Raw genomic sequence first — 219,533 nt, forward strand, 5'->3', positions numbered from 1 at the left:
TGTCTGATCCATCGAATGAACCAAACCGCCCACATATCTCTTCAGATACTCGCGATTTCAAAGAGCGTGAGAGACAAAACCGACTGGATGCGCCCTTCTTCCTTGGCGCGCCCCGCCTGCATGATCTCGAATTTCCTGCCGCCTCACCCCGCCTTCCGCTATCGCGTCCGACCCGGTGGAGCGTCCCGCCAGCGCCTCAGCGCCGCCGGTGAGAGCTGCATTTACAGACGGTCTGCGGAGTCCGCAAGAGAAAAATCTTCATCACGTAGGGTCACGGTGCTCACCGGGGCTTTTCTGGGCGTCCCCAGCGCTCGCGCGGTCTGCCAGCTTGCACCTGTCAGCCCCTATGGTGATCCGGGACCCGACCGAGAGACGGATGCCTTGCCCGACTCGACTCGCTCCTCTGCATCGCCCTTCACATGGGTCGTGCCTTCAGCGGGTCAGGCCTTCGGTAGGACGGGGCGGGACCGGCTGCGTGACCAGTTCGGGCGGGCGCTTCTCGTAGAATGCGTTTCCGCCGGCGACGAGCACGTAGTGCATGTTGTTGTAGCCCGCACGGTAGCTGGCGGCGTGGAAGAACTCGGCATCGCCGACCATGGGGTGCCGCTCCCCGGCCAGAACGGAGACGGCGGCCTCTCTCACAAGCGGGAGAGCCGGGCTCGTCATCCTCCGCGACATGACACCGGACGCGAACTGCCCGGGCTGCGAGACCACCCGGCACACCGTATCGGGGTAGTCATCGGAGCTCACCCGATTCATCACGACGCTGCCAACGGCGACCATGCCGTCCCGGCTCGAGCGGTTGGACTCGAAATACATCGCCCGCGCCATGCAGTCTGCCTGGCGACCGCTCACCGTGACACGCGACGAGCCCAGCACGCTGCATGAGGCCAGGGCGGCGAACGCGAGCGCCGCGCCCCCTGCCCTAAGAACAAAGCTCATCGTTGTCTCACCCATGTCTGCAGTCTGCCTCGGATCATTCTGTTCTTTGGTCGCAGGAATATCAGCTCCTCGTTGCTCCTCGCAAATTAATCATGGGCAGGAGCGTCCGGGATCTGAATGTTTTGCGAAGGCTCGGCAGGTCCACGACCTGCGCCGGTTGGTGATCCCGTCGGCTCGTGGCTCCAATGCTCCGATCGAGGCAACTTTCAGCTTCACGACCCTAAAGATCGAGGTAGCTCGCAAGAGCCTCGTTGAACGCGCGTGGCTGGTTGATGTTCGCGAGATGGCCGGCATCGGGGATTTCGATGTACTGGGCCCGCGGCGTCACCCGGGCCATCTCCTGCATCTCTTCCGGAGGGGCGCCCTTGTCCTTGCCGCCGCAGAGGTAGAGGACCGGCAAGGTGATCTTGTCCAGATCCTTGAAGAAGTTCAGCTCGCGCAGGGCGTAGCAACTCGCGATATAGCCCTTGTCACTGGTTCCACTGATGATCTTCGCGCAGGCCTCTGCCACATCTGGATTGGCCTCGCGGAACTCGTCGGTCAGCCAGAGGCCGAGCGACCCCTCGACCACGGCCCCTACACCACCGTCCTGGATGGTCGCGATGCGCTGGTCCCACATCTGCCTGTAGGCATCCGTCGCGACGGATCGCGCATCTGCGAAGACCATCCGCCCGAAGCGTTCGGGGTGATCGATCGCCAGACCCATGCCGGTCATCGCCCCCATGGAAAGGCTGATCCAGTCGGCCTTGTCGACGCCGTGATGATCCATGATCGCGATTGCGTCTTCGGCAAGGTCCTCAAACGAATAGGGCCCGTCAGGCGCATCGCTCTGCCCGTGCCCCCGCTGATCGTAGCGCAGGACGCGGTACTTGCCCGCGAGCAAGTCGACCTGACCGTCCCACATGGACAGGTCGGCGCCGAGGGAATTGGAGAGCATGACCCAGGGCGCGCCCTCGGGACCCTCGATCCGGGTGTTGAGAGCGATACCGCTGGGCAGTTCGATGCGGGGCATGTCGGTTCCTCCTGGATGGCTTCAAGTCGACGTCCGTGCGAAGGCCTGCCCCGCCGCCGGACGGGCGGGGCAGACCGGCCCGTGGGATCAGTCGAAGGTGAAGGCGTCGTGATAGGCGCCCTGGACGCGGCCGCCCGGAACCGGACCGCCACCCGGGGCGTGAATCATGTTGCCGATCACGGCCACCGTCTGCCCGTGAAGGCCGTGGCGCGGCACCCGCATGGGCGTCAGCGCCTCCCAGCTGTCAGACTGGGGGTCGTAGGCCTCGTTGGTGCCGAAAACCATGCCGGTGGCCTCGCCACCGAAGACGACGATCTTGCCGTTGACGTAGGCTGCCGACGGCCCGCTCCGCGGCACGGGAAGCGGTGCGCGGAAGGACCAGCTATCCTCCTGCGGGTCGTAGACGCCGTGCATGCCGGTGTTGAAGTCGTAGCTGTCCATCCGACCGCCGATGGCGTGGATCTTGCCGTCCACCAGTACGACGCCCATGTGGTCGCGCTGTCCCGCGAAGGGCTGGGTCTTGGTCGTGCCCATCATCGGCGCGACGTCGTGGTAGCTGTCGGTCTTGGGGTCGTAGATCTCGTGCCACTCCACCGACCGGACGTCACGCCCTCCGAGCAGGTGGATCTTGTCGCCGACGGTCAGGGCGAAGATCGCCCCACGAGGACGAGACAGGGGCGCGATCGGAGACCACTCGTCGGCGTCCACGTCATAGACGAAGCACTTCGAATGCGGGCAGCGGTTCTGTTCCACGAACCCGCCGAAGCTGTAGATCTTGTTGCCGATGGCCGCCGCGGAGTTGTGATTGCAGCGATGGGGGAACTCGGCCTTCATCGTCCACTCGCCGGCGTCGGGATCGAAGACCTGATGGTAGTTGCCGTCCACCCGGTGATTGGCGTAGCCGCCGAAGACATGGATCTTTCCCTGGCATTCGACGACACCCATCTCGCCCACCGGGTGCGGCAGGCGTGGTTGCTCGAGCCACCGGCCCTTGTTCTGCGCGTCGGGCGCGACCGTCGTCATGTACCGCTGTTTGTCGGCGTTGTCGGGAATGTCGGTTATGCTCTTGTCGAAGAGACCTTGGAAGAGCGGAGCGTTCATTTGAGGCATCCTTCTTTCTGGGTTGAGGTTCAAAGCGCCGGTTCGGGGATCACGCCCGAAATTCCGGCACCGCGTGCTTCATCAGCTGGTGGGTCAGCTCGACGCCCTCGCGGCAGACCTCGACCGGGTCGCGCTCCCAAATCTCGGGATTGGGGGCCTCGAAGCTCATGTGGCCGGTGTAATTCTTCTCGTGCAGGAGTTGGAAAAGCCGGTCCCACTCGATGACGCCCTCGCCGGGCATCAGGCGGTCCATCGGCCGCTTCACCCCCGTCACGGGGTTGGGCGACAGATCCGAGAACTGGAAGTGCATGAGGTCTTCTGCGGGAACCTCCTCGAACCCACGGCCGGGCCGACCGCTGCGGGCCAGGTGGTAGGCGTCGAGAAGCAGGCCGACATTCCGCTTGTCGGCCGTTTTGACGAGGTCCAGCAGGGTTTCGACCGAGTTCAGGTTGGGATGCTGCGAATTGAACTCGATGGACAGGTCCAGCCCGTATTCGGCGGCGATATCCGCTCCGCGTCGCAGGTACCCAACCGCGTCCTTCAGCGAGCCCTCGTAAGGTCCCGGCGCCGACATCAGTTGCGGACAACCGATCGCGACCGCGTTCTCGCAGGAGGCCCGGAAATCATTGAAGAGCCGGCCGCTCTCCTCCTTGTCCTGAGCGAAGAGCCAACCGTATTCCACGCCGAGCACGGCGACCTTGACCCCGCTGGCCTTGATCAGGTCGATCACCTGGTCGTTGGTCATGCCGTCGGCATAGCACCGATAGAAGTCCTTCCGCCGAAGCTCGGCTGCGTCGTAGCCGGCGGCCTTGATCACCTCGAGAGCCTCCCCGAGGGGGGTCGTGTCGATCGTCCAGGTATGTAGGCTCAATCGTCCGAAGCTGCTCGTCATCTGTTCAGTCCCATATCTGTCGTTACAGAAGTCTCCTCGCGCCCCGGGCTCAAAGCCCGAGAAGCGCCTCGGCATTCGCCGAGAAGATCTTCTTCTTGGTGTCGTCGTCCGCCGGGTAGGCCGAAAACCAGTCGACCCCGGGCTTCATCGCTACGAAGGGCCAGTCCACGGCGAAGAGGATCCGGTCGGCACCCATCTCGTCGATGCAACAGCGCAGCGCGGTATCCGAGAAGAAGCCGCTTGTGGTGATGTGAAAGTTGTTCCGGAAAATGCCGGCGAAATCCGTGGGAGCGTTGGCAGGGCGCCGGAAGGACTCGTCGATCCGCGTGAGCTGAAGGGCAATCCCCTCGCCGAGGTGACCGAGGATGATCTGCAGGTCCGGGTATCTCTCGAACACGCCGCTGAGGACCATGCGGATCCCGAGCGTGCCCGCCTCCACGCCAAACCCCCAGGCCGCCCCGAGAAGGTCGGGATGAGAACTGGCGTATGTGGCGTAGTAGGCCTCCTGCACGCGCTTGTCGGGCAATGCCGGGTGCAGGTAGACCGGCACTTTCAGCCGTGCCGCGCGCTCGAAGATCGGCCAGAACTCCGGCTCATCGGGGAACCTGCCGTTGGTTGGCCCGTAGAGCATCGCACCCTTGAAGCCATGGCCCTCGACCACGCGCTGCAACTCGTCCGCCGCCGCCTCGGGCGCGGCCTGCGGCAGTGTCGCGAAAGCTGCGAAACGCCCAGGTTGGGCCGCCACGACATCCGCCAGATAATCGTTCACCGCCTGGCAGGCGGCAACCGCTTGCTCCGGGATCAGCTTCTGCCCCCCGGGCGGGGCGTGGGACAGGACCTGAAGATCGATGCCGGCCTCGTCCATGTCCGCGATCCGGCCGGAAGAGACGTCCTCGAGCTTCTCCATGATTTTCGGGCCGCGATCGAAGTTGCCTTGGAAATGTCCGGCGAACTCCCGGCTCCAGAAATGCTCCTCGATCGCGATGACTTTCATGGGGTGGTCCATCCTTTTCGGTTAATGTCGGTGCCGCCCGCCCCATCCGGGGCGCGGGCGCCCGTTCATTCTCAGCTCGTTGCCCTGTCGGCCTGTGCGATCATGTCCTTGGCGACCGCGATGCAGGCATCACTGAGCTCGTCGGCCGGCATCTTCGGGCGTCCGATCAGGAAACCGCTCTGCGCATGAACGGCCACATCCATCAGCTCTTCGCGGTCCATACCGTCCCCCTCGGCAGCCAGCGTTGCGTCCACCTTCGCGATCAGGCTTCGGGCGACCGCCATGGTCTCGTCGAGCAGGCCGGCGGCATCGGCAGTGCCGCGCCCCTTCAGCAGCGCCGAGAAGGCATGCACGCCCATGTCCATGAGTTCGTCGCGTGGGGGCGCATCCGGACTCTGCGCGACCGTCTCATCGACCTTGTCGATCAGCATCTGACCGATGCGCATGGAGTCGTCGTAGAGGTCCATTGCGCTGGCATTCTTGTTGTCGTCCATCAGCGGCGCGAGGGCGTGCACCGCCATATCCAGAAGTTCTTCGCGATTGGACAAGCCTGGTCTCCTATGTCTCGTTGAGGCCGTTTGGGTCCGTCTGACCCTTCGACCGTGTGTTTCTCGTCTGTGGGCGCCGGGCCGAACGGTCCGACGATCGGTCAGCGAAGGGCGTGACCGGTCTCGATGTCGAAAAAGTGCATGGAATCCGCTTCGTATCCCAAGCTCACGGTCTCTCCGTGGCTCGGCACAGTCTTGGGAGCGATGCGGGCGACGAGGCTCAGATGCTGCACATCCGCGCTCGCGACCTTGCGCGCCGCCCCGTTTCCGAAAGTCATGCTGCTGTCGATCTGCTCGGCATCGGTCGGCAGGTAGACCAGCGCCTCCGCGCCGAGCATTTCCACCATGTCGACTTTCGCCACGATATGCTTGTTCTCGGGCAGTTCCTCGGTGGCGATGGAGAAGCATTCCGGTCGGGTACCGAGCACGACATCCTTTCCGATGCGCTCTCGAACCAGTGGATATTTCTCGATGCTGCTCGGATCGACGGAAAGCGAGAAAGTGCCGAATTTCGCCGCAAGGCCTCCGCCTTCTTCCACGATTGTTGCCCGGCAAAGGTTCATCGGCGGCGACCCGATGAAACCGGCCACGAAGACCGTCTCGGGCGATTTGTAGAGCTCTCCGGGCGGCGCGAGCTGTTGCAGGATACCGTCGTGCATGACGGCGACACGATCACCGAGCGTCATGGCCTCGACCTGGTCGTGCGTGACGTAGAGCGTCGTCGTTCCCAGTTCGCGCTGCAGGCGGGCTATCTCGCCCCGCATCTGCACACGGAGCTTGGCGTCGAGGTTCGACAGCGGTTCGTCCATGAGGAAGACACGCGGCTCGCGCACGATGGCACGGCCCATGGCGACGCGCTGGCGCTGACCACCAGAGAGTTCCCGGGGATAGCGATTCAACAAGACTTCGAGATCGAGAACGCTTGCCGCCGCGCGCACCCTCTTCGCTTTCTCGTCCGCGCTGACACCGGCCATCCTGAGCGGAAAGCCCATGTTCTGTTCAACGGTCATGTGCGGATAGAGCGCGTAGGTCTGGAAGACCATGGCGATGTCCCGCTCGCGCGGCGTCAGGCCATTGACCGCCTCGCCATCTATGAGGATCTCACCGCCGGAGATCGCCTCCAGCCCCGCGACCATACGCAAGGATGTGGATTTCCCGCAGCCTGACGGCCCGACGAGGACAAGGAACTCCCCCTCTTCGATATCGAAGTTGAGATCGTTGACGGCGACCGTGCCGTCGTCGAACCGCTTCATGACATTTCTGAAATTGACCTCACCCACGGCACGCCTCCGATTGCTGGGCGACGCCGGTGACTGCGGCTCGATGCCCTTTGGTGGTGGTCAATTGACGGTGCTGTTTCATGACAGGATGTCTTTCCCGTGCTTGTGCGTCGATTGGGAGAACGGCGCGGCCTCGCGCCATCCGCTTTCGATGTTGGGTCCGGTTCATTTCACGGCACCACTCAGCAGGCCCTCGGCCACGTACCGTTCGATCCTCAGGTAGACGAGGACGAGCGGAACGATGGTCAGGAGGGCGAAGGCGTTCTGGATCGGGTAGTCGGCGATCCCGGTGGCGTCCTGCATCAGGAAGAGCTCGTAGGGCAGCGTGCGGGAGTCCGCCGTCTGGGTCAGCGCCAGCACCAGCTCGAACTCGTTCCAGGCCTCGCGGAAGGCCAGCACCGCCACGGTGATCAGCGCCGGGATCGCCAGCGGCAGGATGACGGTGCGGATGGTCGCGAACTGGGTCGCACCGTCGACCGCCGCCGCTTCCTCCAGTTCTCTCGGGATCGCCTGGAAGAAGCCCACGAGAAGCCAGACCGCGAGCGGCAGGAGCATCCCCGTGAAGACGAAGATCAGGAAGAGCCGGGAGTCGAAGGCGCCGAGCTCGACCGCGAGCAGGAAGAGCGGGAACATGAGCCCGACCTTCGGCGCCAGCATCGGCAAGAGCGAGAAGAGCAGGAGCAGGTGCCGGCCGCGGAAGCGGAACCGGGCAAAGGCGTAGGCGGCCGGCACCCCGACGATGAGGGTCAGGATGAGGCTACCGAAGGCGATGACGATGCTGTTCCAGAGCGCCTTCTGAAAGCCCGGTCGGTCGATCACCCGCGCATAGGCATCCAGGGTCGGCTCTGCGGGGATGATACCGGGATCGGCGAAGACCTGCGCCGGCTGCTTGAACGACACCGACAGCGAGATCAGGAAAGGCCCCATCGTCCAGAGCACCAGTGCCGCCAGTGGCAGCCAGACCATGGCCTGGCGGAGCGGCCCGCCGAGCCACTTGCGGTACCACGGCGGGCTGCGCCTGCGCAGCGATGTCATGGTGGTATTCGGGGAAGTGTGCGTGACCGACATGCTATTTCGTCCCGAATTTGCGCTGGAGACCCAGGTAGAAGAGCGTCAGGGCCGCGTTCAGCACGAAGATGATGATGACCAGCGCCATAGCCGTTCCGGTCTCGTATTCGTCGAAGCCGAGCCGAACCATTTCGAGCGTCAGGAGCTGCGTGGCTTCCCCGGGCCCGCCGCCCGTCAGTGCGAGCACCGTCCCTAGCGAAGTGACGGCCTTGAAACTGAGCCAGACCGTGGCGAGCGTGATCTGGGGCGCGATCAGCGGAATGGATATGTAGATCGCGCTACGAAGGCCGGTCGCCCCGTCGACGAGGGCCGCCTCGGTCAGCTGGTCGTCGATCGTCTGCAAGCCGCCGAGAATGAAAAGCAGTGCCAGTGGAAGGTCGGTCCAGACCTGCGCGATGATCACGACGATCATTGCGTAGACCCCGTTCGACAGCCACGGGACGGCACCGAAGCCCATGAACTCGAGGACCTGGTTCGGGAAGCCGAACTCGCTGTTGAACATCGTGCGGAACATGAGTGCCGCGGCGACGCTCGAGACGATGTAAGGCAGGATCGCCAGGCCCCGGATGAATCGGAGGCCCGAGACAACACGATTGAGCGCGAAGGCGAAGATGATGCTGAGCGTCAGGCCCAAGGCGATCACGCCGAACACGAAGATACCCGTCCGCCAGAGCGAAGACCAGAACGAGGGCTCGCTGAAGACGTCGATGTAGTTGCCGAAGCCGATGAACGGCGACTCCTGTGAGAGCGGGCTGATGTCGTAGAGGCTCTGAACCGCGGCAAACAGCACTGGAAAGGCCAGAACCACGGCCACGATTATCATCGCCGGCGCCGAACTGAGGTAGGCGATCCACGGATGCTGCCAGCCGACGATCCGTGTCGCCGATGCCATGTCCGTGCTTGGGTCACCCTCCGCCATTTATCGATCCCTTGCGTGTAGGTTGGACGTTCGTCCCGGCGAGGCGCGCAGTCCGATCCGGCGGCCGCGAAGCGCACCAATCGAAGAGCCGCGAGCAGTCGGCCGAAACCGGTTGTCGTGAGAGGGGCGGCCGTTGCCGGTGACGCCGGCCGCCCCTGAACGGGTCCGTGATCAGTCCTCGCGGATCGAGTCGAACTGCGGCTGCCACTCGTCGGCCACGGCCATGGGATCCATGTCCGGATTGGCGACGGCGAACTCGTTCAGCCGTTCCATGAGATCCTCGGCTTCGGGGAAGTCGAGATCGACAGGGAACACGCCCATGTTGCTGAAAGCCTCGACATTGTCCTCGTCCCAGATCGGCAGCCACTGGTTGAGGGAGTCGGGATCAGCGAGCACGGCATCGGTCCGGTGAGGGTCGGCACCTTCCAGCATGAGATAGAGCGCTACGTCGGGGTCCATCAGGAACCGGAACACGAGTCCGGCTTCATCCTTGGCACCCCGCTCCACGGCGTCCGCCGTAATGAAGAACGTCCGCGCCGGCGCGACGATCACGCCGTCCTCGCTTTCGCCGCTGCGGCTCGTCGGCATGGGCACGAGGTTGAAGTTCGTGTCCGGCTCCAGCCCGGCATCCTGTGCACCCACGGAGGTCGGCGCGGAGTCGAGCATCATGCCGATATTGGAAGCCACGAAGCCGCCGCGCATGTTGTCGTCGTTCCAGGCGACAGCCTCGGGGCTGATCAGTTCTTCGCGGGAGAGAGTCTGGACGAAGTCGATCCAGTACTGGCCGCCCTCCCCGCGCAGGTCGGGGATCGAGCCGTCGAACTCCACGCCCATCGCGGACATGGACGAATAAAGATGGTTGGCTCCGTTTCCTCGCTGGGCCCACCAGCCGAACGGCACGACGTCCGGCTGAACCTCCTTGATGGCCCGGGCGTATTCCAGAACGTCGTCCCAGGTCTCGGGCGGTTCCGTGATACCGGCCTCCTCCAGCCAGTCTGTCCGGAAGAAGACCTCTTCCATCGACGCGGTGTTGGCCATGCCGATCAGCTCGTCGTTCCACATGGCGTCGTTCCACGTGGCCTCGTAGATCTGGCCGAACCCCTCGGGATCCTCTTCCTGCCAGGTGTCCACGATGTCCTGCACGGGCGCGACCACCCCGGCCTCCGCAACCACCGGCCGTAGGAACCCGTCGAGGTGCACCACGTCAGGCAGCTCGAGGCCCGCGTCACGCATCCGGATCAACTGCTGGAAAAGGTTGTCGCTCGGCTGCACGTCGACCGAAAGCGTGATGCCCGTCTCCTGCTCAAACCTGTCCAGCTGCTCGCGGGACGGCACCGTATACTCACGGGCGAACCAAACGGAGAGCTCGGTGACCTCCTCGTCCTGCGCCTGCGCAGGGCCCGGAAGACCGGCCCCCATCACGGCCGCCATCGCTACCGCTAGCGCCGCGCTGCAGCGTGGTATTTTGCTGCAGACGCGAGCATCCGCGAATTCATGGGTCTTGGTGTTCAGCATAGTCTCCTCCCTAGAAACGTAAGCCTCTGCGATGCCGTAAGCGCTCCTCCACGCCCCATACATCTATAGACATCTTACTTGCGATTGGCGATGACGCAAGGTACTGATTTGATCGATCCAAGAGGGATGGAAGAGCTTTGATAAACTCAATAAATCCGACCGACGGCGCCCAGATCGAAAGCTATGCGCCCCATACGTCCGACGACGTTGACGCGGCATTGAGCGGTGCTGTCGCGGCGCAGGCAGCCTGGCGGGAGGTCCCGGTCGAGGATCGCGTCAAGCTCCTGAGTTCCATGGCGAAAGAGCTGCGCAGCGGTCGCGATCGCTATGCCGAACTGATCACGAAAGAGATGGGCAAACCGATCTCCGAATCGCGAGGAGAGGTCGAGAAATGCGCGGTCACCTGCGACTACTATGCCGAGATGGCGCCCGCCCTTCTGGCCTTCGAGCCCCTGCCCTCGAACGCTACCGAGTCCGGCGTCGTCTTCGATCCGCTGGGCGTCGTGCTGGCCATCATGCCGTGGAATTTTCCCTTCTGGCAGTTCTTCCGATTCGCGGCGCCGGCGCTGGCAGCTGGGAACGGTGCGATCCTGAAACACGCGGCAAACGTCCCCGGCTGCGCTTTGGCGATCGAGGCGCTGATGAGGCGCGCAGGTTGCCCAGAGGGCCTGATGCGCAGCCTGCTGATCAGCTCGCGCGAGGTCGCGCCGATCATCGCCGACGACCGGATCGCGGCGGTCACTCTGACCGGTTCGACGGAGGTTGGGCAGATCGTTGCGAGCCAGGCGGGCGCAGCACTCAAAAAGCAGGTGCTCGAGCTTGGCGGATCCGATCCGTTCATCGTTCTGGCCGACGCTGACCTCGAGGCCGCGGCGGAAACCGCCGTCAAATCCCGCTTCATCAACGCCGGGCAGTCCTGCGTGAACGCGAAACGCTTCATCGTCGAGGAGGCCGTGGCCGATCGCTTCGCCGAACTATTCCGCGACGGGATCGAGCGACTGAAGATCGGGGATCCGATGGATCCCGAGACCCAGATCGGACCGATGGCGCGCGCCAACCTGCGCGACGAACTCCACGATCAGGTGCAGCGGTCGGTCAAGGCCGGCGCCAAGCTGATCATCGGTGGACGACCCGTCGAGGGCAGCGGCTACTTCTACTCTCCGACCCTTTTCGACAAGGTGACGCAGGAGCATGCCGCTTTCCGCGAAGAGATGTTCGGCCCCGTAGCCTCTATCGTCCGGGCTCGCGATGCCGACCACGCCGTCGAACTGGCCAACGACAGCGAGTTTGGACTGGGCGCCACGATCTGGACTTCCGACGTGGAAAAAGCGCGACGGATGTCGCGGACCCTCGACGCGGGCGCGGTCTTCATCAACGGTCTCGTCGCATCGGACGCCCGGCTGCCCTTCGGCGGCATCAAGAAATCCGGCTATGGACGGGAGCTGGGGTCCTACGGCCTGCGCGAGTTCACCAACATCAAAACGATCTGGATCGGCCCTGCGAAGGGCTGAGATTTGGACTAGGAGGCGGAACAATGGACGCTGCAATTCTGAAACCGGACGAACTTCCCGTGAACGACCGGGGCAACGGCGCCCGGACGATCCCTCTCGTGACCCGCAGCTGCGGCTCCAGCAGCGTGATCAACGGCATCACCGAGTTCGATCCCGACGCGAAGATCGGGGTTCACTACCACAACTGCGAGGAAAGCGTGATGATCCTCGAGGGCGATGCCATCGCCGAGATCGACGGCACGCCCCACAAGCTGAAGGCTGGAGATACGACCTGGATCCCGGCCGGAGTGCCCCATCGGTTCATGAACGACGGCACCGGCAAGATGCGCATCTTTTGGACCTACGCCGATATCGATGCGACCCGCACGATGGTCGAGACCGGCGTGACCCAATCCATCGACCAGGAACACGCGACGGCCAAAAAGCTATGATCCGCGAAGTCGCGATCCTGACGATCGACCCGGCGCGGGCGACAGAGTTCGAGGGCGCAGTGGCCGAGGCCCGACCGTACTTCGAAAGCTCCGAGGACTGCCTGTTCTTCACGCTTGAGCGCGTGATCGAGACGCCGGGGAGCTATCGGCTCGTCGTCGGCTGGACCTCCGTCGAAGCGCACATAGAGAGATTCCGCGCGAGTGCAGAGTTCCAGAAGTGGCGTGACCTCGCAGGCCCCTTCTTCGTCGAGCCGCCGGTTGTAGTTCACACCGAGCAGGTGATCTGAGGCTCAGGTTCAGGGCTGCTTGTCGATCGGCTCGGCTTGATGTTCGTGCAGGTTCAGTCGCCACAGCAGCGGCATCTTCCGCGCGATGACCACCGCCACCGCCACGGTGATCGTACCGCCGACCACCACGGCCCGAACCGGGCCGATGAGGGTCGCCATGGTGCCGCTTTGCATCGCGCCGAGTTCGTTCGACGAAGCTACGAAGATCATCCGCACCGCCGCAATGCGCCCCCGCATGTGCTCTGGCGAGGCGACCCTCAGGATCGCGTGCCGGATGACCATGCTGAACCCGTCGCAGATCCCCGCCAGGAACAGCATCGCCATCGAGAGCCAGAAGCTGGTCGAGAGGGCGAAGACCATCATCGACAGGCCGAAGCCGACAACGATCAGGTGCAGGGCGTGCCCTGCCCGGGCCGCCGGCATGGCGTAGATCGAGGTCACTGCGGCAACGAAAGTGCCCGCGGCGATGGCCGAACGGAGGAGGCCGAACCCGTCCGGACCGGCCTCCAGAATATCGGTCGCGAAGATGGGCAAAAGCGCCGCCGCCCCGCCGAAGAAGACCGCGCAGAGATCGAGCAGCATCGAACCGAAGAGGACCTGATTGCGCCAGACATAGGTCCAACCCTCCCGGATACGCTGCAGGGGCGGCAACCCGACCTCGACCTCGGGAACGGGCTTCTGCGCAATCCCCAGCGCCACGAGCAGCGTTGAGACGCCGAGAAGGATGGCCATCGCCCCGTAGGTCGGTCCAGCGCCAACCTGCGCCCAGAGGACGCCCATCAACACCGGCCCCGCCATGTCGGCCACCCTGCCCGCCGTGGCGACCATCGGCAGCGCCTTCAAGATATGGTGGCGCGGGATAATCTGCGCCTCGAGCCCGACGTTGGCGGGATTCTCGTAGGTGCGGATCGTGGCGGAGGCGAAGCCGCCCACGAGAAGAAGCCAGATCGTCTCTGCGCCGGCCGCCGAGACGACGGCAAGTGCCAGCGCCACGAAGCCCAGCGCTGCGAATGAGATCGTAACCAGACCGCGGCGAAGCCGCTTGTCGGCGACATCGCCGGCATGGAATGCCAGCGTCAGTGCCGGGATCACCTGGACGAAGCCGAGCAGCGCGAGGTCGAGCGGGTTCTCGCGGAGCTCGTAGACATGAAAGGCGAGCATCACCGTCAGGGATGTCGCGCAGAAGTGGAACAGCGAGTTGCCGACCAGGAACACCCGGAACTCCCGGTTGCCCAGCACCTCGGCGTTCGTCGGCGGCCTGCGTGGCGCCGCGGGCGCGTCGACCATCAGTGGACGCGGCCGCGCAACGGCTGCCCGGCGCCCGCCAAGTTGTACATCCGCATCCTGTCAGCCCCGCGCCAAGCGCCCCGAATTGCTTTCCGAAAAAGCCAGCAGTAAATACATATCAAGATGACTGGACCGGAGCAATTTCCCAGCAATCGCCACCAAAAGATACATCCGGCCGCAAGAGGCAACGACCGGGCGAAGTGCCTGCGACACGCGACGCAGGCATAGTCGCCGCTGGCACCGGGCCCGAAACTCCGCTCGGCGTCCGGACGCACCTACGCCTATTCTTTAGGGTTTGAACCAAAATGACACAGGAAGAGACAGCGCTGACGCTGCCGCCGCTGCGCCATGAGACGCCCACACCGCTCTGGCTTCAACTCAAGCACGCGCTGAGAGACCACATCACTTTCCACTTGTCGCCCGGCGCACGAATTCCCTCGGAATCCGCGCTCTGCCGGTACTACGGACTGTCGCGCATGACTGTCCGGCAGGCGATCACCGCACTCGTCAACGAAGGGTTGCTCGGCCGCCACCAGGGCCGAGGAACCTTCGTGATGCCGAGCAGGATGTCGATCCCGCCCCGCAGCCAGGCTCATTTCCTCGACGACGGTTTCGAGGCCACCGACGACCTCACGATGCAGATCGACGAAACCGCGCTGGAGCCGCCGCCTCGCTGGATCCGCGAGAGGCTCGGCATGGGTGCCATCGAGCGCGCTCACAAGATCCGCCTGAACCTCGCAGCCGATGCCGACGTCCTTGCGTCGCGCACCATGTACATCCCCGAACACGTCGCCCCGAGCCTTCCGGCACTGGACCTCAAGACCCCGGTGCATCGTATTCTCGAGGAGAGCTACGGCCTCCAACCGGCAATGGCCGACGAGACCATGCGCCTCATCCGGGCCGACCAGCTCCGCGCCGACATGCTTCGCACCGAGCCCGGCAAGCCGCTGATCCTCGTCGAGCGCGTGGTCTTTCTGGCGGGCGGCGAACCTGTCGAATACGCCCGAACCTATTATCAGGCCGAGCGATACCGTTTCGAGCACAAGCTGGTTCGCCCCGATGCGGCGGATGCCGGTGAGCCGGAATTCGGCGAACGCAGGCACCTGGTGGGGGGCTGAACGGGCGACCGGCTTCGGCAAGACCTCGAAAGACGCGGGATCGGCGACGGCCAAGAGCTGACGTTGAAGGTCAGCGGAGAAGGTGGCCGCTTTCGGCCCTTGGTACCACATGGCTCACGCATGCGGCGACCGTCCGCTTCTCGAACGTAGAATGTCGAGCCGCTCGATAATGGCTCTCCCCTACGCCAAGCTCTGAGCCTGTGAGATCCCATCTCCAGCTCCGATCGACCACCACCGGCCCGGACGGACTTGGCGGGTGGTCATACTCTCCTACGTTCCCCGACGAGCCTGCGCCGCGAGGCGTTAAATTCTCGAAGGCAAGAAACGGACCCCCCATGAAGAAGCACATGATAGTCGCCGCCGCCCTGTTCGGCGCACACACGACAGCCGCCCAGGCGGAGATTGTCGTATCCTCCAAGATCGACACCGAGGGCGGCCTCCTGGGCAACATGATCGCGCTCGCGCTCGAAGATGCGGGTCTGCCGGTGGAGCGCCGTCTGCAACTCGGCGGCACGCAGGTCGTCCGCGAGGCGCTCCTTGCCGGGCAGATCGACATCTATCCGGAGTACACGGGAAATGCGGCCTTCTTCTTCAACGAGGCCGAAAGCGACGTATGGAACGATGCCGAAGCGGCACATGACCGCGCGGCCGAGCTGGATGCCGAGGCGAACGATATCACCTGGCTCGAAAGCGCGCCGGCCAACAACACCTGGGCCATCGCCGTCACCGGCCCCGTGGCCGAGGAGAACGACCTGTCCACGATGACCGATTTCGGCGAGTGGGTGTCGGGCGGCGGCGAGATCAAGCTGGCTGCCTCGACCGAGTTCGTGTCCTCCCCCGCCGTCCTTCCGGCGATGCAGGAGACCTACGGCTTCGAGCTGACCGAGGACCAGACGGTGATCCTCTCGGGCGGGGACACCGCCGCCACGATCCAGGCGGCCGCGCGCGGCACCTCGGGCGTAAACGCGGCCATGGTCTATGGCACCGATGGCGGGGTCGGCGCGACGGGCCTCGTGGTGATGGAGGACGACCAGGGCGTGCAGCCGGTCTACGAGCCGACGCCGATCGTCCGCGCCGAGGTGCTGGAAGAGTATCCGTCCATCCCCGAGGTGCTGAACCCGATCTTCGCCGAGCTGGACATGGCGACGCTTCAGCAGCTCAACGGCCGCATTCAGGTCGGAGGCGAACCGGCCGAGGCCGTGGCGCGAGAGTACCTCACCGAGGCCGGAGTGATAGACTGAGTGTGCAGACGATAGCGACCGGGGATGCGCGGCACCGCGTATCCCCACCCGGCCTGCTCTTCGCCGCACTCGGACTGGCCGCTCTGTTCGGCCCGTTCATGACGCTCGCCGCCAATCGAATCGTAGCGGGCGAAGGCGTTTCCATCTGGGCGGTCGCCCCCCCTTCCCTCACCCTGCCCGGAGTCGTGGCAGTCTTGCTCGGACTGGTGCTGGGCCTTCCCGCAGTCTGGCCGCGTCTCCGGCTCCTGGGGGCGGTTCTCGGCCTCGGAGGGCTGCTGTGGCTGCTGGCCCAAGGGGCGCCGGCGATGCTCGAAGACGGGGGAGACTACGCCCGGGTTTCGCCCGCCATCGGCTTCTGGTGTCTGCTGACGATCCTCATGCTCTTGATGGCGGATGCGCTGGCGCAGCTGGCGCCTGGCCCCCTCATGCGCGGCGCGCTGCTGGCGGCGGTGCTGGGCGCTTTGGCGTTGATCCTCTGGTCTGGGGCGCTTTCGCCACTGTCAGTCATGCAGGAATACTCCAGCCGGAGGTCCGCATTCATCGACGCGACCGCGCGTCATTTGCAGCTCGCCTTCGGCTCCCTCGCGACAGCAGCGGTCATTGGCTTTCCAATCGGGATCCTGTGCCACCGCGACCAGAGGCTGCGCGGCACCACCCTGCCCGCTCTGAGCTTTCTTCAGACGATCCCGTCTCTGGCCATGTTCGGCATCATGATCCCGATCCTTGGCTGGATCGGCGACACCGTTCCCGGTGCACAGGCAATCGGCATCGCCGGCATCGGGTTCGCACCCGCGTTCCTGGCGCTCGTCCTCTATTCGTTGCTGCCCGTCGTCGCCAATACCGTGACCGGCCTTGCCGCCGCTCCGCCCACGGCGATCGAAGCCGCGCGCGGAATGGGCATGACGCCCGGCCAGCGCCTCCTACGGGTGGAGCTCCCGCTGGGCATGCCGGTCATCCTGACCGGCCTGCGCATCGTGCTGGTGCAGAACATCGGCCTGGCCGTTATCGCCGGGCTGATCGGCGGCGGTGGCTACGGCACCTTCGTCTTCCAAGGCCTGAACCAAACCGCGACCGACCTGATCCTTCTGGGCGCCCTGCCGACCGTCGCCCTGGCGCTCGTCTCCGCCATCGTAATGGACATCCTGGTGGAACTGACCCGCCCGAAAGCCACGAGGACCGCATGATCGAGATCGACCGGATCACCAAGGTCTACAACGGAGCACCGGCGGTGGATGCCGTCAGCATGACCGCCGAGAGCGGGACGATAACCGTCATCGTGGGCACCTCCGGATCGGGCAAGACGACCCTGCTGCGCATGATCAATCGGCTCGAGGAGCCGACCTCGGGAGAAGTGCGGATCAACGGGGAGTCGACACTCTCGACGAAGCCGCATCTCCTCCGCCGGAGGATCGGCTATGTGATCCAGGGTCACGGGCTCTTCCCGCATCACACGGTGGCGCGCAACATTGGTGCAGTGCCGAGGTTGCTGAACTGGCCGAAGGACAAGATCCGCGCCCGCGTCGACGAGCTGCTGACTCTGTTTTCGATGGAGCCCGAACAGTTCCGCGACCGCTTCCCGGCCGAGCTTTCGGGCGGTCAACAGCAGCGCGTCGGCGTGGCGCGCGCGCTGGCGTCCCGGCCGGACCTCCTCTTGATGGACGAACCCTTCGGCGCGTTGGACCCGATTATCCGAGCGCGGGCCCAAGACGATCTGCGCCAGATCCAGCGGGCGCTCGGCTCGACCATCATGTTGGTGACGCACGACATGGAAGAGGCGATCCGGCTGGGCGACCGGGTTGCGGTGATGGACGAAGGCAGCCTCGTGCAGCACGGCAGTCCGGCCGAGATCGTCGCGCGCCCGGCGTCGCCCTTCGTCGCCGACATGGTCGGCGGCATGGAACGGCCGTTGCGACTGTTGTCGCTGGTGCCCCTGTCGGAGGTGGTGGAGGACGGGGACGCGCCGGGCGACGCCCTGCCGGAGGACTGCAGCCTGCGTGACGCCCTCTCCGCCTGCCTGTGGACCGGACGAACGGCGGTCCCCGTGGAACGCGAGGGAGCCCTCATCGGACGTGTGACGTTGGAAGCTATCCGCGCACGGGCGGAGTTGAGCGCGTGAGGCCCGGCATCGTCCTGCGCCCGGCCGTGATCCTGCTGCTCCTGGCGCTCGTCCTGCAGCCGGAGTGGTTCGAGCCGGTCTTCGCACCACTCGCGCCCGAAGGGGCGCCGGTAATCTATGCCAGGAGTTCGCTCCTGTCCTTGTCGCTGAGTCATCTGGGCCTCGTCGCGGCGGCAACGGCGGCGGCGACGCTTGTATCGGTCACCCTGGCGATCCTGGTGACGCGCGAGGCCGGGGCGGCCTTCCGCCCGCTGTCGCGCACGGTCACGAACATGGGGCAGACCTTTCCGCCGGTCGCCGTCCTCGCCCTCACCGTGCCCGCCCTGGGCTTCGGCGCCGGACCGACCCTGGTGGCGCTGTTCCTCTACGGCCTGCTGCCGATCTTCGAGAACTCCATCGCGGGACTCTCGACGCTTCCGCCGGCGACGATAGAGGCGGCGCGGGGGCTGGGGCTCAACCGCCGCCAGCGTCTGATCCAGGTGGAACTGCCCCTCGCGCTACCCGTGATCCTGACGGGCATACGGCTGTCGGTCGTCATCTCGCTGGGGACCGCGACCATCGGCTCCACCGTGGCGGCTCGGACGCTGGGTGAGGTGATCATCGCCGGGCTTCTGACAAGCAACACCGCCTACGTGCTCCAGGGCGGGCTGATCGTCGGCCTCTTCGCGGTGGCCGTCTATGATGCACTCACCCAGCTGGAAGCCCGCCTCGCCCGCCGCTCCCGCGCGACGAGCACGCCTTGATGAACCCGCAGACCGCCGTCACCTCCGCACGTTCGGCAATTCTCTTAGGACGCGCGCGGCGAGCCGACGTCGCTTGGTTGAGGTAAAAGTCGAAAGAGGCGGACAGCGTGGCTGTCCACCCTTCGTTCATGAGGCAAAGGCCAGCGGCCGCCTGCCCTCGTCTCACATCTTGCCGCCGTAGACCGGGAAGACGCTCGCGTCGCCGTAGTGCTCGATCGGCTTGGCGTTCTTGAGCAGCTCCATGTCGTCGTCGGAAATCTCGAAGTCCACGTCCGCGTTGTTGCGCATGTGCTCGGGGTTCGCCGTCTTCGGCAGCGGCAGAAGACCGAGCTGAAGGGTGTAGCGGATGCAGAGCTGCGGGACGCTGACGCCGCATTTCTTCGCCATTTCGCCGATCTCCGCATTGTCGAGGATCTGGCCGTGACCGACGGGCGAATAGGCTTCGACAAGCAGGCCGCGCGACTTGGTGTCCTCGATCAGCTCGAAGGGCGTGTTGCTGACGTGTGCGAGGATCTGGTTCAGCATCGGCTTGACCGAGGCGTTTTCGAGCAGGTTGTCCAGATCGCGCGTCTGGAAGTTCGATACCCCGATCGCACGCAGCTTGCCGGCCTCGTAGGCCTCTTCCAGAGCCTTCCACGCCGCAAGGTTGCCTTCGAAGTGGCGCTCGTCCTCGCCGAAGTCGCCCCAGGGCTGCGGGCTGTGGATGATCATCATGTCGATGGTATCGAGGCCCATGGTCTCCAGCGAGCCATCGATGGAGGCCTTCGCCTCTTCGTAGCTCTTGATGCCGGCATCGAGCTTCGTGGTCACGAAAAGCTGGTCCCGGGCCACGCCGGCGTTGCGGACGCCCTCGCCCACGCCGCGCTCGTTGCCGTAGGCCTGCGCGGTGTCGATGTGACGATAGCCGATTTCCACGGCGACCTTCACCGCGTCGGCGACCTCGTCATCGTCGATGAACCAGGTGCCGAGCCCGAGCTTCGGGATCTCGACTCCGTTCGGAAGGGTGTAGTTTTCTTCGAGGATCATGGTCGTTCATTTCGTGTCTTGGTTCAATCGACCCGTTCGAGCCGAACCGGTCCATCGGTCAGCCCGTCGGGAGGTGTGTCGAAGCGACCCAGCCGGACGAGCCCCTGGGACTCCTGGAAGGGGCGAAAGAAGATCGCGAGGTTTCCCCACGGCGCGTAGAGCGTGATGTCGCCAGCCTCCGGCTTGTAGCTTTCGGGCGCAGCGGACGTGTCGAGGGCGCGCGGCAAATCGGCGATCTGCTCGATTCCGTGGAAATCCCTGAGCGTCAGATCGAGCGGCAGAAGGGCGGCGAAGTCGGACGCGACCGCGGTGCCGTCCAGCGTGCCGGTCAGGACGGTCTCGCCGGAGATGAGTCGAATACGCGTCATCGCCGTTCCCTCTCAATCCGTGACCGCTTCACCGCGGCGCGCGTAGGTCACGCTCCAACTCTCGTCTGCGCTGGTCGGCTCCAAAGTCAGCCGGTCGTCCGCGACCTCGTAGGTCCGTTCGAGCTCCTGCCCGATCAGGTCCCGCGCGATGGCGGACTCCACGGTGAAGGTGACGCCCTCCGGCGTAACGAGCTGCCAGACACCGACGCTCGGGTCCGCGGAGGCCTCTTGCGCCAGACCGGAGACCGGCAACCCGGTGAGCCCGGCGAGGAAAGCGAGGATCGGGGCATGACTCATTGCAGAAGTTCCTTGCTCTGGGGGCGGAAGGTTCGGCCCGCTGACAGGACAGGAGATCGGCCCCGAAGCGCGGGAAGTGAATGCGCGCGCCGTGCACAGCACTCATGGTTTCAGCTCATCAATCCGGTCACCGACGCGCAATACGGCGAGTAATGCGTCTCGGGGCGCCGGCTGCCCGCTCGAAGGAGAGCGGCGCCCGGGCCATGCTGCATAATCCATGGACATGATGAGCCCTGCCCATGTATCCGGCGACGAGCGTCATTCCCCGGACGGGTCGGTCTGCATGCTGCGCGAGAATATCAACGATCTCATCGCCCTGGCCGCCGTGGCCGAGGAGAGGAGCTTTACCCGGGCCGCCGCGCGGCTCAACGTCTCGCAATCGGCACTGAGCCATACGATCAAGGCGCTGGAGACGCGGCTCGGTCTGCGGCTCCTCACGCGGACCACGCGCTCCGTCGCGCCGACGCTCGAGGGCGAGGACCTGCTGGCGACGCTCAATCCCTGCTTCGACAAGATCGAGGCGCGGCTGAGGGCGCTGAACGACGCGCAGGACCGCCCCTCGGGGACGGTCCGGATTGCCGCCGCCGAGTATCCGATCGAGACGCTGCTCTGGCCCAAGATCTCGCCGGTGCTGAAAGAGCATCCGGCGGTCAACGTCGAGTTCGTCATGGACTACGGCTTTACCGATCTTGCAGCCTCCCAGTGCGACGCCGGGGTACGCTACGGCGAACAGGTGAGCGATGGCATGATCTCGATGCGCATCGGCCCCGACGAGCGGATGATCTGCGTCGGCGCGCCTGGCTATTTCGATGCCGCCGGCGTTCCGAAGACCCCGCACGATCTCGGCGAGCACCAGTGCATCAACCTGCGCCTGACCAATCACGGCGCGCTATATTCCTGGGAGTTCGAGGACCCGGATGGGACCGAGATCCGGGTCAAGGTGCAGGGCCAGGTCTGCTTCAACACGATCAACCCGATCCTGCGCGCCGCGATCGACGGACACGGGCTGGCACTGGTGCCCGACCGGCTCGCCGAACCGGCCATCGCCGCCGGGGAACTGCGCACCTGCCTCGATGACTATTGCCCCGCCTTCCCGGGCTTCCACCTCTACTACCCCAGCCGGCAGCGGCCCTCCTCCGCTTTCGGGGTCGTCCTGGAGGCGCCTCGGGAACGGACGTGACCATCCATGAAGCACCCTCATGAGTGGGGTGATCGGGCCGGGCATTAAGGTCGGACGTCCGCGCATCATCTCTTGATGCGACTGAACCATGCGCCCGACCCGAAAGGAGCCTTCGATGAAAGCCCGCCTTGTGACCGTCTCTGCACTCACCGCCCTCATGGCCACTGGCGCCATTTCGCAGGATCTCTCCACCACGCTCCCCGACGCGGTCGGCCAGGTCGCTCCCGCGTTGCAAACCTACGCGTCCGAAGACCTCTTCGGCGAGGTCTGGCAGGGCGAGAACCTCTCGGTCCGGGACCGCGCGCTCGTCACCTTCGCCGCCATGATGACGCGGCATGAGACCGGCGAGCTCTCCGAGCACGTGGCTCTGGCGCTCGATGCCGGAGTCACCCCGGCGGAGATTTCCGAGACGATCACGCACCTCGCCTTCTACTCCGGCTGGGGCAATGCCACCGCGGCGGGCGTGGCCGCGGCGCCCGTCTTCGAAGAGCGCGGCGTGAGCGCGGACGATCTTCCCGCCGCCGACCCCGAGCTTCTGCCGCTCAACGAAGAGGCCGAGGCCCGGCGGCAGGAGACGGTGCAGGGCATGTATGGCAACGTGAGCCAAGGGGTCGTCGACAACACCGAGGAGCTGCTCTTCCGCGATCTCTGGCTGCGGCCCGCGCTGGAGCCGCGCGACCGGAGCCTCGTCACGGTCGCCGCCCTGATCGCCGCCGGACAGCCCGAGCAGATGACCTTTCACCTGAACCGCGCGATGGACAACGGCCTGACCCAGGACGAGGCCGGCGCGATGCTGTCGCATCTGGCGTTCTATACCGGCTGGCCGCGGGTCTTCTCGGCGCTGCCGGTTGCGGCCGACGTCTTCGAGAGCCGCGCGGAGTAAGCGCCATGAGGATCGGCATCCTCGGATCGGGGCTCATGGGTGGCGCGCTCGGCCGGGCCTGGGCGGAGTCGGGGCACGACGTCACCTTCGCCTATTCGCGGGACCGCTCGAAGCTCGAGGGCCTCGCGGAGGAGACGGGAGGGTCGGCGGCAAGCGTCGCGGAGGCGGTGGCCCGGGCCGACGCCCTGCTGCTCTCCGTCCACTGGTCGCGCATAGACGACGTCCTCGAACAGGCAGGAAATCTTGCAGGCAAGATTGTCCTCAACTGCTGCGTGCCGCTTGACGAGAGAAACAGCGACCTCGTCCTCGGCACCGCCACCTCCGGAGCGGAAGAGCTCGCGCGGCGACGTCCCGAGGCGCGCTGGGTCTCCTGCTTCAACACGGTCCCCTCAGAGGCCTTCGCGCCGGTGCGCGCGCTGAATGGCGACGCTCCACGGCCCCAGGTTCTGACCTACGGCGACGACGCTGAGGCAAAGGACATCGCCCGCGCCCTCGTCCGCGATGCAGGATTCGAGCCGCTGGAGGCGGGGCCTTTGCGGACGGGCCGCTTTGTCGAGCCTTTCGCCATGGTCACCGCCGAGCTCGCCTATGCCCAACCCGGTGGCCCGGCATTGACCTACCGTTTCGAGAAACTGAACCAGGAGGAGACCTTATGAAAATCACCCGCGCAGGCACTGCCCCGTCCAATCCGGGACCGGAAGAGACCTTCACCGGGACCGTCCGCATCGACCCGCTCTTCGCGGCCGAAGCGCCGGGCCGGACGATGGCGGCCCATGTCACGTTCGAACCGGGCGCCCGCACGGCCTGGCACACCCACCCCGCGGGACAGGCCCTGATCGTGACCTTCGGCCGCGGCCGCGTTCAGCGCGAGGGCGGTCCGGTCGAGGAGATCCATCCCGGCGACGTGGTCTGGTTCGAGCCCGGCGAGAAGCACTGGCACGGCGCGTCCCCCGAAACCGCGATGAGCCACTACGCGATACAGGAAAGCGTCGACGGCGGGCCGGTCACATGGATGGAGAAGGTATCGGACGACGACTACGCAGGCTGACGCGTTGGGCGGGACGCCACTCATGACCGCAGACGGCGTGCCGCTCTCGCGAAAGCGCGCGCCTAACCGCTCGCCCGGAGCACGAGCTCGGGCTGAATGAGCAGGTGCTCGCCCGTCGTCTCGCCCCGAATGCGCCTCTGCAACGTCGCGGCGGCCCGGCGCCCGATCTCGACGCCGTGCTGGTCCACGGAGGAGAGCTTGATCGGAGGCAAGGCTCCGACGTGGGTATTGTCGTAGCCGACCACCGCGACCTCTTCCGGGACCTCGTAGCCTTCGTCCCGCGCCAGCGTCAGGAGCGGGATGGCGTGGATGTCGCTCCAACAGAAAACGGCTCCGGGTTTCGGCAGATCGCGAAGGAGTTCGGACAGTTCGGCAAGATTGCTGCCGGTCTCGCTGTCGGAGCGGACCACCTGAACCCGGCCCTCGAGCCCGGCCTCCTGCATTTCGGCGCGATATCCCGCCTCCCGCCGGTCGTAGACCTCGTAGCCTCCGGGACGCCCTGGTGCGGTGAGCATCCATATGTCCTCGTAGCCGCGGTCGATCAGGTGCCGCACGGAGAGCCGGGCGCCCTGTTCGTCGTCGGAGTTCACGGTATCGAAGGCATCCGCCGTCGGCTCGTGATGCCCGATGACGACCGAAGGGATCTGACGGGCGTATCCGGCCAGGACATCGGCGGCGAGACGCGGCGCCACCAGGATGACGCCGTCCATACGCGGCGGACGGATCGAGCAGGTGGGCACCCCCATGGAGCTCTACGAGCGCCCCGCCACCCCCTTCGTCGCGGGCTTCATCGGCAGCCCCCGGATGAACCTCTTCGAGGGCGATCTCGCCCGGGAGATGGGCTGCGAGGTCTACGGCATCCGCCCCGAGCACCTCGAGGTCTCCGAGACCGACGGCCGATGGACCGGCCGCGTCCGCCACGTCGAACGCCTCGGCGCCGACACCATCCTGCACCTCGAGGTCGAGGCCCTCGGCCCCCTCCTCGCCCGCGTCGACGGAAGCCGGACCTTCAACCCCGGACAAACCGTCCACGCCACCCCAAACACCGACAAGGAGTTCAAGTACTGAAGAAGGGGACCCGGCGGCCGCGAGGCGGCGCTCGGTTTGTCCGGCAGATCCGTGATGCGCGGCCGCGCGCCGGGCGCCGCGCCGAGGAGCCTACTGGGGACCGAGTTTCGGGCCCCAGACGAGCGAGGTCTGGTGCCGCTCGATCAACGTTCGCAGGGCGTCGAACTGCCGGAAAATGTGATTGGCGAGCTTGTCGGCGCTCGGTGGTCGGCTCTCGGCGGCTGAGCGCAGGATACCCAGCGACCGGGGCGGTTGCGGGATTTCGACGGGCAGGACGGTGATCCGCCTGTCCTTGCGATGGGCGAAGACGACCGAATGCGGAAGGATCGTCAGGGCGTCCGTCTCTTCGAGGTAGTTGAAGACCGACAGCAGCGAGCCGCCCGAGTAGCGGATGCCGATCTCGGGCAGGCCGATGGTCAGGAGCAGCGCGTGCAGGTCCGCCAGCAGGGGTGAGCCCGGCAGCGGGGCGATCCAGGGGTAGTCGACCAGATCGTTCGTCCCGAGCTTCGTCCGGCGCAGGAGCGGATGGGAGCTCCGGCAGGCGACGACGTTCCGGGCGGCGAGGATCGGGGTGAACTGGAACCCGCGCGCGGCCTCGACAAGGCCCAGCGGACAGATCGCAAGATCGAGCTGGTTCGAGGCGATGCCCTTTTCGAGATCCTCGAGGTTGCCGTAGCTCTGCTCGACCCGGATCTCGGGCTCGATCGTCTGGAACTCGCCGATCATGCGGCTGATGAAGGCGTCCATGAAGAAGGGCACGCCGGCAATGCGCACCGTGCCCCGCGACCCGGCCCGGAAACCAGCGACCGTCTCGGAGGCCTTCCTCGCGGCCTCGAGGATGACCTGCCCGTGCTGGGCGAGTTGCGACCCGATGAGGGTCGGCTCCAGCGGCCGACGGCCCGGCTTGAAGAGCGGCTCTCCCACGCGCTTCTCAAGCGCCGACATGGTGCGCGAGATCGCGGGCTGCGACAGGCCGAGCCGGACGGCGGCATTTGTGACGCTGCCGGTCTCGACGACCGCCGCGAGCTGAGCCAGGTGCTTTTCCTCGAACTTCATAACGTATCGTTATATTGCAGGCTGAAGAAATGATAGTCTGTTCGTCTGGCCGGCGTATCTTCGGGTCATCGGGAGGAGGCGAGCCGATGGCGCACCGCGGGATGCGGCGCCGTCGGGCGATGGCCGACGACCCGCTGGCGACATGGGAGGACGGCCGAAATGGACCAGGTCAAGGGATACCATCACCTGACGATGAGCACCGACGGGGCTCAGGAAGACTACGATTTCTTCACGAAGACGCTGGGGCTCTACTCGGTGAAGCGGACCGTCCTCTTCGACGGCGTCATCCCGGTCTACCACCTCTACTACGGGTCGAAGGGCGGGGATGAATCCACGATCCTCACGACTTTCCCGTTCCGCAAGCCCGGGGTCTACGGCCGGCGCGGGACGAACCAGTCGAAGATCGTCCAGCAGGCCATCCCGGTCGGCGCCTCGGAGTTCTGGGTGAACCGGCTCGGCGAACACGGGTTCGAGGCGACGACATCCAACCGGTTCGGGATCGACCGCGTCGATTTCCGCCATCCCAGCGGCATCGAGATGCAGCTCGTCGAGAACCCGGGCGATCCGCGCACCCCGATCGTCAAGGAAGAGGCGGGCATCGGCGCGGACCACGGGATCAAGGGGATCTACGGCGGGGTGGTCGCGGTCATGGACCGGACGGCGATGGACGACTTCCTCACCATCGCGCTGCCCCTCAAGAAGATGGCCGACGACGACGACGGCATGGCCTACGAGGTGCCCAACGCCAACGGTCCGAGCAGCGTGGTGGAGGTTCTCGAGATCCGGGACGAGCCCCAGGGCACCTGGACGCTCTCGGGTGGCACCATCCACCACTTCGCGCTGAACACCGGCGACGAGGAGAACCAGATGAACCTGCGCGCCCATATCGAGGGGCTCGGGTTCACCGACATCTCCGAGCAGAAGGACCGGATGTACTTCAAGTCCTGCTACGTGCGGTCCCCCGGCGGCGCCATGTTCGAGCTCGCCTGGACGGTGCCGGAGGGCTGGGCGCGCGACGAACCGGCCGACGCGATCGGGCAGACTCTGGTCTTCCCGCCCTGGTTCGAGGACCGGAAGGACGAGTTGATCGAAGGGCTGGAGCCCGCCAGCTTCCAGGACGCCTGAGGTCATGGCCGGTATGGCGACAGCCGGAGCGGAGCCTGGCGCGGCGCGTGCGGTCGCGGTGCTACTGCATGGTCGCGGCCAGTCGCCGGACTTCATGCGCGAGGCGGTCGTCGGCCGCCTCGCGGTGGACGGGGTCCACTACCTCATGCCGGCCGCTGCAGGCTCGTCCTGGTACGAGGCCAAGGCGGTCGACCCCCTGAACGAGGAGACCGAGACCCAGTTGCGCGCGGCCCTGGCGCAGCTCGAGGACGCTCTCGAGGCGGCCCGGACGACCTGCCCGGGCCTTCCCCTCATCCTCGTCGGGTTCTCGCAGGGGGCCTGCCTGATCATCGAGCACCTGATGCGCGGCGGCACGGCCGATGCCGCCGCGGCGCTCACCGGCTGCCGTGTCGGCGCGGCAAGCGATGATCTGCCCCGGGCCGACCTGCGGGACATGCCGGTCTATCTCACCAATGGCGACGAGGATCCCTGGATCCCCGTTTGGGCCTACCAGAAGTCGGTCGGAGATTTCGTCGCCGCGGGCGCACGGGTGCGCTGCGATATCCTGCCCGGTCGCCCGCACGAGATCTCCGCGGTGGAGATCGCCGTGCTCGACCGTCTGATCGCGGACCTGGCAGGGGGCACCCCGCCGCTGGGAGGTGCGACGTGACCCAGTTCCAGCCCGGTTTTCTCTTTCCCGGCATCGAGACGCGCGTGCTCTTCGGCCAGGGGACCCTTGCCAAGGTGGGCGAGGAGATCGGCCGCCTCGGCCACGGGCGCGCGCTGGTCCTGACCACCCCGCCCCAGGCCGGTGACGGCGAGGCGCTCGCGAAGGACCTGGGCGACATCGCCGCCGGCACTTTCACCGAGGCCGCGATGCACACGCCGGTCGAGGTCACCGAGCGCGCGCTGGCGGCCTACGAGACCGCCGGCGCGGACTGCGTCGTCTCTCTGGGCGGCGGATCGACGATCGGACTGGGAAAGGCCATCGCCACCCGCACCGGCTGCGACCATGTCGCGGTGTCCACGAGCTATGCCGGATCGGAGATGACCGACATCCTGGGCGAGACGCAGGGCGGAGAGAAGACGACCCGCCGCGATCCCTCGATCCGGCCGGAGGTCGTCATCTACGACGTGGACCTGACGCTGGGCCTGCCGCTGGAGATGTCGGTGAAATCGGCGCTCAACGCCGCGGCCCACGCGGTGGAGGCGCTCTACGCCCCCGACGCCAACCCGGTCACGAGCCTCATGTCGCTCGAGGCGCTGGAGGTGATCCGCGACACGCTGCCCGCGCTGGCCGAAAATCCGCGCGACGTGGAAGCCCGAGCGCGGATGCTCTACGGCGCCTGGCTCTGTTCGACCGCGCTCGGCTACGTCGCGATGTCGCTGCACCACAAGCTCGCCCATGTGATCGGCGGGTCCTTCGACATGCCTCACGCGGATACCCACGCGATCCTGCTGCCGCATACAGCCGGCTTCAACGCGGGCGGAACGGACAAGCTGGCACCGGTGGCCGATCTCTTCGGCGGCTCGGTCGGCGGCGGGCTCTGGGATCTCGCGAAACGGAGCGGCGCGCCGCTGCGGCTCGCCGATCTGGGGCTGACCGAAGCCGACCTCGACCGCGCGGCCGAGATCGCCCTGAAGAACAAGTACGAGAACCCCCGCCCCTTCGACGAGAGGGACATTCGGGAGCTTTTGCAGGCGGCCTGGGAGGGGACGCGACCTGCGAATTGAGACGCATCACTCGGGAGGAGAGAGATATGCTGACCAGAAGACGCCTGCTGAAATCCGCCGCCGCCACCGGTTTCGTGACCGGCGCAAGCGGTCTCGCCATGCCGGCCCTCGCACAGGGCGCGCCGATCCGGATCGGCTACGTGAGCCCGCAGACCGGCCCGCTCGCGGGCTTCGCCGAGGCCGACGCCTTTACCATCGAGGCCTTCAACCGCATCGCGGCTGACCAGGGCTGGAACATCGAGGTCATCGTCAAGGACAGCCAGTCCAACCCGAACCGCGCGGCCGACGTGGCGCAGGAGGCGATCATCGACGACGGCATCCACCTGATGCTGGTGGCCTCGACACCCGAGACGACGAACCCCGTGACCACGGTGGCCGAGAGCGAGGGCATTCCGACGATCTCGACCATGGCGCCCTGGCAGCCCTGGTTCATCGGTCAGCAGGGCAATCCCGGCGATCCGGGCAGCTGGCGACCCTTCGACTATTCCTACCACTACTTCTGGGGGCTGGAGGACGTCATCGCCGTCTTCACCAACATGTGGGACCAGCTGGACACCAACAAGGTCGTCGCGGGGCTCTTCCCGAACGACGCGGACGGCAATGCCTGGGGCGATCCGAATACCGGCGTCGCGCCGGGCTTCGCCGAGGACGGTTACGAGACCGTCGACCCCGGTCGCTACCAGAACCTGACCGACGATTTCACCGCGCAGATCAACGCCTTCAAGCAGGCGAATGCCGATATCGTAACCGGCGTAGTGATCCCGCCGGACTTCACCACCTTCCGTAACCAGGCGAGCCAGCAGGGCTTCAACCCCAAGGCCATCACGGTCGCCAAGGCGATCCTCTTCCCGCAGTCGGTCGAGACACTGGGCGAGGCCGGGCACAACCTCTCGTCCGAGGTCTGGTGGTCGGCCAACCATCCGTTCACCTCGTCGCTGACGGGGCAGAGCTCGTCCGAGCTCGCCGCCGCCTTCACCGAGGCGACGGGCCGCCCCTGGACCCAGCCTATCGGCTTCATCCACTCGCTCTTCGAGGTCGCCGCCGACGTGATCCAGCGGACCGAGGATCCGACCGATCCGGACGGGCTCGCTGAAGCCATCGCCGCGACGAACCTCGACACCATCGTCGGCCACGTGGAGTGGAACGGCGAGGGCGTGCCCGACTTCGCGGCGCAGAACGTCTGCAAGACGCCGCTCGTCGGCGGCCAGTGGCGGCGCCAGGACGACGGCAGCTTCGAGCTCGTCGTGGTGGACAACCAGACCGCGCCGCAGATCCCCACCCAGGGCGAGATGCAGCCGCTGAGCTGATCCCCTGCCCGCCCGGCGCGAAAACCGGGCGGGCCACAATCCAGAGACAGACACATGCCCGCGATCCTGTCGCTCAAGGACGTATCGAAGAGCTTCGGCGCGCTGACCGTCACGGACAGCGTGACCTTCGACGTGCCCGAGGGCCAGGCGCTCGGGATCATCGGGCCGAACGGCGCGGGCAAGTCGACGCTCTTCAACCTGATCACCGGCAACCTCTCCGCGGACAAGGGCCGGATCGAGTACGACGGGCGCGACGTGACCAAGGTGCCGCCCATGCAGCGGTGCCTGTCCGGGATCGGGCGGTCCTTCCAGATCCCCCAGCCCTTCGACCGGCTGACGGTCTTCGAGACCCTGCTCGTCTCCGCCACCCACGGCCGGGGCGCGCCCGAGCGCGAGGTCGAGGACGACTGCGCCGCCATCCTGGAGCGAACCGAACTGATCGGGGTCGCCAATCGCCCCTCGGGCACCCTCACCCTGCTCCAGCGCAAGCGGCTGGAACTGGCGCGTGCCATGGCGACGCGGCCGAAGCTCTTGCTGCTCGACGAGATCGCGGGCGGGCTGACCGAGGGCGAATGCATCGCCCTCGTCGAGACGATCCGCGCGATCCACGCCGAGGGCGTCACGATCATCTGGATCGAGCACGTCCTTCACGCCCTGACCAGCGTGGTGGAACGGCTGCTTGTTCTCGACTTCGGCAAGATCATCGGCATCGGCGACCCGGACGAGATCATGGCCTCGCGCGAGGTGCGCGAAATCTACCTGGGGATCGAGATCTGATGGCGCTGCTGGAAACCCGAGACCTGACGGCCTTCTACGGCGACTTTCAGGCGCTCTTCGGCGTCGATCTCACGCTGCAGGAAGGCGAGACCGTCGCCGTCATCGGCGCCAACGGCGCGGGCAAGACTACCCTCATGCGCTCCGTCTCCGGCCTCATCCGGCAGACACCCGGGATGGTCCGGCTGGACGGGCGCGAGATCGGCGCCCTGCCCGCCGACGAGATCATGGCCCAGGGGGTCGCGATGGTCCCCGAGGGCCGCAAGCTCTTTCCCTCCCTCTCGGTCGAGGAGAACCTGCTCATGGGCCGCCATCGCCGGAAGGTGAACGGGCCCTGGTCGCTGGACAGCGTCTACAGGCTCTTCCCGATCCTGAAGGAGCGGCGCAATCAGCCCGGGACGGCGCTGTCGGGCGGTCAGCAGCAGATGGTCTCCATCGGGCGGGCGCTGATGTCGAACCCGCGCGTGCTGCTCTGCGACGAGATCAGCCTCGGCCTCGCCCCCGTCGTGATCCGCGACATCTACGCCGCCTTCCCGCGGATCCGCGAGACGGGCGCGAGCGTGATCGTGGTCGAGCAGGACATCGGGCAGGCGATGAAGGTCGCGGACCGGGTCTACTGCATGATGGAAGGCCGCGTGACGCTCTCGGGCCGGCCCGACGAGCTGAGCCGCGAGGCCATCCACGACGCCTATTTCGGAGCCGCCGCATGATCTGGATCGACACCATCGTCCAGGGAATCCTCCTCGGCGGCCTCTACGCGCTCTTCGCCCTGGGGCTCTCCCTCGTCTTCGGGATCATGCGGCTGGTGAACCTCGCCCACGGCGACCTCATCGTCCTGGCCGCCTACCTGATCCTGGTGCTCGTGACGCTGCTGGGGCTGGGTCCGTTCATGGCCGCTCTCCTGGCCGCGCCGATCATGTTCGGCATCGGCTGGGCCCTTCAGAGACTGGTGCTGAACCGGGTGCTGGGGCCCGACATCCTACCACCGCTCCTCGTGACGTTCGGGCTGTCCGTCCTGCTGCAGAATGCGCTGCAGGAGGCGTTTTCCGCCGACAGCCGCAGGATACCCGCAGGCTGGCTCGAGACCTCCTCGGTCTCGCTCGGGCCGGTTTCGCTCGGGCTCATGCCGCTGCTGACCTTCGCCTCGGCGATCCTCGTCACGCTGGCGCTGCAATGGCTCTTCTACCGCACCGCGCTCGGACGGGCGTTCCGGGCGACCTCGGACGATCCGACCACCGCGAGCCTCATGGGCGTGAAGCCCGAGGCGATCTTCGCCAAGGCGACGGGCATCGCCATGGTCGTCGTCACCATCGCCGCGCTCTACCTCGGAACGCGCGCGAACTTCGATCCGACCATCGGGCCGGCCCGCCTGATCTATGCCTTCGAGGCCGTCATCATAGGCGGGCTCGGGTCCCTCTGGGGGACGCTGGCGGGCGGGGTGATCATCGGCGTGGCGCAGACCGTGGGCGCGCAGATCAATCCCGAATGGCAGATACTCGCGGGTCACGTCGCTTTTCTCGTCGTGCTTCTGGTCCGCCCGCGCGGGCTCTTCCCGAGGGCGTTCGACTGATGGCCCGTAGTTCCTACAAGGTCACCACGCGGACAGGCGCCTCGCAGATCGCGGCGCTCGTCGCCGCCGTGCTCCTGGTCGCGGCTATCGCGCTGCCGACCTTCGCGTCGCGCTCGCTCATCCAGGACATGTTCTTCATCCTGACCATGCTGACGCTCGCGCAGTTCTGGAACCTGCTGGCAGGCTACGGCGGGCTGGTGAGCGTGGGGCAACAGGCCTTCGTGGGCTTCGGCGCCTACATGCTCTTCGGCGGCGCGATCCTGTGGGGTGTCGATCCCGTGGCCGGTCTCCTGCTGGCGGGCGTGGCGGCGCTGGTCCTCGCGGTCCCCACCGCGTTTTTCGCTTTTCGACTGCACGGCGCCTACTTCGCCATCGGCACCTGGGTCGTGGCCGAGGTGGTGCGGCTCTCGGTCGCCCAGTGGAAGGCCGTGGGCGGCGGTACCGGCACCTCCCTGCCCCGCGACGCGCGGGACCTCATGTGGGGCGTGCAATGGATCGAGAGCGCATTCGAGGTGAGATCCTCCGAGGCGCGCGACATCCTCACATACTGGCTCGCCCTCGCGCTAACTGTGGCGACCATCGGCGGCGTCTACTGGTTCCTGCGGACCAAGCGGGGCCTCGCCCTCGCCGCGCTGCGCGACAACGTGGAAGCGGCGCGGTCCGTGGGCGTCGACTCCGAGCGGATGAAGTGGATCGTCTTTCTCGTCGCCGCCTTCGGGACCGGCATCGCGGGCGCCCTGATCTTCCTCCAGAACGGCCGGATCAGCCCCGACAGCGCCTTCTCCGTCATCGACTGGACGGCTTTCGTCATCTTCATCGTCGTGATCGGCGGCATCGGGACCATCGAGGGTCCGATCGTCGGCGTCCTCGTCTTCTTCGCCCTGCAGACGCTGCTGGCGGACTACGGGTCATGGTACCTGATGATCCTCGGCGCGCTCGGCATCGCGGTCATGCTCTTCTCGCCCGGCGGGCTCTGGGGGATAATCTCCGACCGCACCGGACTCAGGCTCTTCCCGATCCAGCGGCGGCTGGAGCGGCGCGACGGACTTCAGCAGAAGGAAGTGGAGGAGGAAAGACCATGACTGAGACGACGACAGGACCGGGCCGCCGGAGCGTGATCGCGGGCGGCGTGGCATTGGCCGGGGGCGCGGCACTCGCAACCGCGGCGCAGGCGCAGGACGCCGAACAGGCCCGCAAGGACATCGCCGAGAGCTACCTCAAGGCGCTCGACGCGGGCGGGACCTCGCCCACCACGGGCCTCGGGCTCTTCGAGCACTTCACCGAGGACGCCGAAGTCTACTTCCCGAAGTGGGGCGTGGCACGCGGCATGGACCAGATCGTGCAGATGTTCACCGACGTGGGCGGCACCCTCAACTCGATCACCCACCACTACGACGGCTTCACCTGGTACATGACGGGCACCGACCGCTTCGCCGTGGAGGGCACGAGCGAAGGCTCGCACCGCGACGGGCCCTGGATGGCGGGTGAGCCCGACTATGGCGCGGGACGGTTCTGCGACTGCTTCGAGGTGCGCGACGGCAAGATCGCGCGCCTCTTCATCTACCTCGATCCCGACTACGCCGGACAGGACACGTCCCGCTACGGTTGGATCGAAAGCTAGGGGGCCCGCGCGGCTGAGGGAGGACCAGAATGGCAGAGATCGAAACCGACGTCCTGATCGTGGGCACGGGCCCCGCGGGCAGCGCAACGGCGGCCCTGCTGTCGAGCTACGGGATCGGGAACGTCGCGATCAACCGCTACCGCTGGCTGGCCAACACGCCGCGCGCGCATATCACCAACCAGCGCACAATGGAGGTGCTGCGGGACCTTGGCCGCGATGTCGAGGAAGAGGCCTACCTGCATGCGACCGAGGGCGACCTCATGGGCAACAACGTCTTCTGCGAGAGCCTCGCGGGAGAAGAGCTGGGACGGATGCTCTCCTGGGGCAACCGTCCCGAAAGCCGGGCGGAACACCTGCGCTCCTCGCCGTGCCACATGAACGACCTGCCCCAGACCTTCATGGAGCCGATCCTCTTCAAGACCGCCTGCTCGCGCGGGACGCAGGCGCGGATGTCGACGGAATACATCGCCCATGTCGAGGACGCCGAGGGCGTCACCACCACCTGCCGCGACCGGCTGACGGGACGCGAGTTCGAGATCCGGTCAAAATACCTGGTGGGCGCCGACGGCGGCAATTCCGCGGTCGCCGAGACCTGCGGCCTGCCCTTCGAGGGGCAGATGGGCGTCGGCGGCTCGATGAACATCCTGTTCCGGGCCGACCTCTCGCGCTTCGTCCGGCATCGGCCGAGCGTGCTCTACTGGGTCATGCAGCCCGGCGCGAACGTCGGCGGCATCGGCATGGGTCTCGTCCGGATGGTGCGGCCCTGGAACGAATGGCTGATCGTCTGGGGCTACGACATCAACGAGCCGCCGCCCGAGGTCGACGAGGCGATGGCGACGGAGGTCGCGCGCCAACTCGTCGGCGACCCGGAGCTCGAGATCGAACTGCTCTCGGCCAACACCTGGACCGTCAACAACATGTACGCGACGCACATGCAGACGGATCGTGTCTTCATCATGGGCGATGCCGCGCACCGGCATCCGCCCTCGAACGGGCTGGGCTCGAACACCTCGATCCAGGACGGCTACAACCTCGCATGGAAACTCGCCCACGTGCTGAAGGGCGCTGCGGGTCCGAAACTGCTGGAAAGCTACTCCGCCGAGCGCGCGCCCATCGCCAAGCAGATCGTGACCCGCGCGAACCAGTCGATCGGCGAGTTCGGCCCGATCTTCGACGCGCTCGGGCTGACGGACAGCACCGACCCCGAGGTGATGCAGGAGAACATGGAGAAGCGCGGCGACCGGGGCGAGGCCGCCGAGGCCCAGCGCGAGGCGCTGCGCAAGGCCATCGAGTTCAAGCGCTTCGAGTTCGACTGCCACGGCGTCGAGATGAACCAGCGCTACGACAGCGAGGCGGTCGTCCGGGACGGTCAGACGGACCCCGGCTTCGAGCTGGACGCGGAGCTGCATTACCAGCCCACGACCTGGCCGGGGGCCCGCATCCCGCATTGCTGGCTCTTCCGGAACGACGGCGAGAAGCTCTCGACCCTGGACCTCTGCGGCAAGGGCCGATGGACGATCTTCACCGGCATCGGCGGCGAGGGCTGGGTCGAGGCCGCGAAGGAGGTCGGCCCCGAGATGGGCGTGGAGATCGAGGTCCACGTCATCGGACCCCGCCGCGAGATCGAGGACCACCTCGGCGACTGGGCCCGCCTGCGCGAGGTCTCCGATACCGGCGCCGTCATGACCCGTCCCGACCAGCACGTCTGCTACCGCGCCGCTAGGGCGCCCGGGGATCCCGCCGCCGAACTGCGCCGCGTCCTCGGCGCCATCCTGCAACCCACCCGATGAGGAGCGCGCCATGAGCCACGCCGCCGAACAAGGTTATTTCACAGAGGAGAACTCGGCCGAGGTCGTCGTTTCCCGAAATGCCCAGGCACAGGATGCCCGGCTTAGGCAGGTCATGGAGGTGCTCGTCCGCCACCTGCACGCCGCGGTGAAGGAGATCGAGCCGACGCAGGAGGAATGGCTCAAGGCCATCCTGTTCCTCACGGAGACGGGCCACACCTGCACCGACTGGCGGCAGGAGTACATCCTCCTGTCGGACGTGCTCGGAGTTTCGATGCTCGTCGACGCGATCAACAATCGCAAACCCACGGGCGCGTCGGAGTCGACGGTCCTCGGGCCATTTCACGTCGAGGGCGCTCCGGAGCGGGCGCTCGGGGACGACATCTGCCTCGACCAGAAGGGTGAAGCGATGCTCGTCCGGGGCCGCATCCTCGACATTCGCGGCAACCCGATCCCCGGGGCGAAGATCGATGTCTGGCAGGCCAACGACGAAGGCTTCTACGACGTGCAGCAGAAGGGGCTCCAGCCCGACTTCAACCTGCGCGGCGTCTTCAGGTCGAACGAGGCCGGAGAGTACTGGTTCAAGGGCGTCCGGCCCAAGTTCTACCCGATTCCCGACGACGGGCCGGTCGGACGGCTGCTGGGGGCCCTCGGGCGTCATCCCTACCGACCCGCGCACCTTCACTACATCATCGAGGCCGAGGGCTTCGAAACGCTCGTGACGCACATCTTCGACCCGGACGATCCCTACATTCATTCCGACGCCGTCTTCGGCGTGAAGGAGAGCCTCATGGCCACCTTCGATCGCGTCGAAGACCCTGCCCGCATCGAGGAATTCGGTTTCGATGGCCCGTTCTACGACGTGGAGTACGACTTCGTCCTGAACCCGCGCTGAGCCGCCGTGACAAACGGATGCTCCCCGTATCCGCGTCACTCGGAATGGCTTGGCAGAGTTCCGGCGCCGACGGGATCCTGCCCTCTCCTCCTCATGACGGCGCGGTACGCCGGATCACGGAAGCAGCCCCGCCGGGAGCGCCGCCCAGCCAGCCGCCCAGAGGACCGTCGTGAGCAGCAGGACGATCAGGGCGGCCCAGAGGCTCCCGAGCACGGTGCCGCCCAGTCTCGCGGCAGGATCGGTGTCGGCGGCGAAGACGGCCGGACCGATGACGCGCAGGTAGTAGAACAGGGACAGGACCGTGTTGGCGACCGCGACGACCGCCAGCCAGGCCAGACCGGCCTCCAGCGTCGCGAGAAAGAGCGCGAACTTGCCGAGGAAACCCGCAATCGGCGGGATGCCGACGAAGGACATGAAGGCCAGGGCGAGCGCGATCGCCGCGAGGGGCTGGCTGCGGATCAGACCCCTGTAGCCCTCGATGTCGGTCAGGCCACGCAATTGCGCGACGGCCGCGAAGGCGAGGATGTTGGCGATGCCGTAGACCGTCATGAAGGCGAGAAGCGCGGGCAGCGCCTCGGGCACCGCTCCGGCAACCGCGACGGCCATCAGGGCGTAGCCGGTCTGACTGACCGAGGACCAGCCGATCAGCCGGCGGACGTCCTCCTGCCAGAGCGCCGAGAGATTGCCGAGCGTCATCGTCGCCGCCGATACGAGGGCCACGAGGATCGGTAGCGCCGCGATCCCGGGGGCCAACGCGACGAGCCGGTAGAGCGCGACGGCGCCCGCGAGCTTGGGGATCACGGTCAGGAAGGCGGCTGCAGGGACCGGCGCGCCTTCGGCCACGTCGGGCACCCAGGTATGTACGGGAACGGCTCCGAGCTTGAAGAAGAGCCCCATGAGGATGAGCGCGAGCCCCGTCACCGTGAGGGGATCCCCGGGGATCGCGCCCGCGAGGGTGGCGTAGTCTGTGCTCCCCGCCATGCCCATGACGAGGACGACGCCGATGACCAGCAGGGCATTGGCGAGCGCCCCGACCAGGAAGTACTTCATCCCGGCTTCGAGCGAGATCTCCCAGTCGCGGTGGTAGGCGGCCAGGACGTAGCCTGTGACCGAGGACAGCAGGATACCCATGACCAGCTGCATCAGGTCGGCCGCCCCCGCCATGGCCATCGCGCCCAGCGCCGAGAACAGAAGCATCGCGTAGAACTCGCCGTGCCGGCGGTCGGTCGAGAACCAGCGCGGCGACATCCCCACGCAGAGGATCGTCAGCCCCGGGATGGCGAGCCGCGCCCAGGTGGTCGCGCCGTCCAGCGCGAAGGTGCCCGAGAAGGTGAGGCGCGCCGCCCCGGCCTGGCTCCAGGCGATGCCCATCGCGACCGCGAGGCCCGCGGCCGCGAGCGCCGCGCACCACCCGTGGCGGCGCTGCGGCAGCGCCATCGCCAGCAGGAGCGCGGCGACGGCCGTCAGCAGCACCGCGAGTTCGGGCGCAAGGTCGCCGACCGGCATGTCAGCCTCCCGCGCCGATCGCCGGGATCACGGCTGCGGCGTCGATCAAAGCCAGGAGCCAGGCGGGCCAGATACCGATCAGCACCACGAGCGCCAGAAGCAGCGCCAGGATGGCCGCCTCCGCCGTCGTGAGATCGGTGAAGCCCCGTCGCTCGTAGGGTAGATCACCGAAGAACGCCTGCCGGAGCATCCGCAGGAACAGCGCCGCCGTGATCAGGATGCCGAGAAGTCCGATCGCCGCGAGCCAGGGGTAGACCCCGAACGCCCCGAGGAAGATGTGCAGCTCGGCCACGAAGCCCGCGAGCCCCGGCAGACCCAGCGAGGCGAAGGCGGCCAGGGTCGCGGCGCCCGTCAGGCGCGGCGCGGTCCCGGCGAGCCCGCCGAAATTCGGCAGGTGATAGTCTTCGGCCCGCGCCCATATCGCCCCGGCGATCAGGAACAGCGCCCCGGTGATCAGGCCGTGGGCGACCATCTCGACCACGGCGCCCGTAAGCGCCAGCTGGCGGGCAGTCTCAGACCCCAGTGCGGAGCCCGCGACCGCGATGCCCAGCACGGTGTAGCCCATGTGGTTGACCGAGGTGTAGGCGATCCGGCGCTTCAGGTTCTCCTGCGCGAAGGCGACGATGCTGCCCCAGAGGATCGAGATCACGCCGAGGATCGCGAGCGGCAGCGCCCAGCGGGCAAAGGTCTCGGGCATCATCTGGAGTGGTATGCGGATCAGCCCGTAGGTCCCCATCTTCAGCAGCACGCCCGCAAGGATCGCCGAGGCCGGGCCCGGCGCATCCACGTGCGCGGGCGGCAGCCAGGTGTGGAACGGAAAGACCGGAGTCTTGATCCCGAAGCCGATGACGAAGGCCAGGAAGACCAGCCCCGGCAACGCGCCGGCGGCGGCCAGCGGCGGGCTGTCGATGATCGCGCGCATGTCGAAGGTCAGCTCCGGCATGTTCAGGGCCAGGACGATGATCCCGATCAGGATCAGCAGGGAGCCCGCGAGCGTATAGACGAAGAACTTCAGTGCGGCATGCTGCGCCTCGCCGTGGCCCCACCGACCGATCAGGAAGTACATGCCTACCAGGCTCAGGTCGAAGAAGACGTAGAACACGATGAGGTCGAGCGTCACGAAGAGGCCGATGGAGACGCCCGTGAGAAACGCCATCCAGGCGTAGTAGGCCCGCGCGCCCTCCAGCTGCATCGGCCATGCGGCGGAGGCGGCGAAGAGAAGCGCGCTCATCAGCGCAAGCGCGAGAGACATCCCGTCGACGCCGACGCGCCAGGCGATCCCGAGCGTCGGAATCCAGGGCACTTCGGTCACGGCGCGAAACCCCTCGCCCCCACCGGCCCAGACCGAAACGAGCGCCAGCAGCGACAGCACCGCGGACCCAGTGGCGGTCCAGCGCGCGGCGGCGGCCCCCAGGGGCGCGAGCGCGAGCAGCAGCGCCGCGGCGAGCGGGACGAGTACGGCGAGTGTCAGCATGGGTCAGCCTCCGATAATCAGCAGCCCCACTGCCAGCGCGAAACCGGCCATGAGAAGGGTGTAGTAGTGGTGGGAAAGCCCCGTCTGCAGGCGGCGAAGGTCGGCGCCCGCCATCCCGGCGAGCCTTCCGCTTCCTCCGGGGATGATGTCGCTCAGCCGTTCGCCGACGCCAGCCGCGAGAGCCGCAAGTGCGGAGGCCGCCTGCACGGCGATCCCCACCGCACCGCGCCATACCCGCGAGGTGCCCTGCGACGCCCGGCGTGCGGCGCCCGGGGCGAGGCCGTCGATATGGTCGTCGTCGAGCCGCGCCAGCTGGCCGGAGGCCTGCCGACCGAGCGCCGCCACACCCCGGGGGATCAGGTCGATCACGCCGTCGTCGAGGCGCGCGGCCACCCCGGCCAGTCCATGGAACGGTCGGATCACGCCATGCTCGTAGAGGGCGGGCAGACCCAGCCACTCCTGCCCCGGCGGCGCGGAGGGGGCGCGTGCCGCGCGCAGGCCGGCGAGCACCCCGAGCGCCACCGCCGTCAGGGACGCGATCAGCCCGAGGCGCGTGCCGGTCGGGAGTTCCGCCCCGATCCAGGCGGAGACGGCGTCATGGGCCCAAGGCAGCCACAGGACCGACATGGCGAGAACCGCCCCGGAGAGGCAGAGGAGTGCCGCGCTCTCGCCGCGACGTTCGGAGGCTTCGTCCCGGTCGCCCGGACCGAACGCCGTGACCGCGAACCGCGTCGCGTAGGCCGCGCTGAGCCCGCCCGCGAGGATCGCCGCCGTTGTCCAGAACAGGCCGGCATGTTCCGCGGCCTTCACCATCTCCTCCTTGCTCCAGCCGCCCGAGAGCGGCGGCACGGCGGCAAGGGAGAGCGCCGCGATGGCGGTCAGTCCCGCGCTCACCGGTAGCGCGCGCCCGAGACGCGCCTCGCGCAGATCGAAGCTGCCGGTGACGCGATGCACGGTTCCCGCCGCGCAGAACAGGGCGGCCTTGGTGGCGGCGTGAACGACGAGGTGCAGTACGGCAACGCCCGGGTACCCTGCCCCCACGGTCGCGATCATCAGGCCCATCTGCGCCGAGGTCGAGCCCGCCAGCAGCTTCTTGGCGTGGACCTGGCGGACCGCCACGACACCGCCGAGTACTGCCGTCGCGAGGCCCAGGGCCATCGCCGCCGTCCCGAATCCCGGTGCCGCCGAGATGTAGGGGTGCAGCCGCGCGAGGATGTAGACGCCCGCCGCGACCATCGTGGCGGAGTGGAGCAGCGCCGAGACCGAGGTCGGGCCGTCCATCGCGCGAAAGAGCCACGGCGCGAAGGGCACCTGGCCGGCCTTGGACACCGCCGCAACCAGCAGGCCGAAAGCCGCGAGCGCCAGCGGCCAGTCGTCGAGCCTGCCGAGCGCGTCGTACTCCGCGCCGCCCGTGACGGTGAAGGTCGTCAGCACGGCGAGAAACAGCCCCAGGTCCCCGGCGCGGGTCAGCACGAAGGCGAAATTCGCGGAGAGACCCGGCGGCTGCTCCCGCCACCTGTGGCCGATCAGGACCCAGGAGCAGGCACCCACGATCTCCCACCCGATCAGAAGCGTCACGAGGTCGTCCGCGATCACGACAAGCTCCATCCCCCCGGTGAAGACGAGCATGAGCCCCACGAGGCGCGGCAGCCCGCGCGCCTCTTCGTGGGACGCGGCGAAAAGCGTGATCGGCAGCAGGATCGCCGGGACCAGAACGGCGACCGCCTGCGCCAGGGGCGGAAGCGCCGCCTGAAGGGTGAGGACATCGGACCAGTCGAAGCGTCCGGATCGGCCGCCTGCGATTAGGGCCAGCAGGAGCGTCGCCACGGTGGCGAGCCCCCCCAGGAGCGCGGTCCGGCCCCGGGACGCGCCGACGGCCCAGATCCCCAGACCCGCGAGGACCGGCAGGTATGCCAGTGCCCAGATCATTGCTTGAGCGTCCCGAGGCTCTCGGTCATGTCGGCCTGCCGCTTGCGGTAGAGCGCGACGATCAGCGCGAAGCCGATGGCCATCTCCACGGCCATCACCGCCATGACGATGATCGCCAGCAGCTGGCCCTCGGGCATGCCGCCGAGCGACAGCGACCAGAACCCGATGATCGCGAGGAGCGCACCGTTCAGCATGAGCTCCAGCCCCATCATCAGCATGACGAAGCTCTGCTGGCTGAGAGCCCCGTAGAGCCCGATGCCGACCAGCGCCGCAGCGCCGAGGAGAACGATGGTCAGGGTCATCAATGGCCTCCGTGGTGGTGGTGGCCATGCCCTCCGCCGCCCTCGGGACGACGCCCGGCGGGCTCGCCGCCCTCGGTGAGGCCGGGCGGGCGCGCGCCCTCGTCCGCCGCGCCGTAGCGCCCCTGCCGTGACGACAGGATCACCGCCCCGACCATGGTCGCCAGCAGGGTGACGCCCGCGGTCTCGAAGATCAGCATCGAGGGGCCCAGCAACTCGTGCCCGAGTTGCGCCACCACCTGCGCCTCCTCCGGGACCGGATCGCGCGGCAGCGGCGACAGGAGGACCGCCGCCCCCAGTCCAATGAAGGCGACCAGCCCTGCGCCGATAGAGAGCCGGTGCTGGTGGACCATCATCATCGGGTTCAGGCCCGCGGGGTTCATCATGAACATGACCATGAAGATCGCCATGACCATCATCTCGACGGCCATCATGAAGACGGTCGCCACCCCGATGTACGGCGCAGAGAGCAGCACCCCGATGCCTCCCACGGCGACGAAGGACAGCATCAGCGAGAACGAGGCGCGCACCATGCTGTCGACGCGGAATACGCGCCATCCGGTCCAGACGGCGAAGGCGGCGAGCAGGGCGACGGCCAGGTCGGTCATAGCGCCAGCACCCCCGAGATCACGAGATCGAGGAAGGAGAGCGGCAGAAGGACGACCCAGAGGATCCCGAGCATCCGGCTCGGCGTGGTCCGGGCGACGCGGTCTCCCAGCCAGACGATCAGCGCCATCAGCACCGCCGTCTTGAGCCAGAGCCACACGGGCCCGGGCAACACTGGGCCCAGCGGTCCGCCAAGGAAGACCGTGGCAGCGATGGCCGACACCGAGACCAACATCGCGAGCCGCGCGACCTGCCAGGCGGCGCGCGCCGGCCCGCTGTCCTCGGCCGAGGTGCCCGAGGCGATATCCGCCGCATCGGCGTAGTCCATCGGCCCTCGCAGCGTCAGGGCGAGCGCGACGACGAGGAACAGCGGCAGGCCCAGCGGCTGGCGGACCACGTTCCAGATCTCGCGCTGGCTCTCGACGATGGCCACGAGCGACAGGCTCTCGGCCGGGAGGGCAGCGGCAATCAGCACAAACATCGACGGCAGCATGACCGGCAGGCCGATCGCGGCGTAGCGGTAGGCGCCGATTAGTGGAAACGGCGCGTTGGGGGACCAGCCGTGCAGGAAGACCGTGACGACGGTCAGCGCCTCGCAGGCGCCCCAGATCACGATGCCCACGGGGCTGTCGATGAGCGCGAGTCCGGGTGCGAAGGGAACGACCGAGAGGCCGACAGCGGCAAGCGCGAGATACCAGGCCGGCGCAAGGTCGCGGTTCATTCGGTCGGGGGCCTCTGTCTCGACCCGCTGCCGTCCGAATGCTGCCACGAGCGGCAGGGCGGTCCGGTCGAGGACCGCCGCGAAGAGCGTCCCGGCCAGCAGCGTTCCGAGCACGGCGAGGGCGAGCAAGAGCGTCATGCGACCTCCGTTGGACGGGTGGCCCGGATGATCGCGGAGGGCGGCAGCGAGGCCAGCAGGAGCGCCGCTTCGGACCATTCGGCGCCCTCCAGAAAGTCCGGCAGATCGACCGGCGCGACCGTCACGACCTCTCCCGCGAGCCAGGCCCCTAGCCTGCCGCGGGCCTCGGTGCCCTCAGCCAGGCCGAGGCCGCTCGGGACGGCGCCGCGCAGCCAGACCGCCCCGGGTCTCTTGCCCTCGATCAGGCGGTCCGCCGCCGCCTCCAGGCCAAGCAGCCGGACGACCCGGCCCGCGCAGAGTTCGGGCGCGTCCGCGCCGGCGGGCTGCGCGAAGGCCGCGTTCGCCACCGTCGCGTCGCAGATCACGTCGCCCTGCAGCGTCACCTCCAGGACGAGCCCCGGCGGAAGCATCGGGGCGAAGGGTCCGATCCGCGCCGTATAGCGGTCGAGTTGCAGCCCGTCGCGGATATCCGGCCCGGTCATCGCCATCGACCGTCCGTAGGGCGTGCCGCCCATCATGCCTTCGCCGCCCTGCCCGTGCGGGCCGACCCCTTTCCACTCATTCGGTGGCACGTCCGGCAGGCGGTCCTCCTCGTCGGTCACTCCGGCGCAGAGGTCGTGCCATGCGTCGCGGAGGCGGTCAGCGATCTCGTCCGCTGTCTCGTCGATCCACCGCACCGTGGCGCGCGGGTGCGGCAGCTGGGCATGAACGCGGGAAAGGGCCTCGAGCATATCGTCCGGCAGGTCCCCCGAGACGAGCAGCACGGCCGCGTCCCGGGGACTATGCGCCCGTCTCAGCCCGCGCCGCGCCAGCAGGCGCTCCACGTCGGCCTGCCGTCCTGGTCCGATCGCGGCGAAGATAGGAACGGGGGCCCGGGCCGCCAGACTGCCGAAGCGTGTCACTGCCACCGGAAGATCCCCTCTCGCCAGCCGTAGAGGATACCGACGGACAGGATGGCAAGGAACATGCCCATCTCGGCCAGCGCCTTGATCCCTTCCGAGACGAAGACCACGGCCCAAGGGTACATGAACATCATCTCCATCTCGAAGGCGATGAAGAGCAGCGCCATGGTGTAGGGCCGGAAGTGATACCGCTGCCAGGCGTGGGTGTCAGGCGTGCCGCCACCGAGGAACGGCATCGCCTGCGGCCCGGTCGATTTCGCGGCCGGCGCAAGCAAGACGACGAGCGCGGCGGCGATCGCAGTCCACCCCACTATGATCCCGATCGTTACCACCACGTTCCCTGCGGACTCGTTTCGCGAGGTCGGAGCGTCCCGACCCGGCGCCCGGACGAACAACACATGCCGGTGAAACGCCCCCGAGTCAGCAATGGGTTCCGTCGAGGCTCTCCACAGGCGGGGCCGCGCACGAAGATCGGCAGACCGACTGGCCCCGAGGGGCCCAGCTCTTACTCGGCCGCGGTGACCCGTCCCAACGGCCGTCCGGGCGCATTGGAGGGTCGGAGGGGGCGGTCCTCGGCGACCTCCACGAAGCGCCAGCCGGAGGTTCTGGCGTCCCGCGCGTGGAGCGGGTTGTCGCGGTAGGCGCCGTCGAAGGCGGGGTCGGAGAAGTAGCTTGGCTTTTTCGCGAAGACCGGCTCGTCGCCGTAGATGGCGAGAAGCATCTCGTCGTGCTCCATGTCCAGCAGGGCCGCGGGCGGCAGGTCGAACATCTGCACCAGTGCGCTCGCCTGAAGCGGCGTGGCGCAGCCGAAGGCCTGGAAGACCTTGCAGTTGTTGATCAGCGTCTCCCAGTTCGCCGGGTAGCAGGCCCGGAGCTGCGACAGGTCCTGCCAGAACGACCAGACCTGCACGCCGTAGCCCCGCAGCAGGGTCTTGGCCGCGACGAACTCTTCCATGTGGCCGAGCTGCGCGACCTCGTCCATCAGGAAGAGCGTTGTGCGCGGGGGCCGGGACCGCCTGGCACAGATGACGTTGATCAGACCCTTGAAGATGGTGGCGAGCAGCCGGGAATGGCTGCCGAGCTTGTGCGGGGGGAACACGATGTAGACCGAGCTGCCGCGCCCCTGCCGGAAGCGCTCGAGGTCGAAGCCGGGGGAGCTGAGCATAGACCGCACGCCCCGGCTCTGAAGATAGGAGATGTTCCCCTCCAGCGTCGCCATCATGCTGCCGAAGGTGCGGTTCGGCGCCTGCGCGCATTGCGCCGAAACCGCGCTGGCGAGCGTCCCGCGGCTCGCGAACATCTTCAATACGGCGAGCGGGTAGCCCACCGTCTCGGTCTCGTCGAAGACCATCGGGAGCCGCTCCGAGGCCCGGCTCGGCGCGTCGACCACGCCGGGGAGGACCTGCATCGCCCATGCCGCCAGGGTGCGCAGTTCGACCGGGCTGATGGCCGAACCCGGACGGACCTCCTCGAGCGCGGCGCCGAATTGCGCGTAGAAGGCGGTCCCGAGGCAGTCCTTGTAGGTGGCGAGGAGGTCCGCGTCGGCCGTTCGCCAGGCACCGCCGTCGGAATCGTCGAAGAGCTGCTCCAGCAGCACGAGGTCCTCGTCGGGTTCGGTCTGGTTAGAGGCCTCATCGCCTGCGACGTCGCGATGCGTGCGGAGGGTGACCAGGAAGAGATCGAGCGCCGTCGCGCAGTCGAGCCCGCTCCGGTCGAGTGTGATGCGAACCGGGGCCGGGGCGGCGGCGAGATCGGGGAAGTAGTCCCGTTGCTCCGTCCGGTTGACCTGGTCCGGCCGGGTCCGCAGGTCTTCCAGCATCCGGTCCAGCCCCTGGCCGAGTTCGTGGTAGGCCGCGATCAGGCCGGCGAGGATGTTCTGGGCCGAGATGTCCCAGAAGTCGCGACCCGAGCCCTCTCCGGGCGCGAGCATCCCGGCCATGGACTGCGCCGCGGTCTCCGTGTCGTCGGAGAGATAGGGCAGCAGGTCGAACAGGTTGAGGCCCGAGGCATCGGGCTCGGTCCGGCCCTCCCAGTCTTCGGTCACGCCGAAGGGGTCGATCAGGTAAATCTGCTGGCCGAGCGCCTTTCGGCGGGCGGCGGTGACGGCATAGTTCTCGCCCTTGGGATCCATGACGACGAGGTCGCCCTCGTGCCGGAGGGCCGCGGGAATGACGCAGGAGACACCCTTGCCCGCCCCGGTGGGCGCGATGGTCATCAGGTGGCCCTCGCCGTGGAAGATGTACGGATCGAGGTAGCCGGAGCGGGGCGAGAACTCGTCGGTTCCGAAGGAAAAGCCGACCGGCTGGCGGATGTGGTCGTCCTCCTGGGAGTAGCCCACGAGCAGGCCAGGTTCGCTGATCTTCGGGGGGAGCTGGTAATGCGTCATCGTCACAATCTCTCGTCTGGGCCAGGCGAGGTGCCTGCGGTGTCGGGCGGGGTGGTCAGCTGGAAAGCACGAGGTTGAAATCGTCGAGGCTCATGAGGCCCTCCTCCTCCTCGTCGTGTTCTCTGGCAGGCGGAGCCGGAGGCGGCGTCGGCTTGGGCGGGACGTAGGCGGGGAGCTCGCCGTCCCGTCGGAGCTTTGCGAGCGTGTCCTGCGCGGAGTGGAGGTAGTGGTCCCAGGGTTCGTCCCGGTACGGGTCCTCGAGCTCGCGCTCCTCCATCAGCAGCTCCAGGACCCCGATCTTCGTCTCCATCATGGCCACGAGCTCGAAGCGGCAACGCCTGACCTCTCGGGGGGCCCGGACGACCTCCCGGTAGAGGCGCGAAAGGTTGTTGTAGGCGGAGACGAGCTCTCCGATGGTGCGGATCGCCTGGCACGAAGCCACGCGCGCGGCGATCGCGAGCGCCGGGTCCTCGCCCTGAACGGGCCCCGACAGGGCGACGGCGTCTTTCGTGGCGGCATACATCCGGTCGCGCGCGTTCTCCACTGAGCTGCGGCTCGCGAGGCGGGCGGTGTCGATCAATCGTAGGATGCGGGTCCGGGTGTCGGGCGCCAGCTCGGCGCGCCGGGTCATCGTGTCGAAGGCGCTCGCGACCCGGCCGGTCAGCAGGCGGATCTGGGCGACGGCCCGCAGCATCGCCGGGTCCGTGGCCGGCGGTCTGCCGATGGCCTCGCAGAGTTTTCGGACCGCCTTGTAGCGCTGGCCCAGTTCCCCCCGTCGGCGGCCTGCATCCGGGCTCTCCTCCACGATACGCACGAGTTCCGTGAGCTCGAAGCGCAGCTTCAGGTCGGCCCAGTCCGAAGCGGTCTGATCCCCGGTGCCGAGCCGCGCCAGGAAATGCTCAGCTGTCTTCGCCGCAGAGAGGTCCTCGGTGGCGCCGGTTGACCTTAGGAAGCGCCTGAACTCACACTCGAAGACCTCGCGGGCGTCGTCGCGCTGGGTGAAGTCCATGTCCTCGTAGGTTTTGGAGACGACCCCCTCGAAGGCGATCGCCTCGAGCAGTCCGACGGCGGCCTCGGCGCGGGGACGGTCGCAGCCTCGGTCGGCAGAGGTCTCCCCGAGGATCGCCTCCTTGGTGTAGTGTTCGACGACCGGCCAGGGCACCGGGAGCTGGGTAGTCACGACCTTGTAGATGAGGGCCTTGCAGAGCCTGATCGTCGCCTGAGGACAGGACGGAAAACCGGGGGACGACCGCCAGACCTGTTCCAGCAGCCGGTCGGCGAGTTGCGCCTCGCCAGTGGCCAGGAGCGCCGCCACTTTCTCCTGAAGCCAATCCGCATGCGCCGCGGCGTCGAGCCTGAGGCGGGCATGGCTCGCACGGACCATGTCGAGGAAGCGGGCCTCCGGTTCGGCGCTCTCCGGGCGGTCGGCGAGCCACCGCATCATCCGTTCGACCCGGTGGGGATCGCAGTCCCCGGCTTCCTTGCGCGCAAGTCCGGCGACAGGATCGGGCACCAGGACGCATCCGGCCGGCGCTTCCTCCCGCGGGAGGTCCTCGGCCTCGACCGTCCGGCAGAAGGTGGCCCAGTCCTGTAGGTCGGTCCCGAAGGCGAAGAGGTCCATCGCGTCAACGAAGGTCCGCTCGTCGAGGAAGGGGATCGAGGCCGCGAGTCCGATCACCCGGCGCTCTCGCAGTGTGAAGTCCTCGAGCACCCGGGCGACGTGCTCCTGCGAGCATCGCCTCAGCCGCCGGTTCAGCTCTCGGCGGGTCTTGCCGCCCTCCGGGCCGAGGTCGTCCATCGACAGGCCCCGCTCGGTCAGGAAGGCCTGCGTCTCGTCGAGCAGCGCTTTCACCCGCTCGGGGTAACCCGCGCCGAGATGGCCGATGTGGGTTCGGAGCCAGAAGTCGGTGAGGCCGACCGCGTCGAAGAGCGGCGCAAAGTCGTCCTCGCTGAGCGACCGGACCTCGACCCAATAGTTGGCCCGCTCCTGATCGCCTATGTAGGTGCCCCAGGGCAGTGCGCACTCGGTGCCCATGACGACGCTGACGAAGTCCAGGGCCCCGACGGTCTTCCCAAGCCAGGGCGGCAGCTGGTCGGCGTCGTCGCCATCGATCATCAGCAGCCAGTGCTGCGGACGCTTGGTGGCTTCGAGCGTCTTGCGGTGGGCGCGCAGGTCGCGGACGAGCAAGTCGGGGAGGCTGCGGCGAAGCTCCTCGATCGATAGCCTGCGGATCCACTCCAGGTCCTCCTCGGCCCGCCGGGCGGCGATCCAGCGCCGCATCGAAAAGCGGATGGAGGACACGAGCTTGTAGATCGGGCCGATGGTGGGGATGGCAGCGCCGCTGATCTCAAACCCGTTCATCATGGTATCGCGGACGGTGTCGGCGAGGTCCCCCGCCATTTCGTTGTGCTCGGGCGAGAAGACGCGCGGGTACTTCGTGCGGAGGTCCGAGGCCGAATAGATCTTCCGGTAGAGCTTGGCGAAGGCGTAGTCGAACCTCGGGAAGGCCGCTCGGTAGAGCTGGCCGTACTGCGAGCGGAGCTGCATCGGGCCTTCGATCTCGTCGGTATGCCCGCCGATCCCGAGGTCGAGATCCACGATCAGCGCAAGCGGCTGCTTGCGTCGCGCCCCCCGCCGCAGCGACCACCAGCGCCGGGGTGTCTCGTCCTGCCGTCCGACGATCCGCGGAAGCCAGGCCTCGCTCAGGATGCAGTCGAGGTACCGTTTCCGCCCCCGGTCCCTGTCGGAAATCACTTCGAGCAGGAAGGGAGGTCCGTCGGGCCTCCAGTCGAGGATGGACCATGCCGCTTCCTCTTCGAAGAGGAGGTCGGGGTCCCATTTGTCCAGTTCGAGGCCACTCCTGGAAACGTCGTTCATCTTTACCCGGCCCTGCCCAACCTAACAGGACAATGAGTGGTGGTGGATTTGGGCGGTGGTATGGCCCGAAGCGGACCATATTACTATTTCGCGTCAGCTACTTAACCCTACGGAAGGCATTGGCAGGCAGGCTCAGGCGTCGATCTCGCGGAGGAACGCCCGGATGCTCGACATGCAGACGCCCCAGGCCGGCTCGTAGTCCACCAGTACGTGGTTCTGACTGTCCAGCGGCACGAACCGCGCCTGCGGGATACCGGCGGCGACGAGCCGGCCCTGGTCCACCGGGATGCGCTGGTCCTGCGTGGCGTGTAGGACGATGGTCCGCGCCCGGACCTGCGCCAGACGGTGCCGCACGTCGATGTCCCCGAAGGCGTCCTGAAAACGCGCCGCGTTGGCGGCGGAGGTCGTGAGCCGCTGGAACTCGTCGAACCAATCGAGCTCGTCCGGGGCGGCGCGGGGCATGAAGGTTTGCGAGAAGATGTGCCGGTAGGCCGGGTTGTCGGTGCCCCAGCCGACTTCCGTCAGTTGCCGGACCGCCTCGCGCCGGGCCATCTCCTCGGGGCTTGCGTGATGCCGCCAGCCGGAGGCATAGGCGCCGATGAGGATCAGTCCCGAGACCCGCTCCGGGTGGCGCACCGCGTACTCGATGCAGACCGCGGCGCCCTGCGAGATGCCCAGCAGCGGAAACCGTTGAAGCCCCAGCGTCTCGACCACGGCCTCGAGGTCGTCGACGAAAGAGTCGAAGTCGAGCCTGCCGACGTTCCAGTCCGACAGCCCGCAGCCGCGCTCGTCGTAGCGGACCAGCGTGCGGGACCGCGCGAGATCGGCGAAGCAGGCGCCCCAGACCGGCGAATGCCAGTCGTGCTCGATATGGGTGAGCCAGTTGGCGGCCTTTACCAGCGGAGGGCCCTGCCCCACGGTCGCGAAGGCGATCTTCGTGCCGTCGCTCATCCGGCAGAAGCCGATGCGCTGCGCGCGCAGGTGCGCCCGCCGGTCGGCCGGTTCCAGCACGGGCAGGCTGTCACCTCCCTGCGCGGGCTCCGCCACCTCGTCGATCGTGGCCTCCGGGTCCGCCTCATGCAGAAGCCGCCTCCATTTCCGGACCGCGCTGCGGGAGGTCTCGGGATGGCTCGCCAATCTCCGCAGCACCTCCAGCCGGTCCGCCTCGGCATCCTGCCGTTCGGCCATCAGCCAGGAGTCGAAGGCCGCGTCCCCCGCCCCTTGGAGCCCGTCGAGGACGATGCCGGACAGCGCCTCCGCGGCGGCTTCCAAGTCGGCCAGGCTCATGCCTCCGGGATCGGTGCGCAGGCGCCGGTGGAGGTCGCGCAGGTCCACCTCCGCCCCCTCACCGTCGAAACGGACCCGCTCGCGGTCCGCGACTATTCGCGTGCGGTCGGCGGTATCGACGACCTTGCGCAGCTTGGTCAGGGCCCAGCGGAGCGCGGCCTTCGGATCGTCGGGTTGGTCCCAGAACATCTCGCACAGGCGCTCGCGCCGGTGCGGACGCCCGGTCGCGACCAGAAAGGCCAGAAGCGCACGCGCCTTCCGCGAGGCCGGCAGCGCGACCTCTTCCTCTCCGACGCGAATCCGGAGTTCGCCGAGAACGGATATCTTCATGCCTGTCGCCATCGCTGGGTCGGAGCATGGGGAGGGACCCCCGGGAAAACAATCTGGCCGGGCGATCAGCAGCCTTCCGCTAGGTCAAAAACAACGCCTGCACAGTTAATAAACAACGCTCGTTACAACGCTCGCTCCAACGGTAGGGCGCGATAGCGCCGGCACGGCCCGGGAGGAGACAGGGCCGTGGCGCCCCGAGCGGTGCTTTTCAATCAAAGACCATTGCCACCCCGCACAAACGGGGCGGGCTTCATCCGTTGAGGAGCGAAGAATTGAAGACACGTTTCGAAATCATCGGCGACGTCGATCTGGTGCGGATCGAGGGCCACGTCGACGCCGGTGCGACCGGTCCGCTGTGCGACCTTCTGGCCGCGCGCGCCCGCTACGGGCGCAGGAAGCTCATCGTCGAACTGGGGGAGGACGTCCGGATCGTTCGTCCGGGCGTACGCGGTCTCGTCGTCGCGTCGAAGCTGATGCGTACGGCGGGCGGGCAGTTCGCCGTGGTCGCCGGCCCCGAGCTCGGCGGTTGGCTGCATCGCGTGAGCTTCGCGCATCTGCTTCCGGTTCACCAAAGCCGCGCCGCGGCCCTCGCGGCGTTGGGCGAGACCGCATGGCGGATCGCTATCCAGGACCCGGGCCGCGCATCGAACCGCCCGGCCGCCCCGGCGCGGCTCCTGCCCCGCGTCGTCAACCACAGCCACTGACCGTTCAAAGGACCAGACCCATGCACGCCTATACTCTTTCCTTCTTCGAGGGCCTTGCCGGCCTCGCCACCCGCCGCCCGAACCGCGCGCACAAGCGACGCGGCCAGGGGCACGGACTCGTCCGCTGGTTCCGCCTCTGGCGCGATTACCGGCACCTCGACGAGCTTCCGGACTACCTGTTGAAGGACATCGGCCTCACCCGGGCCGATCTCTACGAGGACCGCCGTCGGTTCTTCCTCTGACCTAGTGGTACGTCTCACCCGGCCGCCATTTCGGCGGCCGGGTCTCGGTCAATTGCCGATGAGTTGCGGCACGATGGTGACCACGCCGGGGAAGAACCACAGCAGCGCGAGGCCCACGACTTGGATGCCCACGAAGGGGATCACGCCCCGGTAGATGTGGGCCGTCGTGACCTCGGGCGGCGCCACCCCGCGCAGGTAGAAGAGCGCGAAGCCGAAGGGCGGCGTCAGGAACGAGGTCTGCAGGTTCACTGCGATCATGATCGTCACCCACTTCGGATCGAAGGTGCCTCCGTAGATCACGGGGCCGACGATGGGCACGACGATGTAGATGATCTCCAGGAAGTCGAGCACGAAGCCGAGGATGAAGAGCACCAGCATCACGATCAGGAAGACCGTGAACTCGCTGTCGAAGCTGCGCAGGTAGGTCTGGATGTAGTGTTCACCGCCAAAGGAGATCACCACGAGGTTCAGCAGCTGCGAGCCGATGAGGATGGTGAAGACCATCGAGGTGACTTTGGCCGTCTCGCGCACGACGGGCGTCAGGATCCGGCCCGCGAAGAGCACCCAGCAGGCGTAGAGCAGCGAGAACATCGCGAAGAGGAACGAGGCGAAGGCCACCAGGTAGGCGATGATGTCCTCGAAGAGCACGTCTTCCTGCCCGATGCGCATGTCGAAGTTTATGCCCACCACGAGCATCAGGACCATCGCGAGCGTACCCCAGAGGATGATGGCCGGGCTACGGCCCTCCTCGCTGAGCTTGCGGTAGGCCGCCAGCATGATCGCGCCGCCAGCGCCCAGCGCCGCGGCGGGCGTGGGGTTGGTGATGCCGCCGAGGATCGAGCCGAGCACGGCCACGATCAGGACGAGCGGCGGGAAGACCACGCGGATCAGGTCGTTCTGCCCGAGCCTCCGCGCGGCGTGCCGACAGGCCCAGAGCGCGACGAGGAGCGGCAGGATCAGGATGACCGTGGCCGTGCCCGGCGTCGTTGTGGGCGAGATGAAGGCCGCGTCGAAGAGCAGCATGACGGCCAGCGCCGCGCCCCCGACGATAAGCGGCATGGGCTCGGCCGAGGGCATGATCCCGCGCGCGAGGATCAGGACGATGCCGAGGACGAGCGCGGTGATGGCGATGCCAGGACCGATGGGCGCGGCGTTCGCGAGGCGCTCCACGCGGATCTCGGCCTGCTCCTCTTCGCTCAGTTCCCGGGCCTGCTGCACGCCGCCCGCGGCATCGATCTCGGCCTGTTCGGCGACCGCGGCGTCCCAGGCCTCCTGACCGTGCAGCTCGATCATCGCCTCCTGGCAGGAGGGCGAGACGTTGGTGCGCAGCGAGGCGGTGTCACCGGCCTCGGAGTAGGAGCCGACGTTGATGTCCTGGCTGCCGATCAGTCCCGCCTGGAAACCGCCCACGGTGAGGGCGATCAGGAGGACCGGCAGGCCGAGGAACCACAGCAGGCCTTCGTTCCGGGTGATCGGCTCGGCGTTGGCGGCCTCGATCTGGACGGCCGGCGCCTTGGACGGATTGAACAGCGCGTAGCCGAAGGCATAGGCCGCGTAGAGGAAGGCCAGCAGGATCCCCGGCAGCAGCGCCGCCTGGAAGAGCGTGCCGACAGAGACCACCGCGGGCTCGCCGAGGTAGGTCAGCGCGTCCGAGCAACCGGCGGCCTGGGCGCGGTCCTCCTGCGCGGTGGAATAGAGATCGCCCGCCAGCGTGCCGAGCAGCACGATCACGATGGAGGGCGGGATGATCTGCCCGAGCGTGCCTGAGGCGGAGATGACGCCGGTCGCGAGTTGGGGCGAGTAGCCGGCGCGCAGCATCGTGGGCAGGCTGAGAAGGCCCATCGTCACCACGGTCGCGCCGACGATGCCGGTGGAGGCGGCGAGGAAGGCGCCCACGACGACGACCGACACGGCGAGACCGCCCGGCAGCGGGCCGAAGACGCGCGACATGGTGGTCAGCAGGTCGTCCGCGATCCGCGACCGCTCCAGCGTGATGCCCATGAGCACGAACATCAGCACCGCGAGCAGCGTCTCGATCGACTGGCCGGCCAGCACGCGCTCGTTGATGCGGTTGACGATGAACGACAGGTTCCGGTCGAGTGCCGTTTCCCAGCCCAGTGGGAAGACGGACTCCCCCACGCGCGGCAGCTCGGGATATCGGAACATCGATATCTCGTCCGGTCGGAGCCCCTGTGCCGTCAGTTCACGGTAGGCCTCGGACGAGGTGTCGACGGCCTGGTGGATCAGCAGGCCGCTCTCGTCCAGCAGCGCGATGATGGTGAAGGAGATCACCGCCGCCCCGCCGATGGCGAAGGCCACCGGGAAACCCGAGAGGATCCCGGCGAAGAGCGTCAGGAAGACGATGATCAGGCCGATCTCGACCCCGTCCAGTCCGAATAGCATGTCTTACGTCCCTGTCCCCGGACCTGCGTCCTGTCGTCAGTGCTGCCGGACTTCGGCGAGCGAGTCGGAATCGAGATGGCGCCCGTAGCTCTCCGGCCCCTCGCGCCATTCGAGATACGAGCGATAGAAGAAGGCGACCGCCTGCAGCATCACCAGGAGGGTGAAGGCCAGCAGCAGCACCTTGAAGAGGAAGTAGGCGTTGAACCCGTTGGGGCTGAAGCCGATGGTCTCGACGTTCCAGCGCACCGCGCGGGCCTTCATCAGCAGCCGGTCCAGCCCTTCGGAGGCGGAGGGCGGCGGCGTGATCAGATGGCGCCAGAGGAAGTACCAGGAGTACATCCAGATCAGCACGGCCATGGGCAGCATGAAGAAGAGCGCGCCGAACATGTCGATGACGCGCTTCTTGCTCTCGGAGACCGCCGAGTAGACGAGGTCGACGCGGACGTGTCCGCCCTGCACGAAGGTGTAGGAGACGCAGAGGCAGACGACCATGGCGTTGTAGAGCTTCAGCTCTTCCGACCACCAGGAGATGTCCTTGGAGAAGGCGGCCCCGAGGCCGAGGCTGATCTCGGCGGAGGCGAAGACGCGCTGCATGAAGATGATCAGGATCTGCTGCAGCACCATCAGCAGGCCGGCCCAGGCGAAGAAGCGGCCGACCCCGTTGGCGAAGCCCTCGAGCCCGCGAACGCAGGCCCACATGACCCGGTGCCGCCACATGCCCACGCCTGTCAGCACCAGGAAGGCCGTGAAGGCCACGAAGAAGAGTTCGACCGATCCGCCGTAGTAGACGAAGGTCATGATCGCCTCGGGGTTCGACCAGTCCAGCCAGGCGGCCGGATGGGTCAGCGCGTAGGCGAGGTTGTAGAAGGCCATCACGATGTTGCCCGCGACCCAGAGGATCGCGTCGAACACGGCCCAGAGGCCCCCGTCGGCGGCTGTCTCGTCCATTGGCAATGCCCCTCGTGGTCAGCAACGCCGGTGTCCCGACCGGCGAAAGGCACCCCCGCCCCGGGGCGGAGGTGCCGGTCTCTCTCAGCCGAGAGAGTTTACATGCCCATGATGCGGTTACGCTGCTGGGTGAAGGCACCCTCGGAGCGGCTGGACCAGTTGGCCGAGCTCTCGAGCGACTCCATGTAGCTGTCGTAGCAGCGCTTGTAGAGTTCGTCGCCCATCGGCTCCTGGATGACTTCTTCGGCGGCGGAGCCGAAGGCGTCCCAGATCTCGTCGCCGAACTCGAGCACCTGCACGCCGCCGGACTGCAGGCGCTGCAGGGCGGCGGAGTTGTTCGCCATGAACAGCGACATGGTCCACAGGTTCGAGGCGCGCGAGGCGTTGTGGATGATCGACTGCTGCGCGGGCGTCAGGCTTTCGAAGGTGTCGAGGTTCATCGTGAGGTTCAGGTTCGGGCCCGGCTCGTGGAAACCGGCGGTGTAGTAGATCTTGGTGATCTCCTGGAAGCCCGCCTTCTCGTCGGCCCAGGGGCCGATCCACTCGGTGCCGTCGATCGCGCCGGAGGCCAGCGCCTGGTACACTTCGGCGCCGGGCAAATTCTGCACGGAGGCGCCGAGCTTGCCGAGCACCTGGCCGCCCTGCCCCGGCATGCGGAAGCGCAGGCCCTGGAAGTCCTCGGGGCTGTTCATCTCCTGGGCGAACCAGCCGCCGGACTGCGGGCCGGTGTTGCCGGCCGGGAAGGCCTTCAGGCCGAAGATGGAGTAGAGTTCGTCGGCCAGCTCGCTGCCGCCGTCATGGTAGTACCAGTTGTTGAATTCCTGGAACGTCATGCCGAAGGGGATCTGGCTGAAGAAGGACAGCGCGGGGTGCTGCCCGAGGAAGTAGTAGTCGACGCCGTGGTACATGTCGGCCTGGCCGGCGGAGACCGCGTCGAAGACCTCGAAAGCGCCCACGAGTTCGCCGGCAGCACGGAGATCGACGGTCAGCTGGCCGTCGGTCATCTCGGTGATCATGTCGGCGCAGTACTGGGCGCTGTCGTGCACACCGGCGAGGCCGCGGCCCCAGGTGGTCACGAGGGTCAGGGTGCGGTTGCCCTGCGCGTAGGCGGGTGCCGCAAGGCTCGAGGCCGCAGCGGCGGTGCCCCCGATGGCGCCCTTCGTCAGAAAGGAACGACGATCCATGAGTAGTCCTCCCGTTTATGCCTGTCCCCTCCCCGGGCCCAGGCGGATCGTTGAAAGTGGAGAGACACTAACGAGGTCGCATTTCGACCGCTATACCCATCATTGCGTAGAACCCCGTCCGCCCGGCCCCGGGGCGTCGCCCGGAGCGTGCCACGGGGTCGCACGGGCCGGGACGTTGCGGCGCATCGGCAGCGCCGCTCTTTGATTCGCGCGCGGTTAAGCCTAACGATTCGTCATGCTCCGCCGGTTGCGCCTGTCCTACGGAATGCAGCTTTTCCTGCTCGCCTCGCTGCCGCTCGTCATCGCGGTGGCGGGCATCACCGTGATCGTCGAACGGCAGAGCCGCGAGCTGGCCGAGCGCGAGATCGCCGCGCTGGAGGAACAGCTGATCGAGGCGAAGCGCGCGGAACTGCGCAACTACCTGTCGCTCGCGCGGACCGCGTTCCTCAACGAGTACGGCCGCGCCGCCCCCGACGACGCCCGCGCCAAGCGCGAGGTCACCCAGATCCTCTCCTCGATGATCTATGGACAGGACGGCTACTTCTTCGTCTTCGACTACGAGGGCACCAACCTCGTCGCCCCCCGCCGCACCGAGCTGATCGAACGCAACTGGTCGGGGCTCACCGATCCGGAGGGCGTCCCCGTGACCGACGAGCTGGTCCGGCTCGCCCGTGCGGGCGGCGGCTACCACGAGTTCCTCTGGCCCAAGCCCTCGACCGGAGAGACCGCGCCGATGCTCGCCTACGTCAACGGCCTGCAGGACTGGCAGTGGGCCATCGGCACCGGCATCTTCATCGACGACGTGAAGGAACGCGTCGCCGCCACCCGCGCCGAGGTCGAGGCCCGGATCGGTCGCACGACGCTCTATATCCTGTTGCTGGCGATCGCGGCGCTGATCGGGGTCTTCAGCTGGGGCATGGCACTGAACATCCGCGAGCGGCGGCTGGCGGACGCCAAGCTCAAGGCGCTGACCCAGCGGGTCATCGACACCCAGGAAGAAGAGCGCGGGCGCGTGGCGCGGGAGCTGCACGACTCGATCAGCCAGATCCTCGTCTCGGTCCGCTACGCGCTCGAACTCGCCCGACGACGGGTGGTGAGCGGCGATGGTCGCGCGCCCGAAAGCCTCGACAAGGGGCTATCCGCCCTCGGCTCGGCGATCCAGGAAGTCCGGCGCATCAGCCGGGACCTGCGGCCCGGCGTGCTGGACGACCTCGGCCTCGGCCCCGCCCTGCAGACCCTGACCGCCCAGTTCCAGGAGCGCACCGGCATCGAGGTCGATTTCCAGACGGTGGTATTCCGGAACCGGCTGGACGCGGAGTCCCGGATCGCGCTTTACCGCGTCGCGCAGGAAGCGCTGACGAACATCGAGCGGCATTCGGGAGCGACGCGGGTGACAATGAACCTCAAGGGCCACAGGTCCGGCGCGCAGCTGCGCATCGCCGACAACGGGTGCGGCCTGCCGCAGGGACGCAAGAGCGCGGGCCTCGGCCTGCGCAACATGTCGGAACGGATCGAACAACTCGACGGCACCCTCCGCATCGTCTCCTCCGACGAGGGAACGGTGATCGAGGCGCAGGTGCCGCTGACCCATCTACTCCCGCCCGAGGCGGGCGACGCGCGAAAGGAGACGGCATGACCACTCGTGTCGTGATCGTGGACGACCATCCGATGGTGGCCGAGGGCCTCCAGTCCATCCTCGAGACCTACGACGACCTCGAGATCGCCGGCATCCTCACCTCCGGCCAGGAGGCGGTGGAGGCCGTGGAGCGGCTGGAGCCGGACGTCATGCTGCTGGACCTGAACATGCCCGGCATGGGCGGGCTCTCGGCCACCGAGATCATCCTCGAGCGGCGGCCCGAGACCCGGGTGCTGATCCTCTCCATGCACGACTCGCCGGAGTACATCTCGACCGCGCTGCGCCACGGCGCGCGGGGCTACGTCCTGAAGGACGTGCCGGTGGACGAGGTGAAGACCGCGATCGACGCTGTGCTGTCGGGAGAGCAGTACCTCTGCACCGGCGCGCGCACCTCGCTCAGCCCCGGCACCGCCGACGGGCGCGAGCCGCTGACCGGGCGCGAGCAGACGATCCTGCTGCAGCTCGCCCAGGGCAAGAGCAACAAGGAGGTCGCGCTGGCCCTCGATATCTCGGTGCGCACGGTTGAGACCCACCGCAAGAACATCCGCCGCAAGCTGGGCATCTCCTCGACCGCCGGTCTCACCCGCTACGCGATGGAGCATGGCGTCCTTCAGGGGACCGGTCACTAGCTTCCGCCGCACGGTCGTAGAGCCGCATTCCGAGACTCGCCGTCACGCCGTGAGCGACGACGGAGAGGGCCACCGCGAGGCTCGCGGCGTGCCAGAGCACCGCCTCGCCCGTCTCGGCCTTGGCGTGAAGCGCGTAGTAGATGGCGGCGACGCCCATCGGACCGAACCAGCCCAGGAAGACCGCGTCGCGGGCCCGCAGCCCTGCTCCGAGCACCGGCCCCAGCAGCGCCAATGTCGGCGGCCGGCGCAAGACCAGCACGAGCAGGCCGAAGCCCAGGCCCGCCCAGCCGAGCGAGACCCAGCCCGCCCAGGGCAGCATGGCGCCGAAGAGCACGAAGACCGGCAGGTTGAAGAGCTTCAGGATCGCTTCCTGCACGTTCTCCTCCTCCAGCCGCTCCTGGCGCTCGACCGAGGCGTTGAAGGCCGCGCCCGCGGCGAAGGCGGCGAGGATGCCGTCCGAGCCGACGAGCTTGGCGCCCGCCAGCGCCACGAGCGACAGGGCGACGGTGAGGCTCAGCAACGAGTGCTCCTCGACCAGCCCGGCCTCGTCCGCGCGGCGCAGAGCGGTCCCGAGGGCGAGCCCCATCAGCGCGCCGAGCGCCACCGCGAGAATGACGCCGATCAGGACGACATCGACCAGCCACTCGCGCAAGGTTCCGCCGTCCCAGCCGCCGGTGATCGCCAGCAGCGGCAGCATCACCAGGAGGTAGCCCAGCCCGTCGTTGGCCCCGGACTCGAGCGAGAGCGTGGAGCGCAGCCGGTCCGGGAGCGAGTGCTCCGCGGCCGCCCCGTTGACGATGGAGGAGGCCGCGACCGGGTCGGTGGGCGTGACGATCGCGCCGAGGAGGAGAACGGAGGCGAGCGGCAGGCCGAGCGCCAGCCAGGCGGCGACCGAGGACAGGCCCCACATGGCGAGCATTCCGAAGCTCAGCAGGATGAGGACGGGACGTGCGAGCTTGCGCAGGTCCTCGGTCGGCGTGCGGATCGCGATGCCGGTGACGCTGACCGCGAGCGTGAACCGCGCCGCCTGCTTGAGTATTTCCTCGGGACGATGCCACGCGTCCACGTTGAGCCAGCCGAGCACCTCCGGTCCGGCCAGGAGCCCCATGAGGGTCGCGAGAAGCGGGATCGACAGGACGGATCGCTTGATCGGCCCCGAGAGCAGCCCCAGGACGATGACGACGAGTCCACTGATGACGATGGCGCTGTGGATATGCTGCATGGCAGGTCTCCCGCCCGGTCAAATCGGTGAGAGCGGGACGGGTTCCCTGCGCGGCACCTTCCCTTCGCGCAGCCCTCACGATCTCTTGAAATATTCTTGCGCGGGACGCAGGGCCCACGACATTTTCTCCACAACCCCCATTGACCCTCCCGGCGGGGCGGTGCATAAGGCCCGGGCGTACGGAGAAAGAGCATGATGACCCTTCTCGTAGTAATTGGATCGAGGCGCATGGGCCGGTAACGCGGCGACCCAGACAGGTTCCCATGCGCCCCCGACACCCCTCGGGGGCTTTTTTGTGCGCAGGCGAAACGAAGCGTGAGACGAAGGAACAGAGCGATGACTCGTCAAATGACCGGAGCGAAGATGGTGGTCCAGGCCCTGAAGGATCAGGGCGTGGATGTCGTGTTCGGATACCCCGGCGGCGCCGTGCTTCCGATCTACGACGAGATCTTCCAGCAGAACGATATCCGCCACATCCTCGTCCGCCACGAACAGGGCGCCGTCCACGCGGCCGAGGGCTATGCCCGCTCGACCGGCAAGCCGGGCGTCGCGCTAGTCACCTCCGGCCCGGGGGCCACGAACGCCGTCACCGGCCTCACGGACGCGCTGATGGATTCGATCCCGATCATCGTGCTCTCGGGCCAGGTCCCGACCTTTCTGATCGGCTCCGACGGCTTCCAGGAGGCGGATACCGTCGGCATCACCCGCCCCTGCACCAAGCACAACTGGCTGGTGAAGGATCCCGAGCGGCTGGCAGAGACCATCCACGAAGGCTTTCACGTTGCCACCTCGGGTCGCCCCGGCCCGGTGCTGATCGACATCCCGAAGGACGTCCAGTTCGCCACCGGCGCCTACAAGGAGAAGACCAAGGGCCCCAAGAGCCACTACGCCCCACAGATGAAGGGCGACATGGACACCATCACCGAGCTCGTCGAGGCGATGGAGAAGGCCAAGCGGCCGGTGTTCTACACCGGCGGCGGCGTCATCAACTCCGGTCCCGCCGCGAGCCAGCTGCTGCGCGAACTGGTCGAGGCCACGGGCTTTCCCATCACCTCCACGCTGATGGGCCTCGGCGCCTATCCCGCCTCCGGCGACAAGTGGCTGGGTATGCTCGGGATGCACGGCCTCTACGAGGCCAACATGGCGATGCACGACTGCGACCTGCTGATCAATATCGGAGCGCGCTTCGACGACCGGATCACCGGGCGGATCGACGCATTCTCGCCGGGGTCGCGCAAGGCGCACATCGACATCGATCCTTCCTCGATCAACAAGGTCATCCATACCGACATGCCCATCGTCGGTGACGTCGCCCATGTGCTCGAGGACATGCTGAACGTCTGGAAGTCGCGCGGCCGCAAGACAGACCGCGACAACCTCGCGAAGTGGTGGAAGAAGATCGACACCTGGCGCTCGGTCAACTGCCTGGCCTTCCGGCAGGAGGGCAAGGTCATCAAGCCGCAGTACGCGATCCAGCGGCTGGAAGAGCTGACCAAGGGCCACGACCGCTACATCTCGACCGAGGTGGGCCAGCACCAGATGTGGGCCGCGCAGTACATGGGCTTCGAGGCGCCGAACCGCTGGATGACCTCCGGCGGCCTCGGCACCATGGGCTACGGCTTCCCCGCGTCCATCGGCACCCAGGTCGCCCACCCCGAGAGCCTCGTCATCAACGTGGCGGGAGAGGCCTCCTGGCTTATGAACATGCAGGAGATGGGCACCGCGGTGCAGTACCGCCTGCCCGTCAAGCAGTTCATCCTCAACAACGAGCGTCTGGGCATGGTCCGCCAGTGGCAGGAGCTGCTGCACGGCGAGCGCTACTCGCAGAGCTGGTCCGAGGCCCTGCCCGACTTCGTGAAGCTCGCCGAGGCCTTCGGCGCCAAGGGCATCCAGGTCTCCGACCCGGACAAGCTCGATGACGCGATCATGGAGATGGTCGAGCACCCCGGCCCCGTCATCGTCGACTGCCTGGTCGAGAAGCACGAGAACTGCTTCCCGATGATCCCCTCGGGCAAGGCGCACAACGAGATGCTGCTCGGAGAGGCGGAGACCCAGGGCGCGATCGACCCCAAGGACTCGGTGCTGGTCTGAACACCGGCCGCTAGCGAAATCGCGACAAGAAGGTAGAGACGATGTCCGCGCTCAAGATCAAGAAGGGCTCCAACAGCCATTCCGCCTACAACCTCCGGCCGACGTTCTCGGACGTGGAGGAAAGCCATACCCTCGCCGTGCTGGTGGAGAACGAGCCCGGCGTGCTAGCGCGGGTGATCGGGCTCTTTTCCGGCCGGGGCTACAACATCGAGAGCCTCACGGTGGCCGAGGTCGATCACACCGGCAAGCTCAGCCGCATCACGCTCGTCACCTCCGGAACGCCGCAGGTGATCGAGCAGATCAAGGCCCAGCTCGGCCGGATCGTGCCGGTCCACGAGGTCCACGACCTGACGGTCGAGGGCCGCGCCGTGGAGCGGGAGCTCGCGCTCTTCAAGGTGTCGGGCAAGGGCGACGCGCGGATCGAGGCACTGCGGCTCGCCGAGATCTTTCGCGCAAACGTGGTCGACAGCACGCTCGAGAGCTTCGTCTTCGAGATCACCGGCACGCCGGAAAAGATCGACGCCTTCGCCGAGCTGATGACGCCGCTGGGGCTGCTGGAGGTCGCGCGGACCGGCGTCGCGGCCCTCTCCCGCGGGGTGGGCCTGGCGGTCGGTCTGAAATGAAAAGGGCCGGCGTGAAGCCGGCCCGTTCCATCAGAATACACTGAAGGTGGCGTTACTCGGTATCGGCGCTGTCGCCTTCCTCGATGCCATCTTCGTCAAGGTCGTACTCTTCGAGCTCTTCCAGCTCGACGCCCGTCAGCACGCCGTCGCCATTCACGTCGAGGACCTCGAAGTCCGTGGCGGACACGTCGGGATAGTCTTCCATGAGCATCTCGAGCGTGATCGCTTCCTGCTCGTCGACCGACTGCGCGGCGGCGAAGGTCGGCACGGCAACGATGGCTGCGGTAAGAAGCTTCGTAATACGGGTCATAACAGTCTCCTTCCGTTCAAGGTTACCCCCACAAGCCGTCCCCCCCGACGGTTGTTCCAGACCGATTGTTTTTCGACATTGCGATTTCGTGAGGAGGCGCTTCCGCTGGACCCCGCCGCCCAAGGCTGAGAGAGTGCGCGCGCAGCCGGGACGGAGGGAAAATGGCCCGTAAGATCATCATCGACACCGACCCCGGCCAGGACGACGCGGTCGCCATCCTGCTCGCCCTCGCCTCGCCCGAGGACGTTGAAGTGCTGGGCGTCACGGCGGTGGCGGGAAACGTTCCGCTGGCCCTGACCGAACGCAATGCGCGCATCGTCTGCGAACTGGCGGGCAAGCCCGACACCCTCGTCTTCGCCGGCTGCGACGCGCCGCTGTCGCGGCCGCTGGTCACCGCCGAGCACGTCCACGGCAAGACCGGCCTCGACGGGCCGCCGCTGGAAGAGCCGCGCATGGCGCTCCAAGGCGCGCATGCGGTCGACTTCATCGTGGAGACACTGCGGCGCGAGACGCCCGGCAGCGTCACGCTCTGCCCGCTGGGGCCGCTCACGAACATCGCCACGGCGCTGCAGCGCGCGCCCGAGCTCGCGGACCGGATCGCCGAGATCGTCCTGATGGGCGGCGCCTACTTCGAGGTGGGCAACATCACGCCCGCGGCGGAGTTCAACATCTACGTCGACCCGGAAGCCGCGGATATCGTGATGAAATCCGGCATTCCCGTCACCATGATGCCGCTCGACGTCACGCACCGGGCGCTCACGACCGCGGACCGGGTGGAAGCGTTCCGCGGGATGGGCACACGGGTCGGAGAGATGGTCGCCGCCTGGACCGATTTCTTCGAGCGGTTCGACAAGGAGAAATACGGCTCCGCCGGTGCCCCGCTGCATGATCCGACGGTGATCGCCTACCTGATCGAGCCGGAGATCTTCAGCGGCCGACACATCAACGTCGAGATCGAGACCGGCTCGGAGCTGACGCTCGGCATGACCGTGGCGGACTATTGGCGCGTCACAGACCGGCCGGCCAACGTCCAGTTTATGCGCGACCTCGACGCCGATCGGTTCTTCTCGCTGCTCACCGACCGGATCGGCCGACTATGACCGCGATCACCCTCTGCACCACCGAGCATGCCGCCAAGCTCCTGCCCCTTGTGGAGCGCTGCCACGAGGAAAGCGGGATCGAAAGCACCGAGGAGAGCCGCGAGGCGGCCGTCCTGCCCCTGCTGGAGGGATCGCCGCTCGGTGCGGCCTGGGTCCTGGGCCTGGTGCGCGCCCCCGTCGGCTACATCGTCGTCACCTTCTCCTGGTCGCTGGAGCTGGGCGGCATGGTCGGCGCGATCGACGAGCTCTGGGTCCGTCCCTCCGTCCGGCGTCGCGGCATCGCCACGGAAGCCCTGCACGGCATCTCGGGCGCGCTGAGCGACGGCGGCGTCCAGGCCCTCAACCTGCAGGTGCCCGAGGGGGCGGAAACGGCGCTGCGGCTGTTCCGTCGGGCGGGCTTCCAGCCGCGCGAGGGGAATCTGGCGATGTCCCGCAGGCTCTAGGCCCCTTGGGCCGCGGGACGAAGGCCTTACATTGGAGCCATGACCCTCTCGATCCCCTTCGATAACAGCTACGCCCGCCTCCCCGGCCAGCTCTTCACCCGGCTCGACCCGACCCCCGTCGCCGAGCCGCGCCTCATCGCCTGGAACCACGCTCTCGCCTCGGAGCTCGGCATCGACCTCCCCGGTGTCGACGAGAGCTCGCTGGCCCGCCACTTCTCCGGCAACGACGTGCCGTCCGGCGCACAGCCACTGGCGCAGGCCTATGCCGGGCACCAATTCGGACAGTGGAACCCGCAGCTCGGTGACGGCCGCGCCATCCTGCTGGGCGAGGTTCAGGCGCCGTCGGGCCGCTTCGACATCCAGCTCAAGGGCGCGGGCCGGACACCCTACTCACGCATGGGCGACGGCCGGGCCTGGCTGGGCCCCGTCCTGCGGGAATACGTGATGTCCGAGGCGATGCACGCCATGGGCATCCCGACCACGCGGGCGCTCGCCGCCGTCTCGACCGGCGAGAACGTGCTGCGCGAGGCGCCGCTGCCCGGCGCGATCCTGACCCGCGTCGCCAAGAGCCACGTCCGCGTCGGCACCTTCCAGTTCTTCGCCGCGCGCGCCGACACCGAAGCGCTGCAGGCGCTCGCCGACCACGTCATCGCGCGGCACTACCCCGACGCGAAGAACATCACGCAACTGCTTGAAAAGGTGGTCGAAGCGCAGGCCGACCTGATTGCCTCATGGATGTCCGTCGGCTTCATCCACGGGGTCATGAACACCGATAACATGAGCCTCGCGGCGGAGACCATCGACTATGGCCCCTGCGCCTTCATGGACGCTTACCACCCCAAGATGGTCTTCTCCTCGATCGACCAGTTCGGACGCTATGCCTACGCCAACCAGCCGCAGATCGCGGTCTGGAACATCGCGCAGTTCGCCTCCGCACTGATCCCGCTGATGGAGGACACGGACGCCGCAGTCGAAGAGTTCACCGAGATCGTGAACCGCTTTCCCGACCACTACCAGCAGGCCTGGCTCGCCCGGTTCGGCGCGAAGCTCGGCCTGCCGCAGCTTGAGGATCCGGCGCTCGCCGAGGAGCTGCTCTCGCTCATGGCGCGGGACGGAGCGGACTTCACCAACGTCTTCGCGAACCTGCCCGACGCGCGCGACGAGTTCATCGACCGCGATGCCTTCGACGACTGGGCGGCGAGATGGCAGGCGCTCGGCCCGGACGAGGCGCTCATGGCCCGGAGCAATCCGCAGGTCGTGCCGCGGCTCCACCGCATCGAACAGTCGATCGAGGCGGCGGTTTCGGGCGACTTCGCGCCCTTCAAGCGACTTCTGAAGATAGCCACGCAGCCCTTTGATCTGAAAGAGGAAGATGCCGCCTACAGCCGACCCCCGGCAGAGGAAGAGCGGGTCACCCGGACTTTCTGCGGGACCTGAGCCGGTCTGTTGATCAGGACGATCCCCACCGCCACCAGCCCCAGCGCGGCGATCAGCGTCGGGCTAACCTGCTCGCCGAGCAGGAGCCAGCCGAGCCCGACGCCGAAGACCGGCGAGAGGAAGCTGAAGGAGGCGACTCCCGAGGCCGGGTAGATCGACAGCAGCCAGAGCCAGAAGAGGAAGCCCGCCGAGACGACGACGACGATCTGGAACAGGAGCCCCGCGAGGTGGATCCACCCCGGGTCGCGCAGGAGGTCGCCGAAGAGCGGCGAGACCGCCAGCAGGATCGGCGCCGAGACGAGCACCTGCCAGAAGAGCTGGCTCTCCGGCCGGACCTCCTTGAGCCGGCTGGCGCGGACGACGAGGCCCATGGCGGCCCAGCTCATCGCCGCGGCCAGCGCCGCGAGGTCTCCCGCCAGCGAGCCTGCCGCCCCGCCGCGCGCCAGCATCGCCCAGGCGACCCCGCCGAGTGCGAGCGCGAGACCGATCGCCTTGCGCCGGGTGATCGCGTCGCCGGGCAGCAGGAAATGCGCCCCGAGCGTCAGCCAGACCGGCATCGAGTAGAACATCACGCTCGCCCGGGCGACGGTCGTCAGGTCGAGCGCGATGAAGAGGCCGATGAACTCGCCCGAGAAGAGCAGCCCCGTCGCCAGCCCCGCCAGCCGGGTGCCCCGGGGAAACTCCAGCGGGATGCCCCGGACCCAGAGCCAGAGACCCAGGCAGAGCACCGCCCCGGCCGAGCGCACGCCCGCGAAGAACACGGGCTGGAGCCCGCCGTTCGTCACCTTGATGACCACCTGATTGAAGCCGAGCATGAGGGCGAAGCCGGTCAGCGCGACCGCCCCGAAGGTGTCGATCCGGTCTTTTCGATGCATGCGGGCCTCCCCGCGACCTTCTGGCCCGCCCCGGACGGCCCCGCAAGGCCCCCTCGCCCCTTCCCGCACGGGCGCGCAGGGGCTACATGACGGCCAAGGAGACCTGCCATGACCCTCGATACGCCCAAAGCCTCCGAGGCCCCGAGCCTCTCCCGCCACGACTGGACCGATGCGCTCGGCCTGGAAGCCCAGCTGACCGAGGAGGAGCGGATGCTGCGCGACGGCGCGGCCAGCTTCGCCGAGGACAAGCTCGCCCCTCGGGTGAAAGCCGCCTACAGGGACGAGACGGTCGATCCTGAGATCTTCGCCCAGATGGGCGCCGCCGGGTTGCTCGGCGTGACGATTCCCGAGGAATACGGCGGGCTCGGCGCGGGCTACGTGACCTACGGGCTGGTGGCACGCGAGATCGAGCGGATCGACTCAGGCTACCGCTCGATGATGTCGGTGCAGTCGAGCCTGGTGATGTACCCGATCCATGCCTACGGCACCGAGGACCAGCGGCAGAAGTACCTGCCCGGCCTCGCCTCCGGCAAGCTGGTGGGCTGTTTCGGCCTGACCGAGCCCGACGCGGGCTCCGACCCCGCGGGCATGAAGACGCGCGCGGAGAAGACCGACGGCGGATACCGACTGACCGGGTCGAAGATGTGGATCTCGAACTCTCCCATCGCCGATGTCTTCGTCGTCTGGGCCAAGTCCGACGCGCACGAGGGCAAGATCCGCGGATTCGTTCTGGAAAAGGGCATGACCGGCCTCTCCGCCCCGAAGATCGGCGGCAAGCTCAGCCTGCGCGCCTCGGTGACCGGCGAGATCGTCATGGATGGCGTCGAGGTCGGCGAAGAGGCGCTGCTGCCGGGCGTCGAGGGCCTCAAGGGTCCCTTCGGCTGCCTCAACCGCGCGCGCTACGGGATTTCCTGGGGCGTCATGGGCGCGGCGGAGGCCTGCTGGCACGCGGCACTGGCCTATGGCTTGGATCGGAAACAGTTCGGCCGCCCGATCGCGCAGACGCAGCTCTTCCAGAAGAAACTGGCGGATATGCAGACGGAAATCGCGCTCGGACTTCAGGGATCGCTGGCCCTGGGGCGGATGATGGAGGCCGGCACGGCAAGCCCGGAAACGATTTCTCTCATGAAGAGAAACAATTGCGGCAAGGCCCTAGAGGTCGCCCGCATGGCCCGGGACATGCATGGCGGTAACGGTATCTCGGACGATTTTCCCGTTATGCGTCATATGGTTAACCTGGAGACGGTGAATACCTACGAGGGCACGCACGACATCCACGCGCTGATCCTCGGCCGCGCCCAGACGGGCTTGCAAGCCTTCTTCTGAACCTCGACAATGGACGCCGTGCGAACAATGCGCCCGCACCGGTGGGGCGTGGAGGCGAGGAGCACGGCGCATGTCCGAAGAGGAGGGCATCCACGAGGGGCTCGACCTCTCCGACCTGGAGGGCGAGACCTGGCGGGCCACCTTCCGCGAGGCGGGCAAGCAGTTCGGATTCCACGAAAATCTGGGTGACGAGCATGAGGCGGTCTTTGTCGAGGAAGGCCGCAGGCTCATTGTATCCTTCGAGGTCGACTCCCGCATGGACGACCCCGCCACGGACTACCGGCCCCGCTCCTGGGTCATGGGAGAGGAGGCGGGCTGGTCGACCCTGACCCTGCTCAGCCGGGGCGAGACCTGGTTCCGGGACCCGGCGGTCTACCGGCTGATGGACCGGCTCACCGACGACGGTTTCTTCGACGATTTCGAGGAGGTCCTGTTCTACGGGGCGGGATCTGGCGGCTACGCGGCAGCCACGTTTTCTGTGGCGGCGCCCGGCGCGCGCGTCCTCGCGCTGCGACCGCAGGCCACGCTATCGGCCGATACGGCCGGCTGGGACGGGCGCTACCGCGCGCACCGGATGCGCGACTTCGAGGGGCGCTACGGCTACGCGCCCGACATGCTCGACGCCGCCGACGCCGCCTATGTCCTCTACGATCCGCACCAGGAGGAGGACGCGATGCACGCCGCGCTCTTCCGGCGGGTGAACGTCATGCGGCTGCGCTGCCCGCACATGGGGCTCGCGCTCGACCGGAACCTGCACGGGATGGGCATTCTCACCAGCCTGATGCGCCGCGCCATGGCGGGCGACCTGACCGCGCTCAGCTTCGCACGCGCCTTTCGCGCCCGGCGCAAGTTCCCGCCCTACCTGCGCGGCTTCCTCGCCGAGGTGCAGGACACGGGCCGCGTGCGGCAGGCCATCCGCGTCGCCCGGCACGGTCTCGAGACCACCGGCCGGCCGCTTTTCCGCAAGCGGCTCGGCCAGTTGCAGGATCAGGCGAAGGCGCAGACCGCGGCCGAGTAGGTCAGGACCTCGGGCCCTCGACCACCTTGCGCAGGGCTGCCGTCCCCCGGGTCGCGAAATACCCGAGCACACCGCCAAGGACGACGGCGAAGGCCGTCCCGCTGTCGAGCGCCGAGGCGAGCAGCGCCGCACCTAGGAAGGCGACCATCACCGAAATCGCGCGAATCTCGTGCGGCTGGACGGCGATATGCGGCGCCATGGCCTTGGCCAGCGGGCGGGCGACGCTGTCGTCTAGGCGGGGCGCCGCGAAGCCCGCGGCGAGGGCGATCAGGAAACCGAGCATGGGCGGACCTCCTCTGGACCATGTCCAGAGAGATAAGGCCACGCCGCCGCCGGAGTGCAAGACCGCGGCTCTGGCGCGGGCCGGATCGGCGGTGTAAGCGGGACTCATGACCGACCGCCTGACCCTTCGCCGGCCCGACGATTGGCACCTGCACCTGCGGGACGGCGCGATGTTGGAGGGGGTCCTCCCCGACTCCGCCGCGCATTTCGGCCGGGCGATCGTCATGCCGAACCTCGTGCCCCCGGTCGTGACCGCCGCCGACGCCACCGCCTACCGGGAGCGCATCCTGCGCGCCCTCCCCGAAGGCGCCCGGTTCGAGCCGCTGATGACGCTCTACCTCACCGAGGAGACGGACCCCGCCGACGTGGCCCGGGCCCACGCCGAGGGGATCGCGACGGCGGTGAAGCTCTACCCGGCCGGCGCCACGACCAACTCCGCCTCGGGCGTGCGCGACATGTCCGCGGTGCGCGGCGTGCTGGAGAAGATGGCCGAGATCGGCATGCCGCTCTGCGTCCACGGCGAGGTCACCGATCCCGAGGTCGACATCTTCGACCGCGAGGCGGTCTTCATCGACCGGGTGCTCAAGCCCCTGCGCAAGCAGATCCCCGAGCTGAAGATCGTGATGGAGCATGTCACGACCCAGGACGCGGTGGACTACGTCCGCGACCAGCCCAAGCGGCTCGCGGCCACGATCACCACGCATCACCTCATCATCAATCGCAACGCGATCCTCTCAGGCGGAATCAGGCCGCACATGTACTGCCTGCCCGTCGCCAAGCGCGAACGGCACCGCGTCGCCCTGGTGGAGGCCGCCGTCTCGGGCGACCGGCGGTTCTTCCTGGGCACCGACAGCGCGCCGCACGCCGACGGGGCAAAGCTCCAGGCCTGCGGCTGCGCGGGGATCTACACCGCGCCGGTCACCCTGGCCTGCCTCGCCGAGGTTTTCGACGTGGCGGGCTTCCTGCCGCGGCTCGAGGCCTTCGCCTCGCTCAACGGGCCGCGCTTCTACGGGCTCGCGCCCAACGAGGAGACCGTGACGCTGATGAAGGACGGCCCGCACCCCCGGCCCGAGCGCGTCGAGACCGGCGACGGACCGGTCACCGTCTTCGATCCCGGCTTCCCGCTCCACTGGAGAGTCGAGACGTAACCGGCGGTTTTCAGGTATTTTTGGCTAGATGAAGGAGAGAGGCGCATGATCCCCACGGGGTTCCCGGCAAAGGACGAGATCGCGCGGCTGACCGCGGGGATGCTGCTCGAAATCGGTGCCGTGCAGTTCAGCGCCGCCGAGCCCTTTACCCATGCCAGCGGCAACCGCGCGCCGACCTACGTGGACTGCCGCCGGATCATCTCCTTTCCGAGAGTCCGCGCGACGCTCATGGATTTCCTCGCCGTCTCGATCATGCGCGAGGCGGGCTTCGAGGCCTTCGACAACGTGGCCGGCGGCGAGACGGCGGGCATACCCTTCGGCGCCCTCGTGGCCGAGCGGCTGGGGCTGCCGATGACCTATGTCCGCAAGAAGCCCAAGGGCTACGGCAAGAACGCGCGGATCGAGGGACAGATGGCCGAGGGGCAGCGCGTGCTGCTGGTGGAGGATCTGACTACCGACGGCGGCTCCAAGCTCTCCTTCGTCGACGCGATCCGCGAGACCGGGGCCACCTGCGCCGCGACGGCGGTGATCTTCTACTACGACATCTATCCCGAGACGACCGAGCGGCTGGCCGACCACGGCGTGCGACTCATCCACCTCTGCACCTGGTGGGACGTGCTGGCCGAGGCGCGGACCCGCGGTGCCTTCGATTCCGCGACACTTGACGCGGTCGAAGACTACCTCCGCGCGCCGAAGGACTGGCAGCCACCTGCCTAACGCGGCGGCATTTCGCTCAGCCACTCCCAGATGCTGCCCGTCACGGCAGCAGCATCGCAACATCTGAGCCGCCGAGATCGTCCACAGCTTTATACAATTTGCGCCGAGGGTCCGCGCTCGGCTAAACGATCCGGCACGGGACAGACGGACATCACGGGGCAGGCATGAACGACATCGCGGCGTTACGCGCAGGGACTCCGCCGGCGGAGATCAAGCAGGAAGACGAGGGCGGCACGCTGCCCCACTCCATCGAGGCCGAGCAGCAGCTGCTGGGCGCGATCCTCACCAACAACGACATCTTCGACCGGGTGGCCTCGATCATCGGGCCCGAGCATTTCTTCGACCCGGTGCATGCCGCGATCTACGAGACCGCCGCCGCGCGGATCACCAAGAACGCCCTCGCCTCCCCGGTGACGCTCAAGTCCTTCCTGGAGGACCACGAGGGGCTCAAGGAGCTCGGCGGCCCCGCCTATCTCGTGCGGCTGGCGGGCCACGCGGTGAGCTCCTACGCCGTCCGCGACTATGCGCAGATGATCTACGATCTCGCGATCCGGCGGCAGCTCATCTCGCTCGGTCACGACATCGCCGACCGGGCGGGACGCGTCGAGGTGCAGGACGGACCCAAGGAGCAGATCGTCGAGGCCGAGCAGGCGCTCTACAAGCTCGCCGAGCAGGGCCAGGCCGAGTCGGGCTTCCAGTCCTTCCTCAAGGCCGTGACCGACGCGGTGAACGTCGCCAATGCCGCGTACCAGAGGGACGGGGGCCTCGCGGGCGTCTCCACCGGCCTGACAGACCTCGACCGCAAGCTGGGCGGCCTGCACCGGTCCGACCTTCTGATCCTCGCCGGGCGCCCCTCGATGGGGAAGACCTCGCTCGCCACGAACATCGCCTTCAACATCGCCAAGGCCTACCGCAAGGGCACCCTGCCCGACGGGACCGAGGGCACGGTGAACGGCGGCATCGTCGGCTTCTACAGCCTGGAGATGTCGGCCGAGCAGCTCGCGGCGCGGATCCTCTCCGAGGCCTCCGAGGTCCCCTCGGAGCAGATCCGGCGCGGCGACATGACCGAGGCCGAGTTCCGCCGCTTCGTGGAGGCCGCGAAGGCGCTGGAGGCCTGCCCGCTCTACATCGACGACACGCCCGCCCTGCCGATCTCCCAGCTCGCCGCGCGGGCGCGGCGGCTCAAGCGGACCTACGGGCTCGACGCGCTCTTCGTCGACTACCTGCAGCTCATCAAGGGCACGGGGCGGAACGACAACCGCGTGAACGAGATCTCGGAGATCTCGCAGGGCCTCAAGGCCATCGCGAAAGAGCTCGACATCCCCGTCGTCGCCCTCTCGCAGCTCTCCCGCCAGGTCGAGTCGCGCGATGACAAGCGGCCACAGCTGAGCGACCTGCGGGAATCGGGCTCGATCGAGCAGGACGCCGACGTCGTGATGTTCGTGTTCCGCGAGGAGTACTACAAGGAGCGCGAAAAGCCGGGCGACCACGAGATGGAGAAGATGGCGACCTGGCAGGACGAGATGGAGCGCCTGCACGGAAAGGCGGAGGTCATCATCGGCAAGCAGCGTCACGGCCCCATCGGCTCGGTCGACCTGTCCTTCGAGGGCCGCTTCACCCGCTTCGGCAATTTGGTGAAGCCCTGGCAACAACAGCCGGGCAACGAGGGGTTCTAAATCTCCGCGACGCAATAAGTGGGCCTTATCGGACAGCTGTCCGGCAATCTTGCTGTTCACAACGCGGGGTCAATCGACCATATACGGCTCAGCGACCTGCCTTACGTTTCCGGAAACTTCGGAGACCGGCAGGCAACGCTGGTCCGGGGTCCAACCTGCACGCGTAGCGAGTACCAACGTTGGAGATGTCAGCGCGGGCTCCGGGCCGTTCCCTTCCCGACATAGCCGACAAGTGACTGGCCTTCGCGGCGTCGCGGCCTCTATCGTGGCCCGAATGCAGAACCTTGGCGGGACCCCATGAGCGACGACAGCCATCCGAGCCGGCAGGAGGCGCACGGCATCCGCCACGCGCGCGAACTCGAAGGCCACCTGAGCTGGCTCGACAGCTTCACGGGGGCGGCGCTCGGCGTTCTGGCCGTGGCCTCGGGCATCTACACCTATCTCGGCGTCTCGTCGCTGCTGGACGACAACGGGGCGCTCAGCTTCTTCGCCGCCATGTCCTACTCGGTCGCGGTCTCCGTCGGCATCTTCGTCTTCTGGTCCTACCTCATGCGGCTTCTGCCGGCGGTGCGGACCATGGCCGCCCGGGTCGGGCTCTTCTTCGCGATGCTGCTGGGCTCGCTCGCGATCATCGCCATGTCCTCGTGGCTGAACGCGGCGGCTCTCGCGGGGGCGGCGGCGGTCGAACAGCACATGGCGACCACCGTGCAGACCTACCAGCGCTCGCTGGAGCAGGCGAACGCCGCGGCTGTCTCGGCGCAGGGGCTGGAGCGCGACGTGGCCAGGGTCCGACAGAGCTTCGAGGATCTCTCCGAGCAGGAGGCGACCGGCCAGCTCTCCGGCTTCGCCGGCGAGGGCGCGGTGTTCAGGCTGCTGCAACAGAAATCCGACGAGCTCTCGGCCCTCGAGGAACAGATCGAGAGCTACGATCCCCTCGTCGCCCAGGAATTCGAGCGCGGCAACGCCATCCTGAGCCGGATGCGGGCGCTGACCGTCGAGCCGGGCCCGGTCGAGCCGCGCTCGGTCACCTTCTCCGAGGAGGCGGTGCAGCTCGCCAACGTCATCACGCGGCTGCGGCAGCTCTCGGTCGCGCCGCTGGTGCGGCGCGCGGCCAACGATCTGTCCGCCTCCGTGGTCCTGCCCGAACTTGACGGCTCGGACGCCGAGACGCGCGAGGGACAGTCGGCCACCATCGACAGCGTGCTGACGGTGCTGGGCCAACGGGCCGAAACGCTGCGGCAGGCGGCAGAGGCGGTCATCGCCATGCCCCAGCCGCCCGACACGACCTACACGCCGATCTCCACCGCCGACGCGGTGATCCTCTATGCCGGGAACTTCGTGCCGTCCTGGGCCGGGGCGATTTCCATCGACCTGCTTCCGGCCGTGCTCGTCCTGATCGTGGCGATCACCCAGTCCGCGATCCGGACGGCCCGCGGTCCGGCCGATACCGCCGACTCGATGTCCCTCGCGGAGCTGCGCTCTGCCGTGCGGGTGCTGCGCGAGGTCGAGGGAATGGACCGTGCGGCGCCAGCGACCGAAAGGCCCGCGGCGGAGACGCCCGCGTCCGACAGGCCCGCGGAGGAGCCGAGACGTCCGCTCTCCGCCGTCGAGACCAACCGGCCCGCCGAATGACCGACACGACGGAGACCCCGGAAGAGGAGCGGTCCCCCCGCGATACCAGGCGGATGCTCAAGGCCATCCTCCTGATCCAGGTCGGTCTCGCGGGGGTGCTCATCGCCTCGGACATGCTGCGGGTCCTGCCCGGCATTCTCGACAGGACCGAGGCGCCGGCCCTGACCGAGCCGCTGCGACCCGGCGATCAGACCCGGCGCTACCGGCCCGAGGAGCTGTCTCCGCGCGAGGGGCGGCCCGGGACGCGGCCCGTCCCGATCCAGCAGGACATGCCCTCGCGGCTCATGTTCGAGACCGCGACCTGGGAGGGTCGGCCGACCCTTATCCTGACCGGGATGATCGCGGCGGAGGACTCCGACCGGCTGACGGAGCACCTCGAGACCCTCGAGACGCCGCCAGAGCTCGTCTTCCTCAATTCTTCCGGCGGCTCGGTTCGGGACGCTCTGGGCATTGGCCGCACCCTGCGCGACCTCGGCGCGGAGACCCGGATGACGGAGGCCGACATCTGCCTCTCGGCCTGCCCCTACGTGCTTGCCTCTGGGACGGTCCGGCAGGTCGAAGAGGGGGCGATGGTCGGGGTCCACCAGCACTTCTTCGGGCAGAACACCGCCCTGCCCGCCTTCCTCGCCGTCGAGGACATCCAGCGCGGCCAGGGGCTCGTCATGGCTTATCTCGACGAGATGGGCGTCGACCCGATGCTGATGGAGCCCGCGCTGCTCACGCCGCCCAACGAGATCTACCTGCTGACCGCCGAGGAAATGGCGGAGTTCGGGCTCACGACGCCCGTCGCGGAGGAAGCCTCGGCCAACTGAGCCTCAGCGCAGTTCGCGCAGGCTCTCGGCGGTCCGGGCGGCCTCTTGCAGGGCCGCGCCGATCTGGCGGTTGTCGGCGGGTTTGGAGATGAACGGACCCCGGTACCCCTGGCGCCGGACCTCCTTCTCCTCGACGCCCGAGATGACGACGTAGGGAATCCCCCGCGCCTCGAGCCTTTCGGCGACGGGACGCGCGCTGCGGCCGGCCAGATTGATATCCAACATCACGCAGTCGATGTCGTTCTCGTGCATCTCGATCCGGTCGATGGCGCGGTCCACGTGGCTCGCCACGTCCACGACGGTATGACCGAACTCCTCGGCGGTGGCTTCCAGATCAATCGAGATGATAGTCTCATCCTCGACGACGAGCAGACGAAGCTTTTTCTCGTGGATTGTCATGATGTTACCACGCGCGGTCGCGAAGCAGGTCCCGCGACGATAGAAGGGTTAACAGGGAATGAATTACAAGCAGCACGGGTACAGCTTACGACACATCCCAAGAGCTTGCATTAAACTCGGACATAGTTGGCGAAACATTTTCTCCGCATCGTCGGGATTGAGCTGGATCCTACCTCAATCTCCCGAGTCTGAACGGCCTGCAGGGCAGGTCTCAGCGTATCGCGTAGCGCACCCACATCCCGTCGGGGCGCTCGCGACGCTCGTAGCGGTAGGGAACCGCGTCCCAGCAGAGGATGTCGTCCGACAGGTTATCGAGCACCCAGGTTCCCCGCGTGGTCTCGGCCAGAAGGACCGCGTGCGGAAAGACCTGCACCTCGTGGTGCACGATCGCCATCGTGAGCGCCGCCGAGGGAAGGCCCTCCGCCACGAGCCGGCGGCGCTTCTCCAGGGCGAAATCCTCGCAATCGCCCATCCCGTTCACTGGAAACTGCCAGCATTCCTCGCTCGTCTCCCCCGGTTCGTCGGGAACAAGGGTGATCTCGTCATTGACCTCTCGGTTCACGCGCTCGAGCGCCGAATGCGCGCTGTCCCAGTCGAGGACCGGGCTGCCGGACAGGGCGCAGGCCGCGGGCTCCCGTTCGCAGAAGTCGGCGTACTGGCTCGGCTGCCCCTCCACGCGCCAGAGCGCGAGGGTGAGCGGCCCGCACCGGACCTCCCGCGCGGGTCCCCCTGTGGCGGAGACGCCCATAAGCGCGGCAAGACAGAAGGCGCGAAATGCGGTCCGACAGGCCATGTCGACCGCCAGTATACACGAAAACGAACGGCACGGCGCGCGCGCAGACCGTCACGTCCTCCCCTCTCGCTCCCACGGCACGGCGCCGGGTCAGGCGAGCTCGGGCCGCGCCTGCGGGAGCATCGACCTGCGCGGACACCTCCGGCCGAGATCGTCGAGTGCGGTGCGCACGGCCTCTCGCGGCGCGAAAGGAGCGACCCGCGGGCCGCGGAATCCCTCCCGGCGTGTCTCGTCCTCTGGCAGATCCGTGAGCAGGACGTAGGGCACCCCCCGGCGCGCAAGCGAACGGGCGAGCGAACTGGCGCTCCGCCCCACGAGGCGGGGATTGAGCACCACCCCGTCGATCCGGCCCGAGGAACGGGCCAGCCGGTCCTCGGCCTGCGACATGTGGCTGGCGACGTCGACGACGCAGTGACCGAGATCCTCGATCTTCGTCTCGATGTCGATCGCACTGATCGTCCGGTCCTCGATCAACATGAGCCTAAGGGGCTGGCGTCTGTACTGATTGGCAGCAGTCTGACGGTCGGTCACGGTCTCTCCTCCCAGAGATGGTGACAGAGCGCCGGCGAGCAGACCCGGCGCGCGTGTCACGCTACCACAAAGGGCCAGCCTCGGGACAAATAGTTCCCGGAGTCCTAACGCACCGGCAAGGATCCGCGCCTTGACGCGGACGCGGGGCCTGTCAAAAGGCGCTCATGGGCACCGGACGCCTGACCATCGACCTGGCCGCGCTGGCGGCGAACTGGACCGCGCTCGACGCGATGACCGGCTGCGAAACCGCGGCCGTGGTCAAGGCGGACGGCTACGGGCTGGGCATCGGCCCCGTCGCACGGACCCTTCAACAGGCCGGGGCCAAACGCTTTTTCATCGCTGTCGCCGAAGAGGGCCATGCCCTGCGGGCCGCCGTCGGCCCCGACGCGGACATCTGCGTCTTTTCCGGGCACATGGAGGGCGACACCGAGTTGCTCGACGCGCACGGCCTCGTGCCGATGCTCAACTCCCTCGACCAGGTTCTGCGGCACTTCGAGCGGCTGCCGGGGCACCCCTTCGGCATCCAGCTTGATTCGGGAATGAACCGCCTGGGCATGGAGCCCGCCGACTGGGAGGCGGTGGCCGAGATCGCGCTGACCCAGCAGCCGGTGCTGCTGATGAGCCACCTGGCCTGCGCGGACGATGCCGACCACCCGATGAACGCCTACCAGCTTCAGCAATTCCGCAAGATGGCCGACGGGACGGGCGTGCCCCGCTGCCTGGCCGCGACCGGCGGCGTGCTCATGAAGCCGGAGTATCACTTCGAGATGACACGGCCCGGAATCGGGCTCTACGGCGGGATGCCCTTCGCCGACGCGAAGCCCGTGGTTCACCTGGATCTGCCGGTGATCCAATGCCGCACCGTCCAACCGGGCGAGACGGTGGGCTACGGCAACACCTGGACCGCCGACCGGCCGACGCGGATCGCCACGGTTTCGGCCGGCTATGCCGACGGGATCACCCGGCACCTGTCCAACATCGCAACGCTCTGGCACGGCGACACCCCCTGCCCGCTCCGCGGACGGGTCTCGATGGACCTGCTGACGGTCGATGTCTCGGACTGCGACGGCGACCCGGAGGTCCTGTCGCTGCTGAACGACCGGCAGGGCGTGGACACGCTCGCCGACCTGACCGGCACGATCGGCTACGAGATCCTCACCCAGCTCGGCGCCCGCTACGGCCGCGCCTACAGCGGGCTCTGATCATGCTCCGAGCCGTCGCGGGACTGGGTCGCCTGACGCTTTCGCTCGTCGCGGAGATCGGGCGGATGCTGATCTTCACCCTTGAAGTGCTCAGCCATCTCGTGCGCCCGCCGTTTTACCCGCGCGAATTCGGCCAAGCCGTGCTGGCGGTCGGCTGGCAGTCCCTGCCCGTCGTCGGCCTCACCGCGCTCTTCACCGGCGGCGCGCTGGCGCTGCAGATCTACGCCGGCGGCGCACGCTTCTCTGCGGAAGAGCTGGTGCCCCAGATCGTTGCCGTCGGCATGGTGCGCGAGCTCGGCCCCGTGCTCGTTGGCCTGATGATCGCCGCCCGGGTCACCTCCTCCATCGCCGCCGAGATCGCGACGATGAAGGTGACCGAACAGATCGACGCCCTCGTCACGCTCTCCACCCACCCGATGAAGTATCTCACCCTCCCCCGCGTGCTGGCCGCGATGCTCACGGTGCCGGTGCTGGTCGCCGTGGGTGACGTGATCGGCATCTTCGGCGGCTACGTGGTCGGCACCTGGCGGCTAGGCTTCAACCCGGCGGGCTACCTCAAGAATACGGTCGATTTCCTCGAGACGCTCGACATCGTGAGTTCGCTCGCCAAGGGCGCGGCCTTCGGGCTGCTGGCCGCCCTCGCGGGCTGCTACTTCGGCATGCGGTCCTCGCGCGGCGCCCAGGGCGTGGGCCGCGCCACCAAGAGCGCGGTGGTCGCGGCCTCGGTGCTGATCCTCGCGGCGAACTTCATCCTGACGGAGGTCTTCTTCTCGGCATGATCCGTCTCTCCGGCGTCCAGAAATCCTTCGGCGAGAACCATGTTCTGCGCGGCGTCGACCTCGAGGTCGGGCGCGGCGAAAGCTGCGTGGTCATCGGCGGATCGGGAACCGGCAAATCGGTCGTGCTGAAGTGCATCCTCGGGCTGGTCACCCCGGATGCCGGCACCATCGAGGTCGACGGCCAGGACGTGACCCGCGTCTCGCGCGACCCGTTCCTCGCCCGCTTCGGCATGCTCTTCCAGGGCGCGGCGCTCTTCGACTCGCTGCCCGTCTGGCAGAACGTCGGCTTTCGCCTGCTGCGGGGCGAGAAGGCCCGGCCCCGCCGCGAGGCGCGCGACATCGCCATCGAGAAGCTGCGGCGCGTGGGCCTCGGCCCCGAGGTCGCCGACCGCTACCCGGCAGAGCTCTCGGGCGGCATGCAGAAGCGCGTGGGCCTCGCCCGCGCCATCGCCGCCGACCCCGAGATCATCTTCTTCGACGAGCCCACCACCGGCCTCGACCCGATCATGGCCGGCGTCATCAACGAGCTGATCCGCGAGATCGTGACCGAGCTGGGCGTGACGGCGGTGACGATCACCCACGACATGACCTCGGTCCGCTCCATCGCCGACCGGGTCGCGATGCTCCACGGCGGCAAGATCCGCTGGACGGGGCCGGTCTCCGAGATCGACAGCGCGGGCGATCCCTACCTCGACCAGTTCGTGCAGGGCCGCGCCGAAGGTCCCATCGAGACGCTGCGCTGACCGGGCGCGGGCTGGGCAAGCGCGGCTCCGACGGGTAGGACGGTTAAGACCCGAGCAACGGCGGACAGACGATGGACGGATTTCTTCAGCCAGACCCCGTGATCCTGGCCTTCATCGCCGCCAAGCAGGGCATCTATCTGCTGTGCCTGCTGCCGCTGGCGCTGATCCGCAGCTTCGTGGCGAGCGGCGGCGCCCGCTGGGCCGCCATCGCCGCGCTCGTCCTCTGCCTGCTGGGCCTCGCCGCCCGCTACCTGCCGGAGGTCGTCGGCGCCTGGCAGGGCCCGCTCGTGGCCGCCGCCAGCTTCTGGCGCAACCTCGGCGGCGGGCTGGCGATGAACCTCGTGGCCTCCGCTGCCCTCATCCTGTCGGCCGTGCTGCCGGGACGCCGGTGGTGGGCGCTTGACGTTCTGCACGGCCTTCTGCTGGCCGGTCTTCTGGGCCTCTGGGGATACAGTCTCTGGTCCTGACCGAGGACTGTCCCCGGAATCGCAAGCTTCAAACGAAAAATTTACCCGACGTAAGCGGAAAAGCGCCCACTGAATGGGAACTCCGATGTATGATGGAGCATTAACCATGCACATCGGCAGCTTTCAGCCGATGCCTGCCCAGACTTGGAATGAGGGGAAAAGGCATGCTGCGCGGAATGATCGGCCTGGCACTACGCCTCGCGCATCTCGTCGCTGTCCTGATGATTCTCTTCGCAGGTCTCGCGGCACTGGCCTACACGATCGGCTCCGCGCTCGGATACACGCCCTGGCTGGCCCTCGAACTGCAGGTCGGGAACGTGGTCATGGCCGATGCCGGCATGTGGCTGCAGATCGCGGCCACCGCGCTGATCGTCTCGCTGCTCTTCTTCCTCCCCGCCTCCGGCCGCGTCCTCGCGCTGGAGCGTGGCCACCGCGACTTCCGCATCTCGATGGAGGACGTCGCCCGGGCCTATCACTACTGCCACCACGCCGACCGTCGCGGCGTCTTCACCATGTCTTCCGAGTTCGACCAGGTGCGTGAGCGCATCTCCTTCCTCCGCGACCACCCCGACCTGCAGCAGCTGGAGCCGCAGGTCATGGAAGTCGCGGCGCAGATGAGCCAGCAGTCCCGCGAACTGGCCGAGGTCTATTCCGACGACAAGGTGCGCCGCGCCAAGGAATTCCTCGCCCAGCGCCAGGAAGAGGCCGAGACCCAGCAGGCCCGGATCGTCGAGGCGCTCCACGCCTGCACCGAGATCCGCAAGTGGCGCCAGCAGGTCGAGGTCGAGGAGAGCATCGTCGCCTCCCAGCTCGAACAACTGCAGGAGCAACTGGACCGCTGCCTGCCCGACCTGGGCCTCATGGTTGGCCGTCCCGCGGACAACGTGACGCCCCTTCAGGCCAAGACCGCCGCCGAGTGACGCGCCGGAGCGCCTAGGGCAGCACCAGCGTGTCCGAGAGCCACGGCGTTTCCCGCACCATCGGCTCGACCACCAGCTCACTCATCAGTGATCGCAGCCGCCCCGCCATCTCGGCCGGGCGGTCTCCCAGCATTCCGCGCCGCGCCGTGAGCGTGATGCGGCGCGACAGCGGGCGTCCCGGCAGAGGCAGGATCTCCACGCTCTGACGGAAGCGATGCGCGTGGTTCCAGCCGAGCGGCGTCAGGATCGTCCATCCCGCCCCGCGCGCCACCATCGCCAGGATCGCGTGGTAGCTGTCGAGCTCGAACCGCTGGGAGAATGTCAGGTTCTGCCGGGCCAGGTGCGCCGCCAGCGTCCGGCCCAGGTGATGCCGGGTCGTGTACTGGATGTGCGGCAGCTCCCTCAGCAGGCGCAGCGAGGGGCGTCCCTCGGCAAAGCCCTTCGGCGCCGCGATGACGAAGGGCTCGTCGAGCAGCGGATGCACCTCGTGCCACTCCGCCTCGGGGCCCATCTCCGTCGCCACGATCACGTCGAGCGCCCGCGCCTCCAGCTGGTCGTAGAGCCGATGCGACGCGCCGGTCTCCAGCAGGAAGCGCGTACTGCTCAGGGCCTCGGCCATGTCCGACAGCAGGCGCGGCGTCACCTCGGCGTCGAAGTCCTCGATCATGCCGAGCCGCAGCCGGCTGAGGGGTGCGTCGCCGCCGAGTTCCGCCCGTGCCTGGTCGGCCTCTCCGAGGATCGCGTTCGCGCGCCGCAGGAACGTCTCTCCCTGCGGCGTCAGCGTGACCGGCCGCTCGGCCCGATTGAGCAGAACCGCCCCGAGATCCCGCTCCAGGTTGGTGAGCTGCTGCGAGACGGTCGCGGCCGAGGTGTCGAGCCGGCGCGCAGCGGCAGAGAGCGAGGCCTCCTCCGCCGTCGCGACGAAGACCTCGAGCTCCCACAAGGTGATCCGGCCCTGCCGCTGCGCCATCCGTCTGCCCCCGTCGCGAAGGCCACTCCCCCGCGCGGGAAGGCTAGGCGGATCGGCCCCGCGCCGCAACGCGCCGATGGGCGATTGAAGCCTCCTCGCGCCCGCCATAGGCTCCGCGAAAACGAGGTGCCCAATGCCGAACGAGACCGCCAATTCCTGGGAGTCGCGCGCTGCCGCCAGCTCCTTCTACGGGTTCACCGACCTGCCCACCGTCGCCGAACGCGGGACGGTCGTGGTCTCCGGCGGGCACGGTCCCTATGTCACCGACGTCCACGGGCGCGACTACCTCGACGCGAATTCGGGCCTCTGGAACATGGTGGCGGGCTTCGATCATCCGGGCCTGACCCGCGCCGCGCAGGAGCAGTACGAGCGCCTGCCCGGCTACCATGCCTTCTTCGGGCGCATGTCGGACAGGACCGTGGAGCTCTCCGAGAAGCTCATCGAGGTCTCGCCCTACGAGAGCGGGCGGGTCTTCTACACCAACTCCGGGTCGGAGGCGAACGACACGCTCGTCAAGATGCTCTGGTTCCTCAACGCGCAGGAAGGCCGTCCCGAGCGCCGCAAGATCCTCACCCGGATCAACGGCTACCACGGCGTCACCGTCGCCTCCGCCTCGATGACCGGCAAGCCCTACAACTCCGTCTTCGGCCTGCCGCTGCCCGGCTTCGTCCACCTCTCCTGCCCGCACTACTGGCGCGAGGGACGCCCGGGCGAGAGCGAGGCGGACTACGTCGCGCGGCTCGCCCAGGAGCTCGAGGAGGTCATCGCCCGCGAGGGGGCCGAGACCATCGCCGCCTTCGTCGCCGAGCCCGTCATGGGCGCGGGCGGCTGCATCGTCCCGCCCGAGGGCTACTTCGACGCGATCCTGCCGATCCTGCGGGCGCACGACATCGCCGTGGTCTCGGACGAGGTCATCTGCGGCTTCGGCCGGACCGGCGCGCGCTGGGGCTGCGAGGGCTACGGCTTCACGCCCGACGCCATCATCTCGTCGAAGAACCTGACCGCCGGCTATTTCCCCATGGGCGCGGTGATCCTCGGCCCCGAAATGGCCGACCGCCTGCACCGCGCCTCGGAGGCGATCGAGGAGTTCCCGCACGGCTTCACAGCCTCGGGCCACCCCGTGGGCTGCGCCGTGGCGCTCAAGGCGATCGAGGTCATTCTCGACGGCGCCGACGGTGAGCCGCCGCTCATCGACAACGTCCGCCACCTCATCCCGGCCTTCGAGGCAGGCCTCGCCCGGCTGGCCGAGCACCCGCACATCGGCGAATGGCGCGGCCGCGGGCTGATGGGCGCGCTGGAGGCCGTGGCCGACAAGGCGGAGAAGCGTCCCTTCCCCGGTCACCTCTCGGTCAGCGAGCGCATCGCCAATGCCTGCACCGACGCGGGCCTGATCTGTCGCCCGCTTGGCCAGTCGGTCGTCCTCTGCCCGCCCTTCATCATGACCGACGCGCAGATGCAGGAGATGTTCGACAAGCTCGAAGGCGCGCTCGACCGGGTCTTCAGCGACGTCGCCTGAGCCTGTCCCCGGAGCGCCCATCCAGGCGCTCCGACACGGTGATATCGCCTAGCGGCTCCCGGCCCCGCCGCCACGCGGCCGCTGATATTGTCTGTCCGAGCCCTCATGCGCCTTGTCTGTCCTGCAACCGCATGACCGGCCGGCGCTTCATCCGTCCCGGTCATCCCGACGAGACGGACAACCAGATGATCTTTCTGCCAGAGACCAGAACCGGGGCCCTGATCGGCCTCTCCTCGCTCGCCCCCATGAGCATCGGCTTCTTCGCCATCACCAGCCAGTTCGGCCCGGCCGCCGGCATCGCGTCCCTGCTGCTCTACGGCGTGGGCATGCCGATCCCGGTGATGTTCGGCGTGGCGCTGGCGCTCTACGAGGCCGCGCCGCTCCCCTTGCTCCAGACCGTGCTGGTCAACGCGCCGGCCGCGGCCGTCGCGGCGGTGACCCTCCGGGCGCTGCTCGGCACCGGACCTCGCGGCAGCCGGAGCGGCAATCGCCCCGCCTGAAACAAGAAAGGCGCCAGTCGACCTGCTGTCGCGACTGACGCCTTTCCTAGTCCCGGGCCAGGGAGGGGAACCCGGGAGTCTTTGGCCGGTGCGGCTCAGATGCCCCGAGCGGCGCGTTCGGCGATGTAGGGAATGTCGTAGCGGCTGAAGCCGAGGTCCGCGAGGTCGCGGTCCGAGCACTGGCTCAGCTCACGGTAGGTCTGCGCGTAGATCGCCCGGCGGGCGGACCAGTCGGTGTAGGCGGCGCGGACGCGCGCCCAGAGGCCGGTGCCGGCGGGCGCATTGGCGAGCGTGGTGTTGGTCGTAGCGGTCATGTTCATCTCCGTTCGGAACGTTCGTATCTCTACTGTTGACCGAGAGATGGGACGTATCGCGCCGGATGAGTAGATCCGCTTCGGGATGCCCGGGTTGCGCACTGTGCAACGCGACCAAGGGGAAAGTTAATGCAGGCCTGCCACGGCCTTGGACCTAGGAGTGCCTCGGGCGAACGAGGTTCGCCCAAGCAGGCGCATCAGACTCCGTGGAAGGCCACCGGGACGCCTGCCCGGCTCGGCCTACTTCGACATCTTGGCGAGCTTTTTCTGCAGCTCGGCCAGTTCCTTCTTGATGTCGTCGAGGTCCTCCTCCTTTTCGCCGGAGGCGGCGGGAGAACCCTCTGGCATGGGGCCAGAGCTCCCGACCATGCCGCCCGTCATGGCCTTCATGAAGGCCTCCTGCTGCGCGCGCATGGCGTCGAAGCCGGGCATTCGCGCCATCGGGTTCATGGCGCCCATGTTCTCCATCATCTTCGACTGGCCCTCGCGCAGCATCTCGAAGCTGGAGGCGAGGAACTGCGGCACCACGGACATCGACTGCGTGGTGTAGCTGCGCACGAGGTCGTTCAGCACGGCGACCGGCAGCATGTTCTCGCCCCGGCTTTCGTGTTCGGCAATGATCTGGAGAAGGTACTGCCGGGTGAGGTCGTCGCCGGATTTGAGGTCGACGATCTGCACATCCCGGCCGTCGCGGATGAACCCCGCGATATCTTCCAGCGTCACGTAGTCCGAGGTCTCGGTATTGTAGAGACGGCGGCTCGCGTAGCGCTTGATGAGAAGCGGCTTGTCGGTGCTTTCGGCCAACCTGGTCCCTCCCGAAGACGCGGCGGTGCAGAAGAAGCGTAGTCCGCCGCCAATAGGCTGACAACACCCATGTCACGCGTGGGAAAGCAGAAAAGCGAAAGGGGCGGAACCTTTCGGTCCCGCCCCTCGCTCCGGGTCTCGCGCCAGGGAGGAGGGCGCGTCGATCCGGAAACCGTTCGATTTACTTAGCGGTCGCGGCCTTCTTGGTGGCCGAGGTCATGTCCTCGGTCGCCTTCTTGGCGGCGGCGGTCATGTCTTCGGTCATGTCCTTGCCGGCGGCCAGCATGAGTTCCATGGTCTCGGTCTGGACCTTCTTGGCGATCTCGGCATAGGCGGCCATGTGCTCGGCGGCGGCTTCGGCCTGCATCGAGGCGAAGTCGGTCATCGCCTTGGCGTAGTCGGCGGGCTCCGACTTGGCCTTGGTCATGTCGGTCATCTTGCCGAGCGTATCCTGCATCCACTTCGCGGAGAGGTCGGTGGACTGCTTGGCGGCGTCGAGGGAGACCGCGGAGAGCTTCTCGGCCAGCGTGGTCTGGGTCTTGAAGGCCTCTTCCATGGCCTTCGTGTCCACGGGGAAGGCACCCATCATGTCCTTCATCATCGTGGTGAGGTCTTGCGTCTTGGCAGTGGCCATTGGTCAAATCCCTTCTGATTTGGCAGTGCTGCGTCTGCACAGGAATATGCATGCTGCGTCGCAGCATTTCAAGGTTTTTTCTGCATTGCAGCAAAAATTGTCGCCGGGGAAGCCAAAGGCCTGTTAACCCTGCAAAATCAGGACCTCGCGGTCAGGCGCCTGGCCTCAGGCGGCCGGTTTGGCGATCACGTAGGTGCCCGGCGCCGGGGCGATCGGCTCGTGTTCGGCATCGCCCGGCTCGCGCGCCGGGACCGTCTTGCCGGACCTCGGCCGCAGCCAGTCGTCCCACCGCGGCCACCAGGATCCGTCATGCCGCTCGGCCACTTCGCGCCACTCCTCGGGCGGCAGGCTCAGGTCGTCGTGGATGTAGTGGCCGTACTTCTTCTTGGAGGGCGGGTTGATGATCCCGGCGATATGGCCGCTCTCGCTCAGGATGAAGGTCTTGTCCTTCGAGCCCATCCTGCCGACCCCGCGGTAGGAGCTCTTCCAGGCCGCGATGTGGTCGGATTCGCAGGCCACCGCGCAGATCGGGACGGTCACGTCGCCGATCTGCACCGTCTCGCCCGCCACCTCGAAGCCGGTGGTCGCGAACCTGTCCTGCTGGCAGAGCCCGCGCAGGTACTCGACCGCCATGGTCGCCGGCAGGTTGGTGCCGTCGCCGTTCCAGTAGAGCAGGTCGAAGGCCGGGGGCGCCTCGCCCATCATGTAGGTCTTCACCGCCGGCCGGTAGATCAGGTCGTTCGACCTCAGGAAGCTGAAGGTCCGGCTCATGTAGAAGCTGTCGAGGTAGCCCTCTTCCTCGACCTCCTTCTCGATGCCGTCGACGAAATCGTCGTCGAGGAAGACGCCGACCTCCCCCTGGTCCGAGAAATCGGTCAGCGTGGTAAAGAAGGTCGCCGAGTTCACGCTCGTGTCGCCGCGCTTCTTCATCACGCCCAGCGTCAAAGACAGCGTCGTTCCCGCGATGCAGTAGCCCACCGCGTTGATCTTCTTCGTCCCGCAGATCGCCTTCACCTCGCGCATCGCCGCGAGGAAGCCGTCCTCGACGTAGTCGGTCATCGAGATGTCGCGGTAGCCCGCGTCCGGGTTCACCCATGAGACGACGAAGACGGTATAGCCCTGGTCCACAAGCCACTTGATGAGGCTGTTCTTCTCCTTGAGGTCGAGGATGTAGAACTTGTTGATCCACGGCGGGTAGATCACGAGCGGGATCTCCATCACCTCCTCGGTCGTGGGCGCATACTGGATCAGCTCGAAAAGGTGATTGCGGTAGACGACCTCCCCCGGCGTCGTGGCGAGGTTCTCGCCCACCTTGAAGGCATCGCGGTCGGCAAGCGTCACGACCAGCTCGCCGTCGTTGCGCTCAAGATCCGCGACGAGGTTCTCGAGGCCCTTCACGAGGCTCTCGCCGTCCGTCTCCACCGCCCGCGCCAGCGCCTCGGGGTTGGTGCCGAGGAAATTGGCCGGGCTGAACATGTCGACGATCTGGCGCGAGAAATATTCCAGCCGCCGTTTGTCGCGCGGCTCCAGCCCCTCGATGTTCTGGACTGCCGTGTCGACGGCCTCCGAGTTCAGCAGGTATTGCTGCTTGATGAAGTTGTAGAAGGGATGACTTTCCCAGAGCTCGTCCGAGAACCGTCGGTCGCTCGGCCCCGCGTCCTCCGGTGCCTTCAGCTGGCCCGAGGCGAGCGCCTGCTGGGCCTCGGCGTAGTGTTTCAGCGTCTTGCCCCAGTAGCCCACCTGGTGCTCGATGATCTTGGCGGGATTCGTCATCATTTCAGTCATGTAGGCGGCGGCCGCCTTCATGTAGAGGTCCTGGCTCGGGGCCTGCAGGGAGGGCGGTACGCTGCGCTTGCCCGAGAAGGTGTTCACCAGCCGCTGGCTCAGCTCCTCGATGCGGGCGATGTTGCGCTCCAGCCGGGTCAGAGCCGTGACGTCTTCGGAACTTTCAGTTGTCATCCCTCTGTCTCCCCCCTACTTTGCACCTGCAGCATCCGCTGGATCAGCGGTGCGCGGTTGTTGTGACCATACGTGTGCGCAGGGGGACGCGCCAACCCCGGCAAGAGGTGTCCGCCCATGAAATACATGTTGACCTACGACCTCATGGAGGCGGCGAGGAACACGAACCAGTGGCTCGGCGCCACCGCGCAGGCCATCGGCAGCTACCCCGCCGTCGCGATGAATCCGGCCATGGGCCTGCTGCGCGCATGGGGCGAGGTGACGGAACGGTCCTTCGCCCGGATGATCGCCAAGCCCGACTGGGGCATCCCCTCCTTCGCGGGTCCCGACGGCCGGGATCACGTCGTCAGCGTCGAGACGCTCGTCTCCAAGCCTTTTGGCGACCTGCTGCACTTCTCCGTCGCCGGGCGCGAGCCCAAGGCGCGGCGCATCCTGCTCGTCGCGCCCATGTCGGGGCACTATGCCACGCTCCTGCGCAAGACCGTGGTCAGCCTGCTGCCCGACGCCGAGGTCTTCATCACCGACTGGAAGAACGCCCGCGACATTCCCGTCAGCGCCGGCAAGTTCGACGTCGAGGACTATACGCTCCACGTGGTCGAGTTCATGCGCCACCTGGGCGACGACCTGCACGTCGTCGCCGTCTGCCAGCCCGCGCCGCTGGTGCTGGCCGCGACCGCCTATCTCGCCGAGGAAGAGCCCGAGGCGCAGCCGCGCTCGCTCACGCTCATCGGCGGTCCCATCGATCCCGACGCCAATGCCACCGACGTCACCGACTTCGGGCACTCCGTCACCATGGGCCAGCTCGAGGAGACGATGATCCAGCGGGTCGGCTTCAAGTACGCGGGCGTCGGCCGGATGGTCTACCCGGGCCTGCTGCAGCTCGCCTCGTTCATCTCCATGAACGCCTCGACCCACACCCAGGCCTTCACCAACCAGATCTTCGCGGTGGCCAAGGGAGAGGGCAGCGACCACGACCGGCACAACGTCTTCTACGACGAGTACCTCGCCGTCATGGACATGCCGGCCGAGTTCTACCTCTCGACGGTCGAGCGCATCTTCAAGGGCCGCGAGATCATCCGGAACGTCTTCGAGGTCGCCGGCCGGCGGGTGAATTTCGACAAGATCACGACCGTCGCGGTGAAGACCGTCGAGGGCGAGGAAGATGACATCTCCGCCCCCGGCCAGTGCGCCGCCGCGCTCGATCTGCTCACCGGCCTGCCCGAGAGCAAGAAGGCCTGGCACGTCGAGCCCGGGGCCGGTCACTACGGCATCTTCGCCGGCCGCTCCTGGCGCAACAACATCCGGCCTTTGGTGCTCGACTTCATCGACGCCAATGCCGAGGCCCCCGCCAACCGCGCCGTCGCGGCGGAGTGATCCGCCCGGCGCGGCCCGCGCCCCCTGTATAGCTCCTATGACTTGCGCTCGCCCTCTCGGCGGAGCGAGATGCGCGGGCGCTTTCCCCGCGAGACCCGCCCGATGACCCCTGCCCTGCTCCTCGCCCTGACGGGCTTCGCCCTCTCCGGCTCGATCACGCCGGGGCCGAACAACGTCATGTTGATGGCATCGGGCGCGAACTTCGGTCTGCGCCGGACGCTGCCCCATATCGGGGGGATCATCGTCGGCATGATGGTCCTCGTCGGCCTCTCCGGCCTGGGCCTCGGCGTGGTGCTGGAGCGCTTTCCGATCCTCGACCAGGTCCTCAAGGCGGCAGCGATCGCCTTCCTGGTCTGGCTCGCCTTCAAGATCGCCACCGCCGCCCCGCGGATCGAGGACCGGGAAACCGGCCGGCCGCTGACCTTCCTGCAGGCCGCCGCCTTCCAGTGGGTCAACCCCAAGGCCTGGGCCATGGCGCTCTCGGCGACGGCGGCCTACCTGCCCGACCGGACCCCCGCCTCGGTGGCGGTGGCGGTGCTGGTCTTCGGCGCGGTCTCCCTGCCCTCCACCGGTCTCTGGACGGCGCTCGGCACCCAGATGCGCCGCGTCCTCGACCGCCCTTCGCGCCTGCGCGCCTTCAACGTGGTGATGGCGGGGCTCCTCCTGCTGTCGCTCTGGCCGATCCTGCAGCACGGCAGCTGACCCTCTTCCGCGCTGGGGTCTCCTTGAACCCGCCCGGACGCACCACTAAGACTCCTGCAAGGCGTATTCCGATAAGACGTGACCACTCCAAAAGAGGCAGGCCCGATGCACGACCCCCTTGAGACCTACATGAACCTCGTCCCGATGGTCGTCGAACAGACGAGCCGCGGCGAACGGGCCTACGACATCTTCTCGCGCCTCCTGAAAGAGCGCATCATCTTCGTGAACGGCCCCGTCCACGACGGGATGGCCTCGCTCGTGGTGGCGCAGCTGCTCCACCTCGAGGCCGAGAACCCGAAGAAGGAAATCTCGATGTACATCAACAGCCCCGGCGGCGTGGTGACATCGGGCCTCTCGATCTACGACACCATGCAGTACGTGAAGCCGCCGGTTTCCACGCTGGTGATCGGCCAGGCGGCCTCCATGGGTTCGCTCCTGCTGACCGCCGGCGCCAAGGACCTGCGCTTCTCCCTGCCCAACAGCCGGATCATGGTCCACCAGCCCTCGGGCGGCTACCAGGGCCAGGCGACGGACATCATGATCCACGCCGAGGAGACGCTGAAGCTCAAGCGGCGCCTCAACGAGATCTACGTCAAGCACACCGGTCAGACCCTCAAGAAGGTCGAACAGGCGCTCGAGCGGGACAACTTCATGTCCCCCGAAGAGGCCAAGGACTGGGGCCTGATCGACGAGATCGTCGAAAGCCGCATCAAGCCGGGCGACACCGAAGCGTGACCCGGCGGCGTCTTCACGACGCCCAATTTCGCGTTGTCCTCCCTGTCGCGCCGCCCTAGGGTGTCGAGACGGGGTCGACGACCGACAAACGCCAAGGGATACACGAGATGGCGAACGCGTCAGGCAGCGACGGAAAGAACACCCTCTACTGCAGCTTCTGCGGCAAGAGCCAGCACGAGGTCCGCAAGCTCATCGCGGGCCCGACGGTGTTCATCTGCGACGAATGCGTCGAGCTCTGCATGGACATCATCCGGGAAGAGACGAAATCTTCCGGGCTCAAGTCCTCCGACGGCGTGCCCACGCCCAAGGAGATTTCCGAGGTGCTGGACGACTACGTCATCGGCCAGATGCATGCCAAGCGCGTGCTCGCCGTGGCGGTCCACAACCACTACAAGCGCCTCAACCACGCCGGCAAGACGGACATCGAGCTCGCGAAGTCGAACATCCTGCTGATCGGCCCCACCGGCTGCGGCAAGACGCTGCTCGCGCAGACGCTGGCCCGGATACTCGACGTGCCCTTCACCATGGCCGACGCCACGACTCTGACCGAGGCGGGCTATGTCGGCGAGGACGTCGAGAACATCATCCTGAAGCTTCTTCAGGCCAGCGAGTACAACGTCGAGCGGGCGCAGCGCGGCATCGTCTACATCGACGAGGTCGACAAGATCACCCGCAAGTCGGACAACCCGTCCATCACCCGCGACGTTTCCGGCGAGGGTGTGCAGCAGGCCCTGCTCAAGATCATGGAGGGCACCGTCGCCTCCGTGCCGCCGCAGGGCGGGCGCAAGCATCCGCAGCAGGAGTTCCTGCAGGTCGACACGACCAACATCCTCTTCATCTGCGGCGGCGCCTTCGCGGGCCTAGACAAGATCATCAGCCAGCGCGGCAAGGGCTCCGCAATGGGCTTCGGCGCCGACGTCCGTGACGTCGACGAGCGCGGCGTGGGCGAGGTCTTCTCGGACCTCGAGCCCGAGGACCTGCTGAAGTTCGGCCTGATCCCCGAGTTCGTCGGCCGTCTTCCCGTCATCGCCACGCTCGAGGACCTCGACGAGGACGCTCTGGTCACCATCCTGACCCAGCCGAAGAACGCCCTGGTCAAGCAGTACCAGCGCCTGTTCGAGCTCGAGGATACGACGCTGACCTTCACCGACGACGCGCTCAAGGCGATCGCCCAGCGGGCCATCGCGCGCAAGACCGGCGCACGCGGCCTCCGCTCGATCATGGAAGACATCCTGCTCGACACGATGTTCGACCTGCCGGGCCTGGACGATGTGGACGAGGTGGTCGTCAACGAAGAGGCCGTCGGCCCCGATGCCTCGCCGCTCATGATCTACGCCGAGGACCGCAAGGAATCCGCCAGCGCAGGCTGAGCAGCCCTCGCGACATCGCAAATGAACCAGACGCCCCGCGCCCGCCGCGGGGCGTTTCTCGTTCCGGGTCAGGCCAGGGCGCGTTCCGTGAGCCGGGCCTCGTCGAAGCCGCCCGCGTATTTGACCGCCTCTTCAAGCAGCCGCGGCACCTCCCAGAGCGAGGACTCCGCCGCCCAGCCGGTCATCTCGCGCTTGAGCTTGAGCAGGCCCATGGCCTGCGCGCCGTGCATCGGCCCGCCCTTGTGGCGCGGGAATTCGAGCCCGTAGACCGCGAGGACATCCACGTCGGCGGCCCGGTCGACGCGTCCGGTCTCAACGAGGCGCGCGCCTTCGGCCATGAGAACCGCCAGGATCTTCCGCATGATCTGCGCCCCCTCCGGGCCTGCGCCGCCCTCGCCCCCGCCGAAGGCCGTGGCGGCGAAACCGTAGTCGACCATCGCCCGGTCGATCTGCGCCGTAGGCGTTCCCGCCTGGGTCAGCGTCGAAACCGCCTGCCCCATGACGTGGCGCAGGCGGCCCACGATCTCGGCCCCCTCGGGCTCGGCAATCGTGCGCCGGCCCTCGATGCTGGTAAGCAGGCGCGCCGAGATCCGACGTTCCGCCCGGAACATATGCGCGAGCGCCGCGGCGTGAGGATCGGCCCGGCTTTCCTCCCGCGCCGCCTGCTCGAAGGCGAGACCGGCGTCGAAGGGCAAGAGCTGCGCGGCCTCGATGCAGTCGACGATGAGGCCCGGGGCGCGCGTGGGCGGCGACCCCAGTGCCGCCCGCGCCTCGGCCACGGCGTCGGAATAGGCGATGCCGTCGGACATGGCATCGCGCCGCGCGCGCACCGGCCGGGGCGGCTTGCCGCCCTCGATCAGCGAGCCCGCGAACGTATGGGTGCCCGTTGGCAGGTGCCCGACCACGACACCGTCGATCAGGCCCGCGCTCCGCGCTGCCTCCGCCGTCAGCGGCCGCCCCGACAGCAGCATGGAGATCGCCGCCTCGGCCCCCACGAGCCGCGGCAGGCGCTGCGTGACGCCCCCTCCGGCGACGAGGCCGAGGTGGACCTCGGGAAACCCGATGCGGGCATCGGGCTCTGCCAGACGGTAGTGCGCGGCCAGCGCGAGTGCCGCACCGCCGCCCAGGGCATGGCCGTGGATCGCCGCGACGACCGGTTTCGGACAGTCCTCGATCCTGCGGCAGAGCTCGCCCAGCGTCGGGGCACCCGGCCCGTCGCCCCCCTCGCGGATGTCGGGTCCGGCCGAGAACCCCTCGCCTTCGGCGACAATGATCGCGGCGTGGACGCGCTCGTCGGCGGTGAGCTGGCCGAACACCTCCCACAGCCGGCGACGCATCTCGGGCGTCAGCGGATTGGTCGGCGGCGCCGCAAGGGTGACGATCGCCACCCTCTCGCGGACGCGGTACTTCACGGTGTCATTCATCCCGGTCCTCCGAGCCCCCCGGCGGAGTTGCGCACATTAGGACCGGCCGGGAGGCGTCGCGCAAGGGCAGCATGTCCCTGCGGCAGGCAGTCAGGCCCGAAATTTCGGGGGACGAGGCCCCCAGGCCTCATTTCTGTGCCTCAGCCGACGGCGTCCTCGGCGCAGAAGACCTCGTAGAGACGCTCCAGCACCGGTGTGACCCTGGGGTCCGAGAGGCGATACCGGATGACCCGCCCCTCGCGCTCGGTGGTGACGAGCCCCTCGCTGCGCAGCCGCGCCAGCTGGCCCGAGACGTAGGACTGGCTGGCGCCGAGCACATCCTCGAGCTCGCCCACGCTCCGCTCACGCGGCACGAGCGCGCAGAGGAGGCGCAGACGGGCCGGATTGGACAGGGCCCGCAGGAGCGTCGCCGCCTCGTCCGCGTTCCGCGCCATGACCTCGTCGGAAATGATGATGTCGTCCATAGGGGCCCGTTTCCTCGCAGCGCCGATACATTTTAATCTTGAAATGTTTCTGGGCTCGAATATATGCGCCATCGAACATGTTTTCCAGTCCGGCCCCCTGACGGCCGGGAAAACCCAGAAAAAAGGGCAGACCACGACATGACCGAGACGATCACCCCCTGGCTCTGGGGGTTTGCTGGCGGAGGGCTGATCGGCCTCGCCGCTGCGACCTACCTTTTGCTGAACGGCCGCATCATGGGCGCCTCCGGCATCGTCGGCGGGCTCGTCGACGGCTCGGCCCGCGGCGATGACGCGACCGAACGCTGGTTCTTCCTCGCGGGCCTTCTCGGCGTGCCGGCCGTGCTGGCGTTCCTCGCAGGCGGCGCGGACACCCACGCTACCTCGAACCTCGCCGTCCTCGCGGCGGGCGGCCTCCTCGTGGGGCTCGGGACGCGGATCGCCAATGGCTGCACCAGCGGCCACGGCGTCTGCGGCATCTCGCGACTCTCTCTCCGGGGCATCGTCGCCACGGTCTTCTACATCGGCGCGGGCGGGCTCACCGTGGTCCTCTTCCGCCACCTCCTGGGAGTGATCTGATGCGCAGGCTCGTTGCATTGCTCGCCGGCGGCATCTTCGGCGCCGGTCTCCTGATCTCGGGCATGACCGACACCCGCAAGGTGCAGGGCTGGCTCGACATCTTCGGCGACTGGGATCCCACGCTGGCCTTCGTCATGGGCGGCGCGATCCTTCCCATGGCGGTCGCCTGGCAACTGACCCGGGGCCGACGGCCCGCCTTCGCGAAGGCCTTCCCGCCTCCGCCCGAGCCGCGCCTGGGCCGCCAGCTGGTGCTGGGCTCCACGCTCTTCGGCATGGGCTGGGGTCTGACCGGTCTCTGCCCGGGCCCGGCCGTGGCCTCTCTAAGCTTCGGCGGGACCGAGGGACTCGTCTTCGCGGGCGCGCTGCTTCTGGGCATGCGTCTCGCTCCGTCGGCGCGGCGGCGGCTGGACGCCCTTCCGCTCCCGGCCTAACCTGCCGCGCAACACCGGGAAGAAGGACAGGGACGTGAAGCCCATTACCGAGACATACGCGGTCAGCCCGCAGATCAGCCCCGACGACATCGCCGGGATCAAGGCTGCGGGCTACACCACAGTCATATGCAACCGGCCCGACGCCGAGGTGCCCCCCGGCCAGCAGGCCGCCGACCTGCGCGCGGCGGCCGAGGCGGCGGGTCTGACCTTCGTCGAGAACCCCTTCTCCCATGCCGCGTTCGGCATGGAACTGGTGGACCGCCAGATGGAGGCGCTCGAAGCCGCCGAGGGCCCTGTCTTCGCCTATTGCGCCTCCGGCAACCGCTGCACGGTGCTCTGGGCGCTGGGGCAGGTCCGCGAGGGGGCCGTCTCGCCCGACGAGGCCATCGGCACCGCGGCGCAGCAGGGATACGACCTCTCCGGCCTCAGGCCGCAGCTCGAGGCCGTCGCCCCGGCCTGATCGACAATCCTCCGGGGAGCGACCCACGGGCCGCTCCCCGGCACTCACTCCGCCGCATCCCCGGCGTCCTCGTCGAACGAGAAATCCCCGACGCTCATCTCTCCCGGCTCGAAGTCGCCCCCGGGGTCGGCGTCGCCGTCCAGCGACATCGCAGGCAACTCTTCCTCACCCGGTGGGTCACCCGGCGGCTCCCAAGCCGCCTCAACGTCCCCGGTCTCCATTGCACCCGGAAGGGAGAGCCCCGGCTCCGCGTCTTCCAGTTCCGGCGGCGGGGGAGTCTCCACCCGCACGGCCTTCAGCCCGCTCACACGGCCCAGCCGTCCGCGCGCCGCCAGGCGCCCGCCAGGCCCCTCCAGCCGGACCGAGGAGACCGTCACGCCCTCCAGCGGAAGCAGCGCCCCTTGTCGGAGCGCGGCGAGCCGCTCGTAGGAGATCGGCATCCGGTGCAGAACCGCCGTCAGAGCCGCCGGGGCGCCCAGCACCGCCTCTTCCATGCGGTCGGACCATCCGCCCTCGTCCTCCTCGTTGGGCTCACCGCGCTCCGGAGGAAGCGCGAGCGTCAGGTGCCCCTCGCGCTCCGCCACGCCGAGGTCCACGGTCAGGCGCACTGTGCGGTAGCTCCCTTCGGCCAGCCGCAGACCGACGGCGCGCGGGCTCTCCATCCGCGCACCGGCGCGCAGGCCCTCCGTCCAGCCCGCCAGCGCGGTCGGTGCGGCTGCCACCAGCAGCTCGCCGAGGATCGCATCGATGACCGGCCGCGCCAGCGCCGCGTCCGCGACCGAAACGGGCCTTTCCGGAGCCGGGGAGGCCGAGAGCCGGCCCATCGTCTGCGCCTCCACCAGCGCCGCGCGCAACTCGCCGTCGATGGCGGCAATGCCGTCCAGCCCCGCCGGACCGTCAAGGCAGAGGATCAGCTCCGCCCCCGTCCGGTCGGCAACGAGGCTGTCGAGATCCAGCACCTCCTCGCTCACCGCGCCGACCGAGACCTCGACCCCCGCGACCGACTCCACGGCGCGGGCCACCGCCAGGCGCAGCGCGCGCGCCGGAGTGACGGCCCCGACGGGACCGCCCCCTTCCCCCGCACGCGCCATGCGGGCGAGCACCGTTCTGATGTCCTGATCGGTCATGCCAGCCGTCGGTCCCACCGGTTGACCGGAGACTAGGCGCCCGGACTTACCAGAAGGTTTAGCCCGCTCACTCCGCCGCCAGCGCCCGCGCCTCGGGGAGGGTCACCCGGAAGGCCGCGCCGCCCTGCCCCGGCTGGTAGCTGATCGCTCCGCCGAGCCGCTCCATGATCTCGCGGCAGATGGCGAGACCCAGCCCCGCGCCGCCCGCCTTGCCGTCGTCGCCGAGGCGCGAGAACTTCTCGAAGATCACCTCGCGGCTTTCCAGCGCGATGCCCTCGCCGTTGTCGATCACGTCGACCACGTCGCGGCCGCCGATCCGCCGCACCTCGATCCGCAGCTCAGGGTCCTCCGCGCCGCAATACTTCCGCGCGTTGGTGATCAGGTTGATGAAGACCTGGGCCAACCGGTCGAGATCGGTCTCCAGCAGCACGGCCTCGCTCGCCCGGTCCCGCCGGATCCGCATGGTTTCGCCGACACCCGCCGCCGAAATCGCGCGGTCCAGCAGGTCCGAGAGCATCCCCTCCTGCCGGTTGAGCGTCACGTTGCCGTTCTCCAGCACCGAGAGGTCCAGCAAGTCATCGAGGAGCCGGGTCAGCCGCACCGCCTCGTCGTGGATGATCCCGGCGAATTTCTCCTGGCCCGCCGCGTCCATCTCCCCGTCGCGCAGGATCTCCGAGAAGGCGCGGATCGAGGTCATGGGCGTGCGCAACTCGTGACTGATTTGGCTGAGAAAGGCGTCCTTCTGGATCGAGAGCTGGGTGAGCTTGGCATTGGCCTCGCGCAGGGCGCGGGCCGTGCGCTCCTGCTCCCGGCTCTTGAGCTCCAGCTTGTGGGAATACTCCATGATCTGCGCGGTCTCGTCGGCCACGGCGATCAGGTCCTCCACCGAGACCGTCACGCCCTCCGTGATCTGCCCGATCATCGCATGGGCCGTCGCCGCGCCGACCGAGCCCGCCAGCTCGCGCTCGATGAAGTCCACGAAATCCGGCGTCACGTCCGGCAGGTAGCCGGTCTTGCCCTGCCGCCGGGCCTCGGAAGAGAAGATCGTCTGCGCCTCGACCGGCCCGAGGATCCGCTGCGCCATGATCAGCAGGTCCTCCGCACCCGCCGCCTGCCGCGACCATGTCCGGGGGCCGGCGGAATGCTCGAAGACGTTGACGATCTGCGCGCCCTGCAGCCGCTCCAGCGGCGTCGGGAAGCTCACCACGGAGACCATGAAGAAGACGAAGGTATTGAGCAGCATCGACCACAGAAGCGTATGCACCACCGGGTCGAGCCCCTCGATCCCGAAGAGCGCATAGGGTCGCAGCCATTCCATCCCCCAGGGCCCCTCCGCCAGGACCCGCGCGGAGATCACCCCGCTCTCGCCGAAGCTGGGCAGGAAGAGCGTCCAGGCCCAGAGCCCGAACCCCGCGATCAGCCCCGTCGCCGCCCCGCGCCGCGTCGCGCCCCGCCAGAAGATGCCGCCCAGCATCGCGGGCAGGATCTGCACCACCCCGCAGAAGGAGATGAGCCCGATGGCCGCCAGCGCCCCGCCCCCCGACAGCCGGAAGTACAGATACCCCAGCGCCAGCACGCCCACGATCGAGGCCCGGCGCGAGGTCAGCACCACCGAGCGCACGTCGCCCGAGACCATCGCCCCCTCCGACCGGGTCGAGAGCCAGGCCGGCACCACGATGTGGTTCGACACCATGGTCGCCAGCGCGATGGTCGCCACGATGACCATGGAGGTCGCCGAGGAGAGCCCGCCCAGGAACGACAGCATCGCCAGCGACTCCCGCCCCTGGCTCAGCGGCAGCGTCAGCACGAAGAGGTCGGGGTTCGCCCCCTCGGGCAGCAGGTCGAGCCCCACCACCGCGATCGGCACGACGAAGAGGCTCATGAGCATGAGGTAGAGCGGGAAGGCCCAGCTCGCGGTCCCGAGGTGCCGCTCGTCCGAGTTCTCCACCACCAGCACCTGGAACATCCGCGGCAGGCAGAGCAGCGCCGCGGCGGAGAGGAACGTGAGCCCCGCCCAGCGGCCGCCGGGCTGGTCCCACTCCGAGATCGGCGAGGCGTCGATCTGCGCCAGCATCGGCCCGATGCCCCCCGCCAGCTGCCACACGACGAAGACGCCCACCGCCAGCAGCGCCCCGAGCTTGACCACCGCCTCCACGGCGATCGCCATGACGATGCCGTGGTGCCGCTCGTTCGCGTCGAGGTTCCGCGTCCCGAAGAGGATGGTGAAGACGGCGAGCCCCGCCGCCACCCAGAGCCCCGCGCCCCAGAGCTCGGCCTCGCCCCACTGCCGGCCCGCCGCCTCGGCGAAGACCGAGAAGGACAGCGTCACCGACTGCAGCTGCAGCGCGATGTAGGGCGTGGTCCCGATCACCGCGATCAGCGTGACGATCACGCCGAGCTGCGTGGACTTGCCGTAGCGCGAGGAGATGAGGTCGGCGATCGAGGTGATCCGCTGGCTCCGGCCGATCCGCACCAGCTTGCGCAGGATCCACCACCAGCCGACCATGACGATAGTGGGGCCGAGGTAGATCGTCAGGTACTCCAGGCCCGAGCGCGCGGCGTAGCCCACCGCGCCGTAGAAGGTCCAGGCGGTGCAGTAGATCGACAGCGACAGCGTGTAGATCGCCGAGGAGCGCAGCCAGCTGTCGTGGCCCGAGGCCGCCCGCCGCTCCGCGAGGAAGGCCACGGCGAAGAGGAAGGCGACGTAGCCCAGGGCCACGGCGACCAGCAGGTTGAAGGAGATCACCGCCCCTCCTCCGGGCGCTCCGCCTCTCCGGTCTCGTCCGCCTGCGGCCGGACCAGCCGCGAGAGCACGGCGGCCACGGCGATCAGCACCGCCCAGAGGCCGAAGAGGTAGACCAGCACGCCCGCGGTCGAGGCGCCCTCCGAGCCGGAGTTCAGCAGCGGCAGCAGGATCAGCACCGCGCCGAAGAGCGGCAGCATCCGCGCGGCGTCCCGCAGGCGCCGGCGGCGGAACGAGGCCGAGGCGAGGAAGATGCTCTGCCCCGTGGGCCCTCTCATGCCTCGCTGAGCTCCCGGACCTGGGTCAGCACCTCGGCGTTCGAGAAGGGCTTGGTCATGAAATGCGTGACCCCCAGCCGCTCGGCGAGCTCGCGGTCCTTGGTCTGCCCCCGCGCGGTGAGCATCAGGACGGGCAGCCCCGAGAGCCCCTCCGTCTGGCGCAGCTCCTGCAGGATGTCGAAGCCCGAGCGCCCCGGCAGCATGACGTCGAGGATCACCACGTCGGGCGGATGGGCCTTGAGCTTGTCCATGGCCGTGGCGCCGTCGGCGTGCGTGTGCACGGTCCAGCCGTCGCGGCTCAGGATGAAGCTGATGGCCTCGATGATGTTCGGCTCGTCCTCGATGACGAGCACGCGCTTGCCCATCCCCAACCTCCCCCTGGGTCTGGCCGGTGGGAGCGTGCCCCGCCGGATGAGGATGTTATCGGGCCAAGTGAGGGGGGATGTCAAAGTGGTTGGGTGTCAGTGATCCAGAGGCAAGCCCGAGTATGACCGGCAACCGACCGAGCAGCCTCCAGATTAGAGATTATGCAAGCTTCGAGGCTGTCTATGCTACACACCCATGTTCCAGCTCTGAGGAGGCCGATATCGATCCAAGTCACCATCCAAATACGGCCCGTTTTCAGCCAAGAGACACGATCCTCTTCGCATCAGGATCGTCTGATTTTTCAAGAATGAAATCTCGTATCATGCTACGATTCGATGCGCGCACATTCTTCCAACCAGCTTCCCAACGCTTGTACGCATGCCATGAGTAACCTAACTGCTTTTGCTTGCTCATATGCTCCATAGAGAATTTGACAACTTGAAGATAAGGCGCCTCAAGAGAGCGCTCTCGAATTTCAATCAATGCGCCAACATTTACCAGCCATGCTGCAAGATGCTCGTATTGCTCCCAAGCACCCGACTCACCACATAGCCCCTTCTTTCTTTCCAAAATGTCCCCAAACATTCTCACGACGTCTCTGCTCTCCAGGCTAATCCCCTGAGCGCCTAGAGCAGATACAATTTCCGAGAAAGAGTCTTCCATCTTAAGGAAGCTATTTTTAAACATCTTATCGTCGTGCAATACTTTATTTAGACTCCTGATCGATCTATCTAGGACCATTTCCGCCCTCGGAAGTTGTCGATTAAGCTCCCCAAAGAATTCCTCGACCTCAGTATTGTCAATGACCCTGATACCGTAGCAAGCTGAATAGTAATCTCGGAGAGGCTGATCAATTTGGCTACGTGAGACAAAGAAGATACTGCTACCAACGAAATGCTCTCGCATGAAGCCGCTATGGTCGCTAAGAATAGTCTTCAAGTTTGTATCGCCCAAAGAATAACCTAGTACAACGACAGTGTTCTCGTGAAGCACCGTGCTCAACTTCCTCGAGAAATACGTCTCTGATGTCATGAAGTTGAAATAGTCATCTGCCGTAATAACCATGCGAGGCGGATGGTCAATAGATCCGTGAACATGAAAAACCTTCACTCGGCTGTTGGACTTCGGTACAGGCATACCGGGCCCGAGCGATTGGCAATCAGAACCTACAAGTTGCTCGGACAGCTTATCGTAGTTCGTGGTTACAATACGAAAACTTCTTTCCGAGAAAAACTCAGACACACTATCTGGTATTTCGGTTGGTTCGATTTCCCCAATTTCCTCCGAGACGATCTCGTGAATATCCTTAGACTGACCCAGAAGATCCACTCCAATTATCTGAGCAGCTTCTTCAAGCTGAAGTGGATTCGGACTATCTTCAGGAAACAATGAATCTTTCAGATCTGGATTTTGAACGTGGTTGTCACATACTGATTCGAGGAGTTCTTGCCAGCCGGGGACTTCGCCTTTCGTTAGCGCCTTTGAAAAACCGGTACCCGTAAAGAGGCAGAGTCGTTTCGAAGCCGCCGCATATGCAATCTCAAAATATTCACTCACTCTTCCGGTTCCCTTCACCGTACCCCAAACTGATGCACATACCAAAGTGCAATTTGCGCAGGCTACAGAAGACCATGCAGGCAGACAAGCTTTCCTAAGGTTCTGCAGCTGACCTCAATGCCGAGCTCCGCCATCACCTGTATAGATCTGAGAGAAGCCTCAATCCAAGAGAGATGATCGCCCCACGTGAGGAAAACGATCTCACTATTGCCGTCGCCTGACTCGACAGTAGAGAGGCCTCGAAATGCCATGGCCTGGTGTGTGACCCCCTCTCGTCCATAGCTATTGAGAAGTTCAGAACTCGTCTCAGATGATCCTCGTTAAATGGTTAACAAAAACCTTGTTAACCACGATTCCCCATCTATCCCAACGACTTACCACCCTGTCCAACCTTGGACAGCCTCGGGACCCCACCCCGGCGAGGAGGGAGGGCTCTCTCCGGGCGGGTCACTCCCGGCGGGGCCGGGTCCGGGGGCGGAGGCTCCGGCCGCCCGCTCTCACCTCCGCAGGACGACCGGCGTGCCCTTGTAGGCCGGCGTCCCCGACCGGGTCTCGCAGTAGTCCACCGGCACCAGCGGGTTCAGCTCCGGGTAGTACCCGGCCACGCAGCCCGCCGGCAGGTCGAAGGGCGTCACCGCCAGCCCCCGCACGACCCGCTCCACCCCGTCCTCGACCGCGCAGGCCAGGTCCACCCGCTGCCCCTCCGAGAGCCCCCGCCGCGCCATCTCGTCGGGGTTGATCAGCACCACGTCCCGCGCCCCCGACAGTCCCCGCAGCCGGTCCTCGTAGCCGTAGATCGTCGTGTTGAACTGGTCGTTCGACCGCAGCGTGACCAGCGTCATCTGCCCCTCCCCCGGCCGCGCCCCCAGCGCGCTGATCCCCGAGGGCGCCGTGAACCAGGCCCGCCCGCCCTCGGTCTGCCAGTCCCGCTCCCGCGCCGGGTTGCCCCGGTAGAAGCCCCCCGGCTCGAACATCCGCGCGTTGAAGTCCCGGAAGTCCCCCGGGTAGACCGCCTCGATCAGGTCCCGCACCAGCCCGTAGTCCCCCGTCCAGTCGTCCCAGGCGAGCTTCGGGTTCGGCTCCAGCACCGCCTTCGCCAGCCCGCCCACGATCGCCACCTCCGACAGCAGGTGCTCCGAGGCCGGTGTCGCCGCGCCGACCGACCCGTGGATGTGACTGAGCGAGTCCTCGATGGTCACCGCCTGCCGCCCCGTCGCCTGCATGTCCTCGTCCAGCCGCCCCAGGCAGGGCAGGATGTAGGAGGCCCTGCCCGGCGTGAGGTGCGACCGGTTCAGCTTGGTCGCGATGTAGACCGTGAGGTCCAGCGCCCCCCAGGCCCCCTCCATCCGCGCGCTGTCCGGCAGCGCCCGCACGAGGTTGCCGCCCAGGAGGATCATCGCCTTCGCCCGCCCCTCCAGGATCGCCTGCGAGGCATGGACCGCGTTCATCCCCTCCTCGCGCGGGCAGGTGATGCCGAAGAGCTCCTCCAGCTTGTCCAGCGGCACGAGCCCGGGCTTCTCCGCGACGCCCACCGTCCGCTGCCCCTGCACGTTGGAGTGTCCCCGCACCGGGCTGATCCCCGCCCCCGACCGGCCGATGTTGCCCCGCAGGAGCAGCAGGTTCACCAGCATCCCGAGGTTGTCGAAGCCGCCCACGTGCTGCGTCAGCCCCATGCCGTAGATCGCGATGACCTTCTTCGCGCCGAGGTAGACCTCCGCCGCCGTGGTGATCATCTCGCGGTCGAGGCCCGAGGCCTCCTCGATGTCCTCCCAGCTCATGGCCGAGACGGTCGCCGCCATCTCCTCGAACCCCGCCGTCTCCGCGTCGATGAAGTCCTGGTCCAGTACGGTTCCGGGCGCCTCGGCCTCGGCCTCCAGGACCAGCTTGATCATCCCGGCCAGGACCGCCACGTCGCCGCCGGGACGGACCTGGAAGTAGTGCTCCGAGATCCGGGTCCCCGACCCCGTCGCCATGGCGGAGAGGTGCTGCGGGTCAACGAACTCGACCAGCCCCCGCTCGCGCACCGGGTTGAAGGTCACGATCCGGCAGCCCCGGTCCACCGCGTTCTTCAGCGTCCGCATGAACCGCGGGCTGTTCGTCCCGGTGTTCTGCCCGAAGAACAGGATGGCGTCGCAGTCCTCGAAGTCCGGCAGGACGCAGGTGCCCACCGGCGATCCGATGAGCTGCTTGAGGCCGACGCTCGTCGTCTCGTGGCACATGTTGGAGGACTGCGGCAGGTTGTTGTGCCCGTAGGCCCGGGCAAAGAGCTGGTAGAGAAAGGCCGCCTCGAGGCCCGCATGGCCGGAGGAGTAGAAGACGGAGTCCGCCGGGTCTATCGACTTAAGCTCGGCCCCGATCCCGGCGAAGGCCTCCTCCCAGGACACGGCGACGTAGGTATCGCTTTCGGGATCGTACCGCATGGGATGGGTCAGCCGCCCGAGCTGCTCGAGGTCGTGGTCGGGCCAGCTGCGGAGCTCCTCCAGGCTGTGCGCTGCGAGGACCTCCGGGGTGCAACGCGCCCGGGTCAGTTCCCAGATCGTCGCCTTGGCGCCGTTCTCGCAGAATTCGACGGTCTCGTGGTTGGCGGGCTTCGCCCAGGCGCAGCCGGTACACATCACGCCCCCGGGCTTGTTCTGCCGCCAGAGCGCCTTGAGGGCGTCGCTCGAGACCTGCGTGTGGCGGGCGACCGAGGCGATGCCCTTTAGCGACCCCCAGCCGCCTGCCGGAGCGTCGTATCGCGGGACCTGCGGGTCCGGTTGGCCGGGGCGGTGGGTCGGATCGTCCTGGGACATGTGTCGGCTCCCTGGTCTCTGGGGCGGCACCGGAACCGGCGCGCTACCCGAACACCTAGCCCGCACCGGGTCCGCGCACAGAAACGGGCCCGCAACTCATGAGCCCGGCTCATCACCGTTTGCGGGGCCGACGTCTCGCTTGCGCCTTTCCCGGCTGGTAGGTCCGGTGGCAGGAGAGGAGACGCGGCATGAGAACGACTCCGGCGCGGGCCAACACCGCCCGATGAGCGACGCGGTCCGAGACCAAGGGACAGGCGAACTTCGCCTGCTGCTGACGCTGGGCGTCCTGCTGGCCTTCGCCTCGATCTCGACGGACCTCTTCCTGCCCGCTCTTCCCGCCATGGCCGAGGCGCTCGGCGCGGCAGAGGGCGAGCTGGAGCTCGTCGTCTCCACCTACCTGCTGGGCTTCGGCGCGGGCCAGCTTCTCTGGGGACCGGTGAGCGACCGGTTCGGGAGGCGCGGGCCGATCATGGCCGGGCTCGCGGTCTTCGCCCTCGGCTCGGCGGGCTGCGCGCTGGCCACCGAACCCTGGCACGTCATCTCCTGGCGCGTGGTGCAGGCGCTGGGGGCGAGCGCCGGCGTGGCCCTCGCCCGCGCCATGGTGCGTGACCTCTACGACCGCGACCGTGCGGCGCGGGTCCTCTCGACGCTGATGACCGTCATGGCCGTCGCGCCGCTCCTCGGGCCGCTGGTGGGCGCGCAGATCCTGGCGCTCGCCAGCTGGCAGGCGATCTTCTGGACGCTCGTCGCCATCGGTCTCGGGACGCTTGCCGCGGTTGCCGGACTGTCCGAGAGCCTGCCGCCGGAGGACCGATCCGAGGATGCCATCGGACGGAGTTTCCGAACCTACGCCGAGTTGCTCGGCAACCGCGCCCTCATGGCCCATGCGGGCGCGATCGGCTTCTTCTATGTCGGTGTCTTCGCCGTGGTTGCAGGCGGGCCCTTCGCCTTCGTGACCTACCACGGGCTCTCGCCGTCGGCCTACGCGCTGGTCTTCGCGTCCGGCGTCTTCGGCCTGATGATCGCGAACATGGTCAACGCGCGGCTGGTGACGCGGGTCGGCTCCGACCGGATGCTGCGCGGCGGCGCGGCCGGGGCGGCGCTGGCCGGTCTCTTCTTCGTGGTGGTCGCCGGGACCGATCTCTTCGGCGTGGCGGGGCTGATCCTCGCCAGTTTCCTGTACAACGCCCTGAATGGCCTGATCACCGCGAACGCCATCGCCGGGGCCCTGGCGAAGGTTACCCGCGGGGCGGGCAGCGCCTCGGCCGTGGTGGGGGCGATCCAGTACGGAAGCGGCATGATCGGCGCCGCGCTGGTCGGCGCGCTGGCCGACGGCACGCCGCTGCCGATGGGTGCGGTCGCCTGCCTCGGCGGCCTGGGCTGTCTCGGCCTGACGCTGGTTGCGTCCAGGACGGCACGGCGGGACGACAAAGGTTAACGGCGCCGCCGACATTCCGGCTTTTCTACTATTATCAGTATCTTAAGGCACTGTCCAAATTTGGACAGCCTCACCGCGCGGCAAGATCCGCCCCGGCAAGGATCGACGGCTCCCGCCGCGCCGCGCAGTCGTCCCTCGGACAGATCCGGCAGGAGAGGCCGACCGCCCGGGCCTCCTCCCCCGCCATATCCGGCGGAGCGGCCGTGTAGATCATCGTCGCCTCGTGGGTCACCGGAGCGCCATAGCCCACCCCGCCAAGCGGCTCGCAGACGGCATAGGCCAGGAGCGCGGGCGAGGTGCCCGACGGCAGCCTGACAAGCGACCTGAGCGGCTGGCCCGGCCGCGAGAGCGCCTCGAAGAGCGGCCAGAGCGGACAGGCTCCGCCCGCCCGCGGCAGGCTCGCTTCCGACAGCGGAGTGAGCGCGGTCAGCACCCCCGCGCCGTCGCAGATCGCGAGCCCGGTGACCGGGTGCCCCCGCTCCGGCGGCAAGGACGCGAGCCTCCGCATGACCCGAGGCAGGGGCACCCCGAACCTGCGGGAGAGCGCCAGCGGATCGTGGCCCTCGTCCCGCGCCGCCTCGGAGAACGCTGCCAGCGGCAGGACCCCGGCATCCGCCGCGTAGCGCTCGAGCCGTTGCCGCGCCACGGCCCGGCCCGCTCCCGAGACGAGCTCGGTGGCGTCGGCGAGAACGGCCTCGATCGCCTCTGCGCCCTCCCGCTCGATCTCCGGCAGGTGCCCGCCCCGGGCCTCGATCAGCGCATCGGCCTCCTCGATCGCGGAGAGCGGCGCACCCCGCTCCGCGCCCGTTTCGTCGAGGTAGCGCACCAGCGCCTGCGAGCTGTCGGCGAGCCTCTGGGCGTCGTCGTAGATGTTGCGGTGAAATCGGGCCTGCCAGTCCGCGTCGATCTCCTCGCCCCCGGTCAGGATCCCGGAAGTCGAGCGGATCGAGGTCACCGCCGAGATCACCTCGTGCAGCGAGCTCGCGAGCTGCGGGTCGTGGGCCAGCCGGTCCGACATGCCCCTGACGCGCGCCTCCAGCGTATCGAGGCTCCGGTCCTGCGCGGCCAGCAGCCCGGCCCAGCCGGGAAACCGGCCGGCGAACTCCTCGATCCGGTCGAGCTCCGCCTCCCCCGGTCCCTCGCCCGCCCGCGCGGCGGCGCGGCGCAGGGCGTCGAGCGTGCCGCTTTCGGCCCCGTCGGAGAGCACCTGCGGGTCCAGACCCAGCGCGCGGGCGATCTCGTTGAGCAGCTTGCCCGCGATTCTGCGGCGATTGTGCTCGATCAGGTTGAGGTAGGACGGCGAAATCCCGGCCTGCTTGGCGAGCTCCGCCTGACGCAGGCCCTGGTCGATCCGCCGCTCGCGGATCCGGCTGCCCGTGAATTGCCCCTGGGGCATCGGCAAAACCCTTTCGATACAGACGCTTTCTGCACCCGCGAGAAAACCAATTTACAGCTTACACAGCCGCAGTGTGTATGTCTTTACAAAAAAGTTACGCAGCCACAGGGACTTGTTGCCTAATTTTCCGAACACGCCCGATAGTGTGGACGCGCTGACCACAGCGCCGGGTGTGCCGGATGGAGGAGATCCTGCGCACCTGTCACCATAGGGAGGGTTCTAAATGACCAAATCCAACTTCACCCGTCGCGGCGTGATGAAGACGGGCGCCGTGGCCGGCGCCGGCCTCGCGCTGCCGACCTACCTGAGGGCGCAGGAGAGCTTCACCAACAACCCGACCGGCGACACCGTCACGCTCGGCTTCAACGTCCCCCAGACCGGCCCCTACGCCGATGAGGGCGCCGACGAGCTCCGCGCCTTCGAACTGGCCGTCGAGCACCTGAACGGCGAAGGCGACGGCGGCATGCTGCAGACCTTCTCGTCCAACGCCCTCGAGGGCAACGGCATCATGGGCAAGCGGGTCGAATTCGTGACCGGCGACACCCAGACCAAGTCCGACGCGGCCCGCGCCTCCGCACGCTCGATGATCGAGAAGGACGGCGCGATCATGATCTCCGGTGGCTCCTCCTCCGGTGTCGCGGTCGCCGTGCAGGGCCTCTGCCAGGAAGCGGGCGTGATCTTCATGGCCGGCCTGACGCACTCCAACGACACGACCGGCAAGGACAAGAAGGCCAACGGCTTCCGCCACTTCTTCAACGCCTACATGTCCGCCGCGGCCATGGCGCCGGTGCTCGAGCAGCTCTACGGCTCGGACCGGAACGCCTACCACCTGACCGCCGACTACACCTGGGGCTGGACGCAGCAGGAGTCGATCCAGGCCGCGACCGAGGCGCTCGGCTGGACCACCGTCAACAACGTGCTGACGCCGCTCGCCGAGACCGACTTCTCGGCCTACATCGCGCCGGTCCTGAACTCGGGCGCCGACGTGCTGGTCCTGAACCACTATGGCGGCAACATGGTGAACTCGCTCACCAACGCCGTGCAGTTCGGCCTCAAGGAAGCGCAGGCCAACGGCAAGCAGTTCGAGATCGTCGTGCCGCTCTACTCCGAGCTCATGGCCCGCGGCGCCGGCCAGGCGATCGCCGGCATCCCCGGCTCGCAGAACTGGGACTGGAAGATCGAGAACGAGCTGGGCGATCGCTACAAGGGCACCAACGCCTTCGTGCAGTCCTTCGGCGAGAAGTACGGCTTCCCGCCCAGCCAGGCGGCCCACACCTGCTACGCGCAGACGCTGCTCTATGCCGACGCCGTGGCGCGCGGCGGCAGCTTCAACCCCTGCTCCGTCGCCGAGGCGCTGGAAGGCTACGAGTTCGACGGTCTGGGCAACGGCCCGACCCTCTACCGTGCGGCCGACCACCAGTGCTTCAAGGACGTCGTGGTGGTGCGCGGCAAGGAGAACCCGGAGAACGAGTTCGACCTCGTGGAGATCGTCGAGGTGACCCCGGCCGAGCAGGTGACCTACGAGCCGGATCACCCGATGTTCGCCGGCGGCGCCCTGGGCGAGTGCAACCCCGGCGCGTGAGCCGGCAGGTAGGGCGGGGGATCTCCCCGCCCTACAGCTCCGCCTGAGCAAGCGGGGTTTTCCCTTTAAAACACGAAGGTGGGGACATGGACGCGATCATCCTCCAGTTTCTGAACGGGCTCGACAAGGGCTCGGCCTACGCGCTGATCGCGCTCGGGCTCACGCTTATCTTCGGCACGCTGGGCGTGGTGAACTTCGCCCACGGCGCGCTCTTCATGATCGGCGCCTTCTGCGCGGTGACCGTGCAGCGTTTGCTGAGCCTCTCCTACGAGGTGGAAGTCGAGGGTGAGACCGACTTCCTCGGCAACCCGATGACCACCGACATCCCCTATGTTCAGAGCTGGTTCGGCGAGGCCATCGGACAGGGGATCATCGACTGGTCGGTCCCGCTCGCGATCCTCTTCGCGATCCCGGTCATGCTGATCGTCGGCTTCGTCATGGAGCGCGGGCTGATCCAGTACTTCTACAAGCGCCCCCACGCCGACCAGATCCTGGTCACCTTCGGCCTGGCGATCGTGCTGCAGGAGATCATCAAGCAGATCTACGGCGCGAACCCGATCCCGACCCCGGCCCCCGAGGCCTTCCGCGGTTCGCTCGACTTCGGCGTCTGGCTGGGCTTCGATCCGAACACGATCATCTACCCGTACTGGCGGCTGGTCTATTTCTTCTTCTCGGCCTTCATCATCGCCGCGGTCTTCGCCTTCCTGCAGTTCACCACCTTCGGGATGGTGGTCCGCGCAGGCATGGCCGACCGCGAGACCGTGGGCCTGCTGGGCATCAACATCGACAAGCGCTTCACGGTGATGTTCGGCATCGCCGCCGCGGTCGCGGGCCTCGCGGGCGTCATGTACACGCCCATCAACTCGCCCAACTACCACATGGGGATGGACTTCCTGGTCCTGAGCTTCGTCGTGGTCGTCGTGGGCGGCATGGGCTCCCTGCCCGGCGCCGTGCTCGCGGGCTTCCTGCTGGGGATCCTGCAGAGCTTCGCCTCGATGAACTGGATCAAGGACATCCTCCCGGGGATCGACCAGATCATCATCTACCTCGTGGCCATCGCCATTCTGCTGACCCGCCCCCGCGGCCTTCTCGGCCGCAAGGGCGTGATGGAGGACTGACCCATGCTCGGTCTGAACAGGAAAGACCTGACCCTGATGATGATCGTGGCCGCGATGACGCTGCTGGCTCCGATCATCCTCAACCCCTTCCCCTCAGACAGCGCCATGGCGCAGTTCAACGCGGGCTACCCGGACCTGATGCAGCGGTTCGTGATCTTCGGGATCTTCGCGATCGGCTTCAACATTCTCTTCGGCCTGACCGGCTACCTCTCCTTCGGCCACGCGGCCTTCCTCGGGGTGGGCAGCTACTCGGCGGTCTGGATGTTCAAGCTGCTGAGCATGAACGTGATCCCCGCGATCGTGCTCGCCGTCATCATCTCCGGCCTCTTCGCGCTGGTGATCGGCTACATCTCGCTGCGGCGGTCGGGGATCTACTTCTCGATCCTGACGCTGGCCTTCGCGCAGATGTCGTTCAACCTCGCCTACTCGGTGCTCACGCCGATCACCAACGGCGAGACCGGCCTTCAGCTCGCGCTCGACGACCCCCGCGTGCTGGATGGCGGCTCCAGCGGCGGCTCGCTGCCGGTGACCCAGCTCTTCGGGCTCGAGATGCGCGCGACGACCCAGTTGGAGATCGGCGCCTGGTCCTTCGACTTCAACGTCGGCTACTACCTCTGCGCGGCCATCATGCTGGCGGTCTTCTACCTGGCCATCCGGATCTTCCGCTCGCCCTTCGGCATCATGCTGCGGGCGGTGAAGTCGAACCAGCAGCGGATGAACTACACCGGCCTCAACTCGCGGCCCTACACCCTCGCGGCCTTCGTGATCTCGGGGATGTACGCGGGCCTCGCCGGCGGGCTCATGGCCTCCATGGACCCGCTCGCGGGCGCCGAGCGGATGCAGTGGACCGCCTCGGGCGAGGTGGTGCTGATGACCATCCTCGGCGGCGCGGGCACGCTCATAGGGCCGGTCCTCGGTGCGGGCTTCATCAAGTACTTCGAGAACATCTTCTCGAAGATCAACGACAACGTCCTGCACAGCTGGTTCGCGGTCATGCCCGACGGGATCGAGGACTTCCTCGTCACCATCGTGCATCCCTTCGTCGGCAAGGGCTGGCACCTGACGCTCGGCCTGATGTTCATGGCGGTCGTCATCTTCCTGCCCGGCGGCCTCGTCGAGGGCGGCCAGCGGATCGGCCGGTTCGTCACCGGCCGGCGCAACAAGAAGGCGGGCGGCGCCGAAGCCGAAGCCGCGCGCAAGCAACCGGCCGAGTGAGGGGAGAGACATGGGCATTCTCGAAGTCAAAGGCGTCAACAAGCGCTTCGGCGGCCTCCAGGCCCTCGGCGACGTGAACCTCAGCGTAGCGGAGAACACCTGCCACGCGATCATCGGGCCGAACGGCGCGGGCAAGTCGACGCTGCTGAACTGCCTCGTCGGCAAGCTCATCCCCGACAGCGGCTCGGTCATGTTCGACGGCCAGTCGGTGCTGGGCCGCAAGCCCTACGAGATCAACCAAATGGGGATATCGCGGGTGTTCCAGACACCCGAGATCTTCGCCGATCTCTCGGTGCTGGAAAACGTCATGATCCCCTGCTTCGCCAAGCGTGACGGGGCCTTCCGGATGCATGCCGTGGAAAGCGTGGAATCGGAGGCCGGCATCCGCGAGGAGGCCCTAGCGATGCTCGAGGACGTCAACATGGCGGACAAGAAGGGCATGCTGGGCAGCTCGCTCTCGCGCGGGGACAAGCGGCGGCTGGAGATGGCGATGTGCCTGGTCCAGCGGCCGAAGCTCCTGCTGCTGGACGAGCCCACCGCCGGCATGGCGCGGGCCGACACCAACAACACCATCGAGCTGCTCAACACGATCCGCGACAAGCGCAACATCACGATGTGCATCATCGAGCACGACATGAACGTCGTGTTCTCCCTGGCGGAGCGCATCACCGTGCTCGCCCAGGGCACACCGCTGGTCGAGGACACCCCCGACAACATCAAGGGCCATCCCAAGGTCCGCGAAGCCTACCTGGGCGAAGCCCAGGTCTGAGGAGACGCCAGATGGCACATGTGGAATCCATCCGCCGCGAGGGCGGCTTCGACAAACGCCGCAGTTCGGCCGGGACCGATCCGAAGTTCCTCTCGGTCTGGGACATCCAGGCCTACTACGGCGAGAGCTACATCGTTCAGGGTGTGAGCTTCGACATTCACGAGGGGGAGATCCTCGCCCTGCTCGGCCGCAACGGGGCGGGCAAGACCTCGACGCTCCGGACCATCGCGCGGCTCGACAACCCGCAGCTCGTCCACGGCGAGATCTGGCTCGACCACAAGCCGCTGCACGAGATGCGCGCGCATGAGGCCTCGTCGAACGGCATCCAGCTGGTGCCCGAAGACAGGCGGATCATCCCCGGGCTCACGGTCGAGGAAAACCTCCAGCTCGCACAGATCGCGCCGCCGAAGGGCTGGTCGCTGGAGCGGGTCTACGAACTCTTCCCGCGCCTTGCCGAGCGCCGCAAGCAGGAGGGCGTGACCCTCTCGGGCGGCGAGCAGCAGATGCTCTCGATCGCCCGCGCGCTCTGCCGCGACATCAAGGTGCTGCTGCTGGACGAGCCCTACGAGGGCCTCGCCCCGGTCATCGTGCAGGAGATCGCGAAGACCCTGGAGCTCATCCGGGACCAGGGTATCACCACCGTAATCGTGGAACAGAACGCCGTCGCCGCGCTGAAGCTCGCCGACCGGGCGGTCATCCTCGACATCGGCAAGGTCGTCTACGACGGCTCGGCGCAGGAGGTGCTCGACGACGAGGCCCTGCGCGCCCAGTACCTCGCCATCTGACGAGAGCTGACGGGCTGGTAACCAGGACCCCCGGCGCGCCGGGGGTCTTTACGATTCGGCAAGAGATTCTGCGCTATCCACGGCCCTGAAGCCTGTCCAGCGATCAGGAGGTCCAGATGGAGATCAGCCTTCGACCGGCCCAGGTTGCGCCCTCCTTCGTGGCGGATGCGCGGCCTACGGCCGACACCGCGGCACTCGTCCGCGATCCGCAACCCGACCTGCCCCTCCCCCTGCCGCCCGGCCAGGGCCAGCACGCGGCGACGCTCCGCGCGTCGCTCGTCGTGACGACGCCCGAGGAGGCGCGCGGGACGGAGGGCGCCCGCCGACACTCCGCTATCGACCCGATGCAGCGCACCCTTAAGCCCTACGGAGTGACCATGCTGCCCGACGAGGCCGCCCGCCGCGCCGCGGCTGAGCAGGCTCAGGCTGTGTCCCGGGCCGCCAGCGACGCCGCAGCGACAGAGGCCCGCGCGGAGGATGAGAGCCGCCGCGCCGATGACGCGAAACCGATGCCGACCGGGCAGAGGCCGATCTCGTGACCGCGCCGCGCGCGCCCGAACCGCCCGACGTTTCGACTGAAGCGATCGCCCCCGAGGCCCCTCAGAGCGCGTCCGAACCGGAAATAGACCGCCCAGAGCCGGTCTGAAGGTCGAATTTTGACGCCGGGCCCGCTTTTCCCCCCCGGGGCCCTCGCGTATAAGCGACCGGACAGGAGGTCCGGCGCAACTCCTTGTCCGGGCCGAAGGCCACGCAGAACAGCGCCGCCGCCAGACGCGACACAGGCCCGAGGACGCAGATGAGCAACAGCCCGACCCACGAAAGTGACGTGACCTTCATTCGCGCGCTTGCCGAATTGCTGCGCGAGAACGATCTCACGGAGCTCTCGGTCAAGCGCGAGTTCGGCGAAGACGACAGCCTCCAGGTGACCGTCAGCCGCCAGGCGCCCGTCGCCGCTCCCGCCCCCGCGCCCGCTGCGCCCCAACCCGCCGCGGCCCCTGCCCCGGCCCAGGGCACGGCCGCCGCGAGCGCTGCGCCCGCAGAGGCCGCCGACGATCCCGCCAGCCACCCCGGCGCCGTGACCTCCCCCATGGTCGGAACGGCCTACCTTCAGGCCGAGCCCGGCGCGCCGCCCTTCGTCAGCGTCGGCGCCACGGTGCAGGAGGGTGACACGGTCCTCATCATCGAGGCGATGAAGACCATGAACCAGATTCCCGCCCCCCGGTCTGGCACGGTGAAGCGCCTGCTGGTCGAGGACGGCACTCCCGTCGAGTACGGCGCACCGCTGATGATCATCGAATAAGGGCCCAGCCATGTTCGACAAGATCCTCATCGCCAACCGGGGCGAGATCGCGCTTCGGGTCATCCGGGCCTGCCGCGAGATGGGCATCGCCTCGGTCGCGGTCCATTCCACGGCCGACGCCGACGCCATGCACGTCCGCATGGCGGACGAGGCGATCTGCATCGGCCCCGCCCCATCGCCCCAGAGCTATCTCTCGATCCCCTCGGTGATCTCCGCCTGCGAGGTCACGGGTGCCCAGGCGATCCACCCCGGCTACGGCTTCCTCAGCGAGAACGCGAGCTTCGTCCAGGTGGTCGAGGATCACGGTCTCACCTTCATCGGGCCCTCCGCCGAGCACATCCGGGTCATGGGCGACAAGATCACCGCTAAGGAGACGATGAAGGCGCTCGGCGTGCCCTGCGTCCCCGGCTCCGAGGGCGGCGTTCCGGACTTCGCATCGGCGCGCAAGATCGCCAAGGACATGGGCTACCCCGTCATTATCAAGGCCACCGCGGGCGGCGGCGGCCGCGGCATGAAGGTCGCCCGCTCAGAGAGTGAGCTGGAGCGCGCCTTCCAGACCGCGCGGTCGGAGGCGAAGAACGCCTTCGGCAACGACGAGGTCTACATCGAGAAGTATCTCACCACGCCTCGCCATATCGAGATCCAGGTCTTCGGCGACGGAAAGGGCAACGCCGTCCACCTCGCCGAGCGGGACTGCTCGCTTCAGCGCCGTCACCAGAAGGTGCTGGAAGAGGCCCCCGGCCCCGCGATCACCCCGGAAGAGCGGGCGCGGATCGGCGCGATCTGCGCCAAGGCGGTCGGCGACCTCGGCTATTCCGGCGCCGGCACGATCGAGTTCCTCTACGAGAAGGGCGAGTTCTACTTCATCGAGATGAACACCCGTCTGCAGGTGGAGCATCCGGTGACCGAGGCGATCTTCGACGTCGACCTCGTGAGAGAGCAGATCCGCGTCGCCGAAGGGCTCCCCATGTCCTTCACACAGGACGACCTGCAGATCGTGGGCCACGCCATCGAGGTGCGAATCAACGCCGAGAAGGTGCCGGGATTCTCGCCCTCCCCGGGCCGGATCAGCCAGTATCACGCGCCCGGCGGGCTGGGCGTGCGGATCGATAGCGCGCTCTTCGACGGCTACAAGATCCCGCCCTACTACGACAGCCTCATCGGGAAGCTCATCGTGAAGGGCCGCGACCGGCCCGAGGCGCTGGCCCGCCTCTCCCGCGCGCTCGGGGAGCTGATCGTCGACGGCGTGGACACGACGATCCCCCTCTTCAACGCGCTCCTGCAGGAAGAGGATATCCAGACCGGGGCCTACAACATCCACTGGCTCGAGAAATGGCTGGAGCACAACTTCGGTTGAGCAAGGGCGTCCAAATTTGGACGCCCTGCTAACTCATTGGTTTAAAACAAAAACCCGCGGATGCCGCGTCAGCCTTCGGCGGTGCGCAGGCGGTGACTCTTTTCCCAGCCGCGGCCGAGGAAGAAGAGCGACAGTGGAATGGTCCAGAGCAGCGTCGCGCCAATGGCGATCTTCTCGATGATCCCGTCATAGGCCGTCGGCGACAGCTTGAAGACCGTCGCGAGGACGATCCAGAGCACTGCCGACGCCACGAAGAGCACCGCGTAGGACCGGCGGACGCCTTCGATCCCCCCCGCCATAAGGAGCGGACCGGCAAGGTAGAGCGGCCCGAGCAGGAGCGTCAGGCGCGTGTGGATCGTCCAGTCCGCAGGACCGACCGCGCTGTTGTGAAACTCGTCCCACAGGCCCAGCAGCACGACGACGAGCGCTAGCAGCGACAGGCAGATGATGCCGAGGGACCAGGCCATGCGGCCGAGGTGGATGTGCGCCGCAGCTATGGCGAGCGCGAGCAACCCGCCCGCGTTGAGGTAAAAGCCCAGATCCATGATCCACTTGTGCGGCCCGCGGGCGAGATCGCTGACCGTGTCCGAGACGAAATCGTGCTGCGCCACCTCCGTCGCGAAGGCCATCAGCACGAGCGGCGCGATGTTGCCCAGAAGGCCACAGAGCCCGCAAAAGAGCAGCAGCTCCGGGCGCTCTTCCGTAACCACACGGGCTTCCTCGTGTCTCGGTTGTGTCGCGAAGGGCATGTTGTGTTGGTCCAATGCAGCTTGAGGGAGGACGACGCACCGGACGGGATCGAGGTTCCCCGGAGTCGAACTCCCTTTTCTTTGCCCGGCCCGGGGGGCAGTAAGGACTCATGAAAGACGACGGCCCTGCCCTGACGCCGGATCTGCTTCTCACCGCCTACGCGACGGGCATCTTCCCCATGGCAGAGCGCCGTGGCGATCCGGAAATCTTCTGGGTGGATCCCCGGCTGCGCGGCGTGATGCCCCTCGACGGCTTTCACGTCTCGCGCTCGCTCGCCCGCCGGTTGCGCAAGGGGCGGTTCAAGGTGACCGTCGACAAGGACTTCGCCGGCGTCGTCCAGGGCTGCGCCGACCGCGACGAGACCTGGATCAACGATACGATCTTCTCGCTCTACGACGCACTCTTCCGGTCCGGCCACGCACATTCGGTCGAGGTCTGGTCGGAGGACAAGTCGCGCCTCATCGGCGGCGTCTACGGGGTGGCGCTTGGCGCTGCGTTCTTCGGCGAGAGCATGTTCAGCCGCGAGACCGACGCCTCGAAGATCGCGCTGGCCTTTCTCGTCGACCGGCTCCGGGTCGGCGGCTTCAAGCTGCTCGACACGCAGTTCCTGACGCCGCACCTTGCGAGCCTCGGCGGCATCGAGATCTCGCGCCGCAGCTACCGGCGCCAGCTGGCCGAGGCGATGCGGCAGTCAGCCGATTTTCACAGGCAGGGGCGCGTGCCCCCGGCTCAGGACGTTGTGCAGCGCAGCGGCCAGACGTCGTAGCGGGGGTGCTCCATGGCGCTCAGCGCCGGGGAGGAGGCGATCATCCAGCCGCGAAAGACCGGCTCCGCGTCGTCGCGGTAGTGAATCGTGAGCTGCGCGAAGGCATCGCCAGACGGATTGCCCGCGGGATAGCGGCACTCGCCGAGACCGATGGACAGCAGGCCGACCTCGACCGCCGTACCGTTCGGCACGGTCAGGTCGTCCACCGCACCCGTCTGCTTGTCGAGCACACGAAGCACGGCGCCCTGTGCCGTCACCGCCTCCTGCGCTGCGGCGGGTGCCGCGAGCGTCAGCGCGAGAAGCGCGGCGCGGATCATTCCTCGCCCCCGCCTACGTAGCGGAGCAGCAGGTTGATGAGGCTCACCGAGCCCTGCGTGTCCATGAAGGTATCGCCCGGCTGGAAGTAGTCGAAGCTGCCGCCCGGCACGATCTCCATGAAGTTGCCGCCGAGCAGCCCTTCGGAGGAGACGGCGAGCGAGCTGTCGTTCGGCACGAGCAGGCCGTCGCGCAGGGTGATGGTGACTTCGGCGCGGTAGGTCTCGTCGTTGAGGCCCATGCCGGTGACGCTGCCCACCTTCACGCCCGCGAGCTTCACGTCGGTCCCGACGTTGATGCCCTCGGCCGAGCGGAAGTTGCCGTTCAGCGAATAGCCGTCGGTGCGGGCGGTGACGCCCGTGCTCTGGGTCATGAAGACGAGAAAGCCAACGGCGAAGGCAAGCACCGCGCCGCCGGCCGCGAGTTCGAGCGGGTTCTCTCGCATTACTCGGGTGTCCAGGCCTCGTAGTCGGAGCGGGGCGCCGGCTGCGGCCGCCGGATCGAGCCGATCGGCGCGTAGGCGTCATCGGTACCGGTGAGATTCGGCAGGTGCTCCTTCTCCCACGGCTGGTGCTTCAGCGGCTTCTCGGTCGGGGGTTCGTCCCAGGTGCGGTGCAGCCAGCCATGCCACTCGGGCGCGATGCGGCTGCCCTCGACCTCTCCGTTGAAGATGACCCAACGCTTCGAGTCGTCCGCGTTGCGGTAATAGAGGTTGCCCTGGTCGTCTTCGCCGACCTTCTCGCCGTTGCGCCAGGTGAAGAACTGGGTGTTGAAGGTCTGCCCGTCCCACCAGGTGAAGAGGCGCTTGATGTTGTGTCCGATGCCCATGGTGCGTCTCCTGCGCGGTCGCTACGTCCTTGCCTCATCCGGCGTCCGAGGTCCAGTGGACCCGGTGTCTCAGGCCCATTCCGCGCCGAGATCCGCGCGGGCCCTGTCGATCCAGTGCTCGCGTAGCCAGGGGACCGGGCGGGCATAGCGCAGGAGAGAGCCGGAGTAGCCCTCGACCGCCTCGGGCATCTTGGGATGGCCGTGGAAGCAGACGACGCGGGCGTTTTCCGGCAGCCGCGCGGGGCGGAGCCAGTTGACGGGCGGCAGGCCGAGGCAGTCGTGCTTGAAGCTGACGACCATGTCCTCGGGCAGGTAGTCGAACTCGCCGCGGTCCTGCGCCTTGGTCGAGGTATAGCGCTGCTCGGATCCACGGGCGCGCTCGACCTCGCCGGTGGGGTCCTTCGCGATGTCCTCGTAGAGGTATCCGTGCCTCTCGGGCGTGAAGCGGAAAACGGACCCGTGTCCTGTTGGCCGCCCGCGGCGGGCCTCCACCCAGTCGGCGCGCATGGCGACCTTCTCGTCGGGCAGTTCCCAGAGCGGCGTGATATCTCCGGTGATCACGACGTCTAGATCGAAGCCCAGCACCGGGCCCTCGTGGTCGGGGATCAGGCCGGGGCGGAAGAGGGAAACCTTGCGCATCGCTCCCTGCCGGTTGGCGACGGCGAGGGCCTTTGACATCTCCTCGTGGAAGGGCTCCTCCGGCAGAGGCAGCACTTCCACGTCCGGGTGCAGGCCCTCGGCATCCTCGGTCATGCAGAGGAATCGCACCGGCAGGGGCAGGTGCCGCCGGACGCCGGAATAGAGGCGGTTCACGTATTCCGGCCCGAAGGCGGTGCCCCACTTGATGCAGGCGACGGTGGCGCGGGTCATTGGCGGGCGGGCGGGCCCAGGCGGCGCTCGGCGATCTCGGCCCACCAGGAGGTGCCCGCCGGGATCGCCTCGTCGGAGAAGTCGTAGTCCGGCGAATGCACGGCGGCGGTGTCGCCGTTGCCGACGAGGATATAGGCTCCGGGCCGCTCCAGCAGCATGAAGGCGAAGTCCTCTCCGCCCATGACGAGCGGCGCCTCGGCGCAGTCGCCGGAAACGGCGCGGGCGGCTTCCGCGGCATGCTCGGTCTCGGCGTCGTGGTTCGCCATGACGGGATAGCCGCGGTTGTAGGTGACAGCGGCCTGGGCGCCGTAGGCGGCGGCGGTCTGTTCGGCCAGCGCGGTGAGGCGGGCCTCGGCCAGGTCCTGCACCTCGGGCTTGAGCGTCCGGACAGTGCCGCGCAGCGTCACCCGCTGGGGCAGGACGTTGAAGGCCTTGGACGAGCTGTCGAGCGTGGTGACCGAGACCACGCATTGCTCGACCGGGTCGGCGTTGCGGGCGGCGATGCTCTGGAGCGCGAGCACGACGTGGGAGGCGACGAGTACGCTGTCAACGGTCTCGTGCGGCTTGGCGGCGTGACCGCCGCGCCCCTCGATGACAATCTCGAAGTCGTCGGAGGCGGCGAAGAAGGGACCGGGGCGGATGGCGAACTGGCCGGTCGGGATGCCGGGCCAGTTGTGCATGCCGTAGACCTCCTCGATGCCCCAGCGCTCCATCAGGCCGTCCTCGCACATGAAGCGCCCCCCGGCCCCGCCTTCCTCGGCGGGCTGGAAGATCACCACGACACGGCCGGCGAAGTTCCGGGTCTCGGCAAGGTAGCGGGCAGCGCCGAGGAGCATGGCCGTGTGGCCGTCGTGGCCGCAGGCGTGCATCTTGCCGGGCTCGGTCGAGGCGTAGTCGCGGCCGGTCCGTTCCTCGATGGGGAGCGCGTCCATGTCGGCGCGAAGGCCCACGGTGCGCCCGGGCCCCTGCCCCTCGATCACGCCGACGACGCCGGTGCGTCCGATCCCCTCGACCACCTCGTCGCAGCCGAAGTCCCGGAGCCGCTCGGCGACGAGGCCGGCGGTGCGGTGGGTGTCGAACATCAGTTCAGGGTGCGCGTGCAGGTCCCGTCGCCACTCGGTGATCTCGGGCACGAGTTCGGAAATGCGGTTGCGGACGGGCATGACGGCTCCTTGCGGGTGATGCGTCCTACTTGGCCCCTGGCGCGCGGCTGGGCAAGAGTGCCGCAGGGGCGGAACCGCGCGGCAGCGGCCGCATTTCGGCTTCATGTCTCAGCCAACCCGCGACCTGACCCGCGGGGCCGTCTGGCGCGCGATTGCCGCCGTGTCCGCCCCCATGACCATCGGAATCTTCGCCGTTCTCTCGGTTGGGCTGGCCGATGCCTTCTTCCTGGGCAGGCTGGGGCGCGACCCGCTGGCCGCGGTCGGCTACATCTTCCCGGTCATCACGGCGATCACCTCGCTCTCCATCGGCCTGTCCGCTGGGACCAACGCCGCCGTCAGCCAGGCCATCGGCCGGAAGGAGAGCGAGGACGCCGAGCATCGCCTGGCGCTGCATGCGGTCGGGCTCGGGACCACGCTGTCGATCCTCGTCGCGCTGGCGGTCTGGTGGAGCTTCCCGGCGCTCTTCCGGCTATTGGGCGCGAGCGAGGCCGTGGCGGTGGAGATCGCGGAATACATGCCCTGGTGGGCGCTCTCCTTCCCGTTGCTGGTCACGCTGATGCAGATCCAGGCGGTCTTCCGCGCCCACGGCAAGGGCGGCTGGGCCGCGGGGATCATGACCGTCTCGGCCCTGATGAACGTGGGGATGGACCCGATCCTGATCTTCGGGCTCGGGCCGATCCCCGCGCTCGGGACCGAGGGCGCGGGCCTCGCCACCTTCCTCGCACGCGTCGCGGCGGTCTGTGGCGCGGTGGCGCTGGCGGTCTGGTCGGGGCTGCTGCGGGTGCGCTCGCGGCCCTTCCTCGAGCTCTGGTTCTCGATCAAGACCATCGCCCATGTCGGCGCCCCGGCGGCGGTGTCGAACGCCATCAACCCGGCGGGTATGGCCGCCGTCACGGCTGCGGTCTCGGTCGTGGGCGAGACCGCGGTCGCGGGCTTCGGCGCGGCGACCCGGGTGCAGTCCATGGCGCTCGTCCCCCTCATGGCGCTCTCGGCCGGGATCGGCCCGGTGGTCGGCCAGAACTGGGGCGCGGAGCGGCAGGACCGCGCCGCGAGAGGCCTCTGGCTCTGTTTCTCGTGGTGCGCGCTCTACGGGCTCGGCGTCGGCGCGCTGCTCTTCCTCTTCGCCACGCCCATCGCGGCGGCGATCGCCAACGGCTCGGACGCGGCCGAGTTCGGCGCGCAGTACCTCCGCTGGGTCGGCTGGAGCCTCTTTGGCTACGGCATGGTCGTCACCGGCAACGCGGCGATGAACGCCCGCGACAAGGCGGTCTGGTCGCTCGGGCTCTCGCTCTCCCGGATCGCGGTCATCTACCTGCCGCTGGCCTGGGCGGGGGTGACGCTCTTCGGCTACCCTGGAATCGTCGGCGCGGCGGTCGCGGCGAACGTGCTGGGCGGCGCGGGCGCGGCTTTTGCCACCTGGAAGACGGGCCTGCTGAGGCTGCCGTCGCGCGCGCGCTCGACCGCTGCGCAGGCAGCCTAGCCCTTCTCGACCGACTTTCGGATGCTGCGGACCATGAGCGCCACGGCAATCACGACGAGCGGCATCGCGATCGCGCCCAGGACGGTGCGCGAGAGCCCCGCCCCCTCGGCGAAGGGTGCGAGGAGGTAGAGCACGAGGTTCAGCGCGTAGTAGCTGATCGCCACGACGGAGAGACCCTCGACCGTTTTCTGCAGCCGCAGCTGCATGTCGGAGCGTCGGTCCATCGACTCCAGCAGCGACTGGTTCTGCGCGGAGCGCGCGACGTCGACCTGCGTCCTTAGCAGGTCCCCTGCCCTCAGCGCCCGGTCCGACATGGCCTGCATCCGCCGCTCGGTCGATTTCACCGTCCGCATGGCCGGGTCGAAGCGGCGCATCATGAACTCGGCGAAGGTCTGGCGGCCGCCGAAGCGGGTCTCGCGCAGAACCTCGATGCGCTGGTTCACGATGGTCTCGTAGGCGCCGGTCGCCCCGAAGCGGAAGGAGGTCTGGGCGACGAGGGTCTCGAGCTCGGCCGAGATCGCGAGCAGCGAGTTCAGCGTCTCCTCGGGCCGGGCGAGCGGGCCGGTCATGTCAGCCACGAGCTCGGTCAGCTTGTTCTCGATCCCGTTGAGCTTGCCGCCGATGTCGCGGGCCATGAAGAGGCCCAGCATCGACATCGCCTTGTAGGTCTCGATCTCGCAGAGGCGCTGTATCACGCGGCCGGTCCGCTGGGGTCCGGTGTCCGGCCTGACGAAGACCGCGAAGCGCATGTGTCCGGACGGATCGATGTGGAAGTCCCCGGCGACCACGAGCTGGTCGTCGAGCACGCGCGAGATCGCGAGGCTTTCGGGCACGAACCAGTCGGTGACCTTGGGGATGATGCCCTCGTCGGTCTCCGCCTCCTCGATCCGGATCAGCGCCGAGGTGAGCCTCTGACCCGGCGCGTTCGCGAGCCAGTCCTCGGGGAAGAGGCGAAAGGTCTCCGCCTCGAAGGGGCGTTCGGCCACGCCGTCGCCGAAGATCGTGAAGGTCACGAACTCGGTGTGGCTCTCCCACTTGAGCTGGTGCCGGCCGATCTGCCCGAAGTAGTGCGTGGCGCCCGGCTGGGGGTGCTTGGCCCCGAAGCGGTCGAGCAGCTCGACGAGATGCGCGCGGTCGGCGTCGCGGTCACGGCCGGCGGCGTTCTCCGCCGGTTTGAGCGCGAGATAGGCCGCGCGGGCCGGTGCCTGGACGATGGGAAAGGGCCGAGCGTGCAGCTCGTTGGCCATCGCGTAACGCTGGGGATGATCGTCGATGGTCATGGACCGGCCTCCCTCTCCTTGCGTCAAGGTAGAGGAAAACCCGGCCCGGTAAAGCGGGAAAATCTTTTTCCGTCAGAGCGTTAGCGGCGCACAATGGTATACCGTGCGCCGCGCGGGCCTCAGATGCAGACGACGTCCAGCGGAGGGAAGCCGTTGAAACCCACCGAGGAGTAGGTCGAGGTGTAGGCCCCGGTGTTCCGGATCAGCACCCGGTCGCCGGACTTCAGGCCCACGGGCAGCATGACCGGCCGCTTCTCGTAGAGCACGTCGGCGCTGTCGCAGGAGGGACCCGCGAGGATGCAGGGCCCCATCGGCTCATGATCGCGCGCGGTCTCGAGCTGGTAGCGGATCGCCTCGCCCTCGGTCTCGGCCAGACCGGAGAAGCGGCCGATGTCGAGGTAGACCCAGCGGTGCAGGTCGCGGTCCGATTTGCGGCTGACCAGCATGGCTTCGGCGACGATGGTCCCGGCCTCGGCGACCATGCCGCGGCCGGGCTCGGCCATGATGTGCGGCACGTTCGGGAAGCGGGCCTCGACCATCTCCATCACGGCGCGGGCATAGGCCTCGGGGGCCTCGATCTCCTCGCCGTAGAAGGCGGGGAAGCCGCCGCCGATGTTGAGGATGCTGAGGCCGTGGCCGGCCGCCTGCGCCGCGGCCCAGGTCTCGGCCAGCGCGTCGAGCGCGGGGCCCCACATCTCGGCGCGGCGGGTCTGCGAGCCGACGTGAAAGGAGATGCCCACCGGGTCGAGCGCGAGGTCGCGGGCGTAGTCCATGAGCTCGAGCGCCTTGGAGGCGTCGCAGCCGAACTTGCGGGTCAGCGGCCAGTCGGCCTCGGAGACCTCGACGATGAGGCGGATGTAGACGCGCGCGCCGGGGGCATGCTCGGCGATCTTCTCCAGCTCCTCCTCGGCGTCGGCGGCAAAGAGGGTGATGCCGCGGTCCCAGGCCCAGGCGATGTCGGAGGGCTTCTTGATCGTGTTGCCGAAGGAGATCTCGCGCGGTTTCGCGCCGCGGGACAGGCAGAGCGCGATCTCGCCGCGGGAGGCGGCGTCGAAGTGCGAGCCGAGAGAGACGAGGCGGTCGATGACCTCCTCGGCAGGGTTGGCCTTCACGGCGTAGTGGATCTGGGCGCGTCCGAGGCCGGTGGCCAGCGCGCGGAACTGGCGCTCGACCCGGTCGAGGTCGACGACGAGCGTCGGCCGGTCGAAGTCCGACAGGGCGATGAAGGTGTCGAGGCGGGAGACAGCGGAATCGGCGCGCAGCTGCGCGTTATGCATCGTCATGGTCATCTCCAATAGACCCGGCCAGCTATGACCGCTCAGTTCCAAGGGAGACGTTACCGTCGCTGCATAACGCGTGCCGGTGTGTCTGGTGAGCTCGCTAGGCTCGATCACCGGACGTGGCCAGAGGCGCGTGCGTTGGCGTCTGTTCTGTTCGCGCATCTGCGGCATCGTCCGAGTCGATTCAAGAGATTTCTCGGGCCGGATTCAGATTTTTTCGCAAGCGCCTGCGCAGGCCTCACCTGCATCGGCGAAGGGGCGCTCACGGACGGCCCGGAGGCCCCCGTGACACCGATACAATCTCGACGGCGCGCCACATTTCCGACACGATTCCGCCAGCCCGACGTCCGATTTCAGAGTCACGGATCAGGGTCATGGCCTCGCAAAGAAGGCCGATCGACCGGGATTGATCGCATCAGGCCGAAAGGTGATCCCAATGGCAGGCAAGAGCACGAGCAAGCAGACCCCCGCGCAGGGGACTTCTCCCAAGGAGCCGCGTCCCCGCCCTCCAGTCACGTTCCGCGACTACGCGAGCATCTGACGGGCGCCGACGCGCGATCCCGTCCGGCCGCGCCCGGGCGAAGACCCTCCCACTTTGCCCGGACGCCGGCCGGCGGGTGATACCCGCCGCTCCCTGCCCCTTGACCGGGGGCGGCGGAACATCGCGGGGGGATGTCCGTTGACGTGGGTGAACCCACACGGGAGACCGAACAATGGATATCATCCGCATTATCGTCGCCATCCTGCTGCCGCCGCTCGGCGTGTTCCTGCAGGAAGGCCTGCGCAAGCATTTCTGGATCAACATCCTCCTGACGATCCTCGGCTATATCCCGGGCATCGTGCACGCGATCTACATCATCGCACGTGACGAGCCCGCCCGCGCATGACCCGGCTCGAGGAAGTTGAACGACTGGAGCGGCTGGCCCGGAACATGGACAGCCTCTTCCGGATCCCGGGCACCAAGATCCGGGTGGGCGCCGACTCAATCATCGGCCTGGTGCCCGGCATCGGGGATACGCTCACCCTCGCGCCCGCCGGATGGATCATCTGGAAGGCGCGCGAGATGGGTGTGCCGCAGCACAAGCTTTTGGCGATGTGTGGTAACGCCGGGATCGACTGGATCGTCGGCTCCATTCCCCTCGTCGGCGACCTGTTCGACGTCGGCTGGAAGGGGAACCTGCGCAACGTCCGGCTGCTGCGCGAGCACTTCGAGAAAGTGGGAGATGACGCGGCCGCCGATGTGATCGACGGCCACGCCGAAACGGTGGAAATCCGTTAGCCGACCAGCTCTAGGCCGGAGAAGAAGAAGGAGATTTCTTCGGCCGCGGTCTCGGGCGCGTCGGAGCCGTGAACCGAGTTCTCGCCGACCGACTCGGCGAACTCGGCACGGATGGTGCCCGGCGCCGCATCGGCGGGGTTCGTGGCGCCCATCACTTCGCGGTTCTTCGCGATCGCGCCTTCACCTTCCAGCACCTGCACCACGACCGGGGCCGAGGCCATGAAGGAGGTCAGCTCGTCGAAGAACGGGCGCTCCTTGTGGACGGCGTAGAAGGCGCCGGCCTGGTCCTTGGTCAGCTGGATGCGCTTCTGCGCGATGATGCGCAGGCCGGCGTCCTCGAACTTGGCGTTGATCTTGCCGGTGAGGTTCCGGTTGGTGGCGTCGGGTTTGATGATCGAAAGGGTGCGTTCCACAGCCATGTGATGAGCCTCGTCAGGGGGTTTCGGATATCGCGGCTCGCCTAGCATGGGGGTCTGCCCCCCTCAAGCCGCCAGATGCCGCGCGAAATGGGCGCCCAGACGGTCCAGCGCCGCTGCGCCCTGCGGCAGGGCGTCGGGCCAGAGCGGGAACATGTGAAACAGGCCCGGCGTGACATGGAGCGTGGTTTCCACGCCCCGAAGCCCGGCCCCGCGGACAAGCAGCAGGCTGTCGTCGAGCAGGATCTCGTCGCCCGCGGCCTCCAGGTGCAACGGCGGCAGCTCCGAGAGGTCGGCCAGCAGGGGCGAGGCCTGAGGATCGCTGTCCGCGATCTCCGCCGTCTTCCGCCAGAGCGCGAGGTCGCCCGCATCGTCGTTCATCGCGTCGCTGCTGCGGTCTCTGGTGGCGCTCTTCCCGGTGCGGTCGGTGTTAGGCGCGATCAGGCCAAGGGCCGCCACGCGGCCGGGCCGCGCCAGCGCGAGGTTCAGCGCCAGGTGCCCGCCTGCGCTGTCCCCGCCAACGGCGAGCGGACCTTCCACCGCGTCGACGATCCCGCAGGCTGCGTCCAGCATGGCAGGCCAGCGGTCCTCGGGCGCGCGCGGATAGACGGGCAGTACGACCCTCAGCCCCGCCTCTGCCAGCCGCTCGGCCATGAGCGCATGGGTCTCCGGCGCGCCGAAGACGTAGCCGCCGCCGTGAAACCAGAGCACGAGTGGCCCCTCCCCCGTCGTTCGCGCCGGCACGCCGCCGATCTCCGTCGGCGCAAGCTCCGGCTGCGGGCCGAGCCGGGCTTCGAAGGCCTTGCGCATGGCCTCGACCTCCCCCTCCACCGGGTGGGCGGAGAGGTGTTTCCTGAGAGTCTCTTCGTCCGTCGGTCGATCCATGTCGCGGTCCTTCTGCATCCAGCCGAAGAGAGGGCGCTTTGCCGCGGAAGCAAGCGCGTTGACGGCCCCGCGAGGCTCTGGCACCTCCCGCACATGCTGCGCATTTCCGACCTGAGCTATTCCGTCGCCGGCCGCCCCCTGCTCGAGGGCGCGACCGCAACCATTCCGACCGGGCACAAGGTCGGGGTCGTGGGCCGAAACGGCACCGGCAAGACGACCCTCTTCCGGCTGATCCGGGGGGAGCTGGCGCCCGAGGGCGGTGAGATCGAACTGCAGCGCGGCGCGCGCATTGGCGGCGTCGACCAGGAGGTGCCGGGCAACGAGGTCTCGCTGATCGACACGGTGATGGCCGCCGACACCGAGCGGGCCGAGCTCATGGCCGAGGAAAGCGACGACCCCTCGCGGATCGCCGAGATCCAGACACGGCTTGCGGACATCGACGCCTGGTCGGCCGAGGCGCGGGCCGCCTCGATCCTCAAGGGCCTCGGGTTCGACGACGCCGAGCAGCGGATGCCCTGCTCCGCCTTCTCGGGCGGCTGGCGGATGCGCGTGGCGCTGGCGGCGGTGCTCTTCGCCGAGCCGGACCTGCTGCTGCTGGACGAACCGACCAACTACCTCGACCTCGAGGGCGCGCTCTGGCTGGAAAGCTACCTCGCGAAGTACCCGCACACGGTGCTCGTGATCTCGCACGACCGGGGCCTGCTGAACCGCGCGGTGGGCGGGATCCTCCACCTCGAGGACCGCAAGATCACCTACTACGCCACGCCCTACGACAAGTTCGCGGAGCAACGCGCGGCGCGGCTCGCGGTGGCGGAGGCCGAGAACCAGAAGGCCAAGGCCCGCGTCGCGCACCTGCAGAGCTTCGTCGACCGGTTCCGCTACAAGGCGTCGAAGGCCAAGCAGGCGCAGTCGCGGCTGAAGATGATCGAGCGGATCCAGCTGACCTCGACCCCGCAGGAGGCCGCGCTGCGCGCCTTCACCTTCCCCGAGCCCGAGGAACTCTCGCCGCCGATCATCGCGATGGAGGGCGTGGGCGTCGGCTACGACGGCGAGCCGGTGCTCGACAAGCTGGACCTGCGCATCGACCAGGACGACCGCATCGCGCTGCTGGGCCGAAACGGCGAGGGCAAGTCGACCCTGTCGAAGCTGCTGGCCGAGAAGCTCGCGCCGTTGCACGGCAAGATGACGCGCGCCGGCAAGCTGCGGGTGGGCTATTTCGCACAGCACCAGCTGGAGGAGCTGCGCCCCGAGGAGACGCCCATCGACCACGTCCGGCGCGAACGTCCCGACGAGGCGCCGGCGCGGCTGCGCTCGCGGCTGGCGGGCTTCGGGCTGACGGCGCAGCAGGCGGAACTGCCGGCGGGGCGGCTCTCGGGCGGGCAGAAGGCTCGGCTCTCGCTGATGCTGGCCACGCTCGACTCGCCGCACCTGCTGATCCTCGACGAGCCGACCAACCACCTCGACATCGAGAGCCGCGAGGCGCTGGTCGAGGCGCTGACCGCCTACACCGGCGCGGTGGTGCTGGTCTCGCACGACATGCATCTGCTCAGCCTCGTGGCCGACCGGCTCTGGCTGGTGAAGGACGGGCGGGTCCGGCCCTTCGACGACGACCTCGAGGCCTACCGGCGAATGCTGCTCTCTTCCGACAAGCCGAAGGAGAAGGAGAAGAAGGCGGAGAAACCCAAGGCCCCCCGCCCCTCCCGCGACCAGATCCTCGAACTGCGCGCCGAGGCGCGGCGCTGCGAGGACCGCGTACGCAAGATCGAGGACATGCGAGAGAAGCTCTCGCAGAAGCTCGCCGACCCCGACCTCTACGAGGACGGCCGGACCGGCGAGCTCGAGACCTGGAACCGCAAGTACGCCGAGGTCATGGACGGGCTCGACCGGGCGGAGACGCTCTGGATGGCGGCGCTGGAGAAACTGGAGGCGGCGGAGGCGCGATGACGCTCCCCGACCTCATCGCCGCCTTCACGGCGCTCTTCGTCATCATCGACCCGATCGGCTTGACCCCGGTCTTCGTCGCCGTGACCAGGGGGATGCCCGACGCCCGGCGGCGGCGCATCGCGGTGCGCGCGGTGGTGACGGCCGCGCTAATCCTGCTGGCCTTCGTCATCTTCGGCGAAGCGCTTCTGGGCTTCGTCGGCATCTCGATGCCCGCCTTCCGGATCGCGGGCGGTATCCTTCTGTTCCTCACCGCGCTCGACATGCTCTTCGAGCGGCGGCAGGCGCGGCGCGAGGACCAGGCGGAAGAGGACCCTTCCGACGACCCTTCCGTGTTTCCGCTGGCGATCCCGCTGCTCGCAGGCCCCGGGGCCATCGCGACGATGATCCTGCTGACCGGCCAGGCCGAGGGGCCGGCGCATTTCGCCAGCGTGATCGGCGTGATGCTGACCGTCCTCGCCATCGCCTTCGGGCTCTTCATGATGGCGGGCCCCATCGAGCGGGGGCTGGGCAAGGTCGGCGTCAACGTGGTGACGCGGCTGCTGGGGATGCTGCTGGCGGCGCTCTCGGTGCAGTTCATCCTCGACGGACTTCGCACCTTCGGCATCGCCGGGTGAGTGGACAGGGGGGCTCGCGCCCCCCATATCGGTCTGCATGACCGGCAGCGACTACGGAAACCTCGCCTACCTCGTGCTCCTCGGCCTCGCCGTTGGCGGCTGGCTGATCGCGAGCAACCGCGAGAGCACGGGCAAGATGCTGAAGCAGGCCGCGACCTGGGCGCTGATCTTCGTGGGCGTCGCGCTGGCGGTGGGGCTTTGGACCGACATCCGGTCGCAGATGCCGCAGCAGTCGGTGCTGTCGGAGCGGGCGATCTCGGTGCCGCGGGGCTACGACGGCCACTACCGGCTGACGCTCGAGATCAACGGCGCGCCGGTGGATTTCGTCGTCGATACCGGCGCGTCCGAGATGGTTCTGAGCCGGGCCGACGCGAAGGCGGTGGGGATCGACCTGGCCGATCTCGCCTATACCGGCACGGCGGCCACCGCGAACGGGACGGTCCGGACGGCCCCGGTGCGGCTGGAGACGGTCTCGCTCGGACCCATCGAGGACCGGAACGTGCGGGCGCTGGTGAACGAGGGAGAGCTCTACGGCTCGCTCCTCGGCATGGGCTACCTGCAGCGCTTCGAGCGGATCGAGATCGCCGACGACGAGCTGATCCTGACCCGGTGATCCGGGGTGTCCAAGGTTGGACATCCGATCAAGTCCCTGTATTTTAAGGGCAAGTAGATTTAGAGGACATCTGTCCGGCCCCGGATGGAACGCCGGCGGGCGGTCCTGTCCGGGCGGTGCAATGGGGGCTATCCACTCAGCCAGGCCCTGGACGTGTCGAGGAGCGTGGCTAGATCGAGCGCAAAGCTCAACTGGGCGGCCGTCTGCTTTGAGCCCATATTGGCCGAGGGGTGCCGGTCTGAGTTCGCAGGTGCAGCGAGACGCTCTGCGTGGCGAGCGGCCCAGAGCTGACATTCGCCTCGATGCCCGTCGCCGGGCCCGCCTTTCTCAAAGCGGTCATTGGGAACGGCGCGCAGAAACTGCCGCTTGGCGCCCAGACCGAGGTCGCTACAGCCCCATGGTCAGTTCGATCTCGTCTTCCACGACCCGGCCGGTCCTATTAAGCCCAAGCGACACGTAGAACCGTAGCGCCGCGTGGTTGCCCGGAACTACGGATGTCTGGAAGGCGCTATTCCCCCGAGCACGAGCCCAGCTGATCGCATGATGCATGGCGCTCGTCCCAAAGCCTTGGCCTTGATGCTCGCTGCCGATCATCATGCGCATGAGGAAAGCGGCGTTGGGATCATCGCCTTCCTCCAGTTCGTCATGCTCTCTGAGGTCGATGAGGCCCATGAGCCCCACGATTTCCTCGGCATGTCGGATCGAAAAACGCAGCCCCCTGAGATGTAAGCGAATTCCGCGAACGTAAGGGCATTCGGAGCGACGTACATAACCTGATGCGGCAAGACCGATAGGCTGAAGAGCTCGCCCAGATCAGCGCGCTCCACAATTCGCAGTGAGGTCTGAATAAGTTCCATCGTCTCTCTCAGCCGCAGCGAAGGATTCGCTCCAGAATTGCGTTCCGCATCGGAGCCAGCCTCGTTCTATTTCGAAGCCTTGCCGCGCACGCGCCGGACCGAGAGACTACACCGGTTCGCTCATCATTTCTTTCATTCCCCTCGTTCGTTCAGTCCGTCCATGTCCCCGAGCAGCCGGTCGATCAGTGTCCGGATGCGGGCGTCATCCGCCTCGGCTGTCGCGGCAAAGCGCTCCAGAAGAAACTTCGCTCTCGTCATGGCCTCGCCCCAGGATTGTGCAGGCCCTGCAAGTAGCGCAGCCTCGAGGCGCTCTTCCAGCTGCTTGCCATCGGAGGCAGGCTGCGCGTTTGCAGCCTTCCGGCGCAGGCCGATGACAATTCTGCTCTCGGGGCTGCGATGCCGATCGAGATCGGTGGGGCGCTCGTTCGCGTCATGCACGGCGTCGCCTTTCGTTGGTACTTGGTCCCTCGGCTTCGGGAGCAGAGGGTTAGATGCTTCCGGCTTCTCCTGCATGGGCAGTGCTACGAACCCGCCAATTTCTCGCGCGGGCTTTGCCGTAACCATACCACGGCGGGATGCGCGAAATTTGTCTTCCGCCACACCATCAGCCTGCATAACGAGGCAGATCATTGGATCGGCAAGCATCTCCTGGAGGAAGTAGTCGAAAAGCGCCTTGCCAGTCACCTTATCCTCGGCCTCCGCTCGCTCAAGCTCGATCAAGGGGACTGTCAGTGTTCGCGAACGGCCGGAACGGGATGCGCACGATTTCAGATGGACCAACACCGAAGCGATCCAATCGCCGGGATCGATCCAATCAACTGGGTCAATCAATTCCATCTTGATCAGATAGTCGCCGGCCGGCAGAACCTCGTCGAAAGTGGCGAGACGGAACGGCTTGAGTAGAGTGGCCCTGGTCTTGATAGACTTCGCCATGGCGGACTCTCCCGGGCAAAATGCGCGATCTGCCACGCCTCATCGAGAAAACTGGATCGTCTTGTCTTTCGGCCTGATCGGCGTTTCGCGGAGAGGGACCTCGGCGGTTTCCTCCGGAGGTTCGAATGCAGGTCGGCTGTCGTGAGACGCGGGTTTGAATCCGCCGTTGGGTCCAGTCGGCTGCGAAATTCTTCACCATTTCGCTGCGAAGCGAGGCACAGCCCCACCATTGAGGCCGGTCCATAGGCCCCACGTCTTCAAGTTCTCTGAGAATGTGGCTACGAGAAATAAAATTTCAACCATAAGCCCAGTGGATCTTGTAAAATTTCTCCAGAGTGGTCACGTCGTTAATGAGGTCGTTGTTTTTCGAGCCTCTGCCACCTCGGACCCGGCTCGCATGCGCGATAGCCCTCGCGCTCGCCTGACCAAAAATCAGGACGAAGTGGCTGTCGCGGCTTCGTCTCGCAAGGTCCAAAAGTCCGTACGTCTCGGGGTGACTCGGGACCGTCTCCTTTACCACAAGAGTGGGACCAGAATGACCAGCATTTCCAAGGAAAACCGACTTCGCCCGACACGCCAAGAGATGGCGCTCGCAACGACCGACCGCGTGGCGCGCAACATTCTGCGCTGCGAAGCCGAGGCTCGTAAGGATCTGACGGCGCGACTGAAGGCCAGCCGGATCAACAAGGAGGTGCAGGAGCGCCGAACGGCGGGTTGACTTAGCGACCGTCCACTCTCTCCGCACCGACGAACACGCAGAAAAAAAGAGCGCTACGGCAATGATAGCGAATTCAAGGGACAATAAATGAGATCAAATAGCCTCAGGGCTCGCGCCGCTCGCGGTCAGGACATCTTTGCTTCCACGCAAGAACGGAAGAAAGCTGCCCCTGAGAGAGTGGCGGCCTCCTCCATCAAGGTTGGTGCCCATGGCCGCTACCAGATCAAGTCGGGTCGCCTAAGCGGCGAATATGTCGCCCGTGCCTTTCCGAAGCCTCCTGCAAGGGCGCAGGGTCTAATCGCGGAGGCCTATGGAGCGACCGAACAGGCCGCGATCGAGGCGCTTCACTCGGCGCTCGACGATCGGGAATCGTCTCGGACCGCGGACCGGCGCATGGACGCTCATAGTGGAGGAGTGATCCCGAGCGCGGCCGAATACGCCGAGGCGATCCGCCAGATCGAGCTCTCGAAGCCGCAATGTGCACTTCTCGACGCCCTCGCCCTTGCCAAGGAGGACGGACTGACCGAGGTCCGGATGGCGCGCGCCGCAGGGTACAAGTCGCGCGCCTCGGTCAAGAGATCGTTCGCCAGCGTAGGAATCATGATCGGTGAGTTCCTGTCGATCGATCAAGTCGCGGGCATGAACCCCGAGGACCTCGACGGTATCTCTCTCGTCGGCTATCGCGGAAGTGCAGACTCCGAGAATGCGTCTGCACCATGGATACTTCACCTGGAACTGCGCGAAGCGCTGCAAACTGCTTGGCTGTCACAACTCGACCGCTGACGACGCAGTCCCGATATTTGCACAGTTGAGCAAGCTTCATACTCAGAGCGACCCCAAGAATTTGAACCAGGCTGTTTAGAGACGAACGGCCGCTTGGAGATCGCTGCGGTGCGGCGGCTGCCCCCTCGTTTGAGCCCGGTTAATGCCGTTCACGTCGAACCGGACCATGTTGCAAGCGCGAAGCAGGCTGTCATCAACGCGGTCAGTACAGGCTCGAAGCGGTCATGCGGCAGCGCGGCACGCTCCAGCTGCGGAATCGTCGGGCGGCACAGCAGGTTTGCTATGCTCGGCCGTCGGCATGGTGCCGAAGATGTGGCGGGCGTGGTGGATCGGAGGAACCACCATGCCGACCGCAAACCTGCCAGCCATCCGCGCTTGCCGCACCGCTTGGAATAAGGGCCGCATCGTCGGCCAGAAGCGTCCGCTCGAACCGCAGCATGTATGGGCGATCCGGGTGCGCCTCGAGATCGCACAGCAGACTCGCGAGCTGGCGCTCTTTAATCTCGCCATCGACAGCAAGTTGCGTGGATGCGACCTGGTGAAGCTGAAGGTCGCCGACGTCTTTGCGGCCGGACAGGTCAAGCGCCGCGCCTCGATCATCCAGAGCAAGACCCGGAGGCCGGTCAGCTTCGAGATCACCGAAGGGACTCGAAAAGCCGTCGCGGCTTGGCTCGAAGCTCCGCTGATGATCGGGTCTGAGCACCTCTGGCCCGGGCGCTTTCACGAACGCCGACATATCTCCACACGGCAATATGCCCGCCTCGTGCGGGACTGGGTGACTTCGATCGGTCTGGAGCCAAGCGCCTATGGCACTCACTCCATGAGGCGAACCAAGGTGGCGCAGATATATCGCAAGACTGGAAACCTCCGCGCCGTGCAGCTCCTGCTCGGCCATACGAAGATGGATAGCACGGTGCGCTACCTCGGCGTCGAGCTCGAAGATGCGCTCGCCATCGCTGAAGCGGTGGAACTCTGAGAAGTCGGGCCGGTCAGTAGCGGCTGGCCCAAAACCCCCGCCCATATAGTCTCGCGCTTGCGTCATCAGCGGTCGTGCCGCAAAGGCCAAAGCCGTCGGCTGCCGGCATGACTGGCAAGACGAACAACATGATCGTGCATTTCATCGCACAGGCATAGCATTCCTGAAAATTCCAGCTTTTCTACCGTCACGCCTTGGCACGCCCTCCGGTCACGATAGGTGAGCATCGTGCTTCAGCCGCGTGCCCCGGGTCAGGATAAAAGTGCCAGATTGAGACTGAAATTAACTGTTCCGTCGGGCCTCCGCGGAAAAACCGAACTGTTGGAGGCGCTGGATGCCGCGGATGGTAGCGAGGCTGCTAAGGGCCTACTGCGCCCGATCATCGAGATCGCGACCCGCGCGCTGTCCTTCAGTGTTCAGCAGGAGGTTTTTGACAACTTCGACCGGTACGCGATGGACACAACCCTGCCTCAGCAGGCGCTTGGAGGTGTTCGCATCGAGCTTGAACTGCCAGAGTTGGATCTCGCCGTTGCGCGCGGGGACCTCATCGATATTGCCATAGAAGGGTCTGAGTGGATCTGGCAGACGGCGTCGGACGGGGAGGCCGCAGCTGTCTTCGAAGTCATCTGCGACATTCTCGAAGAGGGCCTCTCCCCAAAGGAACAGCAAGCGCTGCTCGACGCCAATCTTTCTGACTTGGCGGGCTGACCCACGATTTGCGCAAAGGCGCGGCATGCACTCGGTACAATAGTCTTGGACCGAAACGGCCCATAGCCGCCATTTGGCGGTTCGCGTTCATCCCGCCATAAACTTCCCGAAGCGGCCATTCGCTGAGACGTGCAGCATCGGTCAGATGACGACGGCCCCCTCCGCGGAAAAGGTGTGAGTTCGCTGGAATTGTACAGAATGAAGTTTTGCCGACCGTCATGAGCATCAACGCTCCAGAAACGCCAATGCGGTCAGTTGGCTACGACGCTTCGCACCCGTTCGTTGCAATACCGCTTCGCAATGCCGACGCGCGGTGTTGTAGCTGATGCCCAGTTCATCGGCAATTTCGCGCGTCGACATTCCCTCGAGCATGCATCGGGTTGCCTGGGTCTGCCGGGCCGTCAGAGCAAACTGCTGGGCCAGGCGGGTCGCTTGCGTCTTACTGTCGGGTCCCGCGACTGTGAGATAGCTTGGCATTGGCTCGGGCAGCGGTATTTGGAGACGTGCATGACTGTCGGCACCAGTCTCTTCGTCGTCGAGAGTCGCATCGAGATCGCTGTCCGCAATTGCCCGTCTCAGGCGCGCCAGATTGCGCCCCTTTCGGTCCAGTGTCTCGAAGCCGTGTGCGAACGCGGGCAGCAATAGATTTAGGATGCTCTTGGCCCGCCCGTCTGCGAGGGGCGGAGCATCGGCAGTATCGTAGCCGAAGGCGAATATTGCTTCGCCCACGGCGAGACGCGTGGTCATGCCGATGATGTGATTCATGCCGGCCGGGGCAAAACCCTCGCGGTGGTAGGCTGCGCTTTCGATCCTTTTGCGCGTTGCGAAGGCGCGCTCGTGATACACGCCGGTTCCAAGTTGGCGGCGCGTGTGATTGATCCGGTCCAGGTCGGGATCGAGGCTGCGCAGGTTACCCTCGCGATCGACGCCAGCGGCATGTTTCAAGTAGTATTCCGCGATTTGCGGTCCCGCGCGCCAGGTGACGATCAGTGGGGCGCCGGCGTCGATCCAAGCGCCCATGGCGGCGTCCGCCCGGACCAATTCCGCCGCCTCCGACAACATCTTCTCGATGCGCTCCGGGTCGAGGCTGGCCGTCAAAAAGCCCGCCTGTAGCGCGCTGATGCGGCGTGCGAGATCACCGTCCAACTCCATGTCAGCTTATGGTAAATCATCATCAAGATAGTGCAACTGCACCATTAGGTCCGCCAGGAACTTCCCTATCCTGTTCTCAACTGGGACAGGAAGGAGCCTCCATGACTACTCGCGCTGGAGCCGCCGCCGGAGTGCTGATCGCCAGCCTCGCCACATCGACTGCCGCCGATGGAATCGGCGCTACAATGCTGATCCTCGACGGTTCGGGGAGCATGTGGGGCCAGATAGAAGATCAGACCAAGATCGAGATCGCGCGCGAGTCCGTGGGACGGATGTTGGCCGATTGGCCCGAAGACCGGGACGTGGGGCTCATGGCCTATGGCCACCGTAGCGAGGGCGACTGCGACGATATCGAAACGCTAATGGCGCCCGGTCCGCTGGATATTCGGGCGGCTGAAGCGGAAATGGCGGACGTGTCACCACGCGGCAAGACGCCGATCGGCGCCTCGGTCCGAACAGCGGCAGAGGCGGTCGGGCCCGGCGGCTCTGTGATCGTCGTGACGGACGGGCTGGAGAACTGTGGGGCGGATCTGTGCGAGTTAGGCGTTGATCTTGCCGATGATGGGGCTGGGCTGACCGCCCATGTCATCGGGTTCGACGTGGCGGATACGGACGGCCAGCTTGCCTGTCTCGCCGAGACAACCGGCGGGCGCTTTCTGCCAGCCTCGGATGCGGCATCACTCAGCGGAGCCTTACAGGAGGTCAGCGCCCCGGTGCCGAGCGAGCCGCTCTTCGTGGATGAGTTCGAGCGCGACAATCTGGGCGACGACTGGACCGTCGATCACCCCAACCCGTCAGGGTTCATCCTTGATGACGGCGCCCTGATCACTATGACGGTTCAGCCCGGCTACATGGGCGATGCCGCGGATCAGCCGAATATCTTTCGCTGGACCGAGGCCACCTTCCCCGAGGGAGATTGGGATATCAGTGCCGACTTTACGTCGCGGATGGGCGAGGTGCAGTCGCTCGGCGGCCGCAGAGCCATCGTCCAGGTCGGACGCTACCGAGACGTGGACAATCATATCAGTGTCTATGTCTTTCGTCAGGGCAACTCGAACGACGATCTCTGGCTGCGCCTGCGTGCCGTTTCGGGCGGAACCGAGACCCGTGCCGAGGTGGAGATTGCCGGCGATATACGTGGCTACGATCTGGCGCAGATCCTGCGCGACTTCGAGGAGAAAGGCGCGCGGCTGACCATCTCTAAGCGCGGGCGCGACTATGTCGGCCGCTTGGAGATGGATGGCTGGACCATGCAGGAGGGTGGCCCCGAAGTTATCGAAACCGATCCTATTCAGGTGCTGCGCACCAGCGGCGATCCGGCGCTCTTCGCAGGCACGCTGGGGTCCGAGCAAACAGTCGCCGAGTTCGATCGCATAGAGATCACCGGGGTAGATTGATGCACTTCATTGAAGGGCTCGCCGCCCATTGCGGCCGGTGCCCGAGCCGTCGGCCGGAGGGCAGCAACCAGGCGCGCTCTGCCTCATAGGCGCGATTGCGTGGTGCTGGATGCGGGCGGGCCGGGCGGCCCCATTGCCGGTTACGGCCCCCGGCCGCACGGTTTCGGTCGGGTCGATCTGGAAATTCCGTCCCCGGCAGCCGTGTATCGAGTAGAAAGGACCGCAGTATGATCCGCTTTCTCCCACTTCTTGCAGCCCTTGTCCCTATTACCGTCTCCGCCCAAACCCTCACGATGGAGGCCGTGGGAACCGAGGCCCGCGAAGGTGTTTTGCCCAGTATCGAATTGCTGATCCGGCTCGACGCGCCGGCCGATCATGTACTGCTGGTGGAGGTGAGCCTGAGCGGGGTGGATGCCAGCGCCGGCACCGATTTCACGCCCTCTTTGATCCCCGTCACCTTCCAGCCAGGTGAGGTGGTCAAGACTGCACGCGTCAACATCGTCGACGATGCTGAGGACGAGGTGCAGCGCGAGACGCTCGTGGCCACCGTTCAATCCGTCACACCGCTGGATACGACCAACCCACCGGTCGTCGTCAACGCCGCGCCGGCGATCCCGCTGACGATCCTCGACAACGACAATTATTTCAGTGTCGAGGCGCAACCCGGCCCGGAAGGCGGCGCCGTCATCCTGACGATTACACAAAGGCACGACAGTGATCGCCGCGAGGTCGTCTTCGCCGCCCCTGGCGCGGGCAGCGCCACGCCTGGGGCGGACTTCGAGCCATGGCAAAAGGTCGCCGCCCTCGCGCCCGGAACCACCGAGACGACCGTGGCCATCGGTCTCATGCCCGATGCCGAACCCGAAGGCGACGAGACCTTCCCCGTCGAGATGACGCATTACGGTCCCGGCACCACCATCTTCGATCCTGTCCGCGCCACCGCCACGATCATCGACGAGACTGAGCCCGAGGTACCGGTGCGTATCGAATACATCGAAGGCACGGCCACGGTCAGTTACATGGATTTCACCCGCACCGATCGCTTCAGTCATCCCCCGATGGGCGCCACGCTGATCCGGCACCTGGGCGGGACACGGATGACCCTGGCCCAGGACAACGGCGCAAACCTGGAGCTGCGCCGCTCCTGCATGGAGGGCATCGACTTCGACGGCATCGCCTCTGGCATCCCCGGCCTGTCGGCAGAGGATATCGGCGCGGGCAATCGTGTCGGATGGTATGGTGACTTCACCGTGGAGGGTATCGCGTTCGATTATGCCATGTTCGAGCAGCCGGACGGCAACTATTTCGGTTGGGGCCGGCAGAGGGGTGACGTGGATGGTGCCAAGATACTGACGCTGCACGGTTACCGGGTCACGTTGCTGGAACCGCAGCCGGACGTGCCGCGCCTGCCCGTGGACGACGCCGGGTCACAGTTACCGCCCGAGGCCGTCACCGATGCTGTCGCCCGCCAAGTCGCGGCCGATCTCGGGATGACGGCTGATGAAGTGCGCCCCTTTCTCTCATCCAATACGGCTCCCGACATGACGACCGGTGATGGCGAGAGCTCCCGCCCCGTGGATGTCACTGTGCTGCTTGATCCCGAGGGCCGGCCCTTGCGCGCCGACCGCGCCGCTCCTGGGCCGTGCGATCCGGGCTATGGCGAAGCCTCCCCGGCGACGAAACGCCTTCGCTATCGTTTCGGCACCGCCGGGGACGGGATATATGCCCAAGGCGTAATTCAGGACGTGGAAACAGGCGTTTTCGAAGAAGCATACATGGAGGATCTGGGCGATATGTCCGGCAGTCTCGACAACGCGGCGGAACGTGCCCACCAAGGCCTTGACCCTGCACTCAAGGCTCCGGATTAAACTGGCGAGTCAACGTTTTAGCCCGATGCCAAGCCAGTCCCCGGTAGCAGGCTCGAAAGGCGCAGTCTGGCTTCTTTGGTAATCTGGAGGACGGTCCTCCTTGGACAGTCGAATCCGCGGGTGCCCGAAGTTTGCGTGGGCAGACGATCGACTTCGACCTGCGCGATGTGCAGTGCTGACCCCTGGATCACACGTGGTGCCTGATCACCACGATAGGCGCGCAGCTATGGACCGTCGACCAGATGATTTGGCTCTGGCGTGAACATCATCGAGCGGAGGCCCGATGAGAGACCAGAACAGAATTCTCATCGCGGACGGATGTGGCCGGCCAGGCGGTCGCGGAGCCCCTCACACGTCGTCTCTATGGAGGCTCCGTGGGACACTTGCCCGATCTTGTCTCGCGATCTGGTGTGTCGCGTCGATGGTGAAGTGGCGCGGTCCCTCGTCGCGGCGCCCATCGCAAAGCATTCTGAGCCGCGCGTCCCAAGTGTTTTTTGGACCCCAGTAGCGACAGTAAACTCTCTTCCCCTGGTCTTAGGTGTCGATGGCCAGCTGAAGAGCAGCCCCTCCGGTTGCCGTGTGCCGGCCCCGGACCGCAGCAAGGCAGCTTTCATGCGCGGCCCGGGGGTCGTAGCACTATCGGGCGTGATCGTGCGCGGCCTCGAAGAGGATCAACTCGACAGGCTCCTCGCCTGCGACATAGGCATCGTGACCAGGCGGAATCTCGAAGAAGTCGCCCCTTGTGATCGCCGTCTCCTCATCGCTTTCCACCATGCGCACCATCAGTCTGCCCGAGAGGCAGTAACCTGTGTGGTGCATCGGGCATGTGTCGGGGGAGCCGAGAAGCGGCTTTTCGTCCGCCTCCCAGGTCCACCCGGGCTCGAAGACCGCGTGCATGCCGGTGGACCCCTGGCCGGTCCTGACAATGTCGATGCCGCCGCGCGCCTTCATGTCGAGGCGGTCATCGGGGGTTTCGAAGCGGTGTGTTTCGATCTGGGCTGTCATGAATTGTCTGCCTTTCCGCGGTCGGACGCTTTCGACCGCTCAAACATGAATGATCTCGGGTTTCAGAGACCGAGGGATCTCCCTCACCTCGGCGCAGGTCGCTGGCCCGTATCCCAAGGTCGTCATCGTTCGCAGGATGTCGTCCGCGGCCGCGTCGTATTCCGCCCCGCCGATCTCCATGCCGCGATGGGCCTCGGTCATGCTTCGCCCGGAATAGGCGTCGGGCCCGCCGCTGCCGGCGGCGAAGAAATCGCAGGTATGCTGCTTGATCTCCTCGACCCGATCCGGCCGGTCGGCGTAGGGCTGAAAGCGGTGGCCGATCAGAGGGTTGTCCATATGGGCCGCGACCGCCCCGTCGACGATCCGGCGGATACCTGCGGCCCCGCCGAGACGTTCGTAGAGGGTCACGGTGTCCAGGTCTTTTGCGAGTGTCTGGGCCATGATGTCTCCTCCCATATCCCCTAAAGAGTCTCAGGCGTGCTCGGCGCGCGCGCCTCGAACGTCCGCGGCAGTCATCGGCCTTCCGCCGATGGCCCAATCGCCACTGGCAACCTCCCGCACTCGGACCCAGGTGACGCCGCGCAGGGCTTCGCCCTCCACCGCAACTATGGCTTCGGTCACCTCTCGGATCATTCGCTGTTTTTCCTCGTCATCGAAGGCGCCTTCGATGAGTTCGATGTCGACCAAGGGCATGATCTCCTCCTTTGGGCAGGGTGCCACGTGCCGGACCATCCCGGCACGGGGAGGAGACTGACAGCCGGAGACATCGCCGGGCCAGTTCACGAAGTGAATCCGCCCGGTTCACTATCTGAACTGGCCTCGCTCGGGGCCGGTATGAGACCCTGACGTCGTATCCGAACCGGGAGACGCGCCATGACCAATGCAAGCTACCAACAGTTCTGCCCCGTCGCGATGGCAGCGGAGGTCCTCTGCACCCGGTGGACGGTCGTGCTTCTGCGGGAGCTCGTCGCCGGATCGACCCGTTTCAACGAATTGCGGCGCGGGGTCCCGCGCATGTCACCAGCCCTGCTCTCCAAGCGCCTGAGGGAGCTGGAGGCGGCTGGCGTCGTGGAGCGGGAACGGTTGGCGGATCGACCGGAGGTCGCTGCCTACCGCCTGACTCCGGCCGGGCGCGACCTTCAGCCGGTGATCGAGGCCATCGGCATCTGGGGACAGAAGTGGGTGGAGACCGAGCCCTCGCTGGAGAACCTCGATCCCGAGCTCCTCATGTGGGACATGCGCCGCAACCTCGACACGCGGCCTGTTCCGAGCCGGCGCGTGGTGATCGAATTCATCTATCCCGAACTCCCCCGATCCCAGCGCAAGTGGTGGCTGATCGTGGAGCCCGACCGGACCGTGGACCTCTGCCATGTCGATCCCGGCTTCGACGTCGACCTCTACGCGACCGTGGATCTCAGAACCATGACGGAGATCTGGATGGGGCTGCGTTCCGTCGCTGACGCCGTCGACCGCGACGCGCTGCTGCTCGTGGGTTCCCGCGAGCTGACACGCTCAATGCAGACCTGGCTGGGCCTGAGCCCCTTCGCGCGGCAGGAGAAGCTGGCGAGCTGATCATGGAGTTTCATCGTTGAATGAGCCGCGGCACCTTGGCTCTGCCAAAACTTGTCTTCGGAAGGCTGCGTGTCCAACCAAGATCTCCCGTGCTACTGCCTTAGTCCATCGTCGGCGCACAGTCGCCGTTCGCGGTCATGTCGTTGCCGCAGCGCAGGTTCGCTGATGCGGCCTTTCGCGGCGGTTGCAGAAGGTGAGGTCTGTGTCCGTTGCGAATGCGACAAGAGTGGTCAATCGAAAGTGCAAGCCGCGTGCCCGAGGTTTTGTCGCATCATGCTTGCCGCGCCGCTGTCCCGGGAGAACCAGTTCTGAATTCCCCCGCAGGAACATGCGGGGGAATTGTTACTACACCGCCATGACCGGCTCGGGATCGTCCCTCTTGACGGCGGTGCCCCGGGCCAAGCGAATGTCCTCGCTGGGGGCGCCGATGCGCCGCCCATGTTCACGGATGGCCTCGCGGTCGCTGGCCTCATAGATGCAGACCGACCCGATGCGGCCGTCCTCCTCGGTAACCGCGTAGCTGCGAATCCAGCGCAGCCGATCCTTCATGTCCTCGCCGACCCGAAGCGATTTCTCGTTGGTCGCCGCGAGTTCGTCTTCGTTGGACCAGATGCCATGACGGCGGATGATGTAGAGATCCATCTTTTCCTCCTTTGGTTCGCGTTCATGACCGAAGAGTGAACCCGGATCGGTCGAAATGGCACCGGGCGATACGGACAGAAAGCAGGGGGCATCGCGCAGAATGCGCCTGGCGAGGGTGAAACCTGCGCGCCGAAATGGCACCATGCGGTCATGACAGAGGAAACCGACATGCGGGACGTCGCGGTCGTTCTTGTCAACGAAGGCTATGCATCCACGGCCGTCGGCCCGATCGAGGTCTTCTCGGCCGCGGGCACGATGTGGAACGAGATGTGCGGCACTGACCCCGAGCCGCGCTTCCGTGTCATGACTGCATCCATTGACGGCGCACCGGTGCGAAGCGCGTATGGCCTGAACATCACGCCCGACTGCGCCATCGCGGAGCTCGGATCGGTCGACCTGGTCATGGTCTCGGCCTCGGGCCCACTGCCGGACGACTGGATGGCGCGCCATGCGGCAATCCCGCCCTGGCTGGCGGAACGTTATCGAAACGGTACGCGGATCGCCGGGGTCTGTTCCGGCGTCGCGTTCCTGGCCGAGGCCCGACTGCTCGATGGTCGCAGGGCCACGACACATTGGGGCGTGGCCGATGGCTTCCGGCGGCGCTACCCCGCTGTCGACTGGCAGCCGGACCTGCTCATCACCGAGGATGCGGGCCTTTATTGCAGCGGCGGCGTCAACGCCGCCAGCGACCTGAGCCTGCATCTCGTCGAGCGTCTTTGCGGTCGCGACCTGGCGATCGAGTGCTCTAAGGCGCTGCTGCTCGACATGCCGCGACCGAGCCAGTCCGGCTATGCTCTGCTACCGTTGGCGCGGCCGCACGACGACGAAGCGGTTCGTGGGGCGGAGCATCACCTCAGCAGACATTACGGACGGGACGTCCCCGTAGACGAACTTGCGGACCTCGCAGGTATGAGCCGACGCAACCTCGTGCGGCGGTTCAACGAGGCCACGGGCCATATGCCGGGTGTCTACCAGCAGATGCTGCGCGTCGCCGCCGCGCGGAAAATGCTTGAGGACGGCGCGCCCTCGATCGAGCAGGTCGGGATTTCCGTGGGATACGAGGATGTCGCCTTCTTTCGCCGCGTCTTCAAGCGCCACAGCGGCATCACGCCGTCCGCCTATCGCGACCAGTTTCGTCAGCGCCGGGGATGAACCCTTCGTCGGGGCCGAGCCTTGGAACCGGTCATCATGTCGCGACCGTTCCCCTGATCTCAACGAACTCGCCGGGAATGTAGTAGCTTTCCTCTTCTTGTATGTATTCGGCGCTCGAGGCGAGGAACTGGTTCCTCACCTCCTTACGGGCGCCATCGCTGAATCTCCTGGCGGCAAGCGCGACCGGCCCCCCGAGGAGAACAGCGCCTACGACGTCTTCTTCCGAGGCTCAACCGACCGCGCTTCGCACTCGCAGCGAATGACGGCTGTCCGCCCTTTACGTCGGACGCCTATGCAGATGCAGCGTGAATTGAACAACCGCAGCGAACGGCAGAAAGGTCCCACACAACCGACACTTGGGCACAGACAAGTCGAACGTCGTGCTGCAAACATCTAGTAATCCCCCCTAGCGCTCCGCCTTCTTCTCCCAACGGCCGCTTTCCTGGCTCCAGTACTGGGCCGAGCAGCCGGCGGCGGTGAGGCGGGCCCATTGGCCTCGGGCGACCTGGACGGCGCCCTCGTCGCCGCCGTCGAAGAGGATGCAGACGCGCTCCAACCCCTGGACCTCCTCGGCCGAGACCTCGGCCCCCTCGACGGCCATGACGCAGGTCGGGTCGTTCTTCGCCCCCTCGCCCATGGTCAGCAGGACCGGCTGGCGGGCGTCGTGGGGGCCGCCGGAGAGGCCGTGGGGCAGGAAGCCCTCCTCGGGCCAGAGCCAGAGGCGGGCGTCGAGCCTCTCCATCTCCTCGCGGCTCTGGCCGCGCACCTCGCAGCGCCAGCCCGCGGCCAGCGCCTTGTCCAGCAGGACCGGGAGCGTCCGGTCCAGCGGGTCGCGGGTGAGGTGATAAAAGTAGGCCGCCCCCATCACGCCCCTTCGTAGCGGTCGGCGATCAGCCGGTTTAGCGCCAGCACGCCCCAGCCGGTCGCACCCGCCGCCGAAAGCGGCGTCTCGCTGTCGAGCGAGGCGACACCGGCGATGTCGAGGTGGATCCAGGGGGTCTCGTCCTTGACGAAGCGCTGCAGGAACTGCGCGGCGGTGATCGAGCCCGCCCAGCGCCCGCCGGTGTTCTTCATGTCGGCCACGCGGCTCTTGAGGAGCTTGTCGTAGGCCTTGCCGAGCGGCATCCGCCAGGCGCCCTCGCCCTCGGTCTCGGCGGCCTTGAGAAAGGCCCCGGCCAGCGCCTCGTCGTTGGAGAAGACGCCCGCGCGCTCGTGGCCGAGTGCCACCAGCATGGCGCCTGTGAGCGTGGCGAGATCGACGACGCCGGAGGGCGAGAAGGTCTCCTGCGCGTACCAGAGGACGTCGGCCAGCAGCAGGCGGCCCTCGGCGTCGGTGTTGATGACCTCGATGGTGTCGCCCTTCATCGAGCGGATCACGTCACCGGGGCGGTAGGCGGTGCCCGAGGGCATGTTCTCGACGAGGCCGACGAGGCCGACCACGTTGGCCTTCGCCTTGCGGAGTGCCAGCGCGCGCATGGTCCCGGCCACGGTCCCCGCGCCGCCCATGTCCATGGTCATCGCCTCCATGCCCGCGGCGGGCTTGAGCGAGATGCCCCCGGTGTCGAAGACCACGCCCTTGCCGACGAGGGCGAAGGGCGGTTCGTCCCCGCCGCCCTTCCACTCCATCACGACCACCTTGGTGGGGCTCGAGGAGCCCTGCCCCACGGCGAGCAGCGCGCCCATGCCGAGTTTCTCCAGGTCCTCTTCCTCGAGGATCGTCACCTCGAGCCCCAGCTCCTGCATGGCGGCGAGGCGGGCCGCGAAATCCTCGGTCGTGAGCACGTTGGAGGGCTCGTTCACGAGATCGCGTGTGAAGAAGATGCCCTCGGCCAGGGCGGCGGCCTCGGAGGCGCTGCGGGCGAGGTCCTCGGGCCGGGTCGCCATGACGGTGACCGGCGCGACCTCGTCCTTGTCACCGGTGCGGTGGGCGTCGAAGCGGTAGCCCTTGAGCACGAGGCCGAAGGCGAGATCGCTCGCCGCGCGGTGGGCGCCGGCCATGAGCAGGAGCGGATCGCTGCCCGTCATCTTGGCGAGCGTGCCGCCTGCCGCGCGGGCGGTGGCGGTGTCGGGCTTCTTCGACAGCTTCAGCACCAGTATGCCGCGCGCCGCGATACCGCCCGGCCAGCCGATCTCCAGCGCGGACCCCTCGTCGAGCTTGTCCCAGGCGGGGCTGGCGACGGCGCGGGCGATGGCCTTCTTCGCCCGGCTGTTGATGCCGCGCGCGGCCGGGTCGAGCTTGCCCTCGGGCTCCACCACCACGGCGATCCGTCCCTCCCACGAGGCGGCCTCGTCCATGTCGGTCTCGGTAAAGCGCAGGGGGGCGGGGGCAGGCATCGGCGGCTCCTTCGGTCAGTGGTCGCGCCGGTGGTAGCGCGAGGGTCCGGGGATGACCAGCGTCACCCCCGCGACCGCCCGGCGAACAGCCCGACCAGCAGCAGGGCCAGCGCCGTGGCGGCGTAGAGCCAGAAGCCCAGGCCGATGAAATCCATCACCTCTCCGCTGCCGCCGGGGACCTGTCCGAGAAGTTCGGTCATCCGTTCGCGCACCGAGGAGACGAACCAGCCGATGGCGGCGAGCGGCAGTGCTCCCGCGAGGGTCGCCATGATGCGGTTCAGCCCGCCGAGGTTCGCGAGAGCCGAGAGAACGGCCACGGGGAAGGAGGCGATGAAGACCCAGACGCCCCAGCCGGTGTCCGTGCCGAGCCCGTCGATGATGTCGCCGGCATTGTCGCGCACCGCCTCCCAGAGCGTCGCCTCGAACAGGAGCGGAATGTCGAGCCAGGGCAGGAAGGCGCTGCCGACGATGGCGGCGGAGAGGAGCGCTGCGATCAGGCCGTTCATGAAAGATGTCCTCGGTTTGGTGTCTTCGGTCTCTTGGTCCGGTCAGGGGTCCGGGGCGCCCTGCACCTCGAGGCCGCCGACCCAGGTCGCGGCGACCGCGCGGTCGTCGCCCATCATCAGTGTCGGAAACACCTGCTCCCAGATGTCCTCGGCCCGGCCGGACCGCTGGGCGATGGCGGGGGTCGAGGCGAGGTCGAGCACCACGATATCGGCCTCGGCGCCCGGGCCGAGGTGGCCGACGGTACCCTGCAGGTGCAGGCTGCGGGCCGAGCCCTCGGTCGCGAGCCAGAGCAGTTCGGCGGGGTGTAGGGGGCGGCCGCGAAGCTGGCCGATCTCGTAGGCGGCGGCCATTGTCCGGAGCATCGAGAAGGAAGAGCCGCCGCCGGTGTCGGTGGCGAGCCCCACGTTGATGCCCTGCCGGGTCAGCCCCTCCATGTCGAAGAGCCCGGAGCCGATGAAGGTGTTGGAGGTCGGGCAGTGCACCACCGCCGCGCCGGTCTCGGCCAGCCGGGCGCGCTCGCGCTCCGTCAGGTGGATGGCGTGGCCGTAGAGGCCGCGTTCGCCCAGCAGGCCGTGCGCCTCGTAGGTGTCGAGGTAGTCGCGCGCCTCGGGGTAGAGGGTGGAGACCCAGGCCACCTCGTCGGTCTGCTCGGAAAGGTGCGTCTGCATCAGGCAGTCGGGGTGCTCGGCCCAGAGAGCGCCCAGCGCCTCCAACTGTTCGGGCGTCGAGGTGGGCGAGAAGCGCGGCGTGATCGCATAGGTCGCCCTGCCCCGTCCGTGCCACTTGGCAATGAGGGCGGCGCTGTCGTCGTAGGCCGATTGCGCCGTGTCGCGCAGGGACTCGGGGGCGTTGCGGTCCATGCAGGTCTTGCCCGCGACCACGCGCATCCCCCGGGCCGAGGCGGCCTCGAAGAAGATGTCGGCGGAATGCAGGTGGATAGTGCAGAAGCTCGCGACCGTCGTGGTGCCGTGGGCCAGCGCGAGGTCGAGTGTGAGGTCGGCGACCTCGGCGGCATAGGCCGGATTCTCGAGCCGGATCTCCTCGGGAAAGGTGTATCCCTCGAGCCAGTCGATCAGGCGCTTCCCCCAGGAGGCGACGATGCCGGTCTGGGGGTAGTGCATGTGCGCGTCGACGAAGCCCGCGGTGATGAGCCGCTCGCCGTAGTCGTGCACCCGCGCCTCGGGATTCGCGGCGCGAAGGTCGTCGGCCTCGCCCACCGCCTCGATCCGTCCGTCGGAGATCAGGACCGCCCCGCGGCGGATGTGACGGGCCACGGACTCCCAGCCCTCGGCGAAGGGGTCGCCGTGGAACGATAGGGTCTGGCCGAGAAGGAGATCGCCGGTCATGACGGCCAAGTTAGGCGGGGCCGAAGTCGAGGTAAACGGCGCAAAAATCCCGGTCGGGGCGGCTTGTGGCCGCGGCGCCCCGGCCTATGGTTTGGGCCGGTCAGGAAGGGATCCCATGGAAGCCGAGGAAATCCACGAACCGGACGAGGGCAGCGACGCCTATGCCCTGAAGCCAGAGCTCTTTGCCGAGCTGCGGGCGGCACTCGAAGCCGGCGATGCGGAGACCATCGACCGGCTGATGGAGCCGTTGCACGCCGCCGACATCGCCGACCTCCTGGAGCAGATCGAGCCCTGGGAGCGCCGCGAGCTGATCGAGCTCTGGCACGGCGGGCTCGACGGCGAGATCCTCAGCGAGATCGAGGACAACACCCGGGAAGAGATCCTGGGCTACCTCTCGCCCGAGCAGCTGACGCTGGCGGTCCGCGAGCTGGAATCGGACGACGTCGTCGACCTCGTCGAGTACCTCGACGACAAGCAGCAGGAGGCGGTGCTCGACTACCTCGAGCCGCTCGACCGGGTCGCGGTCGAAACCGCCCTCTCCTACCCCGAGGAATCCGCCGGCCGCCTGATGCAGGTGGAGACGGTGCGCGCGCCCCAGCACTGGTCGGTGGGCGAGATGATCGACTTCCTGCGCGCCCATCCGGAGAACCTGCCCGAGCAGTTCTACCACGTCATCCTCGTGGACCCGCGGATGAAGCCCGTGGGCAACGTCACGCTGGGCCGGATCATGTCCTCGAAGCGCAGCGTGAAGCTCTGGGACATCAAGGAGGACATCTTCGTCACCATCCCCGCCACACAGGACGAGGGCGAGGTGGCCTATGCCTTCAACCAGTACCACCTGATCTCGGCGCCTGTCGTGGACGAGGACGGGCGGCTCGTGGGGGTCGTGACCATCGATGACGCGATGATCGTACTGTCGGAGGAGAACGAGGAGGACCTTCTGCTGCTCGCCGGCGTGGGCGAGAACACGGTGTCGGACAAGGTTTCCGCCACCGTCCGGCGGCGCCTGCCCTGGCTGGCGGTGAACCTCGTGACGGCAATCCTCGCCTCGCTCGTCATCGCCATCTTCGAGGAGGCGATCGCGGGCTACGTGGCGCTCGCCGTGCTCATGCCGATCGTCGCCTCCATGGGCGGCAACGCGGGCACCCAGTCGCTGACCGTCGCGGTGCGGGCCATCGCGACCAAGGACCTGACCGGGTCGAACGTGCTCAGGGTGATCCGACGCGAGACCATGGTGGGCCTCATCAACGGGGCGGCCTTCGCCATAGTCATGGGGATCGTGGGGATCGTCTGGTTCGGCTCGCCGATGCTGGGCGTGGTGATCGCCATCGCCATGGTCATCAACCTCGTGGTCGCGGGGCTCGCGGGCACCGTGATCCCGGTCGCGCTGGAGAAGATGGGCGTGGACCCGGCGCTCGCCTCGGGCACCTTCGTGACCACGGTGACGGACGTCGTCGGCTTCTTCGCATTTCTGGGCATCGGCGCCGCGGTTCTGTTGTAAACGCCGGATGCGACTCCGTAGTGTCGCGACGGAAACGGCACGAATCGTGCCCGGCGTGCATTGGACTGGCATGACACCGCTCGACGACGCCAAGGCGCTGGCCCGGAAATCGGCCTACGGTCGCCGGAAAACGGCTCACGAGGCCGGCGCCGGCCCGGGACCTCACCTGTCCAGTATCCTGGCCGAGCATCGCGGCGTGCCGCTGGCGGGCTACATGCCGATCCGCACCGAGATCGACGTCCTGCCCGCCATGACCGAAGCGGCGGCGCACGGCCCCGTGGGCGTGCCGGTGATCGTGGGCCAGGGCTTGCCGCTGATGTTCCACGAGTGGACCCCGGGCTGCCAGATGATGGACGGCCCCTTCGGCGCCTGCATCCCGGTCACGGCCCTGCCCATGGTGCCGCAGGTCGTCATCGTGCCGCTGGTGGCCTTCGACCGCCGCGGCGGCCGGCTGGGCTACGGCGGCGGCTTCTACGACCGCACGTTGGAACGCCTGCGGTCCGCGGGACCCTGCCTCGCGATTGGCTACGCCTATTCCGCGCAGGAAGACGACGCCCTGCCGCTGGAAGAGACCGACCAGCCGCTCGACATGATCGTGACCGAGACCGAGGTCATCGACCTGCGCTAGCCTGCGAGCGCCCTCAACGCCCGTGCCCGACCCTCCGGAACCGCGCTGATCTCGAGGCCGGTGAAGACGTGGAGCGTGTTCATCTCCCGGTCCACGACGGCGTGATCGGAGACCCATCCTCCCATGGCGAGGTAGCTCTTGAGCAGCGGCGGCATCCGTCTCAACCCCTCCCGCCGGTCGGGCGCGCGGCGCAGGCGCTCGGCGAAGCGGAAGACGTCCGCCGCCTTGACTCGCGGCAGCCAGCGCTTGGGCGCGAGGTGGTGGGCGGCGAGCATCCCGAAGGCGTCGAGGTAGGCCTCCGCCTCGGTTCCGCGGAACGACGAGCAGCCGAAGAGCATCTCGATCCCGTTCTCGTCGACGAAGCGGGTCATCGCCCCCCAGGCGACACGCAGGACGTCGGCATCGCGCACCTCCGGGTGTATGCAGAAGCGGCCCATCTCCACCATCGGCCCGTCGAAGGCCTCCAGCGGGTCGAGCCGGTAGTACTGCGCCGAGTAGCTGCGCCCGATCTCGGCGCCGGAGTTCAGGACCAGCAGGCGAAAGGTGCAGACGAGCCGCCCGCTCCCGGCCTCCTCGACCAGGACATGCCGGCACAGCGCGTCGAAACGGTCGGCGTCGAGACCCTCGCCCCCCTGGAAGCACAGGTGACGCAAGCGCTGCGCGGCGCGCAGGTCGGCCTCCGTTTCCGCAAAGCGGGCGGAGAGGCGTCCGCTCGTCACAGCCTCTTGCATCGCGGCCTCCTTTGCCGTGGCGCGATCCTTCCTAGATAGGGATCAACGGCATAGAAAGGATAGCGGTTCAGATATGGCCAAGACCATCGATATTCCGACCGATCACGTCGAGAAATCCGACGCCGAGTGGCGCGAGCAACTCTCGCCCGAGGCCTACAAGGTGACGCGCAAGCACGGGACCGAGCGGGCGGGCACCCATGACGACTTTCCCAAGGAGCCCGGCGTGTTCGCCTGCACCTGCTGCGGCGCGCCGCTCTTCGACCAGGAGCACAAGTTCGAAAGCGGGACCGGCTGGCCCTCTTTCTGGCAGCCCGTCGACGGGGTCGAGAGCCGGATCGTGGGCGAGAAGGAAGACCGGTCGCTCTTCATGCGGCGCACCGAGGTGCACTGCAACCGCTGCGAGGCGCACCTGGGCCACGTCTTCCCTGACGGGCCGCAACCCACCGGCCTGCGCTACTGCATCAACGGTGTCGCGCTCAACTTTCAGCCCGAGGGCTAGAACCTCACTCGTCCCCGCCGAAGAGCTGTTCGGCCGAGACGTTGCCGATGTTGCCGAGCAGCTGGCGCAGGAAGGTCGTGTCGCGCAGACCGTCGTCGGTGATGCGGCGGGTCAGGACCACGGCACGGCCGTCCTCGAGCCCGTATCGCTCGATGTTGCGCAGAACGCCGGAGGGGTCGAAATCCATCGCCACGATCTGGCGCTCGATCTCCTCCGGCTCGAACGGACCGACGCGGCGGAAGCGGCTCTCGACGTAGTAGAAGGCGCCCTCGCCCAGCACGCCGGATGTCGTCGGCTGACCGATGGTGGTGGTGATGGTCTCTCGGGTGTCGACGCCGGGCTGCAGGGCCTGCAATTCCTCGGGCGACGGGACGAAGCCGTGATTGCGGTAGAGCGGCGAACAGGCGGCGGTCGCGAGCGCCGTGCCCAGAACGATGGCGGCGAGCACGCTGCGTCCGCGTTTGGTCCCCATGCCGTCTCCCTCGCGGCCCTTGTGCCGCCCTTGCCCACGATTTAGGCCGATTACATCGAAAAAGACCAAGATGACAAGGAGTCTCCGTGTCCAGTGACCTGCCCAGCGAGACCCTTCGTCTCGCCGACCTCGCCGCCCGCGACGTGACCGAGCGGGTGCTGGAGCCCGATGCGGCCGGTCGCGCCGCCCTCGCGGCCGAGCTCGGGATCGAGGGGATCCGCAAGTTCCGCTTCGCCGTGACCCTTACGCCGCGGGGCAAGGCGGACTGGTCGCTCGACGCCGATCTCGGGGCCACCGTTGTGCAGGCCTGCGTGGTCACGCTCGATCCCGTCACGACGCGGATCGACGAGCGCATCTCGCGGCGCTTTCTCGCCGACTGGTCCGAACCGGAGGGCGGGACCGAGATCGAGATGCCCGACGACGAGACCGCCGAGCCCCTGCCCGCGACGCTCGATCTCTACGAGGTCGCGCTCGAGGCCCTGGCCCTGGCGCTGCCGCCCTACCCCCGCGCGGACGGGGTCGAGATGGACGAGGCCGTCTTCGCCGAACCGGGCACCGAGCCGCTGCGCGACGAGGACCTCAAGCCCTTCGCCGGGCTCAAGGACCTCAAGGACCGGCTCGGAGGCGGCGGAGACGAGGAAAAATAGGGACTCTCCCCTTGCGAACGCGACGAAAGGCTGTATTTTCCGCGCTCCTGCGAATGACCGCTCGACAGGGCGCGCCTGTGGCGTTAGACGCCCCGCAGCGAACCTGATGCGAAACGAAGACCGGGTGCCGGAAACGCGCCCAGAACCCAGAGGTTGAGACATGGCTGTCCCTCAGAACAAGGTGTCCAAGGCCCGCCGCAACTGGCGCCGGTCGCACCACGCCCTGTCGGGCTCGAACCCGAACGAATGCGACAACTGCGGCGAGCTGAAGCGCCCGCACCACGTCTGCCCGTCCTGCGGCCATTACGCGGACCGTGAAGTCGTGGCGATGGTCGACGAGGTCGAGCTGGACGACGACGCGGCCTGATCGGCCGCGTTCGCACGACATGAACCGGACCGGCACGGGCAGCACCGCCCCCTCGTCTGATGCGGGGGGCGTTGTCATTTCCGTCGACGCGATGGGGGGTGACAGTGGACCCGCCACCGTGGTGGCCGGGCTCGCGAAGTTCCTGGGCAAGACGCCCGGGGCCCGCGTCATCCTCCACGGCAGTGCCGAGGTCCTGACGCCGCTCGTCGCCAAGAAGAAGATCGAGAAGCGCGTCACCGTGCGTGACGCGGCCGATGTCGTCGCGATGACCGACAAGCCGTCGCACGTCATGCGCCACGGCAAGGCCACCTCCATGTGGTCGGCGATCGATTCCGTCCGCGAGGGCGAGGCGCAGGTCTGCGTCTCCTGCGGCAACACCGGCGCGCTGATGGCCGTCTCGATGGTCCGGCTGCGCAAGGCCGAGGGCGTGAACCGCCCCGCCATCGCCTGCCTCTGGCCCTCCCGCAATCCTTCCGGGTTCAACCTGATGCTCGACGTCGGCGCCGATATCCGCGCCGACCAGGACGATCTGCTGACCTACGCGCTGATGGGTGCCTCCTACGCCCGCAACGGCCTCGGGATCGAGCGTCCGCGCATCGGCCTGCTCAACGTGGGCGTCGAGGATCACAAGGGCCGCGCCGAGCTGAAGGTCGCCCATGACCTTATCGCCCGCGCCGCGCCGGTCGCCGATTTCGACTACGTTGGCTTCGTCGAGGGCGGCGACATTCCCTCGTCCCGCGTCGACGTGATCGTCACCGATGGTTTTACCGGCAATGTCGCGCTCAAGACCGGAGAGGGCACCGCCTCTCTCATCTCGGAACTTCTGCGTGAAGCGTTCCGCAAGACGCCCCTCAGCCGTGTCGCCGCGCTGCTGGCCCTCACCTCGATGAATCGCCTGAGAAAGCGCATCGATCCGCGCCGGGTGAACGGCGGCGTCTTCCTCGGGCTCAACGGTACGGTCGTGAAGAGCCACGGCTCCGCCGACGCCACGGGAGTTGCAGCGGCCCTCAAACTGGCCTATCGCCTCGCGAAATCCGGGTTCTCGGACAAGCTTGCAGCGCGCGTGGCCTCCGTCGGCGTGCTGCCGCCCGCCCCCGGACAATCAGAGGCCGAGCGGATCGAGGACGAGGCAACGTGAGACGGGCCGTCATCAGAGGGGTCGGGCATTACCTGCCGGATCGCGTGGTACCCAACTCCGAATTCGAGAAGACGCTGGAGACCTCCGACGAGTGGATCCGCTCGCGCTCCGGCATCGAGCGCCGCCACTTCGCCGCCGAGGGAGAGACGACCTCGACTCTCGCGACCGAGGCCGGGCGCAGCGCGCTGGCGATGGCCGGGCTCGGTGGCTCCGACCTGGACGCAATCGTCCTGGCGACCTCCACCGCCGACCTCACATTCCCCTCCGCCGCGACCATGGTGCAGGACGCGCTCGGCATGACCCAGGGCTTCGCCTTCGACGTCCAGGCGGTCTGCGCGGGCTTCGTCTACGCGCTCTCCAACGCCAACGCGATGATCCTCTCCGGCCAGGCCGAGCGGGTGCTCGTCATCGGGTCGGAGACCTTCAGCCGGATCATGGACTGGACCGACCGCTCGACCTGCGTGCTCTTCGGCGACGGCGCGGGCGCGGTGGTCCTGGAGGCGGCCGAGGGCGACGGGACGTCCGCCGACCGCGGCATCCTCGCCACCGATCTGCACTCCGACGGGCGCTTCCGCGACCTGCTCTACGTCGACGGCGGCGTCTCCACCGGCTCCTCCGGCGTGCTGCGCATGCAGGGCAAGGAGGTCTTCCGCCACGCGGTCGAGAAACTGGCGGCGACGGCGGATGCGGCGCTCGCCAAGGCCGGCCTCACGCCGGACGATATCGACTGGGTCGTGCCCCACCAGGCCAACATCCGGATCATCCAGTCCACGGCGAAGAAGCTCGGCGTTCCGATGGACAAGGTGGTCGTCACCGTCCAGGACCACGGCAACACCTCGGCCGCCTCGATCCCCCTCGCCCTGTCCGTCGGCGTCGAGCGCGGACAGATCAAGCCGGGCGACGTCGTCGTGACCGAGGCCATCGGCGGCGGCCTCGCCTGGGGCTCCGTCGTCCTGCGCTGGTAGTCGCCGGGGACCGCTCCCGGGCTCCCGAAGAGTTGACTTTCTTGAAGACCCCCCTCTAAGGTTTCGTAAAAACAGGGGGATGGAGATGTCCGACAAGACGCTGACGCGGATGGACCTCGCCGAAGCGGTCCATGCCGAGGTGGGCCTCAGCCGCAACGACTCGGCCCAGCTCGTCGAGAGCGTCCTCTCCCATGTCTCGGATGCGCTGGTGCGTGGCGAGACGGTGAAGATCAGCTCCTTCGGCACGTTTTCCGTCCGCGAGAAGGCGGCCCGAGTCGGCCGCAACCCGAAGACCGGCGAAGAGGTGCCCATTCACCCGCGCCGGGTGCTTACCTTCCGTCCCTCCCACCTGATGAAGGACCGGGTCGCCGCAGGCAACCGCGGCAACTGACGATGCCGCCCAAGTCCAGGGACGCCTTTCGAACGATCTCCGAAGTCGCGGAGTGGCTGGATACCCCGGCCCATGTCCTGCGCTTCTGGGAGAGCAAGTTTCCCCAGATCAAGCCGGTCAAGCGCGCCGGGGGCCGCCGGTACTACCGGCCGGACGACATGGCGCTGCTCGCCGGGATCAAGACGCTGCTCCACGAGCAGGGCCTGACCATCAAGGGGGCCCAGAAGCTCCTGCGCGAGAAGGGCGTGCGCCACGTCGCCTCTCTCGGCATGGCGGAGGGAGAGGTGACGGACGCCGCCGAGGCCGAGCCGCAGCCGGACAACGTGGTTCCCCTGGAACTTCCCGAGACGCCACCCGCCCCAGAGGAGGCCCCTGAGCCGGAGGCGGCGGAGGCCCCCGCGGCCGCCGAGGAGGCGCCGCCGGAGTTCGAGCCCCTCCCGGAGGAGCCCCCGGAGACGCCCGAGGACCCGCCGAGCCCGCCGCTGTCGGACGAAGGCACCCAGGAGGGCCCGCGAGTCATCCCGCATCCCGACCCGGAGCACGAGACCGGCCAGCCCCAGCTGCCCTTCGGAACCCGTCGCCCGGAGGCCGAGGACGCGCCCGTCGAGGCCGCCGAGGCCGCTCCCACCGGCGAGGCCGAAGCCCCTGCCCCTGTCCAGCCCGCCACCGCGGAGCCTGAGCCGGGCCTGCTGGCCTACCTCGCTCATGCCGACCGGCTCGCCGCCGATCCCGACCGCCTCGCCCGGGTCACCTCGCGGCTCGAGGCCCTGGCGGAGCGGCTTCGGCAGGAGCCGGGCCGGGAAGCGTCACGAGGCTGATTTCGAGGGTTGCACGTGTCTCTCAGTTCGGTAGAAGACGCTCCACGTCGGGCTATGGCGCAGCCTGGTAGCGCGTCCGTCTGGGGGACGGAAGGTCGCAGGTTCAAGTCCTGCTAGCCCGACCATTTTCGCAACGCCCGCCCCTCACCCGGGCGGGCGTTTCGCGATCCGCGCGGAGGAAGTTGCGATGACCGGTGTCCTGCCCCGCCAGCGGATCGAGGACCTCACCCGCACCGGCGTGATCGCCTGCGACGCGCCCCTGGCCGAGGGCCAGATCCAACCCGCCTCTCTCGACCTGCGACTCGGGCAGACCGCCTACCGCGTCCGGGCCTCGTTCCTCGCGGGACAGGGCCGCAGCGTGGCCGAGCGCCTGGACGAGTTCGAGATGCACCGGATCGATCTCACCCCCGGGGCGGTGCTCGAGAAGGGCTGCGTCTACCTCGTCCCCCTGCAGGAGGGGCTCGCGCTGCCCGCGGGTCTTCATGCCGTCGCGAACGCCAAGAGTTCGACGGGCCGGCTCGACCTCCTCACGCGGACGATCACCGACGGGGGCACCGAGTTCGACCGCATCGCGACGGGTTACGAGGGGCCGCTCTACGCCGAGATCTGTCCCCGCTCCTTCTCGGTGCTGGTGCGGCCGGGCATGCGGCTCAACCAGTTGCGCCTGCGCGAGGGCGAGGCGCGGCTTTCGGACGAGGCGCTTCGGGCGCTCCACGACGAGAGCCCGCTGGTGGACAGCGAGCCGCGCATCGACGGGGGCCTCGGCTTCTCGGTCGACCTCGCCCCGCGCACCGGCACACTGGTCGGCTACCGCGCCAAGCCGCACACGGGCGTCATCGACCTCGACCGGATTGGCCAGTACGACCCGGCGGAGTTCTGGGAGGAGGTCCACGCGACCGACCGCCAGATCATCCTGGACCCCGGCGCCTTCTACATCCTCGTCAGCCGCGAAGCGGTCACCATTCCGCCCGCCTATGCCGCCGAGATGGCGCCCTACCTCGCCATGGTGGGCGAGTTCCGCGTGCACTACGCGGGCTTCTTCGACCCCGGCTTCGGGCACGAGGCCGCGGGGGGACAGGGCGCGCGGGGCGTGCTGGAGGTGCGCTGCCACGAGGCGCCCTTCGTGCTCGAACACGGCCAGATCGTCGGCCGGCTGGTCTACGAGCGGATGGCCGAGGCACCCGACCAGCTTTACGGGCAGGAGATCGCGTCGAACTACCAGGGCCAAGGGCTGAAGCTCTCAAAGCATTTCCGGGACCCGGTGCCGAAGGCGCGCTGATCGGAAAAGTGCAAGTCCGCAGCCAAATCCGGTGGACCTCGCACCAGCCAAGTCGCAAATCTGCAATCTCCCGGCTCAGTCGGCCAGGGCCTTCCCCAGCTTCGGCATCCGCGCCTTGCGCATGAGCGGCCGGATTTCCCAGTCCTCCCCGGACAGCCGCCGCGCCTCGGCCAGCACGCCGTTGCCGACCCGGGCCACCGCCTCCGCGTCCACGGCGAAGCACTCCATCGCCAGCTGGTCCGCCCCGATCCGGGCGAGCCCCTCGTCCGCCAGCGCGCCCCTCGGGAAATCCTTCGCGTTCTCGGTCACGATCCCGTCGCATGAGCTGGCCACTGCGGCCGCCAGAACGTGCAGGTCGTTCGGATCCGGCAGGCTCAGCCCCCGCTCGGACGCCGCGCCGACCTCGGCCTCCGGAAAGGCCTCCCGCGTCTCGGCCACCTCGACGCGCGCCTGCTCCTCTCCCGCCGGTCCGAGCTTGGCGGCGGCGAGCGCCCATTCCTCCAGCACCCGGGCCGACCACCGGGGCGCGTAGAACCCCTCGCGCGCCAGACCGAGCAGCACCTGCCGCATCACCGTCGGGTAGAGCACGCAGGCGTCGAGGAAGAGACGCGGCCGGCGGCCCGGCCGGACGAGCGGTTCTCTCACAGGCGGAAGACCAGCGCCTTGAGGTATCCCGTCTCGGCGAGCTGCGGCAGCACCGGGTGGTCGGCGCCCGCACGACCCTCGTAGACGATGGGCCCGCGCCGGCCGGCCTTGCCGATGCCGCGCGCCGAGGCGGCCCGGAACTTGGCGAGATCCGCCGCGTGGGAGCAGGAGCAGAGCACCAGGTATCCGCCGTCCGCGACCAGCGGGGCAGCCATCCGGGCGATCCGCTCGTAGGCCCGCAGGCCCGCCTCCAGCGCTTTCTTCGAGGGGGCGAAGGCCGGCGGGTCGCAGACGACGAGCTCGAAGCTCTCACCTTCCGCCCCCAGCGCCGCCAGGGTGTCGAAGGCATCCCCCTGCCGGGTGTCGAAACGCTCGGCCATGCCGCTCGCCTCGGCGCCTTTCCGGGCAAGCTCCAGCGCGGGCGCGGAACTGTCCACGGCCAGGGCCCGCTCCGCCCCGCCCGCCAGCGCGGCGAGGGAAAAGCCGCCCACGTGCGAAAAGACGTCGAGCACCCGTGCACCCCGCGCCAGTCCCGCCGCGAAGGCCTGGTTCGGCCGCTGGTCGTAGAAGAGGCCGGTCTTCTGCCCGCCGGTGAGGTCGGCCATGTAGGTCGCCCCGTTCATCGGCACCTCGACCGGCCCCTCGGGCGCCTGCCCCACGAGCACTTCGGAGGTCTCGTCGAGCCCCTCCAGCGCGCGGGCACGGCCGGAGGCGTTCTTGAGCACCGTGGTGACGCCCGTCACCTCGACCAGAGCCTCGACGAGCGGTTGCAGCAGCCGCTCCGCCCAGGCCGCATTGGGCTGGATCACCGCCACATCGCCGAAGCGGTCCACCACGACGCCGGGCAACCCGTCGGCCTCGGCGTGGATCAGCCGGTAAAACGGCGCGTCGTAGAGCAGCGCGCGATGGGTCTGCGCCGCCGCGATCCGCTTTTCAAACCACGCGCGGTCGATGACGGCCCCCGGCACCGGGTCCAGCATCCGCGCGGCGATCCGGCTCAGCGGATTGACCGCGACGAGCCCCATGGCGATCCGGCCCGCGTCCTCGAGCACCGCGAGGCTGCCGGGTTCGAGCGCCTTTGTCCGCCGGTCGAGCACGAGCTCGTTGGCATAGACCCAGGGAAAGCCGTGCCGCACCGCGCGGGCCTCGGCCTTGGGCATCAGTCGGACGGTGGGGAGTGTGCTGGATTCCATGGCCGTGTCCCCTAAAGCCTCGCGAGCAGGCGCGAAAGGCCCAAGACGGGGCTCTCGCGGGCTCCCGCGCATGGCGCCTGCCCAAGCTCCGGGCATCGCGGAGGCGCGGAGGCCGGAAACCGGCCCCCTCCCGTGCATTTCCGCCGGGACCGGTGCACTCTTCCTGCCAGTGGGACGGCCTGACCGGTTGTTAGCGGTAACGCCACCTGCTAAACGGCCTCCGAAACGCGAGGAAAGGATGCCCACATGGCCCTCAACCGGACCGTCGCCGAAGTCACCGACCGTATCATCGCCCGTTCCGAGAAGCCGCGCCGCGACTATCTCGACCGCATGGCCGCGGCTGCCGCGGACGGGCCCCGCCGGGCGCACCTGAGCTGCTCGAACCAGGCCCACGCCTATGCCGCGAACGCCCCCGACAAGGAGGCGATGGCGACCACGGACGTGGCCAACATTGGGATCATCACCGCCTACAACGACATGCTCTCGGCGCATCAGCCCTTCGAGCGCTTCCCGCAGATCATCCGCGACGCCGCGCGCGCCGCGGGCGGGACGGCGCAGGTCGCGGGCGGCGTGCCGGCGATGTGCGACGGCGTCACCCAGGGCCAGACGGGGATGGAGCTCAGCCTCTTCTCCCGCGACGTGATCGCGCTGGCGGCGGGTATCGGGCTCTCGCACAACACCTTCGATTCGGCGGTCTACCTCGGGGTCTGCGACAAGATCGTGCCCGGCCTCGTGATGGCGGCGGCGACCTTCGGCTACATCCCGGGCATCTTCCTGCCCGCCGGGCCGATGACCTCCGGCCTGCCCAACGACGAGAAGGCCAAGGTCCGCCAGCAGTTCGCCACCGGCGAAGTCGGTCGCGACGCGCTGATGAAGGCCGAGATGGAGAGCTATCACGGCCCGGGCACCTGCACCTTCTACGGCACCGCGAACACCAACCAGATGCTGATGGAGTTCATGGGCCTGCACCTGCCGGGCGCGAGCTTCGTGAACCCGGGCACCGAGCTGCGCGACGCGCTGACCGTCGCGGGGACCGAGCGGGCGCTCGAGATCACCGCCCTCGGCAACGACTACCGCCCGGTCTCCGACATCCTCGACGAGAAGGCCTTCGTGAACGGGATCGTCGGGCTCATGGCGACGGGCGGCTCGACCAACCTCGTGCTGCACCTGCCGGCCATGGCGCGCTGTGCGGGCGTGATCCTCGACATCGAGGACTTCAACGACCTCTCGTCGGTCACGCCGCTCATGGCGAAGGTCTACCCGAACGGGCTGGCGGACGTGAACCACTTCCACGCCGCGGGCGGCCTGCAGTACATGATCGGCGAGCTTCTGAACGCCGGCCTCCTGCACGACGACACCAAGACCGTCGCGGGCGACGGGCTGGAGCTCTACACCCACGAGCCGAAGCTTTCCGCCGCCGGGATCACCTACGAGAAGGCCGAGACCACCTCGAAGAACGAGAAGATCCTGCGGCCGGCCTCCGATCCCTTCCAGAAGACCGGCGGCCTCGCGCAGCTCTCGGGCAATCTCGGCCGCGGGGTCATCAAGGTCTCCGCCGTCGCACCCGAGCGCCAGACGATCGAGGCCAAGGCCCGCGTCTTCCACGACCAGGAGAGCGTGAAGGCGGCCTTCAAGGCGGGCGAATTCACAGAGGACACCGTGGTCGTCGTCCGGTTCCAAGGGCCCAAGTCGAACGGCATGCCGGAATTGCACGGGCTGACCCCGACACTCGCCGTGCTCCAGGACCGTGGCCTCAAGGTGGCGCTGGTGACCGACGGACGCATGTCCGGCGCCTCGGGCAAGGTGCCCGCCGCGATCCACATGAGCCCCGAGGCCGCCAACGGCGGTCCGATCGCGCTGCTGCGCGACGGCGACCTGGTGCGGCTCGACGCGCAGGCGGGCACATTGGAGTGCCTCACCTCGCTCGAAGGGCGCGAACCGGCCCAAGCCGATCTCACCGGCAACGGCACCGGCGTCGGCCGCGAGCTCTTCGCCGCCTTCCGCGCCAACTGCGGACTTGCGGCCGACGGGGCCGCGGTGGTGGTCTGAGCCAGACCCCGGATACCTCCGCCAGCGGGCCTCGACGGCCTCCGACACGCGACCAGAAGGACACCCGAGATGACCCCCGAACACGCCTCCGAACTCAACGCCAAGGTCTGCGGACTGGCCCCCGTGATCCCGGTGCTCGTCCTCGACGACGCGAGCCTGGCCGAGGGGCTGGCGACCGCCCTCGTCGCGGGCGGCCTCCCCGCGCTCGAGGTCACCCTGCGCACGCCCGCGGCCCTCGACGCGATCCGGGAGATGGCGAAGGTCGAGGGCGGCGTCGTGGGCGCGGGCACGCTGCTCACCGCCGAGGACGTGGAGAAGGCCAAGGAAGCGGGCGCCACCTTCGGCGTCTCCCCCGGCGCCACGAAGCGCCTGCTGGACGCCTGCGAGGCCAACGACCTGCCCCTTCTTCCCGGCGCGGCCACCGCGACCGAGGTGATGAAGCTCTACGAGCGCGGCTATACCGTGCAGAAGTTCTTCCCCGCCGAGGCCAACGGCGGCGCGCCCGCCCTCAAGGCCATCGGCGCCCCCCTGCCCCAGGTCAGGTTCTGTCCGACCGGTGGCGTCACGCTCTCGAACGCGCCGGACTACCTGCGGCTGGACAACACGCTCTGCGTGGGCGGCAGCTGGGTCGCGCCCAAGGACAAGGTCGCCGCCGCCGACTGGCCCGCGATCACCGCGCTCGCGACCGAGGCCGCCGCCCTCTCGCGCTAGCCGCGCCGCCCGGAGGCCCCGCCGCGCCGTCCCCGGCGCAGGGGCTCCGAGGCCCCTTCCCTGAGCACCGCGGTCATCGGGTGGCCCTCCTGCCCGTGCCGCTCCAGCATGACGGTCACCGCCTCGCGCGGGTCCTGTCCGTCGGGCAGAGAGAGCGCCCAGTCGAAGAAGATCGACCGGCATTCCTCGGCGGCGATCCCCTCGATCCGGTAGGCCTCCGCGATCAGGCCCTTGGGGTCCAGCTCATCCCGCATCCGCGCCTCCTCCGATCACCCGGCCGATGATCTCCGACGCCGCCGTCCCGCGCCGCTCCATCTCCGACCTCAGGGCGTCGGCGTCCGCCATTCCGGTCTCGCGCAGGATCAGCCCGAGGCCCCCTGCGCCCACCGCGTCGAGGTCCAGCGGCTCGCCCGTCAGCAGGCGCGACGAAGCCTGGAGCCCCCAGAAGAGCGCGGCGGCGCCGTAAAGCGCCTCCGAATCCGACTCGGAGAGCAGCCCCGCCGCCACCGCATCCCCGAGCTGCCCCCGGAGACGCCGCTCCTCCGACCCGGCCCGCAGCGCGACCGCCTGGGCGCAGAGCTCGATGTCCTGCAGCCGCCCGGGCCCCGTCTTGGCGTCGAAGGCCCCACGGGGCGACTTGGCCTCGGCCAGGCGGCGGCGCATCTCGGCCACGTCGGCGGCCACGTCCCGCGTGCCGCCCCGCTCGGCCAGGACCTCGCAGCGGACCTTCTCGACCTCTCTCGCCAGCGCCTCAGAACCCGCCACGGGGCGCGCACGGGTCAGGGCGAGGTGCTCCCAGGTCCAGGCCTCTTCCCTCTGGTAGCGTGCGAAGGCGGAGAGCTGCGTCGCCACCGGCCCCGACCGCCCGGAGGGCCTGAGCCGCATGTCGACCTCGTAGAGCCGCCCCTCCGCCATGGGCGCCGAGAGCGCGGTCACCAGTGCCTGCGTGAGCCGCGCGTAGTAGGCCCGCGCGGCGAGCGGGCGGCGGCCCTCGGAGGAGTCCACGCCGTCGGGGTCGTAGATCACGATCAGGTCCAGGTCCGAGGTCGCGTTCAGCCGCGAGGCCCCGAGAGAGCCCATGCCGATGACCACCGCCCCGCGTCCCGGGGGCGCGCCGTGCTTGGCCGCGAATTCCTCGACCACGCAGGGATAGAGCCCGGCGACCACCGCCTCCGCGAGATCGGCATACTCCTGGCCCGCCTCGTCGGCGTCGATCAGCCCGCGCAGGTGGTGCACGCCGACGCGGAAATGCCAGTCCTTCGCCCAGCGCCGGGCGGCGTCGAGCTTGGTCTCGTAGTCCTCGGCCTCGGCGATGGCCTCGTCGAGCCCCTCGCGCAGCGCCGAGACGCCCGGCCAGGGGGCGAAGAACTCTCCCGCGATCACCGCGTCCAGCACGCTCGCATTGCGCGAGAGGTACTGCGCCAGCGCCGGCGCCGTGGCGCAGATGTCGACGATGAGCTGCTGCAGCGGCGGGTTCGCCTCGAAGAGCGAGAAGATCTGCACCCCCGCGGGCAGGCCCCGCAGGAAGCCGTCGAACTGCGCCAGCGCCTCTTCGGGGCGGGCGGATTCCTTGAGCTTGCCCATGATCTGCGGCCGCAGCCGGTTGAATATCTCCACGGCGCGGGGCGACCGCAGCGCCGGGTAGCTCATCCAGCGGTCCGCCGTCTCCGCGCCGAAGCCGTCGCCCGTCTCCTCGGGCGCGTCGTCGGGGGCGAAGAAATCCTCGGTCAGCTCGTGCACCGCTTCCAGCCGCTCGGTCAGCGTCCGGCGCAGGGTCTCGGCCTCGATCCCCATGAAGGCGGCCAGCCGGTCGAAGCCCTCGCTTTCCTTCGGCAGGCTGTGGGTCTGCTGGTCGTTGATCATCTGCAGCCGGTGCTCGACCTCCCGGTGAGCGCGGTAATGCGTCGAGAGCGCCTCCGCCGTCTCCTTCGGCACCCAGCCCGCCTCGGCGAGCCGGACGAGCCCCTCTTCCGTACCGCGCACCCGCAGGTCGGGATCGCGCCCGCCGGCGATCAGCTGGCGGGTCTGGGTGAAGAACTCGATCTCCCGGATGCCGCCGCGCCCCAGCTTCATGTCGTGGCCCGGCAAGCGGAAGGGCCCGCCGAGGCCCTTGTGGTCGCGGATCCGCAGACGCATGTCGTGCGCGTCCTGGATCGCGGCGAAATCCAGGTGCTTGCGCCAGACGAAGGGGCGCAGGGTCTCGATGAAACGCTCGCCCGCCTCGATCTCGCCCGCCGCCGCGCGGGCCTTGATATAGGCGGCGCGTTCCCAGGTGCGTCCCACGCTCTCGTAGTAGCTCTCCGCCATGGCCATCGGCAGGCAGGGCGGCGTGACGGAGGCGTCGGGCCGCAGCCGCAGGTCGGTGCGGAAGACGTAGCCGCCGTCCCGGCTGTCCGAGAGGATGCGGCACATCTCCCGCGTGATCTTCACCAGCGCCGAGCGGACCTCGGGGAGATCCTCGGGCGCATGCCGCTCGTCGTCGAAGAGGCAGATGAGGTCGATGTCGCTGGAATAGTTGAGCTCGTAGGCGCCGCCCTTGCCCATGGCGAGCACCACCATGCCCGCCGTCTCCCCGGCCTGGTCGGTCAGCTTGCCGCGCTCCATGGCGCGGGCGCAGAGCCGGCGGATGGTGACGTCGACCGCCGCATCCGCGAGCCGCGTCAGAGCGCCCGTCACCTCCTCGAGTTCCCAGGCGCCGCCAAGGTCGCAGAGCGCCACCAGCAGGGCCACCCGCCGCTTGGCACGGCGCAGCTCGGGGCCGAGGTCGTCGTGCTCCAAAGCGGCCACGCGCGACAGCTCGGATTCGAGCGCTCCCTCCGGGTCCTCGACCGCCTCGCCCAGCCAGTCGTGCTCGGCCTGCACCAGCCCGGCGAGATAGGGCGAACAGCCCGCCGCCCCCGCGATCAGGTCGCGCAGTTCCGGCGCAAGCTCTCCGCAGCGCGCCCGCGCCTCCTCGCCCCGATCCCCGTCGTAGGGCTGCGGACAGCGCGTGAGACGCGCGGCGAGGCTCACGGGACCGCCCGCCCCGTGGGCGTGTCCTGGCTGAAGATATTGATCCAGCGCGGTCCGTCCCGGCGCCAGAGCGAGGAGACGTACATCTCCTCCTCCGCGCCGCCGACCACCGGCGTGTAGCGCGCACGGTAGGACAGCAGCCCGTGATCCGGGCCCACCTGCATCGACCGCGCTTCGCTGAGGGTGAAGTCGCGGATGCTGGGGCCGGTGGCCAGCTGTGCGACGTGATCCTCGCGGCCCGAGTAGCCGTCGGGGAAGACGCCCAGGAAGTCGTCGGACAACGCCGCCCGGTCGGCGCGGGCGTCGCCGGTCTGCATCGCCTCCCAGACGTCGGTTTCGGCGGCCAGTAGCTCTTCGGTCAACGCGTCCATCAGATCACTCCGCTCTCTGCCTTCGCGCGGACGCTAGAGCCGGGCCCCCGGTGCTGCAAGGGGATGAGGGCCCGCAGGGGGAAAAGTTAAATTAACTCTTTTCCCGTTCCGTTACAGGCGCTTGACCCGCTGTCCAAACTTGGACAGCCGCACCGCCCAAGGTCAGGCCCCCGTGGTCCGCCGAACCTCGTAGGGAGTATCGAACCAGTACTCCTCCAGGTTGGCCCCCTCCCCGATCCGGTCCACTACGGCGAAGAGCCCCGGCGCATGGAGCGGCGTGAGCACCCCGTGCCAGACCCCGCGCCGGAGGTTCACCGCCTGTCCCGCCTCGGTCAGAAAGGCGCGCGGCCGCCCCGGCCGGCCCGCCAGGTCCGGCGCGACGATGACGAGGAAGGGATCGAGGCTCATCGGCACGAAGGCCTGGCTCCCCTCGGGATGCCGCTCCACCATCTCCAGCGTCAGCGGCAGCTCCCGCGGCTCCGCCCGGAAGAGGCTGATCCCCGCGCGGCCCGCCCCGAAATCCATCCGTGCCCGGTCATGGTAGCGGCCGCAGAGACCCTGGTTGATGATCCGGTCCGGCTCCCCCGCGCAGTCCAGGACCTCGCCGTAGCCGCCGAAGGCCTCCGCCGTGATCGGCTCGACCGAGATCGCCTCCACCATGCCCGCGTCCCCGCTGTCCTGCCCATTTCCGCGTCATCGCGACCCGGTCGGGCCCGCTCCCCTTGAGCCTCCCCCGAAAATCGCGGCAAGTGCAAGCGAGGGACGAAAGGACGAGCCATGTACGATTACGCTGTGCTCTGGGATTGGGCGGGCTTCGCGGTCCGCTGGCTTCATGTCATCACGGCCATCGCCTGGATCGGCTCGTCGTTCTACTTCATCGCCCTCGACCTCGGCCTGAACCGGAACATCCCCGGCCCCGCAGACGGCGAGGAATGGCAGGTCCACGGCGGCGGCTTCTACCACATCCGCAAGTATCTCGTGGCCCCCGACGCGATGCCCGAGCACCTGACCTGGTTCAAATGGGAGAGTTATTCCACCTGGCTCTCCGGAGCGGCGCTTCTGGCCATCATCTACTGGGTGGGGGGCGAGCTCTACCTCATCGACCCGCAGAAGGCGGACCTCGCCCTCTGGCAGGGCATCCTGATCTCGGCGGGCTCGCTCGGCCTGGGCTGGGTGCTCTACGACCTGCTCTGCAAGTCACCGCTGGGGGACCGGCCGACGACGCTGATGCTGCTGCTCTTCGTCATCCTCGTCGCCATGTCCTGGGGCTACCACCAGGTCTTCTCCGGCCGGGCTGCGATGCTCCACCTCGGCGCGTTTACCGCGACGATCATGACGGCCAACGTCTTCTTCATCATCATGCCGAATCAGCGGGTGGTGGTCGCCGACCTCAAGGCGGGCCGGAAACCCGACGCGAAATACGGCAAGATCGCCAAGCTCCGGTCGACCCATAACAACTACCTGACGCTGCCGGTGGTCTTCCTGATGCTGTCGAACCACTACCCGCTGGCGACCTCGACCCAGTACGCCTGGATCATCGCCGCGCTGGTCTTCCTGATGGGCGTCACCATCCGGCACTTCTTCAACACGATGCACGCCCGCGGCGGCACTCCGTGGTGGACCTGGGCCGCCACCGTGCTTCTCTTCATCGGCATCGCCTGGCTCTCCACCGCGCCCCTCCGGCAGGAGACCTACGAGGAGGCCGAGGCCCGCCCCCTCACCCCGCTCGAGTCGCGCTTCGCCGAGGCCGAGGGGTTCGACGCGGCGCATGACATCGTCGTCGGCCGCTGCTCCATGTGCCACGCCCGAGAGCCCGTCTGGGGGAGCATGCAGTGGGCGCCCAAGGGCGTACTGCTCGAAACCCGGTCCGACGTCGCCCGCAATGCGCGGGCGATCTACCTGCAGGCGGGCGTGACCCACGCCATGCCGCCGGGCAATCTCACCGCCATGGAGCCAGAGCACCGCGCGGCGCTTCGCGCGTGGTATCTCGCGGCAACGGACAAGGGTCCGGCTCCGGACGCCTGACCGGGCGCTGCCGGACACATGTCCGGGAACGCTGCCCTTGCGTCACATTCCGCATTCGAACAGGCTCGGCGCGGGACAGAAGGGGACAGGCTCATGATGGATTTCAGCGCGACCAAAGCCTTTGCGATCATGCGGAAGACGGCGCCGTTCGTGATTTTCCGGATGCTCGTCTATTTCGGGATCGCTGTCGCCTACGTGGTGGTCACCGGCGCGGGCGCCGGGATCGGCTGGGGCATCGGCAACTTCGGCGACGCGGATTTCCAGGCGGGCAGCACTTTCTACGGAGGGGTCATCGGCTTCGCCCTGACGGCGGGCGTGATCTACTTCCTGCGCGAATACCTCCTCTACATCGTGAAGGCCGGGCACATCGCCGTGATGGTCGAGTACCTCGAGGGCCGCGACTTGCCGAAGGGCCAGGGCCAGATCGCCTACGCGCGCGAGATCGTCACCCAGCGGTTCGGCGAGGCCTCGGTCCTCTTCGCCGTCGACCAGCTTATCAAGGGCGTGGTGCGCGCCATCACCGGCCTGATCCAGGGGCTCATGACCGTCCTGCCGATCCCTGGGCTGTCCCAGCTCATGGGGATCGTCCGGGCCTACCTTCGCATGGCGGTCGGGCTGGTCGACGAGGTCATCCTCGCGCACAACATCCGCACGAAGTCCGAGAACCCCTACGCCTCCGCGAAGGAGGCGCTGGTGCTCTATGCGCAGAACGGCAAGGCGATGCTGACGAACGCGGCCTGGCTCACGCTCATCACCTGGGCGGTGTCGATCTTCGTCTTCTTCATCATGCTCGCGCCGGCGGCGGCGGTCGTCTACATCCTGCCTGGCGCCTGGTCCGCCGGCGGCTTCGTCTTCGCGGTCCTCTTCGCCTGGGCGGTCAAGGTCGCGCTGATCGAGCCCTTCGCGATCGCCTGCCTGCTGCAGGCCTACTTCAAGGTCACGGATGGACAGGAGCCCAACCCCGAGTGGCAGGCCCAGCTCGATCAGACCTCGGACAAGTTCAAGAAACTGGGTGAACGCGCCGTCTCCTGGGCTGGCGGGAGAGGCCGGACGCCCCGAGGGGCCACACCCGAGACCGCCTGACCCCAACCGAGCCTCGGGGCGCTTTTCACGGAGGGACGCGCTGCCTATAAGCGGCGCGTTCCTGCTTGCGGAGAGCCCATGCGACGCGCGACCATTTCCAGACGGACGTCCGAAACCGTCATCGAGGTGACGATCGACCTCGACGGCACCGGCACCTACGACAACCGGACGGGTGTCGGCTTTTTCGATCACATGCTGGACCAGCTCGCCCGGCACTCGCTGATCGACATGACCGTGCGCTGCGACGGCGACCTGCACATCGACGACCACCACACGGTGGAGGACGTGGGCATCGCCCTCGGCCAGGCCCTGCGTGAGGCGCTCGGCGAGAAGCGCGGTATCCGCCGCTACGGCGATTGCCACCTGGCGATGGACGACGCGCTCGTCCGCGCCGCGCTCGACCTCTCCGGCCGGCCCTATCTCGTCTGCAATCTCGACCTGCCGTCGCAGAAGATCGGCAGCTTCGACAGCGAGCTTGTGCGCGAGTTCTTCCAGGCCTTCTCGACACATGGCGGGATCACCCTTCACATCGATCGGCTCCACGGGATCAACGGCCACCACATTGCCGAAGCCGCCTTCAAGGCGGTCGCCCGAGCACTGCGAGTGGCTGTGGAGCCCGACCCGCGCAAGTCCGACGCCATCCCTTCGACCAAGGGGGCATTGTGAGCACGGTTCTCGTCGATTTCGCGGGCGGCAACCTGCACTCGGCGCAGAAGGCCTTCGAACGCATGGCCGCCGAGGTCGGCGGCGGGCCGGTGACGGTGAGCGCCGATCCCGATGTGGTGGCTTCGGCCGACCGGCTGGTCCTGCCGGGAGACGGCGCTTTCGCCGCCTGCCGTTCGGCACTGGACGACTGTCCGGGACTGCCGGAGGCGCTGCGCCAGGCCGTCGAGGTGGAGGGTCATCCGCTTCTGGGCATCTGTGTGGGGATGCAGCTTCTGGCCAGCGTCGGCTACGAATACGAGACAGCCGAGGGCTTCGGCTGGATCCCCGGTGCCATCCGCCGGATCGCGCCGTCCGACCCGGCCCTGAAGATCCCCCACATGGGATGGAACGACCTGGTGGTCGAACGCGCGCATCCCGTGATGGAAGGCGTGGCGACGGGCGATCACGCCTACTTCGTCCACTCCTACCAGATGGAGGTCGAGCGGCCGGCGGACCGGCTGGCGCATGTCGACTACGGCGGCCCCGTGACCGCCATCGTCGCACACGACACGGTCGTCGGGACCCAGTTCCATCCGGAGAAGAGTCAGGCGACGGGGCTTCGCCTCATCGCCAATTTCCTCTCCTGGCGGCCCTAGCCTGCCTCAGGCAGCGACCGGAACCGGCAGCAGCGGCCGGACCATGGTGCTGAGCCTCTCCTCCAGGTCGCCGGTGAGCGCCGCGTCCTTCTTGGCGACCCAGTCCTCCAGCACGGCGAGCAGTCCCGCCACGACGAAGCGCACGGTCTCCGGTGCCGGCTCCTGCCCGCTACGCCGCAGCTCGATGGCGAGCAGGCTCTCCACGCGCAGGGCGAGCTTACGGCGCAGGTCCGCCGGACCGCGCAGGCCCAGGACCTCGCGGTAGAGCGGCCGCAGGCTGCGGACATGCCAGGAGAGCCAGGCCAGCGTCAGCAGACGGCCCTCTCTCCGGACGAGCCCGCCCATCTCCTCCTCGGCGCCGGTCAGGGCGCGATCCACGAGAAGGTGCAGGACCGCGGCCTTGCCGGTAAAATGCGCGTAGACGGACGATCGTGCGAGATCGGCGCGATCCGCCAGGTCCTGGACCGAGGCACTGTGCCACCGACCCTCCTCCAGCATCGCCTGCGCCGCCATCGCCAACCGCGCCCGCGTGCGCCGCACTCTTCTGTCCGTCAGGTCCCTCGGCATGCTGCCCTCCTCCGAAAGTTTGTCCGGGGGCAAGCTACTCGACCGAAGGTTGATGATTGGTTAACGGACGGCGCTCCAATTTTGGGCGCGTGTCACGTCGGCGATCTTTCCGCCCATCCGGCGAATATTTTCTCAAGCGCGACAACGACATAGTAGAGAACGATCCCGAGGAACGCGAGCGCGATGAGGACCGCGAACATCAGCGGGTAGTCGGAATTCGTCTTGCCGCTGTCGAACAGCGCTCCGAGCCCGCGTCCATGGGGCGAGACGATTTCCATCAGGTTCGTCCCGATGAAGGCGAGAGTCACGGCGACCTTGAGCGCGCCGAAGAACTCCGGAAGCGTCTTGGGCAGGGCGATCTTCCAGAAAATCGTCGTCTGGCTGGCCCCCAGCGACCGCAGGATGTCGCGGTATTCCGGCTCCAGCGTGGACAGGCCGATGGAAACGGACACGGCTATGGGAAAGAAGGAAATCATGAAGGCGATCAGGACGGTATTGAAGTCGTGCGCGCCGACGAACATTAGCGCGACGATCGGGACGACCGTCGCCTTCGGGATCGCGTTGAAGCCGACCAGAAGCGGATAGAGCGCCTCGCGCATGACCCGCGAGAACCCCATGACCATGCCGATCAGCACACCGACGATGACTGCGAGGACAAGGCCGACGACCGTCCGCCAGAGCGTCTGCCAGCCCATGACGAGGAAGAGCGACCAGTAGTCCGCGTAGGCCGGCGGCAGGTCCGACGGCGAGGCCATGACGTAGTCCGGCCAGCCGTTGACCCGGACCAGCAGTTCCCAGAGGACGAGGAAGACGACGACCGCCGCGAGCGGCGCCACCACGGCGCGGCTGGTCAGGAAGGAGGCGACCGACCTGGCGTGCGGCGCTGCCGCATCCTTCGCGCTGGTCAGGGGCGTGGGAACATAAGCCATTGGCGTCACACCATTCCTTGAGCGGTCGAGCCCGGCGGCGGCTCGGGGACCTCATCAGCCTCCGGCTGCGCGGGCGCGCGGCCCTGGGCCACCTCGATCTGGTGCCGGAGAATGTTGAGCATTTCGGCCGCCTCGGGCGTGTAGAGGTGATCGAGATCGCGTGGACCCGTGTCCGGTACGTCGAGAACGTATTGTGTCCGGGCGGGCCGTTGGGAGAGCACGACGACCTGGTCGGCCAGGAAGATGGATTCGCGCAGATCGTGGGTGATGAGGACGCAGGTGAAGGGCTCTTTCGCCTTCACCTGGTGCATGGTCTGCCAAAGATCCTCTCGCGTGAAGGCATCGAGCGCGCCGAAGGGCTCGTCGAGGATCAGAACATCGGGCTGATGGACGAGTGCACGGCAGAGCGAAGCGCGCTGGCGCATGCCGCCGGAAAGCTCCGATGGACGCTTGTCTTCGAAGCCCTCCAGGCCGACGAGCGCCAGCAGGTAGCGAGCCCGCTCCTCCTGCTCGCGGCGGGACATCTTCGAGGCGACGATCTCCAGCGGGAGCATCACGTTCTTAAGGATCGTCCGCCATTCCAGCATCACCGGATTCTGGAAGGCCATGCCGACCGTTGAGCGCGGCGAGGTCACGCGTTTTCCGTGCAGCCAGACCTCTCCCTCGTCCGGCTTCATCAGGCCCGCGATCAGCTTGGTCAGCGTGGACTTGCCACAGCCCGAGGGGCCCACCACCGCGACGAAACCGCCCTCGGGGACGGAGATGTCGAGCCCGTCCAGCACCGGCAGACGCCCGTCCTGGGTCTGGTAGGCGTGCCGCACGTTCTTGATGTCGATGAGCTTGTCCACGCGTCCCCCGCGGCGCTGGCTGGACACGGGCCCCCTAGAGGACCCGTGTCCGCTTTCGATCATTCGAGCGAGAAGCCGCCCTCCGGCAGGTATTCACCGGTGAAGTAGAGGCTCGCGTCCGGTTCCTGCTCGAACTGGTAGGTCGAGGCGATCTGCTCGAGCGCGCTCTCCATGCGCGCGTCGTCGATCGGGCCGAAGCCGTTCTCCATGGTCCAGTCGGTCATGACGTTTGCGTCGATCGAGAGCTGGAGGCGGCGCTGTTCGAGCTCCGCGTCGGCGGCAGGGTTGCGCTCCATCAGGCTGGCCGTGGCCGCTTCGGGATCGGCGATGGCGTCCTGCCAGCCCTTCGCCACGGCCCGGAGAAAGCCCTCGATCACCTCCGGATTTTCCGAGGCATATTCGGTGTTTACGATGACCGCATTGCCATAGAGGTCGACCCCGTGATCGGCCATCAGGATGGTGGAGATGTCGTCCTCGGGGATGCCGAGACGCACGAGGTTCAGGTAGGACGAGAAGGAGAAGCCGGTGATCGCGTCGACCTCGCCCTCGGCCAGCATGGGCTCGCGCGTGGGAAAGCCCACCGGCTCGACGGTGATCTCGTCCATGTTCAGATCGTTCTCGGCGGCGAAGATCGGGAACTGCGCCCAGGCGCCGTCCGGCGGCGGCGCGCCAAGGGTGCGGCCCATGAGGTCGGCCGGCTCCTCGACGCCCTGGGACACGCGCCCGATCACGGCGAAGGGCGGCTTGTCATAAACCATCATCACCGCGGTCACCGGGGCGCCAGGGTTCTGGTCGAGGAACTTGATGAGCGAATTGATGTCGGCGAAGCCCACGGGAAACGCACCCGTGGCCACTTTCGGAATGGCGTCCAACGACCCGTTTCCGGCGGAAATTTCCACGTCGAGGCCCTCTTCCTCGAAGTAGCCGTTGTCGATGGCCAGGAAGTAGGGCGCGGCGGGGCCTTCGAACTTCCAGTCGAGCGCGAAGGGCACTTCGGTCTGCGCGGCGGCCGAGCCCGCCGTGACGACTAGGCCCAGGGCAAATGCGTGCTTCAGGAACAAGGGACGTCTCCTCTCTGTCGGTGCGACCGCCTGCCTAGCGCGGTCGCGGGGCCGTGGCACGGCGACACGGAAACCGGCGCCCGCCCGGAAGAGGAGTGTGCTGAAGAACCGGGCGCCCGGCAAGTCCGGCGCCCGGTTATTGGGCAGAACTCAGTTCACGCGCACCCAGGTGCCCCCGTCGCGGCAGATCCCCAACACGCATCCGGAAACGGAGAGCTGATCGCCGGTGAGCTGAAGACGCGAGTTGTAGGTCTTGTCGCGGTCGGGCGACCAGACCTTGCCGCGATACTCTCCGCCACCCGAGGCAGTGGTGTCGAAGATGATCTGCCGGCCCACATTGGGCGACTCCATGCGCGCGCCCGAGGGATCGCGCGCCTCGATCAGCGTACCGCAAAGCGCGGCGCCACAGGACTCGACACGCACGATCCCGCGGTTGTTGTTGTCGTCGGGCGCCGTGGCCCAGAGCCCTTCCAGCGGATCGGCGGACGCGGCCCCTGCCAGGACGCAGAGCGCGAGGCTCAAGACGGTCTTCTTCATCGATTTCCTCCCTTTCGATGCGGGCAGCATCGCGTCATGCCGGCCCGCGGGCCAAGGCTGACCCGGCGTCGGCTTGCCCCCCGTGACGCAACGTGCTGAAAGCCGCCGAAAGGAGTGCGCCCATGATCCTCTACCCCGCCATCGACCTGAAGGACGGCCAGGCCGTTCGCCTGCTTCGCGGCGAGATGGAGCAGGCGACGGTCTTCAACGACGATCCCGCGGCGCAGGCCCTGGCCTTTGCCAAGGCCGGCGCGCGGTGGCTGCACCTGGTGGATCTCAACGGCGCCTTCGCGGGCGAGCCGGTCAACGCCGCACCGGTCGAACGGATCCTCGAGTCGGTAGAGATCCCGACACAGCTCGGCGGCGGCATCCGCGACATGGGCACGATCGAGCGCTGGCTGGAGAAGGGCCTGTCGCGCGTGATCCTCGGAACGGTCGCGGTGGAGAAGCCGGAGCTCGTGCGCGAGGCGGCGAAGGCCTTTCCGGGGCAGGTCGCCGTCGGGCTCGACGCCCGCAACGGACGTGTCGCGACCAAGGGCTGGGCGGAAGAGACCGAGCATCAGGTCACCGATCTGGCACGCAGCTTCGAGGACGCGGGCATCGCCGCCATCGTCTATACCGACATCGACCGGGACGGCGCGATGGGCGGGCCGAACATCCCGGCGACCGAGGCGCTGGCCCGCGCGGTCAGCATTCCGGTCATCGCCTCCGGCGGCGTGTCGTCGCTGGCGGACCTGGAGCGGCTCAAGGCCACGGGCGTGATCTCCGGCGCGATCTCGGGCCGGGCGCTTTACGACGGGGCGCTCGACCTGCGAGAGGCGCTCGACCTGCTGGGCTGACCCTTCCCCCCTGCCCCGATCCCGGCTAACCCTGCGCCATGCTCAAAACCCGCATCATTCCCTGCCTCGACGTCGCCGACGGGCGCGTGGTGAAAGGCGTGAACTTCCTCGACCTGCGCGACGCGGGCGATCCCGTCGAACAGGCGCGGGTCTACGACGCCGCCGGAGCGGACGAGCTCTGTTTCCTCGACATCCACGCCACGCACGAGAACCGCGGCACGATGTACGACCTCGCGACCCGGACGGCGGAGCATTGCTTCATGCCGCTGACCATCGGCGGCGGCGTGCGGACGGTCGAGGACGTGCGCAACCTGCTCCTGGCGGGCGCGGACAAGGTGAGCTTCAACTCCGCCGCGGTCGCGAACCCGGACGTTCTGACCGAGGCCGCCATGCGGTTCGGGAGCCAGTGCATCGTCTGCGCGATAGACGCCAAGACCGTCGCTCCCGGACGCTGGGAGATCTTCACGCACGGGGGCCGCAAGCCGACCGGCATCGATGCGGTGACCTTTGCCCGGACAGCTGTCGAGAAGGGCGCGGGGGAGATCCTGCTGACCTCGATGGACCGCGACGGGACCAAGGCCGGGTTCAACATCGCGCTGACCCGCGCGATCTCGGATGCGGTGGAGGTGCCGGTCATCGCCAGCGGCGGCGTCGGGACGCTCGATCATCTCGTCGAAGGCGTGCGGGACGGGGGCGCCTCGGCGGTCCTCGCCGCGTCGATCTTCCACTTCGGGACTTACACCATCGCCGAGGCCAAGGCGCACATGGCCGCGGCGGGCATACCGATGAGGATGCAATGAGCCTTTACCGCCTGGCCGAGACCATCGCCGCCCGGAAAGGAGCCGACCCGGACGAGAGCTGGACGGCGAAGCTGCTGGCCAAAGGGCCCGAGAAGGCCGCCGAGAAGTTCGGGGAAGAAGCGGTCGAGGCCGTGATCGAGGCGGTGAAGGGAGACCGGGCGCGACTCACGGAAGAAGCGGCGGACGTGCTCTACCACCTGCTGGTCATGTGTGCCTCGCGGGACGTGACGCTTGAGGACATCGAGTCCGAGCTCACCCGGCGCGAGGGGACGAGCGGGATCGACGAGAAGGCCTCGCGGGGCTGATTTGAGCACCTGGACGAGCGTCCGCAGCTGCTCACCTGTCCATGTCCCGTAATCGGACATTTATCCGCTTCTGGACGCCGGAACGAAAAGCGGCCGCCCCTAGGGACGGCCGCTCATCAGGACGGATGTCCGGATGTTTTACCCGGCATAACCGGCGGGAAGGAGAACGCGGTCGATGACGTGCACGACGCCGTTCGACTGGTCGACGTCCGCGGTGGTCACGGTGGCGACGCGGCCGTTCGGGTCACGCAGCATGATCATGCCGCCTTCCATGTAGGCTTCCATCGTGCAGCCGCCCACGGTCTCGATCGGGTGCACGCCGCCGTCGTCGGCGATCATGCCCGCGATGGCGGTCGAGAAGGCCTCGGCGCCCACGACGTGACAGGTCAGAACCTGCTGCAGCGCGGCCTGGTTCTCGGGCGCGAGCAGGGTCTGGAGCGACTCGTCGGCGATCATGTCGAAGGCCGCGTTGGTGGGCGCGAAGACGGTGAAGGGGCCTTCGCCCGAGAGCGTCTCGACGAGCTCGGCGGCCTGCACGGCGCTCACGAGCGTGGTCAGGTTCGGGGCCTGGGACGCGTTCTCGACGATGGTCATGTCGGCCATCATCGGCGCGCCGCCGACCATCGGGTTGTCCTGGGACACGGCGGCGGAGCCGATAAGGGCAGCGGCAGCGGTGGCAGCGGCAAAGATCGTCGTCTTCATGGGTCTCTCCTGTTTCAACTGTCGTCACGCACCGGGTTCATCCCGGCGGCGTATGACCAAGGCACGTAGCGGAAGGCAGATCAGTTTCAGGAGATCTGACGAATTTGTGCACTCAAGCGAGAGCGGGCCGTATCCGGCTGAAAGAACGACATTATTTCCGCCAGTCCGACAGGCGCAGCGCGGTTCAGAAGTCCGTAGGCGCCCCGCCCTCGGCACGCCGGCGCTCCACGAAGTCCTCCAGCGCGCCGCGTGCCGAGTCCTCGATTAGCGGCGCAGGGACCTCCGCGAGGATCTCCTGCACCCGCAAATGCGCGCGCGAGGCGGTCCAGTGCATCCCGTCCGCGGCCCAGGCCTCGAAGTTGCGCCAGTCCGACACGATCGGCTGATAGAACGCCGTCTCGTAGCGGGCGCGTGTATGGGAGACGCCGAAATAGTGTCCGGTGGAGCCCACTTCCGCGATGGCGTCGAGCGCGATCTCCTCCGGACCCGCGGCGACTAGCGCGGGCTCCATGTACCGCTGGATCATCTGGATCACCTCACAGTCCATGACGAACTTCTCGGGGCTCGCCACAAGCCCGCCCTCCAGCCAGCCCGCGGCATGGTAGACGAGGTTCGTCCCCGACTGCACCGCGGCCCAGAGCGCGTTCGACGTTTCCCACATGGCCTGCCCGTCTGGGACGTTGGCGGTGCAGCTGCCCGAGGACCGGAGCGGCAATCCGTAGAAGCGCGCCATCTGTCCCGCCATCTGCGTCGCCCTCATGTATTCCGGCGTCCCGAAGGCGGGCGCGCCGGACTTCATGTCCACGTTCGAGGTGAAGGTGCCCATGGCGCAGGCCACCCCCGGCCGGACGTACTGGAAGAGCGCGATGGCCGAGAGCGCCTCGGCCACGGAGAGCGTCACGGCGCCCGCAATGGTGACCGGGGCCATGGCGCCGGCCAGGGTGAAAGGCGTGACGACGATGGCCTGGTTGCGCCGCGCGAGGCGCAGGCAGCCATCGATCATGGGCCAGTCATGCTTGAGCGGCGAGGTCGAGTTGATGTTGGTGAACATGTGCGGAGTCGCCTCGAACTCCGCCTCCGAGAGCCCGCCCGCCAGCCGGACCATCTCCATCGCGTCTTCCACGCGCTCCGGCCCAAGGGAATAGGCGTGGATCACCTTGTCGGTCAGCACGAGCTTGTCGGAGATCGCGTCGAGGTGGCGGAGCGAAGGGTGGAGGTCCACCGGCTCGACCGGGTAGCCACCGATGAAATGGATGCAGTTGAAGTGCTGCGAGAGCTTCAGGAGGTCGGCGCAGAGAGCCCGGCTCCCCGGTATCTTGCGCCAGGTGGCGTGGTCCCAGTAGCTCGGCGGCGAGGAGACGTTGCCGAAAGCGAGAGAGGTCCCGCCCACGCGGATTTCGCGGTCCGGGTTGCGCGGGGTGATCGTGAAGGCGGAGGGCGCCTTGGCCACCATCTCCGTCACGAAGTCCGCATCGAGCCGGACCGTCTGGCCCTCGACACTCTGGCCCGCCTGCCGGAAGAGTGCGAGCGCTTCGTCGTTCAGGAAATCGATACCTATCTCGGACAGGATATGCAGTGCGCCCTCGTGGATCGCCTGCACGCCCTCTGGCGTCAGCGGCTCCGTCGGCCGGTCCAGGTTCTCGACGAGCCGCCACGGGGGCTGGCCCCGCCCGGTCCCGCGCTTGGCGGCTGTCCCGGCCCGGCCCCCGGCCCTGCGCCTGCGCGGCTCTCGCTGGTCGTCCATGCGGATCTCCTTCGATCCGCCCAGTCTGCGTCGCCCGGGGCTTTCTGGGAATGGCGGATTGCGACGGGCCGCGTCGCATTCGGCCCGGCGGGATCAGCCGGCCGTGTGCAGCAGGCCGGGCAGTTGGGCGATATTGGGCAGGACGAGGTCGGCATGCGGCGCGAGGTCCGCCTCCGAGGCAAGCCCGGTGAGCACGGCGATGCAGGTCATGCCGGCGGCGCGTCCCGCCATCATGTCATGCGTGCTGTCGCCCACCATCGCCACCCGCGCGGGATCGAGGCGCGTCGCGTCGCAGAAGGCCAGGAGCTGGCCGGGACCTGGCTTGTGTCCGTGCCCGCTGTCGGCGCCCACCACGAGGTCGAAGAGGTCCTCGACCTTCGAGGCCGCGAGATGCGCGCGGGCGGGACCCTCGCTGTCGTTCGTGGCGACGCCGAGCCGCAGTCCGCGGTCGCGCAAGTTCGTCAGGAAGGGGACGAGATCGGTCGCCTCCACCTGCGGCGCCCGGGCCGCCCGGGCATCCATCCGCGCGATCAGGTCGCCGCGCCGCGCATGCGGCAGGAGCGGCAGGATCGTGTCGGCGACCTCGGCGATGGTATGGGCGACGACGATACTGTCCTTCCGAAACCGGCGGCGGGCGGTGTCGTATCCCAGGATCTCGGCCAGGGCCTCGACCGTGGCGGGGTCGCCTCCGGTTTCCTCTCTCAGCATCGAGAGCGTCCAGGCGCCCCAGGTCGCATTGAAGTCGTAGAGCGTTCCGTCCTTGTCGAAGACGATCCCCTCGAGCTCCATGGGGTCCGTCCGGCTCAGGTCCAATGGACCTGCTCGGCGCCCGGCAGGGTGTAGCGGGCGCGCAGTGGCTCGTCGTAGCCTACGCCGGTCGCATCGCAAAAGGCGGTCACCCAGGCATCGTCCATCGTCAGGAACTCCAGCACGGAGGCCAGGAACGCGGGATCGGTCGCGCCACGGCGCATGTCCTCGGCCGAGGCTCCGGTAGACCCCAGAAAAACGGGGCCAAGCTCATCGTTCGAGGCGAGCCATCCCAGGGCCAGGATCGCGACGGTTTCTGCACGGTCGGCGTTCATCGGACTCCCCTAACAGGATGAGAACCCTTTTTTAACCTCTCCGGCCGACAGTTCCAGCGGGCGCGGAGCGAGTGCATGGAAAGGACCACTCATGTCGGCGAGGATCTTCATTCTGGACGGTGCGGTCACCAACCGCATCGTCCTCAAGGTCAGGTTGCTGGCCGCGCGCTACGACGTCGAGGTCGCCGCCTCCCTCTCCGCCGCTGCCCGGTCCATGGCGGCCCGTCGGCCGGACCTGGTGCTTGTGGATTGCGGCGCGGGCGACCCCGAGGATCTCGCGATCCTGCAGGACGTTCGCGCCCTCCCCGGAGCCCCGGGCGTCCCCATCGTCGCCATGGGCGGGCTCGACAGCCCCGACGCGCGCCTCGCCGGGTTCGCCGCGGGCGCGGACGAGGTCATGACGACGCCCATCCACGATGTCCTGCTCCTCGCCCGGATCCGGTCGCTGCTGCGCATCCGCGATACCGAGGCCGAGCTTGCCCTGCGGGAGGAGACCGCCCGCGCTCTCGGTTTTTCCGAGCCGCCGGCGGGCTTCGAGGGGCCGGAGCGGATATCGCTCGTCGTCCCGGCGACCGCCGAGGGACGGCGAAGGGCCGAGTCCGTGGCGAGGGCCCTGCCCGGTCCGGTCGACATCCTAGCGCCGGAGGACGCCCTGGCGACGCGGTCGGCGACCGACATCTACCTCATCGATGCCACCTGCCTGGACGACCGAACCTTCCGGGCGGAGATCTTTCACCTCGTGGCCGACCTGCGCGCCCGATCGGCCAGCCGGTTTGCCGCCCAGCTCGTGATCCTGCCGCGCGGGTCGGAGGGCATGGCGGGCATGGTCCTCGACCTCGGGGCCGACGACCTGGTCTGTCACGACGTCGGCCTCCAGGAACTCGCGCACCGCGTGCGGACCCTTCTCAGGCGGAAGCGCCAGCAGGACGCGTTGCGCGCGACGGTTGCCTCGGGACTCGAAGCGGCGGTCACCGATCCGCTGACCGGGCTGCACAACCGCCGCTACGCGGAATCGCACCTGGCCCACCTCTGCCACCGGGGCCGCGAGGAGAAGCGCAGCTTCGCGATGATGGTGCTCGACATCGACCATTTCAAACAGATCAACGATCGCTGGGGCCACGCGGCCGGCGACGCGGTCCTCAAGGCCGTGGCGGACCGGTTGCGGATCAACGTGCGCTCCGTCGATCTCGTGGCGCGGATCGGGGGAGAGGAGTTCCTCGTGGCGATGCCGGACACCTCGGCGGCGGTGGCGCAACACGCGGCCGAGAGGCTCTGCCATCTGATCGAGGAGATGCGCATCGCCGTCCCTGGCACCCGGATGCCCGTTCGGGTGACGATGTCGATCGGGGTCGCGCTGGGGAACTGCGACGGGTCGCCGTGTGAAGACATCGACGCGCTGCTCTGCCGGGCCGACGCCGCGCTCTATGCCGCCAAGAACTCGGGGCGCAACACCGTGAGCCTCTCCGCGGCCTGAGAGGTCAGTCGCCGCGACCGGACGGGCCGCGACGGAAGGCCACCTCGCGGAGGCGCGTTGCGAGCTGCGCCCGGGCGGCGGGCTCCATGGAAGAGATGTGAGAGACGAGAACCCTCTGCGCGGCGGAAATCACATCCGCACCCCGATGGCGCTGGGACTCGAGATGCGCGGCGAGGGTCTCGGGGTCGAACGGCTCGGTCTCCAGGATCGCGGCGAGCCGCTGCATCTCCGCGCGCCTGTCGCCCGGCCCGGGGACACGAACGGCCTCGTTGCGGCGCAGCTCGCCCGCGATGGCGCGGCGGTCCTCCGGCGCGAGCGCGCGGCCCAGCGGCCCGGCGCTGAACTCCACCCGGGGCGGAGGCGCGAAGCGCCGTCCCGACAGGCCGTGGCCCAGCACGATCCCGACGATCAACAGATTGAACGCTAGCGAAACGACAAGTGCGATACGCAGCCCGCGGCCCGGACGTCTGGCCATTCCTATCCCTCCGCGTCGAGAAGGAGATCGCTCTCGGGCAAGAGCGAGACGACCACGGGCTCGCCCAGGAGACCGCCCGTGACCCCGGAGAGCGCCGACGGTGCCGCCAGCCCGATCCAGACGCCCGCGAGCGTCGCCGCGCCGAGCGTTCCCGCGCCGACCCAGCCGCCGAGCGCCCGCCAGAGCGACGGCGCGGCCTCCGCCCGGCCGGTGCGCCGGGGCATCTCGGCGGCGGCGTCCGCCACGATGCGGGCGGTCAGCGCCGCCGACACGTCGGGCCGCGTCTCCCGCGCCTCCGCGAAGAGCATGTCGAGCTCGTCGGTTTCCGGTTCAGTCATCGGTGAACCCCAATTCCTCGCGCCGGGCGGCGAGTGCCGCGCTGAGGGCGCGCCGGCCCCGGGCGGTCAGACTCTCGACCGCCTCGACGCCGATGTCCATGATCCGGGCGATCTCCGGGTTGGAGAGCCCCTCGAGATGGCGCAACGCCACCGCCTGCGCCTGCCGCTCCGGCAAGGTGGCGAGCGCGGTCGACAGGGCCTTCAGACGGTCGCGGCGCTGCATGTCGTCGGCCGCCGTCGGCCGGCCGTCCTCCGGTTCGGGCACCGCTTCGAGGGCGACGCCCCGGCCCCGCACCCTCAGGCGGTCGGTGCAGAGGTTGGCCACGACCCGGTAGAGCCAGGTCGAGACGCGCGCCTCTGCGCGCCAGCTGGGCGCCTGCCGCCAGAGCCGGAGCATCGCCTCCTGCGTCACGTCCTCCGCCTCGGCCCGGTCCGCCAGCATCCGCTGCGCCTGCGCCAGGACGCGCGGGGCGTGGCGGGCCGTGAGGCTGCGCGCGGCGGAGAGGTCCCCGTCGGCGTAGGCCGCCATCAGGTCGGCGTCGGAGGACGCGCCGCCTCCCTGATCCGTCGCACCGTCGCTCATCGCTCCCCGGCATAGTCCCTAGTCCCGGACGGCGTCCATCGGCGGCGCGCGGGAGGGCGCGCCGCCGGGAGCGCATCAGTGACGGCCGAACCGCGGGCCGCCGTGGCGAGGGCCGTGCTCCCGCCCGGCGAACCGCTCGGACAGCGAAGAGAACTCGTCCTCGGACACCGCCCCGTCCCCGTCGCGGTCGAGCCGCTCGAAGGCAGTGGGACGTGGCGCGGGGGTCGTGAACTCCTCCGCCTGGAGAACGCCGTCGCCGTTCGCGTCGAGACGCGCGACGAGGCGCTCCATCCGCTCGGCCAGGCGCTCGGCGCGCGCGGCTTCGGCGGCGGCCACCATCTCTTCGGCGGTCAGGCTGCCGTCACCGTCGGCGTCGGCCTCCGCGAAGCGATCCATCAGCGGCGCGCGAAGCTCGTCCTCGCTCAGGGCGCCGTCGCCATCGGTGTCGAGCTCGGCGAAATCCGGGCGGTCGGCGGGGCCGAAGCCCTGCGCCTGCGCCCCCTGCACGGCGACGCCCGCCAGGAGGGCTGCGATCAGAAGAGGTGTCTTGAAGGTCATGGGAGGATCCTTTCGGCGTGTTGGCTCTGCTCCGGCCCAGTGCCGAAGTCCCTCCCTGAACGGGCCGTGCCCGGGATTCCGTCGCGGACGACCGAAAAAACCTCTCCCCCACGGCGGGGTTTTGCGACAAGCCGACGCAAGAGCCATCTGTCCCCTTCCCTAATCGCCTCCGTCCTCCCACCTTGCGCAGGACAGCCCCGCCTACCGGGGCCGACTTCGAAGGACGTGCCATGAGCCAAGAGACCCGCCACGACGAAGAGGGACCGGACCGTCCGGCGAGCCCCGCGATGTGGCGCGGCTTTCGCCGGAAGTGTCCGAACTGCGGCCAGGGTCCCATGTTCGAAACCTACCTCAAGGTTTCGGACAGCTGTCCGGTTTGCGCGGAGGAGCTGCGCCATCATCGGGCCGACGACGGGCCGGCCTACCTGACGATCCTTGTCGTCGGGCACCTCATGGCGCCGGTGATCCACGTCCTCTTCACCCAGTTCCGGCCCGATCCGCTGGTGATGGCGACGATCCTGACGGTCGGCTGCGTGGCGCTCTCGCTCTACCTGCTGCCGCGCCTGAAGGGGCTCGTCGTGGGCATCCAGTGGGCCAAGCGGATGCACGGTTTTGGCAAGACCGCCTGAGGCGGTCCCCGTCCCTGTCCGCGATGCGGCGGCCGTGATCCTCGTGCGCGACGGCGCGCGCGTGCTGATGGGCCGGCGCGGTGCCAGCGCGGTGTTCCTTCCGTCCAAGTGGGTCTTTCCGGGCGGCGCCGTGGACCCCGGCGACGACAGGGTGCCGCTCGCCGGTCTACTGTCCAATAGCGACCGTCTGACCGAAGAGAGCGCGGCCACGCCGGAGGCCCTCGCGGCGGCGGCGATCCGGGAGCTCTGGGAAGAGACCGGCCAGATGCTCGGACGACCGGGCGACTGGGACGCGCCCCCCGGCTGGCGTGCGTTTGCCGCGACCGGGCACCGGCCGGACGCCTCCGCCCTCCGCTTCGTCGCCCGGGCGGTCACTCCCCCGGGCCGGCCCCGCCGCTTCGACGCGCGCTTCTTCCTGGCGGAGGCCGAGGCGCTGGTCTCCGACCCCGACGACTTTTCCCGTGCGGAGGACGAGCTGACCGGCCTCCACTGGGTCCCGCTCGCCGAGGCCGACCGGCTGGAGCTGCCCGGTATCACCCGTCTCGTTCTGGAAGAGGTCCGCGCGGTCCTGCGGCGCGGGCCATCGGACCGGGTCCCCTTCTACCGGGACGGCGCGGAGGAGGCGGCGCTCGCGCGGCTCGCGAAACGGGTCAGGTGACGAGGACGAGGGCCACGATGGAGGCGCCGAGCACGATCATTCCGAGGCCCTCGGTCCGGGTGATGCGCTCTCCGAAGACGAGGACCGAGACCAGCGCCGAGAGGATCAGCTCCGCCTGGCCGACAGCCTTCACCAGGGCGACCGTCTGCATGGCGAAGGCCGTGAACCAGCAGGCCGAGCCGATCATCGAGGTGATGCCGACGAGCCCCGACACCCGCCAGGAGCGCAGGACGCGGCCCACCTCTCCGCGCTCGCGCCAGAGCAGCCAGGCGCCCAGGATGAGGGTCTGCGCCGCCGTCACGCAGGCGAGAGTGACTAGCGCGCGCAGCAGCGCGTCGCCGGAGGCCAGCCCGAGCGTCGCGCCGCGGTAGCCGACCGCCGAGATCGCGAAGCCGAGGCCGGAGGCCAGGCCGAGCGCCGTCGCACGGTTCCAGAACCGCGCCTGCGCCAGCCCCGGCGTGCGGGAAAGCAGCAGCACGCCCACGAGGCCGAGGCAGATCGCCCAGAAGGCCCCCCAGGAGATCGCCTCTCCCAGCACCACGATCCCGACGAGGGCCGAGAGAAGGACCTCCGTCTTCTTGAACGTGATTCCGACGGCGAAGTTGCGGTGTTTGAAGAGGCTGACGGTGCAGATCGTCGCAAGGATCTGGGCGATGCCGCCGATCAGCGCGTAGGGCCAGAAGCCCGCCTCCGGAACCGGAAGCCCCTGCCCGCTCGCCGCGCCGTATAGGACGGCGGCGACGGCCACGAGCGGGGCCGACCAGACGAAGCGCGCGAAGGTGGCGCCGGCGGCCGTGAGCGTGCCGGAGGCCAGCCGCTTCTGCAGCATGAAGCGCAGCGTCTGTGCCGACGCCGCGCCGAGGGTCACGAAGATCCAAGGCTCCATGCGCCCCTATCGCCTACCCCTGCGGGCTGCGCCAGAGCGGATGCGGCACCGGGTCCTTGGCGCGCCAGAGATACCGCGCGAAAACCTCAGCGTAGGAGCGGTATCGATACCCCTCGTTCACCGCGAGGTAGCGTCCCGGGTTGCGGGCGTAGACCTGCGGCAGCCGGTACCAGGGCACGCGCGGATGCATGTGGTGAACGACGTGGAGGTTGTTGTTGAGGAAGAGCAGCGCGAGCGGGCCGCGATCCTCGATGATCACCGTGCGGGCGCGCGCCTTCTCATGCGCCTGATGCTCCAGGAAAGTCCGGATCTTGAGGAGCCCGAGCGCGATGTAGGCCGCGACGAGGTAGGCCCAGAGAGGCATCGGCGACAGGGCAACGATGACAGCGAGGACAGCGATGCCCGGCAGGTGCCACAGCCACCCGGCCCGCACCCGCGCATCGCGACGGCGGCTCCAGTCCTGCGCCATAAAGGCGATCTGCCCGACGATCGGCCCGATCAGCATCCGCCCCGCGAGCGTGTTGTTCACCCGCAGCAGGAGCCGGGCCCAGAGCGGCATCCGGTCCCAGCGCGAGGGGTCGAGGTAATTGCTCTCCGGGTCGTCGTAGGGATCGGTCAGGATGGAATCGCGGTGGTGCGCCAGGTGCGTGTCGCGGAACCGCAGGTAGGGGACGAAGAGCGCGAGCGGCAGCCAGACTAGCGCGGCGTTGACACGTTCGTTCGGGAAGGGATGGCCGTGGATCGCCTCGTGACTGAGCGAGGAATGCAGCGCGGCCGCGACGGCGACGACGGGCACCGCGAGCCAGAGCGATACGGTGGCGAGCCAGAAGAGGCCGAGGCCCCAGGCGAGATAGGTCGCGGCCAGCAATCCGAGGGTCGGCCATTCCACGGGTCGCCGGTCAGACATCGACACGGCCCCAGGAGATATTGGCCCAGACCCGCTCGTAGATCAGGTAGCTGAGGAAGCCGAGCGTGGCGTTGGCGAGGGCCATCGCGCCGCCCGTCAGGGCAGAGCCGGTGGCGATGAAGCCGACGATCGACATCACGACGAGACCGAGCAGCGTCCACAGCACGGCCTTTACGACGGACCGGGTCCGCGTTTCCATGTGTCCTCCAAAGTACTGTAATTTATACCCTTCTTTTGATGCGAGGGCGCGGCTTGGCGCCAGACTGTATCTGGTCCACAAAAGGCCTCAGAAGTGATAATATCCGCTTAATGGTGACAATTATCGACAAACGAGAGAGATCCGCGCTCTTCCGGGATCGCCTCGCGGAGGCGATGGCGGAGCGGCGGGTCAGCCAGGCGCACCTTGCGCGGGAGGCGGGCGTGGACCGCTCGACGGTCAGCCAGCTCCTGAAGCCCGGGGCGAGATTGCCAAACGCCCATGTCGCCGCCCAGTGCGCGGCGATCCTCGGGGTCTCGACCGACTGGCTGCTCGGGCTGTCCCACCGCCCCGAGCGGGCGGCGGATCTCGCGGCGCTGGCCATGTCCATGACCAAGGCGCCCCGGGCGCTCGTGGACGAACAGATCTTCGCCTGGCACCGGGAGGCGGAGGGCTACAAGATCCGCCATGTCCCCGCCGGGCTGCCCGACATGCTGAAGACGACCGAGATGCTGCATTGGGAATACGAGGCCGCGCTCGGGCGCACCGCGCAGCAGGCCATCGGTGCGTCCGAGGACCGGTTGAACTGGATGCGTGCGGCCCAGTCCGACTACGAGATCTGCCTGCCCGAGCACGAGATCCGCGCCTTCGTCGCCGGCACGGGCTACTACGCCGGCATCCCGAGAGAGGTCCGGGCCGCGCAGCTCGAGCACATGTCCGCTCTCGTCGACCAGCTCTTCCCGTCGATGCGTCTCTTCCTCTTCGACGCGCGCCGGCTCTTCTCGGCCCCGGTCACCGTCTTCGGCCCCCTTCTGGCGGTGATCTACATCGGGTCGAACTACCTGGTCTTCCGCGACACGGAGCGCGTGCGCACGATGACGCGCCACTTCGACAAGCTGGTGCGCGAGGCCGATATCGCCGACCGCGCCCTGCCCGGCTACCTCGAGAGCCTGAAGTCGGAACTAGTCTGAGCCTTGCACGCGACCCGGGCTGCGGTCAGAGTCCCGCCGAGGTCATTTCGGGCAGACATGCGCTTCGCTCTCTTCATCGCCGGTCTCGTCGCGCTCTCCGCCTGCGGAGGCTCGGGCGAGGCGGATCGTGTCTATGCCCCCGGACTCGCGCAGCGGGGCGACACCGAGGATCAACTCGTTGTCGGGCACCGGCTGATGGCCGCCGGGCAATACGAGCTGGCCCTCGATGCCTTCACGCGCGCGGCGGGCGACCAGGGGTTCAACGCCGACACGCTCTCGGCGCTGGGCTCGGCCAACCTGCGGCTCGGGCGGCTGAACCAGGCCGAGGACCTCCTGCGCCGTGCAGTCGAGGAAGAGCCCGACTTCGCCGAGGCCTGGAACAACCTGGGCGTGATCCTCATGGAGCAGGGTCAGACCGGAGAGGCCGCCCAGATCTTCCGTCGCGCCTTTGCAACGTCGAACGGCGAATCGCTCGTGATTCGCGACAACCTCCGTTTGGCGCTCGCAAAACTTGACGACCCCGGCTACAGTGACTCCGAGGACACAAGTGACTTCAGGCTGGTGCAGCGCGGCGGCGGACAGTTCCTTCTGACGCGCGAAGACCCCTGACCCGGCGCAAAGACCGGGCTTCCGGACCGAAGCACGTCGAGCAGTCAGAGGTGCAGGTACATGCGTCAGACCAAGTGTTTCGTGGCCCTCGTCGTGGGCGTCGTCGGGCTGTCGGCCTGCGAGCGTTCGGGCGAGGCCGAGGTCAATCGAGCCATCCAGGATCTCAACGTCGTCGACGAGACGAACCTGAACGACGTGATGCTGACCGTCGGCGATCCCGGCGAGGCGGTGAACTACTTCACCCGCGCAGTCGAGAACGATCCGGGCCGGATCGACCTGCAACGTGGGCTGGCAAAGTCGCTGGTCCGCGCGGACCGTCCGCAGGAGGCCAGCGCCGCATGGGAGCGCGTGCTCTCGACACCTGGCGCCGGGGACGAGGACCGGGTGGACTACGCGGACGCCCTCATCCGCTCGAACCGGTGGGAAGACGCGGAAAGCGTCCTCGACGGCATTCCGCCCACGCACGAGACCTATCGCCGCTACCGGCTGGAGGCCATGGTCGCCGACAGCAACGAGGAGTGGCAGGACGCCGACACCTTCTACGACATCGCCGCCGGCCTGACGACGACCCCGGCGGGCGTGCTGAACAACTGGGGCTACTCCAAGCTGACGCGTGGCGACGCCGCCGGGGCCGAACGGCTCTTCCTCGAGGCCATTCGCAACGATCGCACGATGTTCACCGCCAAGAACAACCTGATGCTGGCCCGCGGCGCGCAGCGGAATTACGACCTGCCGGTCGTTCCGATGAGCCAGACCGAACGGGCGCAGCTGCTTCACACGCTGGGTCTCACGGCCATCAAGCAGAACGACGTCGCCATCGGGCGCGGCCTTTTGCAGGAGGCGATCGACACCCATCCGCAGCACTTCGAGGAAGCCGTCCGCTCCCTGCGTGCCCTCGAAGCGAACGTCGCGAACTGAGAGAGATGACCGCCGAGGCGACCGCCGCCGCGTGGTTCGCGCCCGTTGTCGTGCCGATTTGCCTCTATGTCGCCTTCACCGACATGAAGCAGATGCGGATCACGAACCAGGCCGTCGCGGCGCTCGTCGTCGTCTATGCGCTCGGGGGCGCCCTGCTCTTTCCCCTGTCGGAGTATCTCTGGCGCTGGCTGCACCTGGTGGTGGTCCTGGTGATCGGGGCGCTGCTGAACGCCCGGGGAGCGCTCGGTGCGGGCGACGCCAAGTTCCTAGCGGCGGGCGCGCCCTTCGTCGCGCTCTCGGATGTCGCAGAGGTCTTCTACCTGCTCGCGGCCTGCGGACTGGCCGGGTTCGCCGCCCACCGCCTGGCACGCGCCACTGCCCTGCGGCGGCTCGCACCCGAATGGGAAAGCTGGGATTCCGGCAAGCGCTTTCCGATGGGGCTGCCGCTCGGCGCGGCGCTCTCGGCCTACCTGATCATCATCGCGAGCGGCGGTTAGCCGTCCTCGTCGGCCCCGCGCGGTACATCTGCCTCCGCAGAGTTTTCAGCCGCGTCGCCGGGCGCTGGCGGGACGGGAGCCTCTTCCCCCTCGCCGATGCGGTAGAGCGTGTAGAGCGCCGTGCGGCGGACCTCGGTGAGCTCTTCGGTGTCGCGCTCCATGATCTCGGAAAGGATGATGGACTGGACCCGCGGCGTCAGCGGACAGGTCAGGATCAGCAGGAACTCCGAGGCGTCGAAGCCCGAGAGCCGCCCGTAGTACCAGGGCGCCGCGCCGGGCACCGGCTCCAGGTCGCCGTAGAGCCAGAGCGGCGAGAGCAGGTCCGCCCCGAAGATGCGCGTTCCCTCGTAGCCCGCCTCCTCGAGGTCCCGGACGACGGCCTCGAGCACCGCCACGAGACCGTTCTCCAGGGCGCAGTGGGCCCGCGTCTCGCCGAGGAAGCCGATGGGATCCTCCCGCTGCTCCTCGTCGCGGAGGGCCGGAAGCCCCAGCTCGGGGGCGTCGAGCGGCACCACGAGGTCCGTTCTCCGCGACCGGACGCTGGAGATGAGAATGTCCTCGTGCCGGCCCGCGCCCGGGATCAGCGGCAGGTCTTCCTCTGTGTCTGCGGCGAGATGCTTGATCGGCGAGAAGGCGAGATTGGCGATGTTGGGCGCCGCAAGCGCGAGGGCCACCGCCGCCGTGCCCCCGAGGGCGGCCCGATGCGTGAGGCCGACCATGTTCCGCCCCTCGGTTGCCTTGGGCAGGTAGGCCAGAAGCAGGACGGCCAGCAGCATCAGCCACTGGGGATCGTTCCCGAAGTTCTGGAAGGCGACGTAGACGAAACCGGGCGCGAGCAGCAGCAGCACGAGGCCCTCGGCCTCAGCCCCGGCCTGCCGGAGAAAGACGACGGAGGCAATGAGAGCGAATGAGGCGCCCAGGTAGAGCGGCGCGGTGAGCACGCCTTCGATCGGCAGTCCCGGCTGCGGCCTGATCTCCGAGGCGGCCACGGTGCGGAGATCCTCGATATATGCGGCCCAGTAGCCGGGCCCCAGGAGCACCGTCACGAGTAGCGCAACCGCCAGCCCGGTAGCCAACGCGATCCAGAGCACCCGCCTCTGCCCGGTGCGGAGCAGTGCGATGATGACCGGGATCGAGAAGGCCCCGAAGTAGGTCACCTTGATCAGCGCAAGCGCCGCCATGCTGAGGCCGATGACGAGCCCGTCGACCGTCGCCGTCCCGCGGTCGAGCGGCGCGATGACCGAGGCCACGACGACGATGAAGGTCAGCGCCCAACCCCAGCGGTTGTAGTGCATAGAGGGTGAGATCGCCTGGTCCGTGCCGCCGTGCACCAGCGCCAGCAGCAGGAATAGGACGGAGGCGACGAAGAGCAGCGCCGCGCCGCGCGGCAGCCGCGTGACCGCGACCCACCAGATCGCCGGCGCGAGCACGAGGGCCACGATCACCTGGCTCCATAGAAAGGCCTGCCCGAGGCCGAAGCCAGCCTGGACGAGCCAGGCGATGGGCCAGAAGGCCAATCCGCCGATGGGGGTCATCACGTCGACATGCGGCACCTGCCCCTCCGCGAGCCGCAGGACGATGTCGGCGAGGTGCAGAGCGTCCCCTTCGTGCAAGGTGATGGCAAAGTGATCGGGCAGCAGCGACGCTCCGCCGAAGACGGCGATGATGAGGAGGATCAGGCCTCCGAGCTGGATCGCATTGGGTCGCAACATGCCCGCCTCTTGAATGTCTTTATCCATTTTTTGGTCACATTAGTCAGCCACTCAAACCGGAGCAAAGGCTCCGGGTCAGCCGGCCGGTCTGCGGTCGCGCGGCTGGCATCCGGGCCACAGAAAGAGAGCAGGAACGGGGGCCGACAGCGATGAACATTCAAGCCGCCACGGTCATGGAGCCGGCGCCGCCGAAGACGCTGGAAGGCATGCAGATCCCGCTGGTGATGATGCGGGACATTCTGCTCAAGACCATGTTCCGCAAGACACTGAGCCAGGTCCGGGCGCTCTCCGAGGCCGTCTGCCTGCCACCCGCCGTCACGCAGGAACTGGTCGACATGGGCCGCAGCCAGGGCCTCATCGAGGCGATGGGCACGCTCAAGGCGACGGCCGTGAACAACGAGATGGACTACCAGCTCACCGAGAGCGGCAAGGCCCGTGCGCTCGATGCGCTCAAGCAGTCCGAGTATTTCGGCGCGATGCCCGTCCCGCTGGAGGTCTACCGCACGCAGGTGGAGCGGCAGTCGATCCGCAACATCCAGATGACGCGGGAGCGTCTGGCACAGGCGATGGGTCATCTCATCCTGCCGCCGCAGCTCATGGATCAGCTCGGCCCCGCCGTGGGCTCGGGTCGCTCGATCCTGATGTACGGCCCCCCCGGCAACGGTAAGTCTTCGATTTCCAACGGCATCCGCGACGCGCTCGGCGACAAGATCTTCGTGCCGCGCGCCATCGAGTACTCGGGCCAGGTGATCACGGTCTACGACCCGATCGTCCATACCTCCGCCGAGCAGGACCTCGACGACCCGAACTCGCTCCGCCGCACTTCGGGCCGCTACGACACGCGCTACGTCAAGTGTGAACGTCCGACCGTCATCACCGGGGGCGAGCTGTCGCTGTCGATGCTCGACCTCGTCTACAACCCGACGGCGCGGACCTACCAGGCGCCGCTGCAGCTCAAGTCCACCGGCGGCGTCTTCATCGTCGACGACCTCGGCCGCCAGGCCGAACCGCCGCAGTCGCTGGTCAACCGCTGGATCGTCCCGCTGGAAGAGAGCAAGGACATCCTCGCCCTCCAGTCAGGAGAGAAGTTCGAGGTGCCCTTCGACACGCTCGTGATTTTCTCCACCAACTTCCACCCGAACGAGATCTTCGACAAGGCGGCGCTGCGGCGGATCTTCTTCAAGATCAAGATCGACGGCCCGAGCCAGGAGGACTTCCTCAAGATCTTCGCGCTCATCGCCAAGAAAAAGAAGATGCCGCTGGATGAGAAAGCGCTGCTGCACCTGCTCAACAACAAGTACCCGCAGATCGACCACAACTACGCGAACTACCAGCCGGTCTTCCTCATCGACCAGATGATCTCGATCTGCGAGTTCGAGGGCATCCCCTACCAGATGACACCGGAACTGGTGGACCGCGCCTGGGCCAACATGTTCGTCCGCGAAGAGGCCATCGCCCACTAGAAGAGGCGGGCGATCTCGATCTTGGGACAGCGGTCCTGAATCACCGTGACGCCGCGGTCCTCGGCCCGTTGCGCGGCAGCATCGTCGCGCACGCCGAGCTGAGTCCAGATGACGGGCAGGTCCGGCCAGCGCTCGAGCGCATCGTCGACGATTCCGGAGACCGCCTCGGACCGGCGGAAGACGTCGACCATGTCCACCTGGCCAGGAATTTCGCCGAGAGAGCCGTAAACGGTCTCTCCGAGGAGTTCCTGCCCGGCCAAGCCCGGGTTCACCGGGATCACCCGGTAGCCGCGGTGCTGCAGGTAGGCCGAGACCCCGTGAGACGGCCGGATCGGCTTGGCAGAGGCGCCGACGACGGCAATGGTCTTCACGCGGGTCAGCACGTTGCGAATGAGTTCGTCCGAATATTCCATGGTGCCCACAAAAAAGCGCCCTAGGCGAAAAGCCAAGGGCGCAGGTCTGGAACGAGGGACAGTGAAAGACACGCGCTTGTTCCGTGTCGCGTATCTAGAGGGCAGATATGGGTGACGCAGGGACTCCCTGACAGATCCTGTCAAGCGCTTGTGAATGCGGCGTCAGCCGACGAGGCCGGGCCAGTTCATGTCGGCCTGGGCGATGTTGCCCTCGACGTCCCGAAGCCAACGGTCGCGTATGCGCAGCGAGGCGTTGAGATAGAGCCTGCCGTCGTGGACCGTCCAGGCCTCCGGGACGGTCGGCGCAAGGTAGCCCTGCGCAGCCGCCCAGGCGCAGTAACCGCCGTAGGCGGGCGCCCAGCGCTCTGGTTCGCGCTCGAAGGCGGCCCGGTTGTCCGCGCTGGAGAAGGCCCAGGTCGCGCCCTTCCACATCAGCATGTCGGCCCCTCCCGAGACGGGGGCGGATTGCTGGAAGTAGGCGACGGGATCGATCCCGCGGATGGCCTGACCGGAAACAGAGAAGATCTCCGGCTCGGCGGCAATGAGCCGTGTCGCCGGCAGAAGCGCCGGCGCGGCAAGGGCGAGGGTCAGAAGGCGGCGACGATCCATGGCGGAGCTCCGGGTATGGTCTGCCCGAAGGATGGGGACCCGCCTGCCCCTGCGGAAGGGGCAATCGGCGCGCCGCACGCGGGTCTGATATATGTTTCAGACGCGCCGCCGCGCCGGGCGTCCTAGTCGAAGATGTCCTCGACGAAGTCCCATAGCTCGCCCAGCGCCTTGCGCTTGAACGATTTCTTCTTCTTTTTCTTCGACTTCCGGCCGCGCCAGGCGTCGTGGGACTGGCCGGATCCCCAGTGCTGGTCCGGATGCGCGGGCCGGACCGGCTTGGGGCTCTTCGCCGACCTGGTCGCGTCCGCCCTGAGCCGTTTCATGTCGTGCAGCGGTGCCCCGCAGTTCGCGCAGGACAGCTCGTGCCGGCTCTGGCCGCGCAGCACGAGTGCCGTGCGCGAGCCGCAATAGCAGCAGGTCGCGATCTTCTCGTCCATGTCCCCTCCTAGCCTCTGGAGGCATATAGGGAGACGGCCGCCGCGTTGGAGACGTTGAGAGAGGCGAAGTCGCTTTCGGGGCCGATCCGCACCAGCATGTCGCAGGTCTCGCGCGTCTTTTCCCGTAGTCCCGGCCCCTCGGCCCCGAGGACCAGGGCGACGGCCCGGTCTCGGTGCTCCGACAATGCGGGGCCGATCTCGTCCTCCGCCTCGCCGGCAAGGCCCGCCAGGACGTAGCCCATGCCGCGCAGGGTCTCCATGGCGGCGGCGAGGTTGGGCACCCTCAGGTAGGGCTGCCGCTCCAGCGCGCCGCTGGCTGTCTTGGCAAGGGCCCCCGTCTCGGGAGCGGAGTGTCGCTGCACGCCGATCACGGCGCGCGCGCCGAAGACCTCGGCGGACCGAAGGACGGCGCCCACGTTGTGCGGATCGCTGACCCGGTCGAGCAGGACGACACGGGGCGCGCCCCAGCCGCCGTCGGCGCAGACTTCCTCGACGGAGCCCCAGTCGAGCGGCTTCACCTCCAGCGCGGCGCCCTGGTGGACGGAACCGGGATCGAGCGGCGCGGCGAACTTGCGCGGATCGCTGATTTCCGGCGTCATGCCGGCCGCCTCGACGTCAGCGCGGAGCTTGTCGTGGGCGTTCTTGGTCAGCACGAGGCGCAGGCGCTCGCGCCGCGGGTTCTGCAGCGCGTCGCGGACCGCATGCAGCCCGAAGAGCCAGACGGTCTCCCGCGCGGCGGCACGCTTCTTGCGTTCCTTGTCGACGACCCAGGTCGGTTTCTTCATGGCAACGGCCCTCCGGCAGCCCTCATGGGCGACTGCGGCGGCGGGCGCAAGACAGATGGGAAAATCGCCTTGACGCCTCTTTCACCCGCAGCTATCCCGCGCCCAATTCAGGGCGACGAGCTGCAAGGTGCGGCAGCGGACTGTAACTCCGCCGGGGAGACCCATGCCAGGTTCGATTCCTGGGTCGCCCACCACTCCCCCCCGCGATGAGACGTCACCACCTGCCGGCAGTTCCGCGGGCGGTTTTCGCTTTTGGACAAGTGGCTTGGGCCGGGATCCTCATGTCCCCCGGCCCTCTCGGTTCAGACGCAGTGGCGCTTGATCCTGCGGTGCCAGTTCCGGCTGAAGACCCGGGTCTTGCCCTCCCATGCGTCGAGCTCGGCACGGAGGACGAAATACTCCTTGTCCGAGGTCAGGAGCATCCGTGTCTGCGTGATGCAATCCCAGTCGCCTCGCTTGACCGTTCGTTCCGTCCGGGTCTGCGCCCGCAGCGAGTTGTAGTCGTCGGAGGCGGCCGAGTAGGATTCCACCGTGCTGTCGGCATGCTCCAGATCGGCGTCCTCCATGTAGACCGTACCGCTGTCGTCGGTCACCGTCAGCGTATGGGTGTCCCGCGCGAGGTCGTAGAGCACCGTCCAGTTGTGGTCGCCCATCTCCAGCTGCGTCACCTCGTGAGGCGGCGCCGTCTCGACCTCGGCGAAGCTGATCTCGTCGTCCGCTGGATCGGCCGGACGCACCGGCAGTGAGAGGCGGCAGTTGCCCGTGAAGACCTTCAGCTTGAAGTGTTCGGGCGCGGGCCAGGTCATCGGGAAGTAGCTCGTCGAGATCGCCACCCGGATCCGGTGCCCTGCCGCGAACTTCTGCGCGATGTCGTTGAGCTTGATCTTCGCCCGGCGGCGCTCGCCCGGCACGATCGGTTCGGGGTGCTCGTGCCCCCCGTCGTGGCAGAGGTTGCGCACCCCGTAGGTGATCCGCGTCGCGCGGTCGTCCTCGTCGACGTCCGACAGCCGGATGGCGATCATGGCGACGGGCTTGTCGACCTCGTACTCGATCTCGAGTTCGGCGGCGCCCAGGATCTCGATGTCCTCCTGCAGACGGTCGCTGTCGAAGACGAGTGCCCCGCCGTCCTCCTGCCGCTGGTCGTGCGGCAGATCCGGCGTCGCGGAGTAGGAGCACCACTTGCCGGCGAAGAGACCGGTAGAGAGCGGCGACTTGATGGAGATGAAGGGCTGCTCGTTGAGGTTGGCCGAGGCATCCGGTCCGTCGGCCTGCGCCTGCTCCTCGGTCAGCAGGCGACCGCCGGCCGCGAGACGCCAATGGCTCGCCTCAACGCGCGGCGAGGGCCATTCCGCCTCGCCCACCCAGCGACCGGGCCGGTGTTCGTAGCTCGGCGTGGGCGCGACGCTGTCCTGCATCCAGGCGCGCAGCATCGGTTCGCGCTCGACGCCCGTATCGATGTCCTTGAGCCAACGATCCCACCAGCGCAGACATTCCTGCAGGAACCCGATGGCGGGCCCGGGCACGCCGATGTGGGGGTAGCGATGGCTCCAGGGCCCCACGAGGCCCATCCGCGGCCCCGGAAGGTTCTTCAACAGGCGAAAGACCGAGTTGGAATAGCCGTCCGCCCAGCCCGAGACGGCCATGATCGGCGTGGTGACCTTGGACCAGTCCTCGCAGATCGAGCCGTGCTTCCAGTAATCGTCGCGATGCTGGTGCTCCATCCAGGTCAGCAGCCAGGGCTCGTTGGCCTCCAGCCGCTCCATCCACATGTCGCGCCAGCGATCTCCGACATAGGCCGGGTCCGGCGGCATGGCATTGTAGGCGAACATCTGTTCCGCCCAGGAAATGTTATCCCCGAGCATGCAGCCGCCCATGTAGTGGACGTCGTCCGCGTACCGGTCGTCGGTGGAGCAGACGGTGACGACGGCTCCCAGCTCCGGAGGGCGCATGGCGGCGAGCTGCAGGCCGTTGAAGCCGCCCCAGGAGATGCCGATCATGCCGACCTTGCCCGAACACCACTCCTGCGCGGCGAGCCACTGGAGAATCTCGACGCCGTCGTCGAGCTCCTGTTGCGTGTATTCGTCGGGCAGGATCCCCTCGCTGTCGCCGCTTCCGCGGATGTCCACGCGCACCGAGGCGTAGCCGTGACCCGCGAAATAGGGATGCATCAGCGAATCCCGCTGCGCGGTCCGGTCGTTCTTGCGGTAGGGAATGTATTCCAGCACCGCCGGAACGGGCCGTTGCTCCGATCCCTGCGGCCGCCAGATCCGCGCCGCAAGACGGGTGCCGTCCTTCAGCGGAATCTCGACGTGGCGCGCCTCCTCGATGGGATGCGGGAACTCTTCGCGGATGCTCATGGGATCACTCCCCCGGGTCAGTCGATTTCGTAGGGAAGGACTTCCTTCGCTCGCTCGTACTTCTTCAGCAGCTCCGTCTCGTCCTTCGCCCCGATGAAGAGGTCGGCCAGCTCGTAGCTGTAGCTCTCCTGCTCGGGCAGCTCGCTCAGACGGTCGCCTTCAGAGACGTTGGAGTCCACCACGATATCCGGCATTTCTTCGTGCAGGCGCTGACAATCCTCCTTGTGCGGGATGCGACGCACCACGCCGTCTTCCTGAACGCGCACGAAATGCTTGGCGGCGATGTCGAATTTGCCCCCCCGGCGACGCCATTGCGGCGTCTCGCCCAGAGCCAGCTCGACGGCGATGGTCTGGTGCGGCTGCCCGTCCACCTTGTCGAAGAGATGGGAGTGCGACTGCGACAGGCGGGAGTTCATCTCGAGCACGTTCAGCGTGTCGGTCTCGGGATCATGGAAGAACTCCATGTTGAAGGGGCAATTGTCGTAACCGATCTGGCGGATGATCTTGGCCGCCATCTCGTTCATCCGCCTGGAGACCTCGTCGTCGACCGACGCGGGGTACTGGTAGCGGTTGAAGGTGTGGCCGTTCTCCTCGCGGATCGAGGCGACGGTGCCGTAGACGACCGTCTCGTTCTCGTGGACGTAGCCCTCGATCGTGTACTGGTCCCCCTGCGAGATCATCTCTTCGGCCATGCAGAGCGTCGGGCCGCCCTCGACCAACTCCTGCGGCAGGTCGGTATGCTTCAGGGGATAGTCGAAGGGCTGGGTCAGCTCGCCGATGTCGCGGCGTATTTCCTCCAGCGCGGCCTCGAAGTCCTCGGCGCTCGTGATCTCGAAGCCCAGCATGGAGGAGTGTCCGACCACGGGTTTCACCCAGAAGGGGTAGTCCAGCGTGATCTGCTTCAGGGGATCGTCGGCGAAGGGATCGAACGAGCAGAACCCGGGCGTATCCAGCACCTTCGCCTGCTCCTGCCGGAACCAGTACTTGTGCTCGCACTTCATGACCGCTTCGACGCTGGCATATGGAAAGCCCATACGCTTGGCGAGGAACGGCGCGATGACGGACGAGGGGAAGTCCCAGTAGGTCATGACGCCGGTGGCGCCGCTCTCGCGGACCCGACGCTCTGCGAGGTCGAGCCGGTCCTCAAAGGGGAACCCGCTCTCCTCGATGATGGTCTCTTCGCGGTAGAGGCCGGGCACGAAGTCGACGTGCTCCCGCTTGCCCACGGTGTCGGCAAGGTAATCCGACGTGAAATCGTTATATCCTATGACAGCGATTTTGGTCATGCAGCTTTCCGGTGGTTGCGATACCCCGAAAACCCGCCGCCTCCGCTGCTGTTCCTGACGATCTGTGTCGGATGACACCTGCCGGCCAAAGACCTTGCGTCAAGCAGGCCGGCTGGCGCTCAGGTGCTGGGCCATGACGTAGTGGTGGTGAAGCACGGCGATGCGCGCCGCCTCTTCGTCGCGCGCCTTGAGGGCGGTGACGATGGGCTGGTGGATCGCCGTCACCGCGGCGGCCTCCGTCTTGCGCAGCCAGCGCGGGACCGTGCCCTCGTCCATCCAGCTCTTGTACTCGTACTCGATAAGCGTCGTGTGCACGCTCTCGAAGATCGAGGTGAGGTAGGGATTGTGCGCCGCCCGCACGATCGCCGAGTGGAAATGGGTGTCGGCGCTCATCCAGGCGGAGACGTTCCCGGTGCTGTCGTTGAGGCGTTCGAGGGACTCCTCGACCTCGGCGATCTCCGCCTCGGTGCCCCGCTCGATCGCCTGCACGATGCCCATGGTCTCGAGCCAGAGGCGCAGGTCGTTCAGGTGCTGGACGGACTCCAGATCGAGGTCGAGCATCAGGTGGACGGAGGCCGCGAGGCTCTCCTGCGGACGTCGGGTGACATAGGTCCCCGAGCCGCGCCGCGATTCGACCAGCCCCTTCACCACGAGGATGCGGATCGCCTGCCTGAGCGTCGGCCTGCTGGTCGAGAGAATGCCTGCGAGGTCCCGCTCTGACGGAAGCCGCGCACCTTCGCTCAGGTCCTGCGAAATGATGAAGCTCTGGATCTGCGTCGCGACGTCTTCGGCGGTCTGCGGAACACGCGGGAGATCCTCCGCCTGTGAGCCGCTCATCGTGTTCCAGAGACTGTCTTCCCCGACCTGTTTGGTTCGGACCATTTGTGTCGGTTCCTAGCACTTCGCGACGGGCCATCTGGGTATAGTGGTCAGGGGAATCATGTCAACGACCGCCTTCCCCCTCGCGCTTGGTTGGTTGGGAAAAGCGGCAATGTTGGCCCGCGCGGCCTTGCTCGAAGCGGATTGACAGGCCGGAAACCGGTGGCTACGAAAGCTTAAGTGGATAATCCACTTATGGGAGGAGATAGGATGATCCCGAATACGGATCTCGGCGGCTTGGCCGACCGTCTGCGCCTGCGCGCCGCCAAGATGATCGCGCCGCACGGCTTCGGCTACCTGGGCCAGGTGCTGTCCTCGGCGGAGCTCTTCGCGGCCCTCTATGGCCGCCACTACCGCCCCGGCCAGGACGCCATCGTCGTTTCTCCCGGCCATTACATCATCGCCGCCTACGCCGCGGCCGCCGAGATCGGCGTGCTCGACGAGAAGTTGCTCGAGACCTACGGCTTCGACGATTCCGACCTCGAGGCCATCGGCACCGAGCGGTCCCCCGCCGTCGACCTCACCGGCGGTTCGCTGAGCCAGGGCCTCTCCGGGGCCGTGGGCTTCGCCCTCTCCGACAAGATGGCGGGCAAGGACGATGTCCTCACCTTCGCCCTCTGCAGCGACGGCGAACTCGAGGAGGGCCAGCTCTGGGAAGCGGCGCTCTTCGCCGGGCACAACAAGCTCAGGAACCTCGTCGTCCTGCTCGACGCCAACGACAGCCAGGTCGACGGGCCGGTCTCGGAGATCACCACGATCGAGCCCATCGCGGCGAAGTGGGAAAGCTTCGGCTGGGATGCCTACGACGTGGACGGCCACGATGCCGCCGCCGTGGACGAGGCGCTTGGCAAGGCCATCGCCTCGGACAAACCCGCCGTGGTCATCGGGCGCACCTCGACGGTGCACGGCCTAAAGGCCCTGCCCGAAGGCGCTGACGGCCATTTCATCAAACTGCCGCGAGAGCTGGCCGACGCGGCGATCGCCGAGCTGGAGGCCCGCGTTGCTTAAACCGCCCTACAAGACCGTTCTGAAGCCCTACGGCCAGGCCCTTGTCGACCTCGCGCGCGACAGGACAGAGATCGTCTGCATCACCGGCGACCTGACCCGCCAGTGCGAGATCGACCTCTTCCAGGAGACCTTTCCCGACCGGTTCATCCACGCGGGCATGGCCGAGGCCAACATGGTCAGCATGGCGGGCGCGCTCGCCCGGCGGGGACATATCCCCTTCGTGCATACCTTCGGTGTCTTCGCCACGCGGCGGCCGCTGGACCAGATCGTCAACTCGGTCGCCTACCCGAACCTTCCCGTGCGGCTCGTCGGCTTCATGCCGGGCGTCTCCAGCCCCGGCGGCCCCAGTCACCAGGCGATCGAGGACGTTGCGCTGATGCGCGCCCTGCCCAACATGACCGTCATCGACGTGGCCGACGCGACCGAGATCCGGAAGGCCCTGCCCTCAATCGTCGACATTCCCGGCCCGGTCTACCTGCGCCTCAAGCGCGGCGAGATCCCGGTTATCTTCGAGGAGGACCACCAGTTCTCGCTGAAGAAGGCCCAGCGCCTGACCGAGGGCGAGGATGTCGCGATCATCGCCAACGGGATGATGCTCTCCTCCGCCCTTTCCGCCGCAGAGATCCTCAAGGGCGAAGGGCTGGGCGTGACCGTGGTGAACGTGCCGGTCATCAAGCCGCTCGACACCGAGACCGTCCTGGGCGCCGTGCGCGGCACCAAGGCCGTCGTCACCGCCGAGAACCACACGATCATCGGCGGGCTCGGATCAGCGGTGGCCGAGACCATGGCCGAGGCCGGGCTCGGACGCCCCCTGCGCCGCATCGGCCTGCAGGACACCTTCGCAGAGGGCTCGCGCACCGCACCGCACCTCTTCCGCAAGTACGGGCTCAGCACGCAGGACATCCTGACCGCCGCCTGGTCGGCGCTCGGTCGCAGCGGACCGGCCCCGGAGGCCCCCGCGGTTGAAACCTCCGAAGGCGAATACGCACCGGTCTGAAACCGGACCCACACGAACAAGGGAACACCGAACTCATGGCGAACGAACTGGCAATCGGCTGGCTGGGCACGGGCCGCATGGGCGCGGCGATGTCGCGCCGGCTCATCGACGCGGGCCACGACGTCACCGTCTGGAACCGCACGCGCTCCAAGACCGACGACCTCGCCGCGGCCGGCGCCAAGGTGGCCGACACCAAGGTCGACCTGGCCGAGGCCGTCGACGTGGTCTTCATCATGGTCTCCCGCCCCTCGGATCTCGAAGAGGTCATCGCGGGCGACGGCGGCCTGCTGAGTGCCGGGAGCCTGCCGAAGGTTATCGTGGACTGCTCCTCGGTCAGCCCGGAGGTCTCCGCCGAGGTCCGCAAGATGGTCACCGACCGGGGCGTGGCCTTCCTCGCCTCGCCCATCAGCGGCAACCCGCATGTCGTGGCGGAGGGCCAGTCGATCCTCATGGCCTCCGGCGACAAGTCGACCTACGACCTCGTCGCGCCGCTGCTCAACACGATCTCCAAGACCTCGGTCTACGTCGGCGACGGCGAACAGGCCCGGATCGTGAAGATCTGCCACAACCTCTACCTCGGCATGCTGGTGCAGGGCCTGAGCGAGGTGACGGTGCTCGCCGAGAAGTCCGGCGTGCCGCGCTCGGCCTTCCTCGAATTCCTCAACAACACGGTGCTCGCTACCGACTGGGTGCGCAAGCGGACGCCCGACATGCTGGCGCTCGACTGGACGCCCACCTTCACGACCGAGCTGCTGCGCAAGGACTTCGACCTCGGGCTGGCCGTCGCGCGCGACCAGGAGGTGCCCATGCCCATGGGCGCCGGAGTCATGCAGCTGATCCAGGCCGCCATCATGCGGGGCCACCGCGACGACGACTTCCTGTCGCTCTTCGCAGAACAGGCCGACTCCGCCGGAATGAAACTCGAAGCCGAGAAATAAGACCGTCCAAGACGAGACGACCGCCACAGGAAGGAAAAGAGCGATGTCTTTGCAGAAATTCGTCCCGACGCCCGAGTTCGAGGAGTACAAGGAGGCGTTCAAGGACTTCTTCCGCCTCACCCGCCGCGACGACGGTGTGATCCTCGTCGAAGCGCACACGCTCGGTGGCCCGATCCAGCTGTCGGTGGAAAACCACCGCGCCCTCGGCCAGATGCTGAAGGTGATCGGCGCCGACCCGAAGAACGAGATCATGATCCTCACCGGCTCGGGCGAAGAGTTCATGATGGACTCCGACCCCGAGGGCTTCGCCCTTGAAGAGGAGGACATGGAGTACTGGGCCTACGAGTACGCCTACAAGGACGGGCGCATCAACGTGAGCTCGCTCATCAACGACCTCGAGATCCCGACCATCGGCCTGATGAACGGCCCGGGCTTCCACTCCGAGATCGTGCTGATGTGCGACATCACGCTCTGCGCCGACGACGCGACGATCTTCGACTTGCACTACGACATCGGCTCGGTCCCCGCCGACGGCATCCACAACTGCTTCCAGGAGCTCCTGGGCGTCAAGCGCGCCGCCTATGCCCTGCTGACGGGCGAGGCGATCACGCCGGAGAAGGCGCTGGAGTGGGGCATGGTCAACGAGGTCATGCCGCGCGACCAGCTGATCGAGCGGGCCTACAAGATCGCAGACCACATCATGACCCAGCCGCGCACCACGCGCCGCCTCACCACGCAGATCGTGCGTCGGCCCTGGAAGCAGCGGATCGTCAACGACCTCGATGGCGGCTTCGGCATCCAGATGTTCGGCCATGTCGCCAAGAAGAAGGCGATCCACACGCGCACCGGGATCTCGGGCGTGGTCGACTACGTCCGCAAGGGCAAGCCCAACAACTTCGACGACTAAGGGCTGCCGGTGCACGCCTCCCTGCCCTCCTCCCCGGATAAGGCAGCCCCCTGCCCGGGGCGCCTCGGTCCCTCCCTGCGGCCATCGCATGCCGCAGGGAGGCCGGGGGCCCGGGCGGCAAGGCGGAGCATTGGATTATCCAATATGATGGCCGGCCCTCCCGGAAAGACCGGGTATGGAGGCCGCTTCACGGGTCGGAGCACCCCGAAAAAGGCTCACGCAGAAATGCGGAAGAAGCGCAAATCCCGCGTTGAAAACTCTTCTGCAAACGGTTTCACTGACGTAACATCCGGCCATTGGCGCACCGTCCGCGCCCGTGGCGACGAGATTCGGCACAGGTCCGGAGGCCGCTTCACGGCGGATAATCCGGTTTCTGGATAGCCGAGACGCGCTCAGGAGGAGCAAGCGCACACTTCGGTCAAGGGAGGACCACATGACCCTAACTCGCAGAACCGCCCTCAAGGGGATGCTGTCGACCGCTGCCGTTCCGATCATTTCGGGCGGTCCGGCCTTCGGCCAGTCGAACACCATCCGGCTCACGATCTCGGCCAGCCACCCGCTCTCGATCGCCTGGGTGGAGCCGCTCAAGACGGTGATCGTCGACCGCTCCAACCAGATGCTGGAAGAGCGTGGCTCGGACAGCCGCATCGAGTGGACCGAGGCCTTCGCCGGCACGCTCTACAACTTCAACGAGACGCTCGAGTCGGTCTCGACGCAGCTGACGGACATGGGCTGGATCGGCTCTCTCTTCGAGCCCTCGGGCCTGCCGCTGCAGAACATCATGTATTCGACGCCGTTTGCCACGCAGACCGTGGACCAGGCGATCAACACGATGAACCAGCTCAACGCCAACCAGCCGGCGATGAAGCAGGAATGGGACCGCCACAACGTGACCTTCTTCGGGTCCTGCGTGTCGGACGGCTACAGCCTCTTCACCAAGGAGCCGATCGAGCAGCTCTCAGATCTCGAGGGCATGAAGATCCTCGGCGGCGCCACCATCGCGCCCTGGGTCGAGCCCCTCGGCGCCTCGCTCGTCGCGACCGGCATCCCGAGCATGTACAGCCAGGTGCAGACCGGCGTCGGCGACGGCGTCATCCTCATCGGCACCGGCGCCTACCCGCTCAAGCTGCACGAGGTGGCGCCCTACGTCACCCGCGTCGGAACGGGCCCGCTGACCTTCGGCGGCTTCGGGGTGAACACCGACACCTACAACTCGCTGCCCGAGGACGTGCAGGAGGTGCTGGCGGAACTCGGCGCCGAGTACTCGACCGAGAACGCCCGGATCATCACCGAGCTGGAAGAGAAGATCTGGCCCGCCTTCGAGGAAGAGGGCGCCACGGTCACCGACATGCCCGAAGAGCAGAAGGTCGAGTGGGTGAACCGGATGCCCGACCTCGGCCAGGCCTTCGTGGACTCGCTCGAGCCGCAGGGCATCCCGGCCCGCGAGATCATGATCGCCTTCATGGAGACGGTGCGCGAACAGGGCGCCGAGCCCCTGCGCGACTGGTCGGAAAACCTCTGATCTCGAACGACCCGGAGCGTGTCCCTGCCCTGCGGCGGGGACACGCTTGCTTCTGACGCCTTCTACCGTGGACGCATGCCCCCATGACAAACGGCTCCGACAACCTCGCGGCTTCCGACCAGCACGGCTTCTGGCACAGCGCCGACCGAGGTCTGTCATGGGTCTCGTTCGTCCTCACCGCGGCCGGCTCGATCGCCATCGTCGGCTTCATGGTGCTGATCGTCGCCGACGTCCTGCTCCGAAAATTCTTCTCGATGCCGCTCAACGGCGTCTCCGAATTCGTGGCCTATGCCATCGTCGCCTGCATCTTCTGCCAGCTGGGGGCGACGATCCGTCAGGGCCGCATGATCAACGCCGACTTCCTGATGGGCACCTGGGAGGAAACCCGCCCGCTGCTCGCCGAAGGGGCGAAGATGATCTTCTACCTCATCGGCTTCCTGCTGATGATCCGCATCGTGATCTGGCTGGGGGAGGACGCCCTCACCTCCTACGAGCGCGGAGAATACTCAGGCGCCGTCGGAGCGTTCCAGCTGTCGCTCTGGCCCTTCAAGCTCGTCACCGCCATCGGGGCCTTCGTCGCGACCATCGAAACGGGGCGCGTCGCCGTGCTGAACGGGGCGCGGATGCTGCACGAGTTGCGCGGGCCCGACCGGGTCGCCAACGGCCTGCTCGGCTTCCTGCTGCTCTGCCTGGCGGTCGTCGTCTTCGCCCTGGTGCTGGTCTACGGCGACCTCAGCCCGGTCCAGCTCGGGATCCTCGCCTTCATCGGCCTCTTCACCAGCGTCGCGCTCGGCATGCCCGTGGCCTTCGCGCTGATCGTGATGTCCTTCTTCGCGATCTGGGCGCTGCGCTTCAATCTCAACATCGCCGACAACGCGCTCGGCATCGCGGCCTCGAGCACCGTGCGCTCCTTCGAGTTCGGGGTGGTGCCGCTCTTCGTCATGATGGGCCTGATCCTCGACCGCGCCGACGTCGGCCGCGACGCCTTCCGCGTGGCGGTGGTGCTGCTGCACAGGGTCCGTGGCGGATTGCCGAACGCCACCGTCGCGGCGAATGCCGTCTTCGCCGCGATCACCGGCTCCTCCATCGCATCGGCGGCGGTCTTCAGCCGGATCGCCGTGCCGCCCATGGTCGAGTCGGGCTACACGCGCCGCTTCGCCGTGGGCGTGGTCGCTGGCTCCTCGGTGCTCGGGATGCTGATCCCGCCGAGCCTGCTGCTCATCATCTACGGTCTCGTGGCCGAGACCTCGATCGGCGCGCTCTTCCTCGCGGCGGTCGTGCCAGGGCTGGGGCTCGCGCTCTGCTTCGGGTTGCTGAACACCTTCCTGGTCACGGCCACGCCGGGCTTCACCGGCCGTCCGCAGCCCACGGCCGAGGCCGAGTCCATGACCGGCCGGGAGATGCTGCAGAGCCTCGCGCCAATCGCCTTCCTGATCTTCCTGGTGATGGGCGGCATCTACGGCGGCTTCTTCAGCCCGACCGAAGCCGGGGCCATCGGCGCCGCGGGCGCCTACCTCATCGCGGCCCTGCGCCGCCGCCTCAACTGGGAGACGGTGAAGGGCGTCGTGCTCGAGACCGGCTACATCACCGCCGGCATCCTCTTCCTCATCATCGCGGCGAGCCTCTATTCGCGGATGCTGGCGCTCTCCTCGATCCCCAACGAGATGACCCAGTTCATCAGCTCGATGAACCTCTCGCTGATCGGCTTCTGCCTCGCCTACATCCTGCTGGTGATGATGCTGGGCATGATCCTCGACTCCGTGTCGATCCTGCTCATCGTCGTGCCGATCGCCATCCCGGTCGTCACGGCCTTCGGCGGCAACCCGGTCTGGTTCGGCGTGCTCACGATCATCGCCGTCGAGATCGGCCTGCTGACGCCACCCTTCGGCTTGTCGGTCTTCGTCGTGAAGGGCTCCCTGCCCGAGAAGTTCGCCACGCTCGGGGAAATCTTCACCGGCGTGGGGCCCTACGTCATCACCATGCTCCTCTTCACCGTGCTTCTCGTCTTCGTTCCCGAGATCGCACTGGTGCTCTTCTGAAAGGTGCCGACATGAGCCGAACCCTCATCCGCAACGCCAACGTCGTAACCGTCGACCCCGACCTGAGGGACATCGACGGCGCAGACATCCTCATCGAGGACGACCGGATCCTCGAGGTCGGCCGTGGGCTGAGTGCAGGCGAAGCCGAGGTGATCGAGGCCGAGGGCATGATCGCGATGCCGGGCTTCGTGAACGCCCATATCCACACCTGGCAGACGGGCCTTCGGGGCGTCGCGGCCGACTGGACGATCAAGGAATACCTTCGCGCCATGCATGCGGGCCTCGCCGGACATTTCGGCCCGGACGATATCCGGATCGGCAATCACATCGGCGCTCTGAACCAGATCAATTCCGGAACCACGACTCTCGCCGACTGGTGCCACAACAACCCGACGCCGGATCACACCGATGCCGCCGTCGACGGGCTCGAAGCCTCGGGCATCCGTGCGGTCTTCCTGCACGGCTCTCCCAAGCCCGATCCCAAGCCGGGGCAGAAGCACTTCTCCGAGATCCCTATGCCGGCCGACGAGGTCCATCGCCTGCGCAACGGACGGCTTTCCTCCGACGACGGGCTGGTGACCCTGGGGCTGGCGGTGCTTGGCCCGCAGATGTCGGTCTGGGAGGTCTGCGAGGCGGACTTCAAGCTGGCGCATGACCTGGACCTGGTCGCCTCGATGCACATCAGCGCCCAGCAGATGATGACCGACGACGGGTTTCAGCGGCTCGCCGCTGCCGGGCACCTGGGCTCCCGCGCCAACGTGGTCCACGGCAACGCCCTCGACGACCGGACGCTGTCCTTCCTCGTCGAGCACGGTGTGCAGTTCACCCTAACGCCGGAAGTCGAGCTTCAGATGGGCTTCGGCGATCCGCTGACCTGCCGCCTGCGCCGTCTCGGCGGGGCAATCTCGCTGGGCAGCGACGTGGAGAGCGACATGACCGGCGACATGTTCGCCGTCACCCGCTTCGCGCTCCAGGCGGCGCGACACGAGGACAACCTCGTCGTGCGCGCAGAAACCGGTGCGGCGCCCGACACCATCACCATTCCCATGCGCGAGGCGATCGAATGGGCCACCATGGGCGGCGCGCGGATGCTCGGACTGGAGAACAGGATCGGCAGCCTGACCCCCGGAAAGCAGGCGGACATCGTCCTGCTCGACGCGCGCCAGCTCAACATGCATCCCGTCATCGATCCCGTCGCCTCGATCCTCTTCCACGCGGGGATCGGCAACGTCGACACGGTCATGATCGGCGGCAAGCTCCGCAAGTGGGGCGGCCGCCTCACCGACGCCCCCTCGGCCGCGCAGCTGGACGCCCTGGCGGAGTCCGGTCGCCGCATCCTCGCCGATCACGCCAAGAGCCTCGGCTGAGCCGGGAACGCCGGGCGATCCGGCACAGTTTCGGCGGAGGCGGTTGCGTCTCCGCCGCCCCTGACCGGAGTCCGCTGCCTTGGAGCTAGCCCCCTCGATCCTGACCCTGATGGCCCTCGTCCTCTTCCTGGGCGGTGCCATGAAGGGCGCGACCGGGGTCGGGCTGCCGATCATCGCGGTCCCGGTCCTGGCCATCTACCTGCCGTTGCCGCTGGCCATCGCGGTGATCGTCGTGCCCGGGCTCGTCACCAACGGCTGGCAGATGTGGCGCCACCGAAGCGACCGGCCCTCCCGCGAGACGATGATGTCGATCCCGCTCGGCACCACGGTGGGCACGGCGGTCGGCGTCTGGCTGCTGGCCTCCCTGCCCGCCCGCTACCTCGACCTGGGCGTCGCGCTGGCTGTCGGCATCTTCCTGGCTTCCCGGCTCGCGCGTCCGGACTGGCGGGTGAGCGAGGAGCTCGGTCGCCGGCTCGCGCCGCCGGCGATGTTCTTCACCGGCCTGACGCAGGCCGCCACGGGCATCTCCGGGCCGGTGGTCGTGATGTACTGGTCGAGCCTGGGCCTCTCGCGCGAGGCCTTCATCTTCGGCGTCTCGCTGGTTTTCTTCGTGGCCGGTGTCCTGCAGTGGATCGGCATGGTCATCGCGGGCCTCTTCGGCTGGCACGAGCTCTGGCTGAGCCTGCTGGCCGTGGCGCCCTCGACGCTGGGGATCCCCTTCGGCGAATGGCTGGCGCGGCGGCTGAACATGGTCTGGTTCAACCGCATCATCCTCGCCACCCTGGCGGTGATGGCGGTGCAGCTGGTGCTCTCCGCGCTGCCGGCCTGACGCCGCCCGGCCAATCGGCGACCCGCCGTCGCCTCTTGACCCGCCCGCGGTTCCCTCCACTTTGCGCGCATGTTCCCGATCCGCGACCACAATCCCTCGCAGTCCACGCCGGTCGTGGTCTTCGCGCTCATCGCAATCAACGTCGCGGTCTTCCTCTACGATCTCGTCGCGGTCCAATCGACCGCCGAACTCAGCCGCTTCTATGCCCGCTACGCGCTGGTTCCCGCCTTCATCAGCCAGGGCGAGGGGCTGACCGGCATCGTCACGCACATGTTCCTGCACGGCGGGATCATGCATCTCGCGGGCAACATGCTCTTCCTCTGGGTCTTCGGCGACAACCTGGAGGACGAGATGGGGCACGTCGGCTTCCTGCTCTTCTACCTCGCGAGCGGCTTCGCGGCGGGCTTCGCGCAGTACATCGGCGCGCCCTTCAGCCAGGTGCCGATGGTGGGCGCCTCGGGGGCCATCGCCGGGGTCATGGGAGGCTACCTCCTGCTCTTTCCCAAGGCCAAGATCGACGTCTTCATCTTCCTGATCATCATCATCCGGATCATCCCGGTGCCCGCCTGGATCATGCTGCTGATCTGGTTCGGGCTGCAGGTGATCAACGGCGTCTCCGCCGATCTCTACGCGGGCGGCACGGCCTACTGGGCGCACGCCGGCGGCTTCGTGGCGGGACTCGCGCTGACGGTGCCGCTCTGGCTCCGGCTCGGGGCGCAGGCCTTCTGGGAGCGGAGCCACGGGCATCCGCCGCACCCGGAGGCGCAATATTCCTTCAAGCGGACCTCGGTGCCCACGGTGCAACGCCGTCCGCGCCGTCGCGGGCCCTGGGGCCGCTGAGGCTCAGCCCTCGCGGATGATCTTGGAGAAGCGGTCGAAGGTGCCTTCGTTCGCGCAGATGATCTCGCCGTCGTCGAAGATGTCGCCCTCGGGGTCTATCGCGCCGACGAACCCGCCTGCCTCGCGGACGATGACGATTCCGGCGGCCATGTCCCAGGGGTGCAGCCGCCGCTCCCAGAAACCCTCGTAGCGGCCGGCGGCCACGTAGGCGATGTCGAGCGAGGCCGCCCCGAAACGGCGCACGCCCGCACAGGTCGGCATGAGGCGGCCGAGGTCCTTGAGCGTCGCCGGCAGGTCCGAGCGACCGCCGAAGGGCAGCCCGGTGGCGAAGAGGCTCTCGATCATCTTGTGGCGGCCCGAGACGCGCAGGCGCATCTGGTTCAACCAGGCCCCCTCGCCCTTTTCGGCGTGAAAGAGCTCGTCCTTCACGGGATCGTAGATCACACCCGAGACGATCTGGCCCTTGTGCTCCAGCGCGATCGAGATCGCCCAGTGCGGGAGTCCGTGCAGGAAGTTCGTCGTGCCGTCCAGCGGATCGACGATCCAGCGGCGGGTCGGATCCTCGCCCGCCTCCTCGCCGCCTTCCTCGCCCCAGAAGCCGTAGGTCGGGCGCGCCTCGCGCAGGGCCTCGCGGATCAGCCGCTCCGCTTCGCGGTCGGCGCGCGTGACGAAGTCGCCGGGCCCCTTGGCCGAGACCTGCAGGTTCTCGATCTCGCCGAAGTCCTTCAGCAACCCGCGGCCGGCGCGGCGGGCGGTCTTCATCATCACGTTGAGATTGGCGGAAAAGGCCATGGGGGCAGCGGCTCCTTGCGCGGTCAGGCGGCCCCTATAGGCAAGGTGCGCAGTCGGGGCAAGGTCGCGCACCCTCACTGCCGACGCCACGCTGTCGGGAGCCGCCCTTGAAGCCCGGCGGGTTTGCCTCAATCTACCCTCAAGGCCGCACCACCGGAGCCCAGATGCCCTACGCCCATTCCGACAAGACCGAACCCGTCCTCCACGCCGCCGCGCCCGACGTGCGCGAGCGCGAGAAGCTGGAGGGCGGCAAGCGCTTCGTCATGCACACCGAGTTCTCGGCGGCGGGCGACCAGCCCACCGCGATCGAAGAGCTGTCGCAGGGCGTGCAGGGCGGCGAGCGGGACCAGGTGCTGCTGGGTGCCACCGGCACCGGCAAGACCTTCACCATGGGCAAGGTCATCGAGGAGACCCAGCGCCCCGCCATCATCCTCGCCCCGAACAAGACGCTGGCGGCCCAGCTCTACGGCGAATTCAAGGGCTTCTTCCCGGACAACGCGGTCGAATACTTCGTCAGCTACTACGACTACTACCAGCCCGAGGCCTACGTCCCGCGGTCGGACACCTACATCGAGAAGGAATCGCAGATCAACGAGCAGATCGACCGGATGCGCCACTCGGCCACCCGCGCCCTGCTCGAGCGCGACGACGTGATCATCGTGGCCTCCGTCTCCTGCATCTACGGCATCGGCTCGGTGGAGACCTACGGCGCGATGACCCAGGACCTGATCGCCGGGCGCGAGTACGATCAGCGCCAGATCATGGCCGACCTCATCGCCCAGCAGTACCGGCGCAACGACCAGGCCTTCCAGCGCGGCTCGTTCCGGGTGCGCGGGGACTCGCTGGAGATCTTCCCGGCCCACCTCGAGGATCGCGCCTGGAAGCTGTCGTTCTTCGGCGAGGAGCTGGAGGCGATCACCGAGTTCGATCCGCTCACGGGCGAAAAGACGGCCACCTTCGACCGCATCCGCGTCTACGCCAACAGCCACTACGTGACGCCCAAGCCGACGATGAACCAGGCGGTCAACGCCATCAAGAAGGAGCTGCGCCAGCGCCTCGACCAGCTCGTCGGAGAGGGAAAGCTGCTGGAGGCCCAGCGGCTGGAGCAGCGGACCAACTTCGACATCGAGATGCTCGAGGCGACGGGCGTATGCAACGGCATCGAGAACTACTCGCGCTATCTCACCGGCCGCGCCCCCGGTGAGCCGCCGCCGACGCTCTTCGAGTTCATCCCCGACAACGCCCTCGTCTTCGCCGACGAGAGCCACGTCTCCGTGCCCCAGATCGGCGGCATGTACCGCGGCGACTACCGGCGCAAGTTCACCCTGGCCGAGCACGGCTTCCGCCTGCCCTCCTGCATGGACAACCGCCCCCTCAAGTTCGAGGAATGGGACGCGATGCGGCCGCAGTCGATCTTCGTCTCGGCGACGCCGGCCGCCTGGGAACTGGAGCAGACCGGCGGCGTCTTCACCGAGCAGGTCATCCGCCCCACCGGCCTGCTCGACCCGCCGGTGGAGATCCGGCCCGTGGAGACCCAGGTCGACGACCTGCTCGACGAAATCCGCAAGGTCGCCGACGCCGGCTACCGGACGCTCTGCACCGTGCTGACCAAGCGCATGGCCGAAGACCTGACGGAGTATCTGCACGAACAGGGCATCCGCGTGCGCTACATGCACTCCGACATCGACACCATCGAGCGGATCGAGATCCTGCGCGACCTCCGGCTGGGCGCCTTCGACGTGCTGGTCGGCATCAACCTGCTGCGCGAGGGGCTCGACATTCCGGAGTGCGGACTGGTCGCGATCCTCGACGCCGACAAGGAGGGCTTCCTGCGCTCGGAGACCTCGCTCATCCAGACCATCGGCCGCGCCGCGCGGAACGCCGACGGGCGGGTGATCATGTACGCCGACCGGATCACCGGCTCGATGGAGCGGGCGATGCGGGAGACCGACCGCCGCCGCGAAAAGCAGATGGCCTACAACGAGGAGCACGGCATCACGCCGGAGACGATCCGGAAGAACGTCGACGACGTGCTGGCCGGTCTCTACAAGGGCGACGTCGACATGAACCGGGTGACCGCGAAGGTCGACACGCCCGCTGGCGGAAACCTGCAGGCGGTGCTCGAGGGCCTGCGGACGGACATGCGCAAGGCCGCGGAGAACCTGGAGTTCGAGGAGGCCGCCCGCCTCCGCGACGAGGTCAAGCGGCTGGAAACGGTGGACCTGGTGGTCTCCGACGATCCGCTCGCCCGGCAGCAGGCCGTGGACCGGGCGGTCGAGACCGCGAACAAGGCCGCCGGACGCTCCACCGCCGGCCGAGCGGGCCAGCGCGGGGGCAACCAGCGCCGCGGCAAGCGCTGATCGCCCGGGCGGCGGCGTCTAGCGCTTGATCGCCGCCACGATGGCAAGGACGATCGCCGCCCCTATGGCTCCCACGATCAGCAGCAGTATCAGTCCTCCTGCCGCCAGCGCACCGACCCCGAGCAGCGCCAGGATGAACGGGCTCGCCAGGGCCGCGATGACGCCGACGAGAACATAGAGCCCCTTGTTGCCGCCCGAGACCAGCGCCGCCAGGTAGCCCGCGATGACGCCGACGATGATCAGCAGAATGATCGCGATGATGCCGAGACCTTCCAGAAAGCCTTCCATGTGTCCTCACTTCGCTCCGGCGGCCCTCGGGCCGCGTTTCATCGAGGCCGAGTCTAGGCGCATCGGATCGGCGACGCCACGCCGACCTCGCACGATGCTTGCGCTCGACTGACGGCCGGGTCACTCGGGTCACATGCGAGCCATCTGTCTTCTCGGCGCCGCGGTCCGCCCCGACGGCCCCTCCCCCGCCCTCCGTCGGCGCGCGGAGCATGCGGCGATGCTCTGGCAATCGGACCGCTCGCAGGTCGTTCTCGCCTGCGGCGGGGCCGGGAACGGCAGGGTCACCGAGGCCGAAGCGGCGGCGCGGCTCCTCGGCGAGGGCGGCGTGCCGGAGGACGCGATCCTGCTGGAGAGCCGGTCGCGGACGACCTGGGAGAACCTCCTCTTCGGGCGGCCGATCCTGCAAGAGATCGGCGCGACCAGCTTGGTCATCGTCACGGACCCCGACCACCTCCCGCGCGCGCGGCTGGTTGCCGCGAAGCTCGGATTGACGGCGACCGGCAGCGCGCCGAGCGGACCACGCCCCGCAACAGCGCGTCTCAAGGGGCTCCTGAGAGAGGGGCCCGCGCTCCTCGTCTATGCGCTTCGGCCGAGAGCCTGAACGCTTAACCCCGGTTTAACTCTGGACGCGCGAAACTGCCGGCCATGTTCGGTTTCAAGTGTCTTCCCCTTCTGCTCGCGGTGCTCCTCGTCGCCGCCCCGCTTCAGGCGGGCCCATGGGTGCGCGAACGGGGGGCGCTGTTTCTCTCCTTCGGGGCGAACGTCGCCTTGACCGATGCCGCGACGCGGCCGGTGCACACCGATCCGACGCTCTACCTGGAGTACGGGTTGAGCGAGCGGGTGACCGTCGGCTTCGACCTCTACGTCGCGAACGGCGACCAGGAGGAGACCGCCCAGGCCTTTCTCCGGTTGCCGCTTGCCGCGGGCGATACCCCGGTCGCCGCCACGCTCACTTACGGTCTGCGTCACGACCGTCTCCGGGCGAGCCTGGAAGAGATCGCGAGGCTCGGGGTCTCGACCGGGCGCACGCTCCCCAAGGGCTGGCTCGCGGCAGATGCCTCGGCCATCCTCGTCGTCGGAGAGAACCGCCGGGAGGGCAAGCTCGACCTGACCTGGGGCCGTGACATCGGCGAGCGCTGGACCGGCGTCCTGCAGCTGCAGACCGGAATCGGCACCGCCGGCGACGCCTACGCCAAGGCCGCCCCTGCCCTGCTCTACGACCTGCGTCCCGGGACCAGACTGGAGATCGGCCTCGTCCAGGCGCTCACTGGCGACCTCGGCACCGGCCTCCGCCTCGCCACATGGTGGGAGTTCTGAGCGGCCGCGCTGCTTGACACCGCCCCGGACGCGGTCCAAATAGCGACCCGTTGGGGCCGTAGCTCAGTTGGGAGAGCGCGTCGTTCGCAATGACGAGGTCAGGGGTTCGATTCCCCTCGGCTCCACCAAATCCTCCTCGCAAGCCCTTGTTTATTATGGACTAATTCCGATCGAGCGCATCTTTCGGGCCATTTTTGGGGCCACCTGTGCCGAACCACCTGCCAAGTGCGCCCTCCCTGCAACATCGTCGAGACCGGCAACGAGAGTTGGCGCTTCAAGACCCGCTGGCCCGATCCGTCTGCGCGACTTGGAGGCTACGCCGCCTCGGGCCAGCTACCCGAGCTCGAGCGGGTCATTATTGGACGCCGATAGGGGGTCAAACATGGACGCCCATTGACATTCATCACCCGTGCCCACTTCCAGATCGCTGTCGGGGCTCTGCGCCCTCTGAGGCGACGTCCTACCCTAGCGGCTCTCGCAGGACACCGGCTGGAGGAATGGGTCCGGCTTCCGTGTTGACCGGTTGGTCCGTGTGGTTGAACCAGAAGCGCTCGGTACCGGTCTCGCGGACCCGAACCCCTTCGGGAAGTCGACGGGTTCCCTGGCCCACACGCTCGGCGAGGTCTGAGACAAGCCGATCAAGCAGCTCCTCGTCGCCCCAGCCCCCCATGTAAGTCACCGATCCCGTCCGCATCGCGACCGGGGCACCCTCAGTGGTCGCCAGTACGACCTCCGCGGCACCTTCAAGGTCTTCCGAATACCCCCAAATGCTGCCACCTCCAGAGACCGATCTCGTGAGTTCAGGCCGCAGACTTTCCACCCGGGAAACCAGCACGTCGAGCCCTGAAATGGCTGGCGGAAGCGGTCGGAGGATGGCGAAGTCCTCGTTGCGCGCCGCCGCACGCGGTCCGATCAGGACTTCCGCTCCGCAAGCCATCAGTCGCGCCTTCAATTCGTCGGACATGTGCATCAGCCCGGGGGCCAGGATCATGCGATACCCATCGAAATCGCCGGTCGGTGGCAGGATGTCGACCGAGAGACCAGCGCGGCGGAGCGCCCGGTAATGGTCCAGAACGAGATCAAAGTACGAGAGCTCGGCTCCATGAGGCTGAATCTCCCAAGCCCAGGAAGCGTCGTAATCGAAGATGAGGGCGACCGGCGCCTGCGCCTCCGCGACGTCCGGTGCGTCCGCGAGCTCTCGCGCGACCTGTTCGGCCTCGGCCATCGCGGGCGCGTCGACCAGATCGGCGCGCTGAAGGCCGGAGTGGAGTTGCTCCTGAGCGAATGGCAACTGCCGCCACCGGAAATAGCAGACAGCCTCTGCGCCGTGGGCGAAGGCTTCCCAGGTCCATAGGCGTACCATCCCGGGCAGCGGAGCGGGGTTGTGAGGGGCCCAGTTCACTGGGCCAGGTTGTTGCTCCATCACCCACCACCGTCCGCGCCCGGCCGAGCGATAGAGATCGTGGTGAAATGCCTGGAAATCCGGGTCTCCCTGCCGGGAATAGCGGCGCTGCGTCGCCACCGTTACCCCAGCCCGATCCTCAAGGAAGCCGAGAGGATAGGAGTCCCATGTAACGATATCCAGATCGCGGCCCACCTCGAAATGGTCGAACGCCGTCTCCCTGCCCATGTAATTGTGCGAGATGGGCGCGTCCGAGCGTGCACGAATGATCTCGACCTGCGCCCGGTTGAAACGCGCGACCTGCTCAGAGGAAAATCGGCGAAAAGCAAGCGAATGTGCCGGGTTTGGCTCAGTGACCGTGAGGATAGGAAGATCGATCTGGTCGAAACTGTCATACTCCATGGACCAGAAGACGTTTCCCCAGGCGTAGTTCAGCGACTCGATGGTCCCATAGCGCTCTCTTAGCCATCGACGGAACGCCTTGCTGGCGGCCGAAGAGTAGGAAATGACGGTATCATGGCATCCGTACTCGTTGTCAGTCTGCCATGCCGCGACATGGGGTGAACGCCCGTAGCGGTCCGCGAACAGCGTCACGATCCTCCGACATTCATCGAGGTACCCGTCGTGGGAAAAGCAGTAATGACGACGCGACCCGAACCCGCGCTGCCGGCCCTCGGCGTCTACAGCCAGCATGTCCGGATGACGGTCGAGCATCCAGCGCGGCGGCGTGGCCGTCGGGGTTCCGAGGACAACGGAAAGCCCGGCACGCCCCAGAACGTCAATCGCCTCGTCAAGCCACTCCCAGTCGAACATCTCTGGCCGTGGTTCTACCCTCTTCCACGCGAACTCACCGATCCGCACCCAGGTGAGGCCGGCCTTCACCATGCGCTGCGCGTCCTTTGCCCAGAGCTCGCGCGGCCAGTGTTCGGGGTAGTAGCAGGTGCCCAGGGCGCGCTTCATCTCGCCTCCATTCGTTGTGTCGTCAGGGGTGTAATGGAACGGGTATACTCTCGCTTCCCGAACGCAGCAGTGATCTTCATGCGGAGCCGTTGGTGGTCTGAGACTCTCCCCGTCAAATACGCCTTCCCTCGAGGACCCACATATGTTCGGGGAACGACCAAGGCAGGCATACCCCCTGCCCCATCAGGTATTGGCCAGAAAGCTCCAATGGCCCCTCCTTCAAAGCAGGGCTGCCGCGCGAGAGGTTTGGCAGGGAATCAGCTGCATTTCGCAGGGAGACCCTGTAACGCGCCCCGGGCTCAAGACCGGCGAGCCGCAGAGGGCGGGGGAGGATCTGCGATGAGGCGGCGGCCTGCCCTGCGAAGACCACGAACCGCTCGCCACCGTGCGCAACCTGCGCTTCGGCGACGAGAGCCGGGTCTGAACTGTCAAGCCTTAGGATATCGGCCTTCGTCATCCAGTCCCGGTTTTCCTTCCACCATGCAATCGCGTCCCGCAGCACTTCCGCCTCCTTGACGGTAAGTTCGGCCGGGTCCATTTCGAAACCCATATGCCGCTGTGCTGCGACCCAGGCGCGAAAGCGAATGTCGTGCACACGCCCGCTGGTGTGAGAGTGGCGCGGTCCAACGTGGCTTCCCGACACGGCGAGCGGAAGCAATAGCGACGCCTCGTGCTGGATCCGCAACCGCTCCAGCGCATCGTTTGAGTCGGAGAGCCAAATGCGGTGCATGCGGCCGAGAATACCGAAATCGATCCGTCCGCCCCCGCTCGCGCAGCTCTCGAACTCCACCTCGGGATGCGCTGCGCGAAGCTTGTCGATCAGGGCGTACGTCCCACGAACCTGTGATGCGTCCGGCTGCGGCAGCACACGGTTGTGGTCCCACTTCACGTACTCAATGTCGTGCTCTGACAGAATGCCGGACATTGCCTCGAACAAGTAATTGCGGACTTCTTCCCGCCCCATATCGAGAACCATCTGCCCCCGTCCCAGCACTTGGTCGGTACGGCCGAGCGCCCAGTCTCGGTGATTGCGATAAAGTTCGCTGTCAGGGTTCACCATCTCCGGCTCGAACCAGATCCCGAAGGTCATCCCGAGCTTCTTGACATGTGTGATCAGCGGTCCAAGCCCGTCGGGCCACTTGCGTCTATCGATCCACCAATCGCCAAGTGAAGACGTATCGTTGTCCCGTCTACCGAACCATCCATCGTCGAGCACAAAACGCTCAGCTCCCAAGTCAGCCGCGCGGGTCGCGATGTCGCCGAGACGTTCCATCGAATGGCCGAAATAGACGGCTTCCCAGCAATTATAATGGACCGGTCGAGGGCGAGCCGGGTTCGGCCATGGGACAACTCGATCTCTCAGATAGCGTTGGAAGACGACGGCGCAGCCATTCAGACCGTAGTCAGACCGGCAGGCAAATAGCGTTGCGGTCTCGAACCGTCGTCGAGCAGCAGATTCGGATTGAAAAGTATGGCCGAACTGGACCTGGCGCCGGCCATCGGGGAGCTCCTCGGCCACCATCCGGTGTCCTCCAGACCAGCCGTAATGAAAAGCCTCTGCACGCCCCTGCGTATTGGTCGCTCCTGCTTCGGGCAGGTAGATAAGCGGCAGGTTCTCATGACCCGTACGTCCGGTGCGACCTTCTCGAGACCTGATGCCGGCCGACCAGGGAACGCGCTGCGTCCGCATCTCACCGCACCACCGGCCGGCAAAATCGATCATCTCGGTCCCAGCCTCGGACACAGGGAAGACCGGAGCCGCGAACCAGTCGACTACGGTCAGTTCCTCGGCCTCGAGATAGGCTCGCGCAGTGACCATGCCGGTCGCAGAGTCCAGCCCGAACTCGCTCCAGTAGGTCAGTCCCAGAACCTCGTCGCGGTATGTCAGAGAGAGCGATGTCCCTTGAAACCAGTCTTCGGTGAACCTGAATCTCGGGCGGAGGGGCTTGCCTTGCGGGTTTCGCGCAAGGAGGCCAGGCTGACCCGGAAAGGACGCGCTCTCCTCCGGGCAGATCGACAGATCGGGATTCCGGTCGAGCATGCCGCCGGTCACGTCCCGCTGGGTCGCGCGAGCGATGACTTCCACCTCATCCGCCGCGATCGGCGGTCCCCAGTAGACTATTTGCGGAAGCCCTTCAGATGTCGAGACAAGCAGCAGACTCTGCCGGTCGTCTTGGAGCATCCAGGACCGGGTCATTTCACTGCGCCAAGAGTGAGCCCCGCAATGAAGTGACGCTGCATCAGGAAGAACATTGCGACCGGGGGCAATGCCGCGACGATGCTCCCAGCGCTCATCAAGTGGTACGAGGCGCGGTACTGGGCATTGAAGCTTGTGATTCCGGCGGTAACGGGCTGGCTCTCCGCGCCTTGGGTGAGCACAACAGCCCAGAAATAGTCGTTCCAGATAAAGGTGAAAACCAGAACTGACAGAGCCGCAATCGCGGGCCGCATCAGCGGCAAAACCACGAACCAGAAGATGCGCCATTCGGCGACCCCTTCGACCCGCGCCGCCTCAATCAGTTCACGCGGCAGAGCACGAATGAAGTTGCGCATGAAAAGGGTGCAGAAACCAGTCTGGAACGCGACGTGGAAGAGCACGAGGCCCATCTTCGTATTGTAGAGGCCCAGTTCCAGCGTCAGGTCGCGAACGGGAACCATGAGGATCTGGAACGGAACGAAGTTTCCCGCCACGAACATGAAGAATATCCACAGGTTGCCTCGGAACTTGTAAACGCCCAAGGCGAAGCCAGTCATACAGGAGAGCGCCACCGCGCCGAGAACTGTCGGCACCGTGATCAGCACAGAATTCAGCAAGTACCGTGGCATGTCGCTCTCGAAGAAGACTTTGCCGTAGTTCTCTGCCCCTTCGAAGGATGACGGCATCCCCCAGTAGTTTCCCGCTGTGAAATCTGCTCCCGGCTTGATCGAGAAGAAGGCCACCGCGAGTAGCGGTGCGAGCCAAAGGAGCAGGACAACCGGTATCAGCGATTGATACGTGGTCTGGGCTCCGCGGGATGACTGCTGGATCGGTCTCGGAAACATGTCAGTGCCTCCACTCGGGGTCCCGAGTGCCAAAACGGAATACTATGGCTTCAAAGAAGATCGTCTTCACGGCATCCGCTCCTGG

The 219,533-nt window shown here is 67.5% G+C and carries 227 protein-coding genes and 3 tRNA genes (1 of these 230 running past the window's edge); 120 read left to right on the top strand and 110 right to left on the bottom strand.

Annotation, left to right across the window (positions count from 1 at the left end):
• Positions 1–432: 432 nt before the first annotated feature.
• From F3S47_RS16615 to F3S47_RS16660, 10 genes are all read right to left on the bottom strand, one after another.
• Complete coding sequence (locus tag F3S47_RS16615) at positions 433–942, bottom strand: cell wall hydrolase (protein ID WP_150446434.1); 510 nt, start codon at positions 940–942, stop codon at positions 433–435.
• Positions 943–1,162: 220 nt separating this feature from the next.
• Positions 1,163–1,954 carry an alpha/beta fold hydrolase gene (locus F3S47_RS16620; RefSeq protein WP_150446435.1) on the bottom strand — a complete coding sequence of 264 codons (792 nt, stop codon included), beginning with the start codon at positions 1,952–1,954 and terminating at the stop codon, positions 1,163–1,165.
• Positions 1,955–2,041: 87 nt separating this feature from the next.
• Entirely contained in the window at positions 2,042–3,055 is a 1,014-nt protein-coding gene (locus tag F3S47_RS16625) for a Kelch repeat-containing protein (protein WP_191090221.1), read from the bottom strand.
• 49 nt (positions 3,056–3,104) lie between these two features.
• Positions 3,105–3,947 carry a sugar phosphate isomerase/epimerase family protein gene (locus F3S47_RS16630; protein ID WP_191090222.1) on the bottom strand — a complete coding sequence of 281 codons (843 nt, stop codon included), beginning with the start codon at positions 3,945–3,947 and terminating at the stop codon, positions 3,105–3,107.
• A gap of 49 nt (positions 3,948–3,996) precedes the next feature.
• A complete protein-coding gene (locus F3S47_RS16635; RefSeq protein WP_191090223.1) occupies positions 3,997–4,941 on the bottom strand; it encodes an amidohydrolase family protein in 945 nt (314 codons plus the stop codon).
• A gap of 71 nt (positions 4,942–5,012) precedes the next feature.
• A complete protein-coding gene (locus tag F3S47_RS16640; protein ID WP_150446439.1) occupies positions 5,013–5,489 on the bottom strand; it encodes a hypothetical protein in 477 nt (158 codons plus the stop codon).
• Positions 5,490–5,590: 101 nt separating this feature from the next.
• A complete protein-coding gene (locus F3S47_RS16645) occupies positions 5,591–6,769 on the bottom strand; it encodes an ABC transporter ATP-binding protein (protein ID WP_223877861.1) in 1,179 nt (392 codons plus the stop codon).
• A gap of 165 nt (positions 6,770–6,934) precedes the next feature.
• Complete coding sequence (locus F3S47_RS16650) at positions 6,935–7,804, bottom strand: carbohydrate ABC transporter permease (protein ID WP_191090224.1); 870 nt, start codon at positions 7,802–7,804, stop codon at positions 6,935–6,937.
• Between the two features lie 34 nt (positions 7,805–7,838).
• Positions 7,839–8,756 carry a carbohydrate ABC transporter permease gene (locus F3S47_RS16655; RefSeq protein WP_150446441.1) on the bottom strand — a complete coding sequence of 306 codons (918 nt, stop codon included), beginning with the start codon at positions 8,754–8,756 and terminating at the stop codon, positions 7,839–7,841.
• Positions 8,757–8,927: 171 nt separating this feature from the next.
• Positions 8,928–10,271, bottom strand: a complete 1,344-nt coding sequence (locus F3S47_RS16660; RefSeq protein ID WP_191090225.1) for an ABC transporter substrate-binding protein — start codon at positions 10,269–10,271, stop codon at positions 8,928–8,930.
• A 137-nt stretch (positions 10,272–10,408) separates the two neighbouring features.
• Between F3S47_RS16660 and F3S47_RS16665 the strand changes: the two genes are divergently transcribed.
• Genes F3S47_RS16665 through F3S47_RS16675 form a run of 3 tightly spaced genes read left to right on the top strand, consistent with a single transcriptional unit; the run spans position 10,409 to position 12,500 of the window.
• The gene (locus F3S47_RS16665) at positions 10,409–11,782 is read left to right on the top strand and encodes an NAD-dependent succinate-semialdehyde dehydrogenase (RefSeq protein ID WP_150446443.1); all 1,374 of its coding nucleotides are present in this window, start codon (positions 10,409–10,411) and stop codon (positions 11,780–11,782) included.
• 23 nt (positions 11,783–11,805) lie between these two features.
• Positions 11,806–12,213, top strand: a complete 408-nt coding sequence (locus F3S47_RS16670) for a cupin domain-containing protein (protein ID WP_150446444.1) — start codon at positions 11,806–11,808, stop codon at positions 12,211–12,213.
• Entirely contained in the window at positions 12,210–12,500 is a 291-nt protein-coding gene (locus tag F3S47_RS16675) for a putative quinol monooxygenase (protein WP_150446445.1), read from the top strand. Before F3S47_RS16670 ends, F3S47_RS16675 begins: the two co-directional genes overlap by 4 nt.
• 9 nt (positions 12,501–12,509) lie before the next feature.
• Here F3S47_RS16675 and F3S47_RS16680 read toward each other — a convergent pair whose 3' ends face one another.
• Positions 12,510–13,787, bottom strand: coding sequence for an MFS transporter (locus F3S47_RS16680; RefSeq protein ID WP_150446446.1), 1,278 nt, complete (start codon positions 13,785–13,787; stop codon positions 12,510–12,512).
• A 305-nt stretch (positions 13,788–14,092) separates the two neighbouring features.
• Here F3S47_RS16680 and F3S47_RS16685 point away from each other — a divergent pair, with 305 nt between their 5' ends.
• From F3S47_RS16685 to F3S47_RS16705, 5 genes are all read left to right on the top strand, one after another.
• Positions 14,093–14,905 (top strand): GntR family transcriptional regulator, encoded by an 813-nt coding sequence (locus tag F3S47_RS16685; RefSeq protein WP_150446447.1) that lies wholly within the window; start codon positions 14,093–14,095, stop codon positions 14,903–14,905.
• A 335-nt stretch (positions 14,906–15,240) separates the two neighbouring features.
• Positions 15,241–16,146, top strand: coding sequence for a glycine betaine ABC transporter substrate-binding protein OsmF (gene osmF / locus F3S47_RS16690; protein ID WP_150446448.1), 906 nt, complete (start codon positions 15,241–15,243; stop codon positions 16,144–16,146).
• 2 nt (positions 16,147–16,148) lie between these two features.
• The gene (locus tag F3S47_RS16695) at positions 16,149–17,330 is read left to right on the top strand and encodes an ABC transporter permease (protein ID WP_223877862.1); all 1,182 of its coding nucleotides are present in this window, start codon (positions 16,149–16,151) and stop codon (positions 17,328–17,330) included.
• A complete protein-coding gene (locus tag F3S47_RS16700) occupies positions 17,327–18,262 on the top strand; it encodes an ABC transporter ATP-binding protein (RefSeq protein WP_150446449.1) in 936 nt (311 codons plus the stop codon). The genes F3S47_RS16695 and F3S47_RS16700 overlap by 4 nt, the downstream gene beginning before the upstream one ends.
• Positions 18,259–19,005: an ABC transporter permease gene (locus F3S47_RS16705; protein WP_150446450.1), complete on the top strand. Its 747-nt coding sequence runs from the start codon at positions 18,259–18,261 to the stop codon at positions 19,003–19,005. Before F3S47_RS16700 ends, F3S47_RS16705 begins: the two co-directional genes overlap by 4 nt.
• A 162-nt stretch (positions 19,006–19,167) precedes the next feature.
• Here the strand turns inward: F3S47_RS16705 and F3S47_RS16710 are convergent, their stop codons facing one another.
• The 3 genes from F3S47_RS16710 to F3S47_RS16720 are packed head-to-tail and all read right to left on the bottom strand — an operon-like array spanning position 19,168 to position 20,696.
• Entirely contained in the window at positions 19,168–20,031 is an 864-nt protein-coding gene (locus F3S47_RS16710; RefSeq protein ID WP_150446451.1) for an aldo/keto reductase, read from the bottom strand.
• 23 nt (positions 20,032–20,054) lie between these two features.
• Positions 20,055–20,399, bottom strand: coding sequence for a cyclophilin-like fold protein (locus F3S47_RS16715; RefSeq protein WP_150446452.1), 345 nt, complete (start codon positions 20,397–20,399; stop codon positions 20,055–20,057).
• 12 nt (positions 20,400–20,411) lie between these two features.
• Positions 20,412–20,696 carry a hypothetical protein gene (locus F3S47_RS16720; RefSeq protein ID WP_150446453.1) on the bottom strand — a complete coding sequence of 95 codons (285 nt, stop codon included), beginning with the start codon at positions 20,694–20,696 and terminating at the stop codon, positions 20,412–20,414.
• Between the two features lie 283 nt (positions 20,697–20,979).
• On the opposite strand from F3S47_RS16720, the gene F3S47_RS16725 reads away from it, so the two are divergent.
• The 4 genes from F3S47_RS16725 (at position 20,980) to F3S47_RS16740 (ending at position 23,807) form a co-directional block, all read left to right on the top strand.
• On the top strand, positions 20,980–21,876 hold the full coding sequence (locus tag F3S47_RS16725) for a LysR family transcriptional regulator (protein WP_150446454.1): 897 nt from the start codon (positions 20,980–20,982) through the stop codon (positions 21,874–21,876).
• A gap of 115 nt (positions 21,877–21,991) precedes the next feature.
• A complete protein-coding gene (locus tag F3S47_RS16730) occupies positions 21,992–22,759 on the top strand; it encodes a carboxymuconolactone decarboxylase family protein (RefSeq protein WP_150446455.1) in 768 nt (255 codons plus the stop codon).
• A gap of 5 nt (positions 22,760–22,764) precedes the next feature.
• Positions 22,765–23,415 carry an NADPH-dependent F420 reductase gene (locus F3S47_RS16735; RefSeq protein WP_150446456.1) on the top strand — a complete coding sequence of 217 codons (651 nt, stop codon included), beginning with the start codon at positions 22,765–22,767 and terminating at the stop codon, positions 23,413–23,415.
• Positions 23,412–23,807, top strand: a complete 396-nt coding sequence (locus tag F3S47_RS16740) for a (R)-mandelonitrile lyase (RefSeq protein WP_150446457.1) — start codon at positions 23,412–23,414, stop codon at positions 23,805–23,807. The genes F3S47_RS16735 and F3S47_RS16740 overlap by 4 nt, the downstream gene beginning before the upstream one ends.
• A 62-nt stretch (positions 23,808–23,869) precedes the next feature.
• Here the strand turns inward: F3S47_RS16740 and F3S47_RS16745 are convergent, their stop codons facing one another.
• Complete coding sequence (locus F3S47_RS16745; protein ID WP_150446458.1) at positions 23,870–24,553, bottom strand: LacI family DNA-binding transcriptional regulator; 684 nt, start codon at positions 24,551–24,553, stop codon at positions 23,870–23,872.
• On the opposite strand from F3S47_RS16745, the gene F3S47_RS16750 reads away from it, so the two are divergent.
• Positions 24,540–24,875: a TOBE domain-containing protein gene (locus F3S47_RS16750; RefSeq protein WP_223877863.1), complete on the top strand. Its 336-nt coding sequence runs from the start codon at positions 24,540–24,542 to the stop codon at positions 24,873–24,875. The two genes, F3S47_RS16745 and F3S47_RS16750, sit on opposite strands and share 14 nt — an antisense overlap.
• A 90-nt stretch (positions 24,876–24,965) precedes the next feature.
• On the opposite strand, the gene F3S47_RS16755 is transcribed toward F3S47_RS16750, so the two are convergent.
• Entirely contained in the window at positions 24,966–25,931 is a 966-nt protein-coding gene (locus F3S47_RS16755; protein ID WP_150446460.1) for a LysR family transcriptional regulator, read from the bottom strand.
• Positions 25,932–26,090: 159 nt separating this feature from the next.
• Between F3S47_RS16755 and F3S47_RS16760 the strand changes: the two genes are divergently transcribed.
• From F3S47_RS16760 to F3S47_RS16810, 11 genes are read left to right on the top strand one after another with little or no spacing between them, the layout of a single operon-like run.
• Positions 26,091–27,056, top strand: coding sequence for a VOC family protein (locus F3S47_RS16760; RefSeq protein ID WP_150446461.1), 966 nt, complete (start codon positions 26,091–26,093; stop codon positions 27,054–27,056).
• A 4-nt stretch (positions 27,057–27,060) separates the two neighbouring features.
• Complete coding sequence (locus tag F3S47_RS16765) at positions 27,061–27,705, top strand: alpha/beta hydrolase (protein WP_150446462.1); 645 nt, start codon at positions 27,061–27,063, stop codon at positions 27,703–27,705.
• A complete protein-coding gene (locus tag F3S47_RS16770) occupies positions 27,702–28,769 on the top strand; it encodes a maleylacetate reductase (protein WP_150446463.1) in 1,068 nt (355 codons plus the stop codon). Before F3S47_RS16765 ends, F3S47_RS16770 begins: the two co-directional genes overlap by 4 nt.
• Positions 28,770–28,795: 26 nt before the next feature.
• Entirely contained in the window at positions 28,796–30,076 is a 1,281-nt protein-coding gene (locus tag F3S47_RS16775) for an ABC transporter substrate-binding protein (protein WP_150446464.1), read from the top strand.
• A 54-nt stretch (positions 30,077–30,130) separates the two neighbouring features.
• Entirely contained in the window at positions 30,131–30,853 is a 723-nt protein-coding gene (locus F3S47_RS16780; protein ID WP_150446465.1) for an ABC transporter ATP-binding protein, read from the top strand.
• The gene (locus F3S47_RS16785; RefSeq protein WP_150446466.1) at positions 30,853–31,560 is read left to right on the top strand and encodes an ABC transporter ATP-binding protein; all 708 of its coding nucleotides are present in this window, start codon (positions 30,853–30,855) and stop codon (positions 31,558–31,560) included. The genes F3S47_RS16780 and F3S47_RS16785 overlap by 1 nt, the downstream gene beginning before the upstream one ends.
• A complete protein-coding gene (locus F3S47_RS16790; protein WP_150446467.1) occupies positions 31,557–32,420 on the top strand; it encodes a branched-chain amino acid ABC transporter permease in 864 nt (287 codons plus the stop codon). Before F3S47_RS16785 ends, F3S47_RS16790 begins: the two co-directional genes overlap by 4 nt.
• A complete protein-coding gene (locus F3S47_RS16795; protein ID WP_150446468.1) occupies positions 32,420–33,502 on the top strand; it encodes a branched-chain amino acid ABC transporter permease in 1,083 nt (360 codons plus the stop codon). The genes F3S47_RS16790 and F3S47_RS16795 overlap by 1 nt, the downstream gene beginning before the upstream one ends.
• Positions 33,499–34,041, top strand: coding sequence for a nuclear transport factor 2 family protein (locus F3S47_RS16800; protein ID WP_150446469.1), 543 nt, complete (start codon positions 33,499–33,501; stop codon positions 34,039–34,041). Before F3S47_RS16795 ends, F3S47_RS16800 begins: the two co-directional genes overlap by 4 nt.
• A gap of 29 nt (positions 34,042–34,070) precedes the next feature.
• Entirely contained in the window at positions 34,071–35,831 is a 1,761-nt protein-coding gene (locus tag F3S47_RS16805; RefSeq protein WP_150446470.1) for an FAD-dependent monooxygenase, read from the top strand.
• Between the two features lie 10 nt (positions 35,832–35,841).
• Positions 35,842–36,723 carry an intradiol ring-cleavage dioxygenase gene (locus tag F3S47_RS16810; RefSeq protein WP_150446471.1) on the top strand — a complete coding sequence of 294 codons (882 nt, stop codon included), beginning with the start codon at positions 35,842–35,844 and terminating at the stop codon, positions 36,721–36,723.
• 114 nt (positions 36,724–36,837) lie between these two features.
• On the opposite strand, the gene F3S47_RS16815 is transcribed toward F3S47_RS16810, so the two are convergent.
• From F3S47_RS16815 to F3S47_RS16865, 11 genes are all read right to left on the bottom strand, one after another.
• Positions 36,838–38,229: an NADH-quinone oxidoreductase subunit N gene (locus F3S47_RS16815; protein WP_150446472.1), complete on the bottom strand. Its 1,392-nt coding sequence runs from the start codon at positions 38,227–38,229 to the stop codon at positions 36,838–36,840.
• A 1-nt stretch (position 38,230) separates the two neighbouring features.
• Positions 38,231–39,703, bottom strand: coding sequence for a complex I subunit 4 family protein (locus tag F3S47_RS16820; RefSeq protein WP_150446473.1), 1,473 nt, complete (start codon positions 39,701–39,703; stop codon positions 38,231–38,233).
• A 3-nt stretch (positions 39,704–39,706) separates the two neighbouring features.
• Positions 39,707–41,632 carry an NADH-quinone oxidoreductase subunit 5 family protein gene (locus F3S47_RS16825; protein ID WP_150446474.1) on the bottom strand — a complete coding sequence of 642 codons (1,926 nt, stop codon included), beginning with the start codon at positions 41,630–41,632 and terminating at the stop codon, positions 39,707–39,709.
• Positions 41,629–41,934, bottom strand: coding sequence for an NADH-quinone oxidoreductase subunit NuoK (gene nuoK, locus F3S47_RS16830; protein ID WP_150446475.1), 306 nt, complete (start codon positions 41,932–41,934; stop codon positions 41,629–41,631). Before nuoK ends, F3S47_RS16825 begins: the two co-directional genes overlap by 4 nt.
• Positions 41,934–42,539 carry an NADH-quinone oxidoreductase subunit J family protein gene (locus F3S47_RS16835; protein WP_150446476.1) on the bottom strand — a complete coding sequence of 202 codons (606 nt, stop codon included), beginning with the start codon at positions 42,537–42,539 and terminating at the stop codon, positions 41,934–41,936. Before F3S47_RS16835 ends, nuoK begins: the two co-directional genes overlap by 1 nt.
• Complete coding sequence (locus tag F3S47_RS16840) at positions 42,536–43,396, bottom strand: complex I subunit 1 family protein (protein WP_150446477.1); 861 nt, start codon at positions 43,394–43,396, stop codon at positions 42,536–42,538. Before F3S47_RS16840 ends, F3S47_RS16835 begins: the two co-directional genes overlap by 4 nt.
• Positions 43,393–44,304, bottom strand: a complete 912-nt coding sequence (locus tag F3S47_RS16845; RefSeq protein ID WP_150446478.1) for a hypothetical protein — start codon at positions 44,302–44,304, stop codon at positions 43,393–43,395. Before F3S47_RS16845 ends, F3S47_RS16840 begins: the two co-directional genes overlap by 4 nt.
• Positions 44,295–44,609, bottom strand: coding sequence for an NADH-quinone oxidoreductase subunit A (locus tag F3S47_RS16850; protein ID WP_223877864.1), 315 nt, complete (start codon positions 44,607–44,609; stop codon positions 44,295–44,297). The genes F3S47_RS16845 and F3S47_RS16850 overlap by 10 nt, the downstream gene beginning before the upstream one ends.
• Positions 44,610–44,803: 194 nt before the next feature.
• Positions 44,804–46,684 (bottom strand): type IV secretory system conjugative DNA transfer family protein, encoded by a 1,881-nt coding sequence (locus F3S47_RS16855; protein WP_150446480.1) that lies wholly within the window; start codon positions 46,682–46,684, stop codon positions 44,804–44,806.
• Positions 46,685–46,739: 55 nt separating this feature from the next.
• Complete coding sequence (locus F3S47_RS16860) at positions 46,740–49,562, bottom strand: hypothetical protein (protein WP_150446481.1); 2,823 nt, start codon at positions 49,560–49,562, stop codon at positions 46,740–46,742.
• Between the two features lie 132 nt (positions 49,563–49,694).
• A complete protein-coding gene (locus tag F3S47_RS16865) occupies positions 49,695–51,179 on the bottom strand; it encodes an alpha/beta fold hydrolase (RefSeq protein WP_223877865.1) in 1,485 nt (494 codons plus the stop codon).
• Positions 51,180–51,451: 272 nt separating this feature from the next.
• Between F3S47_RS16865 and F3S47_RS16870 the strand changes: the two genes are divergently transcribed.
• Together F3S47_RS16870 and F3S47_RS16875 are read left to right on the top strand one after the other, a co-directional pair.
• Positions 51,452–51,883 (top strand): hypothetical protein, encoded by a 432-nt coding sequence (locus F3S47_RS16870; protein WP_150446483.1) that lies wholly within the window; start codon positions 51,452–51,454, stop codon positions 51,881–51,883.
• 20 nt (positions 51,884–51,903) lie between these two features.
• A complete protein-coding gene (locus F3S47_RS16875; protein ID WP_191090227.1) occupies positions 51,904–52,125 on the top strand; it encodes a DUF1127 domain-containing protein in 222 nt (73 codons plus the stop codon).
• A gap of 48 nt (positions 52,126–52,173) precedes the next feature.
• Here the strand turns inward: F3S47_RS16875 and F3S47_RS16880 are convergent, their stop codons facing one another.
• The 3 genes from F3S47_RS16880 to F3S47_RS16890 form a co-directional block, all read right to left on the bottom strand.
• On the bottom strand, positions 52,174–54,528 hold the full coding sequence (locus F3S47_RS16880; protein ID WP_150446485.1) for a TRAP transporter large permease: 2,355 nt from the start codon (positions 54,526–54,528) through the stop codon (positions 52,174–52,176).
• 36 nt (positions 54,529–54,564) lie between these two features.
• The gene (locus F3S47_RS16885) at positions 54,565–55,476 is read right to left on the bottom strand and encodes a TRAP transporter small permease subunit (protein WP_150446486.1); all 912 of its coding nucleotides are present in this window, start codon (positions 55,474–55,476) and stop codon (positions 54,565–54,567) included.
• Positions 55,477–55,574: 98 nt separating this feature from the next.
• Positions 55,575–56,660, bottom strand: coding sequence for a TRAP transporter substrate-binding protein (locus F3S47_RS16890; protein WP_150446487.1), 1,086 nt, complete (start codon positions 56,658–56,660; stop codon positions 55,575–55,577).
• A 235-nt stretch (positions 56,661–56,895) separates the two neighbouring features.
• Between F3S47_RS16890 and F3S47_RS16895 the strand changes: the two genes are divergently transcribed.
• Together F3S47_RS16895 and F3S47_RS16900 are read left to right on the top strand one after the other, a co-directional pair.
• The gene (locus tag F3S47_RS16895; RefSeq protein ID WP_150446488.1) at positions 56,896–58,296 is read left to right on the top strand and encodes a cache domain-containing protein; all 1,401 of its coding nucleotides are present in this window, start codon (positions 56,896–56,898) and stop codon (positions 58,294–58,296) included.
• On the top strand, positions 58,293–58,925 hold the full coding sequence (locus F3S47_RS16900) for a response regulator transcription factor (RefSeq protein WP_150446489.1): 633 nt from the start codon (positions 58,293–58,295) through the stop codon (positions 58,923–58,925). Before F3S47_RS16895 ends, F3S47_RS16900 begins: the two co-directional genes overlap by 4 nt.
• On the opposite strand, the gene F3S47_RS16905 is transcribed toward F3S47_RS16900, so the two are convergent.
• Positions 58,876–60,147 carry a cation:proton antiporter gene (locus tag F3S47_RS16905; RefSeq protein ID WP_150446490.1) on the bottom strand — a complete coding sequence of 424 codons (1,272 nt, stop codon included), beginning with the start codon at positions 60,145–60,147 and terminating at the stop codon, positions 58,876–58,878. The two genes, F3S47_RS16900 and F3S47_RS16905, sit on opposite strands and share 50 nt — an antisense overlap.
• Before the next feature lie 336 nt (positions 60,148–60,483).
• On the opposite strand from F3S47_RS16905, the gene F3S47_RS16910 reads away from it, so the two are divergent.
• Both F3S47_RS16910 and ilvN read left to right on the top strand, forming a co-directional pair.
• Complete coding sequence (locus F3S47_RS16910; protein ID WP_150446491.1) at positions 60,484–62,238, top strand: acetolactate synthase 3 large subunit; 1,755 nt, start codon at positions 60,484–60,486, stop codon at positions 62,236–62,238.
• 41 nt (positions 62,239–62,279) lie between these two features.
• On the top strand, positions 62,280–62,861 hold the full coding sequence (gene ilvN / locus F3S47_RS16915; protein ID WP_150446492.1) for an acetolactate synthase small subunit: 582 nt from the start codon (positions 62,280–62,282) through the stop codon (positions 62,859–62,861).
• A 52-nt stretch (positions 62,862–62,913) separates the two neighbouring features.
• Here ilvN and F3S47_RS16920 read toward each other — a convergent pair whose 3' ends face one another.
• Positions 62,914–63,171 carry a hypothetical protein gene (locus tag F3S47_RS16920; RefSeq protein ID WP_150446493.1) on the bottom strand — a complete coding sequence of 86 codons (258 nt, stop codon included), beginning with the start codon at positions 63,169–63,171 and terminating at the stop codon, positions 62,914–62,916.
• Positions 63,172–63,332: 161 nt separating this feature from the next.
• Here F3S47_RS16920 and F3S47_RS16925 point away from each other — a divergent pair, with 161 nt between their 5' ends.
• Genes F3S47_RS16925 through F3S47_RS16935 form a run of 3 tightly spaced genes read left to right on the top strand, consistent with a single transcriptional unit; the run spans position 63,333 to position 66,151 of the window.
• Entirely contained in the window at positions 63,333–64,271 is a 939-nt protein-coding gene (locus tag F3S47_RS16925) for a nucleoside hydrolase (RefSeq protein ID WP_150446494.1), read from the top strand.
• Entirely contained in the window at positions 64,268–64,714 is a 447-nt protein-coding gene (locus F3S47_RS16930; protein WP_150446495.1) for a GNAT family N-acetyltransferase, read from the top strand. The genes F3S47_RS16925 and F3S47_RS16930 overlap by 4 nt, the downstream gene beginning before the upstream one ends.
• A 39-nt stretch (positions 64,715–64,753) precedes the next feature.
• The gene (locus tag F3S47_RS16935) at positions 64,754–66,151 is read left to right on the top strand and encodes a protein adenylyltransferase SelO (protein ID WP_150446496.1); all 1,398 of its coding nucleotides are present in this window, start codon (positions 64,754–64,756) and stop codon (positions 66,149–66,151) included.
• On the opposite strand, the gene F3S47_RS16940 is transcribed toward F3S47_RS16935, so the two are convergent.
• Positions 66,094–67,026 (bottom strand): DMT family transporter, encoded by a 933-nt coding sequence (locus tag F3S47_RS16940; RefSeq protein WP_150446497.1) that lies wholly within the window; start codon positions 67,024–67,026, stop codon positions 66,094–66,096. The two genes, F3S47_RS16935 and F3S47_RS16940, sit on opposite strands and share 58 nt — an antisense overlap.
• A 108-nt stretch (positions 67,027–67,134) precedes the next feature.
• Here F3S47_RS16940 and F3S47_RS16945 point away from each other — a divergent pair, with 108 nt between their 5' ends.
• The gene (locus F3S47_RS16945; RefSeq protein ID WP_150446498.1) at positions 67,135–68,352 is read left to right on the top strand and encodes an acyl-CoA dehydrogenase; all 1,218 of its coding nucleotides are present in this window, start codon (positions 67,135–67,137) and stop codon (positions 68,350–68,352) included.
• 70 nt (positions 68,353–68,422) lie between these two features.
• Complete coding sequence (locus tag F3S47_RS16950; protein WP_150446499.1) at positions 68,423–69,370, top strand: phosphoadenosine phosphosulfate reductase; 948 nt, start codon at positions 68,423–68,425, stop codon at positions 69,368–69,370.
• A gap of 1 nt (position 69,371) precedes the next feature.
• On the opposite strand, the gene F3S47_RS16955 is transcribed toward F3S47_RS16950, so the two are convergent.
• Entirely contained in the window at positions 69,372–69,653 is a 282-nt protein-coding gene (locus F3S47_RS16955; protein WP_150446500.1) for a hypothetical protein, read from the bottom strand.
• A 106-nt stretch (positions 69,654–69,759) separates the two neighbouring features.
• Between F3S47_RS16955 and pyrC the strand changes: the two genes are divergently transcribed.
• The 5 genes from pyrC (at position 69,760) to F3S47_RS16980 (ending at position 75,637) form a co-directional block, all read left to right on the top strand.
• On the top strand, positions 69,760–70,800 hold the full coding sequence (pyrC, locus tag F3S47_RS16960) for a dihydroorotase (RefSeq protein WP_150446501.1): 1,041 nt from the start codon (positions 69,760–69,762) through the stop codon (positions 70,798–70,800).
• Positions 70,801–70,845: 45 nt separating this feature from the next.
• The gene (locus tag F3S47_RS16965; RefSeq protein ID WP_150446502.1) at positions 70,846–71,517 is read left to right on the top strand and encodes an orotate phosphoribosyltransferase; all 672 of its coding nucleotides are present in this window, start codon (positions 70,846–70,848) and stop codon (positions 71,515–71,517) included.
• Between the two features lie 164 nt (positions 71,518–71,681).
• On the top strand, positions 71,682–73,193 hold the full coding sequence (locus F3S47_RS16970) for a replicative DNA helicase (protein ID WP_150446503.1): 1,512 nt from the start codon (positions 71,682–71,684) through the stop codon (positions 73,191–73,193).
• A gap of 297 nt (positions 73,194–73,490) precedes the next feature.
• Positions 73,491–74,825, top strand: coding sequence for a hypothetical protein (locus tag F3S47_RS16975; RefSeq protein WP_150446504.1), 1,335 nt, complete (start codon positions 73,491–73,493; stop codon positions 74,823–74,825).
• Positions 74,822–75,637, top strand: coding sequence for a COG3904 family protein (locus tag F3S47_RS16980; RefSeq protein ID WP_150446505.1), 816 nt, complete (start codon positions 74,822–74,824; stop codon positions 75,635–75,637). The genes F3S47_RS16975 and F3S47_RS16980 overlap by 4 nt, the downstream gene beginning before the upstream one ends.
• Positions 75,638–75,640: 3 nt before the next feature.
• Here F3S47_RS16980 and F3S47_RS16985 read toward each other — a convergent pair whose 3' ends face one another.
• The 3 genes from F3S47_RS16985 to F3S47_RS16995 all read right to left on the bottom strand — a co-directional run bounded on the left by F3S47_RS16985 (position 75,641) and on the right by F3S47_RS16995 (position 77,360).
• On the bottom strand, positions 75,641–76,036 hold the full coding sequence (locus F3S47_RS16985) for a response regulator (RefSeq protein ID WP_150446506.1): 396 nt from the start codon (positions 76,034–76,036) through the stop codon (positions 75,641–75,643).
• A gap of 211 nt (positions 76,037–76,247) precedes the next feature.
• Positions 76,248–76,829 carry a transglutaminase-like cysteine peptidase gene (locus F3S47_RS16990; protein ID WP_150446507.1) on the bottom strand — a complete coding sequence of 194 codons (582 nt, stop codon included), beginning with the start codon at positions 76,827–76,829 and terminating at the stop codon, positions 76,248–76,250.
• Between the two features lie 90 nt (positions 76,830–76,919).
• Positions 76,920–77,360: a response regulator gene (locus F3S47_RS16995; RefSeq protein WP_150446508.1), complete on the bottom strand. Its 441-nt coding sequence runs from the start codon at positions 77,358–77,360 to the stop codon at positions 76,920–76,922.
• A 164-nt stretch (positions 77,361–77,524) separates the two neighbouring features.
• Between F3S47_RS16995 and alr the strand changes: the two genes are divergently transcribed.
• The 5 genes from alr (at position 77,525) to F3S47_RS17020 (ending at position 81,471) form a co-directional block, all read left to right on the top strand.
• Positions 77,525–78,562: an alanine racemase gene (alr, locus tag F3S47_RS17000; RefSeq protein ID WP_150446509.1), complete on the top strand. Its 1,038-nt coding sequence runs from the start codon at positions 77,525–77,527 to the stop codon at positions 78,560–78,562.
• Positions 78,563–78,564: 2 nt separating this feature from the next.
• The gene (locus tag F3S47_RS17005; RefSeq protein WP_150446510.1) at positions 78,565–79,341 is read left to right on the top strand and encodes an MlaE family ABC transporter permease; all 777 of its coding nucleotides are present in this window, start codon (positions 78,565–78,567) and stop codon (positions 79,339–79,341) included.
• Positions 79,338–80,084 (top strand): ABC transporter ATP-binding protein, encoded by a 747-nt coding sequence (locus F3S47_RS17010; protein ID WP_150446511.1) that lies wholly within the window; start codon positions 79,338–79,340, stop codon positions 80,082–80,084. Before F3S47_RS17005 ends, F3S47_RS17010 begins: the two co-directional genes overlap by 4 nt.
• A gap of 71 nt (positions 80,085–80,155) precedes the next feature.
• Positions 80,156–80,551, top strand: a complete 396-nt coding sequence (locus F3S47_RS17015; RefSeq protein WP_150446512.1) for a hypothetical protein — start codon at positions 80,156–80,158, stop codon at positions 80,549–80,551.
• Positions 80,552–80,715: 164 nt separating this feature from the next.
• Complete coding sequence (locus tag F3S47_RS17020) at positions 80,716–81,471, top strand: DNA repair protein (protein WP_150446513.1); 756 nt, start codon at positions 80,716–80,718, stop codon at positions 81,469–81,471.
• Between the two features lie 13 nt (positions 81,472–81,484).
• On the opposite strand, the gene F3S47_RS17025 is transcribed toward F3S47_RS17020, so the two are convergent.
• A complete protein-coding gene (locus F3S47_RS17025; protein ID WP_150446514.1) occupies positions 81,485–82,441 on the bottom strand; it encodes a LysR family transcriptional regulator in 957 nt (318 codons plus the stop codon).
• Between the two features lie 133 nt (positions 82,442–82,574).
• Between F3S47_RS17025 and F3S47_RS17030 the strand changes: the two genes are divergently transcribed.
• Together F3S47_RS17030 and F3S47_RS17035 are read left to right on the top strand one after the other, a co-directional pair.
• Positions 82,575–83,957 carry an aminotransferase gene (locus tag F3S47_RS17030; protein ID WP_150446515.1) on the top strand — a complete coding sequence of 461 codons (1,383 nt, stop codon included), beginning with the start codon at positions 82,575–82,577 and terminating at the stop codon, positions 83,955–83,957.
• Positions 83,958–84,142: 185 nt separating this feature from the next.
• The gene (locus F3S47_RS17035) at positions 84,143–84,457 is read left to right on the top strand and encodes a hypothetical protein (protein ID WP_150446516.1); all 315 of its coding nucleotides are present in this window, start codon (positions 84,143–84,145) and stop codon (positions 84,455–84,457) included.
• Between the two features lie 95 nt (positions 84,458–84,552).
• On the opposite strand, the gene F3S47_RS17040 is transcribed toward F3S47_RS17035, so the two are convergent.
• From F3S47_RS17040 to F3S47_RS17055, 4 genes are all read right to left on the bottom strand, one after another.
• Entirely contained in the window at positions 84,553–84,771 is a 219-nt protein-coding gene (locus F3S47_RS17040; protein ID WP_150446517.1) for a DUF1127 domain-containing protein, read from the bottom strand.
• Positions 84,772–85,011: 240 nt separating this feature from the next.
• Complete coding sequence (phaR, locus tag F3S47_RS17045; RefSeq protein ID WP_150446518.1) at positions 85,012–85,575, bottom strand: polyhydroxyalkanoate synthesis repressor PhaR; 564 nt, start codon at positions 85,573–85,575, stop codon at positions 85,012–85,014.
• Positions 85,576–85,756: 181 nt separating this feature from the next.
• Positions 85,757–86,209: a phasin family protein gene (locus F3S47_RS17050; RefSeq protein WP_150446519.1), complete on the bottom strand. Its 453-nt coding sequence runs from the start codon at positions 86,207–86,209 to the stop codon at positions 85,757–85,759.
• A 165-nt stretch (positions 86,210–86,374) separates the two neighbouring features.
• A complete protein-coding gene (locus F3S47_RS17055) occupies positions 86,375–88,168 on the bottom strand; it encodes a PHA/PHB synthase family protein (protein ID WP_150446520.1) in 1,794 nt (597 codons plus the stop codon).
• A 117-nt stretch (positions 88,169–88,285) separates the two neighbouring features.
• On the opposite strand from F3S47_RS17055, the gene phaZ reads away from it, so the two are divergent.
• The 4 genes from phaZ (at position 88,286) to clpX (ending at position 92,349) form a co-directional block, all read left to right on the top strand.
• Positions 88,286–89,542 carry a polyhydroxyalkanoate depolymerase gene (gene phaZ / locus F3S47_RS17060; RefSeq protein ID WP_150446521.1) on the top strand — a complete coding sequence of 419 codons (1,257 nt, stop codon included), beginning with the start codon at positions 88,286–88,288 and terminating at the stop codon, positions 89,540–89,542.
• A gap of 102 nt (positions 89,543–89,644) precedes the next feature.
• Positions 89,645–90,244, top strand: a complete 600-nt coding sequence (locus tag F3S47_RS17065) for a LysE family translocator (protein ID WP_150446522.1) — start codon at positions 89,645–89,647, stop codon at positions 90,242–90,244.
• A 105-nt stretch (positions 90,245–90,349) separates the two neighbouring features.
• Entirely contained in the window at positions 90,350–90,979 is a 630-nt protein-coding gene (locus tag F3S47_RS17070; RefSeq protein WP_150446523.1) for an ATP-dependent Clp protease proteolytic subunit, read from the top strand.
• 107 nt (positions 90,980–91,086) lie between these two features.
• Positions 91,087–92,349, top strand: coding sequence for an ATP-dependent Clp protease ATP-binding subunit ClpX (gene clpX, locus F3S47_RS17075; RefSeq protein WP_150446524.1), 1,263 nt, complete (start codon positions 91,087–91,089; stop codon positions 92,347–92,349).
• Positions 92,350–92,417: 68 nt separating this feature from the next.
• Here the strand turns inward: clpX and F3S47_RS17080 are convergent, their stop codons facing one another.
• Together F3S47_RS17080 and F3S47_RS17085 are read right to left on the bottom strand one after the other, a co-directional pair.
• Positions 92,418–93,773, bottom strand: a complete 1,356-nt coding sequence (locus tag F3S47_RS17080) for an enoyl-CoA hydratase/isomerase family protein (RefSeq protein ID WP_150446525.1) — start codon at positions 93,771–93,773, stop codon at positions 92,418–92,420.
• A gap of 140 nt (positions 93,774–93,913) precedes the next feature.
• Positions 93,914–94,237, bottom strand: coding sequence for an ArsR/SmtB family transcription factor (locus tag F3S47_RS17085; RefSeq protein ID WP_223877866.1), 324 nt, complete (start codon positions 94,235–94,237; stop codon positions 93,914–93,916).
• A gap of 138 nt (positions 94,238–94,375) precedes the next feature.
• Between F3S47_RS17085 and F3S47_RS17090 the strand changes: the two genes are divergently transcribed.
• Genes F3S47_RS17090 through F3S47_RS17100 form a run of 3 tightly spaced genes read left to right on the top strand, consistent with a single transcriptional unit; the run spans position 94,376 to position 95,704 of the window.
• Positions 94,376–94,813, top strand: a complete 438-nt coding sequence (locus F3S47_RS17090) for a YeeE/YedE family protein (protein WP_150446526.1) — start codon at positions 94,376–94,378, stop codon at positions 94,811–94,813.
• The gene (locus tag F3S47_RS17095; RefSeq protein WP_150446527.1) at positions 94,813–95,244 is read left to right on the top strand and encodes a DUF6691 family protein; all 432 of its coding nucleotides are present in this window, start codon (positions 94,813–94,815) and stop codon (positions 95,242–95,244) included. Before F3S47_RS17090 ends, F3S47_RS17095 begins: the two co-directional genes overlap by 1 nt.
• 34 nt (positions 95,245–95,278) lie before the next feature.
• The gene (locus F3S47_RS17100; protein ID WP_263406005.1) at positions 95,279–95,704 is read left to right on the top strand and encodes a protein tyrosine phosphatase family protein; all 426 of its coding nucleotides are present in this window, start codon (positions 95,279–95,281) and stop codon (positions 95,702–95,704) included.
• Between the two features lie 44 nt (positions 95,705–95,748).
• On the opposite strand, the gene F3S47_RS17105 is transcribed toward F3S47_RS17100, so the two are convergent.
• The 6 genes from F3S47_RS17105 to F3S47_RS17130 form a co-directional block, all read right to left on the bottom strand.
• Complete coding sequence (locus tag F3S47_RS17105; protein WP_150446529.1) at positions 95,749–96,831, bottom strand: FliM/FliN family flagellar motor switch protein; 1,083 nt, start codon at positions 96,829–96,831, stop codon at positions 95,749–95,751.
• Positions 96,832–96,898: 67 nt separating this feature from the next.
• Positions 96,899–99,577 carry an ATP-binding protein gene (locus F3S47_RS17110; RefSeq protein ID WP_150446530.1) on the bottom strand — a complete coding sequence of 893 codons (2,679 nt, stop codon included), beginning with the start codon at positions 99,575–99,577 and terminating at the stop codon, positions 96,899–96,901.
• Positions 99,574–99,852: a hypothetical protein gene (locus F3S47_RS17115; RefSeq protein WP_150446531.1), complete on the bottom strand. Its 279-nt coding sequence runs from the start codon at positions 99,850–99,852 to the stop codon at positions 99,574–99,576. The genes F3S47_RS17110 and F3S47_RS17115 overlap by 4 nt, the downstream gene beginning before the upstream one ends.
• Positions 99,849–100,217 carry a response regulator transcription factor gene (locus F3S47_RS17120; protein ID WP_150446532.1) on the bottom strand — a complete coding sequence of 123 codons (369 nt, stop codon included), beginning with the start codon at positions 100,215–100,217 and terminating at the stop codon, positions 99,849–99,851. The genes F3S47_RS17115 and F3S47_RS17120 overlap by 4 nt, the downstream gene beginning before the upstream one ends.
• A 256-nt stretch (positions 100,218–100,473) precedes the next feature.
• Positions 100,474–101,775, bottom strand: coding sequence for an SIR2 family NAD-dependent protein deacylase (locus F3S47_RS17125; protein WP_150446533.1), 1,302 nt, complete (start codon positions 101,773–101,775; stop codon positions 100,474–100,476).
• Positions 101,776–102,272: 497 nt separating this feature from the next.
• Positions 102,273–104,567, bottom strand: coding sequence for an FdhF/YdeP family oxidoreductase (locus F3S47_RS17130; protein WP_150446534.1), 2,295 nt, complete (start codon positions 104,565–104,567; stop codon positions 102,273–102,275).
• 223 nt (positions 104,568–104,790) lie between these two features.
• Between F3S47_RS17130 and F3S47_RS17135 the strand changes: the two genes are divergently transcribed.
• Positions 104,791–106,005 carry a multidrug effflux MFS transporter gene (locus tag F3S47_RS17135; protein ID WP_150446535.1) on the top strand — a complete coding sequence of 405 codons (1,215 nt, stop codon included), beginning with the start codon at positions 104,791–104,793 and terminating at the stop codon, positions 106,003–106,005.
• Between the two features lie 70 nt (positions 106,006–106,075).
• Here F3S47_RS17135 and F3S47_RS17140 read toward each other — a convergent pair whose 3' ends face one another.
• Positions 106,076–107,401, bottom strand: coding sequence for a short-chain fatty acyl-CoA regulator family protein (locus F3S47_RS17140; RefSeq protein ID WP_150446536.1), 1,326 nt, complete (start codon positions 107,399–107,401; stop codon positions 106,076–106,078).
• Between the two features lie 223 nt (positions 107,402–107,624).
• On the opposite strand from F3S47_RS17140, the gene F3S47_RS17145 reads away from it, so the two are divergent.
• The 8 genes from F3S47_RS17145 (at position 107,625) to accC (ending at position 115,527) form a co-directional block, all read left to right on the top strand.
• Entirely contained in the window at positions 107,625–108,983 is a 1,359-nt protein-coding gene (locus tag F3S47_RS17145; RefSeq protein WP_150446537.1) for a substrate-binding protein, read from the top strand.
• 86 nt (positions 108,984–109,069) lie between these two features.
• The gene (locus F3S47_RS17150) at positions 109,070–110,101 is read left to right on the top strand and encodes a branched-chain amino acid ABC transporter permease (RefSeq protein WP_150446538.1); all 1,032 of its coding nucleotides are present in this window, start codon (positions 109,070–109,072) and stop codon (positions 110,099–110,101) included.
• A gap of 3 nt (positions 110,102–110,104) precedes the next feature.
• Positions 110,105–111,316 (top strand): branched-chain amino acid ABC transporter permease, encoded by a 1,212-nt coding sequence (locus F3S47_RS17155; RefSeq protein WP_150446539.1) that lies wholly within the window; start codon positions 110,105–110,107, stop codon positions 111,314–111,316.
• A gap of 10 nt (positions 111,317–111,326) precedes the next feature.
• Complete coding sequence (locus tag F3S47_RS17160; protein WP_150446540.1) at positions 111,327–112,085, top strand: ABC transporter ATP-binding protein; 759 nt, start codon at positions 111,327–111,329, stop codon at positions 112,083–112,085.
• An 11-nt stretch (positions 112,086–112,096) separates the two neighbouring features.
• Positions 112,097–112,870, top strand: a complete 774-nt coding sequence (locus F3S47_RS17165; RefSeq protein WP_150446541.1) for an ABC transporter ATP-binding protein — start codon at positions 112,097–112,099, stop codon at positions 112,868–112,870.
• Between the two features lie 116 nt (positions 112,871–112,986).
• Complete coding sequence (locus tag F3S47_RS17170) at positions 112,987–113,409, top strand: hypothetical protein (RefSeq protein ID WP_150446542.1); 423 nt, start codon at positions 112,987–112,989, stop codon at positions 113,407–113,409.
• Positions 113,410–113,666: 257 nt separating this feature from the next.
• Positions 113,667–114,170, top strand: coding sequence for an acetyl-CoA carboxylase biotin carboxyl carrier protein (gene accB / locus F3S47_RS17175; RefSeq protein WP_150446543.1), 504 nt, complete (start codon positions 113,667–113,669; stop codon positions 114,168–114,170).
• 10 nt (positions 114,171–114,180) lie between these two features.
• Positions 114,181–115,527 carry an acetyl-CoA carboxylase biotin carboxylase subunit gene (gene accC, locus F3S47_RS17180; protein ID WP_150446544.1) on the top strand — a complete coding sequence of 449 codons (1,347 nt, stop codon included), beginning with the start codon at positions 114,181–114,183 and terminating at the stop codon, positions 115,525–115,527.
• Positions 115,528–115,595: 68 nt separating this feature from the next.
• On the opposite strand, the gene F3S47_RS17185 is transcribed toward accC, so the two are convergent.
• Positions 115,596–116,237 carry a DUF998 domain-containing protein gene (locus F3S47_RS17185; RefSeq protein ID WP_191090228.1) on the bottom strand — a complete coding sequence of 214 codons (642 nt, stop codon included), beginning with the start codon at positions 116,235–116,237 and terminating at the stop codon, positions 115,596–115,598.
• 149 nt (positions 116,238–116,386) lie between these two features.
• Here F3S47_RS17185 and aat point away from each other — a divergent pair, with 149 nt between their 5' ends.
• Entirely contained in the window at positions 116,387–117,043 is a 657-nt protein-coding gene (aat, locus tag F3S47_RS17190) for a leucyl/phenylalanyl-tRNA--protein transferase (protein ID WP_150446546.1), read from the top strand.
• Here aat and F3S47_RS17195 read toward each other — a convergent pair.
• The 5 genes from F3S47_RS17195 to F3S47_RS17215 form a co-directional block, all read right to left on the bottom strand.
• Positions 117,007–117,360: a DUF2155 domain-containing protein gene (locus F3S47_RS17195; protein WP_150446547.1), complete on the bottom strand. Its 354-nt coding sequence runs from the start codon at positions 117,358–117,360 to the stop codon at positions 117,007–117,009. The two genes, aat and F3S47_RS17195, sit on opposite strands and share 37 nt — an antisense overlap.
• On the bottom strand, positions 117,357–117,803 hold the full coding sequence (gene mlaD / locus F3S47_RS17200; protein WP_150446548.1) for an outer membrane lipid asymmetry maintenance protein MlaD: 447 nt from the start codon (positions 117,801–117,803) through the stop codon (positions 117,357–117,359). Before mlaD ends, F3S47_RS17195 begins: the two co-directional genes overlap by 4 nt.
• Complete coding sequence (locus F3S47_RS17205; RefSeq protein WP_150446549.1) at positions 117,803–118,186, bottom strand: NADH:ubiquinone oxidoreductase subunit NDUFA12; 384 nt, start codon at positions 118,184–118,186, stop codon at positions 117,803–117,805. The genes mlaD and F3S47_RS17205 overlap by 1 nt, the downstream gene beginning before the upstream one ends.
• A 69-nt stretch (positions 118,187–118,255) precedes the next feature.
• On the bottom strand, positions 118,256–119,056 hold the full coding sequence (locus tag F3S47_RS17210; RefSeq protein WP_150446550.1) for a glycosyl transferase: 801 nt from the start codon (positions 119,054–119,056) through the stop codon (positions 118,256–118,258).
• Entirely contained in the window at positions 119,053–120,219 is a 1,167-nt protein-coding gene (locus tag F3S47_RS17215; protein ID WP_150446551.1) for a M20 aminoacylase family protein, read from the bottom strand. Before F3S47_RS17215 ends, F3S47_RS17210 begins: the two co-directional genes overlap by 4 nt.
• Positions 120,220–120,322: 103 nt before the next feature.
• Here F3S47_RS17215 and F3S47_RS17220 point away from each other — a divergent pair, with 103 nt between their 5' ends.
• Positions 120,323–121,699 (top strand): MATE family efflux transporter, encoded by a 1,377-nt coding sequence (locus F3S47_RS17220; protein ID WP_150446552.1) that lies wholly within the window; start codon positions 120,323–120,325, stop codon positions 121,697–121,699.
• Here F3S47_RS17220 and F3S47_RS17225 read toward each other — a convergent pair.
• Together F3S47_RS17225 and F3S47_RS17230 are read right to left on the bottom strand one after the other, a co-directional pair.
• A complete protein-coding gene (locus tag F3S47_RS17225) occupies positions 121,696–122,979 on the bottom strand; it encodes a DUF3422 family protein (protein ID WP_150446553.1) in 1,284 nt (427 codons plus the stop codon). The genes F3S47_RS17220 and F3S47_RS17225 overlap by 4 nt on opposite strands.
• 119 nt (positions 122,980–123,098) lie before the next feature.
• Positions 123,099–124,268: a type III PLP-dependent enzyme gene (locus tag F3S47_RS17230; RefSeq protein ID WP_150446554.1), complete on the bottom strand. Its 1,170-nt coding sequence runs from the start codon at positions 124,266–124,268 to the stop codon at positions 123,099–123,101.
• A gap of 704 nt (positions 124,269–124,972) precedes the next feature.
• Between F3S47_RS17230 and F3S47_RS17235 the strand changes: the two genes are divergently transcribed.
• Complete coding sequence (locus F3S47_RS17235; protein ID WP_150446555.1) at positions 124,973–125,146, top strand: YqaE/Pmp3 family membrane protein; 174 nt, start codon at positions 124,973–124,975, stop codon at positions 125,144–125,146.
• Positions 125,143–125,538: a DUF4112 domain-containing protein gene (locus tag F3S47_RS17240; protein ID WP_150446556.1), complete on the top strand. Its 396-nt coding sequence runs from the start codon at positions 125,143–125,145 to the stop codon at positions 125,536–125,538. The genes F3S47_RS17235 and F3S47_RS17240 overlap by 4 nt, the downstream gene beginning before the upstream one ends.
• Here F3S47_RS17240 and ndk read toward each other — a convergent pair.
• Both ndk and F3S47_RS17250 read right to left on the bottom strand, forming a co-directional pair.
• Entirely contained in the window at positions 125,535–125,957 is a 423-nt protein-coding gene (gene ndk, locus F3S47_RS17245; RefSeq protein WP_150446557.1) for a nucleoside-diphosphate kinase, read from the bottom strand. The two genes, F3S47_RS17240 and ndk, sit on opposite strands and share 4 nt — an antisense overlap.
• A 63-nt stretch (positions 125,958–126,020) precedes the next feature.
• Positions 126,021–126,839 carry an alpha/beta hydrolase gene (locus F3S47_RS17250; RefSeq protein WP_191090229.1) on the bottom strand — a complete coding sequence of 273 codons (819 nt, stop codon included), beginning with the start codon at positions 126,837–126,839 and terminating at the stop codon, positions 126,021–126,023.
• A 93-nt stretch (positions 126,840–126,932) separates the two neighbouring features.
• Here F3S47_RS17250 and F3S47_RS17255 point away from each other — a divergent pair, with 93 nt between their 5' ends.
• From F3S47_RS17255 to F3S47_RS17265, 3 genes are read left to right on the top strand one after another with little or no spacing between them, the layout of a single operon-like run.
• Complete coding sequence (locus tag F3S47_RS17255; RefSeq protein WP_150446559.1) at positions 126,933–128,783, top strand: ABC-F family ATP-binding cassette domain-containing protein; 1,851 nt, start codon at positions 126,933–126,935, stop codon at positions 128,781–128,783.
• Positions 128,780–129,397 (top strand): MarC family protein, encoded by a 618-nt coding sequence (locus F3S47_RS17260; RefSeq protein ID WP_150446560.1) that lies wholly within the window; start codon positions 128,780–128,782, stop codon positions 129,395–129,397. Before F3S47_RS17255 ends, F3S47_RS17260 begins: the two co-directional genes overlap by 4 nt.
• 37 nt (positions 129,398–129,434) lie before the next feature.
• The gene (locus F3S47_RS17265; RefSeq protein WP_150446561.1) at positions 129,435–130,010 is read left to right on the top strand and encodes a retropepsin-like aspartic protease family protein; all 576 of its coding nucleotides are present in this window, start codon (positions 129,435–129,437) and stop codon (positions 130,008–130,010) included.
• Positions 130,011–130,397: 387 nt separating this feature from the next.
• Here F3S47_RS17265 and F3S47_RS17270 read toward each other — a convergent pair whose 3' ends face one another.
• Complete coding sequence (locus F3S47_RS17270; protein WP_150446562.1) at positions 130,398–130,802, bottom strand: GNAT family N-acetyltransferase; 405 nt, start codon at positions 130,800–130,802, stop codon at positions 130,398–130,400.
• 197 nt (positions 130,803–130,999) lie between these two features.
• Positions 131,000–131,800: a hypothetical protein gene (locus F3S47_RS19480; protein WP_191090231.1), complete on the bottom strand. Its 801-nt coding sequence runs from the start codon at positions 131,798–131,800 to the stop codon at positions 131,000–131,002.
• Positions 131,801–132,335: 535 nt separating this feature from the next.
• Between F3S47_RS19480 and F3S47_RS17280 the strand changes: the two genes are divergently transcribed.
• The 4 genes from F3S47_RS17280 (at position 132,336) to F3S47_RS17295 (ending at position 134,985) form a co-directional block, all read left to right on the top strand.
• Positions 132,336–132,518, top strand: a complete 183-nt coding sequence (locus F3S47_RS17280) for a hypothetical protein (protein WP_150446563.1) — start codon at positions 132,336–132,338, stop codon at positions 132,516–132,518.
• Positions 132,519–132,605: 87 nt separating this feature from the next.
• Positions 132,606–133,301, top strand: coding sequence for a hypothetical protein (locus tag F3S47_RS17285; protein ID WP_150446564.1), 696 nt, complete (start codon positions 132,606–132,608; stop codon positions 133,299–133,301).
• Positions 133,302–133,644: 343 nt separating this feature from the next.
• On the top strand, positions 133,645–134,277 hold the full coding sequence (locus F3S47_RS17290) for a tyrosine-type recombinase/integrase (RefSeq protein WP_150446565.1): 633 nt from the start codon (positions 133,645–133,647) through the stop codon (positions 134,275–134,277).
• A 219-nt stretch (positions 134,278–134,496) separates the two neighbouring features.
• Positions 134,497–134,985, top strand: a complete 489-nt coding sequence (locus F3S47_RS17295) for a hypothetical protein (RefSeq protein ID WP_150446566.1) — start codon at positions 134,497–134,499, stop codon at positions 134,983–134,985.
• 225 nt (positions 134,986–135,210) lie between these two features.
• Here the strand turns inward: F3S47_RS17295 and F3S47_RS17300 are convergent, their stop codons facing one another.
• Entirely contained in the window at positions 135,211–136,137 is a 927-nt protein-coding gene (locus F3S47_RS17300; RefSeq protein WP_150446567.1) for a helix-turn-helix transcriptional regulator, read from the bottom strand.
• Positions 136,138–136,238: 101 nt separating this feature from the next.
• Between F3S47_RS17300 and F3S47_RS17305 the strand changes: the two genes are divergently transcribed.
• Both F3S47_RS17305 and F3S47_RS17310 read left to right on the top strand, forming a co-directional pair.
• Positions 136,239–137,534 carry a vWA domain-containing protein gene (locus tag F3S47_RS17305; RefSeq protein WP_191090232.1) on the top strand — a complete coding sequence of 432 codons (1,296 nt, stop codon included), beginning with the start codon at positions 136,239–136,241 and terminating at the stop codon, positions 137,532–137,534.
• A 227-nt stretch (positions 137,535–137,761) separates the two neighbouring features.
• Entirely contained in the window at positions 137,762–139,402 is a 1,641-nt protein-coding gene (locus F3S47_RS17310; RefSeq protein ID WP_150446569.1) for a Calx-beta domain-containing protein, read from the top strand.
• A 636-nt stretch (positions 139,403–140,038) separates the two neighbouring features.
• Here F3S47_RS17310 and F3S47_RS17315 read toward each other — a convergent pair.
• Genes F3S47_RS17315 through F3S47_RS17325 form a run of 3 tightly spaced genes read right to left on the bottom strand, consistent with a single transcriptional unit; the run spans position 140,039 to position 141,100 of the window.
• The gene (locus tag F3S47_RS17315) at positions 140,039–140,407 is read right to left on the bottom strand and encodes a cupin domain-containing protein (protein WP_150446570.1); all 369 of its coding nucleotides are present in this window, start codon (positions 140,405–140,407) and stop codon (positions 140,039–140,041) included.
• Between the two features lie 39 nt (positions 140,408–140,446).
• Positions 140,447–140,848: a group I truncated hemoglobin gene (locus F3S47_RS17320; RefSeq protein ID WP_150446571.1), complete on the bottom strand. Its 402-nt coding sequence runs from the start codon at positions 140,846–140,848 to the stop codon at positions 140,447–140,449.
• Between the two features lie 30 nt (positions 140,849–140,878).
• Entirely contained in the window at positions 140,879–141,100 is a 222-nt protein-coding gene (locus F3S47_RS17325) for a tautomerase family protein (protein ID WP_150446572.1), read from the bottom strand.
• 180 nt (positions 141,101–141,280) lie between these two features.
• On the opposite strand from F3S47_RS17325, the gene F3S47_RS17330 reads away from it, so the two are divergent.
• Positions 141,281–141,979: a winged helix-turn-helix transcriptional regulator gene (locus F3S47_RS17330; protein ID WP_150446573.1), complete on the top strand. Its 699-nt coding sequence runs from the start codon at positions 141,281–141,283 to the stop codon at positions 141,977–141,979.
• 345 nt (positions 141,980–142,324) lie between these two features.
• On the opposite strand, the gene F3S47_RS17335 is transcribed toward F3S47_RS17330, so the two are convergent.
• On the bottom strand, positions 142,325–142,621 hold the full coding sequence (locus tag F3S47_RS17335; RefSeq protein ID WP_150446574.1) for a nickel-binding protein: 297 nt from the start codon (positions 142,619–142,621) through the stop codon (positions 142,325–142,327).
• A gap of 168 nt (positions 142,622–142,789) precedes the next feature.
• On the opposite strand from F3S47_RS17335, the gene F3S47_RS17340 reads away from it, so the two are divergent.
• Positions 142,790–143,773 carry a GlxA family transcriptional regulator gene (locus F3S47_RS17340; RefSeq protein ID WP_191090233.1) on the top strand — a complete coding sequence of 328 codons (984 nt, stop codon included), beginning with the start codon at positions 142,790–142,792 and terminating at the stop codon, positions 143,771–143,773.
• 406 nt (positions 143,774–144,179) lie between these two features.
• Here the strand turns inward: F3S47_RS17340 and F3S47_RS17345 are convergent, their stop codons facing one another.
• The 4 genes from F3S47_RS17345 to guaD all read right to left on the bottom strand — a co-directional run bounded on the left by F3S47_RS17345 (position 144,180) and on the right by guaD (position 147,960).
• Complete coding sequence (locus F3S47_RS17345; RefSeq protein ID WP_150446576.1) at positions 144,180–144,638, bottom strand: DNA polymerase III subunit chi; 459 nt, start codon at positions 144,636–144,638, stop codon at positions 144,180–144,182.
• A complete protein-coding gene (locus F3S47_RS17350; protein WP_150446577.1) occupies positions 144,638–146,107 on the bottom strand; it encodes a leucyl aminopeptidase in 1,470 nt (489 codons plus the stop codon). The genes F3S47_RS17345 and F3S47_RS17350 overlap by 1 nt, the downstream gene beginning before the upstream one ends.
• Before the next feature lie 62 nt (positions 146,108–146,169).
• Positions 146,170–146,613 carry a hypothetical protein gene (locus tag F3S47_RS17355; RefSeq protein WP_150446578.1) on the bottom strand — a complete coding sequence of 148 codons (444 nt, stop codon included), beginning with the start codon at positions 146,611–146,613 and terminating at the stop codon, positions 146,170–146,172.
• A 42-nt stretch (positions 146,614–146,655) separates the two neighbouring features.
• Positions 146,656–147,960 carry a guanine deaminase gene (guaD, locus tag F3S47_RS17360; protein WP_150446579.1) on the bottom strand — a complete coding sequence of 435 codons (1,305 nt, stop codon included), beginning with the start codon at positions 147,958–147,960 and terminating at the stop codon, positions 146,656–146,658.
• 115 nt (positions 147,961–148,075) lie between these two features.
• On the opposite strand from guaD, the gene mgtE reads away from it, so the two are divergent.
• Entirely contained in the window at positions 148,076–149,461 is a 1,386-nt protein-coding gene (gene mgtE / locus F3S47_RS17365) for a magnesium transporter (protein WP_150446580.1), read from the top strand.
• A gap of 70 nt (positions 149,462–149,531) precedes the next feature.
• A complete protein-coding gene (locus F3S47_RS17370; RefSeq protein ID WP_150446581.1) occupies positions 149,532–150,089 on the top strand; it encodes a 5-formyltetrahydrofolate cyclo-ligase in 558 nt (185 codons plus the stop codon).
• On the opposite strand, the gene F3S47_RS17375 is transcribed toward F3S47_RS17370, so the two are convergent.
• Positions 150,086–150,820 carry a GNAT family N-acetyltransferase gene (locus tag F3S47_RS17375; protein ID WP_150446582.1) on the bottom strand — a complete coding sequence of 245 codons (735 nt, stop codon included), beginning with the start codon at positions 150,818–150,820 and terminating at the stop codon, positions 150,086–150,088. The genes F3S47_RS17370 and F3S47_RS17375 overlap by 4 nt on opposite strands.
• Before the next feature lie 73 nt (positions 150,821–150,893).
• On the opposite strand from F3S47_RS17375, the gene msrB reads away from it, so the two are divergent.
• Positions 150,894–151,319: a peptide-methionine (R)-S-oxide reductase MsrB gene (gene msrB, locus F3S47_RS17380; RefSeq protein WP_150446583.1), complete on the top strand. Its 426-nt coding sequence runs from the start codon at positions 150,894–150,896 to the stop codon at positions 151,317–151,319.
• Positions 151,320–151,323: 4 nt separating this feature from the next.
• Here the strand turns inward: msrB and F3S47_RS17385 are convergent, their stop codons facing one another.
• A complete protein-coding gene (locus F3S47_RS17385) occupies positions 151,324–151,791 on the bottom strand; it encodes an outer membrane protein assembly factor BamE (protein WP_150446584.1) in 468 nt (155 codons plus the stop codon).
• Between the two features lie 86 nt (positions 151,792–151,877).
• On the opposite strand from F3S47_RS17385, the gene F3S47_RS17390 reads away from it, so the two are divergent.
• From F3S47_RS17390 to F3S47_RS17425, 8 genes are all read left to right on the top strand, one after another.
• Positions 151,878–152,438, top strand: a complete 561-nt coding sequence (locus tag F3S47_RS17390) for a YceD family protein (RefSeq protein WP_223877868.1) — start codon at positions 151,878–151,880, stop codon at positions 152,436–152,438.
• 160 nt (positions 152,439–152,598) lie between these two features.
• Entirely contained in the window at positions 152,599–152,805 is a 207-nt protein-coding gene (gene rpmF, locus F3S47_RS17395; protein ID WP_150446585.1) for a 50S ribosomal protein L32, read from the top strand.
• 19 nt (positions 152,806–152,824) lie between these two features.
• The gene (plsX, locus tag F3S47_RS17400) at positions 152,825–153,943 is read left to right on the top strand and encodes a phosphate acyltransferase PlsX (protein ID WP_150446586.1); all 1,119 of its coding nucleotides are present in this window, start codon (positions 152,825–152,827) and stop codon (positions 153,941–153,943) included.
• Positions 153,940–154,908, top strand: a complete 969-nt coding sequence (locus F3S47_RS17405) for a beta-ketoacyl-ACP synthase III (protein ID WP_150446587.1) — start codon at positions 153,940–153,942, stop codon at positions 154,906–154,908. The genes plsX and F3S47_RS17405 overlap by 4 nt, the downstream gene beginning before the upstream one ends.
• An 85-nt stretch (positions 154,909–154,993) precedes the next feature.
• Positions 154,994–155,299 (top strand): integration host factor subunit alpha, encoded by a 306-nt coding sequence (ihfA, locus tag F3S47_RS17410; protein ID WP_150446588.1) that lies wholly within the window; start codon positions 154,994–154,996, stop codon positions 155,297–155,299.
• A 2-nt stretch (positions 155,300–155,301) separates the two neighbouring features.
• A complete protein-coding gene (locus F3S47_RS19620) occupies positions 155,302–156,117 on the top strand; it encodes a MerR family transcriptional regulator (protein ID WP_223877869.1) in 816 nt (271 codons plus the stop codon).
• Between the two features lie 48 nt (positions 156,118–156,165).
• Positions 156,166–156,242, top strand: a tRNA-Pro gene (locus tag F3S47_RS17420).
• A 62-nt stretch (positions 156,243–156,304) separates the two neighbouring features.
• A complete protein-coding gene (locus F3S47_RS17425) occupies positions 156,305–157,396 on the top strand; it encodes a 2'-deoxycytidine 5'-triphosphate deaminase (protein WP_150446589.1) in 1,092 nt (363 codons plus the stop codon).
• 75 nt (positions 157,397–157,471) lie between these two features.
• Here F3S47_RS17425 and F3S47_RS17430 read toward each other — a convergent pair whose 3' ends face one another.
• Together F3S47_RS17430 and F3S47_RS17435 are read right to left on the bottom strand one after the other, a co-directional pair.
• Positions 157,472–158,041, bottom strand: coding sequence for an RSP_2648 family PIN domain-containing protein (locus F3S47_RS17430; protein ID WP_223877870.1), 570 nt, complete (start codon positions 158,039–158,041; stop codon positions 157,472–157,474).
• Complete coding sequence (locus tag F3S47_RS17435; RefSeq protein ID WP_223877871.1) at positions 158,038–159,234, bottom strand: RSP_2647 family RNA methyltransferase; 1,197 nt, start codon at positions 159,232–159,234, stop codon at positions 158,038–158,040. Before F3S47_RS17435 ends, F3S47_RS17430 begins: the two co-directional genes overlap by 4 nt.
• Before the next feature lie 246 nt (positions 159,235–159,480).
• Between F3S47_RS17435 and edd the strand changes: the two genes are divergently transcribed.
• Positions 159,481–161,283 carry a phosphogluconate dehydratase gene (gene edd, locus F3S47_RS17440; protein ID WP_150446590.1) on the top strand — a complete coding sequence of 601 codons (1,803 nt, stop codon included), beginning with the start codon at positions 159,481–159,483 and terminating at the stop codon, positions 161,281–161,283.
• Between the two features lie 69 nt (positions 161,284–161,352).
• Positions 161,353–161,994, top strand: coding sequence for a bifunctional 4-hydroxy-2-oxoglutarate aldolase/2-dehydro-3-deoxy-phosphogluconate aldolase (gene eda / locus F3S47_RS17445; protein ID WP_150446591.1), 642 nt, complete (start codon positions 161,353–161,355; stop codon positions 161,992–161,994).
• Here eda and F3S47_RS17450 read toward each other — a convergent pair.
• The 4 genes from F3S47_RS17450 to F3S47_RS17465 form a co-directional block, all read right to left on the bottom strand.
• Positions 161,991–162,248 (bottom strand): hypothetical protein, encoded by a 258-nt coding sequence (locus tag F3S47_RS17450; protein WP_150446592.1) that lies wholly within the window; start codon positions 162,246–162,248, stop codon positions 161,991–161,993. The genes eda and F3S47_RS17450 overlap by 4 nt on opposite strands.
• The gene (locus F3S47_RS17455; protein ID WP_150446593.1) at positions 162,238–165,006 is read right to left on the bottom strand and encodes a [protein-PII] uridylyltransferase family protein; all 2,769 of its coding nucleotides are present in this window, start codon (positions 165,004–165,006) and stop codon (positions 162,238–162,240) included. The genes F3S47_RS17450 and F3S47_RS17455 overlap by 11 nt, the downstream gene beginning before the upstream one ends.
• Positions 165,003–165,377 carry a nuclear transport factor 2 family protein gene (locus F3S47_RS17460; protein ID WP_150446594.1) on the bottom strand — a complete coding sequence of 125 codons (375 nt, stop codon included), beginning with the start codon at positions 165,375–165,377 and terminating at the stop codon, positions 165,003–165,005. The genes F3S47_RS17455 and F3S47_RS17460 overlap by 4 nt, the downstream gene beginning before the upstream one ends.
• Before the next feature lie 162 nt (positions 165,378–165,539).
• Positions 165,540–166,037 (bottom strand): ureidoglycolate lyase, encoded by a 498-nt coding sequence (locus F3S47_RS17465; protein ID WP_191090234.1) that lies wholly within the window; start codon positions 166,035–166,037, stop codon positions 165,540–165,542.
• Positions 166,038–166,154: 117 nt separating this feature from the next.
• Here F3S47_RS17465 and F3S47_RS17470 point away from each other — a divergent pair, with 117 nt between their 5' ends.
• From F3S47_RS17470 to hisH, 4 genes are all read left to right on the top strand, one after another.
• Positions 166,155–167,402, top strand: coding sequence for a urate hydroxylase PuuD (locus F3S47_RS17470; protein ID WP_150446595.1), 1,248 nt, complete (start codon positions 166,155–166,157; stop codon positions 167,400–167,402).
• 93 nt (positions 167,403–167,495) lie between these two features.
• Positions 167,496–168,485 (top strand): hypothetical protein, encoded by a 990-nt coding sequence (locus tag F3S47_RS17475; protein ID WP_150446596.1) that lies wholly within the window; start codon positions 167,496–167,498, stop codon positions 168,483–168,485.
• A 78-nt stretch (positions 168,486–168,563) separates the two neighbouring features.
• On the top strand, positions 168,564–169,151 hold the full coding sequence (hisB, locus tag F3S47_RS17480; protein ID WP_150446597.1) for an imidazoleglycerol-phosphate dehydratase HisB: 588 nt from the start codon (positions 168,564–168,566) through the stop codon (positions 169,149–169,151).
• On the top strand, positions 169,148–169,786 hold the full coding sequence (gene hisH, locus F3S47_RS17485; protein ID WP_150446598.1) for an imidazole glycerol phosphate synthase subunit HisH: 639 nt from the start codon (positions 169,148–169,150) through the stop codon (positions 169,784–169,786). The genes hisB and hisH overlap by 4 nt, the downstream gene beginning before the upstream one ends.
• A gap of 6 nt (positions 169,787–169,792) precedes the next feature.
• On the opposite strand, the gene F3S47_RS17490 is transcribed toward hisH, so the two are convergent.
• The 5 genes from F3S47_RS17490 to F3S47_RS17510 all read right to left on the bottom strand — a co-directional run bounded on the left by F3S47_RS17490 (position 169,793) and on the right by F3S47_RS17510 (position 173,728).
• Entirely contained in the window at positions 169,793–170,353 is a 561-nt protein-coding gene (locus F3S47_RS17490) for a TetR/AcrR family transcriptional regulator (RefSeq protein WP_150446599.1), read from the bottom strand.
• 92 nt (positions 170,354–170,445) lie between these two features.
• A complete protein-coding gene (locus F3S47_RS17495; RefSeq protein WP_150446600.1) occupies positions 170,446–171,282 on the bottom strand; it encodes an ABC transporter permease in 837 nt (278 codons plus the stop codon).
• Between the two features lie 5 nt (positions 171,283–171,287).
• Positions 171,288–172,130, bottom strand: a complete 843-nt coding sequence (locus tag F3S47_RS17500; protein WP_150446601.1) for an ABC transporter ATP-binding protein — start codon at positions 172,128–172,130, stop codon at positions 171,288–171,290.
• A gap of 59 nt (positions 172,131–172,189) precedes the next feature.
• Entirely contained in the window at positions 172,190–173,191 is a 1,002-nt protein-coding gene (locus F3S47_RS17505) for an ABC transporter substrate-binding protein (protein WP_150446602.1), read from the bottom strand.
• A gap of 150 nt (positions 173,192–173,341) precedes the next feature.
• Positions 173,342–173,728: a DUF2147 domain-containing protein gene (locus tag F3S47_RS17510; protein ID WP_150446603.1), complete on the bottom strand. Its 387-nt coding sequence runs from the start codon at positions 173,726–173,728 to the stop codon at positions 173,342–173,344.
• Positions 173,729–173,850: 122 nt separating this feature from the next.
• On the opposite strand from F3S47_RS17510, the gene hisA reads away from it, so the two are divergent.
• Genes hisA through F3S47_RS17525 form a run of 3 tightly spaced genes read left to right on the top strand, consistent with a single transcriptional unit; the run spans position 173,851 to position 175,672 of the window.
• Positions 173,851–174,567 (top strand): 1-(5-phosphoribosyl)-5-[(5-phosphoribosylamino)methylideneamino]imidazole-4-carboxamide isomerase, encoded by a 717-nt coding sequence (hisA, locus tag F3S47_RS17515; RefSeq protein WP_150446604.1) that lies wholly within the window; start codon positions 173,851–173,853, stop codon positions 174,565–174,567.
• Positions 174,568–174,605: 38 nt separating this feature from the next.
• Complete coding sequence (gene hisF / locus F3S47_RS17520; protein WP_150446605.1) at positions 174,606–175,367, top strand: imidazole glycerol phosphate synthase subunit HisF; 762 nt, start codon at positions 174,606–174,608, stop codon at positions 175,365–175,367.
• A complete protein-coding gene (locus tag F3S47_RS17525) occupies positions 175,364–175,672 on the top strand; it encodes a phosphoribosyl-ATP diphosphatase (RefSeq protein WP_150446606.1) in 309 nt (102 codons plus the stop codon). The genes hisF and F3S47_RS17525 overlap by 4 nt, the downstream gene beginning before the upstream one ends.
• 138 nt (positions 175,673–175,810) lie before the next feature.
• On the opposite strand, the gene F3S47_RS17530 is transcribed toward F3S47_RS17525, so the two are convergent.
• From F3S47_RS17530 to F3S47_RS17545, 4 genes are all read right to left on the bottom strand, one after another.
• Complete coding sequence (locus F3S47_RS17530) at positions 175,811–176,374, bottom strand: fasciclin domain-containing protein (protein ID WP_150446607.1); 564 nt, start codon at positions 176,372–176,374, stop codon at positions 175,811–175,813.
• Between the two features lie 184 nt (positions 176,375–176,558).
• Positions 176,559–178,118, bottom strand: a complete 1,560-nt coding sequence (locus tag F3S47_RS17535; RefSeq protein ID WP_150446608.1) for a trimethylamine methyltransferase family protein — start codon at positions 178,116–178,118, stop codon at positions 176,559–176,561.
• Positions 178,119–178,211: 93 nt separating this feature from the next.
• The gene (locus tag F3S47_RS17540; RefSeq protein WP_150446609.1) at positions 178,212–178,907 is read right to left on the bottom strand and encodes an HAD family hydrolase; all 696 of its coding nucleotides are present in this window, start codon (positions 178,905–178,907) and stop codon (positions 178,212–178,214) included.
• A 14-nt stretch (positions 178,908–178,921) separates the two neighbouring features.
• A complete protein-coding gene (locus tag F3S47_RS17545; RefSeq protein ID WP_150446610.1) occupies positions 178,922–179,200 on the bottom strand; it encodes a DUF3572 domain-containing protein in 279 nt (92 codons plus the stop codon).
• A 91-nt stretch (positions 179,201–179,291) separates the two neighbouring features.
• Between F3S47_RS17545 and F3S47_RS17550 the strand changes: the two genes are divergently transcribed.
• Positions 179,292–180,674 (top strand): diguanylate cyclase, encoded by a 1,383-nt coding sequence (locus F3S47_RS17550; protein ID WP_150446611.1) that lies wholly within the window; start codon positions 179,292–179,294, stop codon positions 180,672–180,674.
• Positions 180,675–180,678: 4 nt separating this feature from the next.
• Here the strand turns inward: F3S47_RS17550 and F3S47_RS17555 are convergent, their stop codons facing one another.
• From F3S47_RS17555 to F3S47_RS17570, 4 genes are all read right to left on the bottom strand, one after another.
• Complete coding sequence (locus F3S47_RS17555) at positions 180,679–181,149, bottom strand: periplasmic heavy metal sensor (RefSeq protein ID WP_150446612.1); 471 nt, start codon at positions 181,147–181,149, stop codon at positions 180,679–180,681.
• A gap of 2 nt (positions 181,150–181,151) precedes the next feature.
• Positions 181,152–181,487 (bottom strand): hypothetical protein, encoded by a 336-nt coding sequence (locus tag F3S47_RS17560; RefSeq protein ID WP_150446613.1) that lies wholly within the window; start codon positions 181,485–181,487, stop codon positions 181,152–181,154.
• Positions 181,480–182,070, bottom strand: coding sequence for an RNA polymerase sigma factor (locus F3S47_RS17565; RefSeq protein WP_150446614.1), 591 nt, complete (start codon positions 182,068–182,070; stop codon positions 181,480–181,482). The genes F3S47_RS17560 and F3S47_RS17565 overlap by 8 nt, the downstream gene beginning before the upstream one ends.
• A gap of 75 nt (positions 182,071–182,145) precedes the next feature.
• Entirely contained in the window at positions 182,146–182,628 is a 483-nt protein-coding gene (locus F3S47_RS17570) for an EF-hand domain-containing protein (RefSeq protein ID WP_191090235.1), read from the bottom strand.
• 230 nt (positions 182,629–182,858) lie between these two features.
• On the opposite strand from F3S47_RS17570, the gene F3S47_RS17575 reads away from it, so the two are divergent.
• Both F3S47_RS17575 and F3S47_RS17580 read left to right on the top strand, forming a co-directional pair.
• Entirely contained in the window at positions 182,859–183,257 is a 399-nt protein-coding gene (locus F3S47_RS17575; protein ID WP_150446616.1) for a DUF983 domain-containing protein, read from the top strand.
• Positions 183,241–183,915, top strand: coding sequence for an NUDIX domain-containing protein (locus F3S47_RS17580; RefSeq protein WP_150446617.1), 675 nt, complete (start codon positions 183,241–183,243; stop codon positions 183,913–183,915). The genes F3S47_RS17575 and F3S47_RS17580 overlap by 17 nt, the downstream gene beginning before the upstream one ends.
• On the opposite strand, the gene F3S47_RS17585 is transcribed toward F3S47_RS17580, so the two are convergent.
• The 3 genes from F3S47_RS17585 to F3S47_RS17595 are packed head-to-tail and all read right to left on the bottom strand — an operon-like array spanning position 183,908 to position 185,907.
• On the bottom strand, positions 183,908–184,801 hold the full coding sequence (locus F3S47_RS17585; RefSeq protein WP_150446618.1) for a DMT family transporter: 894 nt from the start codon (positions 184,799–184,801) through the stop codon (positions 183,908–183,910). The two genes, F3S47_RS17580 and F3S47_RS17585, sit on opposite strands and share 8 nt — an antisense overlap.
• Positions 184,802–184,814: 13 nt before the next feature.
• Positions 184,815–185,708: a fatty acid desaturase gene (locus tag F3S47_RS17590; RefSeq protein ID WP_150446619.1), complete on the bottom strand. Its 894-nt coding sequence runs from the start codon at positions 185,706–185,708 to the stop codon at positions 184,815–184,817.
• The gene (locus F3S47_RS17595; protein ID WP_150446621.1) at positions 185,701–185,907 is read right to left on the bottom strand and encodes a DUF2061 domain-containing protein; all 207 of its coding nucleotides are present in this window, start codon (positions 185,905–185,907) and stop codon (positions 185,701–185,703) included. The genes F3S47_RS17590 and F3S47_RS17595 overlap by 8 nt, the downstream gene beginning before the upstream one ends.
• 110 nt (positions 185,908–186,017) lie before the next feature.
• Here F3S47_RS17595 and F3S47_RS17600 point away from each other — a divergent pair, with 110 nt between their 5' ends.
• The 4 genes from F3S47_RS17600 to F3S47_RS17615 are packed head-to-tail and all read left to right on the top strand — an operon-like array spanning position 186,018 to position 188,899.
• The gene (locus F3S47_RS17600; RefSeq protein ID WP_150446622.1) at positions 186,018–186,875 is read left to right on the top strand and encodes a helix-turn-helix domain-containing protein; all 858 of its coding nucleotides are present in this window, start codon (positions 186,018–186,020) and stop codon (positions 186,873–186,875) included.
• Positions 186,876–186,932: 57 nt separating this feature from the next.
• The gene (locus F3S47_RS17605) at positions 186,933–187,484 is read left to right on the top strand and encodes a tetratricopeptide repeat protein (protein ID WP_150446623.1); all 552 of its coding nucleotides are present in this window, start codon (positions 186,933–186,935) and stop codon (positions 187,482–187,484) included.
• A 60-nt stretch (positions 187,485–187,544) separates the two neighbouring features.
• Positions 187,545–188,402 (top strand): tetratricopeptide repeat protein, encoded by an 858-nt coding sequence (locus F3S47_RS17610; protein ID WP_150446624.1) that lies wholly within the window; start codon positions 187,545–187,547, stop codon positions 188,400–188,402.
• Between the two features lie 5 nt (positions 188,403–188,407).
• Positions 188,408–188,899 (top strand): prepilin peptidase, encoded by a 492-nt coding sequence (locus F3S47_RS17615; RefSeq protein WP_150446625.1) that lies wholly within the window; start codon positions 188,408–188,410, stop codon positions 188,897–188,899.
• Here the strand turns inward: F3S47_RS17615 and F3S47_RS17620 are convergent.
• The gene (locus F3S47_RS17620) at positions 188,896–190,611 is read right to left on the bottom strand and encodes a glycosyltransferase family 87 protein (protein ID WP_150446626.1); all 1,716 of its coding nucleotides are present in this window, start codon (positions 190,609–190,611) and stop codon (positions 188,896–188,898) included. The two genes, F3S47_RS17615 and F3S47_RS17620, sit on opposite strands and share 4 nt — an antisense overlap.
• 149 nt (positions 190,612–190,760) lie before the next feature.
• On the opposite strand from F3S47_RS17620, the gene F3S47_RS17625 reads away from it, so the two are divergent.
• Positions 190,761–192,074 carry a P-loop NTPase family protein gene (locus F3S47_RS17625; RefSeq protein ID WP_150446627.1) on the top strand — a complete coding sequence of 438 codons (1,314 nt, stop codon included), beginning with the start codon at positions 190,761–190,763 and terminating at the stop codon, positions 192,072–192,074.
• Here F3S47_RS17625 and F3S47_RS17630 read toward each other — a convergent pair.
• The 4 genes from F3S47_RS17630 to rlmB all read right to left on the bottom strand — a co-directional run bounded on the left by F3S47_RS17630 (position 192,071) and on the right by rlmB (position 194,318).
• Positions 192,071–192,487: a CoA-binding protein gene (locus F3S47_RS17630; RefSeq protein ID WP_150446628.1), complete on the bottom strand. Its 417-nt coding sequence runs from the start codon at positions 192,485–192,487 to the stop codon at positions 192,071–192,073. The genes F3S47_RS17625 and F3S47_RS17630 overlap by 4 nt on opposite strands.
• 162 nt (positions 192,488–192,649) lie before the next feature.
• Complete coding sequence (locus tag F3S47_RS17635; RefSeq protein WP_150446629.1) at positions 192,650–193,096, bottom strand: YHS domain-containing (seleno)protein; 447 nt, start codon at positions 193,094–193,096, stop codon at positions 192,650–192,652.
• Positions 193,097–193,218: 122 nt separating this feature from the next.
• On the bottom strand, positions 193,219–193,533 hold the full coding sequence (locus F3S47_RS17640; RefSeq protein ID WP_150446630.1) for a hypothetical protein: 315 nt from the start codon (positions 193,531–193,533) through the stop codon (positions 193,219–193,221).
• A gap of 8 nt (positions 193,534–193,541) precedes the next feature.
• The gene (rlmB, locus tag F3S47_RS17645) at positions 193,542–194,318 is read right to left on the bottom strand and encodes a 23S rRNA (guanosine(2251)-2'-O)-methyltransferase RlmB (RefSeq protein WP_150446631.1); all 777 of its coding nucleotides are present in this window, start codon (positions 194,316–194,318) and stop codon (positions 193,542–193,544) included.
• A gap of 110 nt (positions 194,319–194,428) precedes the next feature.
• On the opposite strand from rlmB, the gene F3S47_RS17650 reads away from it, so the two are divergent.
• Positions 194,429–194,512, top strand: a tRNA-Tyr gene (locus tag F3S47_RS17650).
• A 108-nt stretch (positions 194,513–194,620) separates the two neighbouring features.
• Here F3S47_RS17650 and F3S47_RS17655 read toward each other — a convergent pair.
• The 3 genes from F3S47_RS17655 to F3S47_RS17665 all read right to left on the bottom strand — a co-directional run bounded on the left by F3S47_RS17655 (position 194,621) and on the right by F3S47_RS17665 (position 198,843).
• A complete protein-coding gene (locus F3S47_RS17655; protein WP_150446632.1) occupies positions 194,621–196,675 on the bottom strand; it encodes a CocE/NonD family hydrolase in 2,055 nt (684 codons plus the stop codon).
• A 17-nt stretch (positions 196,676–196,692) separates the two neighbouring features.
• Positions 196,693–197,961 carry an ATP-grasp domain-containing protein gene (locus tag F3S47_RS17660; RefSeq protein WP_150446633.1) on the bottom strand — a complete coding sequence of 423 codons (1,269 nt, stop codon included), beginning with the start codon at positions 197,959–197,961 and terminating at the stop codon, positions 196,693–196,695.
• Positions 197,962–198,060: 99 nt separating this feature from the next.
• A complete protein-coding gene (locus F3S47_RS17665; RefSeq protein WP_223877872.1) occupies positions 198,061–198,843 on the bottom strand; it encodes a FadR/GntR family transcriptional regulator in 783 nt (260 codons plus the stop codon).
• Between the two features lie 207 nt (positions 198,844–199,050).
• Between F3S47_RS17665 and F3S47_RS17670 the strand changes: the two genes are divergently transcribed.
• The 9 genes from F3S47_RS17670 (at position 199,051) to F3S47_RS17710 (ending at position 209,287) form a co-directional block, all read left to right on the top strand.
• A complete protein-coding gene (locus F3S47_RS17670) occupies positions 199,051–199,848 on the top strand; it encodes a 1-deoxy-D-xylulose-5-phosphate synthase N-terminal domain-containing protein (RefSeq protein ID WP_150446634.1) in 798 nt (265 codons plus the stop codon).
• The gene (locus tag F3S47_RS17675) at positions 199,841–200,845 is read left to right on the top strand and encodes a transketolase family protein (RefSeq protein WP_150446635.1); all 1,005 of its coding nucleotides are present in this window, start codon (positions 199,841–199,843) and stop codon (positions 200,843–200,845) included. Before F3S47_RS17670 ends, F3S47_RS17675 begins: the two co-directional genes overlap by 8 nt.
• A 35-nt stretch (positions 200,846–200,880) precedes the next feature.
• Positions 200,881–201,783: an NAD(P)-dependent oxidoreductase gene (locus F3S47_RS17680; protein ID WP_150446636.1), complete on the top strand. Its 903-nt coding sequence runs from the start codon at positions 200,881–200,883 to the stop codon at positions 201,781–201,783.
• A gap of 43 nt (positions 201,784–201,826) precedes the next feature.
• The gene (locus F3S47_RS17685; protein ID WP_150446637.1) at positions 201,827–202,690 is read left to right on the top strand and encodes an enoyl-CoA hydratase/isomerase family protein; all 864 of its coding nucleotides are present in this window, start codon (positions 201,827–201,829) and stop codon (positions 202,688–202,690) included.
• 433 nt (positions 202,691–203,123) lie between these two features.
• Positions 203,124–204,212 (top strand): C4-dicarboxylate TRAP transporter substrate-binding protein, encoded by a 1,089-nt coding sequence (locus F3S47_RS17690; RefSeq protein WP_150446638.1) that lies wholly within the window; start codon positions 203,124–203,126, stop codon positions 204,210–204,212.
• A gap of 83 nt (positions 204,213–204,295) precedes the next feature.
• Positions 204,296–206,251 (top strand): TRAP transporter large permease subunit, encoded by a 1,956-nt coding sequence (locus F3S47_RS17695; protein ID WP_150446639.1) that lies wholly within the window; start codon positions 204,296–204,298, stop codon positions 206,249–206,251.
• A gap of 11 nt (positions 206,252–206,262) precedes the next feature.
• Complete coding sequence (locus F3S47_RS17700; protein WP_150446640.1) at positions 206,263–207,618, top strand: amidohydrolase family protein; 1,356 nt, start codon at positions 206,263–206,265, stop codon at positions 207,616–207,618.
• A gap of 79 nt (positions 207,619–207,697) precedes the next feature.
• Positions 207,698–208,447 carry a sulfite exporter TauE/SafE family protein gene (locus F3S47_RS17705; protein WP_150446641.1) on the top strand — a complete coding sequence of 250 codons (750 nt, stop codon included), beginning with the start codon at positions 207,698–207,700 and terminating at the stop codon, positions 208,445–208,447.
• Between the two features lie 69 nt (positions 208,448–208,516).
• Complete coding sequence (locus F3S47_RS17710; RefSeq protein WP_150446642.1) at positions 208,517–209,287, top strand: rhomboid family intramembrane serine protease; 771 nt, start codon at positions 208,517–208,519, stop codon at positions 209,285–209,287.
• Between the two features lie 3 nt (positions 209,288–209,290).
• Here F3S47_RS17710 and F3S47_RS17715 read toward each other — a convergent pair whose 3' ends face one another.
• Positions 209,291–210,079, bottom strand: a complete 789-nt coding sequence (locus tag F3S47_RS17715; RefSeq protein WP_150446643.1) for an inositol monophosphatase family protein — start codon at positions 210,077–210,079, stop codon at positions 209,291–209,293.
• Positions 210,080–210,243: 164 nt separating this feature from the next.
• Here F3S47_RS17715 and uvrB point away from each other — a divergent pair, with 164 nt between their 5' ends.
• The gene (uvrB, locus tag F3S47_RS17720; RefSeq protein ID WP_150446644.1) at positions 210,244–212,439 is read left to right on the top strand and encodes an excinuclease ABC subunit UvrB; all 2,196 of its coding nucleotides are present in this window, start codon (positions 210,244–210,246) and stop codon (positions 212,437–212,439) included.
• Between the two features lie 18 nt (positions 212,440–212,457).
• Here the strand turns inward: uvrB and F3S47_RS17725 are convergent, their stop codons facing one another.
• Entirely contained in the window at positions 212,458–212,727 is a 270-nt protein-coding gene (locus tag F3S47_RS17725) for a GlsB/YeaQ/YmgE family stress response membrane protein (RefSeq protein WP_150446645.1), read from the bottom strand.
• 133 nt (positions 212,728–212,860) lie between these two features.
• Between F3S47_RS17725 and F3S47_RS17730 the strand changes: the two genes are divergently transcribed.
• The 3 genes from F3S47_RS17730 to F3S47_RS17740 all read left to right on the top strand — a co-directional run bounded on the left by F3S47_RS17730 (position 212,861) and on the right by F3S47_RS17740 (position 214,172).
• Entirely contained in the window at positions 212,861–213,328 is a 468-nt protein-coding gene (locus F3S47_RS17730; protein ID WP_150446646.1) for a YdcF family protein, read from the top strand.
• 44 nt (positions 213,329–213,372) lie between these two features.
• On the top strand, positions 213,373–214,044 hold the full coding sequence (locus F3S47_RS17735) for a hypothetical protein (protein WP_150446647.1): 672 nt from the start codon (positions 213,373–213,375) through the stop codon (positions 214,042–214,044).
• A gap of 52 nt (positions 214,045–214,096) precedes the next feature.
• Positions 214,097–214,172: transfer RNA gene (locus tag F3S47_RS17740), tRNA-Ala, on the top strand.
• Between the two features lie 332 nt (positions 214,173–214,504).
• On the opposite strand, the gene F3S47_RS17745 is transcribed toward F3S47_RS17740, so the two are convergent.
• The 4 genes from F3S47_RS17745 to F3S47_RS17760 all read right to left on the bottom strand — a co-directional run.
• Entirely contained in the window at positions 214,505–216,406 is a 1,902-nt protein-coding gene (locus F3S47_RS17745) for a beta-galactosidase (protein WP_150446648.1), read from the bottom strand.
• Between the two features lie 112 nt (positions 216,407–216,518).
• Positions 216,519–218,588, bottom strand: a complete 2,070-nt coding sequence (locus F3S47_RS17750) for an alpha-galactosidase (RefSeq protein WP_223877873.1) — start codon at positions 218,586–218,588, stop codon at positions 216,519–216,521.
• 11 nt (positions 218,589–218,599) lie between these two features.
• Entirely contained in the window at positions 218,600–219,448 is an 849-nt protein-coding gene (locus F3S47_RS17755) for a carbohydrate ABC transporter permease (protein ID WP_150446650.1), read from the bottom strand.
• 66 nt (positions 219,449–219,514) lie between these two features.
• Positions 219,515–219,533: the 3' portion of a carbohydrate ABC transporter permease gene (locus F3S47_RS17760; protein WP_150446651.1), read on the bottom strand. The gene runs 911 nt beyond the window's last position; only the last 19 of its 930 coding nucleotides appear in the window; its start codon lies off the right edge, out of view — the gene reads right to left on this strand; the stop codon is at positions 219,515–219,517.

This window comes from Histidinibacterium aquaticum, from assembly GCF_008710275.1.
In the GTDB taxonomy this organism is placed as follows: domain Bacteria; phylum Pseudomonadota; class Alphaproteobacteria; order Rhodobacterales; family Rhodobacteraceae; genus Oceanicola; species Oceanicola aquaticus.

What these genes read in the sequence shown, in the direction of transcription:
- F3S47_RS16615 (WP_150446434.1), bottom strand. Translation starts at nt 942, where the DNA reads ATGAGCTTTGTTCTTAGGGCAGGGGGCGCGGCGCTCGCGTTCGCCGCC.
- F3S47_RS16620 (WP_150446435.1), bottom strand. Translation starts at nt 1,954, where the DNA reads ATGCCCCGCATCGAACTGCCCAGCGGTATCGCTCTCAACACCCGGATC.
- F3S47_RS16625 (WP_191090221.1), bottom strand. Translation starts at nt 3,055, where the DNA reads ATGAACGCTCCGCTCTTCCAAGGTCTCTTCGACAAGAGCATAACCGAC.
- F3S47_RS16630 (WP_191090222.1), bottom strand. Translation starts at nt 3,947, where the DNA reads ATGACGAGCAGCTTCGGACGATTGAGCCTACATACCTGGACGATCGAC.
- F3S47_RS16635 (WP_191090223.1), bottom strand. Translation starts at nt 4,941, where the DNA reads ATGAAAGTCATCGCGATCGAGGAGCATTTCTGGAGCCGGGAGTTCGCC.
- F3S47_RS16650 (WP_191090224.1), bottom strand. Translation starts at nt 7,804, where the DNA reads ATGACATCGCTGCGCAGGCGCAGCCCGCCGTGGTACCGCAAGTGGCTC.
- F3S47_RS16655 (WP_150446441.1), bottom strand. Translation starts at nt 8,756, where the DNA reads ATGGCGGAGGGTGACCCAAGCACGGACATGGCATCGGCGACACGGATC.
- F3S47_RS16660 (WP_191090225.1), bottom strand. Translation starts at nt 10,271, where the DNA reads ATGCTGAACACCAAGACCCATGAATTCGCGGATGCTCGCGTCTGCAGC.
- F3S47_RS16670 (WP_150446444.1), top strand. Translation starts at nt 11,806, where the DNA reads ATGGACGCTGCAATTCTGAAACCGGACGAACTTCCCGTGAACGACCGG.
- F3S47_RS16675 (WP_150446445.1), top strand. Translation starts at nt 12,210, where the DNA reads ATGATCCGCGAAGTCGCGATCCTGACGATCGACCCGGCGCGGGCGACA.
- F3S47_RS16680 (WP_150446446.1), bottom strand. Translation starts at nt 13,787, where the DNA reads ATGGTCGACGCGCCCGCGGCGCCACGCAGGCCGCCGACGAACGCCGAG.
- F3S47_RS16685 (WP_150446447.1), top strand. Translation starts at nt 14,093, where the DNA reads ATGACACAGGAAGAGACAGCGCTGACGCTGCCGCCGCTGCGCCATGAG.
- osmF (WP_150446448.1), top strand. Translation starts at nt 15,241, where the DNA reads ATGAAGAAGCACATGATAGTCGCCGCCGCCCTGTTCGGCGCACACACG.
- F3S47_RS16700 (WP_150446449.1), top strand. Translation starts at nt 17,327, where the DNA reads ATGATCGAGATCGACCGGATCACCAAGGTCTACAACGGAGCACCGGCG.
- F3S47_RS16710 (WP_150446451.1), bottom strand. Translation starts at nt 20,031, where the DNA reads ATGATCCTCGAAGAAAACTACACCCTTCCGAACGGAGTCGAGATCCCG.
- F3S47_RS16715 (WP_150446452.1), bottom strand. Translation starts at nt 20,399, where the DNA reads ATGACGCGTATTCGACTCATCTCCGGCGAGACCGTCCTGACCGGCACG.
- F3S47_RS16720 (WP_150446453.1), bottom strand. Translation starts at nt 20,696, where the DNA reads ATGAGTCATGCCCCGATCCTCGCTTTCCTCGCCGGGCTCACCGGGTTG.
- F3S47_RS16725 (WP_150446454.1), top strand. Translation starts at nt 20,980, where the DNA reads ATGCTGCGCGAGAATATCAACGATCTCATCGCCCTGGCCGCCGTGGCC.
- F3S47_RS16730 (WP_150446455.1), top strand. Translation starts at nt 21,992, where the DNA reads ATGAAAGCCCGCCTTGTGACCGTCTCTGCACTCACCGCCCTCATGGCC.
- F3S47_RS16735 (WP_150446456.1), top strand. Translation starts at nt 22,765, where the DNA reads ATGAGGATCGGCATCCTCGGATCGGGGCTCATGGGTGGCGCGCTCGGC.
- F3S47_RS16740 (WP_150446457.1), top strand. Translation starts at nt 23,412, where the DNA reads ATGAAAATCACCCGCGCAGGCACTGCCCCGTCCAATCCGGGACCGGAA.
- F3S47_RS16745 (WP_150446458.1), bottom strand. Translation starts at nt 24,553, where the DNA reads ATGGGGGTGCCCACCTGCTCGATCCGTCCGCCGCGTATGGACGGCGTC.
- F3S47_RS16755 (WP_150446460.1), bottom strand. Translation starts at nt 25,931, where the DNA reads ATGAAGTTCGAGGAAAAGCACCTGGCTCAGCTCGCGGCGGTCGTCGAG.
- F3S47_RS16760 (WP_150446461.1), top strand. Translation starts at nt 26,091, where the DNA reads ATGGACCAGGTCAAGGGATACCATCACCTGACGATGAGCACCGACGGG.
- F3S47_RS16765 (WP_150446462.1), top strand. Translation starts at nt 27,061, where the DNA reads ATGGCCGGTATGGCGACAGCCGGAGCGGAGCCTGGCGCGGCGCGTGCG.
- F3S47_RS16775 (WP_150446464.1), top strand. Translation starts at nt 28,796, where the DNA reads ATGCTGACCAGAAGACGCCTGCTGAAATCCGCCGCCGCCACCGGTTTC.
- F3S47_RS16780 (WP_150446465.1), top strand. Translation starts at nt 30,131, where the DNA reads ATGCCCGCGATCCTGTCGCTCAAGGACGTATCGAAGAGCTTCGGCGCG.
- F3S47_RS16785 (WP_150446466.1), top strand. Translation starts at nt 30,853, where the DNA reads ATGGCGCTGCTGGAAACCCGAGACCTGACGGCCTTCTACGGCGACTTT.
- F3S47_RS16790 (WP_150446467.1), top strand. Translation starts at nt 31,557, where the DNA reads ATGATCTGGATCGACACCATCGTCCAGGGAATCCTCCTCGGCGGCCTC.
- F3S47_RS16795 (WP_150446468.1), top strand. Translation starts at nt 32,420, where the DNA reads ATGGCCCGTAGTTCCTACAAGGTCACCACGCGGACAGGCGCCTCGCAG.
- F3S47_RS16800 (WP_150446469.1), top strand. Translation starts at nt 33,499, where the DNA reads ATGACTGAGACGACGACAGGACCGGGCCGCCGGAGCGTGATCGCGGGC.
- F3S47_RS16805 (WP_150446470.1), top strand. Translation starts at nt 34,071, where the DNA reads ATGGCAGAGATCGAAACCGACGTCCTGATCGTGGGCACGGGCCCCGCG.
- F3S47_RS16810 (WP_150446471.1), top strand. Translation starts at nt 35,842, where the DNA reads ATGAGCCACGCCGCCGAACAAGGTTATTTCACAGAGGAGAACTCGGCC.
- F3S47_RS16815 (WP_150446472.1), bottom strand. Translation starts at nt 38,229, where the DNA reads ATGCCGGTCGGCGACCTTGCGCCCGAACTCGCGGTGCTGCTGACGGCC.
- F3S47_RS16820 (WP_150446473.1), bottom strand. Translation starts at nt 39,703, where the DNA reads ATGCTGACACTCGCCGTACTCGTCCCGCTCGCCGCGGCGCTGCTGCTC.
- F3S47_RS16825 (WP_150446474.1), bottom strand. Translation starts at nt 41,632, where the DNA reads ATGATCTGGGCACTGGCATACCTGCCGGTCCTCGCGGGTCTGGGGATC.
- nuoK (WP_150446475.1), bottom strand. Translation starts at nt 41,934, where the DNA reads ATGACCCTGACCATCGTTCTCCTCGGCGCTGCGGCGCTGGTCGGCATC.
- F3S47_RS16835 (WP_150446476.1), bottom strand. Translation starts at nt 42,539, where the DNA reads ATGACCGACCTGGCCGTCGCCCTGCTCGCCGCCTTCGCCGTCTGGACC.
- F3S47_RS16840 (WP_150446477.1), bottom strand. Translation starts at nt 43,396, where the DNA reads ATGACGCTCTTGCTCGCCCTCGCCGTGCTCGGAACGCTGCTGGCCGGG.
- F3S47_RS16855 (WP_150446480.1), bottom strand. Translation starts at nt 46,684, where the DNA reads ATGACGCATTACCAGCTCCCCCCGAAGATCAGCGAACCTGGCCTGCTC.
- F3S47_RS16860 (WP_150446481.1), bottom strand. Translation starts at nt 49,562, where the DNA reads ATGAACGACGTTTCCAGGAGTGGCCTCGAACTGGACAAATGGGACCCC.
- F3S47_RS16865 (WP_223877865.1), bottom strand. Translation starts at nt 51,179, where the DNA reads ATGAAGATATCCGTTCTCGGCGAACTCCGGATTCGCGTCGGAGAGGAA.
- F3S47_RS16875 (WP_191090227.1), top strand. Translation starts at nt 51,904, where the DNA reads ATGCACGCCTATACTCTTTCCTTCTTCGAGGGCCTTGCCGGCCTCGCC.
- F3S47_RS16880 (WP_150446485.1), bottom strand. Translation starts at nt 54,528, where the DNA reads ATGCTATTCGGACTGGACGGGGTCGAGATCGGCCTGATCATCGTCTTC.
- F3S47_RS16885 (WP_150446486.1), bottom strand. Translation starts at nt 55,476, where the DNA reads ATGGACGAGACAGCCGCCGACGGGGGCCTCTGGGCCGTGTTCGACGCG.
- F3S47_RS16890 (WP_150446487.1), bottom strand. Translation starts at nt 56,660, where the DNA reads ATGGATCGTCGTTCCTTTCTGACGAAGGGCGCCATCGGGGGCACCGCC.
- F3S47_RS16895 (WP_150446488.1), top strand. Translation starts at nt 56,896, where the DNA reads ATGCTCCGCCGGTTGCGCCTGTCCTACGGAATGCAGCTTTTCCTGCTC.
- F3S47_RS16900 (WP_150446489.1), top strand. Translation starts at nt 58,293, where the DNA reads ATGACCACTCGTGTCGTGATCGTGGACGACCATCCGATGGTGGCCGAG.
- F3S47_RS16905 (WP_150446490.1), bottom strand. Translation starts at nt 60,147, where the DNA reads ATGCAGCATATCCACAGCGCCATCGTCATCAGTGGACTCGTCGTCATC.
- F3S47_RS16910 (WP_150446491.1), top strand. Translation starts at nt 60,484, where the DNA reads ATGACTCGTCAAATGACCGGAGCGAAGATGGTGGTCCAGGCCCTGAAG.
- ilvN (WP_150446492.1), top strand. Translation starts at nt 62,280, where the DNA reads ATGTCCGCGCTCAAGATCAAGAAGGGCTCCAACAGCCATTCCGCCTAC.
- F3S47_RS16920 (WP_150446493.1), bottom strand. Translation starts at nt 63,171, where the DNA reads ATGACCCGTATTACGAAGCTTCTTACCGCAGCCATCGTTGCCGTGCCG.
- F3S47_RS16925 (WP_150446494.1), top strand. Translation starts at nt 63,333, where the DNA reads ATGGCCCGTAAGATCATCATCGACACCGACCCCGGCCAGGACGACGCG.
- F3S47_RS16930 (WP_150446495.1), top strand. Translation starts at nt 64,268, where the DNA reads ATGACCGCGATCACCCTCTGCACCACCGAGCATGCCGCCAAGCTCCTG.
- F3S47_RS16935 (WP_150446496.1), top strand. Translation starts at nt 64,754, where the DNA reads ATGACCCTCTCGATCCCCTTCGATAACAGCTACGCCCGCCTCCCCGGC.
- F3S47_RS16940 (WP_150446497.1), bottom strand. Translation starts at nt 67,026, where the DNA reads ATGCATCGAAAAGACCGGATCGACACCTTCGGGGCGGTCGCGCTGACC.
- F3S47_RS16945 (WP_150446498.1), top strand. Translation starts at nt 67,135, where the DNA reads ATGACCCTCGATACGCCCAAAGCCTCCGAGGCCCCGAGCCTCTCCCGC.
- F3S47_RS16950 (WP_150446499.1), top strand. Translation starts at nt 68,423, where the DNA reads ATGTCCGAAGAGGAGGGCATCCACGAGGGGCTCGACCTCTCCGACCTG.
- F3S47_RS16955 (WP_150446500.1), bottom strand. Translation starts at nt 69,653, where the DNA reads ATGCTCGGTTTCCTGATCGCCCTCGCCGCGGGCTTCGCGGCGCCCCGC.
- pyrC (WP_150446501.1), top strand. Translation starts at nt 69,760, where the DNA reads ATGACCGACCGCCTGACCCTTCGCCGGCCCGACGATTGGCACCTGCAC.
- F3S47_RS16965 (WP_150446502.1), top strand. Translation starts at nt 70,846, where the DNA reads ATGATCCCCACGGGGTTCCCGGCAAAGGACGAGATCGCGCGGCTGACC.
- F3S47_RS16970 (WP_150446503.1), top strand. Translation starts at nt 71,682, where the DNA reads ATGAACGACATCGCGGCGTTACGCGCAGGGACTCCGCCGGCGGAGATC.
- F3S47_RS16975 (WP_150446504.1), top strand. Translation starts at nt 73,491, where the DNA reads ATGAGCGACGACAGCCATCCGAGCCGGCAGGAGGCGCACGGCATCCGC.
- F3S47_RS16980 (WP_150446505.1), top strand. Translation starts at nt 74,822, where the DNA reads ATGACCGACACGACGGAGACCCCGGAAGAGGAGCGGTCCCCCCGCGAT.
- F3S47_RS16985 (WP_150446506.1), bottom strand. Translation starts at nt 76,036, where the DNA reads ATGACAATCCACGAGAAAAAGCTTCGTCTGCTCGTCGTCGAGGATGAG.
- F3S47_RS16990 (WP_150446507.1), bottom strand. Translation starts at nt 76,829, where the DNA reads ATGGCCTGTCGGACCGCATTTCGCGCCTTCTGTCTTGCCGCGCTTATG.
- alr (WP_150446509.1), top strand. Translation starts at nt 77,525, where the DNA reads ATGGGCACCGGACGCCTGACCATCGACCTGGCCGCGCTGGCGGCGAAC.
- F3S47_RS17005 (WP_150446510.1), top strand. Translation starts at nt 78,565, where the DNA reads ATGCTCCGAGCCGTCGCGGGACTGGGTCGCCTGACGCTTTCGCTCGTC.
- F3S47_RS17010 (WP_150446511.1), top strand. Translation starts at nt 79,338, where the DNA reads ATGATCCGTCTCTCCGGCGTCCAGAAATCCTTCGGCGAGAACCATGTT.
- F3S47_RS17015 (WP_150446512.1), top strand. Translation starts at nt 80,156, where the DNA reads ATGGACGGATTTCTTCAGCCAGACCCCGTGATCCTGGCCTTCATCGCC.
- F3S47_RS17020 (WP_150446513.1), top strand. Translation starts at nt 80,716, where the DNA reads ATGCTGCGCGGAATGATCGGCCTGGCACTACGCCTCGCGCATCTCGTC.
- F3S47_RS17025 (WP_150446514.1), bottom strand. Translation starts at nt 82,441, where the DNA reads ATGGCGCAGCGGCAGGGCCGGATCACCTTGTGGGAGCTCGAGGTCTTC.
- F3S47_RS17030 (WP_150446515.1), top strand. Translation starts at nt 82,575, where the DNA reads ATGCCGAACGAGACCGCCAATTCCTGGGAGTCGCGCGCTGCCGCCAGC.
- F3S47_RS17035 (WP_150446516.1), top strand. Translation starts at nt 84,143, where the DNA reads ATGATCTTTCTGCCAGAGACCAGAACCGGGGCCCTGATCGGCCTCTCC.
- F3S47_RS17040 (WP_150446517.1), bottom strand. Translation starts at nt 84,771, where the DNA reads ATGACCGCTACGACCAACACCACGCTCGCCAATGCGCCCGCCGGCACC.
- F3S47_RS17050 (WP_150446519.1), bottom strand. Translation starts at nt 86,209, where the DNA reads ATGGCCACTGCCAAGACGCAAGACCTCACCACGATGATGAAGGACATG.
- F3S47_RS17055 (WP_150446520.1), bottom strand. Translation starts at nt 88,168, where the DNA reads ATGACAACTGAAAGTTCCGAAGACGTCACGGCTCTGACCCGGCTGGAG.
- phaZ (WP_150446521.1), top strand. Translation starts at nt 88,286, where the DNA reads ATGAAATACATGTTGACCTACGACCTCATGGAGGCGGCGAGGAACACG.
- F3S47_RS17065 (WP_150446522.1), top strand. Translation starts at nt 89,645, where the DNA reads ATGACCCCTGCCCTGCTCCTCGCCCTGACGGGCTTCGCCCTCTCCGGC.
- F3S47_RS17070 (WP_150446523.1), top strand. Translation starts at nt 90,350, where the DNA reads ATGCACGACCCCCTTGAGACCTACATGAACCTCGTCCCGATGGTCGTC.
- clpX (WP_150446524.1), top strand. Translation starts at nt 91,087, where the DNA reads ATGGCGAACGCGTCAGGCAGCGACGGAAAGAACACCCTCTACTGCAGC.
- F3S47_RS17080 (WP_150446525.1), bottom strand. Translation starts at nt 93,773, where the DNA reads ATGAATGACACCGTGAAGTACCGCGTCCGCGAGAGGGTGGCGATCGTC.
- F3S47_RS17085 (WP_223877866.1), bottom strand. Translation starts at nt 94,237, where the DNA reads ATGGACGACATCATCATTTCCGACGAGGTCATGGCGCGGAACGCGGAC.
- F3S47_RS17090 (WP_150446526.1), top strand. Translation starts at nt 94,376, where the DNA reads ATGACCGAGACGATCACCCCCTGGCTCTGGGGGTTTGCTGGCGGAGGG.
- F3S47_RS17095 (WP_150446527.1), top strand. Translation starts at nt 94,813, where the DNA reads ATGCGCAGGCTCGTTGCATTGCTCGCCGGCGGCATCTTCGGCGCCGGT.
- F3S47_RS17105 (WP_150446529.1), bottom strand. Translation starts at nt 96,831, where the DNA reads ATGACCGATCAGGACATCAGAACGGTGCTCGCCCGCATGGCGCGTGCG.
- F3S47_RS17115 (WP_150446531.1), bottom strand. Translation starts at nt 99,852, where the DNA reads ATGAGAGGGCCCACGGGGCAGAGCATCTTCCTCGCCTCGGCCTCGTTC.
- F3S47_RS17120 (WP_150446532.1), bottom strand. Translation starts at nt 100,217, where the DNA reads ATGGGCAAGCGCGTGCTCGTCATCGAGGACGAGCCGAACATCATCGAG.
- F3S47_RS17130 (WP_150446534.1), bottom strand. Translation starts at nt 104,567, where the DNA reads ATGTCCCAGGACGATCCGACCCACCGCCCCGGCCAACCGGACCCGCAG.
- F3S47_RS17135 (WP_150446535.1), top strand. Translation starts at nt 104,791, where the DNA reads ATGAGCGACGCGGTCCGAGACCAAGGGACAGGCGAACTTCGCCTGCTG.
- F3S47_RS17140 (WP_150446536.1), bottom strand. Translation starts at nt 107,401, where the DNA reads ATGCCCCAGGGGCAATTCACGGGCAGCCGGATCCGCGAGCGGCGGATC.
- F3S47_RS17145 (WP_150446537.1), top strand. Translation starts at nt 107,625, where the DNA reads ATGACCAAATCCAACTTCACCCGTCGCGGCGTGATGAAGACGGGCGCC.
- F3S47_RS17150 (WP_150446538.1), top strand. Translation starts at nt 109,070, where the DNA reads ATGGACGCGATCATCCTCCAGTTTCTGAACGGGCTCGACAAGGGCTCG.
- F3S47_RS17155 (WP_150446539.1), top strand. Translation starts at nt 110,105, where the DNA reads ATGCTCGGTCTGAACAGGAAAGACCTGACCCTGATGATGATCGTGGCC.
- F3S47_RS17160 (WP_150446540.1), top strand. Translation starts at nt 111,327, where the DNA reads ATGGGCATTCTCGAAGTCAAAGGCGTCAACAAGCGCTTCGGCGGCCTC.
- F3S47_RS17165 (WP_150446541.1), top strand. Translation starts at nt 112,097, where the DNA reads ATGGCACATGTGGAATCCATCCGCCGCGAGGGCGGCTTCGACAAACGC.
- F3S47_RS17170 (WP_150446542.1), top strand. Translation starts at nt 112,987, where the DNA reads ATGGAGATCAGCCTTCGACCGGCCCAGGTTGCGCCCTCCTTCGTGGCG.
- accB (WP_150446543.1), top strand. Translation starts at nt 113,667, where the DNA reads ATGAGCAACAGCCCGACCCACGAAAGTGACGTGACCTTCATTCGCGCG.
- accC (WP_150446544.1), top strand. Translation starts at nt 114,181, where the DNA reads ATGTTCGACAAGATCCTCATCGCCAACCGGGGCGAGATCGCGCTTCGG.
- aat (WP_150446546.1), top strand. Translation starts at nt 116,387, where the DNA reads ATGAAAGACGACGGCCCTGCCCTGACGCCGGATCTGCTTCTCACCGCC.
- F3S47_RS17195 (WP_150446547.1), bottom strand. Translation starts at nt 117,360, where the DNA reads ATGATCCGCGCCGCGCTTCTCGCGCTGACGCTCGCGGCACCCGCCGCA.
- mlaD (WP_150446548.1), bottom strand. Translation starts at nt 117,803, where the DNA reads ATGCGAGAGAACCCGCTCGAACTCGCGGCCGGCGGCGCGGTGCTTGCC.
- F3S47_RS17205 (WP_150446549.1), bottom strand. Translation starts at nt 118,186, where the DNA reads ATGGGCATCGGACACAACATCAAGCGCCTCTTCACCTGGTGGGACGGG.
- F3S47_RS17210 (WP_150446550.1), bottom strand. Translation starts at nt 119,056, where the DNA reads ATGACCCGCGCCACCGTCGCCTGCATCAAGTGGGGCACCGCCTTCGGG.
- F3S47_RS17215 (WP_150446551.1), bottom strand. Translation starts at nt 120,219, where the DNA reads ATGCCCGTCCGCAACCGCATTTCCGAACTCGTGCCCGAGATCACCGAG.
- F3S47_RS17220 (WP_150446552.1), top strand. Translation starts at nt 120,323, where the DNA reads ATGTCTCAGCCAACCCGCGACCTGACCCGCGGGGCCGTCTGGCGCGCG.
- F3S47_RS17225 (WP_150446553.1), bottom strand. Translation starts at nt 122,979, where the DNA reads ATGACCATCGACGATCATCCCCAGCGTTACGCGATGGCCAACGAGCTG.
- F3S47_RS17230 (WP_150446554.1), bottom strand. Translation starts at nt 124,268, where the DNA reads ATGACCATGACGATGCATAACGCGCAGCTGCGCGCCGATTCCGCTGTC.
- F3S47_RS17235 (WP_150446555.1), top strand. Translation starts at nt 124,973, where the DNA reads ATGGATATCATCCGCATTATCGTCGCCATCCTGCTGCCGCCGCTCGGC.
- F3S47_RS17240 (WP_150446556.1), top strand. Translation starts at nt 125,143, where the DNA reads ATGACCCGGCTCGAGGAAGTTGAACGACTGGAGCGGCTGGCCCGGAAC.
- ndk (WP_150446557.1), bottom strand. Translation starts at nt 125,957, where the DNA reads ATGGCTGTGGAACGCACCCTTTCGATCATCAAACCCGACGCCACCAAC.
- F3S47_RS17250 (WP_191090229.1), bottom strand. Translation starts at nt 126,839, where the DNA reads ATGGATCGACCGACGGACGAAGAGACTCTCAGGAAACACCTCTCCGCC.
- F3S47_RS17255 (WP_150446559.1), top strand. Translation starts at nt 126,933, where the DNA reads ATGCTGCGCATTTCCGACCTGAGCTATTCCGTCGCCGGCCGCCCCCTG.
- F3S47_RS17260 (WP_150446560.1), top strand. Translation starts at nt 128,780, where the DNA reads ATGACGCTCCCCGACCTCATCGCCGCCTTCACGGCGCTCTTCGTCATC.
- F3S47_RS17265 (WP_150446561.1), top strand. Translation starts at nt 129,435, where the DNA reads ATGACCGGCAGCGACTACGGAAACCTCGCCTACCTCGTGCTCCTCGGC.
- F3S47_RS19480 (WP_191090231.1), bottom strand. Translation starts at nt 131,800, where the DNA reads ATGGCGAAGTCTATCAAGACCAGGGCCACTCTACTCAAGCCGTTCCGT.
- F3S47_RS17280 (WP_150446563.1), top strand. Translation starts at nt 132,336, where the DNA reads ATGACCAGCATTTCCAAGGAAAACCGACTTCGCCCGACACGCCAAGAG.
- F3S47_RS17285 (WP_150446564.1), top strand. Translation starts at nt 132,606, where the DNA reads ATGAGATCAAATAGCCTCAGGGCTCGCGCCGCTCGCGGTCAGGACATC.
- F3S47_RS17290 (WP_150446565.1), top strand. Translation starts at nt 133,645, where the DNA reads ATGCCGACCGCAAACCTGCCAGCCATCCGCGCTTGCCGCACCGCTTGG.
- F3S47_RS17300 (WP_150446567.1), bottom strand. Translation starts at nt 136,137, where the DNA reads ATGGAGTTGGACGGTGATCTCGCACGCCGCATCAGCGCGCTACAGGCG.
- F3S47_RS17305 (WP_191090232.1), top strand. Translation starts at nt 136,239, where the DNA reads ATGACTACTCGCGCTGGAGCCGCCGCCGGAGTGCTGATCGCCAGCCTC.
- F3S47_RS17310 (WP_150446569.1), top strand. Translation starts at nt 137,762, where the DNA reads ATGATCCGCTTTCTCCCACTTCTTGCAGCCCTTGTCCCTATTACCGTC.
- F3S47_RS17315 (WP_150446570.1), bottom strand. Translation starts at nt 140,407, where the DNA reads ATGACAGCCCAGATCGAAACACACCGCTTCGAAACCCCCGATGACCGC.
- F3S47_RS17320 (WP_150446571.1), bottom strand. Translation starts at nt 140,848, where the DNA reads ATGGCCCAGACACTCGCAAAAGACCTGGACACCGTGACCCTCTACGAA.
- F3S47_RS17325 (WP_150446572.1), bottom strand. Translation starts at nt 141,100, where the DNA reads ATGCCCTTGGTCGACATCGAACTCATCGAAGGCGCCTTCGATGACGAG.
- F3S47_RS17330 (WP_150446573.1), top strand. Translation starts at nt 141,281, where the DNA reads ATGACCAATGCAAGCTACCAACAGTTCTGCCCCGTCGCGATGGCAGCG.
- F3S47_RS17335 (WP_150446574.1), bottom strand. Translation starts at nt 142,621, where the DNA reads ATGGATCTCTACATCATCCGCCGTCATGGCATCTGGTCCAACGAAGAC.
- F3S47_RS17340 (WP_191090233.1), top strand. Translation starts at nt 142,790, where the DNA reads ATGCGGGACGTCGCGGTCGTTCTTGTCAACGAAGGCTATGCATCCACG.
- F3S47_RS17345 (WP_150446576.1), bottom strand. Translation starts at nt 144,638, where the DNA reads ATGGGGGCGGCCTACTTTTATCACCTCACCCGCGACCCGCTGGACCGG.
- F3S47_RS17350 (WP_150446577.1), bottom strand. Translation starts at nt 146,107, where the DNA reads ATGCCTGCCCCCGCCCCCCTGCGCTTTACCGAGACCGACATGGACGAG.
- F3S47_RS17355 (WP_150446578.1), bottom strand. Translation starts at nt 146,613, where the DNA reads ATGAACGGCCTGATCGCAGCGCTCCTCTCCGCCGCCATCGTCGGCAGC.
- guaD (WP_150446579.1), bottom strand. Translation starts at nt 147,960, where the DNA reads ATGACCGGCGATCTCCTTCTCGGCCAGACCCTATCGTTCCACGGCGAC.
- mgtE (WP_150446580.1), top strand. Translation starts at nt 148,076, where the DNA reads ATGGAAGCCGAGGAAATCCACGAACCGGACGAGGGCAGCGACGCCTAT.
- F3S47_RS17370 (WP_150446581.1), top strand. Translation starts at nt 149,532, where the DNA reads ATGACACCGCTCGACGACGCCAAGGCGCTGGCCCGGAAATCGGCCTAC.
- F3S47_RS17375 (WP_150446582.1), bottom strand. Translation starts at nt 150,820, where the DNA reads ATGCAAGAGGCTGTGACGAGCGGACGCCTCTCCGCCCGCTTTGCGGAA.
- msrB (WP_150446583.1), top strand. Translation starts at nt 150,894, where the DNA reads ATGGCCAAGACCATCGATATTCCGACCGATCACGTCGAGAAATCCGAC.
- F3S47_RS17385 (WP_150446584.1), bottom strand. Translation starts at nt 151,791, where the DNA reads ATGGGGACCAAACGCGGACGCAGCGTGCTCGCCGCCATCGTTCTGGGC.
- rpmF (WP_150446585.1), top strand. Translation starts at nt 152,599, where the DNA reads ATGGCTGTCCCTCAGAACAAGGTGTCCAAGGCCCGCCGCAACTGGCGC.
- plsX (WP_150446586.1), top strand. Translation starts at nt 152,825, where the DNA reads ATGAACCGGACCGGCACGGGCAGCACCGCCCCCTCGTCTGATGCGGGG.
- ihfA (WP_150446588.1), top strand. Translation starts at nt 154,994, where the DNA reads ATGTCCGACAAGACGCTGACGCGGATGGACCTCGCCGAAGCGGTCCAT.
- F3S47_RS19620 (WP_223877869.1), top strand. Translation starts at nt 155,302, where the DNA reads ATGCCGCCCAAGTCCAGGGACGCCTTTCGAACGATCTCCGAAGTCGCG.
- F3S47_RS17425 (WP_150446589.1), top strand. Translation starts at nt 156,305, where the DNA reads ATGACCGGTGTCCTGCCCCGCCAGCGGATCGAGGACCTCACCCGCACC.
- F3S47_RS17435 (WP_223877871.1), bottom strand. Translation starts at nt 159,234, where the DNA reads ATGGAATCCAGCACACTCCCCACCGTCCGACTGATGCCCAAGGCCGAG.
- edd (WP_150446590.1), top strand. Translation starts at nt 159,481, where the DNA reads ATGGCCCTCAACCGGACCGTCGCCGAAGTCACCGACCGTATCATCGCC.
- eda (WP_150446591.1), top strand. Translation starts at nt 161,353, where the DNA reads ATGACCCCCGAACACGCCTCCGAACTCAACGCCAAGGTCTGCGGACTG.
- F3S47_RS17450 (WP_150446592.1), bottom strand. Translation starts at nt 162,248, where the DNA reads ATGCGGGATGAGCTGGACCCCAAGGGCCTGATCGCGGAGGCCTACCGG.
- F3S47_RS17460 (WP_150446594.1), bottom strand. Translation starts at nt 165,377, where the DNA reads ATGGACGCGTTGACCGAAGAGCTACTGGCCGCCGAAACCGACGTCTGG.
- F3S47_RS17465 (WP_191090234.1), bottom strand. Translation starts at nt 166,037, where the DNA reads ATGGTGGAGGCGATCTCGGTCGAGCCGATCACGGCGGAGGCCTTCGGC.
- F3S47_RS17470 (WP_150446595.1), top strand. Translation starts at nt 166,155, where the DNA reads ATGTACGATTACGCTGTGCTCTGGGATTGGGCGGGCTTCGCGGTCCGC.
- F3S47_RS17475 (WP_150446596.1), top strand. Translation starts at nt 167,496, where the DNA reads ATGATGGATTTCAGCGCGACCAAAGCCTTTGCGATCATGCGGAAGACG.
- hisB (WP_150446597.1), top strand. Translation starts at nt 168,564, where the DNA reads ATGCGACGCGCGACCATTTCCAGACGGACGTCCGAAACCGTCATCGAG.
- F3S47_RS17490 (WP_150446599.1), bottom strand. Translation starts at nt 170,353, where the DNA reads ATGCCGAGGGACCTGACGGACAGAAGAGTGCGGCGCACGCGGGCGCGG.
- F3S47_RS17495 (WP_150446600.1), bottom strand. Translation starts at nt 171,282, where the DNA reads ATGGCTTATGTTCCCACGCCCCTGACCAGCGCGAAGGATGCGGCAGCG.
- F3S47_RS17510 (WP_150446603.1), bottom strand. Translation starts at nt 173,728, where the DNA reads ATGAAGAAGACCGTCTTGAGCCTCGCGCTCTGCGTCCTGGCAGGGGCC.
- hisA (WP_150446604.1), top strand. Translation starts at nt 173,851, where the DNA reads ATGATCCTCTACCCCGCCATCGACCTGAAGGACGGCCAGGCCGTTCGC.
- hisF (WP_150446605.1), top strand. Translation starts at nt 174,606, where the DNA reads ATGCTCAAAACCCGCATCATTCCCTGCCTCGACGTCGCCGACGGGCGC.
- F3S47_RS17525 (WP_150446606.1), top strand. Translation starts at nt 175,364, where the DNA reads ATGAGCCTTTACCGCCTGGCCGAGACCATCGCCGCCCGGAAAGGAGCC.
- F3S47_RS17530 (WP_150446607.1), bottom strand. Translation starts at nt 176,374, where the DNA reads ATGAAGACGACGATCTTTGCCGCTGCCACCGCTGCCGCTGCCCTTATC.
- F3S47_RS17535 (WP_150446608.1), bottom strand. Translation starts at nt 178,118, where the DNA reads ATGGACGACCAGCGAGAGCCGCGCAGGCGCAGGGCCGGGGGCCGGGCC.
- F3S47_RS17540 (WP_150446609.1), bottom strand. Translation starts at nt 178,907, where the DNA reads ATGGAGCTCGAGGGGATCGTCTTCGACAAGGACGGAACGCTCTACGAC.
- F3S47_RS17545 (WP_150446610.1), bottom strand. Translation starts at nt 179,200, where the DNA reads ATGAACGCCGACCGTGCAGAAACCGTCGCGATCCTGGCCCTGGGATGG.
- F3S47_RS17550 (WP_150446611.1), top strand. Translation starts at nt 179,292, where the DNA reads ATGTCGGCGAGGATCTTCATTCTGGACGGTGCGGTCACCAACCGCATC.
- F3S47_RS17555 (WP_150446612.1), bottom strand. Translation starts at nt 181,149, where the DNA reads ATGGCCAGACGTCCGGGCCGCGGGCTGCGTATCGCACTTGTCGTTTCG.
- F3S47_RS17560 (WP_150446613.1), bottom strand. Translation starts at nt 181,487, where the DNA reads ATGACTGAACCGGAAACCGACGAGCTCGACATGCTCTTCGCGGAGGCG.
- F3S47_RS17565 (WP_150446614.1), bottom strand. Translation starts at nt 182,070, where the DNA reads ATGAGCGACGGTGCGACGGATCAGGGAGGCGGCGCGTCCTCCGACGCC.
- F3S47_RS17570 (WP_191090235.1), bottom strand. Translation starts at nt 182,628, where the DNA reads ATGACCTTCAAGACACCTCTTCTGATCGCAGCCCTCCTGGCGGGCGTC.
- F3S47_RS17575 (WP_150446616.1), top strand. Translation starts at nt 182,859, where the DNA reads ATGAGCCAAGAGACCCGCCACGACGAAGAGGGACCGGACCGTCCGGCG.
- F3S47_RS17585 (WP_150446618.1), bottom strand. Translation starts at nt 184,801, where the DNA reads ATGGAGCCTTGGATCTTCGTGACCCTCGGCGCGGCGTCGGCACAGACG.
- F3S47_RS17590 (WP_150446619.1), bottom strand. Translation starts at nt 185,708, where the DNA reads ATGTCTGACCGGCGACCCGTGGAATGGCCGACCCTCGGATTGCTGGCC.
- F3S47_RS17595 (WP_150446621.1), bottom strand. Translation starts at nt 185,907, where the DNA reads ATGGAAACGCGGACCCGGTCCGTCGTAAAGGCCGTGCTGTGGACGCTG.
- F3S47_RS17600 (WP_150446622.1), top strand. Translation starts at nt 186,018, where the DNA reads ATGGTGACAATTATCGACAAACGAGAGAGATCCGCGCTCTTCCGGGAT.
- F3S47_RS17605 (WP_150446623.1), top strand. Translation starts at nt 186,933, where the DNA reads ATGCGCTTCGCTCTCTTCATCGCCGGTCTCGTCGCGCTCTCCGCCTGC.
- F3S47_RS17610 (WP_150446624.1), top strand. Translation starts at nt 187,545, where the DNA reads ATGCGTCAGACCAAGTGTTTCGTGGCCCTCGTCGTGGGCGTCGTCGGG.
- F3S47_RS17615 (WP_150446625.1), top strand. Translation starts at nt 188,408, where the DNA reads ATGACCGCCGAGGCGACCGCCGCCGCGTGGTTCGCGCCCGTTGTCGTG.
- F3S47_RS17620 (WP_150446626.1), bottom strand. Translation starts at nt 190,611, where the DNA reads ATGTTGCGACCCAATGCGATCCAGCTCGGAGGCCTGATCCTCCTCATC.
- F3S47_RS17625 (WP_150446627.1), top strand. Translation starts at nt 190,761, where the DNA reads ATGAACATTCAAGCCGCCACGGTCATGGAGCCGGCGCCGCCGAAGACG.
- F3S47_RS17630 (WP_150446628.1), bottom strand. Translation starts at nt 192,487, where the DNA reads ATGGAATATTCGGACGAACTCATTCGCAACGTGCTGACCCGCGTGAAG.
- F3S47_RS17635 (WP_150446629.1), bottom strand. Translation starts at nt 193,096, where the DNA reads ATGGATCGTCGCCGCCTTCTGACCCTCGCCCTTGCCGCGCCGGCGCTT.
- F3S47_RS17640 (WP_150446630.1), bottom strand. Translation starts at nt 193,533, where the DNA reads ATGGACGAGAAGATCGCGACCTGCTGCTATTGCGGCTCGCGCACGGCA.
- rlmB (WP_150446631.1), bottom strand. Translation starts at nt 194,318, where the DNA reads ATGAAGAAACCGACCTGGGTCGTCGACAAGGAACGCAAGAAGCGTGCC.
- F3S47_RS17655 (WP_150446632.1), bottom strand. Translation starts at nt 196,675, where the DNA reads ATGAGCATCCGCGAAGAGTTCCCGCATCCCATCGAGGAGGCGCGCCAC.
- F3S47_RS17660 (WP_150446633.1), bottom strand. Translation starts at nt 197,961, where the DNA reads ATGACCAAAATCGCTGTCATAGGATATAACGATTTCACGTCGGATTAC.
- F3S47_RS17665 (WP_223877872.1), bottom strand. Translation starts at nt 198,843, where the DNA reads ATGGTCCGAACCAAACAGGTCGGGGAAGACAGTCTCTGGAACACGATG.
- F3S47_RS17670 (WP_150446634.1), top strand. Translation starts at nt 199,051, where the DNA reads ATGATCCCGAATACGGATCTCGGCGGCTTGGCCGACCGTCTGCGCCTG.
- F3S47_RS17680 (WP_150446636.1), top strand. Translation starts at nt 200,881, where the DNA reads ATGGCGAACGAACTGGCAATCGGCTGGCTGGGCACGGGCCGCATGGGC.
- F3S47_RS17685 (WP_150446637.1), top strand. Translation starts at nt 201,827, where the DNA reads ATGTCTTTGCAGAAATTCGTCCCGACGCCCGAGTTCGAGGAGTACAAG.
- F3S47_RS17690 (WP_150446638.1), top strand. Translation starts at nt 203,124, where the DNA reads ATGACCCTAACTCGCAGAACCGCCCTCAAGGGGATGCTGTCGACCGCT.
- F3S47_RS17695 (WP_150446639.1), top strand. Translation starts at nt 204,296, where the DNA reads ATGACAAACGGCTCCGACAACCTCGCGGCTTCCGACCAGCACGGCTTC.
- F3S47_RS17700 (WP_150446640.1), top strand. Translation starts at nt 206,263, where the DNA reads ATGAGCCGAACCCTCATCCGCAACGCCAACGTCGTAACCGTCGACCCC.
- F3S47_RS17710 (WP_150446642.1), top strand. Translation starts at nt 208,517, where the DNA reads ATGTTCCCGATCCGCGACCACAATCCCTCGCAGTCCACGCCGGTCGTG.
- F3S47_RS17715 (WP_150446643.1), bottom strand. Translation starts at nt 210,079, where the DNA reads ATGGCCTTTTCCGCCAATCTCAACGTGATGATGAAGACCGCCCGCCGC.
- uvrB (WP_150446644.1), top strand. Translation starts at nt 210,244, where the DNA reads ATGCCCTACGCCCATTCCGACAAGACCGAACCCGTCCTCCACGCCGCC.
- F3S47_RS17725 (WP_150446645.1), bottom strand. Translation starts at nt 212,727, where the DNA reads ATGGAAGGCTTTCTGGAAGGTCTCGGCATCATCGCGATCATTCTGCTG.
- F3S47_RS17730 (WP_150446646.1), top strand. Translation starts at nt 212,861, where the DNA reads ATGCGAGCCATCTGTCTTCTCGGCGCCGCGGTCCGCCCCGACGGCCCC.
- F3S47_RS17735 (WP_150446647.1), top strand. Translation starts at nt 213,373, where the DNA reads ATGTTCGGTTTCAAGTGTCTTCCCCTTCTGCTCGCGGTGCTCCTCGTC.
- F3S47_RS17745 (WP_150446648.1), bottom strand. Translation starts at nt 216,406, where the DNA reads ATGAAGCGCGCCCTGGGCACCTGCTACTACCCCGAACACTGGCCGCGC.
- F3S47_RS17750 (WP_223877873.1), bottom strand. Translation starts at nt 218,588, where the DNA reads ATGCTCCAAGACGACCGGCAGAGTCTGCTGCTTGTCTCGACATCTGAA.
- F3S47_RS17755 (WP_150446650.1), bottom strand. Translation starts at nt 219,448, where the DNA reads ATGTTTCCGAGACCGATCCAGCAGTCATCCCGCGGAGCCCAGACCACG.